Annotated in this window: 180 protein-coding genes and 4 pseudogenes; 71 read left to right on the top strand and 113 right to left on the bottom strand. The window is 62.5% G+C overall.

Going from position 1 to position 194,024, the window contains the following annotated elements; genetic code table 11:
- Window positions 1-249: 249 nt before the first annotated feature.
- The 3 genes from NCS28_RS27180 to NCS28_RS27170 are packed head-to-tail and all read right to left on the bottom strand — an operon-like array spanning window position 250 to window position 3,883.
- On the bottom strand, window positions 250-1,275 hold the full coding sequence (locus NCS28_RS27180; RefSeq protein WP_250516872.1) for a histone deacetylase family protein: 1,026 nt from the start codon (window positions 1,273-1,275) through the stop codon (window positions 250-252).
- Window positions 1,276-1,285: 10 nt separating this feature from the next.
- Window positions 1,286-2,542, bottom strand: a complete 1,257-nt coding sequence (locus NCS28_RS27175) for a Zn-dependent hydrolase (protein ID WP_250516871.1) — start codon at window positions 2,540-2,542, stop codon at window positions 1,286-1,288.
- A 30-nt stretch (window positions 2,543-2,572) separates the two neighbouring features.
- Window positions 2,573-3,883 (bottom strand): MFS transporter, encoded by a 1,311-nt coding sequence (locus tag NCS28_RS27170; protein WP_250516870.1) that lies wholly within the window; start codon window positions 3,881-3,883, stop codon window positions 2,573-2,575.
- A gap of 128 nt (window positions 3,884-4,011) precedes the next feature.
- Between NCS28_RS27170 and NCS28_RS27165 the strand changes: the two genes are divergently transcribed.
- On the top strand, window positions 4,012-4,968 hold the full coding sequence (locus tag NCS28_RS27165; RefSeq protein WP_250516869.1) for a LysR family transcriptional regulator: 957 nt from the start codon (window positions 4,012-4,014) through the stop codon (window positions 4,966-4,968).
- Window positions 4,969-4,981: 13 nt separating this feature from the next.
- Here the strand turns inward: NCS28_RS27165 and NCS28_RS27160 are convergent, their stop codons facing one another.
- A complete protein-coding gene (locus NCS28_RS27160) occupies window positions 4,982-5,206 on the bottom strand; it encodes a DUF6900 domain-containing protein (RefSeq protein WP_250516868.1) in 225 nt (74 codons plus the stop codon).
- Window positions 5,207-5,527: 321 nt separating this feature from the next.
- Here NCS28_RS27160 and ptsP point away from each other — a divergent pair, with 321 nt between their 5' ends.
- Both ptsP and ptsG read left to right on the top strand, forming a co-directional pair.
- Complete coding sequence (gene ptsP, locus NCS28_RS27155) at window positions 5,528-8,050, top strand: phosphoenolpyruvate--protein phosphotransferase (RefSeq protein ID WP_250516867.1); 2,523 nt, start codon at window positions 5,528-5,530, stop codon at window positions 8,048-8,050.
- 40 nt (window positions 8,051-8,090) lie between these two features.
- A complete protein-coding gene (ptsG, locus tag NCS28_RS27150; protein WP_250516866.1) occupies window positions 8,091-9,869 on the top strand; it encodes a PTS glucose transporter subunit IIBC in 1,779 nt (592 codons plus the stop codon).
- Window positions 9,870-9,913: 44 nt separating this feature from the next.
- On the opposite strand, the gene NCS28_RS27145 is transcribed toward ptsG, so the two are convergent.
- Window positions 9,914-11,239, bottom strand: coding sequence for an MFS transporter (locus NCS28_RS27145; RefSeq protein ID WP_250516865.1), 1,326 nt, complete (start codon window positions 11,237-11,239; stop codon window positions 9,914-9,916).
- A 306-nt stretch (window positions 11,240-11,545) separates the two neighbouring features.
- Between NCS28_RS27145 and NCS28_RS27140 the strand changes: the two genes are divergently transcribed.
- The gene (locus tag NCS28_RS27140) at window positions 11,546-12,052 is read left to right on the top strand and encodes a MarR family winged helix-turn-helix transcriptional regulator (RefSeq protein WP_250516864.1); all 507 of its coding nucleotides are present in this window, start codon (window positions 11,546-11,548) and stop codon (window positions 12,050-12,052) included.
- Here the strand turns inward: NCS28_RS27140 and NCS28_RS27135 are convergent.
- The 13 genes and pseudogenes from NCS28_RS27135 to NCS28_RS27075 form a co-directional block, all read right to left on the bottom strand.
- Window positions 12,053-13,649 (bottom strand): annotated as a pseudogene (locus NCS28_RS27135) (MFS transporter).
- 16 nt (window positions 13,650-13,665) lie between these two features.
- Complete coding sequence (locus NCS28_RS27130; protein WP_250516863.1) at window positions 13,666-14,289, bottom strand: N-carbamoylsarcosine amidohydrolase; 624 nt, start codon at window positions 14,287-14,289, stop codon at window positions 13,666-13,668.
- A gap of 18 nt (window positions 14,290-14,307) precedes the next feature.
- Window positions 14,308-15,342 carry a 2,5-dihydroxypyridine 5,6-dioxygenase NicX family protein gene (locus NCS28_RS27125; RefSeq protein WP_250516862.1) on the bottom strand — a complete coding sequence of 345 codons (1,035 nt, stop codon included), beginning with the start codon at window positions 15,340-15,342 and terminating at the stop codon, window positions 14,308-14,310.
- The gene (locus NCS28_RS27120) at window positions 15,329-16,177 is read right to left on the bottom strand and encodes an alpha/beta fold hydrolase (RefSeq protein ID WP_250516861.1); all 849 of its coding nucleotides are present in this window, start codon (window positions 16,175-16,177) and stop codon (window positions 15,329-15,331) included. The genes NCS28_RS27125 and NCS28_RS27120 overlap by 14 nt, the downstream gene beginning before the upstream one ends.
- A gap of 11 nt (window positions 16,178-16,188) precedes the next feature.
- Window positions 16,189-16,941 (bottom strand): maleate cis-trans isomerase family protein, encoded by a 753-nt coding sequence (locus NCS28_RS27115; RefSeq protein WP_250516860.1) that lies wholly within the window; start codon window positions 16,939-16,941, stop codon window positions 16,189-16,191.
- Window positions 16,942-16,975: 34 nt separating this feature from the next.
- A complete protein-coding gene (locus tag NCS28_RS27110; protein ID WP_250516859.1) occupies window positions 16,976-17,941 on the bottom strand; it encodes an amidohydrolase family protein in 966 nt (321 codons plus the stop codon).
- Between the two features lie 72 nt (window positions 17,942-18,013).
- Window positions 18,014-19,201 carry a xanthine dehydrogenase family Fe-S subunit gene (locus NCS28_RS27105; RefSeq protein ID WP_250516858.1) on the bottom strand — a complete coding sequence of 396 codons (1,188 nt, stop codon included), beginning with the start codon at window positions 19,199-19,201 and terminating at the stop codon, window positions 18,014-18,016.
- A gap of 10 nt (window positions 19,202-19,211) precedes the next feature.
- Complete coding sequence (locus NCS28_RS27100; RefSeq protein ID WP_250516857.1) at window positions 19,212-20,048, bottom strand: FAD binding domain-containing protein; 837 nt, start codon at window positions 20,046-20,048, stop codon at window positions 19,212-19,214.
- Complete coding sequence (locus NCS28_RS27095; protein WP_250516856.1) at window positions 20,045-22,450, bottom strand: xanthine dehydrogenase family protein molybdopterin-binding subunit; 2,406 nt, start codon at window positions 22,448-22,450, stop codon at window positions 20,045-20,047. The genes NCS28_RS27100 and NCS28_RS27095 overlap by 4 nt, the downstream gene beginning before the upstream one ends.
- Before the next feature lie 21 nt (window positions 22,451-22,471).
- Window positions 22,472-22,981 carry an aromatic-ring-hydroxylating dioxygenase subunit beta gene (locus NCS28_RS27090; RefSeq protein ID WP_250516855.1) on the bottom strand — a complete coding sequence of 170 codons (510 nt, stop codon included), beginning with the start codon at window positions 22,979-22,981 and terminating at the stop codon, window positions 22,472-22,474.
- Complete coding sequence (locus NCS28_RS27085; protein WP_250516854.1) at window positions 22,982-24,274, bottom strand: aromatic ring-hydroxylating dioxygenase subunit alpha; 1,293 nt, start codon at window positions 24,272-24,274, stop codon at window positions 22,982-22,984. It abuts the gene before it with no gap.
- Window positions 24,261-25,505 (bottom strand): NAD(P)/FAD-dependent oxidoreductase, encoded by a 1,245-nt coding sequence (locus NCS28_RS27080; protein WP_250516853.1) that lies wholly within the window; start codon window positions 25,503-25,505, stop codon window positions 24,261-24,263. Before NCS28_RS27080 ends, NCS28_RS27085 begins: the two co-directional genes overlap by 14 nt.
- Before the next feature lie 14 nt (window positions 25,506-25,519).
- Window positions 25,520-25,825 (bottom strand): non-heme iron oxygenase ferredoxin subunit, encoded by a 306-nt coding sequence (locus NCS28_RS27075; RefSeq protein WP_250516852.1) that lies wholly within the window; start codon window positions 25,823-25,825, stop codon window positions 25,520-25,522.
- A 164-nt stretch (window positions 25,826-25,989) separates the two neighbouring features.
- Here NCS28_RS27075 and NCS28_RS27070 point away from each other — a divergent pair, with 164 nt between their 5' ends.
- Window positions 25,990-26,892 carry a DMT family transporter gene (locus tag NCS28_RS27070; protein WP_250516851.1) on the top strand — a complete coding sequence of 301 codons (903 nt, stop codon included), beginning with the start codon at window positions 25,990-25,992 and terminating at the stop codon, window positions 26,890-26,892.
- Window positions 26,893-26,910: 18 nt separating this feature from the next.
- Here the strand turns inward: NCS28_RS27070 and NCS28_RS27065 are convergent, their stop codons facing one another.
- A complete protein-coding gene (locus tag NCS28_RS27065) occupies window positions 26,911-27,162 on the bottom strand; it encodes a hypothetical protein (protein WP_250516850.1) in 252 nt (83 codons plus the stop codon).
- An 84-nt stretch (window positions 27,163-27,246) separates the two neighbouring features.
- Between NCS28_RS27065 and NCS28_RS27060 the strand changes: the two genes are divergently transcribed.
- Both NCS28_RS27060 and NCS28_RS27055 read left to right on the top strand, forming a co-directional pair.
- Window positions 27,247-27,927: a dihydrofolate reductase family protein gene (locus tag NCS28_RS27060; protein WP_250516849.1), complete on the top strand. Its 681-nt coding sequence runs from the start codon at window positions 27,247-27,249 to the stop codon at window positions 27,925-27,927.
- Window positions 27,928-28,071: 144 nt separating this feature from the next.
- Complete coding sequence (locus tag NCS28_RS27055; protein WP_250516848.1) at window positions 28,072-28,794, top strand: DeoR/GlpR family DNA-binding transcription regulator; 723 nt, start codon at window positions 28,072-28,074, stop codon at window positions 28,792-28,794.
- Between the two features lie 75 nt (window positions 28,795-28,869).
- On the opposite strand, the gene NCS28_RS27050 is transcribed toward NCS28_RS27055, so the two are convergent.
- The 8 genes from NCS28_RS27050 to deoC form a co-directional block, all read right to left on the bottom strand.
- The gene (locus NCS28_RS27050) at window positions 28,870-29,931 is read right to left on the bottom strand and encodes an ABC transporter permease (protein WP_502801240.1); all 1,062 of its coding nucleotides are present in this window, start codon (window positions 29,929-29,931) and stop codon (window positions 28,870-28,872) included.
- Window positions 29,928-31,457 (bottom strand): sugar ABC transporter ATP-binding protein, encoded by a 1,530-nt coding sequence (locus tag NCS28_RS27045; RefSeq protein ID WP_250516847.1) that lies wholly within the window; start codon window positions 31,455-31,457, stop codon window positions 29,928-29,930. The genes NCS28_RS27050 and NCS28_RS27045 overlap by 4 nt, the downstream gene beginning before the upstream one ends.
- A gap of 53 nt (window positions 31,458-31,510) precedes the next feature.
- A complete protein-coding gene (locus tag NCS28_RS27040) occupies window positions 31,511-32,515 on the bottom strand; it encodes a substrate-binding domain-containing protein (RefSeq protein WP_250516846.1) in 1,005 nt (334 codons plus the stop codon).
- Between the two features lie 54 nt (window positions 32,516-32,569).
- Complete coding sequence (locus NCS28_RS27035) at window positions 32,570-33,613, bottom strand: ABC transporter permease (protein ID WP_250516845.1); 1,044 nt, start codon at window positions 33,611-33,613, stop codon at window positions 32,570-32,572.
- Window positions 33,610-34,542: a ribokinase gene (gene rbsK, locus NCS28_RS27030; RefSeq protein ID WP_250516844.1), complete on the bottom strand. Its 933-nt coding sequence runs from the start codon at window positions 34,540-34,542 to the stop codon at window positions 33,610-33,612. Before rbsK ends, NCS28_RS27035 begins: the two co-directional genes overlap by 4 nt.
- A complete protein-coding gene (locus NCS28_RS27025; RefSeq protein WP_250516882.1) occupies window positions 34,539-35,021 on the bottom strand; it encodes an RbsD/FucU family protein in 483 nt (160 codons plus the stop codon). The genes rbsK and NCS28_RS27025 overlap by 4 nt, the downstream gene beginning before the upstream one ends.
- 61 nt (window positions 35,022-35,082) lie before the next feature.
- Window positions 35,083-37,473 carry an aldehyde dehydrogenase family protein gene (locus NCS28_RS27020; protein WP_250516843.1) on the bottom strand — a complete coding sequence of 797 codons (2,391 nt, stop codon included), beginning with the start codon at window positions 37,471-37,473 and terminating at the stop codon, window positions 35,083-35,085.
- A gap of 26 nt (window positions 37,474-37,499) precedes the next feature.
- Complete coding sequence (deoC, locus tag NCS28_RS27015; protein WP_250516842.1) at window positions 37,500-38,507, bottom strand: deoxyribose-phosphate aldolase; 1,008 nt, start codon at window positions 38,505-38,507, stop codon at window positions 37,500-37,502.
- 205 nt (window positions 38,508-38,712) lie between these two features.
- Here deoC and NCS28_RS27010 point away from each other — a divergent pair, with 205 nt between their 5' ends.
- From NCS28_RS27010 to NCS28_RS26980, 7 genes are read left to right on the top strand one after another with little or no spacing between them, the layout of a single operon-like run.
- Window positions 38,713-39,669 (top strand): cytochrome c oxidase subunit II, encoded by a 957-nt coding sequence (locus NCS28_RS27010; RefSeq protein WP_250516841.1) that lies wholly within the window; start codon window positions 38,713-38,715, stop codon window positions 39,667-39,669.
- A complete protein-coding gene (gene ctaD, locus NCS28_RS27005; protein WP_250516840.1) occupies window positions 39,666-41,600 on the top strand; it encodes a cytochrome c oxidase subunit I in 1,935 nt (644 codons plus the stop codon). The genes NCS28_RS27010 and ctaD overlap by 4 nt, the downstream gene beginning before the upstream one ends.
- 50 nt (window positions 41,601-41,650) lie before the next feature.
- Window positions 41,651-42,253, top strand: coding sequence for a cytochrome c oxidase subunit 3 (locus tag NCS28_RS27000; RefSeq protein ID WP_350029827.1), 603 nt, complete (start codon window positions 41,651-41,653; stop codon window positions 42,251-42,253).
- An 8-nt stretch (window positions 42,254-42,261) separates the two neighbouring features.
- On the top strand, window positions 42,262-42,597 hold the full coding sequence (locus NCS28_RS26995) for a hypothetical protein (RefSeq protein ID WP_250516838.1): 336 nt from the start codon (window positions 42,262-42,264) through the stop codon (window positions 42,595-42,597).
- Entirely contained in the window at window positions 42,576-43,508 is a 933-nt protein-coding gene (locus tag NCS28_RS26990; RefSeq protein ID WP_250516837.1) for a cytochrome c oxidase assembly protein, read from the top strand. Before NCS28_RS26995 ends, NCS28_RS26990 begins: the two co-directional genes overlap by 22 nt.
- A gap of 4 nt (window positions 43,509-43,512) precedes the next feature.
- Complete coding sequence (locus tag NCS28_RS26985; protein WP_250516836.1) at window positions 43,513-43,875, top strand: c-type cytochrome; 363 nt, start codon at window positions 43,513-43,515, stop codon at window positions 43,873-43,875.
- Complete coding sequence (locus NCS28_RS26980) at window positions 43,872-45,149, top strand: cytochrome c (protein WP_250516835.1); 1,278 nt, start codon at window positions 43,872-43,874, stop codon at window positions 45,147-45,149. Before NCS28_RS26985 ends, NCS28_RS26980 begins: the two co-directional genes overlap by 4 nt.
- Before the next feature lie 21 nt (window positions 45,150-45,170).
- On the opposite strand, the gene NCS28_RS26975 is transcribed toward NCS28_RS26980, so the two are convergent.
- The 4 genes from NCS28_RS26975 to NCS28_RS26960 all read right to left on the bottom strand — a co-directional run bounded on the left by NCS28_RS26975 (window position 45,171) and on the right by NCS28_RS26960 (window position 49,222).
- On the bottom strand, window positions 45,171-45,671 hold the full coding sequence (locus NCS28_RS26975; protein ID WP_250516881.1) for a CinA family protein: 501 nt from the start codon (window positions 45,669-45,671) through the stop codon (window positions 45,171-45,173).
- 61 nt (window positions 45,672-45,732) lie between these two features.
- Window positions 45,733-47,124: a hypothetical protein gene (locus tag NCS28_RS26970; protein WP_250516834.1), complete on the bottom strand. Its 1,392-nt coding sequence runs from the start codon at window positions 47,122-47,124 to the stop codon at window positions 45,733-45,735.
- Window positions 47,121-48,047, bottom strand: a complete 927-nt coding sequence (locus tag NCS28_RS26965) for an alpha/beta fold hydrolase (protein WP_250516833.1) — start codon at window positions 48,045-48,047, stop codon at window positions 47,121-47,123. Before NCS28_RS26965 ends, NCS28_RS26970 begins: the two co-directional genes overlap by 4 nt.
- A complete protein-coding gene (locus NCS28_RS26960) occupies window positions 48,014-49,222 on the bottom strand; it encodes a zinc-dependent alcohol dehydrogenase (RefSeq protein WP_250516832.1) in 1,209 nt (402 codons plus the stop codon). The genes NCS28_RS26965 and NCS28_RS26960 overlap by 34 nt, the downstream gene beginning before the upstream one ends.
- A gap of 296 nt (window positions 49,223-49,518) precedes the next feature.
- Here NCS28_RS26960 and NCS28_RS26955 point away from each other — a divergent pair, with 296 nt between their 5' ends.
- The 10 genes from NCS28_RS26955 (at window position 49,519) to NCS28_RS26910 (ending at window position 60,159) form a co-directional block, all read left to right on the top strand.
- Entirely contained in the window at window positions 49,519-50,202 is a 684-nt protein-coding gene (locus NCS28_RS26955) for a PIG-L family deacetylase (protein ID WP_250516831.1), read from the top strand.
- Window positions 50,192-51,142, top strand: coding sequence for a glycosyltransferase family 2 protein (locus NCS28_RS26950; protein ID WP_250516830.1), 951 nt, complete (start codon window positions 50,192-50,194; stop codon window positions 51,140-51,142). Before NCS28_RS26955 ends, NCS28_RS26950 begins: the two co-directional genes overlap by 11 nt.
- 183 nt (window positions 51,143-51,325) lie before the next feature.
- The gene (locus NCS28_RS26945) at window positions 51,326-52,597 is read left to right on the top strand and encodes a glycosyltransferase family 4 protein (protein ID WP_250516829.1); all 1,272 of its coding nucleotides are present in this window, start codon (window positions 51,326-51,328) and stop codon (window positions 52,595-52,597) included.
- Window positions 52,594-53,181: a D-glycero-alpha-D-manno-heptose-1,7-bisphosphate 7-phosphatase gene (locus NCS28_RS26940; RefSeq protein ID WP_250516828.1), complete on the top strand. Its 588-nt coding sequence runs from the start codon at window positions 52,594-52,596 to the stop codon at window positions 53,179-53,181. The genes NCS28_RS26945 and NCS28_RS26940 overlap by 4 nt, the downstream gene beginning before the upstream one ends.
- Complete coding sequence (locus tag NCS28_RS26935) at window positions 53,178-54,353, top strand: glycosyltransferase family 9 protein (RefSeq protein WP_250516827.1); 1,176 nt, start codon at window positions 53,178-53,180, stop codon at window positions 54,351-54,353. Before NCS28_RS26940 ends, NCS28_RS26935 begins: the two co-directional genes overlap by 4 nt.
- A 2-nt stretch (window positions 54,354-54,355) precedes the next feature.
- On the top strand, window positions 54,356-56,101 hold the full coding sequence (locus NCS28_RS26930; RefSeq protein ID WP_250516826.1) for a carbamoyltransferase family protein: 1,746 nt from the start codon (window positions 54,356-54,358) through the stop codon (window positions 56,099-56,101).
- Window positions 56,098-57,150, top strand: coding sequence for a glycosyltransferase family 2 protein (locus tag NCS28_RS26925; protein ID WP_250516825.1), 1,053 nt, complete (start codon window positions 56,098-56,100; stop codon window positions 57,148-57,150). Before NCS28_RS26930 ends, NCS28_RS26925 begins: the two co-directional genes overlap by 4 nt.
- Window positions 57,147-58,205, top strand: a complete 1,059-nt coding sequence (locus NCS28_RS26920) for a glycosyltransferase family 9 protein (protein ID WP_250516824.1) — start codon at window positions 57,147-57,149, stop codon at window positions 58,203-58,205. The genes NCS28_RS26925 and NCS28_RS26920 overlap by 4 nt, the downstream gene beginning before the upstream one ends.
- A complete protein-coding gene (locus NCS28_RS26915; RefSeq protein ID WP_250516823.1) occupies window positions 58,192-59,151 on the top strand; it encodes a glycosyltransferase family 4 protein in 960 nt (319 codons plus the stop codon). The genes NCS28_RS26920 and NCS28_RS26915 overlap by 14 nt, the downstream gene beginning before the upstream one ends.
- A gap of 27 nt (window positions 59,152-59,178) precedes the next feature.
- Window positions 59,179-60,159, top strand: a complete 981-nt coding sequence (locus NCS28_RS26910) for a UDP-glucuronic acid decarboxylase family protein (protein ID WP_250516822.1) — start codon at window positions 59,179-59,181, stop codon at window positions 60,157-60,159.
- On the opposite strand, the gene NCS28_RS26905 is transcribed toward NCS28_RS26910, so the two are convergent.
- The 6 genes from NCS28_RS26905 to NCS28_RS26880 form a co-directional block, all read right to left on the bottom strand.
- The gene (locus tag NCS28_RS26905; RefSeq protein ID WP_250516821.1) at window positions 60,156-62,813 is read right to left on the bottom strand and encodes an ATP-binding cassette domain-containing protein; all 2,658 of its coding nucleotides are present in this window, start codon (window positions 62,811-62,813) and stop codon (window positions 60,156-60,158) included. The genes NCS28_RS26910 and NCS28_RS26905 overlap by 4 nt on opposite strands.
- Window positions 62,810-63,100: a hypothetical protein gene (locus NCS28_RS26900; protein ID WP_250516820.1), complete on the bottom strand. Its 291-nt coding sequence runs from the start codon at window positions 63,098-63,100 to the stop codon at window positions 62,810-62,812. The genes NCS28_RS26905 and NCS28_RS26900 overlap by 4 nt, the downstream gene beginning before the upstream one ends.
- Window positions 63,101-63,187: 87 nt before the next feature.
- Window positions 63,188-64,957, bottom strand: a complete 1,770-nt coding sequence (locus tag NCS28_RS26895) for a RecQ family ATP-dependent DNA helicase (RefSeq protein ID WP_250516880.1) — start codon at window positions 64,955-64,957, stop codon at window positions 63,188-63,190.
- 115 nt (window positions 64,958-65,072) lie between these two features.
- Complete coding sequence (locus NCS28_RS26890; protein WP_250516819.1) at window positions 65,073-65,270, bottom strand: DUF2934 domain-containing protein; 198 nt, start codon at window positions 65,268-65,270, stop codon at window positions 65,073-65,075.
- A 118-nt stretch (window positions 65,271-65,388) separates the two neighbouring features.
- The gene (locus tag NCS28_RS26885; RefSeq protein ID WP_502801239.1) at window positions 65,389-65,928 is read right to left on the bottom strand and encodes a low affinity iron permease family protein; all 540 of its coding nucleotides are present in this window, start codon (window positions 65,926-65,928) and stop codon (window positions 65,389-65,391) included.
- 77 nt (window positions 65,929-66,005) lie between these two features.
- Entirely contained in the window at window positions 66,006-66,860 is an 855-nt protein-coding gene (locus NCS28_RS26880; protein ID WP_250516818.1) for a class I SAM-dependent methyltransferase, read from the bottom strand.
- 152 nt (window positions 66,861-67,012) lie between these two features.
- Between NCS28_RS26880 and NCS28_RS26875 the strand changes: the two genes are divergently transcribed.
- The gene (locus NCS28_RS26875; RefSeq protein ID WP_250516817.1) at window positions 67,013-67,549 is read left to right on the top strand and encodes a hemerythrin domain-containing protein; all 537 of its coding nucleotides are present in this window, start codon (window positions 67,013-67,015) and stop codon (window positions 67,547-67,549) included.
- An 18-nt stretch (window positions 67,550-67,567) separates the two neighbouring features.
- Here the strand turns inward: NCS28_RS26875 and NCS28_RS26870 are convergent, their stop codons facing one another.
- Together NCS28_RS26870 and NCS28_RS26865 are read right to left on the bottom strand one after the other, a co-directional pair.
- Entirely contained in the window at window positions 67,568-67,882 is a 315-nt protein-coding gene (locus NCS28_RS26870) for a hypothetical protein (protein ID WP_250516816.1), read from the bottom strand.
- Complete coding sequence (locus NCS28_RS26865; RefSeq protein ID WP_250516815.1) at window positions 67,879-68,253, bottom strand: phage holin family protein; 375 nt, start codon at window positions 68,251-68,253, stop codon at window positions 67,879-67,881. Before NCS28_RS26865 ends, NCS28_RS26870 begins: the two co-directional genes overlap by 4 nt.
- Window positions 68,254-68,633: 380 nt before the next feature.
- Between NCS28_RS26865 and NCS28_RS26860 the strand changes: the two genes are divergently transcribed.
- Window positions 68,634-69,503 (top strand): manganese catalase family protein, encoded by an 870-nt coding sequence (locus tag NCS28_RS26860; RefSeq protein WP_250516814.1) that lies wholly within the window; start codon window positions 68,634-68,636, stop codon window positions 69,501-69,503.
- 55 nt (window positions 69,504-69,558) lie between these two features.
- Here the strand turns inward: NCS28_RS26860 and NCS28_RS26855 are convergent, their stop codons facing one another.
- Window positions 69,559-69,984: a DUF3597 domain-containing protein gene (locus NCS28_RS26855; protein ID WP_250516813.1), complete on the bottom strand. Its 426-nt coding sequence runs from the start codon at window positions 69,982-69,984 to the stop codon at window positions 69,559-69,561.
- A 222-nt stretch (window positions 69,985-70,206) separates the two neighbouring features.
- On the opposite strand from NCS28_RS26855, the gene NCS28_RS26850 reads away from it, so the two are divergent.
- The gene (locus tag NCS28_RS26850; RefSeq protein ID WP_250516812.1) at window positions 70,207-70,752 is read left to right on the top strand and encodes a hemerythrin domain-containing protein; all 546 of its coding nucleotides are present in this window, start codon (window positions 70,207-70,209) and stop codon (window positions 70,750-70,752) included.
- 3 nt (window positions 70,753-70,755) lie between these two features.
- Here the strand turns inward: NCS28_RS26850 and NCS28_RS26845 are convergent, their stop codons facing one another.
- The 4 genes from NCS28_RS26845 to NCS28_RS26830 all read right to left on the bottom strand — a co-directional run bounded on the left by NCS28_RS26845 (window position 70,756) and on the right by NCS28_RS26830 (window position 77,109).
- Window positions 70,756-73,074 carry an FdhF/YdeP family oxidoreductase gene (locus NCS28_RS26845; protein ID WP_250516811.1) on the bottom strand — a complete coding sequence of 773 codons (2,319 nt, stop codon included), beginning with the start codon at window positions 73,072-73,074 and terminating at the stop codon, window positions 70,756-70,758.
- A gap of 93 nt (window positions 73,075-73,167) precedes the next feature.
- Entirely contained in the window at window positions 73,168-74,400 is a 1,233-nt protein-coding gene (locus tag NCS28_RS26840; protein ID WP_250516810.1) for a phosphatidylserine decarboxylase family protein, read from the bottom strand.
- Between the two features lie 83 nt (window positions 74,401-74,483).
- On the bottom strand, window positions 74,484-75,794 hold the full coding sequence (locus NCS28_RS26835) for an MFS transporter (RefSeq protein WP_250516809.1): 1,311 nt from the start codon (window positions 75,792-75,794) through the stop codon (window positions 74,484-74,486).
- A 40-nt stretch (window positions 75,795-75,834) separates the two neighbouring features.
- Window positions 75,835-77,109, bottom strand: a complete 1,275-nt coding sequence (locus tag NCS28_RS26830) for a glucarate dehydratase family protein (RefSeq protein ID WP_250516808.1) — start codon at window positions 77,107-77,109, stop codon at window positions 75,835-75,837.
- A 165-nt stretch (window positions 77,110-77,274) separates the two neighbouring features.
- Between NCS28_RS26830 and NCS28_RS26825 the strand changes: the two genes are divergently transcribed.
- Complete coding sequence (locus tag NCS28_RS26825) at window positions 77,275-77,976, top strand: GntR family transcriptional regulator (protein ID WP_250516807.1); 702 nt, start codon at window positions 77,275-77,277, stop codon at window positions 77,974-77,976.
- A 148-nt stretch (window positions 77,977-78,124) separates the two neighbouring features.
- Here the strand turns inward: NCS28_RS26825 and NCS28_RS26820 are convergent, their stop codons facing one another.
- From NCS28_RS26820 to NCS28_RS26770, 11 genes are all read right to left on the bottom strand, one after another.
- Window positions 78,125-79,381 carry an aromatic ring-hydroxylating oxygenase subunit alpha gene (locus NCS28_RS26820; RefSeq protein WP_250516806.1) on the bottom strand — a complete coding sequence of 419 codons (1,257 nt, stop codon included), beginning with the start codon at window positions 79,379-79,381 and terminating at the stop codon, window positions 78,125-78,127.
- A gap of 115 nt (window positions 79,382-79,496) precedes the next feature.
- Window positions 79,497-80,423 carry a LysR substrate-binding domain-containing protein gene (locus tag NCS28_RS26815; protein WP_250516805.1) on the bottom strand — a complete coding sequence of 309 codons (927 nt, stop codon included), beginning with the start codon at window positions 80,421-80,423 and terminating at the stop codon, window positions 79,497-79,499.
- Window positions 80,424-80,430: 7 nt separating this feature from the next.
- Window positions 80,431-81,432, bottom strand: coding sequence for a LysR family transcriptional regulator (locus NCS28_RS26810; RefSeq protein WP_250516804.1), 1,002 nt, complete (start codon window positions 81,430-81,432; stop codon window positions 80,431-80,433).
- Window positions 81,433-81,483: 51 nt separating this feature from the next.
- The gene (locus tag NCS28_RS26805; RefSeq protein ID WP_250516803.1) at window positions 81,484-82,254 is read right to left on the bottom strand and encodes a pyrroline-5-carboxylate reductase; all 771 of its coding nucleotides are present in this window, start codon (window positions 82,252-82,254) and stop codon (window positions 81,484-81,486) included.
- 17 nt (window positions 82,255-82,271) lie between these two features.
- On the bottom strand, window positions 82,272-83,765 hold the full coding sequence (locus tag NCS28_RS26800; protein WP_250516802.1) for an aldehyde dehydrogenase: 1,494 nt from the start codon (window positions 83,763-83,765) through the stop codon (window positions 82,272-82,274).
- Between the two features lie 17 nt (window positions 83,766-83,782).
- The gene (locus NCS28_RS26795; protein WP_250516801.1) at window positions 83,783-85,114 is read right to left on the bottom strand and encodes an NAD(P)/FAD-dependent oxidoreductase; all 1,332 of its coding nucleotides are present in this window, start codon (window positions 85,112-85,114) and stop codon (window positions 83,783-83,785) included.
- Window positions 85,115-85,119: 5 nt separating this feature from the next.
- Window positions 85,120-86,007 carry a dihydrodipicolinate synthase family protein gene (locus tag NCS28_RS26790; RefSeq protein ID WP_250516800.1) on the bottom strand — a complete coding sequence of 296 codons (888 nt, stop codon included), beginning with the start codon at window positions 86,005-86,007 and terminating at the stop codon, window positions 85,120-85,122.
- A gap of 55 nt (window positions 86,008-86,062) precedes the next feature.
- Complete coding sequence (locus NCS28_RS26785) at window positions 86,063-86,944, bottom strand: glycine betaine ABC transporter substrate-binding protein (RefSeq protein ID WP_250516799.1); 882 nt, start codon at window positions 86,942-86,944, stop codon at window positions 86,063-86,065.
- 57 nt (window positions 86,945-87,001) lie between these two features.
- A complete protein-coding gene (locus NCS28_RS26780; protein WP_250516798.1) occupies window positions 87,002-87,892 on the bottom strand; it encodes an ABC transporter permease in 891 nt (296 codons plus the stop codon).
- Window positions 87,889-89,175 carry a quaternary amine ABC transporter ATP-binding protein gene (locus NCS28_RS26775; protein ID WP_250516797.1) on the bottom strand — a complete coding sequence of 429 codons (1,287 nt, stop codon included), beginning with the start codon at window positions 89,173-89,175 and terminating at the stop codon, window positions 87,889-87,891. The genes NCS28_RS26780 and NCS28_RS26775 overlap by 4 nt, the downstream gene beginning before the upstream one ends.
- Before the next feature lie 382 nt (window positions 89,176-89,557).
- A complete protein-coding gene (locus NCS28_RS26770) occupies window positions 89,558-91,312 on the bottom strand; it encodes a cytochrome c biogenesis protein DipZ (protein WP_250516796.1) in 1,755 nt (584 codons plus the stop codon).
- 233 nt (window positions 91,313-91,545) lie between these two features.
- Here NCS28_RS26770 and NCS28_RS26765 point away from each other — a divergent pair, with 233 nt between their 5' ends.
- Window positions 91,546-92,121 carry a thioredoxin family protein gene (locus tag NCS28_RS26765; RefSeq protein WP_250516795.1) on the top strand — a complete coding sequence of 192 codons (576 nt, stop codon included), beginning with the start codon at window positions 91,546-91,548 and terminating at the stop codon, window positions 92,119-92,121.
- Between the two features lie 54 nt (window positions 92,122-92,175).
- Here the strand turns inward: NCS28_RS26765 and panS are convergent, their stop codons facing one another.
- Window positions 92,176-93,135, bottom strand: a complete 960-nt coding sequence (gene panS / locus NCS28_RS26760; protein WP_250516794.1) for a ketopantoate/pantoate/pantothenate transporter PanS — start codon at window positions 93,133-93,135, stop codon at window positions 92,176-92,178.
- Between the two features lie 313 nt (window positions 93,136-93,448).
- On the opposite strand from panS, the gene NCS28_RS26755 reads away from it, so the two are divergent.
- Both NCS28_RS26755 and NCS28_RS26750 read left to right on the top strand, forming a co-directional pair.
- Window positions 93,449-93,958, top strand: a complete 510-nt coding sequence (locus tag NCS28_RS26755; protein WP_250516793.1) for a DUF6622 family protein — start codon at window positions 93,449-93,451, stop codon at window positions 93,956-93,958.
- A 158-nt stretch (window positions 93,959-94,116) separates the two neighbouring features.
- Entirely contained in the window at window positions 94,117-94,911 is a 795-nt protein-coding gene (locus NCS28_RS26750; RefSeq protein WP_250516792.1) for a DUF899 domain-containing protein, read from the top strand.
- Between the two features lie 6 nt (window positions 94,912-94,917).
- On the opposite strand, the gene NCS28_RS26745 is transcribed toward NCS28_RS26750, so the two are convergent.
- The 7 genes from NCS28_RS26745 to NCS28_RS26715 all read right to left on the bottom strand — a co-directional run bounded on the left by NCS28_RS26745 (window position 94,918) and on the right by NCS28_RS26715 (window position 101,732).
- Entirely contained in the window at window positions 94,918-95,772 is an 855-nt protein-coding gene (locus NCS28_RS26745; protein WP_250516791.1) for an alpha/beta fold hydrolase, read from the bottom strand.
- Between the two features lie 13 nt (window positions 95,773-95,785).
- Window positions 95,786-97,507: a ubiquinone-dependent pyruvate dehydrogenase gene (poxB, locus tag NCS28_RS26740; protein WP_250516790.1), complete on the bottom strand. Its 1,722-nt coding sequence runs from the start codon at window positions 97,505-97,507 to the stop codon at window positions 95,786-95,788.
- 328 nt (window positions 97,508-97,835) lie between these two features.
- A complete protein-coding gene (locus NCS28_RS26735; RefSeq protein WP_250516789.1) occupies window positions 97,836-98,633 on the bottom strand; it encodes a transporter substrate-binding domain-containing protein in 798 nt (265 codons plus the stop codon).
- Window positions 98,634-98,689: 56 nt separating this feature from the next.
- The gene (locus tag NCS28_RS26730; protein WP_250516788.1) at window positions 98,690-99,418 is read right to left on the bottom strand and encodes an amino acid ABC transporter ATP-binding protein; all 729 of its coding nucleotides are present in this window, start codon (window positions 99,416-99,418) and stop codon (window positions 98,690-98,692) included.
- Window positions 99,402-100,055 (bottom strand): amino acid ABC transporter permease, encoded by a 654-nt coding sequence (locus NCS28_RS26725; RefSeq protein WP_250516787.1) that lies wholly within the window; start codon window positions 100,053-100,055, stop codon window positions 99,402-99,404. Before NCS28_RS26725 ends, NCS28_RS26730 begins: the two co-directional genes overlap by 17 nt.
- Window positions 100,052-100,798, bottom strand: coding sequence for an amino acid ABC transporter permease (locus NCS28_RS26720; RefSeq protein ID WP_250516786.1), 747 nt, complete (start codon window positions 100,796-100,798; stop codon window positions 100,052-100,054). Before NCS28_RS26720 ends, NCS28_RS26725 begins: the two co-directional genes overlap by 4 nt.
- A gap of 103 nt (window positions 100,799-100,901) precedes the next feature.
- Complete coding sequence (locus NCS28_RS26715; protein ID WP_250516785.1) at window positions 100,902-101,732, bottom strand: SDR family NAD(P)-dependent oxidoreductase; 831 nt, start codon at window positions 101,730-101,732, stop codon at window positions 100,902-100,904.
- Window positions 101,733-101,876: 144 nt separating this feature from the next.
- On the opposite strand from NCS28_RS26715, the gene NCS28_RS26710 reads away from it, so the two are divergent.
- Entirely contained in the window at window positions 101,877-102,626 is a 750-nt protein-coding gene (locus NCS28_RS26710) for a FadR/GntR family transcriptional regulator (RefSeq protein WP_250516784.1), read from the top strand.
- 57 nt (window positions 102,627-102,683) lie between these two features.
- Here the strand turns inward: NCS28_RS26710 and NCS28_RS26705 are convergent, their stop codons facing one another.
- The 3 genes from NCS28_RS26705 to NCS28_RS26695 form a co-directional block, all read right to left on the bottom strand.
- Window positions 102,684-104,033 carry an MFS transporter gene (locus NCS28_RS26705; protein ID WP_250516783.1) on the bottom strand — a complete coding sequence of 450 codons (1,350 nt, stop codon included), beginning with the start codon at window positions 104,031-104,033 and terminating at the stop codon, window positions 102,684-102,686.
- 206 nt (window positions 104,034-104,239) lie between these two features.
- Window positions 104,240-105,166, bottom strand: coding sequence for an SMP-30/gluconolactonase/LRE family protein (locus NCS28_RS26700; protein WP_250516782.1), 927 nt, complete (start codon window positions 105,164-105,166; stop codon window positions 104,240-104,242).
- Window positions 105,163-105,993 (bottom strand): NAD-dependent epimerase/dehydratase family protein, encoded by an 831-nt coding sequence (locus tag NCS28_RS26695; protein ID WP_250516781.1) that lies wholly within the window; start codon window positions 105,991-105,993, stop codon window positions 105,163-105,165. The genes NCS28_RS26700 and NCS28_RS26695 overlap by 4 nt, the downstream gene beginning before the upstream one ends.
- Window positions 105,994-106,191: 198 nt before the next feature.
- On the opposite strand from NCS28_RS26695, the gene NCS28_RS26690 reads away from it, so the two are divergent.
- Entirely contained in the window at window positions 106,192-107,190 is a 999-nt protein-coding gene (locus tag NCS28_RS26690) for a LacI family DNA-binding transcriptional regulator (protein WP_250516780.1), read from the top strand.
- Between the two features lie 67 nt (window positions 107,191-107,257).
- Here the strand turns inward: NCS28_RS26690 and NCS28_RS26685 are convergent, their stop codons facing one another.
- Entirely contained in the window at window positions 107,258-108,547 is a 1,290-nt protein-coding gene (locus NCS28_RS26685) for an MFS transporter (protein ID WP_250516779.1), read from the bottom strand.
- A gap of 418 nt (window positions 108,548-108,965) precedes the next feature.
- Here NCS28_RS26685 and NCS28_RS26680 point away from each other — a divergent pair, with 418 nt between their 5' ends.
- A complete protein-coding gene (locus NCS28_RS26680) occupies window positions 108,966-110,921 on the top strand; it encodes a methyl-accepting chemotaxis protein (RefSeq protein ID WP_250516778.1) in 1,956 nt (651 codons plus the stop codon).
- Between the two features lie 12 nt (window positions 110,922-110,933).
- Here NCS28_RS26680 and NCS28_RS26675 read toward each other — a convergent pair whose 3' ends face one another.
- The 3 genes from NCS28_RS26675 to NCS28_RS26665 are packed head-to-tail and all read right to left on the bottom strand — an operon-like array spanning window position 110,934 to window position 113,225.
- Window positions 110,934-111,743 (bottom strand): SDR family oxidoreductase, encoded by an 810-nt coding sequence (locus tag NCS28_RS26675; RefSeq protein WP_250516777.1) that lies wholly within the window; start codon window positions 111,741-111,743, stop codon window positions 110,934-110,936.
- Window positions 111,744-111,801: 58 nt separating this feature from the next.
- Window positions 111,802-112,110: a non-heme iron oxygenase ferredoxin subunit gene (locus NCS28_RS26670; protein ID WP_250516776.1), complete on the bottom strand. Its 309-nt coding sequence runs from the start codon at window positions 112,108-112,110 to the stop codon at window positions 111,802-111,804.
- A 29-nt stretch (window positions 112,111-112,139) separates the two neighbouring features.
- Entirely contained in the window at window positions 112,140-113,225 is a 1,086-nt protein-coding gene (locus NCS28_RS26665) for a fatty acid desaturase family protein (RefSeq protein ID WP_250516775.1), read from the bottom strand.
- Window positions 113,226-113,371: 146 nt separating this feature from the next.
- Here NCS28_RS26665 and NCS28_RS26660 point away from each other — a divergent pair, with 146 nt between their 5' ends.
- The 3 genes from NCS28_RS26660 to NCS28_RS26650 all read left to right on the top strand — a co-directional run bounded on the left by NCS28_RS26660 (window position 113,372) and on the right by NCS28_RS26650 (window position 116,455).
- A complete protein-coding gene (locus NCS28_RS26660) occupies window positions 113,372-114,424 on the top strand; it encodes a LacI family DNA-binding transcriptional regulator (protein WP_250516774.1) in 1,053 nt (350 codons plus the stop codon).
- Between the two features lie 80 nt (window positions 114,425-114,504).
- On the top strand, window positions 114,505-114,717 hold the full coding sequence (locus NCS28_RS26655; protein WP_250516773.1) for a hypothetical protein: 213 nt from the start codon (window positions 114,505-114,507) through the stop codon (window positions 114,715-114,717).
- A 676-nt stretch (window positions 114,718-115,393) separates the two neighbouring features.
- Window positions 115,394-116,455, top strand: a complete 1,062-nt coding sequence (locus NCS28_RS26650) for a glycosyltransferase family 2 protein (protein ID WP_250516772.1) — start codon at window positions 115,394-115,396, stop codon at window positions 116,453-116,455.
- Window positions 116,456-116,468: 13 nt separating this feature from the next.
- Here the strand turns inward: NCS28_RS26650 and NCS28_RS26645 are convergent, their stop codons facing one another.
- The gene (locus NCS28_RS26645; protein ID WP_250516771.1) at window positions 116,469-117,104 is read right to left on the bottom strand and encodes a TetR/AcrR family transcriptional regulator; all 636 of its coding nucleotides are present in this window, start codon (window positions 117,102-117,104) and stop codon (window positions 116,469-116,471) included.
- Window positions 117,105-117,217: 113 nt separating this feature from the next.
- On the opposite strand from NCS28_RS26645, the gene NCS28_RS26640 reads away from it, so the two are divergent.
- Window positions 117,218-118,057, top strand: a complete 840-nt coding sequence (locus NCS28_RS26640) for a Rossmann-fold NAD(P)-binding domain-containing protein (protein WP_250516770.1) — start codon at window positions 117,218-117,220, stop codon at window positions 118,055-118,057.
- Window positions 118,058-118,083: 26 nt separating this feature from the next.
- Window positions 118,084-118,341 carry a hypothetical protein gene (locus NCS28_RS26635; RefSeq protein ID WP_033536198.1) on the top strand — a complete coding sequence of 86 codons (258 nt, stop codon included), beginning with the start codon at window positions 118,084-118,086 and terminating at the stop codon, window positions 118,339-118,341.
- A 15-nt stretch (window positions 118,342-118,356) separates the two neighbouring features.
- Here the strand turns inward: NCS28_RS26635 and NCS28_RS26630 are convergent, their stop codons facing one another.
- Window positions 118,357-119,769 (bottom strand): HdeD family acid-resistance protein, encoded by a 1,413-nt coding sequence (locus NCS28_RS26630; RefSeq protein WP_250516769.1) that lies wholly within the window; start codon window positions 119,767-119,769, stop codon window positions 118,357-118,359.
- 157 nt (window positions 119,770-119,926) lie between these two features.
- On the opposite strand from NCS28_RS26630, the gene NCS28_RS26625 reads away from it, so the two are divergent.
- The 5 genes from NCS28_RS26625 (at window position 119,927) to NCS28_RS26605 (ending at window position 125,590) form a co-directional block, all read left to right on the top strand.
- A complete protein-coding gene (locus tag NCS28_RS26625; RefSeq protein WP_250516768.1) occupies window positions 119,927-120,511 on the top strand; it encodes a DUF1349 domain-containing protein in 585 nt (194 codons plus the stop codon).
- Window positions 120,512-120,608: 97 nt separating this feature from the next.
- Window positions 120,609-121,676 carry a LacI family DNA-binding transcriptional regulator gene (locus NCS28_RS26620; RefSeq protein ID WP_250516767.1) on the top strand — a complete coding sequence of 356 codons (1,068 nt, stop codon included), beginning with the start codon at window positions 120,609-120,611 and terminating at the stop codon, window positions 121,674-121,676.
- Window positions 121,677-121,782: 106 nt separating this feature from the next.
- On the top strand, window positions 121,783-122,757 hold the full coding sequence (locus tag NCS28_RS26615; RefSeq protein WP_250516766.1) for a substrate-binding domain-containing protein: 975 nt from the start codon (window positions 121,783-121,785) through the stop codon (window positions 122,755-122,757).
- Window positions 122,758-122,774: 17 nt separating this feature from the next.
- Window positions 122,775-124,292 (top strand): sugar ABC transporter ATP-binding protein, encoded by a 1,518-nt coding sequence (locus NCS28_RS26610; RefSeq protein ID WP_250516765.1) that lies wholly within the window; start codon window positions 122,775-122,777, stop codon window positions 124,290-124,292.
- A gap of 23 nt (window positions 124,293-124,315) precedes the next feature.
- Entirely contained in the window at window positions 124,316-125,590 is a 1,275-nt protein-coding gene (locus NCS28_RS26605) for an ABC transporter permease (protein WP_250516764.1), read from the top strand.
- Here the strand turns inward: NCS28_RS26605 and NCS28_RS26600 are convergent, their stop codons facing one another.
- Window positions 125,591-126,379 (bottom strand): aldolase, encoded by a 789-nt coding sequence (locus tag NCS28_RS26600; RefSeq protein WP_250516763.1) that lies wholly within the window; start codon window positions 126,377-126,379, stop codon window positions 125,591-125,593.
- Between the two features lie 246 nt (window positions 126,380-126,625).
- Between NCS28_RS26600 and NCS28_RS26595 the strand changes: the two genes are divergently transcribed.
- Together NCS28_RS26595 and NCS28_RS26590 are read left to right on the top strand one after the other, a co-directional pair.
- The gene (locus tag NCS28_RS26595; RefSeq protein WP_008347993.1) at window positions 126,626-126,829 is read left to right on the top strand and encodes a cold-shock protein; all 204 of its coding nucleotides are present in this window, start codon (window positions 126,626-126,628) and stop codon (window positions 126,827-126,829) included.
- Between the two features lie 254 nt (window positions 126,830-127,083).
- Window positions 127,084-127,515, top strand: coding sequence for a hypothetical protein (locus tag NCS28_RS26590; protein ID WP_250516762.1), 432 nt, complete (start codon window positions 127,084-127,086; stop codon window positions 127,513-127,515).
- A gap of 226 nt (window positions 127,516-127,741) precedes the next feature.
- On the opposite strand, the gene NCS28_RS26585 is transcribed toward NCS28_RS26590, so the two are convergent.
- A complete protein-coding gene (locus NCS28_RS26585) occupies window positions 127,742-128,509 on the bottom strand; it encodes a sulfite exporter TauE/SafE family protein (protein ID WP_250516761.1) in 768 nt (255 codons plus the stop codon).
- 80 nt (window positions 128,510-128,589) lie between these two features.
- Here NCS28_RS26585 and NCS28_RS26580 point away from each other — a divergent pair, with 80 nt between their 5' ends.
- Entirely contained in the window at window positions 128,590-129,480 is an 891-nt protein-coding gene (locus NCS28_RS26580; protein ID WP_250516760.1) for a LysR family transcriptional regulator, read from the top strand.
- Here the strand turns inward: NCS28_RS26580 and ppk2 are convergent.
- Together ppk2 and NCS28_RS26570 are read right to left on the bottom strand one after the other, a co-directional pair.
- Window positions 129,477-130,490 (bottom strand): polyphosphate kinase 2, encoded by a 1,014-nt coding sequence (ppk2, locus tag NCS28_RS26575; protein ID WP_250516759.1) that lies wholly within the window; start codon window positions 130,488-130,490, stop codon window positions 129,477-129,479. The genes NCS28_RS26580 and ppk2 overlap by 4 nt on opposite strands.
- A gap of 117 nt (window positions 130,491-130,607) precedes the next feature.
- Complete coding sequence (locus NCS28_RS26570) at window positions 130,608-130,829, bottom strand: HP1242/YdcH family protein (RefSeq protein WP_250516758.1); 222 nt, start codon at window positions 130,827-130,829, stop codon at window positions 130,608-130,610.
- A gap of 221 nt (window positions 130,830-131,050) precedes the next feature.
- On the opposite strand from NCS28_RS26570, the gene NCS28_RS26565 reads away from it, so the two are divergent.
- Both NCS28_RS26565 and NCS28_RS26560 read left to right on the top strand, forming a co-directional pair.
- Window positions 131,051-131,374, top strand: a complete 324-nt coding sequence (locus NCS28_RS26565; RefSeq protein WP_250516757.1) for a hypothetical protein — start codon at window positions 131,051-131,053, stop codon at window positions 131,372-131,374.
- A gap of 144 nt (window positions 131,375-131,518) precedes the next feature.
- A complete protein-coding gene (locus NCS28_RS26560; RefSeq protein ID WP_250516756.1) occupies window positions 131,519-132,166 on the top strand; it encodes a VC0807 family protein in 648 nt (215 codons plus the stop codon).
- On the opposite strand, the gene NCS28_RS26555 is transcribed toward NCS28_RS26560, so the two are convergent.
- Both NCS28_RS26555 and NCS28_RS26550 read right to left on the bottom strand, forming a co-directional pair.
- Window positions 132,163-132,984 (bottom strand): alpha/beta fold hydrolase, encoded by an 822-nt coding sequence (locus NCS28_RS26555; protein WP_250516755.1) that lies wholly within the window; start codon window positions 132,982-132,984, stop codon window positions 132,163-132,165. The two genes, NCS28_RS26560 and NCS28_RS26555, sit on opposite strands and share 4 nt — an antisense overlap.
- Window positions 132,985-133,011: 27 nt before the next feature.
- A complete protein-coding gene (locus NCS28_RS26550) occupies window positions 133,012-133,683 on the bottom strand; it encodes a hypothetical protein (RefSeq protein ID WP_250516754.1) in 672 nt (223 codons plus the stop codon).
- On the opposite strand from NCS28_RS26550, the gene NCS28_RS26545 reads away from it, so the two are divergent.
- A complete protein-coding gene (locus NCS28_RS26545) occupies window positions 133,640-137,563 on the top strand; it encodes a response regulator (protein WP_250516753.1) in 3,924 nt (1,307 codons plus the stop codon). The two genes, NCS28_RS26550 and NCS28_RS26545, sit on opposite strands and share 44 nt — an antisense overlap.
- Here NCS28_RS26545 and NCS28_RS26540 read toward each other — a convergent pair.
- Entirely contained in the window at window positions 137,560-138,474 is a 915-nt protein-coding gene (locus tag NCS28_RS26540) for a response regulator (protein ID WP_250516752.1), read from the bottom strand. The genes NCS28_RS26545 and NCS28_RS26540 overlap by 4 nt on opposite strands.
- A 389-nt stretch (window positions 138,475-138,863) precedes the next feature.
- Between NCS28_RS26540 and NCS28_RS26535 the strand changes: the two genes are divergently transcribed.
- The 3 genes from NCS28_RS26535 (at window position 138,864) to NCS28_RS26525 (ending at window position 141,040) form a co-directional block, all read left to right on the top strand.
- Window positions 138,864-140,237, top strand: coding sequence for a sigma-54 dependent transcriptional regulator (locus NCS28_RS26535; RefSeq protein WP_250516751.1), 1,374 nt, complete (start codon window positions 138,864-138,866; stop codon window positions 140,235-140,237).
- Between the two features lie 25 nt (window positions 140,238-140,262).
- Window positions 140,263-140,622 (top strand): MATE family efflux transporter, encoded by a 360-nt coding sequence (locus NCS28_RS26530; RefSeq protein ID WP_250516750.1) that lies wholly within the window; start codon window positions 140,263-140,265, stop codon window positions 140,620-140,622.
- A gap of 118 nt (window positions 140,623-140,740) precedes the next feature.
- Window positions 140,741-141,040: an MATE family efflux transporter gene (locus NCS28_RS26525; RefSeq protein WP_250516749.1), complete on the top strand. Its 300-nt coding sequence runs from the start codon at window positions 140,741-140,743 to the stop codon at window positions 141,038-141,040.
- Window positions 141,041-141,193: 153 nt separating this feature from the next.
- Here the strand turns inward: NCS28_RS26525 and NCS28_RS26520 are convergent, their stop codons facing one another.
- The 3 genes from NCS28_RS26520 to NCS28_RS26510 all read right to left on the bottom strand — a co-directional run bounded on the left by NCS28_RS26520 (window position 141,194) and on the right by NCS28_RS26510 (window position 144,611).
- Entirely contained in the window at window positions 141,194-142,387 is a 1,194-nt protein-coding gene (locus NCS28_RS26520; RefSeq protein ID WP_250516748.1) for an acyltransferase family protein, read from the bottom strand.
- A 156-nt stretch (window positions 142,388-142,543) separates the two neighbouring features.
- Window positions 142,544-143,719 (bottom strand): alpha/beta hydrolase, encoded by a 1,176-nt coding sequence (locus NCS28_RS26515; RefSeq protein WP_250516747.1) that lies wholly within the window; start codon window positions 143,717-143,719, stop codon window positions 142,544-142,546.
- A 10-nt stretch (window positions 143,720-143,729) separates the two neighbouring features.
- Window positions 143,730-144,611 (bottom strand): LysR family transcriptional regulator, encoded by an 882-nt coding sequence (locus NCS28_RS26510; RefSeq protein WP_250516746.1) that lies wholly within the window; start codon window positions 144,609-144,611, stop codon window positions 143,730-143,732.
- Window positions 144,612-144,737: 126 nt separating this feature from the next.
- Between NCS28_RS26510 and NCS28_RS26505 the strand changes: the two are divergent.
- The 3 genes and pseudogenes from NCS28_RS26505 to NCS28_RS26495 all read left to right on the top strand — a co-directional run bounded on the left by NCS28_RS26505 (window position 144,738) and on the right by NCS28_RS26495 (window position 147,858).
- Window positions 144,738-146,020: pseudogene (locus tag NCS28_RS26505) on the top strand (MFS transporter).
- Window positions 146,013-146,897 (top strand): amidohydrolase family protein, encoded by an 885-nt coding sequence (locus tag NCS28_RS26500; protein WP_502801238.1) that lies wholly within the window; start codon window positions 146,013-146,015, stop codon window positions 146,895-146,897. Before NCS28_RS26505 ends, NCS28_RS26500 begins: the two are co-directional and overlap by 8 nt.
- Window positions 146,898-146,976: 79 nt before the next feature.
- Window positions 146,977-147,858 carry an isocitrate lyase/PEP mutase family protein gene (locus NCS28_RS26495; protein ID WP_250516745.1) on the top strand — a complete coding sequence of 294 codons (882 nt, stop codon included), beginning with the start codon at window positions 146,977-146,979 and terminating at the stop codon, window positions 147,856-147,858.
- 12 nt (window positions 147,859-147,870) lie between these two features.
- Here the strand turns inward: NCS28_RS26495 and NCS28_RS26490 are convergent, their stop codons facing one another.
- On the bottom strand, window positions 147,871-148,170 hold the full coding sequence (locus tag NCS28_RS26490; protein ID WP_250516744.1) for a DUF4148 domain-containing protein: 300 nt from the start codon (window positions 148,168-148,170) through the stop codon (window positions 147,871-147,873).
- Window positions 148,171-148,421: 251 nt separating this feature from the next.
- Between NCS28_RS26490 and NCS28_RS26485 the strand changes: the two genes are divergently transcribed.
- Entirely contained in the window at window positions 148,422-148,715 is a 294-nt protein-coding gene (locus NCS28_RS26485; RefSeq protein WP_250516743.1) for a DUF1330 domain-containing protein, read from the top strand.
- 39 nt (window positions 148,716-148,754) lie between these two features.
- On the opposite strand, the gene NCS28_RS26480 is transcribed toward NCS28_RS26485, so the two are convergent.
- Window positions 148,755-149,498, bottom strand: a complete 744-nt coding sequence (locus NCS28_RS26480) for a haloacid dehalogenase type II (protein ID WP_250516742.1) — start codon at window positions 149,496-149,498, stop codon at window positions 148,755-148,757.
- Between the two features lie 158 nt (window positions 149,499-149,656).
- Between NCS28_RS26480 and NCS28_RS26475 the strand changes: the two genes are divergently transcribed.
- Together NCS28_RS26475 and NCS28_RS26470 are read left to right on the top strand one after the other, a co-directional pair.
- Complete coding sequence (locus NCS28_RS26475; protein ID WP_250516741.1) at window positions 149,657-150,367, top strand: SDR family NAD(P)-dependent oxidoreductase; 711 nt, start codon at window positions 149,657-149,659, stop codon at window positions 150,365-150,367.
- Window positions 150,368-150,435: 68 nt separating this feature from the next.
- Window positions 150,436-150,672, top strand: coding sequence for a tautomerase family protein (locus tag NCS28_RS26470; protein ID WP_250516740.1), 237 nt, complete (start codon window positions 150,436-150,438; stop codon window positions 150,670-150,672).
- A gap of 52 nt (window positions 150,673-150,724) precedes the next feature.
- On the opposite strand, the gene treA is transcribed toward NCS28_RS26470, so the two are convergent.
- The 7 genes from treA to NCS28_RS26435 all read right to left on the bottom strand — a co-directional run bounded on the left by treA (window position 150,725) and on the right by NCS28_RS26435 (window position 156,942).
- Complete coding sequence (gene treA / locus NCS28_RS26465; protein ID WP_250516739.1) at window positions 150,725-152,374, bottom strand: alpha,alpha-trehalase TreA; 1,650 nt, start codon at window positions 152,372-152,374, stop codon at window positions 150,725-150,727.
- A gap of 140 nt (window positions 152,375-152,514) precedes the next feature.
- The gene (locus tag NCS28_RS26460) at window positions 152,515-153,027 is read right to left on the bottom strand and encodes an Ohr family peroxiredoxin (RefSeq protein ID WP_250516738.1); all 513 of its coding nucleotides are present in this window, start codon (window positions 153,025-153,027) and stop codon (window positions 152,515-152,517) included.
- 17 nt (window positions 153,028-153,044) lie between these two features.
- The gene (locus NCS28_RS26455) at window positions 153,045-153,797 is read right to left on the bottom strand and encodes an SDR family oxidoreductase (RefSeq protein WP_250516737.1); all 753 of its coding nucleotides are present in this window, start codon (window positions 153,795-153,797) and stop codon (window positions 153,045-153,047) included.
- Window positions 153,798-153,897: 100 nt separating this feature from the next.
- A complete protein-coding gene (locus tag NCS28_RS26450) occupies window positions 153,898-154,905 on the bottom strand; it encodes a LysR family transcriptional regulator (protein WP_250516736.1) in 1,008 nt (335 codons plus the stop codon).
- 86 nt (window positions 154,906-154,991) lie between these two features.
- Window positions 154,992-155,399, bottom strand: a complete 408-nt coding sequence (locus NCS28_RS26445; protein WP_250516735.1) for a cupin domain-containing protein — start codon at window positions 155,397-155,399, stop codon at window positions 154,992-154,994.
- A 38-nt stretch (window positions 155,400-155,437) separates the two neighbouring features.
- Complete coding sequence (locus tag NCS28_RS26440; protein WP_250516734.1) at window positions 155,438-155,917, bottom strand: carboxymuconolactone decarboxylase family protein; 480 nt, start codon at window positions 155,915-155,917, stop codon at window positions 155,438-155,440.
- A 143-nt stretch (window positions 155,918-156,060) separates the two neighbouring features.
- Window positions 156,061-156,942 carry an RNA polymerase sigma-70 factor gene (locus tag NCS28_RS26435; RefSeq protein ID WP_250516733.1) on the bottom strand — a complete coding sequence of 294 codons (882 nt, stop codon included), beginning with the start codon at window positions 156,940-156,942 and terminating at the stop codon, window positions 156,061-156,063.
- Between the two features lie 186 nt (window positions 156,943-157,128).
- Here NCS28_RS26435 and NCS28_RS26430 point away from each other — a divergent pair, with 186 nt between their 5' ends.
- Entirely contained in the window at window positions 157,129-158,382 is a 1,254-nt protein-coding gene (locus tag NCS28_RS26430) for an MFS transporter (RefSeq protein ID WP_250516732.1), read from the top strand.
- On the opposite strand, the gene NCS28_RS26425 is transcribed toward NCS28_RS26430, so the two are convergent.
- Both NCS28_RS26425 and NCS28_RS26420 read right to left on the bottom strand, forming a co-directional pair.
- Window positions 158,333-159,385 carry a helix-turn-helix domain-containing protein gene (locus tag NCS28_RS26425; protein ID WP_250516731.1) on the bottom strand — a complete coding sequence of 351 codons (1,053 nt, stop codon included), beginning with the start codon at window positions 159,383-159,385 and terminating at the stop codon, window positions 158,333-158,335. The two genes, NCS28_RS26430 and NCS28_RS26425, sit on opposite strands and share 50 nt — an antisense overlap.
- A 33-nt stretch (window positions 159,386-159,418) precedes the next feature.
- Window positions 159,419-159,919, bottom strand: coding sequence for a hypothetical protein (locus NCS28_RS26420; protein WP_250516730.1), 501 nt, complete (start codon window positions 159,917-159,919; stop codon window positions 159,419-159,421).
- A gap of 311 nt (window positions 159,920-160,230) precedes the next feature.
- Here NCS28_RS26420 and NCS28_RS26415 point away from each other — a divergent pair, with 311 nt between their 5' ends.
- Window positions 160,231-161,604: a GntT/GntP/DsdX family permease gene (locus NCS28_RS26415; RefSeq protein WP_250516729.1), complete on the top strand. Its 1,374-nt coding sequence runs from the start codon at window positions 160,231-160,233 to the stop codon at window positions 161,602-161,604.
- A gap of 22 nt (window positions 161,605-161,626) precedes the next feature.
- Here NCS28_RS26415 and NCS28_RS26410 read toward each other — a convergent pair whose 3' ends face one another.
- Window positions 161,627-162,724 carry an aldose epimerase family protein gene (locus tag NCS28_RS26410; protein WP_250516728.1) on the bottom strand — a complete coding sequence of 366 codons (1,098 nt, stop codon included), beginning with the start codon at window positions 162,722-162,724 and terminating at the stop codon, window positions 161,627-161,629.
- A 177-nt stretch (window positions 162,725-162,901) separates the two neighbouring features.
- Here NCS28_RS26410 and NCS28_RS26405 point away from each other — a divergent pair, with 177 nt between their 5' ends.
- From NCS28_RS26405 to NCS28_RS26385, 5 genes and pseudogenes are all read left to right on the top strand, one after another.
- Window positions 162,902-163,087, top strand: a complete 186-nt coding sequence (locus NCS28_RS26405; protein ID WP_250516727.1) for a hypothetical protein — start codon at window positions 162,902-162,904, stop codon at window positions 163,085-163,087.
- A gap of 196 nt (window positions 163,088-163,283) precedes the next feature.
- Window positions 163,284-165,893, top strand: coding sequence for a PAS domain-containing hybrid sensor histidine kinase/response regulator (locus tag NCS28_RS26400; RefSeq protein WP_250516726.1), 2,610 nt, complete (start codon window positions 163,284-163,286; stop codon window positions 165,891-165,893).
- A 48-nt stretch (window positions 165,894-165,941) separates the two neighbouring features.
- Window positions 165,942-166,529, top strand: a complete 588-nt coding sequence (locus NCS28_RS26395; RefSeq protein ID WP_250516725.1) for a peroxidase-related enzyme — start codon at window positions 165,942-165,944, stop codon at window positions 166,527-166,529.
- A 6-nt stretch (window positions 166,530-166,535) separates the two neighbouring features.
- A pseudogene (locus NCS28_RS26390) lies at window positions 166,536-166,733 on the top strand (LysR family transcriptional regulator); the annotation flags it as partial.
- Window positions 166,734-166,764: 31 nt separating this feature from the next.
- A pseudogene (locus tag NCS28_RS26385) lies at window positions 166,765-166,941 on the top strand (transketolase family protein); the annotation flags it as partial.
- 42 nt (window positions 166,942-166,983) lie between these two features.
- Here NCS28_RS26385 and NCS28_RS26380 read toward each other — a convergent pair.
- From NCS28_RS26380 to NCS28_RS26330, 11 genes are all read right to left on the bottom strand, one after another.
- Entirely contained in the window at window positions 166,984-167,565 is a 582-nt protein-coding gene (locus NCS28_RS26380; protein WP_250516724.1) for a DUF2894 domain-containing protein, read from the bottom strand.
- Entirely contained in the window at window positions 167,558-168,205 is a 648-nt protein-coding gene (locus NCS28_RS26375; protein ID WP_250516723.1) for an OmpA family protein, read from the bottom strand. Before NCS28_RS26375 ends, NCS28_RS26380 begins: the two co-directional genes overlap by 8 nt.
- Window positions 168,202-170,448, bottom strand: a complete 2,247-nt coding sequence (locus NCS28_RS26370) for a DUF802 domain-containing protein (protein WP_250516722.1) — start codon at window positions 170,446-170,448, stop codon at window positions 168,202-168,204. Before NCS28_RS26370 ends, NCS28_RS26375 begins: the two co-directional genes overlap by 4 nt.
- A gap of 10 nt (window positions 170,449-170,458) precedes the next feature.
- Window positions 170,459-171,142, bottom strand: a complete 684-nt coding sequence (locus NCS28_RS26365; protein WP_250516721.1) for a DUF3348 domain-containing protein — start codon at window positions 171,140-171,142, stop codon at window positions 170,459-170,461.
- A gap of 108 nt (window positions 171,143-171,250) precedes the next feature.
- Window positions 171,251-172,336 carry a linear amide C-N hydrolase gene (locus NCS28_RS26360; RefSeq protein WP_250516720.1) on the bottom strand — a complete coding sequence of 362 codons (1,086 nt, stop codon included), beginning with the start codon at window positions 172,334-172,336 and terminating at the stop codon, window positions 171,251-171,253.
- Window positions 172,337-172,373: 37 nt separating this feature from the next.
- A complete protein-coding gene (locus NCS28_RS26355) occupies window positions 172,374-173,684 on the bottom strand; it encodes a hypothetical protein (protein ID WP_250516877.1) in 1,311 nt (436 codons plus the stop codon).
- A complete protein-coding gene (locus tag NCS28_RS26350) occupies window positions 173,684-175,264 on the bottom strand; it encodes a vWA domain-containing protein (RefSeq protein ID WP_250516719.1) in 1,581 nt (526 codons plus the stop codon). The genes NCS28_RS26355 and NCS28_RS26350 overlap by 1 nt, the downstream gene beginning before the upstream one ends.
- A gap of 1 nt (window position 175,265) precedes the next feature.
- A complete protein-coding gene (locus NCS28_RS26345) occupies window positions 175,266-176,273 on the bottom strand; it encodes a vWA domain-containing protein (protein ID WP_250516718.1) in 1,008 nt (335 codons plus the stop codon).
- Window positions 176,260-176,775, bottom strand: a complete 516-nt coding sequence (locus tag NCS28_RS26340) for a DUF4381 domain-containing protein (RefSeq protein WP_250516717.1) — start codon at window positions 176,773-176,775, stop codon at window positions 176,260-176,262. The genes NCS28_RS26345 and NCS28_RS26340 overlap by 14 nt, the downstream gene beginning before the upstream one ends.
- Window positions 176,772-177,734, bottom strand: a complete 963-nt coding sequence (locus tag NCS28_RS26335) for a DUF58 domain-containing protein (protein ID WP_250516716.1) — start codon at window positions 177,732-177,734, stop codon at window positions 176,772-176,774. The genes NCS28_RS26340 and NCS28_RS26335 overlap by 4 nt, the downstream gene beginning before the upstream one ends.
- A 19-nt stretch (window positions 177,735-177,753) precedes the next feature.
- Window positions 177,754-178,713, bottom strand: coding sequence for an AAA family ATPase (locus NCS28_RS26330; RefSeq protein WP_250516715.1), 960 nt, complete (start codon window positions 178,711-178,713; stop codon window positions 177,754-177,756).
- 382 nt (window positions 178,714-179,095) lie between these two features.
- On the opposite strand from NCS28_RS26330, the gene NCS28_RS26325 reads away from it, so the two are divergent.
- Genes NCS28_RS26325 through NCS28_RS26310 form a run of 4 tightly spaced genes read left to right on the top strand, consistent with a single transcriptional unit; the run spans window position 179,096 to window position 185,564 of the window.
- Window positions 179,096-180,178, top strand: coding sequence for a formylglycine-generating enzyme family protein (locus NCS28_RS26325; protein WP_250516876.1), 1,083 nt, complete (start codon window positions 179,096-179,098; stop codon window positions 180,176-180,178).
- Entirely contained in the window at window positions 180,144-181,229 is a 1,086-nt protein-coding gene (locus NCS28_RS26320) for an HAD family hydrolase (protein ID WP_250516714.1), read from the top strand. Before NCS28_RS26325 ends, NCS28_RS26320 begins: the two co-directional genes overlap by 35 nt.
- Before the next feature lie 45 nt (window positions 181,230-181,274).
- Entirely contained in the window at window positions 181,275-182,942 is a 1,668-nt protein-coding gene (locus tag NCS28_RS26315) for an arylsulfatase (protein WP_250516713.1), read from the top strand.
- 18 nt (window positions 182,943-182,960) lie between these two features.
- Window positions 182,961-185,564 carry a fused MFS/spermidine synthase gene (locus NCS28_RS26310; RefSeq protein ID WP_250516712.1) on the top strand — a complete coding sequence of 868 codons (2,604 nt, stop codon included), beginning with the start codon at window positions 182,961-182,963 and terminating at the stop codon, window positions 185,562-185,564.
- Between the two features lie 13 nt (window positions 185,565-185,577).
- Here the strand turns inward: NCS28_RS26310 and NCS28_RS26305 are convergent, their stop codons facing one another.
- Window positions 185,578-186,516, bottom strand: a complete 939-nt coding sequence (locus NCS28_RS26305; RefSeq protein WP_250516711.1) for a SphA family protein — start codon at window positions 186,514-186,516, stop codon at window positions 185,578-185,580.
- A 190-nt stretch (window positions 186,517-186,706) separates the two neighbouring features.
- On the opposite strand from NCS28_RS26305, the gene NCS28_RS26300 reads away from it, so the two are divergent.
- Window positions 186,707-187,222, top strand: coding sequence for a GNAT family N-acetyltransferase (locus NCS28_RS26300; RefSeq protein ID WP_250516710.1), 516 nt, complete (start codon window positions 186,707-186,709; stop codon window positions 187,220-187,222).
- A 12-nt stretch (window positions 187,223-187,234) separates the two neighbouring features.
- Here the strand turns inward: NCS28_RS26300 and NCS28_RS26295 are convergent, their stop codons facing one another.
- The 7 genes from NCS28_RS26295 to NCS28_RS26265 form a co-directional block, all read right to left on the bottom strand.
- Window positions 187,235-188,704, bottom strand: coding sequence for an alkaline phosphatase family protein (locus NCS28_RS26295; protein WP_250516709.1), 1,470 nt, complete (start codon window positions 188,702-188,704; stop codon window positions 187,235-187,237).
- A 121-nt stretch (window positions 188,705-188,825) separates the two neighbouring features.
- Window positions 188,826-189,197, bottom strand: a complete 372-nt coding sequence (locus NCS28_RS26290; RefSeq protein WP_250516708.1) for a GFA family protein — start codon at window positions 189,195-189,197, stop codon at window positions 188,826-188,828.
- Between the two features lie 28 nt (window positions 189,198-189,225).
- The gene (locus NCS28_RS26285; RefSeq protein ID WP_250516707.1) at window positions 189,226-189,618 is read right to left on the bottom strand and encodes a tautomerase family protein; all 393 of its coding nucleotides are present in this window, start codon (window positions 189,616-189,618) and stop codon (window positions 189,226-189,228) included.
- Window positions 189,619-189,724: 106 nt separating this feature from the next.
- On the bottom strand, window positions 189,725-190,891 hold the full coding sequence (locus NCS28_RS26280; RefSeq protein ID WP_250516706.1) for an ABC transporter permease: 1,167 nt from the start codon (window positions 190,889-190,891) through the stop codon (window positions 189,725-189,727).
- A 9-nt stretch (window positions 190,892-190,900) separates the two neighbouring features.
- Window positions 190,901-192,055 carry an ABC transporter permease gene (locus NCS28_RS26275; RefSeq protein WP_250516705.1) on the bottom strand — a complete coding sequence of 385 codons (1,155 nt, stop codon included), beginning with the start codon at window positions 192,053-192,055 and terminating at the stop codon, window positions 190,901-190,903.
- Window positions 192,056-192,061: 6 nt separating this feature from the next.
- The gene (locus NCS28_RS26270) at window positions 192,062-192,754 is read right to left on the bottom strand and encodes an ABC transporter ATP-binding protein (RefSeq protein ID WP_250516704.1); all 693 of its coding nucleotides are present in this window, start codon (window positions 192,752-192,754) and stop codon (window positions 192,062-192,064) included.
- A 1-nt stretch (window position 192,755) separates the two neighbouring features.
- The gene (locus NCS28_RS26265) at window positions 192,756-193,964 is read right to left on the bottom strand and encodes an efflux RND transporter periplasmic adaptor subunit (RefSeq protein ID WP_250516703.1); all 1,209 of its coding nucleotides are present in this window, start codon (window positions 193,962-193,964) and stop codon (window positions 192,756-192,758) included.
- Window positions 193,965-194,024: the final 60 nt, after the last annotated feature.

Here is a 194,024-nt window from a genome sequence, read left to right as displayed (position 1 = left end):
CTCAGCAAACGGGGAAGTCGACGCACCCGCGCCCTGCCCGTTCGACCCTGCATCTTCAACACCGTGTGAGAGCAAAATCCTTGGATAGATACGACATCTGTATTTAGCCCGCACCCCGACATTTCAATCTGGCCGTGACATACATACATTGTAGGTAGGACGTTTCAACTTGGCGGCAACATTACATATACCGATTGACCCAGACCCACAGTCGGCGGTCCCCCAGCAAGACCGCCACTTAACACACGCTCAACCACGCGCCCCAGCAAATCCACCAAAAAACGCCCGCGCATTCGTCTCAAGACTTTCCAGGTGATATCCGCCTTCCTGCACGATCACCGACGGCAAGCTCAACGCTCCGATCGCCGACCCTAGCCGCCCGAACCCCTCCGTCGTCACAGCAACCTGCGCTTGCGGATCGTCCTTATAGATATCGAAACCGAGCGCCAGAACGAGCGCATCGGGTTCGAAGCGTCTCAACACGCCCAACGCATCATCGAGCTTCTCGAAGAACACCGCTTCCGACGACCCATGCGGCATCGGCAGATTGACGTTGAAGCCATCGCCTGGACCCGTGCCGCGTTCTTCCTCGTAACCCGCGACAACTGGATAAAAGTTCGTCGGATCGCCGTGAATCGAGATGTACAGCACGTCATCGCGTCCGTAAAAAATCTCTTGCACGCCCTGACCGTGATGCATGTCGGTATCGAGAATCGCAACGCGTTCGAATCGGCCACGCAGCATCTGCGCCGCGATCGCCGCGTTGTTCAGATAGCAAAAGCCACCCGCGGCATCGGCGCGCGCATGATGTCCGGGAGGACGGCACAACGCATACGTCTCGCGCGCGCCATCATTGACAGCCGACGCAGCCGCCAACGCACTCTGCGCGGACCAGTACGCCGAGCGCCACGTGTTCGCGCCGACCGGACAGCTTCCATCGGCGAGATAGCGCGCAGCTTTCGCGAGAATGCCTCTCAACGGATTCGGATCTCGCACGTAGATGTTCGACATGATTTCATCGCCCCAGTCGTCGGGCATCTTCTTCCACTCGCGATGACCTTCCTCGAGAAAGCGCAGATAGTTCATGTCATGCACGGCGGCGATCGCGGCCATGCCATGATCGCTCGGTTCGATGACATCGAAATCCAGCGACTTGGCCGCCGCGACGAGCCGCGCCGCGCGCTCGGGCACTTCCTGCGGTGCGCGCATCTGTCCGCGTGACATATAGCTGCGCGGATGATGCAGCAGTTGTTCGGGGTGAAAGAATGTTTTCATCGAGACTCCTTCAATGCGCATCGACAGTGGCCGCGACGCCCGCACGCGCGAGCACCGCATTGAGCAGCACGTTCGCGCCGCGCGTGACGTCCTCGGGCAAAGCGTCTTCGGCCTCGTTGTGCGAAAGACCGTCGACGCACGGAATGAACACCATCGCCGTCGGGCAATGGCGCGCGAGATGTATCGCATCGTGGCCTGCGCCGCTGACGATGCGCTCGTTCGAATAACCAAGCGCATCGACCGCCCGCGCGACCAGCGCGACGCACGCCGCATCGAACGGCGTTGCGGGACTGCGCCAGTACATATCGACCGATACTTCCACGCCACGCGTCATCGCGACGTTCGCGAAGGCCGCGCGCAGATCGTGTTCCATCGCATCGACTTCGCTGTCGTCGTGATGACGTAGATCGACGGTGAGCGCGACCTTGCCCGCGATCGTATTGCGCGACGCATTCGCGATCCCGATCTGCCCGATCGTCACGAGTCCACGCGGCGCATAGCGCCCGGCGATATGCTCCAGCTCGATCGCCATTTGCGCCGCTGCGAAATACGCATCCTTGCGATACGGCATCGGTGTAGTACCCGCATGGGCGGCGACGCCCGTCACGGTGACATCGAGCCAACGGATCGCCTGCCCGCCCGTCACGACGCCGATGGTCGTACCGTTCGCTTCGAGCACCGGTCCCTGTTCGATATGCGCCTCGAAGTACGAATCGACAGCCTGGCCGCGCACCGCGCGCGTGCCGCGATAACCGCTTTGCGCGAGCGCATCCGCGAGCGTGATGCCTTGCGCGTCCTGCTTCGCGAGTGCATCGTCGAGAGACGTGACGCCGGTGAACACCGCCGATCCGAGCATCGCCGGCGTGAAGCGCGCGCCTTCTTCGTTCGTCCACGAAACGATCTCGATGGGCTTCTCCGTCGCGATGTTCGCATCGTTCAATGTGCGCACGAGTTCGAGTGCGGCGAGCACACCGTACACACCGTCGAAGCGTCCGCCTTCGGGCTGCGTGTCGAGATGGCTGCCGATCAGAACCGGCGCCGCTTCGATTTGTGTCCCTTCACGCCGCGCGAACAGATTGCCGATCTCGTCGACCGAGACTGTCATGCCCGCGTCGCGGCACCATTGCGAGAACAGGTCGCGCCCGCGCGCATCTTCTTCGGTCAGCGCGAGACGGCGCACGCCGCCCTTCTCCGTCGCGCCGATTCGCGCCATGTCCATGAGGCTTTGCCAAAGGCGCGCGCCATCGATTCGCAGCAGCTTTTCCATGTTGGATTCCATATCGTTCGACATACCGGTTCACATTGCGCCGACCGACTCGGCGTGCTCGGCATGCGATGCCCGCCGCGCGTCGAGCGCGACGATGCACAATAGCGAGACGCCGGCGAGGCACGTATAGAACACGGCAAGCGGCCACCATTGCCCCGTGTACCGATGCGCGAGCCACGTGCCGACGAGCGGCGTCAGCCCGCCCGCAATCGCGCCGCACACCTGATACGCGAGCGAGATGCCGGAGTAGCGCACGCGCGTCGGGAACATGCCGCTCACGAAACCGGCAATCACCGAATAGAAACTCGCCATGCAGATCACCGCGATGGCGATGCCGATCACCATCGGCACGGCCGAGCCGCTTTGCACTAGCACGAACATCGGATACGGCGAGATCATCGCGAGTAATGCGGTGAGTTTGAGGAAACGCGCGCCGCCGATGCGTTCGGCGAGCCATGCGGCGACCGGCTGGGAAAGAAGCTGGATGATCGCCACGGCAAACAGGCAATCGAGAATGAGCGAGCGCGTCACGCCGACATACTGCGTCGTGTACGCGATCATGAACGTGTTGGTGAAGTACACGCCCGCGATGCCGATCGTATTCGCACCGATGCACAGCAACACGAGCCCCCACGCGGAACTGAACACTTCGGCAATCGGCAGCTTGGCCGTGCGGTTCGATTCCTTCACGCGCGCGAATTCCGGCGACTCGTTCACACCCAGACGAATCACGATGCCGACGATCAGCAGCACCGCGCTCGCGAGAAACGGAACGCGCCAGCCCCACGACATGAAATCGGCTTTGTCCATCGACGTGACCGCGCGAAACGCGATCAGCGAAAGGATCAGCCCGGCGGGACTGCCGAGCTGCGCGAACGATGCGAAAAACGTGCGTCGTCCCTGTGGCGCGTGTTCGCCCGCCATCAACACTGCCCCGCCCCACTCGCCGCCGACCGCGATGCCCTGCACGACGCGCAGCAGCACGAGCAGCACCGGCGCGAGCATGCCGACCTTCGAATACTCCGGCAGCAGGCCGACGCCGACGGTCGCGACGCCCATCATCATCAGCGTCGTCATCAGCGCCTTCTTGCGGCCGATCCTGTCGCCCAGATGGCCGAAGATGATGCCGCCCAGCGGCCGCGCGAAGAAGCCCACGGCGAAGGTCGCGAACGATGCCATCGTGCTGACGAACCGGTCGCTCGAAGGGAAATAAAGCTCGCCGAACACGAGCGCCGCGGCGGTCGCATAAATATAGAAGTCGTACCACTCGATCATCGTGCCGATGAACGCGGCGGTGGCCGCGCGTCCCGGCTGACGGGTATTGGCGATGGCTTGGGTCATGCTGGCTCCGATGCACGTGACGTGCAGTGACAGTCAATACGCGTCTTTATCGTCAGCCATAAATTATTAGTCAAATTTCGCGTTATTATTCAGCGTATAAATCTGGCTAATAGTTGAGTCTAGACCTCATGCGCACCGATATCGCCCGCTTTCTGAACGACCGGCTCGACTGGAATCTGCTACGCACCTATCTCGTGATCATGCAGGAGCGCAGCCTGAGCCGCGCGGCGGCCCGCCTGTACGTGACGCAGCCTGCCGTGAGCCAGGCGCTGCGGCGGCTGGAGGAAACGCTGGATCGAAAGCTGATCGAGCGGCGCGGGCCGTACTTCGCGCCGACGCAGGCGGGCGAAGAGGTTTATCGAATCGCAAGCGATATCTACGGCAATATCTCCCGCCTCGAAACCGAGCTCGATGACCGCACCGAAGACATCAACGGCTCGATTCGCCTCTTGACGATCAGCCGCATCGAATCGCCGGTCTACGACGAATTCCTGGCGGATTTTCATCGGGCGTATCCGCGCATCGACTTGCAGATCGAAGTGATGCGTTCATCGGACATCATCTCGTCGCTGTTGCAGAAGACGGCGACGGCGGGACTCGGCCTGTGCCGCACGCCGCACGAAAAACTCGCGATGCACTGCTTCCTGCGGCAGCGCTACGCAATTTTCTGCGGCAGGCACCATCGTCTGTTCGGCAAGTCGACGCTGACGATGGACGATCTGCTCGCCGAGAATTTCGTGTCGTTCACGAGCGAACAGATCGGCGACAGTCTTTCGCCGCTCACCGTGTTTCGCGATCAGAAGGGGTTCACGGGGCGCATCGTGGCGTCGTCACCGAGTCTCGACGAAGTGCGCCGGCTGATCTTCGCGGGCTATGGCATCGGCTGCCTGCCGGAGCACATCGTGCGCGACGACATCGCGCAGCAACGTCTGTGGCGCTTGCCGCCGGAGGAAGGTCTCGTCGATGTCGATGTCCACCTGTTGTGGCATCGCGATCGCAAGATGAATGCGGCGGACCATGCGTTTCTCGACAGCATGGAGCGCTGCATGCGGCGCTATTCGCTCGCGGAACGGCTTGGAAAATAGCGCACGCGCTGGTTCAGGCGCACTGCCCTTTCGCACGCTCGGCGCGCGTCACCGTGTGTCCGACGAGCAGGCCGAAATCGTAGGCGCGTTCGAGCGCCCGCCCGATGTCCTCGACGCGGCACATGCGGATGTCGGCGCTCGGCTTGCCCATCGGATCGAATGATTGAACGCCGAGTTCGTCGCGGGCGATCGTCAACAGCGGCTCCCAATAAGCTTCAGTTTTGTTGCGGTAGATCATGATGCACGCTCCTTTCGCTTGCATTTGCTCGTAAACAAGCATAGTGGCGCATACGCGCGCAGCCTGCGACGGATCGCCGCGATTGGAGCGTCGTCTCTAGAAACCGTCGAACCGCTGCGAAACAATAGCGCGCTTTTTGCCGCCATTGCTATTGAACCGGGCAAGCGGCATTTCAGAATCCGAATCAATGCGGGCGTCTCCGCACAAACGGCGTGCTTTTGAAAACGCGCATTCATTCGGTCAGCGAATCATGAAGCCGTTGCCTATGATTTACCTCAGGCCGGTTTCAGCTCATATCGTCAAGGGAAGGGAGTCGTTCACATGAAAGCTCCTCAGGGGTTGTCACGAATCGAGTTGATGGCGCCGTTATCCGGCGTGATGGTGCAACTCGATACCGTGCCCGATCCGGTTTTCGCACAAAAGATGGTCGGCGACGGCGTGTCGATCGATCCGACATCCGACGAATTGCTCGCCCCGTTTCCCGGCACGGTCACGCAACTGCATCGCGCGGCGCACGCAGTGACCTTGACGGGCGAAGGCGGTCTTCAGGTACTGATCCACATCGGCCTCGATACGGTGATGCTGCGCGGCGAAGGCTTCACGCCGCTCGTCAAGGAAGGCGATGTCGTCACGACCGGCCAGCCGCTGATCCGTTTCGATCCGCTCGTCGTCGGCGCGCGAGCCGTGAGCCTGCTCACGCAGATGGTCGTCGCCAATGGCGAGCTCGTCACGCGCTACATGCCCGCGACGGGCCTCGTCACCGCGGGCAAGGACATCGCGCTGGCGATCGAGTTCGTCGGCGGCCCGGGCGACGATGCGGGCGGCGCCGCAGACGGCGCGATCCTGTCCGACGAAGTCGCGCTGCCGAATCCGCAAGGACTGCACGCGCGGCCCGCCGCGGTATTCGCCGCAGAAGCGAAGAAGTACAAATCCGACATCCGCGTTCTGCGCGGCGGCGACAGCGCGAACGCGAAGTCCGTCGTTGCGCTGATGGCGCTTGCGACGAAGTTCGGCGACACGCTGCGCGTCGAGGCCGCCGGCCCCGATGCGGCCGAAGCCGCCGCGGCGCTTGCGCGCCTGCTCGCGTCGGGTTCGGGCGAAAAGCCCGGCGATGCGCCGGCGCCGGCAGCCCAAGCGCTCGCGCCGGCAGCGGCCGCGCCCGCGGACGCGAACGAATTCACCGGCGTGTCTGCGTCGCCGGGGCTCGCGGTCGGCAAGATCGTGCAGTTCCGTCAGGAAGTCATCGACGTGGCCGAAGCCGGCGAATCGCCGCAACGCGAACGCGCGCGGCTCGACGCCGCGCGTCACGAGGCGCGTCAGCAGATCGAGGCGCTGAAGGCAAAGCTCACCGATCCGTCGAAGGCGCAGATTCTCGACGCGCACCTCGAACTGCTCGACGATCCCGATCTCAACGACGCGGCCATCGGCAGCATCAGCGAGGGAAAGAGCGCGGGCTTCGCCTGGCGCGCCGCGTTCGAGTCGCAGGCGAACAACCTGGAGAAGGTCGATAACGCGTTGCTGCGCGAGCGCGCAGGCGATATCCGCGATGTCGGCCGCCGCGTGCTGGCGCTGCTCGCGGGCGTGAAGCAGGCGCATATCGATGTGCCCGACGAATCGATCCTCATCGCCGAAGAGCTTTCTCCTTCCGATACCGCGTCGCTCGATCGCAGCAAGGTGCACGGTTTCTGCACGACGACGGGCGGCGCGACGAGCCACGTGGCGATCCTCGCGCGTTCGCTCGGCATTCCGGCGATCTGCGGCATCGACGAAGATGCGCTGCAATTGCCGAACGGCACGATCGTCGTGCTCGATGGCTCGCATGGCAGCCTGCGGCGCAATCCGAGCGCGGACGAACTTGCGAAGGCGCGTGAACGCATCGAGCGTCAGACGAAGAAGCGCGAGGAAGAGAAAGTCGCGGCAAGCAAGTGCGCCGTCACCGCCGACGGTCATCGCGTCGAAGTGGTCGCGAACATCCGCAATGCGCAGGAAGCGCGCGATGCGGTCGCGGCGGGCGCGGAAGGCGTCGGGCTCCTGCGCTCCGAGTTTCTGTTCGATAACCGCGACACCGCGCCATCGGAAGACGAACAGGCCGCCGAATATTGCGCGGTCGCCGAGGCGCTGGGCCGCGAGCGTCCGCTCGTCGTGCGCACGCTCGATGTGGGCGGCGACAAACCGCTCTCGTACCTGCCGTTGCCGAAGGAAGACAACCCGTTCCTCGGCCTGCGCGGCGTGCGCGTGAGTCTCGATCGTCCCGACATTTTCCGTACGCAATTGCGCGCGATTCTGCGGGCCGCATCGATCGGCAATCTGCACATCATGTTTCCGATGGTCGCCGCGATCGAGGAAGTGCGCTCGGCGAAGCGGATTCTTCAGGAAGAAGCCGGCGATCGCATCGGCAGCGTGAAGGTCGGCGTGATGATCGAAGTGCCGTCGGCCGCGCTGGTTGCCGAGCCGCTCGCGCGCGAAGTCGACTTCTTTTCGATCGGCACCAATGATCTGACGCAATACACGCTCGCAATGGATCGCGGGCATCCGAAGCTCGCGAAGCAGGCCGATGCGCTGCATCCGGCGGTGTTGCGTCTCATCGGCATGACGGTCGAAGGTGCGCACAAGCACGGCAAGTGGGTCGGCGTGTGCGGCGGCATTGCATCGGACGCGATGGCGGTGCCCGTGCTCGTCGGGCTCGGCGTCGATGAGCTGTCGGTCAGCGTGCCCGCCGTGGGCTCGATCAAGGCGCAACTCGCGCGCATCACGATGGACGAAGCGCGCGCGCTGGCGGCAAAAGTAATCACGCTCGGCACGGCCGAGGAAGTGCGCGCCCTGCTCGCGCCTTATGCGGAATAAGCGGAATAAGCGGAATAAGCGGAATAAGCGGAGACATCTCATGTTCAAGAACGCTTTCGGCGTGGTGCAGAAAGTCGGCAAGTCGTTGATGCTGCCGGTCGCGGTGCTGCCCGTCGCAGGTTTGCTGCTCGGCCTCGGCGCGACCGATTTCCACGGCTATGTGCCCGCTATCGTGCTCGAGCTGATGAAGAACGCGGGCGATGTGATCTTCGGCAACCTGCCGCTCATCTTCGCCATCGGCGTCGCGCTCGGCTTCACGGAGAACGACGGCGTATCGGGCATCGCGGCGACCATCGGCTATTTCGTGATGACGGCGACGCTCGGCGTGATCGCGAAGGTCGAAGGCGTCGAGACCAGCCTGATCATGGGCATTCCGTCGATCCAGACGGGCGTGTTCGGCGGTATTCTCGCGGGCGGTCTCGCCGCGTGGATGTTCAACCGCTATTACCGGATTTCATTGCCGGCGTATCTCGGCTTCTTCGCGGGCAAGCGCTTCGTGCCGATCGTGACGGCCATCGGTTCGATCGTGCTCGGCGCGGTGTTGTCGGTCGTGTGGCCGCCGATCGGCGGTGTGATCAAGGCGTTCTCGCAATGGGCGGCGGTGTCCGATCCGCGCACGGCGGCGACCGTGTACGGCTTCGTCGAACGTCTGCTGATCCCGTTCGGCTTGCATCACATCTGGAACGTGCCGTTTTTCTTCGAAGCGGGCAGCTTCCTCGATCCGACGACCGGCAAGGTCGTTCACGGCGACATCAACCGCTTCTTCGCCGGCGATCCGACCGCGGGCATTCTGTCGGGCGCGTTCCTGTTCAAGATGTTCGGCTTGCCTGCGGCAGCGATTGCAATCTGGCATTGCGCGAAGCCTGAAAAGAAAGTGGCGGTCGGCGGCATGATGGTGTCGGCGGCGCTGACGTCGTTTCTGACCGGCATCACCGAGCCGATCGAATTCGCGTTCCTGTTCGTCGCGCCCGTGCTGTATTTCATTCACGCGTGCCTCGCGGCGTCGGCGCAGTTCGTCGCCAATACGCTGAACATGCACATGGGCTTTACGTTCTCGCAAGGCGCGATCGACTTTCTGATGTTCAACCTGATCGGCAACAAGGCGACGCACGCGTGGTACGTGTTCATCCTCGGGCCGATCTACGCGGCGATCTATTACTGCGTGTTCCGTTTCGTGATCACGCGCTTCAACATGAAAACGCCGGGACGCGAGGACGACACGGTAGCGAGCGCCGCGGTGAGCACGGGCGTGGGCGGACGTTCGCGCGATCTCGTGCTCGCGTTCGGCGGCCGCTCCAACATCAAGAGCCTCGATGCGTGCATCACGCGGCTGCGCATTTCGGTGAACGATCCATCGCTCGTCGACGATGCACGACTGAAGGGGCTCGGCGCGGCGGGCGTCGTGCGCGTCGGCAATGGCGTGCAGGCGATCTTCGGGCCGCTGTCGGAAAACATGAAAACCGACATGCAGGAGTATCTGAAGAGCGCGGGTAGCGATGCCGATCTTCCAGTTGCCGGCGCGGCTGCGGCTAGTACAACGGAAACCGCGCCCGCGCCTGCTGCCGTCGCCGTGCAGGACGCGGCGCAGCAGAAGGCGCGTGCGGATAAAATCCGCGCGGCGCTGGGCGGCGCCGCCAACATCGTGAAGCTCGAACCGCTCGCGGCCACGCGTTTGCGCGTCGCGCTCGGCGATGCATCGCGCATGGACGGCGCCGCGTTGAAGGCAGCCGGCGTGCCCGCGACGCAAGCGCTTGCCAACGGCGAGCTCGATCTGATCGTCGGGCTCGAAGCGGAAAATCTCGCGGGCGCGATGCGGTGAGTCAAGCGCGTGCGTCGCCAGTTGCGATGCTCGCGTGACTGGCCTCAACGCGCGGCCGTCGACTCCGCATAAACGGGCGCGCGCCACATGAGGCCGATGATCACGCCGAGCACACAAAGCGCGCCGATGTACCACGCGGGGGCCATCGTGAAGCCCTGGCGTCCCACCATGAACGAGGCGATTGCGGGCGCGGTGCCGCCGAAGATCGCATAGGCCGTGTTGTACGAGAGCGCGAAGCCGGTGAAGCGCACTTCCGGCGGAAAGCTCTTCACGATGATGTACGGCCCGAGCGTGATCGTCCCGATCAGAAAGCCGCCGAGGATATAGAGCGCCCACACCGACTGGCTGCCCGCGTTCAGGCTCATGTAGAACGCGCCGGTTACGAGCAGCATCGCGACACTGCCGATCGCATACGCGCGGCCGCCGCCGATCTTGTCCGCCGCCCATCCGGCGAACGTGCTGCCGATGATCAGCCCGAAGATCGACCACGAGTTGTTGGTGAACACGTCCTTCGGCGCGAAGTGAAACTGCGATTGCAGGAACGTCGGCGTGTAGAGGAAGTACAGCACGAAGACGCCGGAGAAGACCCACGTCGCGAGCAGCGAGACGATCACGGCGCCGCGATGCTCCTTCAGCACGACCGCGAGCGGCAGACGCGCATCCGCTTCACGCTTCGCGCGCAGCGCTTCGAATACGGGCGTTTCCCGCAGATAGCGGCGCAGATAGACCGAGATCAGACCGAACACGCCACCCGCAATAAACGGCAGACGCCAGCCCCAACTCTTCAGATCCGCCGGCTCCATGTTGCCGATGAGGAACTTCGCCGACAGCGCGCCTAGCAGGATGCCCGTACAAAGTCCCGACATCAAGAGACCGCATGCGAGCCCGATCCGATCGCGCCTGACGTGCTCGGCGCAGAAGATCCACGCACCCGGAACTTCCCCGCCGACGGAAAGCCCCTGTAAAACGCGGCACAACAGAAAGAGCAGCGGCGCGACGATGCCGAGCGTCGCGTAACTCGGCAACAAACCGATGAGCAGCGTCGGCGCGGCCATGAGGAACAGGCTCAACGCGAACATCTTCTTGCGGCCGATGCGATCGCCGAAGTGCGCGAAGAAAATGCCGCCGATCGGGCGCACGAGATAGCCCGCCGCGAAGATGCAGAACACTTCGAGCTGTGCGAGCCATTCAGGCGTCTGCGGTGGAAAGAACACCGTGGCGAGCAGCTTGGTGAAGAACACCGCGACGATGAAATCGTAGTATTCGAGCGCACCGCCGAGCGACGCTAGCATCAGCGTCTTGATATCGTTGCGTGACATCGACCGCCCATGAATGGCGACGTCGTCCGTCTGTACAGGGGTAGAACTCATCTTTGGCTCCAGACTCCGAGTGAGGTGACGTTGAACGCATTCGCCATTTAATCAGCATGCTGATTATTCATGCGCTTCCTGGCAGAAAGCGCATGAGCAGATCCGCTCTGATACCTGCGCGACGCATCGTTGTATCGACTTCTTGAATTGACTTCCATCATTGACATCTTGCGCTGCTGCCGTCAGCATTTCATCAGTACGCTGACGGATAGATTTGTATCCGGAAAAAATTGGGAGCGCAACTGTGATTGCACCTACAATCTCTAGACTTCCGTGTGAACGAACTTCCTCAAAAAAGGGCTAAGGATGGGCACTGTTGCCGAGAAAAAAGCCGCCGCCTCGGACAGCGGCATCGAGACCGGACATTTGTGGCAGCGCCCGGGCTTTCTGATCCGGCGGCTCAATCAGATCCATATCGCGCTCTTCTTCGAGTGCTGCAAGGACTTCGCCATTACGCCCGTGCAATACGGCTTGCTGACGACGCTGAGCGAGCGGCCCGGGCTCGACCAGACATCGCTGTGCGCGGAAGTCGGCGTCGATCGCACGACGATGGCCGACGTGCTGCGCCGCCTCGAGGAACGCGGCCTCGTCAAGCGCGAGCCGAGCCCGCACGACGGGCGTCTCAAGATCGCGAACATCACCGCGAAAGGCCGTCGCGCGATGAAGGACATGTACGCCAGCATGCGCGAAGCACAGGTGAAATTTCTTGACCCGCTGAGTCCCGAAGATCGTGTTCATTTCGTGCGCATGATGATGAAACTCGTCGAAGGCAATAACCAGTACGGGCGCACATCGCTCAAGCATTTCGATTGACTACTGCGTGATGTCGCGGCGGTACGTCTCCGGCACGAACAGCGCGCCGACCGCGAACGACACGACAGCGATCACGATCGGATACCAGAGCCCGAAATAAACATCGCCGCGCGCGACCGCCATCGCGGACACCACGAAAGGCAGCATGCCGCCGAACCAGCCCGAGCCGAGATGGAACGGCAACGATAGCGACGTATAGCGGATGCGTGCCGGAAACAGTTCGACCATGAATGCGGCCATCGGACCGTAGACCATCGCGAGATAGAGCAAGAGAAGCCACATCAGGAAGACGACCATCGGCGCATCGATCTTCGATGCATCCGCGTGCGCCGACCAGCCCGAGGCGATCAGCGCTTTTTCCAGCTCGCGTCTGTCGCTGCCGTGCACCACGAGCGAGCCGATTTCCGTCGATGCCGCTTCGACCGCCGCCACCGGCACCTGGCTATATGAAACGCCAGAAGCGCTGAGAAAAGAACGTATGCGATCGCATTCCCGTCACCGGCGCGGAGAATAACGTGAAGCGGCAATCGCTCGCGTGCACCGTGACCGGCGCGTGCTTCTGAAACGCTTCAAGCTGAGGATTCGCATAATGCGTGAGCGCGTGAAAGATCGGCTGCGTGGTCGCGGCGAGCAGCAAACATGCGAGCATCATGATCCACTTTCGTCCGATGCGATCCGACAGCCAGCCGAACACGAGATAGAACGGAAACACGGCGATCAGCGCAATCGCAAGAAAGAGATTGACCGTGTTCGGCGCGACCTTCAGCGTGTTTTGCAAGAAATACATCGAATAGAAGTGCCCTGTGCCGAACACGACGCCCACGCCCGATGCCGTGCTGAACAGCATAATCAGCACGTACTTGAGGTTATCCCATCGGCCGAAGCTCTCCCCTATCGGCGATTTCGATAACCGGTTCGTCTGCTTCATCTCGCGAAACGTCGGCGATTCGGCGAGCTTCGTGCGCAGATAGACCGAGATCGCAAGCAATACAATCGATACGAGGAACGGCATGCGCCAGCCCCAGCTCTGGAACGCGGCGGCATCCATCGCGGCACGGCTGACGCTCACCGCCGCGATCGATGCGAGTAGACCGAGCGTGGCCGTGGTCTGCAGCGAACTCGTATAAAAGCCGCGCCGGTCCGCTGGCGAATGTTCCGCGAGATACGTCGCCGCGCCGCCCGTCTCGCCGCCGAGCGCAAAGCCCTGCAACAGCCGCAGTGCGACGAGCAGCAGCGGCGCAAGCATGCCGATCTTGTCGAACGATGGCAGCAAGCCCACGCCGACAGTCGCCGCGCCCATCAGCACGATGGTAGCCATGAACGTGTACTTGCGCCCGATGCGATCTCCGAGCCTTCCGAAGAAAAGCGCGCCGAGCGGACGCACCAGAAAGCCCGCGCCGAACGTGGCGAGACTCGCGAGAAAGGCCACCGACTCGTTGCCGCTCGGGAAGAACAAGGTGCTGAACGTGCCCGCCAGCGCCGCGTAGATATAGAAGTCATACCATTCGAGCAGCGAGCCGAACGACGACGCGACGATCAGCGTGAACTCGTGGCGCGTGACTACGCGGTGCGAGCGCTCCGAAAGAGACGTGGCCATGTCGATCCCATGCTGATCAAAGATCCTTGAGCAGGTCGAGCGCTTCATCGCGCGTCATCACGGCGGCGTACTTCTGTGCCATGTCGAAGAGATTCGCTTCGTGCGGCGCGATTGCGCGATCGCCGACGCAGTCCGACAGCACGAACGGACGAAAGCCGTATTGCATCGCATCGACGACGGACGATCGCACGCAGCCGCTCGTCACCGCGCCCGCGATGACGAGCGTGCGCACGCCGCGTTGCGTGAGCCATGCCGCGAGCGACGTGCCGAAGAATGCCGACGGCACTGTCTTGCGCACGACGAGTTCGCCTTCGCGCGGCGTCAGTTGCGGCACGATCGCGCTATCGTGCGACTGCTCCTTCAATGCGAGCAGCCCGGGCACTTTCATCGTGAAGATGTTGTGATCGGCGTCGTCGTCGGCGAATACGATACGGCTGTGCGCAACGGGCCAGCCTTTCTCGCGCGCGTGCGCAAGCAGTGCAACGGTGCGCTCGATTGCCTGTGGAATATTGCCGCCGCCGAAGACTTCGGGATTCGCGAAGCCGTTCACGAAGTCGACGATCAGCAGTCCAACCGGCGCTTTCGGCTCCAGCATCGAGCCGAAGCTCTGACGCTTGTAGGTTTCGATATCGTGGGACATGTACGTGATTTACGTTGTTCAGCGATCGAGGACTACGCCATTGCGTACGACGGGTTCGCCGTCGAGAAACACATCGCAATGACGCAGCGGAATGTCGATATGACAGGTCGTCGTGCGGCTGCCGCCTGCTTCGTTGTTCGGTCCGAGCGAAAACAGGAAGTTGCCTTCGAACGCGCGCGCATCCATGCCGATGGTCGCCTCGCGATCGTAGAGGCCGAGCGTCGACCAATGCGCGCGTGGCTGAAGACCCCAGCCGATATGCGAGATCGCATAGGCTTCCGGATCGTCGAAGGTCGCCATATATTCGCTGAGCAATTGTGCGTCGATGCCGCCCGCGATGCGCGTCGCATAGCCACCCTCGACCGTCAGTTCGATGCGATCTTGCACATAGCTTTTCTGCGGCAACAGGATATCGCCGCGATCGATCACGATGCGTCCGTGCGCTTTACCGTCGTTGGGGAAGGTCAGTGCGAAGCCGCTCGGCCAGTGATCCCAGCGGCCGGGTTCATCGACGAATCCGTATTCGGCGATCGGTTCGAACTCGTCGAGCGGACAGCGGAAATCCGTGCCTGCCGCGGACACGATATGCATCTCCTTCGCACGCGCGATACGCTTCTGCGCGGCGAGCACGCGTTCGCGATCGGCGGGCGTGGGCACGAGACGCGTGAGCACTTCGGGCGGCTCCACGGCGAGCAGGATCTTCGTGCCCGTCTTGAGGATATCCAGTTGCTCGGGTGAAAACAGCAGCGTCATCAGATCGAGCACCAGATCGCTTTCCTTCAGCGCGGCGATGGCCGCACGGTTGCCGGTCAAGGGTGTGGTGCCGAGATAGGCGAGCGAATCGCGGCTCAATGCCTTCTCACCATTCACCGGAGGCAGATCGAGACGATTGACGATCGCGCCCATCGATTGCGTCGCGATGAGCGCGGTCGATAGCGTTTGAGGATGCGTGGACGCGCTCGTGAGAATGGTCACCGTCTGCCCTGCTTCGAGGCGCGAAAGCTTGAGCACCTGAGTCCACGCATCGACCATCTGATAGTCACTGACGGGCATGCTTGCCTCCTTGAGCGAGCGGCGCAACGGGAGCGCCGAGGAAGTCGCCGAGCGCCGCGTGGAATCCGGCTTCGTTGTCCCACGGAATCATGTGGCCTGCGTTCTGCACGCGCGTGTGTACGAGATGCGGGACGAGCGTGCGAATCTCTTCGATGTCCGCGTCGCGTACGACATCGCCTCTCCCCGCGGTCATGAGCAACGCGGGAATGCGCAGATGCGCAAGATCGGCGTGAATGTCGTCGGTATGGAAGCCTTCGAAGCTCGTGCGTATCGCGCGTTCGTCGCATGTATGGAGCCATTGCGCGCGCAGTGCGAGCTGTTCATCGGTCCATGTCGGGCAGAAGGCACGCATCGCATCGGCGGTCATGCCTTTGCGCGACTCGCGGATCGAATCGATATACCACGGCAATTGCGATGGATACGGACGGCGTCCCGGGCCCGACACGGGCGGATCGATCATCGCGAGACGCGCCATGCCCGCAGGCTGCGTGCGCGCCGCACGTATGCCGATGCGCGCGCCCATCGAATGACCGAGGACGCTGTATTGCTCGAAGCCCAAGGTAGTTGCAAACGCAATCAAATCGTCTGCTTGCGCGTCCAGGCTGTAATCGAGCGAATCGGATGCCGACGATAAACCTCGCCCGCGCACGTCGAGCACGTAGGTATCGAACACGTTCCCGAGATGCTCCGCGACGAATCCCCACGTGACCGCCGGACTCGTGATTCCCGGCACGATGATCAACGGATCGAGCTTTGCGCGCGCATCGCCGTAACGCAGATAGTGCTGACGGATGCCGTTGGCCTGAACGTTGGCGCCGTATCGATATGTCGACATGTCGTCCTCGCTCAATATGCGCCGGATAGCAGCGCACCCGCGCCGGGCACGACGGCTTCCAGTCCGAGTTGCTTCAGCATTGCATAGGTCGTCGCGACGGCCGCGGTGACGACGGGCTTGCCGGTCAACGCCTCGACCTTCGCGATCGCCGGAAGCGACGGCATCTGCACGCACGCGGATAGCACGATGGCGTCGGCCTCCTGATAACGCATCGACATGACGATCTCGGGAAGCCGCGCCGGATCGTGACGGCCCACTTCGAGGTTGTCCGCAATCTCCAGCGCGCGATAGTCGATCACGTCGTAATCCTCGTTGCGGATATAGTCGACAACGAGCTCGGTCAACGGCTTCATATAAGGCGTCACGACCACGACACGCTTCGCGCCGATCACCTTCAGTGCATCGACAAGCGCGCCCGCGCTCGTGATGACGGGCGCATCGCCGCCGTTCTCGACCGTGCGCTCATGTAGACGCTTTTGCGACACGCGATGATATCCGTGCCCCATCGCCATGATCGCGACGAGACACGCATAGCCGAGCACATCGACGCGCGCATCGGATAGCTCGATGGCGCAACGATCGGACTCCGCGTCCATCGCGGCGAGTTCTTCCTTCACGACTTTCTTCATGCGCATGCGGCTCGAATGAAACGTGAAGCGCTCTGGCCGAATCGTTTGACGCGCGAGCAACATCGCGGGAATCTCGGTCTCCATCGTCGTGTTCGAGCTCGGCACGATCTGGCCGATGCGGTAGTGCTTCGTCATGTGCTGCTCCATGTGCTTGATGTCTTCGTAAACGTCAAAGGCGGAAGATGCGTTGCGCGTTGCCGTGACAGACGAGCGCGCGCGTGGCGTCATCGAGCGGAGCGCGTTCGATGAAGTCCGCTGCGATCTCCGTCGATTCATACGGATAGTCGACCGAGAACATCACCGCTTGCGCGCCCATTTCGCCGATCGCGCCGATGAGCGCGGGCGCGGAGCATACGCCCGATGTCGTGATCAAAACGTTTGTACCGATGTATTCCGATGGCGCGCGTTGCAGGCTCACGCCGTGCGAATACACCGCGAAGCGGCTGTCGAAACGCCAGCGCAGGAACGGCAGGCCTTCGCCCATGTGGCCGAGAATGATCTTCAGATTTGGAAAGCGATCGAACACGCCGCTAAAGAGCAGGCGCAATGCATGGCTGCCGGTTTCGACGCCCCAGCCCCAAGTCGCGCCCGTGAGTTCGGGATGACCGTCGAGCACGCGCGGATTCACGAATGCATCGGTGGGATGCAGGTATAGAGGCACGTCGAGTTCCTGCATCGTTGCCCAGAAGGGATCGTACGCGCGGTCGTCGTAATAGGTGCCGAGCGTGTGCCCGTTGACGAGCGCGCCTTTGAAGCCGAGTTCGCGAACGGCGCGCGTCAGTTCGTCGGATGCGGCTTGCGCGGTGTGCATCGGCAACGTGGCAAAGCCGCCGAAGCGCGCGGGATGACGCGCGATCTGCTGCGCGAGAAAGTCGTTGCTCTCCTTCGCGCGGCTGATCGCGAGCGCCGCATCGGGCTCGCCCTGCACGCCCGGTCCCGTCTGCGAAAGAATCGTATAGTCGATGCCCGCGCGATCCATTTCGACAATGCGCTGCTCGTCGAAATCGGTGAGACGCGCGGCGATATCGCGCAGGACTTCGGGCGCGATGTGCTGCGTGAAGCTTTTTGAATAACCCTGGAAACCCGGCGTGCTGAAGTGCTCTTCCAGCGCGATCTTGCGAATCCGCTTGCTCATTTGAACTCCGTTTGATCAGTAGGCTGACGATAAACTCGGACGACGAGCCTCCCTCGGCTCGACGCCATGCGATCAATCGCCCTTTCCGAAAAGCTGCCTGATGCGCCCCCAGATGACGCTCCACACGAGGCTGCCCGCATTGAACTTCGACGATGCCGATAGAGCGGCCTCCGGCCTCGCGCTTCCGCCGAGTTGCGCCGTGATGCGCGTGCCGAAATCGGCGATCATCCGCCGCACGAAATCCTTGACCAGGCCCGAGCGCGAAAACTGCGCGAGCGGCCCCTGCAACATGTATTCGAGCGTGACGGCCACGCGCGTCTTTTCGCCATCGTCTTCGCTGCTCAATGCATACGTCACGTCGCCATTGGCGCGCGATCGGCTGATGTTGTCCTGTCCCGCCCCGCGCATCACCGCGCGATGCGCGGCGTCGTCGCGTTCGAGGCGTGCCGCGCCCGCGAAGTTCGCCGACATCGGGCCGAACTTGATCGCGATCTTGCCCTTCACGCTCTCGCCGTCGTGCTCAACCAGTTCCGCGCCGGGAAGACACGACGTGACCGAAGGCAGATCGCCCATGAAGGCCCAGACCTTGTCGAGCGGGAAGGGCACGACGAAGCTGTCGTCGATCGCGGTCCATCCTTTGCGTTGCGCAGCAGGCTGGTCCGTGGATGCGGTGCTCGCAGCAACAGGCGCTTGCGGCGCGCCGGCCGGCGCGGCCGCGAAGGTCTGAAACGCCCGCGTCGAAGTTGTTGCATCGCCGACTATTGCGCGCGCCACGGACACTTCGCTAATCGGGTTCTCCTTCAGTTCCGCGAGCACGGCCCTGATCGCCGCGACGATGCCCATATAGCCCGTACATCGGCACAGATTGCCCGACAGTTCGAGCCGGATGCGCGCTTCATCGGCATCGGGAAAGCGGCGGACGATATCGCGCGCGGTGATCAACATGCCGGGCGTGCAGTAACCGCATTGCAGTCCGTGATGTATCGAGAAGGAACGGCGCAGACGTTTCATCAGTTCGTCGTCGTCGAAGCCTTCGATGGTGCGAACCTTCTGTTGATCGCATGCGACCGCGAAAGTGATGCACGAGCGCACCGGCTCGCCGTCGACTAGCACGGTACATGCGCCGCATACGCCATGCTCGCAGCCGAGATGCGTGCCGGTCAGATTCTGCGTGTCGCGAAGAAAGTCGCCGAGATGCACGCGCGATTCGACATCGCCACGCACGGAACGATCGTTGATAGTGAGTTCGATGACGGACATTGCAGTCTCTTCAAGCTGTAGTCGCGTTCGCTAAGCCGAACGCCTGTGCGAGACAGCGCTCCAGCGCCGCTGCATGAATCTGCCGGTCGATGCCGTCCGCGTTGGGCATCGCGCTTGCCACGGCTTGCGTGAGCGCATCCTCGGTGGCAGCGGCCGGGCCGCGTTGCGCGATCTGTCGCGCAAGCTCGTCGAGCGCGGCGGGCGGGCCATCGAGCGCGCCGAGCACTACGCGTGCGAGTCCGGTGCGCGCATCGAACGCGGCGGCCGCGCTCGCGTGCGCAAATTCGCCGGTCTTGCGGCATAGCTTGTAATAGCCCCAGCGAAGCGTCGTGCCCAGCTTCGGCAACAGCACGGCTGTGATGATCTCGCCCTCTTCGAGCACCGTCGTGAATGCGCCGAGCATGAATTCGCTCACGCGCACTTGACGTGTTCCATCCGCTTTGGAAAGCTCCAGACGCGCATCCAGTGCGGACAATGCCAGCGGCCAGTCCGCGGCGGGATCGGCATGCGCGAGACTGCCACCGATGGTGCCGCGATTGCGAATGGCGCGATACGCGATGCCGCTCGCCACATGCTGCAAGTAGGGATGACGCAAGAGCGCGTGCTTGCCGTCTTCGATTTCCGCATGCGTCACCGCGGCGCCGACGCGCACGACCTCGCCTGCTTCGGACACGCTGCGCAGATCCGCGATGCGCGATACGTCGACCACACGCCCCGGACGTGCAAGACGCAGGTTCAGCATCGGGCCCATCGACTGGCTGCCCGATATCGGCTTCGCGCCGTTCAATTCCCTGAGCGCATCGGGCAACGACGTTGCTCTCACATACTCGAACGCAGCGGCTTTCATCCCGCCACCTCCTGACTCAGTTCTTCCTTGCTGGCCGCGTTATTAGCCTTGGCCGCCGCGATCGCCGCAAGCAGCCGGCGCGGCGTCAACGGCGTCTCGGACACGATCACGCCGAGCGGCGTGAGCGCATCGTTGACCGCGTTGAAAAGCGCAGCCGGCGGCGCGATTGCCCCGCCCTCGCCCACACCCTTCGCGCCGAACTCCGTATAAGGCGACGGCGTTTCCATATGAATGATCTTTAGCGACGGCAACTCGGTCGGTCCCGGCAACATGTAATCCGCGAGCGTGGACGTAAGCGGCTGCGCGTTGTCGTCGTAGAGCGTTTCTTCATAGAACGCGGTGCCGATGCCCTGCGCCGTGCCGCCGATCGTCTGCCCTTCGACGACCATCGGATTGATCATGCGTCCGCAATCCTCGACGATCACGTAATCGAGGATTTCGACATCGCCCGTCTTCGGATCGACGGCGACTGCGGCTGCATGCGTCGCGTAGCTGAATGCACCCGTATCGACCTTCGGCTTGAAGCCCTGCGTCGCTTCGAGTCCCGCGAGGTTCACTCCAGCAGGCAAGCGCTCGGGACGCAGATACCACGCGGCCGCGACGTCCTGAATCGACACGCGTCCCGTTGCGCCGATGACTTCGCCGTTCTCGAAGCGCACCGCATTCAGTTCTTCGCCGAGCAGATGCGCGCCGATGAAAACCACACGCGGCACGAGCTCGCGACACGTCGTGGCGACCGCACCGCCCGCCATCACGATGCTGCGCGATGCATACGTGCCGGTCGAGTACGGCGTGAGCGCCGTATCGCCATGCACCACCTTGATCTTTTGCAGGGGCACGCCGAGGACTTCGTTCGCGATCTGTGCGAGCGTCGTCTCCATGCCTTGTCCATGTGAGTGAATGCCCGCGCGCACTTCGAGGCCACCGTCGGCGGTGATACGCACGGTCGCGAGATCGTAGCCCGGCACGACAGGCAAGCCCCACGATGCGAACACCGCGGTGCCATGCGCCGATTGCTCGGTGAAGGTCGCGAAGCCGATGCCGACGAGACGTCCATCCTTCTCGCTCGTTTTCTGTCGAGCGCGCCACTTGGGCACGTCGAGTTGCTTCACCGCGCGTCGCAAGCTCTCCTGGAAGTCGCCGCTGTCGTAATGCTTCTTCACGACGTTCGTATAAGGCATGTCCGCGCCGCGCACGAGATTGTCATGACGCACTTCCCACGCCTCGCGCCCGACTGCACGCGCAATTGCATCCATCGTCAGTTCGATCGCGAAACACACGCCCGTGCGCGCCACGCCGCGATACGGCAGAAAGCCCGGCTTGTTGGTCGCGGCGCATTGCGTGCGGCAGCGATAACCTGTGAAATCGTATGGCCCGGGAAGATTGCCCAGCGCTTGCCCTGTTTCGAGGCCGATCGTGAAAGGCCACGCGGAATACGCGCCGCCATCGATCAGCAGTTCGGCATCGAGCGCGAGCAGGCGGCCGTTGTTATCGGCGTAAGCGGTGAGTTCGTAGTGATGCTGACGCGAGTTCGCGCCCGCGATCAGATGCTCGCGCCGATCTTCGATGAAGCGAAACGGCGTCTTGTACGTAAGCGCGAGCCACGCGATGCACAGTTCTTCCTGCTGAAGCACGCACTTGTAGCCGAACGCGCCGCCGACATCGGGGGAGATGACGCGCACCTGACCATGCTCGATGCCGAGACATTGCGACAGCACCGTGCGAATCATGTGCGGCACTTGCGTCGACGTGATGACGACGAGCTGCGAATGCGTGTGATCCCAATACGCGAGCACGGCCTTGCCTTCCATCGGCACCATGCATTGACGTGCGAGATCGACTTTCTGCTTCACGACGACGGGCGCGTCCTTCGAACGCTCGTCGAAATCGACGTCGGCCTTGAGATCGAGAAAGAGATTGTCGGTCCAGTGATCGTGCACGCGCACGTCGGTGCGTTCGCGCGCGGTGAATGCGTTCGCGAAGGCGGGAAGCTCATCGAGATCGAGCTCGATTTCTTCGGCGATGTCTTCGGCATGGGCACGCGTCTTCGCGAAGCACATCGCTACCGGCTCGCCGACGAAGCGCACCTTGCCCGACGCGAGCGGCGGATGCGACGAGGGCTTGTAAGTGGGCAGGCTCGAATCCGCGACGATATCGGTCGCGCTCCGCATGTCGTCGCGCACGATGACTTGCCGCGCAAAACGCTCCGGCTTGCCGATGCGCACGATACGCGCATGCGCGACCGGGCTGCGCAGAAACGCGACCTCTTGCAGATCGGGAAACGTATAGTCGGCGACGAACTTGCCCTTGCCATGCAGATGCCGTTCGTCCTCGCGACGCCTGACGCGCGCGCCGACACCACCGCTCTCGGCCGGCGCTTCCGTGTGTTCCGTGTCACTCATGCGCTCTCTCCCAAACGATGTTCAGACAGGGTAGGCAAGATCGTTCGCGATCATCGCCGTGTCGTAGACCGCCTGTCTTTCTTTCAGCAGAAGAACGTTACCATTGCGCGCGAAGCGGTCAAAAAGCCTGCCCGCCTGATGCAAGGTCGTCGCGCCTTCGACCAGCGTTTGCAGCAGCATGTAGTTGCTCTGCGCGACGATTTCTTCATCGGTCGCATTCAGAATGCGCACGTTGGAAACGAAATGCAGCATCTGGCGCGGCGCGAACATCTGCGTGCGCGCGATGGCCACCGCGCGATCGCGCAGCATGTCGCGCCCTTCCGCATAGACGAGCCCGACCGGAAACCCGTTCGCAACGTTCTCATATTCGGTCACGCGATAGAGACAGTTCTCGGTGAAGAACTCCGGCCATCGCTCGATGTCGCCGCTATCCAGCGCCGCGCAATACTCCGCATGAAAGTCCTCGACGGCTGCGCGCGCGATGAGCGCCTTGTCGTGCGCGATGTTGTGCTTTTCGAATCCTGGCAACATCTAGAACTCCATCACTTCACGATAATGTTTGTACATGGCGCGAATGGCCGCCTCGGAGATCAGGTTGTCGGCCGTGCCGATCTTGTCGCCGTCCAGCTTGACGATGCTGCGATCGCTCACGGAGCGGCGCACGCCTTCCTGGACGAACTTCATCGCTTCGTTATCTTCGAGGCCGAGAAAGCCCGCCGGTCCCATCAGATTGCCCTGGCGCAGACGATGACGCACCATGTCTTCGGTGTCGTCTTCATAACCGAACATCGTCCAGAGCATGATCATGCTGTTCGGTCCGTTCGGCACGATGTGACGCACGCCCAGCGTGTTCATCTCGCGCTGCACGATGAGATTCGGCCAGATGGTCTGCATCGTCACGGACCATTCGGAATCGAATTCCTTCACGAATTCGAGGAAGCGTTCGTCGCGCAGCGTCATGCCGTCGTGGAACGAGCGCATTTCCTTCTTCTTGTCCTCGTCGATGGTCGCGTAGAGCGAATCGCTTTTCGCCGAAGCCATCGTGCCGTGGATGCCGTACTTGCTATCCGCGACCATCGCCGAACGGTTGCCCGCGACGAGCAGACCGAACACGACAAGGAACGAATGCAGCAAGGTCGCGTGATACGGGTCTTTCAGATTCTCGTGATACATCTTCCAGTTGCACGGCAGCTCGTTCTTGTAGAACCCGAGCACGCGCAGACGCTTGCCGTTGAACACCGCGTCGAAGTCCGCGAGGATCTCGGGCGTCAGATAGTCTTCGAGCGATTCCATGTCATGCGTGAACGACGCGAACACCACGCCGTTGCGCGTCGCAACCGCGAGCTTCTTCAGGCCGTGCGCATCGTTGCGGAAGTCCTTCGGCATGCCGCCCAGCTTGTTCACGCCGCGCCTGAACGGCACGCCCTGAAGATTACCCTTCAGGTCATACGACCATTGGTGATACGGGCAGACGAATTCCTTGTTGTTGCCGCGGCTATGACGGCAGAACTCCGCGCCGCGATGCGCGCAGCGATTCTCGAACACGTTGATCGAGCCGTCTTCCGCGCGCGATACGACGACCGGCGTCGGTCCGACATAAGATCGCTTGAAATCGCCGGCATTCGGTACTTCCGCTTCGAGCGCGACGAAGTTCCACGTGCGGCCATGAAAGATGCGCTCGACTTCGCGCGTATAAACGGCTTCGCTCGTGTACACCCAGTCCGGGATGCATTGCAGCCCTTCTTCGGGCCACACCAGCCCTTCTATCGGCGGATTCTTCGATTGAGGCGTATGAACGCCGATGATCGTTTCAGACGAGTACACCTTGATCTCCCGAGTGTGTTGAGCGAGTCAGCTTGTCGAGCTGGCGCAGCTTGATCGTGGGGTCGGCGAGCATGCCGGCATCGACTGTCACGGCTTCTTCGACGAGCCGCCTGATCGCGCGCAATTCGCCGCCTTGATTGATTGCGAGAACGTGGACGATCACGCCATTGCGCAGGCCCATCAGCACGGTCTTGCCGTCCGCGCCCGCGCGTTCTATCCATCGATCCACGGCGCCATCGGGCATACCGAGCATCTGTATGTTCCAGTCGTATTGATCGGTCCAGAACCACGGCGTCGGCGCATAGGCGGTTGTATCGCCGACGATGTTGCGCGCGGCGACGATCGCCTGTTCCTGCGCGTTCTGCCACGATTCGAGACGCGTCGCGCGATCGTTCGCGCCATAAGGAAAGTTGGCGCAATCGCCGGCCGCATAGACATCGGGAGCGGATGTGCGGCAATGTCGATCGACGATGATGCCGTTGTTCGTCGCGATGCCCGCGGCCCTGGCGATGCCGTCGTTCGGCTCCTGACCGATCGCGACCACGCACAGATCGAAGTTTTCGGTGAGGACTTGCACACCCGTCGCGTGCTCACGGACCCGCATTTGCTTCGCGTCGAATGCGAAGCGCACGCCCTGTGCTTCGTGCTTGATGCGCAGGCGTTCGGAAAAGAGCGGCGGCAATGCGCGGCTCAGCAACGTCGATGCGGATTCGAATACGCTCACCGCGAGGCCGCGCGTTCTGGCGCTCACGGCGAACTCGAGCCCGAGAAAACCGCCGCCGATCACCGCGGCCGATTGCGCCGTCGCGAGGCGTGCGCGCAGGCGCATTGCATCATCGAGCGTACGCAGATAGAACGTATGCGGACCTTCGGGTACATCAAGCAATCGACGCGCGCGGCCGCCCGTCGTCAGAAGACAATGGTCGTAGCGCAATTCGCCGCCTTCTTCGAGCGTCGCGACATGCGATTGCGTGTCGAGTCGCAGCACGCGATCGTTGAGCCATTCGATGCGCGCGTCGTCGTATAGCCCGGCAGCATGCACCCAGCCTTTGAAGCAGTCGCCATCGTCCTGTGCGATGAGCACGTCCTTCGACAGCGGCGGCCTTTCATACGGTGCATGACGTTCGTCGCCAACGAGCACGATGCGCCCTTCGAAGCCGTACGTGCGCAACGCTTGCGCCGCGCGCGCTCCGGCCTGTCCCGCGCCGATGATCAATACAGTCTGCGTCATGGTCATCACGCGCATCAAAGATCGACGTAGATGTCGCCGCCTTCCACCTGCACGCCGTACACGCGAACTGCCTGCGTGACCGGCGCGCACAGCGCGGCGCCCGTGCGGATATCGAAGCGTCCCTGATGCAGCGGACATTCGATGCAGCCATCTTCCATATAGCCGTCGCTCAAGAGCGCGAATTGATGCGTGCAAACGTTGTGCGTAGCATGCACTTCTCCTTCGAGCAGAAAGAGCGCGATGCGCTCTTCGCCGATCGTCACGCCGAGCGGTTCGTCTTCCACCAGATCGGCAAGCTTCGCCGCGAACTTGAGTGCCATCTGTCGCCCCTTCGAAATTGCTCAGTATGCTGATGAACCAGTTGAACGTATGCTAGCAGGACTTTTCGGCGAGTCAACCCGAACAAAAATAATGATTTTCCCGTAGAGAAACGGGCAACGCGCGGCTATGCGATGATGCGAGGCTCCGTCACGATATTCGCGTCATGCCTTCCACCGCCGTCACGCGCACGAGCCACCTGCCGCTTGCGAGCATTGGCTTCATCCTTGCTTCGATGCTGTGCTTCGCGGTCGTCGACACGCTCGCCAAAGCGATCGCGCTGCACTATCCGGCAAACGAGCTCACGTTCTTTCGCATGTTGTTCGGCCTCGTTCCGGCGATTGCCGCGTGCTGTGTCGGCGAACGATCGCTGATCGATCGCGTGAAGCGTCTCGACATCAAGGGTCAGACATGGCGCGCGCTCACGCTGCTCGGCGCGTCCGGCTTTTTCTTCGCGGGTTTGCCCTATATTCCGCTGGGTGAGGCCGTGGCGATCGCGTATTCGGAGACGTTGCTCGTCGTCGTGCTCGCGCCGTTCGTCCTGAAGGAACGGCTCACCGCGCGCTCGGCGGTGGCCGCACTCATCGGCTTTGCCGGCGTGCTGCTCGTCGTGCGTCCCGGTGGCGGCGAATCGAACTGGCTGGGACCGGTGTTGCTGCTGCTCAGCGCGTTGTGCGGCGCGCTTTCCATCCTCCAGATCAAGCGCATTCGCGCTACCGATGATTCACGCACCACGGTGCTGTTCTTCACGGCAGTCGGGACTGTGGTAAGCGCAAGCACGCTCGCTTTCAGCTGGAAGACGCCGACGCTCGACGCGCTTATGCTCATGGCGCTGCTCGGCGCATTGGCGACCGTCGCTCAGATCCTGATGACCGTCGCGTTCCGGCGTGCCGACGCGGGCACACTCGCGCCTTTCAACTACACGAGCATCGTGTGGGCGGCGTTGTTCGCCTACATCGCATGGGGCGAGACCATCGCGCCGCTTTCGCTCGCGGGCATCGCGTTGATCGTGGGCAGTGCGATCGCCGTGGCGTTGCAGCGCAAGATTCCCGAGGGGCCGATCGCTTGAGAGCCGTGGGTGAGCGGCTTATTCCTCGCCGGTGACCCACTTTTTCGTGGCGTGATAGCCGCGTTTGGACGTATCCGCGATGGCGTGGCCTGCCGATTTCGCGCCGTCGCCGATGGCGTGCGCTGCATCGCGCGCCGCGTGGCCCGTCTGACGACCCGCCGATTTGACATCTTCCTTGAACTGATGCGCGCCCGATTCGAGGCTCGCATGCGCGAGCGGGCTGAGCGCGATCAGCAAGGCCGCAACGATGAGCAAGGTGTTCTTTTTCATACCGGCGATTTTCGCACATCGCGCGGGCGGCACGGCGCTTGCGTTCGCCGCTGCATCGAAGCCCTTTCCCGCCCGGAGTAGACCATGCATATCGTCTGTCACATGATGTCGTCGATCGACGGCCGCAGCCTTACCGATAACTGGAATCTCGATTTCGCGTCGCCGATCTACGAAGACACGGCCGCGCGTTTCAAGGCCGATGCGTGGGCGTGCGGCCGTGTCACGATGCAGGAAATCTCGCACGGCAAGGACCGCGACTATCCGCGCGGACTCGCGAAAGGCCCGGTTCCGCGCACGGATCATTTTGCGAAACGCGATGCCAGCCAGTACGCAATTTCCATCGATCCGAAAGGGCGCGTCGCGTGGAAGAGCGATACGGCGCTCGATTCGCACATCGTCGAAGTGCTCGCCGAAAGCGTCGAGGACGACTACCTCGCGTATCTGCAATCGATCGGCGCGTCGTATGTGTTCGGCGGCAAGGACGACATCGAACTGAAGCGTGTCGTCGATACGCTCGCGCGCGAACTGAAGATCGGCAAGCTGATCGTCGAAGGCGGTGGTCACGTCTCGGGAGCATTCGTAAACGCTCAGCTCGCCGACGAAGTCAGCGTGCTCCTGATTCCGCTCGTCGATGGACGCGAAGCGCATACGTCGTCGTTCGAAGTCGCGATGGAGAAGTGGCAACAGCCCGCGTATCTCAAGCTCGAATCGATCGAAAAACTGGAACACGACGTCGTCTGGCTGCGCTATGCGCGCAAGACCTGACGCCTCGGGATTTACCCGCGCCACACGCCCTGAGCCGCTAAAAATGCGGCTTGCATTGTTATAATCCTTTCATTGAACGACCAGAATCTAACACTCCTCGCGCGACACGCCGCCACCAAGAGCGCGCCCCGTCGCGTCATCCCGATGGCCAAGAACGACCGCTTGCGCGCCCTTTCCGGTGCGCTCGAAAAACAGAACGTCATGCGTCTGCGCGATGCGGCCGCATTGCTCGGCGTATCGGAGATGACAGTGCGCCGCGATATCGCCGCGCATCCCGGCCAGTTCACGTATCTCGGCGGCTATATCGTCAGCGCGGCCGATGTGCCGAACGCGGGTTACACCATCGAGGAAGAAAAGGACCATTTCGCGCAGGCCAAGGCAATCGCATCGAATCATGCGGCGCGTTTGCTCGTCGACAACGAGACCATCTTCATCGATTGCGGCACGACCTTGACGACGCTCGCGCGGCAGATTCCCACGGAGATGCATCTGACGGTCGTCTGCTATTCGCTCAATGTCGCGGAGATTTTGCGGCGCAAGCCGAACGTGCGCATGATCCTGCTCGGCGGCGTGTATGTGCCGTCGTCGGAATCGTTCGCCAGCGACGAGAGCGTCGAAACGTTGCGGCGCATGGGCATCAACAAGGCGTTCATGTCGGCGGGCGGCGTCGATGAAGCGCGCGGCGTCACGTGCTGGAATTTTCATGAAGTCGCCATCAAGCAGGCCGCGATGGCGAGCGCGGTGGAACGGCATCTCGTCGTCGATGCGAGCAAGTTCGGCAAGGTGAAGGCGGTGCGGTTCTCGCAAATCTCGGAATTCGATTCGGTCATCACCGAGCAAGGACAGGCGTCTCACAAACCCGCCTGATTTGTTCCGATAAAAAACGGAAAGGCTCGTTCAGGGTTTGAACGAGCCTTTTTTGTTCCGTTTTTTTTAAGCGCGTTACTGCCTGCGCCCCAACGCGAACAACGTCCCTGCGACCAGGATGAACGCGCCGATGATCACCTTCTGCCAGGTGCTCGGCACGCCGACGAGAATCAGCACGCTATTGATGAGCGTCACCAGCACGACGCCCAGGAGCGTGCCCACGACCGTTCCCGTGCCGCCCGTGATGCGCGCGCCACCGAGAATCACGGCCGCGATCACGTCGAGTTCCGTGCCGACGAGATCGAACGGATTCGCGAGCCGGTTGGTCGACACATGCAGAATGCCCGCGACGCCCGCCAGCAAACCCGTATAGCCGAACACGAACAGATGGATCGCGCGCAGGTTGTAGCCGAGCCGTTCGGCGATGGCGAGCGAGCCGCCCATCGCGTAGACGCCGCGGCCCATCATCGTGCGATTGAGCAGCCACCACGTGACCACCGCCGCGATCACGAGCGCGAGCACGGAGACCGGCAACACGGCGCGCAAGCCATCCGGCGTGTGATAGAAGAAGAGCGGCAAGCGCCCGAACGTGTCCATGCTATGCGGAATGTTCATGAAGAACTGCGTGCCGACAAAAGTCAGCAACAAGCCGCGATACAGATACTGCGTGCCGATGGTGACGATCAGCGAAGGCGCCTTCAGCCGATGCACGAGCATCCCGTTGATCACGCCAAGCACCACGCCGCCGAGCGCGCCCGCAAGCAGGATCAGCACGAACGGACACTCGGGCCACCACGCGAACACGGCTTTGGTGATCGAGTACATCGTCAACGCGGCGATGGCCGTGAACGACACGTCGATGCCGCCCGACGCCAACACGACGAGCGTGCCGAGCGCGAAGAGCGAGACCGTCGTCGCGGAATGCAGCAGGTCGAACAGCGTGGCGAACTGGAAAAAGCGCGGGTTGATGCTGCCCACGACCAGACATGTCACCAGGATCAGCCCGAGCGTGAACCACTCGGGATTGCGCATCAGTTGCGCATACAGGTTGCCCTTGCGCACACGCGGCGCGATTTCGGCCGCTTTCTGCGGCATCGTCTCGCTTCCCGTGCGGCGGATGGATTCGCTCATGCTCATGCTGCCTCTGAAAGTAGCGCGTGATAAAGATCGGCTTCGTTCAACCGGTCCGCGCGATATTCGTTCGCGACGCGGCCCTTCTTCATCATCAGAATGCGGTCGCAGTTTTGCAGCAGCTCGGGCAAGTCGTCGCTGATGAGGATGATGCCGATGCCTTCCTTCGACAGCCGCTGCATGATGCGATAAATGATGTCCTTCGATCCCACGTCGACGCCGACCGTCGGGCCATGCAGGATCAGCACGCGCGGATCGATCGCGAGCCAGCGGCCGATCAGCACGCGCTGCTGATTGCCGCCCGAAAGCGATTGCACGGGCTTGTCGACATCGGGTGTCGCGATCTGCAAGTCCTTCACGGTGCGCTCCGCGAGCTCCTGCGCGCGCTTGCGATCGATCTGTCCGAAGCGGTCGCGCAGACTCGCGATCATCGCGGTCACGACGTTGTCGCGAATCGGCTTGTCGAGAAAGAGGCCTTCGTTCAGGCGATCTTCCGGGACATAGCCGATGCGCTGCGCTTTCGCGTCGGCGGGCGAATGCAGGCGCACGCGCATGCCGTCGAGCGTCACGGCGCCCATGTCGGCGGGCGCGACACCCGCAAGCGCACGCGCGAGTTCGTTGCGGCCCGAATCGAGCAGACCCGTCACGCCGAGAATTTCGCCCTTGTGCAGCTTGAACGACACATCGGCGAACTGGCCCTTGCGGCCGAGGCCTTGCACATCGAGCACGACTTGCGACGCGCCCTCTTCGCCCTGCGCGCGATAGCGTTCCGTCGACAGATGCTTACCCGTCATGAGCTCGCTGATCTGCGCCTTCGTGTAGTTTTCGATCGGTCCTTGCGCCATCTTCTGGCCGTCACGCAGCACGATCACTTCGCCGCCGATCGCATAGCACTCGTCGAGCTTGTGGCTCACGAACAGCACGGCGACGCCGTCCGCGCGCAAACGTGCGAGCACGGCGATGAGGTTGTCGACTTCCTTCTGCGTAAGCGATGTCGTCGGTTCGTCCATGATGACGAACTTCGCCTCGCTCGCAATGGCACGCGCAATCGCGACGAGCTGACGCGTCGCGAGCGGCAATTGCTCGATGAGCGTCTTCTGGAAATCCGCGTCGCCGGGCAAGCCGACCGCTTCGAGCGCGCGCGCGGCAGTTCGTGCAAGCGCACGGCGATCGAAGGTGCGCGCGAGCTTGCCCGCATGCTCGGCAAGCTCGGACGTGAGCGCGACATTCTCCGCGACGCTCATGTTCGGCAGCAGCGACAAGTCCTGATAGACCGTCTCGATGCCCGCCGAAAGCGATTCGAGCGGCGAGAGCTTGCTGTGACGCACGCCTTCGATGACGAGTTCACCTTCATCGGGCGGCTGTGCGCCGGAAATGATCTTGATGAGCGTGCTCTTGCCGCAGCCGTTCTCGCCCAGCAAGTGATAGATCTGGCCGCGCTCGAACGCGAGGCTCACGCCGCGCAGCGCATAGACGCCGGTGAAGCGCTTGTGAATATCGACGACTTCGAGAAGCGGTGTCGTTGTGGTCATGTCGGTCCAGGGCGCGCGGCGCGCTCTTTGACAAGCGCGCCGCGCGCGTCACATCAGAAGTTGTATTGCTTGTAGTTCGTCTTGTCGACATCGACCCAGCCGGTGCCGCGCACGATCACGCCCTTGCCGGGGCCCTTCGTCACGCTGACCTTGTTGTAGCCGGTAATGCCGAGGTCCGCGCCGTTCTGCACTTCCTTGCCGTCGACGAGCATCTGCGCGACCTTGTTCATCGCGAGACCGGCGAGCTTCGGATCCCAGAACGCGATGCCGTTGATCGCGCCGCTTTCCAGGAACTTGGCCGCTTCCGTCGGCAGGCCCGTGCCGTACACGCAGATCTTGCCGACTTTGCCCGCTTCCTCCACCGCGCGGCCGATGCCGATCACATCCAGCGACGACGAGCCCTGAAAGCCCGTCAGATCCGGATGCTTGCGCAGCACTTCCTTCGCGACCTGATAGGCACGTTCGCCGTCGTTATTGGTTTCGAGTTTCGGCTCGACGAGATCCATCTTCGGATACTTGGCCTTCGCATTGCCGATGCCGCCATCGGCCCATTGCACTTGCGAGCGCGAGCCGAGCGAGCCGACCAGCACCGCCCACTTGCCCTGCTGACCCATGCACTTCGACAGGCGCTCGTTCAGGCCCGCGCCGTATGCGGTGTTATCGAAGGCTTCGATATCGACCATCGTGTTCTTGGCATTGTCCGCTTCATGCGTGACGACCTTGATGCCGCGATCCATCGCTTTCTTGAGCGCGGGTTCGAGCGTCGGCGGATCGTAGGGCACGACGGCAATCGCCGTGACCTTCTTCGCGATCAGATCTTCGATGATCTTCAGTTGTTGCGCGGCATCGGCACGGCCCGGTCCCGTCTGATACGCGTTGATGTTCGGGTTCGCCTTGCCGAACTCCTTCACGCCTTCGTCCATGCGATTGAACCAGTTGATGCCGGTCACTTTCACGACCGTCACGATGGTTTCGTTCGTCGCGGCCTGCGCGGCCGCAATCGCGCCCGCGGCCAGCGCGATGGCCGTCAGTGCAGTACCGAATTTGCTGAGCTTCATTGCGTTGTCTCCTTTATGCTTCGTCTGGTTTCTTTGAACAGTTACATGCGAATATCAACGTCCCGTCGATGCGGGCGGCGGTGGAACATTGCTCTTGGGTGCGGCCCCGCCGATACCGAAGATCGCGCGCACGCGATCGCCGCCCGCGAAGGCGAGCGATGCGAGCAGCAGAAAGCCCCACGCGCAATCGCCGAAAAACTGCGATACGCCGAGCAGATTGAAGAGGCTCGACAGAAACTGCAGCACGGTCGCGGCGAGAAACACGCAGACGATGCGACCATAGCCGCCCGCCGGATTCACGCCGCCCATCACCGCGATCAGGATTGCGATCAGCAGATACGAATTGCCGTAGTCCCACTTCGCGCTCGACGTATGCGTCGCGCTGATGAGACCCGCGAGCGACGCGAGCACGCCGCACATGCCGTAGGTGAGGATCAGCATGCGCGCGCGCGGAATGCCCGCATAGAACGCGGCCTTCGGATTCGTGCCCATCAAATAGAGACGCAGGCCGAACGGCGTGCGCTTCAGCACCCAGCCGAGCAGCAGCACGGCGGCGATGAAGATCCACAGTGAAATAGGCACTTGCAGGAAGGTGCCATTGCCGATGTTCGACAGCGGATCGACATATTCCACGCGCACCGATGCGCCGTTGCTCAACACGACCGCGATGCCCGTGAACAGCAATTGCGTGCCGAGCGTGCAGAGAATCGGCGTGAGCTTCAGCTTCGCGATCACGACGCCGTTCAGCAAGCCGCCGATCGCGCCCATCGCCACGACGATGCCAATGAACACAGCCGTATAGAGCGCGGGCGCATCGTCGGCGGAGACCATGTGCGGCAGGAGCATCGCCGCGACCATGCCGGAGAGGTTCGCAAGCCCGACGCCCGACAGATCGATACCGCCATTACCCGACACCATCGACAACATGATGCCGAGCGCGAGCAGGCCGAGCTCGGGCAACTGTCCGCCCATCGACTGAAGATTGTCGATATCGAGGAACTGTCCGTGCGACAGCCACGTCGCGACGATCACGACGAGCACGTTCACGCCGATGAGGAAATTGAACTGGCGATCGGCGAGCCACTTCGACGCTTTCATTGCGTGACGCTCCCTTGTTCGAGCAGAGCGTTGATCTCGTCGAGACGCGGCATCGATGGCGCGGTGCCCGGGCGCGTCACGGAGAGGCTCGCGAGCGCGCAGCCGAAACGCACTGCATCGACCGGGCTTTCGCCGCGTGCGAGCGCGGCCGCGAAGCCGCCGGTGAAGCCATCGCCCGCACCGGCCGTTTCGACGACGCGGCCGCAATCGAACGAAGGCACGAGCGTCGATTCGTTCGACGTATGCAAGAGCGCGCCCGCTTCACCGAGCGTGACGATCACCGCGCGCACGCCCTTCTTCAACAGCACGTCGGCGGCGCGGCGGGCATCATCGACATTGGCGACAGGCACGCCCGTCAGCGCCGTCGCTTCGGTTTCGTTCGGCGTGATGTAGTCGCACAGCGGATAGATGTCGTCGGTCAGCGGCAATGCGGGCGCCGGATTGAAGACGGTCGTCACGCCGTGCTTGCGCGCGAGTTCGAGACCGCGGCGCGCGGCCGGAATCGGCTGTTCGAGTTGCGTGACGAACACGCCGGCGCGCGCGATATCGTCCTCGATGGCATCGACGTCTTCAGGAGCGAGCGCGCCCGCCGCGCCCGAGGCGACGATGATTGCGTTGCCGCCCGTGTTCTCGTCGACATAGATATGCGCGGCGCCTGTCGCGGCATCGTTCATCACGGTTGCGCGCGATGTGATGCCTTCGGCAGCCCACGTCGCCTGCGCGATTTCACCGAACGCGTCCGCGCCGATGCGCGTGCAGAAGATCACGTCCGCGCCCGCGCGTGCGGCCGCCACGGCCTGATTCGAGCCCTTGCCGCCCGGTCCCATCTTGAACGCGGAGCCCGCGACCGTTTCGCCGAGCAGCGGCATGCGCTCTGCGCGGAACGCGAGGTCTGTCACATAGATGCCGAGAATGACGACGCTTTTCATCGCGTACCTCCTTCCGGCGTGTCCGGTGCATCGGGTGCAAGCTGCACGCCTTTCTTGAAGATGAAGCAGCCGTAGCCGCGCGCTTCGCCCGTTGCGATCACGCAATAGGCCTGCTTCGCGCGCTCGTAGAACGCGAAACGTTCGATCGGCGCGAAGGGCGTTTCGCGGCCTTCCGCGTCATCGACTTCGCGTTGCGCCTCGCGCTGCACGGCGGGCAAAGTAGTCGCATCGCCGACTATTTCCATGCGGCCCGCCGGATCGTCGACGAAGGTATCGAGCGGCAGCACCGAGAGCACCGCGCGCACCGCACGTGGCGCGTTCGCGCCGTCGATGCGCAGCAGCTTGCCCAGCACCGTTTGCCGCGCGACGGAATCGGCGGGGAAATGAGCGTCGCAGATCACCACTTCGTCGCCGTGACCCATCGCGGCGAGCGCGTAAAGGATGTCGGCATTCAAGAGCGGATCGATGTTCTTCAGCACAGCGTCTCCTCCATGCATGGGCGTGTCTCGTGTCGAGATCTGCGCCCGTTCAATGCTTGATTCAGTCTCCGTACGGCACCCAGATGTTCTTGACCTGCACGGCCTGGCGAAGGAACGGCAGCCCTTCGCTCGTGGCATCGTGCCAGTCGAACATGCGGCCCTGATCGACGAACGTGCGCTTCAGGTTGCCGGTCGATTCACGCTCGGCCATCGCCGAAAGCGACGCGCCGTGGAAGCACCAGAGCGCATCGACATCGTCGTGCTGTGCGAGCGTTTGCGCAAGAGAACGCGCATCGCCGGTGACGATGTTCAGCGCGCCGCCCGGCACATCCGAGGTCTCGACGACCTGATAGAAGTCCGTTGCCATCAACGGGCACGTCTCGCTCGGCACCACGACCACGCGATTGCCCAGCGCAAGCGCGGGCGCGACGAGCGACACGAAGCCGAGCAGCGGCGCTTCGTCCGGACACACGATGCCGATCACGCCGAGCGGTTCGTGCATCGCGAGCGCGACGCCGTGCAGCGGCGGCGCATGCACCGCGCCGTCGTACTTGTCGGCCCATGCGGCATAGGTGAAGAAGCGCGCGATGGACGCCTCCACTTCGCGCTTCGCATCGCGTTCGCTCGAACCCGCGCGTGTGACGAGTTGCTTCGCGAATTCATCGGCGCGTGCGCTCAAATTTTCCGCGAGGTAATACAGCACTTGCGCGCGATTATGCGCGCTCGCCGTCGACCACTTGCTCATGCCACGCGCCGCTGCCACCGCATTGCGAATGTCCTTGCGGCTGCCCTCGCCCACTTCGCCGACGATCTCGCCAGCAGGCGAATGCACGAGCCGTGAATAGCCGCTGTCGGGCCGCGCCTGCTTGCCGCCGATGAAGAGCTTCGCCGTGCGATCGAGCGCGCTTACGTTGCCGGCATCGACGAGCGAATCCGGTTGCGCCTGCAACGCCTTCGTTTCACCGCGCACCGGCAGCTTCGCCCACGCGCGCGGCTTCAGATATTCGTAGATGCCCTCACGTCCGCCTTCGCGACCGAAGCCCGACTCGCGATAGCCGCCGAAGCCGACGGCCGCATCGAAGAGATTGGTCGCGTTGATCCAAACGACGCCGCATTGCAGACGCGGCGCGACATCGAGCGCGCGGCTGATGTTCTCGCTCCACACGCTCGCGGCGAGACCGTAGCGCGTGTTGTTCGCGAGCGCGACGGCTTCCTCCGGCGTGCGAAAGCTCATCGTCACGAGCACCGGCCCGAAGATTTCTTCCTGCGCGAGCGTCGATGCGGGCGAGACGTTGGTGACGAGCGTCGGCGGAAAGAATGCGCCGCCTTCGGGGAACGTGGCACGCGATGACTGATAGATCTCGCAGCCTTCGCTTTCGCCCTTGTCGACGAGCGCGCGAATGCGTTCGAGCTGCACGTCGTCGACGACCGCGCTCATGTCGATGCCCTTGTCGAGCGACGTTCCGACACGCAGCGTGTCCATGCGGCGCTTCAACTTATCGACGAAACGCGCTTCGATGCCTTCCTGCACGAGAAGACGCGAGCCCGCGCAGCACACTTGCCCCTGATTGAACCAGATCGCATCGACGACGCCTTCGACGGCGCTGTCGAGATCGGCATCGTCGAATACGATGAAGGGCGACTTGCCGCCCAGTTCGAGCGTGAGCGATTTGCCCGAGCCCGCTGTCGTTGCGCGAATCTGGCGGCCCACTTCTGTCGAACCCGTGAACGCGATCTTCGCGACGCGTTCGTGCTCGACGAGCGACGCGCCCGTGCGTCCGTCGCCGGTGACGACGTTGAGCACGCCCTTGGGCAAGCCCGCACGCTGTGCCAGTTCCGCGAACAACAGCGCGGTCAGCGACGTGAATTCGGCGGGCTTCAGCACGACCGTGTTGCCGAGCGCGAGCGCCGGCGCGATCTTCCATGCGAGCATCAGCAGCGGAAAATTCCACGGCACGATCTGACCGATCACGCCGAGCGGCGCCCAGTCTGCGAACTCCTTGTCCTGCAACTGCGCCCATCCCGCGTGATGCAGAAAGTGCCTTGCCACAAGAGGAATATCGATATCGCGCGACTCGCGGATCGGCTTGCCGTTGTCGAGCGACTCGACCACGGCGAAGAGACGGCTATGCCGCTGCACCATGCGCGAAAGCGCATACAGATGCCGCGCGCGCCCCGCTCCGCCGATTGCCTGCCAGCCTTCGAGGGCGGCATGCGCGGCGTCCACTGCGGCATCGACATCGGCCTGGGTGCCTTGCGCGATCGATGCGAGCACGCGGCCCGTGGCCGGTTCGCGCGAATCGAAACGGTCGGCGTCGTCGCTGTCGCGCCACGCGCCGTTGATGAAGTGACCGAAGCGCCCGTCGTGCTGATCGAGCCATGCGCGCGCGGCGCGATCGTCTTCCGGTGCGGGTCCGTATTCCATCGAAGAGAAGTATTCGGCAACGCTCATGAGGCTATGGATTTAGAGTCGGTGAATCAGGCGACGGGATGACGATTGAACGCCGAGTAGCGTCCGCTCACATGATGTTCGAGCTGGCGTTCGATATCGGCAAGCAGGCTCGACGCGCCGATGCGGAACATGTCCGCTTCGAGCCATTCGCGCCCGAGCTCCTCCTTCATGAGGATCTGATATTCGAGCACGGATTTCGCGGTCGATACGCCGCCCGCGGGCTTGAACCCGATCGCGACGCCGGTGCGTTCGAGGTATTCGCGAATCATGCGCACCATCACGAGCGACACGTCGAGCGTCGCATTGACGCCTTCCTTGCCCGTCGATGTCTTGATGAAATCGGCGCCGGCCATCATGCAGATCATCGACGCCTTCGCGACGTTCGACAGCGTGCGGATATCGCCGGTCGCGAGAATCGCCTTCACGTGCGCATCGCCGCATGCCGCACGGAAATCGCGCATTTCGTCGTAGAGCGCCTGCCAGTTGCCCGTGAGCACATGCTCGCGCGTGACGACGATATCGATCTCCGATGCGCCGTCTTTCACCGATGCCTCGATTTCGCGGAGCTTGAGATCGTGCGGATTGAGTCCGGCGGGAAATCCCGTCGAGACGGCCGCGACCGGAATGCCGCTGCCTTCGAGCGCGTTCACTGCCGTTTTGACGTAACGGTGATAGACGCATACCGCGCCTGTCGTGATCGAACCCGGCGCCATGCCGAGCGCCTCGAGCAGGTCGTCGCGCACCGGACGGCGCGCCTTCGCGCACAGGCGTTCGACGCGGCCGTGCGTGTCGTCGCCATTGAGCGTCGTAAGGTCGATGCAGGTGATCGCCTTGAGCAGCCACGCGGCTTGCGCATCTTTTTTGACTGCGCGGCGCGTGCCGAGCGTCGATGCGCGGCGCGCCACCGCCGATTGATTGACGCGCAGCCCGTCGAGCCACGACAAATCGAACGGCACGCCGGGATTACGGGCGCTGGTGTGAACCGGAGCCTTTCCGGGCCACGCGACGATGGACTTCGATGCAGTTTCCAGCATGAGATCGGTGTGCCGGCGTCTTGTGCGACGCACAACAACTTTTGATAGATTGATCTCAGTTTATAACATCCTTGTTAGGATCGTAACATAGGGAAAGTTCGGAGGCGGGACGTGTCCTTGGGCTGCTGGCACACGGCACGGCTATTGCTCCTCCCTCTCTACGTCCGACTTCTGTCCAACGCCCCTTCCGAAAAAGCAAGCGACCATGCAGAGCGCACTGAGTCCTGCAGGCATTCAAGCGAGCCGCATCCTCGATCTTTGGCATCTGACGCTTGCTGTGTGCTGCGTGGTCTTCGCAGCCATCCTGCTCGCATGCCTGATCGCAATGATCCGCGCGCCGCGCGCCAACCGCGCGACCCCGGCGGACCTTTCCTTCGTAAACCGCCCGCAGCCGCGCGTGCGCTTCTGGGTAGCGTGCGCGACGGCCTTGTCCACGATGTTGCTGTTCGGACTCGTGCTCGCCGATGTCCTCACCGATCGCGCGCTGTCGCGTCTGCCCGTCGACGACGCATTGCACATCGAAATGACGGGATATCAATGGTGGTGGCAAGCGCGCTATATGCCCGATGGCGACGCGCCCGGCTTCACGCTCGCGAATGAACTGCATGTGCCGGTCGGACGGCCTGTCGTCGTATCGCTGAAGGCGGCCGATGTCATCCACACCTTCTGGGTGCCGAATCTGCATGGCAAGAAGGACATGATTCCGGGCCGCGACGCGACCATCGAGTTTCGCGCGGACAAGGCGGACGTGTATCGCGGGCAATGCGCCGAATTCTGCGGCTACGAACATGCACTCATGGCGTTCCAGGTCATCGCCGATCCGCCCGTGCAGTACGAGACGTGGGCCGCTCGGCAGCGCCAGGCGTCCGTCGCGCCATCGGACGACATCGCCATGCGCGGCCGCGACGTCTTCATGAGCCAGGATTGCGCGCGCTGTCACACCGTGCGCGGCACCGATGCGCAGGGCGCGATCGGTCCCGATCTCACGCATGTCGCGAGCCGGCAGTTCATCGCGGCGGGGACGCTCGCCAACAATCGCGGCAATCTCGCGGGCTGGATCGTCGATCCGCGCACGCTCAAGCCCGGCACGGTCATGCCGCCGACACGCCTGCCGCCCGCCGATCTTCAGGCGCTGCTCACGTGGATGGAGACGCTCAAATGAGCGACGAGCGCAACGCGAGCTATCCCGTCGACGGTCCGCATGCAGAGCCCGCCGTGCGCGAGGCACTTGCCGCGACCTGGAGCGATCCGCCCGGCTTCGTCGGGATGCTGAGCGCGATCAATCACAAGACGATTGCGCGCCGCTTCATCGTGACGACGTTCGTCTTTTTTCTGCTCGCGGGCCTTCTCGCGCTCGCGATGCGCACGCAGCTCGCGCGGCCGGATCAACGGCTCATCGGCCCGAACCTGTACAACGAACTCTTCACGATGCACGGCACGACGATGATGTTCCTCTTCGCCGTGCCGGTGATGCAGGCGGTCGCCGGATATCTCGTGCCGCTGATGATCGGCGCCCGCAGCGTCGCGTTCGCGCGCATGAACGCGTATGCGTACTGGGTGTTTCTCTTCGGCGGGCTGCTGCTGTTCGCATCGCTTGCCGTGAACACCGCGCCGAACGCAGGCTGGTTCAGCTACGTGCCGCTCGCCGGCCCGGACTATTCGCCGAACAAGGGCGCCGACATCTGGGCGCAGATGATCACTTTCACAGAGCTTTCGGGCCTGCTCGAAGCCGTCGTGCTCATCACGACGATCTTCAAGCTGCGCGCGCCCGGCATGTCGCTCAACCGCATGCCGCTTTTCGTATGGGCCACGCTCGTCACGCAGTTCATGGTGATCTTCGCGATGCCTTCCATCATGCTGTGCAGCACCGCGCTGATTCTCGATCGCCTCGTCGGCACGCATTTCTATAACCCGGCCAAAGGCGGCGATGTATTGCTGTGGCAACACCTCTTCTGGTTCTTCGGTCATCCCGAGGTGTATCTGATCTTCATTCCGCCGCTCGGCTTCATCTCGTCGATCATTCCGACCTTCGCGCGCCGTCCTGTGTTCGGCTATCCGGCGATGGTGCTGTCGCTCATCGCCACCGCGTTTCTGTCGTTCGGGCTGTGGGTGCATCACATGTTCGCGACCAACATTCCCGAGCTGGGAAAAAGCTTCTTCACGGCTGCAAGCCTGATGATCGCGATTCCGTCGTCCATCCAGATCTTCTGCTGGATCGGCACGCTATGGACCGGCAAGCTCAATCTGCGCACGCCGCTGCTTTTCGTGCTCGCGTTCTTTTTCATTCTCGTGATGGGCGGCATGACGGGAATCATGGTCGCATCGGTGCCGCTCGACCTGCAGGTTCACGATACTTACTTCGTCGTCGCGCATCTGCATTACGTACTGCTCGGCGGCGCGGTGTTTCCGCTCTTCGGCGCATTCTTCTACTGGTTTCCCAAGTTCGCGGGACGCATGCTCGACGAGCGGCTCGGCAAGTGGCAGTTCTGGCTGTTCTTCGCCGGCTTCAACGTCGCCTTCTTTCCGATGCATCTGCTCGGCCTCGAAGGGATGCCTCGCCGCGTGTGGACGTATCCGCACGGGATGGGCTGGGACGGCATGAATCTCACCGCGACGATCGGCGCTTATGTGATCGCGCTGAGCGTGCTGCTTTTCATCGTCAATGTGGTGAAGAGTCTGCGCAGCGACGAACGCGCCGCTGCCGATCCGTGGGGCGCGGGGACGCTCGAATGGAGCGTGCCGTCGCCGCCGCCGCCGCACAACTTCGATGCGATTCCCGTCGTGCATGGGCGCGATCCGTTGTGGGAGCCGTCCGCGCAGCCGGCCTTCGTCGCGGGCCTCGCCGCCGATGCCCGCGAAGTGCTCGTGACGAGCGTGCTCGATGCGCAACCGGACCACCGCCCGTTGTTCCCGACGCCGTCCATCTGGCCGTTCGCGAGCGCCGTCGCGACGACGATTCTTTTCATCGGCTCGATCTATACGCCGTGGGCGATCATATGGGCGTCGCTGCCGGTCGCGGTGGCGATGATCGGCTGGTTCTGGCCGGATCGCGGCGAGAACCGGCTCGCCGTCGCCCGGGAGCGCAGACCGTGAACGCCGACACGCGCGCGCCGCGCAACCGCCCCGACGATGCCGCCACCGGCATCGACACGCACGATCTCGTGCTCGACGTGCGCGCGCTGCCGAGCTTCGCCTTCGGTCATCGCAGCGTGATGTGGTGGAGCACGATGGGCCTGATGCTGATCGAAGGCACGGTGTTCGCCATCGCGGTGATGATGGTCTTTTATCTGCGCACGCGCGCGCCCGCCTGGCCGATGGCCGCCGATCCGCCGCGTCTTCTCTGGGGCACGCTCAACACGGTCGTGCTGCTCGTCAGCCTGTGGCCGAACCAGCTTGCGAAGAACGCGGCGGAGCGCGGTGATCGCGCGAAAGCCGCGCTATGGCTCTCCGTTTGTCTGGTGGTATCCGTCGCGTTCCTCGTCATTCGCGGATTCGAATTCGCGTCGCTGAACGTGAGCTGGTACGCGAACGCGTACGGCTCTATCGTCTGGCTGCTGCTCGGCCTGCATACGACGCACCTCATCACCGATACCGTCGATACCGCCGTGCTCGCCGTGCTGCTCATCACCGGTCCGTTCGAAGGCAAGCGGCTCGTCGACGTCAGCGAGAACGCGATCTACTGGTACTTCGTCGTGTTGAGCTGGCTGCCGATCTACGGCGTCATCTATTGGGTGTCGCGCTACTGAATGCGAACATGAAAACCTGGCTTGCGCTGCTGGGCGCTCCGTCGATCGTGCTGGGATGTCTGTGCGTGAATTACGCGCTGGTGACGCCCGCGTGCCATCTCGGAGGACACGCGCTGCTCGACGGCGTGAGCGGCACGAGTCTCGTCGTCTGCACGGCGGCGACGCTGCTTGCGTGGCGGCGCTGGCGCGAGACGCGGCGCTCGCCCGCACAGATGGCTGCCGATGCAACCGCGCGGCCCGCACGCGCCGTATTTATCGCGGCGGTGGCGGCCGGGGTCGGCGCGCTATCGGTGCTATCCGTCATCGCCATATCGATACCGCAATGGCTACTGTCCGCCTGCTGAAATGCGCGCCGCTCTGCGCGCTCGTCGCGTGTGCCCACGCTCACGCCCACGTCCAGGCGGCCACGACGGACGCGTCGCCGCTCGCGTGGACGTTCGAGCCGTGGGTCGTCATCACGCTCACGCTGAGTCTCACGCTCTATGTCGCGGGCTGGGTGCGGCTTCGTTCGCGCGGCGCGCAAGGCCGCTCAGGACGCGCGGCGCGCTTCGCGGCGTTCGGCATGGGCTGGCTGATGCTCGTCGTCGCGTTGGTGTCGCCGTTGCACGCGTTGAGCGAATGGCTCTTTTCCGCGCACATGGTGCAGCACGAGCTTTTCATGCTGGTGGCGGCGCCGCTGCTCGTGATCGGCCGGCCGCTCGCCGTATGGTTGTGGGCGTTTCCGGCTGCTGCGCGCATGCGTATCGGCGCGGCGACGCGATCGCGCTGGATCAGGCGGCCGTGGCGCTGGCTCACGCTGCCCGCCGTCGCATGGATACTGCACGCGGCCGCGCTCTGGTGCTGGCATGCGCCGCGTTTCTTCGAGGCGGCGCTCGCGCATCCGGGCATCCACACGCTGCAACATGCGAGCTTTCTCGCGAGCGCGCTGCTCTTCTGGTGGACGGTATTCGGCCGCGCGTCGGACGCGCACGGCGCATCCAGTGCGCACGCGATGCTCTCGCTCTTCACGACGATGGTCCACACCGGCGCACTCGGCGCGCTGCTGACGTTGGCGCCCGGCGTCTGGTATCCGTCATGCATCGAAACGACGCGCGCGCTCGGTTTCGATCCATTGCAGGACCAGCAACTCGGTGGTCTCGTGATGTGGGTGCCGGGCGGCCTTGCGTATCTGATCGGCGGATTGCTGGTCGGCGCGCGCTGGCTGATGCGGCGTGCGCCGCCGCGCGTCGGCGTCGGCATGCCTCGCGAAGGCTGATGTCATGCACGCCATGCGAATCGCGCTCATGACCGCCGTCGCGCTGACTGCTTGCACCGGCGAACCGCCTTCATTCGACTCGGTCACCGGCGGCAATCCGCGACGCGGCCTCGAAGCGATTCAGCGCTACGGCTGCGGCGCGTGTCATCGCATCGATGGCGTGCCGGGCGCATACGGCACGGTCGGACCGACGCTCCAGCGAATCGGCGAGGGCGCGTATATAGCGGGAAAGCTGCCGAATTCGCCGGAGAATCTGCAGCAATGGATGCGTTTTCCGCAACGCATAGTGCCCGGCAATGCAATGCCCGATCTCGATGTGACCGAACCCGACGCGCGCGATATCGCTGCTTACCTCTATCATCAATGAACCCTCTCTCGCGTCTCGTTCTGTGTCTGCTGCTATGGCCCTTCGCGGTCATGGCCGACGATGCATCGCCGTCCGCGCAACTGGTCGCGCGCGGCGAATATCTCGCGAAAGCGGCGGACTGCGCGGGATGCCATACCGCGCCGAAGGACGGCGCACCGTACGCGGGCGGCCTCGACATGACGTCGCCGTTCGGGACCATCGTCAGCAGCAACATCACGCCTGATCGCGAGACCGGCATCGGCGCATATAGCTACGAAGACTTCGCGAAGGCATTGCGTGAAGGCGTCGGGCGCGGCGCAAAGGGCTTGTATCCCGCGATGCCCTACCCCGCGTTCGTGAAGATCACGGACGATGACATGCACGCGCTCTACGCCTACATGATGCACGGCGTACCGCCCGTGAGATATCGGCCGCCGGAAACGAAGGTGCCGTTTCCGTTCAATCAACGATGGGCGTTGCGCATCTGGCGGGCCGTGTTTTCGCCGAAGGAACGCTTCGAGCCGCACGCCGGTCGCGATGCGAACTGGAATCGCGGCGCGTATCTCGTGCAGTCGCTCGGGCATTGCGGATCGTGTCACACGCCGCGCGGCATCGCGTATCAGGAACGTGGCTACGACGAGTCGTCGAAGGCATTTCTCGCAGGCGGCGTCAACGACAACTGGTTCGCGCCGAACTTGCGCGCGGATCGCGGTTCGGGGCTCGGCCGCATCGCGCACGAAGATATCGCCGCGTTTCTCAAGACGGGGCACGGCGCGGGCATGGTCGCTTACGGAAGCATGGTCGAAACGATCGAAGACAGCACGCAATATTTGAGCGATGACGATCTGCGCTCGATCGCGGTCTATCTCAAGACGCTGCCCGCGACCGGCGCCGCGGATGGTGTCTTCGATCCGTCGCTCACGCAGCCGGGACGCCTAAAGACACGCGCGCCCGACATTGCGCCCGAACAGGGGCAGGCTGTGTATGCGGGGTTTTGCGCGCAGTGTCATCGTAGCGATGGCAAAGGCGTGCCCAACGCGTTTCCGGCGCTCGCCGGCAATCCTTCGGTCATCAGCGAGGACACGACCTCGTTGATTCGCCTCGTGATCGAGGGCGGCAACAGTCCCGCGACGATCCATGGTCCGCCCCGTCAGCCGATGCCGCCATTCGCCGGACGCCTGACAGATGCGCAGATCGCGCAGGTGCTCACTTACGTGCGCGGTTCATGGGGCAACGATGCGCGCCCGGTCACGACCAACGATGTCGCATCGTTTCGCAGCACCATTCATAAATAGCGTGAGCGTTCGCTGCGCGTATTACCTTTCCGAGAGTCCGTTGAAGTAATGTTCGATGCGCGATAACGCATAAAGCGCCGCGGCGCGCCGCACGTCGTTGCGCTCACCCTCGAAACGTTTGGTCTCGCTGAAGGTTTTAATACCGCCGTCGCGCAGCTTGAACGACCATGCGAAGCATTGCGTGCCGGGCGGCGGACCGCCGGCAGGCGGCGAGTCGGCAACGCCCGTGTTCGATACGGCAACATCGGCGCAACACGCCTCTTGAGCAAGCGCGCCTTCCGACATCTCCCGCGCGACTGCTTCGCTCGTCAGTCCGTGCTGCTTCATCGTTTCTTCGCGCACGCCGAGAAATCCTGCTTTGCCCGTAGGCGAATATGTCACGAAGCCTACGTCGAGGCAATTACCGCTTCCCGGCACCGAAGAAATAAGCGACGCGATATAGCCAGCCGTGCACGATTCAGCCGTCGCGAGCATCAGACCACGAGAGCTGAGAAACGACACGGCTTGTCGTGGAATGTCCAATCTCGTTCCTCCTTGCTCTTTACTCTTTGCCGCAGATGCAGCAATTGCCAGGCCCGTTTTTTCACGCGCCGTAATCGTGCGCGCTAATTCCGTAACTTGCGCCGTGTCTTCGCATCGCATCTTCGAAGAAATGAAGCGGCATCGGCGGCGGCACAGGATGTTGCGGCCCGAGCTGCGCAAGCGCTCGATCGAAGCGCACGAAGGTCGCGAAGTCACGCGGATATCGCCGCTCATCGACACCGAGAAAACGCCCTTCGCGTTTCGCTTTATTAATTAACGCGCGCCACTCATTAATATCAGTCAATCCGACGCCTTCGGTTCCGTGCGAGAAGAGCATAATGTCGATTTCATCGAATGACGCACGGTCGAGAAAACGGCGCAGCGTATCGGCCGAAGGATCGGTGCAGAACACCAGCCAGAACGGAATGGCCCGCAGGCGCAAAGTCGTGTATGGGTCCATCAAGAGAAATGAATCGACGACAAGCCGTTTCGCCTCGATGCCCATGCTGCGATACCAGTCGCGGTACAGATCCGCCGTTGCGAAGCTGAACGCTTCCGGCTCCTCGAAGCGCCATTCGACGACGCGCCAGTTCTTCTCCTTCGCAAGCGCGACGATGGATTCCGTGAGCGCCACGTCATAGCCCCATTCGGCCTCCGGCGCACGCATCGACGGCGCGGGCGGGCTCCATTGCCCGCGCTTCGCGCCATAACGCGCGAGATAGCGCGCCACGCGCGGCCCGCCGTCGAAATACTCGCTCTCGGTTGCGCCGCCCAACGCGCCGAACTGATAGAACGATCGATCGCTCGTGCGCGTGACGGGCCAGTCGCGCGTGCATCGGACGATATGGATCGTCGCGTTCGGCGCGAGACTGCGCAGCAGAAACTCGCGATACGCCAGCGGTAATGCACGCAGCTTAAGCCGGAAGTAACTCATTGCCGCGAGCATGAGCCGGTCCTGATTCGGGTCCTGCATGTGATGCACGGCGATGCGCGGATCGGCGTGAAGCAGCGCATCGACGGCGCGAAGGCTATCGTCGAAGCCGCTTTGCGCATCGTCGGGATCGCTGAACGGCGCACGCACGGGGCACAGAAACGTCTGCGGCAGCCACGGCGCGTTAAGCGCCGCCGCGACATGCATCAGCGCGCCGTTCGACGAGCCGATGAACGCCGCATCGTAGACCCTTTGCGGATAGAGTCCGGCGATCCATTCGCCGATGCCTTCCACATCGAGACGCCGCGCCTGCCGCGCCGTAATGCCCTCCGACATGCCGCCCACCGTGTACACCCATTCGCGGGCGCGCTTCGGCAAGAGGTTGATCGGCGGCATCAGGCTATCGAGCAACGGCGACTGGCTCGGACTGCTGAAACGCTCGCCGTGCAGACACGCGGCGAGCGCCTGCGCCATGCCTGCCGCGGAATCGAAGCGGGCGATGCCGCGCGGCGGCCTCGTCATGTCGACGCGCCGCCTTGAAGAAGGAACGGCCGGATCGCGAGCGCGAAGCTATGCGGATAGACGTGGTTGAGCGTGTGCGTGCCGCCATCGATCGTCAGCAATGCGCCGTTCGGCACACGCGCCGCCACTTCGCTCGCCCATGCGAGCGGCGCGACGGGATCCCGCGAACCGGCGACGACGAGCGTCGGCGCAGCGATGCGCGCGAGCTTGCGTTCGATGCGATCGCGGATCAGCGCGCGCATCGTCGCCACTGCGCGCACGAGCCCGGCCTTCGCGTAGTCGATACGTCCGATGGGCGCAGAAGAACGCGTGCGCTCGAGCCGTCCGTTGCGCCAGTCGCGAACGATCTGCTTGACGAGCGAGCGCGCCTTGCGATCGACGGTCGGGCCTTGCAACACGAGCCGATCGACCGACTCGGGATAACGCGCCGCGAAATCCGCGAGAATCTGGCAGCCGAACGAATTGCCGATGAACATTGCCCGCTCGATGCCGCGCGCGCCGAGCCACAAGCGCAATGCATCCGCGAGTTCCGGCACGGACAGCGTGCGTCCGCGTAGCACGCTTTCGCCGAAGCCGGGAAGATCGGGCGCGTACACGTCGAAGTCGCCGCGCAACGCGAGCGCGAGCGGCTCCATGTAGCGGCTCGATATCACGAGACCATGCACGAGCACGACGGGCAGGCGCTTCGCATGTCCCCCATCGCACGCGGCATGACGCGCGAACATGCGATACGGCCCGGCCTGCGTATAGCGCACCGTAATGCCCGCGCGTGCGCTCTCATCGGTCAATGCGGGCGTGCGCTTGAGACGTATCCATTCGATCGCCGCCCATGCCGCGAGCGCGCACGCACCGGCGCCCGCGACAATGCGCCATGAAGGCCGCGCAACTTTCACGCGGCGGGATTCAGTGCGACCTTGATCCATCCCGGCTGCCTTCGATCGAATGCCTTGTATGCGTCGATGACATGCATCATCGGCTCGCGCGTGGACAGCACGCGCAGCGGATCGAACGACCCGTTGCGCACGCGCTCGACGAGCCCGGGCGTGACCGCGCGATGATTGCAGTTGCCCATCTTGATCGTGAGGTTCTTGTTCATCGCCACGCCGAGCGGAAAGAAGCGATCGTTCGGTGGGTACACGCCGATCACGCCCAGCGTGCCCGCCTTCGCCAGTGCGGCCACGCCCCAGTCGAGCGCTTGCGTCGGCGCATCGCCCGGAATCCAGCTGCCGTTCTGCTCGTTGCGCTTCGGCGTCACCGTGCGGCTCTCCTCTTCGCCCTGCTTCGCATCGTCTTGCGATGCAGCCGGGCCGCCCTGCGCATGCACGGCATCGACGCCCACGGCATCGATCACGCGATCCACGCCGATTCCGCCCGTCAGCGCGAGAATCGCCGCGACGGGATCTTCGTCGTCGAAGTTGACCGTCTCCGCGCCCTGCTCGCTCGCCATGTCGAGACGATCTTTGAGGCGATCCACGACGATCACACGCCCCGCGCCCAACATGAACGCGCTCGCGACCGCGAACTGGCCCACCGGGCCCGCGCCGAACACGGCCACCGTATCGCCTGCGCGCACTTCGGCGAGCTGCGCGCCGAAGAAACCTGTCGGGAAAATATCGGACAAGAGGATCGCGCGTTCATCGTCGATATTCTCGGGCAATTTGATGAGGCTCGCATTCGCGAGCGGCGTGCGCGCGTATTCGGCCTGCAAGCCGTTGATAGGTCCCGTCGACTTCGGCCCGCCGAAGAATGCCGTGCCCGCCGCCGCGCCGTTCGGATTCGCCGAGTCGCATTGCGCCGTGTAGCCCTGACGGCAATATGAACAGCAGCCGCACGAAATCGTCGATGGAATCAACACGCGATCGCCCGCCTTCAGATTGCGCACGCCCTTACCGACCTGCTCGATCACGCCGACGCCTTCGTGGCCCAGAATCGTGCCCGGCACCATGCCCGGCAGCGTGCCGCGCACCATGTGCAGATCCGTGCCGCAGATGGCGCTTGCCGTGAGGCGCACGATCGCGTCCTGCTCGTGCTGAATGGTCGGGTCGGGTACGTTGTCGAGCGAGATATCGCCTATTCCATGAAATACGACTGCTTTCATCGCACGCTCCTTTATGAATAGAGTCGATGGGATTGCAGCAATGGTTGCGCCCACGGTGTGCCGCGTTTCGCCGGATCCCATATTCGTGTTGGTTTATTAGCACTGCCCCTGTGCGGTGCGGCAGTCACTTTCGTTGGCTGGCCCAAAGAAAGCAACCGAAGGTCTGACTCACCGCTGCTAGCAATCGGTACGCGTATTGCTAATGCCACGCCGCTCCCGTTGGCGTGCATCCATGAAAAACCGCGAGGCACACGCATTGCGCGAAGCTGCGCGGCCAACTACGGATGCGACCCCTCATGCTGATGATCTCCCCTCATCTCGACGACGCCGTCTTCAGTTGCGGCGCGGCGCTCGCCGCATCGCCAGGCGCGGTGGTCTGCACGGTCTTCGCGGGCGCGCCTCGCGAGCCGCTTATCACCGACTGGGACACGCAATGCGGCTTCGTGAACGCACATCAGGCGATGCATGAACGCCGCGACGAAGATGCCGCCGCGCTCGATGCGCTCGGCGCACGTCCCGTTTATCTCGACTTCCTCGACTCCCAGTATGCGGGCGATGCCAGCGCGAGGCCCGGCGAGATCGCATCAACGCTGCTCGACGTGATCCGCAAGAACGCGTTCCGAACACTTCTTATTCCGCTCGGTCTCTTTCATTCCGATCATCACCTCGTGCATGAAGCCTGCCGCAAAGCATGGCTCGCCGAACCCGCGCTCGCGTGCATTGCTTATGAAGATGCGCTCTATCGGCGCATGAGCGGGCTCGTGCAGGCACGGCTTGCCGACCTGGCGCGACACGGCATCACGGCGACGCCCGTCTCCGAGCGCATCGACATCACCGCGCTTGCACGCAATCTCGAAGCGAAGCAACGCGCCGTGAGCCGTTATACGAGCCAACTCAAGGCATTCGGCGCGAACGGGCATGACGACGTCTTCGCGCCCGAGCGCTTCTGGACGCTTCAACCGACGCGCCATGACCGCTGATCGAGCCATGCTTTCCGACACGTCTCCCGCGCGGCTCTCGCTCGTCTTGCTGACGTACAACCGTGCCGATCAGGTTCTCGACACGCTTGCCAGACTCACCGCACTGCCCGATCGCTTCGATATCGTCGCTGTGGACAACGCCTCGACCGACGGAACGGCCTCCCGCATCGCGGCCAGCTTCCCTGATGTGAAGCTCGTCGTCGCGCCCGCCAATCTCGGCGCGGCGGGACGCAATCTCGGCGTCGAGCGCGTCGGCACCGAATACGTCGCCTTCTGCGACGACGACGCATGGTGGAGCCCCGGCTCGCTCACGCGCGCAGTCGAGATACTCGATGCCGCTCCGCGCGTCGCCGTATTGAATGCACGCGTCGTCGTCGGCGAACACGGCGCAACCGATGACACATGCGAGCGCATGCGCGAAAGCCCGCTTCGCAGCGCTGGACTGCCGGCGCCCGCGCTCATCGGTTATATGGCGGGCGCGTGCGTCTTTCGAACGGACGTCTTCCGGCAAGTGGGCGGTTATGAGCCGAGGCTATTCATCGGAGGAGAAGAAACGCTCGTTTCGCTCGATGTGTTGTCGGCGGGTCATGAGATGGTCTATATCGACGAACTGGTCATTCACCATCATCCGTCGCCGCTGCGCGACAGCGCGCAGCGGCGCAGGCTTCTCGCGCGCAACGCCGCATGGGTGGCGTGGATGCGTCTGCCGCTGCCGGAAGCACTGCGCGCCACGTCGGACGCACTCCGGACCATGCTCACCGAGCGCTCACCCTTGCGCGATGTGCCTTTGCTCATCGCCAGCATTGCATGGGCGCTGAGTAAGCGGCGTGTAATCGACGAGCGCGTGAGACACATGCGGCAGATCGTCTTCGACGACGACGCGCGCCGCGTGACCGAGCCAGGCGAGACAGGCTCTTTCGGTTCTACACGCATCGAGTAAAAGCGCGTATGTCACGCTGTTTGAGCCAAACGATATTTGGTTCGTCTCCCAATGAACCGCAAATCGTTTCGTAGTTCTTGCGAGAAACACAACGAGTGGCACGTCGAATGCTGAAAGCCAATGACTGATCCACGCGAATGCACCACGCACGCGCCAATGGGGATCGGATGACAGGGGGCTCCAGTGAAAATCGCGCTGATCAGTGAACATGCTTCGCCGCTCGCTGTGGCAGGCGGTGTGGACAGTGGCGGGCAAAACATTTATGTCGCGAACGTCGCGCGTCAACTGGTGCGCATCGGTCACGAAGTCGATGTCTTCACGCGCTGCGATCGTTCCTTATTGCCGCTCGTCTCGCGTTTCGACAACATCCGCGTGATAAACGTACCTGCCGGGCCGCCCGTGCAGTTGCCGAAGGAGCAGCTTCTACCGTACATGGATGCGTTCGCCGATTTCATGATCGACTTCATGAAGAAGGAAGCGCAGCCCTATACGATCGTGCATGCGAATTTCTTCATGTCGGGCATGGTTGGCTTGCGCATCAAAGATGCGTTAGGCATCCCCCTCGTCACCACGTTTCATGCGCTCGGCCGTGTTAGACGCCTGCATCAGGGAGAATCGGACGGCTTTCCCGATGCGCGCTTCGATATCGAAGACGAACTCGTAAGGCGTTCCGATTCGGTGATCGCCGAATGCCCGCAGGATGAAAGCGACCTGTTCCATCTCTACGACGCCGATCCCGCGCGCATCGATCTCGTGCCGTGCGGTTTCGATCGCGTCGAGTTTCATCCGATCGAGAAAGCGGTGGCGAGAGAACGTCTCGGCTGGCCGCAGGACCGCTTCATCGTGTTGCAGCTCGGGCGCATGGTGCCGCGCAAGGGTGTCGATAATGTGGTGCGCGCGCTCAGCGTATGCCGCGCGGAACATGGGGAAACCGCCGAACTTTACGTGGTCGGCGGCAATTCCGACGAGGCCAACGAGATCGCGACGCCGGAGATCGTGCGCTTGCGCGGCATCGCGCGGGAAGTGGGCGTCGAGGATCATGTGCACTTCGCCGGCCGTCATGGACGCGCCGAGCTCAAGCACTTCTATAACGCAGCCGATGTGTTCGTGACGACCCCGTGGTACGAGCCGTTCGGCATCACGCCGCTGGAAGCGATGGCGTGCGGCAGGCCGGTCATCGGCGCGAACGTGGGCGGCATCCGCTATTCGGTCGCCAACGGTGAGACCGGTCTGCTCGTCCCGCCGAAAGATCCGTCCGCGCTCGGGCATGCCATTGCCATGATCAAACGCGATCCGATGCTTGCGCGCCGCATGGGCGAAGCGGGCCTCGCGCGCGCCAACGCGATGTTCACGTGGTCGAGCGTTGCGCAAGCGCTGGCGGATGTTTATGCGCGCGTGAGCGGCGAGGAAGCGCAGGCGGCGGCGCGCGTCGCGATGGGCGGGGCCTCGCGATGACGCAGTTGTGGTCGACACCGCGTGCCGCCATCTTCATCGACAAGGACGGCACCCTGCTCGAAGACGTGCCGTGGAACGTCGATCCGCGCATGATGCGTCTCGCGCCCGGTGCGTTCGACGCGCTGCGCGTGTTCGCATCGCGCGGCGTGCCGCTTTTCGTCGTCAGCAATCAGAGCGGCGTGGCGCTCGGCAAGTTCGAACATGATGCGCTCGGTCGCGTCGAGACGCGTCTGCATGAACTCGCTGCGGAAGCGGGTGCTTTATTCGAGGACATCTATTGGTGTCCGCACCATCCGCAAGGCATCGTGCCCGAATACGCGCAGCCCTGCGACTGCCGCAAGCCCGCGCCCGGCATGCTGCTGCGCGCGGCGCGCGAGCATCGCATCGATCTGTCGCGAAGCTGGTTCATCGGCGACATACTCGACGATGTCGAAGCGGGCAAACGCGCCGGCTGCCGCAGCGTGCTCATCGATAACGGCAACGAGACCGAATGGCTGCGCGGCGCGAATCGCGAGCCGGATATCGTCGTGAAAGACATGCACGAAGCTGCGATAGCCATCGTCAGCGCGGAGTGTCCGGCATGAAGCGCGATCCGGTGAGTCCGTCGGCCTTGCCTCCGATCGTCGAGGCGCATGCGCGCAAAAGCGCCGCGAATCAGGCGCGCGAATGGGGCGCGAACGTGAAGCGCATTCTTTGCATTCGTCTCGACAATCTCGGCGATGTGTTGATGACCACGCCCGCGCTGAACGCATTACGCGCGGCGCAACCGGGACGGCATCTGACCTTGCTCGCATCGCGCGCGGGCAAGGCGGCCGCGCCCTTCATCGATGCAATCGACGACGTGATCGAATACGACGCGCCCTGGGTCAAGCAGGATGCGCCCATCGATGCGCTCGCGGACCTCGCGATGCGCGCGCGCCTCAACGCGGCGCATTTCGATGCGGCCGTAATCTTCAGCGTTTACAGCCAGAACCCGCTACCCGCCGCGATGCTGTGTCATCTCGCCGGCATTCCGCTACGGCTCGCGCATTGTCGTGAGAACCCTTATGGCCTTCTGACCGATTGGGTGCAGGAGACCGAGCCGCAGCAAGGCACGCGGCATGAAGTGGAGCGGCAGCTTGCACTCGTTGCGCAAGTGGGCGCGCGTACCGCGGATACCCGTATGCGCTTCAACGTGCGGCCTGAAGATGCGGCCTCGCTCGATGAGAAGCTGCGCGCGCGTGATGTCGATATGAACGCGCCTTTCATCGTCGTGCATCCGGGCGCGAGCGCCGATTCGCGCCGATATCCGGTCGAGCGTTTCGCGGACGTGATGAAGCGATTGCATACGCAACTTCACTGGCCGATGCTCGTCACCGGTTCACGCGGCGAAGGTGCGTTATGCCGCGATGCGTGCGCCGCGAATTCCGGCGCGATAGATCTTTCCGGCGCGCTCGAACTCGGCGAACTCGCCGCTTTGATTCAGCGCGCGCGCGTGCTCGTGTCGAATAACAGCGGGCCGGTGCATCTCGCATCGGCGCTCGGCACGCCCGTCGTCGATCTCTATGCCCTCACGAATCCGCAGCATATGCCGTGGCAAACGCCGCATCGCGTGCTTTATCACGACGTGCCTTGCCGATGGTGTTATCGCAGCGTGTGTCCAGAGGGACACCACCAATGCCTCGTCGGCGTCGGCGTGGATCAGGTCGTGTCGGCAGTGCTGGAACTGATCGAAGAACATCCATCGCACATCAACTCTTCAATACAGGGCCGCTAAGCATGTACACACTGGGAATCAATGCGGTTTATCACGACAGCGCGGCTGCGATCGTGAAGGACGGCGTCGTCATCGCGGCGGCCGAGGACGAACGCTTCACGCACGTCAAACACGCCAAGCGCCCGGTGCCGTTCTCGACATGGCAGCTTCCGTTCGACGCCATCGACTATTGCCTGAAGGAAGCGGGCATCGAACTGGCGGATATCGATCACGTCGCGTATTCGTACGATCCGCGGCTATTTTCGGGCATGCCGAAGGACGTGAAGGCGAGTATCGCGTTGCCGATGATGCCGTCCGCGCAGCCCGGCGGCAATCCTTCCGAATCGCCGTGGGATCCGTTGTTTCTGAGCTATATCGTCAACGCGAAAGCGCAACTGCTCGACGGCGCGCCGCATCATCTGAAGCGGCGCTTCGCAAGCGGAGGACGCGCGCCGCGCTTTGCCTGGCATCACGTCGATCATCATCTCTGCCATGAAGCGAGCGCTTTTCTCGCGGCACCTTTTGACGACACCGCCGTCCTCACGATGGACGGACGGGGCGAAGGCGTCACGACGAGTCTCGGGCAATTCGTGAACGGCGAGTACCAGCGGCTCAAGCAAGTGGAACTGCCGCATTCGCTCGGCTTGCTATACGAAGCCGTGACGGGCTATCTCGGCTTCCTGCATTCGTCGGACGAGTATAAGGTCATGGCGCTGGCATCGTTCGGCAAGCCCGCGTATGTCGACCAGTTTCGCGAGATTGTGAAATATCGGCACGACGGCAGCTATACCGTGGATGCGCCGCGCCTCGTCGAACGTTTCGGTCCGCCGCGCGAACGTGGCGGCCCGCTCACGCAGCATCATTTCGATATCGCGCATTCGCTGCAAGAAGTGCTCGAAGAGACCGCGCTCGAACTTGCGAAGTGGCTGCACGAACGCACCGGCTTGCCGAATCTCGCGATGGCGGGCGGCGTCGCGCTCAACTGCGTGATGAACGCGCGCCTGCGCGATCGCGGACCGTTCGACGAAGTGTGGGTGCAGCCCGCAGCCGGCGATGCAGGCACCGCGCTTGGCGCCGCGTTGTGGACGGACTATCGCGAGCGCGCAAAAGCGGGCGATCGCAGCCGCAAGTGGCGCATGGACCACGCCTATCTCGGCCCCGAATTCGGCGATGAAGAGATCGAAGCGTTCCTGAAATGGACACGCGCGCCTTATCGTAAGCTCACGAATATCGCTGAAGAAACCGCCGACATTCTCGCGCAGAACCGCGTGATCGGCTGGTATCAGGGACGCACTGAATTCGGGCCGCGTGCGCTTGGAGCACGCTCGATTCTCGCGTCGCCCATCGATGCGTCGATGCAGGCACGGCTCAACGAAATCAAGGACCGCGAGGACTTTCGTCCGGTTGCGCCCGTCGTGATGGAGGAGCATGCATCCGAGTGGTTCGTCGACGCGCGCGTCGCACCGTTCATGCTGTTCGTGTTCGACGTGCGTGAAGAGATGAAAACGCGCATACCGGCCGTCACGCATATCGACGGCACTGCGCGCGTGCAGACCGTCAATCGCGCACAGCATGCGCTCTATTACGATCTGATCGCCGCGTTCAAGGCACGCACAGGTGTGCCGATTCTCGTCAATACATCGTTCAATACGCGCGGCGAGCCGATGGTCAACACGCCGCGCGACGCGCTCGAATCGTTCTGGACATCGCCGCTCGATGCGCTCGTGATCGGTTCCTTCCTCATCGAAAAGCCGGGGACGCGCGCATGAGCACGTATGCCGGTCTTTTCGAAAACGCGGAGACGGGTGCGACGGCTGCGGCCGTTGCGTCACGTGGCGAATTCATTCCCGACGTGTCCGTGATCGTGCCGACCTATCGCCGTCCCGCGATGCTCGAACGCTGCGTGTCCGCCATTGCCGCGCAGACATACGATCCGACGCGCTACGAGATCATCGTATGCGACGACGGACCCGACGAAGCAACGAAGGCATGCGTGCAGCGTCTTGCCGCAGCGCATGCGTCGAGCGGACCGAAGATCCGCTATGTGCCGGTGCCGGCGACGCAAGGCCCTGCGGGCGCGCGCAACGCGGGCTGGCGTGCATCGCTTGCAAGACGCATCGCATTCACCGACGACGACACCATTCCCGATCCGCAATGGCTCGCGAACGGCCTGCGCGCGCTCGATGCTGGCGCGGATGCAGTCTCCGGGCGTATCGTCGTGCCGCTGCCGAAGCGTCCCACCGATTACGAACTCGACGCGGCCGGACTCGCGAATGCGGAATTCGCGACCGCCAACGCGTTCGCGACACGCGCCGCGCTCGAACGCACGGGCGGATTCGATGCGCGTTATACGTCGGCATGGCGCGAAGACTCGGATCTGCAATTCGCGTTGATGCAGGCGGGCCTCGTGATCGCACGCGCCGACGATGCCGCGATCCTTCATCCGGTGCGGCCCGCACGCTGGGGCGTGAGCATTTCGCAGCAGAAGAAGAGCCAGTTCGATGCGTTGCTCTGCAAGAAGCATCGCACGCTGTTTCGCGAACGCATCCGGCGCCATCCGCCGCTTCTCTACTATGCGATGCTCGCGGCGCTCGTGGTGCTGTTCGTGTCGATAACGGCGGGCGCAACGCATATCGCAATCGCCGCAGCCGTTGCATGGATTGCGATGACGATCTGGTTCTGCATGCAACGACTCAAGACGACCGCGCGCACGCCTACGCATATCGCGGAGATGTTGTGCACGTCGGCGATCATTCCGTATCTGTCGATCTATTGGCGCATTCGCGGCGCGTTCAAGTTCAAGGTGTTTTTTCTATGAGCATCGAGCCGGTCGAACGCATCGTCATCTTTCGCGCGCTGCAACTCGGCGACATGCTATGCGCCGTGCCAGCGTTGCGCGCGTTGCGGCAGGCGTATCCGAAAGCGCATATCGCACTGGCGGGCTTGCCGTGGGCCGTGCGTTTCGTCGAGCGCTATGCGCATCTGCTCGATGAATTGATCGTGTTTCCCGGCGCGATCGGCTTTCCCGAACAGCAAGAGACCAATGCGCATCTGCCTGCGTTTCTGCGCGCGCTACGTGGGCGTGGCTTCGATATCGCAATTCAATTGCACGGCAGCGGCGGCGTCGCGAACGACATCGTCGAAGGCATGGGTGCGCGTTTGAACGCGGGCTTTCTGAAGCCCGACGAATCCATGCGCGAAGGCGTTTTCATGCCGTGGCCCGATGACCTGCCCGAACCCGCGAGATATACCGCCTTGATGGAGCGTCTCGGCATCGAGGTCCGCACGCTCGATCTCGAGATTCCCCTCGCCGATGAGGACGAACGCGAATGCGATGCGCTCGTCGATTCGCTCGCGATAGACCTGGACAAGCTCATCCTCGTTCATCCGGGCGCGCAATTGCCTTCTCGTCGATGGCCCGTCGAACGCTTCGGCGAAGTGGCGCGTTCGCTATCGGATGCGGGCTGGCAAGTCGCCGTCACCGGCAGCGCGGCGGAAGCGCCATTGACCGCACGCGTGACACGCGGTGCAGGCGAGCATGCCATCGACCTAGCCGGACGCACGTCGCTTGGCGCGCTGACCGCGCTCGTCGCGAAGGCGAGGCTCATCGTGTGCAACGACACGGGGCTTTCGCATGTGGCCGCCGCAATGCGCGCGCCGAGTGTCGTGATCGCATCGGGCAGCGATACGCGACGCTGGGCGCCGCTCGATCACGCGCGTCATCGCGTGCTTGCAGATTGGCCCGCGTGCCGGCCTTGCGCATTCCGCGAATGTCCTTATCAACACGAATGCGCGCTGAACGTCAGTGTACAAAGCGTGCTCGATGTCGCATTCGCACATCTCGAGGAGGCGCTTCTTCATGTCAACGACTAGTTCCCGGCGCTTGCGCGTGCTCACGTGGCATATCCACGGCAATTACCTTTACTACTTGAGCCAGGCGCCGCATGACTTCTATCTCGTGACGCGCCCCGGCTATCCGCCTGGTTATGCAGGCACGGCCGGCGCGTTGCCGTTCGGTACCAACGTGCATGAAGTGCCGGCGAGCGAAGTGCCGTCGCAGTCATTCGATGTCGTCCTTTTTCAGCACAAACGGCAATGGGACGACGACCGTCTCAGCCTTCTTACCGATGCGCAACGGCGCTTGCCGCGCATCTATATCGAACATGATCCGCCGCAGGAGAACCCGTTCGAGCAGAAGCACTGGGTGCAGGAGCGCGATACGCTGCTCGTGCATGTTACGCGCTTCAACCGGCTGATGTGGGATAGCGGCGACACGCCGACGCGCGTCATCGAACATGGTGTCGTGGTGCCTAAGGACGTGCGTTACACCGGCGAGCTGGAGCGCGGCATTGCGGTGATCAATCACCTGCGTCAGCGCGGAAGGCGCCTCGGCAACGATGTCTATGCGCAAGCCGCCGCGTCCGTGCCGCTCGATCTCGTCGGCATGGATGCGCAGTCGGCGGGGGGCATCGGCGAGGTCGGCAATCTGGAGCTCGCGGCGTTCAGCGCGCGCTATCGCTTCTTCTTCAATCCCATTCGTTGGACGAGTCTCGGGCTTGCGATCGTGGAGGCGATGACGATCGGCATGCCGATCATCGGACTCGCGACGACCGAACTCGCCACGGTGATCCGCAACGGTGAGAACGGCTTCGTCCATACGGATACGCATGCGCTCATCGACGTAATGCAGCGACTGCTGCGCGATCCCGTCGAGGCGCGGCGTCTTGGCGAAGGTGCCCGGCGAACAGCCCTCGAACGCTTTCACATCGCCCGCTTCGCCCACGATTGGAATGAAGCGTTGCGCTACGTATGCAGCTAGCACGCATCATTACTGGAACATCTCGACATGAAAGAAGCATATAGAAAGCGCATTCTGGTGACGGGCGGCGCGGGCTTTCTCGGCTCGCATCTGTGCGAGCGGCTGGTCGCGCAAGGCCATGACGTGTTATGCGTCGATAACTTCTACACCGGCACGAAGGACAATATCGCGCATCTGTTCGACAGCCCGAATTTCGAGCTTATGCGGCACGACGTGACATTTCCGCTTTATGTGGAAGTGGACGAAATCTACAACCTCGCGTGCCCCGCCTCGCCGATCCATTATCAGCACGACCCGGTGCAGACGACGAAGACGAGCGTGCATGGCGCAATCAACATGCTCGGTCTCGCCAAGCGCGTCCACGCAAAGATCTTTCAGGCCTCGACGAGCGAAGTCTATGGCGACGCGCACGTGCATCCGCAACAGGAAGCGTACTGGGGCAATGTGAATCCCATCGGGCCGCGTTCGTGTTATGACGAAGGCAAGCGCTGCGCCGAAACGCTCTTCATGGATTATCGGCGGCAGCATGGACTCTCGATCAAGATCGCGCGCATCTTCAATACGTACGGGCCGCGCATGCATCCGTCGGATGGGCGCGTGATTTCGAACTTCATGATGCAGGCGCTATCGGGCCAGCCGATCACGGTGTATGGCGAAGGCATGCAGACGCGCTCGTTCTGTTATGTCGACGACATGGTCGAGGCGTTCATCCGCCTCATGAATACGCCCGACGAGTTCACGGGTCCGATGAACCTCGGCAATCCGCACGAGCTGACGATGCTCGATGTCGCGCGGCGCATCATCGAGTCGACGGGATCGTCGTCGGAGATCGTGTTCAAGCCATTGCCGATGGATGATCCGTGGCATCGTCAGCCGGACATTGCGCTGGCGCGCGACAAGCTCGGCTGGTCCCCGACGACGGCGCTCGATGAAGGCCTGCGGCGCACGGCGCAGCACTTTCGGCAGGTCATCGAAGCGTCGGAAACGCGCGAGGCGCAGCGCGTTTAGGTAGTCCGCGCCGTTACCGCGCCTATGGCGGCGATCAGCTTAGGAGCGGGTACAGGCTTCGTCAGATGCGCCTGGAAGCCCGCCGCCTGCGCGCGAGAGCGCGCTTCCGCCTGCGTATGCCCGGTGAGCGCGATCGCGGGCATGCGTTCGCCAAGCGACACACCACGGCTCGCCTCTTCCTCACGAACGAGCCGCAAGACTTCATAACCGTCCTGTTCGCCGCCGAGCACGATATCGCAGAGCAACACGCCGGGCCATTGCGCGCTCGGCAACGCGCGCAGTCTTGCGAGTGCATCATCGCCCGATGCGCACAACACGACATGCGCGCCGACCGATTCGAGCAGACCTTCAAGCGCATCGCGTGCTTCTTCCTGATCGTCGAGTACCATCACCGTGACGCCTTCCAGCGCATCGTCGTGCGAGGCTTCGGGGGCTGCAGTTTCGTCGAGCACCGGGCGCAAGGGCATCGTCGCGACATAGGCGACGTGCTTGTCGATGTAGCGCACGGCAAGGCTGCCGCCGGTCTCGGTCAATGCGTTCTCGAGGCGCCGCACCTGTTGTTGCGAGAGATCCGCGGGGTCGGGGCGTTGCCCCATCACCGTGAGACTCGCGTGATTGCCTTCGCGGAACACACGCAACTCGATACGCTCGCCGCGCAGCGCGGCGCTCATCTGCGCGCGGCACAGTTCGGCGACGATCTGCTGCAACACGCTCGCGTCGCCCGACACACGCAAGCCCGGTTCGGCGATGACGGTATAAAGGTTCACGCCGCGCGCCACGATCTCTTCATGCAGCGCATCGATGACGCCGGCGACGAGCGCATCGAGTCCGACAGCCTGCGCGGAGACCTTGCGCTGCGCATGCTCGAGCTCACCCTGCTGCCATTGCAGCGACCACATGCGTGCGTACACGCCCTCGCGCGCGAGCAGTTCGTCGTGCTGTCCCTGCTCGACGATACGCCCATGCTCCATCACGAGCGTCCAGTCCGCATCGACCACGGTCGAGAGCCGATGCGCGATGACGATCGACGTGCGTCCTTTCGCAAGACGATCGAGCTCGGTCTGGATCGCGCGTTCCGAACGCGTATCGAGCGCGGAGGTCGCTTCGTCGAACACGATGATGCGTGGATCCTTCAGTATCGCGCGCGCGATCGCGATGCGCTGACGTTCGCCGCCCGAGAGCCGCACGCCGCGCTCGCCGACGCGCGTATCGTAGTGATCCGGAAGGCGCTCGATAAAGCCATCGAGTTGCGCGGCGCGCGCGGCCTGCACGATATCCGCACGCGTGGCATCGGGACGGCCATAGGCGATGTTGTAGGCGATCGTATCGTTGAAGAGCACCGTGTCCTGCGGCACGATGCCGATGGTCGCCCGCAGGCTGTTCTGCGTGACGTGCGCGAGGTCCTGGCCGTCGATCCGTATCGCGCCCGCGGTCGGCTCGTAGAGCCTGAACAGCAGCTTCACGAGCGTCGACTTGCCCGAGCCGCTGCCCCCGACGACCGCGAGTTTCTTGCCGGGATGCGCGCGAAAATCGACATCGCGCAGAATCTGCCGCGCCGGATCGTAGCCGAACTCGACATGATCGAATTCGATTTCGCCCGCCGTCACGACGAGCGGCTGCGCGCCGGTCTCGTCCACATCTTCGCGCACGCGGCCGCGCGAGAGAAGAATCATGAACATGCGCTCGACATTCACGATCGCGTCGTTGGTCTCGCGAAACACGAAGCCGAGCGTATTGAGCGGATTGCATACCTGCACGATATATGCGTTCACCAGCACGAGATCGCCGACGCTCATCGTGCCCGCGACGACCTGTTGCGCCGCGCGCAGCATCACTGCCGCAATGCCGACAGCGATGATCGTGCTCTGCCCCACGTGCAGCAGCGTGAGCGCGCGTTGATTGGCGACACGCGCATGCACCCATTCGTCCAGAACGCTCGTGAGCCGGTTCGTTTCGATGCGCTCGCTCGCGAAGAACTTCACGGTTTCATAGTTGAGCAGGCTGTCGACGAGACGGCTGTCGGACTGCGCCTCGAGCCTGTTGACCGCGCGTTGAAAGCGCATGCGATAGCGCGTGAAGATGAGCGTCCACGCCGAATACAGTACGAACGTCGCGGCGATGATCGCCATGAATTCGATCGCGTAACTGGTCATCATCACGGCGACGACCGTGCCGATTTCTATCATCACCGGCACGATGGTGAAGAATGCGGTGCCGAGTAAAAAGCCGACACCGTCCGCACCCTTTTGCACATCTCGCACGACAGCGCCGGTTTCGCGCTGCGCATGAAAGCGCGCGCCCAAGGCATGAAGATGCGCGAACGTTCGCTCGGCAAACGACGCCACCGTGCGCTGCGTGACAATGCTGAAGACCACGTCGCGTGCTTCGTTCAGCACGTCGCCGAGATAGCGCAACAGGACGTAGGCGAGAACCAGGAAGACGGGAAAGACGACGGTCGTTGCGGGATGACTGAACTCATCGATGACGCGCTTGAGCATCAGCGGCACGGATACGACTGCGAGCCGCGCGCCGATCATCAGCACGACGGCGGCGGCGGTCTGATAACGCCACGCCAACACCGCGCGCCACAGGTCGGCAACGATGCGGCGGCGCACACGCGTGCGCTCGGCATCGGACGACACGCTGGGCGTCACTCCTTCCAGTCCTTGCGCTTGTTGGCGTTAGGGGCAGACGATGCACCCTGAGCGCCGTTCTTTTTCTGTACGCGCTGTTCCTCGATGCGGCTCAACGTGGCGGGGTCCGTTCCGGATTGTCCGGCAGCGCCCGCACCGCCCGCGACGCCGGCGGATTTGCCCGTATCGCCTTGCGATGACGTGTTGCCCGGCGGCGCGCCGTTTTGCTGCGCCCATGCGCTTGTCCCACATGTCATGCAGGCGCACGCGAATGCGACGATCGTTCGATGTCGAAGATTGCGATTCATCTGGCCCTTCCGTTTGCGCGAGTGCTTCGTTAGTCTAGTCGTTAACAGCAATGCACGCGCCAGAATGTGTTATCCCGTCGGCGGGCTTCACGTTGACGCGGCGGGGCTTCGTTTCAGATATCGCGCGATGAACGTGCGCGTCTCATCGTGAGCGAAACGCACGGCCACGCTTTCGCCGCTGACCATTTCAACAATACCTTCGCCGTAGCGACGCACGAGGACGCGCTCGCCCCGCTCGAATGCGGGCATCGTCCGCTTAGGCTTCGTCGCTTCTTTCTTTCGCGCCTGCTCGACAAGCTCGCGCGAACTCTCGATCACTTCCGGCGGATGCAGGCAGTTGTCGCATACGCCACATGTCTTTCCGCCGAGTTCATCGTCGGGCGGGGCGTAATGCACATCCGACGTTGAGTCCGTGTTGTGCGCGAAGTAATCGAGCAGAATGCGCCAGCGACACTGTGCGCTTTGCGCAAAACTGATCATGCATTCCAGCACGGCGCGGTCTCGCTCCGCACGCGCAACATATGCGTGCGATGCATCGCCGAGTTTCGCGTCGGCCTTGCTGCCGTCCTCATCGATCAGTTTCATGCCGCCGTGACGCGTGCGTCGCGTCATGCCGATGTCGTGAAGCAAGGTCGCCGCGACGCGCAGCTTGTTCGCGCCCACGTCGGGCAATGCTTCACGCAGGCGCTCGAGCGGTTTCTCAAGCGTCTTACTGCTCGTTTCGTTCGCCAGTTCACGCACCGTCCGCGCAACGCGTTCGATTGTCTGCGCACTCGGATAGCGGCCGCTCAAGAAGAACTGCTGCACCTGCTTGTCCTTCAGTTCGAACAGCAACGTGCAGCGCGCCGGCTCGCCGTCACGTCCCCCACGGCCTGCTTCCTGATAGTACGCATCGAGACTGCCCGGCATCTGCGCATGGATCACGAAGCGGATATCGGGCTTGTCGATGCCCATGCCGAACGCATTGGTCGCGACCATCACACGCGCACGGTCTTCCATGAATGCGTCCTGCGACGCGGACCGCGCGCTCGCCGCGAGCTTGCCGTGATAGCGCTCGGCTGCCACGCCCGCTTCGACCAGGGCCGCATGAAGCGCCTCGCATTCCGCGACGGTCGCACAATAGATGATGCCGCTGCCCTTCTCGTTGCACGCGAGCTCCACGACGCGTTTGCGCTTGTCCTCCGGGTTCGTCATTTGTTCGACGGCGAAACGCAGATTGTCGCGATAGACGCCCGTATGAATCACATTCGCCTGCCGCATTTGAAGCTCGCGCATGATATCGACCATGACCGCGGGCGTCGCCGTCGCGGTGAGTGCGAGTATCGGCGGGCGGCCCACCAGCTTGATCGCCTGAGTGAGCTCGACATACGCGGGACGAAAGTCGTGCCCCCACTGCGAGATGCAGTGAGCCTCGTCGATGACTACGAGCGCGATCTCGGGTACGTCCAGCGCCTTGAGTTCCGCCAGGAACTCCGCATCGACCAGACGCTCCGGCGTGACGAACAGCATGCGCAACGCATGTCTGGAGAGCGCGTCCATTGCATCGTGCAGTTCGCTCGCGGAAAGCGCGCTGTTGAGCACGGCGTTTGCAATGCCGGCCTCGGTCAACTTCGTCGCCTGGTCCCGCATGAGCGATATCAGCGGCGATACGATGAGCGTCATGCCTTCGAATTGCAGCGCGGGCAACTGATAACACAGCGACTTACCTGCGCCCGTTGGCATGACTGCCAGAGTATCGTGCCCCTCCATTACGCTGCGGATAACGTCTTCTTGTCCTGCTCGCAGATTCGGAAAGCCGAAGACTCGGCGCAACGCGTTTTCCAGTTCTCGGTCGAGCGCCTTGCGCGCGGGCTTCATAGTCGGATGCATATGAGTCGATCGTTTGGCGTTGTAGTGGGCTCGAGCATCAGACGAGCAGACCCGTTCCGCGCACCATGTAAGCGGCGGAAGTCTGTTTCTCATGACGAATGTTTTACTTGCTAGTGCTTTCCTGTCGCTCAGGTTCGTCCGCGGCGGCATTGCCTGGAGCTTCGCCTTGCGCGTCCTCTGCGCTGATCGACGCTATCGCCTGCTCCCAGAACTCCTCCGCGCGCCCCTCAGGGGAGCCTTCTCGCTCCCATATCTCATAGGCACGGCGACGAATGCGGTCTTGCTCTTTCTGATCATCCATGACCTTCTCCCTGTAATGCGGCAACGTTGCCGCCGGATCGGAGCTTGCACGCTGATGACGCAACCATCGTGCCGCGTCACCACGTGCGCCCGTCTTTCCGGAAGAAGATCCCGCGGATTCAAGCCGAGCGCTGGGCCGCTGACTTGTCTTGTGCTTTTGCAAGCCGCCTCGCAATTTCAGCCGCCGCGCCGACGTCGTCCGTCAGGTTGACAGACTCGCTTTCCGATGCGAGCTTCAGATAGGCAGCGGCGAGCTTGCGCAACTCGTCCTCGGTCGCGTCTTCGATGCCGATCAACTGATTGCTCGCCAGACGATGCGACGCCAGCAACTCATTGAGCTTCAAATGAAGCGCGATGCTGTCCTTGTTCGCGCTCTGCTGAATGAGGAACACCATCAGGAACGTGACGATCGTCGTGCCCGTGTTGATGACCAACTGCCAGCCCTCGGAAAAGTGGAATATCGGCCCGGACACCAGCCATATCACGACCGAGATCACTGCAAGGCCAAAGGCCACGGGCGAGCCCGCCCACCGTGTGACGGCGCTCGCGAACGCGTCGAACGCCCGTGCGATCGGATGCGCCTTGGCGTAGCCCGGACTCGAGGTCGTGGGCACGGTGTCCATCGGGTCTGCATCGGGCAATGCGTTTCGTTGATTCATATTCGCGGTCGTAAAAGTAGGTCGAGCCGCGAATTTATCAATCGCACCTTTCGAAGGACATACGAGGACACCGATCCCTATGGCTTGACGAACTTGAGCGTCATGCGATCCGATTCCCCGATCGCGGCAAAGCGTGCCCGGTCGACATCACCGCCCTCGTACGTGGGCGGTAGCGACCACACGCCGTGCGGATAGTCCTTCGTATCCTTCGCATTCGCGTTGATCTCGCTGCGCGCAACCAGCACGAAACCGGCCGCTTGTGCGTGCTCGACGACGAATGCTTCCGTCACATAGCCGGAGTCGATCATCTGCTGCACGGACGTTCCCGGGCGCGCGCGATGCTCCTCGACGCCGAGTTCACCGCCATGCTTCAGTGCGCCATGGAACGCGCGCAGGTTCGCATCGACTTGCCCGTCCTTGATCCAGTTATGGATGTTTCGAAACGTGAACACGCGGTCGAAACGCTCATTCGCATCGAAGCCCATGAATTGCCCCGCGTGCAGCGCGCCGACGACGACCTTTCCATACACCGCCGGAGCGTCCGCGAGTTTGCGCCGGTATGCGGCATCGGTCGCATCATCTTCGGCGGCGAGGTCGGCGGAGGTGCTGAGATACTGCGCTTCATAAAGCTGACCCGATCCGTGCAGATACGGCGCAAGAATGTCCGTGTACCATCCGCCGCCCGGGGCGATTTCCAGCACGGCCTGCGAAGGCCCGATGTCGAAGAACTGCAGCGTTTCCTTTGGATGGCGATAAACGTCGCGCGCACGCGCCTTGTCGCTGCGTTGCGAACCGTTTATGGCGCTATCGAGAGATGCTGAGCCGCCAGATTGCGAGTCAAGCGGCGAGGACGCGCAACCCGTCATCGCAAGCATGAAAAAGGCGGCGGCGATCGTGACTGTCCGTGCCCAGCCAAAGCGAATGGGGTTCATAAAGCGGGATCGAAGTTTGAGATGTGAGACACGATACGCGCTTCTTCCAAGCTCTGCACCGCCGGGGCGCTTTGTTATGCAGAAACAAAAGTCTTGCGGGCGCGTACTTTGCTCTACATCGTGGCACCCCACTATCCAAAGCGGAGAACACGATGCCTACGACCCCCACACAAGCTACGACCGCCACTTCCCGCCCCGCGAAAGCTAAAGACGCCATCGAATTGTTGATGGACGATCATCGCGCCGTCGAAAAGCTGTTCGATGCATTCGAAAAAGCGAAGGACGACGATCTCGATGCGAAGTCCACACTCGTGCGACGCGCGTGCGAAGAACTCACCGTCCACGCCATGATCGAGGAAGAGTTGCTTTATCCCGCCGCGCAGGAGGCGCTGGATAAAGACGACCGGCCCGATGTCGAAGAAGCGTATGTCGAACACTATCTCGTCAAAGTCCTGATCGACAAGTTTATGACGCTGAAGGCGGGCGAACCCGGTTTCGATGCGACCTTCAAGGTGATGAGCGAGATGGTGCAACATCACATCGAAGAGGAAGAATCGGATCTCTTCCCCAAGCTGCGAAAGTCGGGCGCCGATCTGACCGCGCTCGGCAAGAAGCTGATGCAGCGCAAGGAGGAACTCGAGGCGAAGATCCCGAAGCATGCAGGCGATAACACCATGCGCCTCCATTGATCTCTACCGCGCTGTGATTCACCCCCGCAGCGCGTCGAACACATTGGCGAAAGCCCGGTGTGTCGACGCGCTCAATCCCGCGCCGACCGCTGTCTGAACTGTCCGCCGCAATCCAAGAATAGCGATGCCGACAAGCGCGAGCGCAATCAACTCGGCATTCGGCGTGCGCAGAAACCACGGCGCGGGTCGCGTCGACGCTGGCAGCGAGCGCGATGGTACACGCCTGGCGCGCGTGATACGCAAGGGTTCATCGACGACGTACGCGGCAATCAATTCCGCGCGCGATTCCGCCATGCGTGCGAGCACGGCTCCCTGAGCTTCGGCATGCTTCATTGCGCAGCCTCCTTGATGGCGTCCATATCGCGTTGGAGTTCCTGGCGTAGCATCTGAAATGGCTGCGCCGGCTTGCGCGACGTCATCACGATGACCGCGATCACCGCGACGGCGAACCATGCGCCCGCCACGCACCATGCCGTGAGCACGAGATGAGGGGTACCGGCCGCGGTCACGATCACCGCTATCGACACGAAAGACAGCGTGAACAGTGCGCCGATCGTCAATGCGACGAGCGCGACCACTTCGTGCAGCACGCGCTTCTTGGTCTCGGCGAGTTCGATAGGGATCAGTTCGCCATAGTCGACGAGGCGTCTCGTGCAGAAATGGCCGATTCTGCGCCAATTGGCGATCTTTCTCTGGATTGTCATCGTTGCTTCTCCAGCGAGGTTTCAGTCGAGACGGAGTGCCCTGACTCATACGACAGCACTGCGCATGCCAGCGATACGTCCGTCACGCGCGTGCCGTGACGAAACCCAAAGGCATGCCCATTGCTAAAACGCGTTGCGCCACCCCCGCCGATTCGTCGAGGAGTTTTTTTGGCCCCTAAGTACTGATGCTAACGAAGCGGTCGCTTAGACCGCTCCTTCGCCAGCGCGAGTCCTCTCGTGCTGAGACTCGCGGCATTTCGACTGCAAGTGACGTAAGCCCGCTCCTCTCGGTCGCCGCGAGACCATTGACATGTGCAACCTGAAAGCGCGGTAGTCCGAGGCACGGACTTCGCTCGCCCTCACAAAAGGAATTCGTCATCATGTTTGCTCATAACAAGCGCCTGCAATACACCGTACGCGTCGCCGGTCCGAATCCTGGCCTCGCCAATCTGATGCTGGAACAATTCGGCGGGCCGCAAGGCGAACTCGCCGCAGCGTGCCGTTATTTCACACAGGCAGTCTCGGAGGATGATCCGGGCCGCAAAGACCTGCTTTTCGATATCGCCACCGAGGAGTTGAGCCATCTGGAAGTGATCGGCTCCATCGTCGCGATGCTGAACAAGGGCGCGAAGGGTCAACTCGCCGAAGCGGTGGAATCGGAAGCGGAGTTGTACCGTTCACTCACGGGCGGCGGCAACGATTCACATACCACCGCGCTGCTTTATGGCGGCGGCCCCGCGCTCACGAACTCGGCAGGCGTGCCGTGGACAGCGGCATATATCGACACGATCGGAGAACCGACGGCCGATCTTCGGTCGAACATCGCGGCCGAGGCGCGCGCGAAGATCGTCTATGAGCGTCTCATCAACGTCACCGACGATCCCGGCGTCAAGGAAGCGCTCGGCTTTCTCATGACGAGAGAGATTGCTCATCAGAAGTCGTTCGAGAAGGCATTGCACGCAATTCAGCCGAACTTCCCCCAAGGCAAGTTGCCGGGCGATCCGGCATTCACGAGCGTCTACTTCAACATGTCGAAGGAAGCCGATGCGCGCGGTCCGTGGAACGAAGGCGGCGACTGGAAGTTCATCGAAGACCCGCAGCCTGCCGTGGATGGCGGCGACGGCACCGCAACGGTGAACGTATCGCAGCAGGACGTGCAGACGCTTCAGGCGATGGCCTCGCGCACCGCATCCGATCCTTCGAGCGATCCGATGACGGGCGCGGACCTCGGCTCAGGCAAGGCAAGCTGAGCCCACGCGGCGATGCGAACCGTCATACGGTTCGCATCGCCCGAATTCCAGGCCGTTACTTGAGATCGTCGGGCACCTTGCCGCCGTTCTCCGCGAGCTTTTGCATGACCTGCTTGTGAAGCCATATGTTCATCGCGGCCGAATCTTCAGTATTGCCGCTGTAGTGCAATTCCGACGCAAGCTCCTTGCGCGCGGACAGGCTGCTATCGAGGCCGAGCAGCTTCATCAAGTCGACGATCGACGTGCGCCAGTTGAGTTGTTCGCCGTGACTCTCCTGCATTTTTGTCAATACCGCTTCGACATCGACTTCCTGCATCGGCGCGGCGGATTGCGCGGGCGCGGAAGAAGGCGCCGATGCAGCAGGCGTCGCTGAAGCGGGCGCACCGGCGGGCGCGCCCGGCTGCGCGCCGCTCGGGCTTGCTGCGGCGGGCGCACTGTCGTGATGAAAAATCTTGTTCAGGATATTGGAAAAGATACTCATGACGTCTCCTTTGGAAAGTGAGCCCACAGTACATGCAAGTGTCGTGCCGCTGCATTTGAGGCCATGCGCATCCGATGCGGAATAACGCTTGCTGCATGAGTTTCGTGCCTGAAAAAAAAGCACGGAAGCGCGAAACCTCACAATCACAGCGGCCGTGCCGAGCGGCGAGGAGTCACCGTGGATATCTCATCCTGTTCCCCTTCCATCACAACGATGATCCGCATGGATCACACGCACGTAATGGCGGTTTTTCATCGCTATCACGGTGAAACGTCGTGGTGGAGAAAGCGCGCCATCGTCGAGCTCGCGTGCACGGCGCTCGAAATTCATGCACAACTGGAAGAAGAAATTTTCTATCCGGCGCTCAGCGAAGTCATGGCCGGCGACGAACGCTTCATGAAGAGCAAGCCCGAGCACGATGAGATGAGGGAAGAAATAGCAAAGCTGCGCGCGATGGGTCCGGAAGACGCCGCCTACGACGCGCGTTTCATGCAACTCATGCGTGAAGTGATGCATCACGTCGCGGATGAAGAAACCGTGCTCTTGCCGACCGCCGAGCGCGCGCTCGCATCGCAGTTGTCCGAGCTCGGCATGCGCATGACCAAGCGCCGTATGCAACTCGTCGCGCAGCATCGTCCGTCCGAGATAGCGGCGAACACCGCGAGCACGTTTCCGCTCGCGTCACTCGCCTTCGTGTCGCTTGGCATGCTCGCCATCGCGCGTTGTCTGCGGCCCGCGGACGCGCGCCGCTTCGGACGTCACGCGTGATTCTCACGCTTCGCGCGGCGTGCCGTTGACCTCGACGACCAGCACCGGGATCGACTTCGCCGCCGGTACCTTGCTCTCCTTTGCGCAATGCCATAACGGCAGCAGCGGATTGCACTCCGGGTAGTACCCTGCGATGCATCCCAGCGGTATGTCGTAGGGCTGTATGCGCAAGCCCGCGACGCGCCGCTCGAAGCCATCGCCGGCGATCGTGCGTAGCGTAATGCGGTCGTTCTTGTTCAGACCGTGACGCTTCATGTCGGCCTCGCACATGAAGATCACCATGCGGTCGCCGCTGATGCCGCGAAAGCGATCGCCGAGGCTATAGATCGTCGTGTTGAACTGGCTGTCGCTGCGCAGCGTCATGAGGCGTAATGCTTGCGGCTCGCGCTCGGGCATATCGGGATCTTCGCCGAGCGTCTCGGGCACGAAGAACTCCGCCTTGCCGCTCTTCGTCTGCCACTTGCGTTCACGCGCGGGTAGATCGCGCGGGAAGCCGCCCGGCGTCCACATTCTTTCGTTGAAGTCATGGAAGGTCTCGGGATACGTTTTCGCGATCTCTTCCCGCACCACAGCATAGTCGTTGCGCCAGCTATCCCAATCCACCGTCGAGCGCTCACCAAGCGTGTGCTTCGCCAGTTCCGCGACAATATAGGGCTCCGAGCGCGCGTCGTGCGAGGCAGGCTCCGCCATACCATGCGAGCCGTGAATGCAGCCGGTGCTGTCTTCCATCGACACCGCCTGCGCGCCGCTCGCCTGCGTATCGATTTCGATGCGGCTCAGGCACGGCAGAATATACGACTTCTCGCCATGCACGAGATGACTGCGATTGAGTTTCGTCGCAACATTGACCGTGAGTTTCAGATCGCGCCAGGCCGGCTCGATACGCATACGGTCCGGCACCGAACGCACGAGATTGCCGCCGAGATTGATGACCGCGCTGACCTTGCCGTCGACCATCGCCTCGAAGGTCTCGACGATATTCATGCCCTTCTCGCGAGGCGGCTCGAAGCCGAACTGGCTCGCGAGCTTGTCCAACGGCGCGAGTTCGGGCTTCTCGGTGATGCCGACCGTGCGTTGACCCTGCACGTTCGAATGCCCGCGCACCGGCGACGGCCCCGCGCCCGGCTTGCCGATATTGCCGCGCAGAAAAAGCAGATTGCACAGCATGCGCACGTTCTGCACGCCCTGCCTGTGCTGCGTGATGCCCATGCCGTAGTGCGCCATCACCGCGTTTGCACGCATGTATTCCGCGGCCGCGGCTTCGAGGTCCGCGCGCGGCAGTCCCGCCTCGCGTTCGATCTCGCTCCACGACGCGGCGCGCACGTAGTCCGCGAAGGCTTCGAATCCCACGGTGTGCGTGTCGATGAAGTCGACATCGAGCACGCGAGGTTCGCCGCGTTCCTTCGCGCGGTCGTCGGCATCGATCACGGTCTTGCAGATGCCGAGCAACGCCGCCGTATCGCCGCCCGTTTTCACCTGATGATATTGCGTGCTGATGAGCGTATGCGCGGGCGTCATCATTTCGACCAGCGATTGCGGATTGGAGAACTTCAACAAGCCCGGCTCGCGCAACGGATTGAACGTGATGATCGGCACGCCGCGCTTTCTGGCGTCCTGTAGCTGATGCAGCATGCGTGGACTATTGGTGCCGACGTTCTGGCCGAAGAAGAACATGAGATCCGTCTTCTCGAAGTCATCGAGTTGCACGGTGCCGACGCCCACGCCAATGGCTTCCTTCAACCCGACGCTCGTGCTTTCATGACACATGTTCGAGCTGTCGGGCAAGTTGTTGGTGCCGTACATGCGTGCGAAAAGCTGATACATGTACGACGTTTCCAGCGATGCCCGTCCCGATGCGTAAAACGCGACGCGCTTCGGATCGAACCCGCGCAACTCGCGTCCGATGTCCTCGAACGCTTCTTCCCAGGTGACGCTCACGTATTTATCGGTGGTCGCGTCATAGCGCAACGGTGCGGTGAGACGCCCTGCTTCTTCGAGATCGTGGTCGTGCCAGGCACAGAGTTCCGTCACCGTGTGAAGCTCGAAGAACTGCGGCGTCATGCGCTTTGCGGTGAGATCCCACGCGGTCGCCTTCGCGCCGCTTTCGCAGAACTCGAAGGTATGCGGATCGGCGGGCTTCGCCCATGAGCAACTCACGCAGGCGAAGCCTTCCGGCTTGTTCTGCTTGAGCAGCACCGTGGCGAGCTTGAGGGGCACCTTCTCATGAACGAGCGCACCGGTCACCGCCCTGAGCGAACCCCATCCGCCCGACGAATACGGATACGCGGCGTTCTTGCGAACGGCATTGTCTGATTCGGCCATGTCTTTGCCTCGTGCGTTGTTTTAGCGCTTCTTATCGAGGCACAAGCAAACGCCATTCCCTTTCCGGAAGCATTCGACGGGCCGCGTGCGGCTTCAACGCGCCGTGCACAGATGCGTATTGACCTGGATCGGTGGCGCCTTGTCGTCGAACGGCGGCTGGCGCACGAAACTTTCGATCACGCCGGGCCTGAAAATCAGGCAATAAGTCGAGCCGCCATACTGAAAGAAGCCGAGCTCTTCACCCTTGCGCACGCGCTGTCCGGGCAGCGCATCGATCATGCAGGACGACACTTCCGCCATGCCGACGAACACGCATGCAACTTCGCCTATGGCCGGATCGTCGCAATCGATGACGATCACCGCGCGCGCGGCAACCGCCGTGATATAGCCTTGCGAATCGTTGAGGCTGCTCGGGTCTTCACCTTCGGCATCGGCGTCGGAGTAATAGGTGCCGTCGACGAGATAGGCCTTCACGATCGTGCCGCTCACCGGCGCATGCCAGCGATGATAGAAAAACGCGCTGAGAAATGCCTGATACACGGTGCCACCGACGAAGCGTTGCGCAAGATCCGCTTCCTTCGCCGTGAACATGTCGAGCAGCGAATACGGCTGCGACTTGATCCAGAACGAGTCCTCGAGTTGCACGTTGTCCTGCACGTTATAGGGCGATGCCTCGCATGCGCTAACGATGATCTTGTCGTTATCGCGCTGCGCGACGGGCCTCGCACCGGACTTGAATTCGCGCGTGAAGAAATGATTCCACGACGCGAAGCCCCAGTAAGGCTTGTCCGGATCGCAGAGGAACTGCGCGAGACCTATCTTGCGATCCGCCTCCTCGCTGAACCAGCCATCCGGCGAATCGGTAGTCAGATGCGTGCGCGAATACGGTCCGCTGAGAAAGCCCGACCACACATTCAGCACGCGTTTCAGATGCGCATTGAATGCCGGATCGCGAAAGAGCGCATAACCCGATGGCATGACCATCGGCCAGTCGAGCAATGCATTGATCGGGCAATGAATCAGGCTCGATTCGCTGAACGGCGGCGCGTAGGTCAGCATTGCATCGAGCATTGCGATGAACTCGTCGATGCTCGAATAACCCAGCGTAAAACCGGCTTCGCGCGCTTGCCGGATGGCCCGCGTGAAATCCATGCGCACTACGGGATCGTCGTGGATGAACGCTGCCATTTCATCGACGACGCTGTTTCTTTTCGCCCTGCCCGCGCGCTCGCGGGCGTACTCCGCGAAAGTTTCGCGAAAGCGGGCGATCACATGTTCTTCACGCGGAAGCCATTCGCCGAGTCTGCGGCGTTGTTCTGTTGCCATGTCGTCTCCAATCGATACCTTGATCGAAGACGCGCAGCACGTTATATGCCTCGCCTGCGCGGCGGGATTACGCGCGATTACTTCTATACACGCGGTTGCAACGCCGGCGTATCGCGGCCCGCGCGCGGCGTCATGCGCGCGAAGAACACGATACCCGCAGCCACCACCGACATCACCGCGAGACCCGTCAATCCGCCCTGTATCGAACCGGTCTTCTGTTCGAGAAAGCCGAACGTCGCCGGCGCGACGAAGCCGCCGAGATTGCCGATCGAGTTGATCAGCGCGAGCACTGGCGCTGCGATACGCGCATCGAGATAACCCTGTGGAATCGGCCAGAAGCATGACGATGCAGCCTTGAACCCGATCGCCGCAAAGCAGATCGCGATGAACGAGAACACCGGACTGCCGAGCCCCGCCGCATACATGCCGGCCGCCGCGATCAGCAACACGCACGCGACCCACGCCTGCTGATACTTGAAGCGCGCCGCGAGCGCCGCGAACAGATACATCGCGACGATGGAGATGAGCCACGGAATCGAATTGAAGAGGCCGACCTGAAAATCGTTGAGATGCCCCATCTTGCGGATGATGCTCGGCAGCCAGAACGTCGCGCCGTAGATCGTCAGCGAGACCGAGAAATAGATCACGCAGAAGATCAGGATTTGCGGATCGCGCAAGAGACTCCACGACGACGGCTTCGTCGTATGCGCGGCATCGCGGCGGCGCTGCTCGTCCTCGATCTCGGTGACGACCGCATCCCGCTCGGCGGGCGTGAGCCACTTCGCATCTCGCGGCTTCGAATCGAGCCAGAACCATACGAAGCCGGCGAGCACCACCGACGCCATGCCCTCGATGATGAACATCCATTGCCAGCCATGCATCCCCGCGCCTTCGATCAGCATCAGCCCGCCCGAGATCGGACCGGAGAACACCGAAGCCAGCGCCGAGCCGCTCAGGAAGACGGCCATTGCCTTGCCGCGTTCATCGCGCGGCAGCCATTGCGTGAAATAGAACACGACGCCCGGGAAGAATCCCGCTTCGGCCGCGCCGAGCAAAAGCCGCATCGCATAGAACGAAGTCTCGCCCTTCACGAAGGCCATGCCCACGGCCGCAAGCCCCCACGTGATCATGATGCGCGTGAGCCACGCCTTTGCGCCGAAGCGTTGCATCAACATGTTCGACGGCACTTCGAACACCGCATAGCTCACGAAGAACAAGCCCGCGCCGAGCCCGTAGGCCGCCGCGCCTATGCCGAGATCCGCGCTCAAGTGCTGACGCACGAAACCGATATTCACGCGATCGATGTAGTTGACGATGAACATCACGACGAATAGCGGCAGCACGTGCCATTTGATCTTGCGAACGGCGCTCGATAGCGCGCTGGAACTGCTCATGAGCTTGTCTCCTGGAATGCGCGTGTACTTGTTCTGTGACTCAGAAGCGCGGGTTCTTGCCGGTGAAGTCCGGCTGATACTTGCGCATCTGCGAAAGGTCGTCCCGATTGCGCACGCCGCACGTTAGGTATTGCTCATGCAATGCGGCAAGTTGTTCGCGATCCAGCTCGACGCCGAGTCCCGGCGTCGTCGGCACGTGCACCGCGCCGTTATCGAATTTCACGCGGCCGCCCTTGATCACTTCTTCTTCCTGCCACGGATAATGCGTGTCGCACGCATAGGTCAGGTTCGGCACGCTCGCCGCGACATGCGTCATCGCCATCAGGCTGATGCCGAGGTGCGAGTTCGAATGCATCGACATGCCGAAACCCCACAGCCGCGCCATGCGCGCGAGCGTCTGCGTTGCGCGCAGGCCGCCCCAGTAGTGATGATCGGAGAGCAGCACCTTGATCGAGCCCATGTTGCAGCCGCGACGGAAGTCGTCCATCGTCGTGATGACCATGTTGGTCGCGAGCGGCAGCTTCGTGTGCTTCTGCAGTTCGGCCATGCCTTCGAGGCCGGGACACGGATCTTCGTAGTATTCGAGGATTTCGTCGAGCTCGGGCGCGGCCGCGATGCTCGTCTCGAGCGTCCAGTTCGCGTTCGGATCGAGGCGCAGCGGCACGCCGGGGAACGCCTTCGCGAGCGCCTTCATGCAGGCGATTTCATGCGCGGGTTCGAACACGCCGCCCTTCAGCTTGATGCTCTGAAAACCGTACAGGTCGATCATGCGCTGTGCCTGCGCGACGATCTGCTCGGGGCTGATGCCCTCGCCCCACGCATCGGGCGCATACGTCTTGTCGATGTGCTCCGCGTACTTGAAAAACAGATACGCGCTGTAGGGCACGGCATCGCGAACCTTGCCGCCCAGAAGATCGACGACCGGCGCGCCGACGATCTGTCCTTGCAGATCGAGCATCGCCACTTCGAAGGTGCTGATGACCTTCGGCGCATTCTTCGCGGCATGCGAGCCGGGCGCGAGTTCGAATTCGACGGCGCCGGGCGTCGCCTTGATCGTCGCGCGCACGCGCTCTTCCATCTTGTTCAGATCGAACGGCGAAAGGCCGATCACGAGTTCCTTGGCTTGATCGAGCACGCGCAGCATCGGTTCGTCGCCGTACGTTTCGGAAATGCCGATACGCCCGTCGCTCGTCTCCAGCTCGACGATCGCGCGCAACGCCCACGGCTCGTGGATGCCCGCCGCGTTGAGCAACGGGCCGTCTCGGAAAGCGATAGGCGTGATTCGAACCTGGGTGATGGTGATATCGCGGGTCATGTCGTGCGTCCTGAAGTTGCGGAAGTTACGGCATGGTAAAGCACTAATGTATTAGTGTGTCAGTCGGGTATACGCTCATCTTCGTTTTCAACGTTGCGCCCGCCGAACGCTGCTGCCCGCGGCTATAGTACTAATGTTTCAGTCGCCCAACGCTTTGCGTCTCACATGAAAAATGCCGCTTCCGCCTCGGTCCATCGCCTCGACCGCTCCCGCCACGCCGCGCCGCAGGTTTTCGAACGGCTGCGCGAAATGATCCTGTCGCTCGAACTGGAACCGGGCACGGTGCTGTCGCGCACCGAGCTCGCCACGCGCTACGGCCTGAGCCAGACGCCCGTGCGCGACGCGCTGATGAGGCTCGGTGAGGAAGGACTCGTCGACATCTTTCCGCAGCACGCGACGGTCGTGAGTCAGATCAGCGTGGCGTCGGCGATGCAGGCGCACTTTCTGCGCCGCTCGATCGAACTCGAGGTCGTGCGCACGCTCGCTCGGGAGCACAAGGCGTCGCTGGTCGCGCGGCTGCGCGCGACGATCGCGGAGCAGACGGAGTGGCTGGACCCGAAGGACATCGAGCAGTTTTCATCGCTCGATCAGACGTTCCATCGGCAGATGTATGAGGCCGCGGGCGTGCCGCAGTTGTGGGACCTCGTGCGCAGACTGAGTGGTCATATCGACCGGCTGCGCCGTTTGCATTTGCCGGTCGAGGGCAAGACGATAGCCGTGGTACGCGATCACACCGAGATCGTCGATGCCATCGAAAAAGGCGATGCCGATGCCGCCGACGCTGCGTTGCGCAAGCATCTGTCGGGCACGCTCAGTCAGGTGGACGAGATTCGTATGCGTCATCCGACGTTTGTGACTGATCACTGAGCGTGGTTTTTTTCGCCGGATCCCGTTTTTGCTTGGGTTTATCAGCATTGCCCAGGAAAGGGCAAAACTAATAGACCGATACGAACACGAGATCCGTCGAAAGCGGGGAACATACCAAGCGCTTTGGCAGAAAAAACCTCAAAAACCCTTAGACGCCGTGCGCGCGCAGCCGAGCCGAGTACCAGCGCGAAAACTGCTCCACATAGCTCTCCGTGAACGGCGAGAACACAGCCGGTTGATAAGCAGGATCCTGCGTGCCTTCATGCGTGATCTCGACGAGATGCTTGTCCTGCGCGTTGGTCGCCACCCATACTTCTGTCAGATCCTGAATCTGATAATCGACGCCTTCCACAGCATCCGCATGCACGAGCCACTTCGAGCGCACGAGCGTCTTATCCGGCGCAAGCGGGATGATGTACGACACGACCGCATGATCGCTCATCACGTGCGTCCATGAATTGTGCGTCCACAAATGCGTGTCGCCGAGATCGCGCCGCTGCAGTTTGCCGAGCAGCTTTTCGCTCGCCACCTTCGTGCTGATGGTCTGCGATTCGCCGTGCCCCGCGATGACGAGTTGCTGCGTTCTGAACTGCGTGACGGCATCTTCGTCGAGCCATTCGACGGTCGCGCTCGTGAAGCCGTCGCGCTCCCAACTCGCCTGACACGCGGCGTTGCGTTCTTTGTAGGCCTCGATTTCGCGCAGCGCTTCGTCGGTGAGATTCTCGGGGCAAAAACCGAAATCCTCCGGCAGAAATGAAGCGGTCAGTTCCGGATGCGTCGCCGCGCAGTGATAGCACTCGCGATTATTTTCGATTACGAGCTTCCAGTTGCCGTGCTCGATGATCTCCGATTCGAACGCGATCTTCGTATTGCGCATATCGTAAGGCGCGAAGCGCGGCGTCATCGTGTCTTCGAACCTTACGATGTCCGCCGGCGGTTCGTCGGCGAGGCACACGAAGATATGCGTGCCGACGATGCGCGTATGCACCGGCAACAGGCTGCGGTACTTCGCATCGAAATCGCGGCCCATGTGCGCGGCGTGGCGCAGGCTGCCGTCGAGATCGTACGTCCATTGGTGATACGGGCACACGAGCATGCCGACCGTCGATTTGCCCGCTTCCTTCAGACGCGCGCCGCGATGGCGGCAAACGTTGCGATACGTGCGGATGTTGTCGTCGTCGTCGCGAACGATGATGATCGAAGCCCGGCCGATATCGACCGTCGAGACATCGCCCGGTTCGGGCACGTCCGCCGTCACGCCGACGAGAATCCAGTGCTTATGGAAAAAGACCTCGACGTCCTTCTCGAACACGTCCTGCCGCCCGAACAGCTCGCCGGGCAATCCACGGCCGGGCTCGCGGCTGCGGATCAGTTCGCCGTGAGTCTTGAATTGCACTTCGGACATCGTCGCTCTCCATCGTTCAGGATCGGGACTTCGGGTGGTCCCGCGATAACCTGAGTATTGGATCGCTGAAAAATAGCGTCAATGCGCTTTATTTTCGATGTCGGATAACTATGAGTTATGCGTGCGCATCGCCCCGCAGCCACTCGATCAGCGCATCGATGGCGGGCGTCATGGCCCGGCCGTGCGGCACGACCGCGAAGTACGAATCGCCCGGCTTGAACGACGCCACGTTCAGCCTCACCAGTTCGCCGCTATCGATAAAATCCTGAACGAGACGGCCCCAGCCGAGCGCGACGCCCTGGCCGTAGCGCGCGGCCTGGATCGCATCCGTGTAGAGGCTGCAACGCAGCGCGAAATTCAGGCGCATCGGCCGGAAGCCGACCGCGTGAAACCACTCTTCCCAGCCCATCCATCCTTCGGATGTCGAATCCGATTCGACGAACACAGCGCCCGCGAGCGCCTCCAGCGACATCGGCGCGGGCTGCTTTTCGAGCCATGAAGGGGAGCAGACCGGAAACACTTCCTCGTCGAAGAGCAGCGTCGCCGTGCCGTCCGGCCAGACGCCGTTGCCGAAGCGCACCGCGACATCGATCTCCTTGTGCCGCAGATCCGCCGTGAACATTTGCGTGGACAACCGCAGTTGCAGATCGGGCTGCACGGCCTTGAGCGACGCGAGGCGCGGCAAAAGACGGAAATGCGAGAACGCCGAAGTAGCGGCCAGCACGAGCTCCTGCTGCACGGGTCCGCGCGCAATGCGGTCGAACACGCTCGCGATCTTCTGCATCGATTCCGCGACGACGCGGTACAGCGCCTCGCCTTCGCCGGTCAGCTCGATCGCGCGGTGCAGCCGGCGAAAGAGCCGCGTGCCGAGCGTCTCTTCGAGGAACCGCACCTGACGGCTCACGGCGGCTTGCGTGACGCCCAGTTCGTGCGCCGCGAGCGTGAAGCTGCCGAGTCGCGCAACGGCTTCGAATTCGACGAGTGCGGTCACCGATGGAATCAGCCGCCGATACCCCTTCGTTTTTTCGGTTGCCGGTTTCATGCGGCGCTCAGAGCACGGCCTTCGATTCGGCTGCGGGCCATCCCTGCATCATCGCGCCGATCTCCTCGTCGAGCCATTGGCGAAACTGCATGTATTCCGGGCGCGCTTTCGCATTGCGATGCGTGATCAGATAGTGATGACGATCGTGGAACACGAGCGCGTCGTCGACGGGTCGAACCAGCTTTTTTTGCTCGACCTGACGATGCACGAGATGATGCCAGCCGAGCAACGTCCCTTCGCCCGCTTCGGCCTGCGCGACGAGCAGCCGATAGTCGTTGCTTTCGAAATTGTCATGCTGATCGAGACGGTCGGAACCGTCGCCTTGCTGATACCAGTTCTTCCACACGCGCCAGTCGACGTGCTCGCACACTTGCGCGCGCCCGAGCAGCGAAAGACTAAGCGTGGGATGCGCGAGCAGATCGAGCGGCTTCAACGTGCGTCCATGAAAATAGCGCTCAAAAAACGGAACGCTGCATACCGGATAAACGATGTCGTGAAAGAGCGGTTCCACTTCGTACTCCGCCTCCCGCGGCGGATTCTTCGTGATGATGACATCGGGCTGCATGAGCTCGTCGAGTTCCATGAAGTGCTCGGTCACCATCACATGCAGGCGGATGTTCGGAAAGCGCTGGCGAAACGCGGGCAGCCTGAACGAAAGCCAGAGCGCCGAAAACGTATGAGAGATGCAGAGCGTCAACGCGTGGCGATCGACGCGCCGCACCGCCTGCGCCGCCTCGGCGATGTTCATGATCGAGAGATACGACGCGTTGTAGAGAATGCGGCCCGCGTCGGTCAGCGCGATGTGTCGGCCGGTGCGTTCGAAGAGCGCGACTTCGAGCGTGTCTTCGAGTTCCTTGATCTGCCGGCTCACGGCGGCCTGCGTGACGCACAGCACTTCCGCGGCTTGCGTGAAGCTCTCGTAACGCGCCGCGGTGACGAAACACCGAAGCGCGCGCAATGACGGCATCTGGGCGAGAAGCCGGTCCGCGAACTGCTGTTTCTTCTGCATGTGACTCACCTTCAAGGGCGCGAGGTTCGCTTGTTCTTCGCTTGTTCTACGTTATCCACGCCCCTGCACGCGGCGCATGATGTTGTCGAGCGCCTCTGCATAGTGCGTGTACGTGCCCCGCTCCGACAGTTCGCGGTTGAGCTGCTCGTTGAGGCCGCCGGGCGTGCTCGCGTGCCCGATCATCGCTGAGAAAGGCTCCGTGCCCGAGGTCGTTTCATGAGCTAGCCCCACATGATAGCCCGACAAAAACGAACGGGCCGACGCATACGGCACGCCTTGCGCCACGAGCCACGACGCCTGTTCCTCGAGCAGCGCGAAGAAGGCGGCCATCGTCGCGGTCGCGGCGGACAACGCGTTGAACTGATGCTCGTCGTCGACTTCGACCGCTTCGCCGAGCGGCGCGAACAGCGCCCGTGCGATGTCGTCGCGCGGACAGATCGCCGTGCTGCCCTTGCCCGCCGCCACAGCGGGCAGCGGCACCGCGCGCACGATCCTGGCCGAACGGTGCACGAGCGCCCCGATCTGATCGATCGATTTCCCCGCGATGAAGCTGATGACGCGATGCCGCTCGTTGAAGGTCAGCTCGCTCAAAACGTCCTGTGCGATCTGCGGCACGACCGCAAGGCAGACGACGTCCGACGTATCGAGCACGCGCTGATTGCCTTCGCAGACCTCGATGCGCGCGTCGAGCGCGGCCAGCCGCGCCGCGGTCTTCGCGTTGCGCGGCGACAGCGCAATGCGCTCGAAAGAAACGCCGAAACGAATCATGCCGGTCACGACTGCCTCCGTGATCGTGCCGGTGCCTATGAAGCCAATGCGCATGTTGCCTCGTCCGATGATCAGTCGAGCTTCAGCCAGGTCGTCTTCAGCTCGCAATATTGGTCGTGCGCGTAGACCGACTTGTCGCGTCCGCCGAAACCGGACTGCTTGAAGCCCCCGAAGGGTGTCGAGAGATCGCCCTCGCCGAAGCAGTTCACGGTCACGGTGCCCGCGCGAATGCGCGCCGCGACTTTATGCGCCTGGTTCACGTTGTCGGTCCACAGCGATGCCGCGAGTCCGTAGCACGTATCGTTCGCGATGCGCACGGCCTCGTCGACATCAGCATATTCGATAAAGCAGACGACCGGGCCGAAGACCTCGTCGCGCGCGATGCTCATCTCCGGCGTGACATTGTCGAAGATGGTCGGCTCGACGAACCAGCCGCCCGTTTCCGTCAGCGTCGCATGACCGCCGCTCGCGACGCGCGCGCCCTCCGCCTTCGCCTTCTCGATATGGCCGAGCACCTTGCGGTAATGCGCTTCTTCGATGAGCGAGCCGAGCTTGACATCGGGATCGAGCGGATCGCCGGTTTTCCATCCTTCGAGCACGGCCTGCACCTTTTGCAGCAGTTCGTCCTTCTGGCTCGTGTGAACGAGAATGCGCGAGCCCGCGCTGCAGTTCTCGCCCATGTTCCAGAACGCGGCGGCGACGGCCTGCTCCGCGACGGCATCGAGATTGGCGACATCGGGCAACACGACTTGCGGATTCTTTCCGCCGCATTCGAGCACGACGCGCTTCAGGTTCGTATCGGCGGAATAACGCAGGAAGCGCTTGCCGGTTTCGGTCGAACCCGTGAACGCGATGAGATCGACATCCGCATGCGTGCCGAGCGCCTGACCCGCGCTTTCGCCGAAGCCCGTCACGACGCTTAACACGCCGGGCGGCACGCCTGCTTCGAGTGCGAGATCGGCGATGCGCAGCGTCGAAAGCGATGTTTGCTCCGCCGGCTTCACGATGACGCTGTTGCCCACCGACAGCGCCGGCCCGATCTTCCACGCGAGCATCAGCGCGGGAAAATTCCACGGCAGCACCGCGCCGACGACGCCGATCGGCTCGCGCGTGATCATGCTCACGACGCTCGGCCCCGACGGCGAGAGCGCGTCGTAACGCTTGTCCGTTACCTCTGCATGCCAGCGGATGCACGCCGCCGATTCGGGGATGTCGAGCCCCATGCATTCGCTGATCGGCTTGCCCGCTTCGAGCGCTTCGAGCAGGGCGAGCTCTTCGGCGTTGTCGTCGATGAGTTGCGCGAGGCGCTGCAGGACCGCCTTTCTCTGCGAGGGCGCGGCCTTCGACCACACGCCCGACTCGAACGCCTTGCGCGCCGCGACGACCGCGCGGTCGATGTCCTTCGCGTCGCACTTCGCGATCTCCGTGAGCACCTTGCCGGTGGAAGGATTCAGCGTATCGAACGTTTCATTCGATACGGCATTGCAGCGTGCTCCCGCGATGAATGCGCGGCCGTCGAGCGACAGATGTTCTGCCTGACGTTTCCATTCCTCATGCGTCGTCATGTCATGTCCTCTCAGATTCAAAGTTCGGCCCCCGCCGAGAATTCCTTCATCCAGATTGCCGCCGATACCGCGACATCCGCGATCGGCCGCATCGGCAGAGAACGCGGATGCGGCTGTTTCAGCAGTTGATCGATCAGTTCGTTCGATTGCCCGAGCGCGTGTTCGGCGATGAGCTTGCCCGCCGCCGATCCGCGGCTCAGGCCGAGTCCGTTGCAGCCCACTGCTTCGAAGACGCCATCTTCGCGTTGGCCGAAGAGCGCGCCGTTGTTCGCCGAGAGGCACAGCGCGCCGCCCCATGTGTGTTGCAACTCGACCTCGTCGAGCATCGGAAAGCGCCGGTCGAACGAGCGTTGATGCAGATGTTTCGCTTTCGCGAGATCGCCGTCCGATACCGAAAGGTTCGGCCGGAACGCGAAATGGTTACGTACGCAAATACGGTTCGTCGCGAGGCGGCGCACGGTGGTGCCCATCGGATCGGCCGGAATGAGCGCCCAGGAATTCATGCCGCCGAGCCTTGCGATCTCGTTGTCGGTCATGACGCGCGACATCGACGCGAACGTGTAGACCGGCAGCAGGCCGTTCGGATGACCGCCGAACGTCGCCGCATATGCATTGGTGCACAGTACGACGCGCTTCGCCTCGATCGCGCCGTTCGCGAAGTTGAGACGCTTCGTCGGCCCGCGCGTTTCCATGCCCTTCACGGCGCTCAGCTCGAAGACCATCACGTTCGACGGCTGCGTCGCGGCGAGGCCGCGCATGAGCGCCGCCGGCTGCACCGTGCTGCATCCCGGCGTGAAGAGTGCGCTTTGATAGAAGCGTGTGCCGGTCACGCTGGCGATCGCGGATTCGTCGAGCCACTCGCAGGGTTCGTCGATGCGCGCGAGTCCATCCGCGAAATGAGTCAGCGCCGCATGGCCTTTCTTGTTCACCGACGCGTGATACTTTCCGTCATCGCGCCAATCGCAATCGATACCGTTTGCCTTCACCGTGTCGCGCACATAGCCGATGCCATGTCGTTGCAAGCGCACGTCCGCCTTGTCGGCCTCGACACTGCGCGAATAACTTTCGCTGCTGATGTCATGCGGCAAATCGACGAAAAAGCCGGAATTGCGCCCCGCTGTGGAGCGCCCGATGCGGTCTGCTTCGACGAGCGCGATCGATGCATCCGGCGCGAGTTCGGCAAGCCGCCGCGCCGCGCACAATCCGGTAATGCCGCCACCGACCACCACGAAGTCGAAGCGCGCTTCGCCCGTCACGCTTCTGGCGGGCGCGGCGGGCGGCATGCTCTCCCACCAGCCGTTCACGCCATCGGGCGCGGGAAACCGCATGAAGTCCAGTTTCGAGGCCATTCACGTTACTGAGCGTTGCGCAGCAAAGGTTGAACGATCTTCGCGAAGGCACTGCGCTCTTCGTCGTTGAGTGTGCCGAGCGGCGCGCGCGCGTTGCCGACGCGCGTGCCCGCGAGCTCGCATCCGTAACGCACATACTGGATGAACTTGCCGCTGCGCTCCAGCAGTTCGAGCACCGGAAGCAATTGCGTCATCAGCTTGCGGCCAGCGTTGAAATCGCCGCGTTTCACGCATGCTTCGAGCAAATCGGTATGCGCCTCGGGCAGAAAGTTCGATGCACCGGCGACCCAGCTTCGCACGCCCCACGCAAAGAATTCGAGCGCCTGATCGTCCATGCCGCAACTGAGAACGAAGCGTTCCGGCAGATGCGTCGCGAGATGATGCAGATGCGCGATATCACCGGTGCTTTCCTTCATCGCCGCGAAGTTGGGACGCGCGAGCAGCTTGTCGAGCACTTCATCGCCGATAGCCGTGCCGGTGCGTGCGGGGAAGTTGTAGAGCATGATCGGCATGTCGAGCGCATCATCGATCTTCAACAGGTGATCGAGCAACTCTTCCTGCGTCGGCTGCACGTAATACGGCGCGGCGATGAGCAACGCGTCGTAGCCCGCGCGCTTCGCTTCGTGTCCGATACGCAGGACTTCCTTCGTCGTGGTCGCGTTGATGCCGGCGGTGAGATACGTCTTTCCGCCGACCGCGGACGCCACCGTATCGAACGTCTTCACGCGCTCGTCGAAGCTGAGCGCGTAGTACTCGCCGGTAGTGCCCCCGACGCCCATTCCCGCTACGCGGCCCACGAGACTGGCGGCGTGCTTGCCAAGCATGTCGTGATCGATTTCGCCGTCGGCCTTGAACGGGGTGACGAGCGGAGTATGTACGCCTTCGAAGCTCATGTTTGTCTCTCTGATGAATGGAGGATGTGTGCTCATGCGCGATACGCGCCCGGCTTCACTGCGCGAGCCACGCCTTCACTTTGTCCGGATGCGCGTCGACGAACTTCTTCGCGGCCGTCGCGTAATCGTTGGTCGAATTGCCTTCGAATTCGATTGCCTCGACATCCGCGAGAGTCAGCTTGTAGTGCTTGAAGAGTACATCCGCGCGCGGAAACTTGGTCGCGAACTGTTTCGATGCGAAGGCGTGAATTTGCTCTTCGCCGCCGAGCGTGCCCTTCGGGTCCTTCAGATAGCGCATCTGCCACTTCTGGAACAGCCAATGCGGGCTCCATACGGTCGCGACGATCCATTGCTTCGATCCATACGCGCGCTGCACGGAGGCGAGCATGCCCGCCTCGCTCGAGGATTGCAGCTTGTAGCCCGACAGGTCATAAGCCTTGATCGTTCTCTCCGACGCCTGCATGAGACCGCCGCCCGGCTCGATGCCCTGGATCACGCCGTTGAGCTGCTTCTGCACCTCGGGCTTCTTCAGGTCTTCGATCGACGAAAGCTGCGACTCCGGCACATACGCGGGCACCGCCCAGCCGTTCTTGCCGCCCGTGTAGATGATGCCGACGTCGTCGAGCGTGTCCTTGTAGCGCGCCACATACTGACCGTGCGTCACCGGCAGCCATCCGCCGACCATGATATCGAGATCGCCGCGCGACACGCCCTGATACTGGATGCCGATATCCGCCTGAACGAACTGCACGGGCTGCTGGAGCTTCGTTTCGAGCACGTACTTCGCGACGTTCGCGACCGCGAGCACGTCGGCCCAATTCGTGACGGCGATCTTGATCGGCTCGGCCGAGATCGCCGGAGTAGCACCGGCCCCGAGCGCCACGATGGCCGGCGTCACGATCTTGACGATCATGGATCTTATGAAGCTGCTATTCATTTCGTACTCCGTATCTAATAATGATTCAGTATTAATGTTTGGTCGACGCTGTGACGCTCAGGTCTGAGCTGTGTTTCCGGCCGCGGCGGGCTCAACCGGCGTGGAGATGACTTTCTTCTTCGACTTCTTCGACTTCACGCCGAAACTTTCCGTCAATCGGTCGAGAATGATCGCGAGCAGAACTACGCCGAGTCCGCCTTCGAAGCCGATGCCGATATCGAGCCGCTGAATGCCGCTCAGCACATATTCGCCGAGCCCGCCCGCGCCGATCATCGAAGCGACCACCACCATCGACAGGGCCATCATGATCGTCTGGTTCACGCCCGCCATGATCGAAGGCAGTGCATTCGGCAACTGAATTTTCCAGAGCAGTTGCGCATCCGTGCTGCCGAACGAGCGGCCTGCTTCGAGCAATTCCTCACGCACCTGGCGGATGCCGAGGGTGGTCAGGCGCACGACCGGCGGCATCGCGAAGACGATCGTCGCGATCACTGCGGGCACGCGTCCGAGGCCGAACAGAATGACCGCGGGAATCAGATAGACGAACGCGGGCATCGTCTGCATGAAGTCGAGCAGGGAACGCAGCACGACTTCCACACGCCTGTTGCGTGCACCCCAGATGCCGAGCGGCACCCCGATCACGAGACTGAAGAACGTCGCCGCGACGACGAGCGCGAGCGTCGAAACCGTCTGCGCCCAAAGGCCCATGTAGTCGATCACATAGAGCGCCGCACCGACGAACACCGCGAACACGACACCTCTTCTCCACAGCGCGAGCGCCATGAGAATCACGAGCATCGCGATAAACGGCACTGCGCCGAGGCCATCTTCGAGCAGCTTGACGACCGCGCCGAGCGCGGCCGAAAATGCGTCGAAACCGCCGCGAAAGTGCGAGAAAAGAAAGTTGACTGCATCTTCGGCAAACTTTCCAAAGATCGAGGAATTCATGCTGCCCTCCGCTCCATGACCTGCTTGAGAATCGTGCGGCACGACACCACGCCCGCGAGTCTGCCCTGTTCGTCGGTGACCGGCACGTCGTGCTGCTGGCCGAGCGCAATATTCGCGAGTTGATGAAGATCGGCGGTCAGCGGGACCGCCGCGACATCGCGAAGCAACGCATCTCTGATCGGCCGGTTGCCGCTCTTGTGCAGCGATGCGGGCGTCACGCAGCCTTGATAACGCCCCGCCTCGTCGCAGACGTATCCGCACTCGGCGCCGCTGTCGATCAGGCTGTTCAGATAGCGCTCCGACGGCGCGCTCGTGTTGCACGCGATGAGACCGCGCTCGACTTTCGTCATCAGGCTCGATGCTTCGAGGAAGCGCGAGACATCGACGTTGCGGAAGAAGTCGCGTACGTAGTCATCTGCGGGCGACTGGATGAGTTCGGCCGGCGTGCCCACTTGAATCAGGCGGCCGTCTTTCATGATGCCGATGCGCCCGCCGATCTTCACCGCTTCTTCGATATCGTGCGAGATGAAAACGATCGTGCGCCGTTCTTCCTTCTGCAAGCGCAGCAACTCGTTCTGCATCTCGAAGCGGATGAGCGGATCGAGCGCGGAGAATGCCTCGTCCATCAACAGCACGGAAGGATTCACCGCGAGCGCACGAGCCAGGCCGACGCGCTGTTGCATGCCGCCCGACAGTTCGCTCGGCAACAGCTTCTCGTACGAAGCGAGACCGACGCGTGTCAACGCGGCGCGTGCGACTTCATAACGATCCGCTTTCTTCTTGCCCGCGACTTCGAGACCATAAGCGATGTTGTCGATGACGGAGCGATTCGGCAGCAGCGCGAAAGACTGGAACACCATCGCCATTTTTTCGCGGCGCACGGCGCGCAGTTCGGGCGTGCTCATCGGCGCGATGTCGCGGCCTTCGAGGATCACTTGTCCCGACGTCGGCTCGATCAAGCGGTTGAGCAGACGCACGAGCGTCGATTTGCCAGAACCGGACAGGCCCATGATGACGAAGATCTCGCCTGCGTTGACGGCGAGGCTGACATCGTCGACGGCGACCATGTTGCCCGTCTGCGCGAAGATTTCGTTGCGGCCGAGGCCTTGTTCCAATAGCGCCTGAGCGCGTTCCGGCTTCGCGCCAAAGATCTTCGAAAGATTCTTGACCGTGAGTATCTCGGTCTGTGATGCCGTAACCGATCGGGCCGTCGATACGTTTCCCGACTGCGCGGGAAGCGGATTCGTGACGTCGTTCGGTGCGAGCGTCAGGTTGGGAATCATCGGTCATTCCACCTAGCAGAAAAAAAATGGATATGTCGCTGCCGGAACATCCCGGCGTTCTTTGCGTTGAATGAAGCGTACATGGCCAATTTCGATCACCCACCGACATTTTCTGAGCACTTTCCGATACTTCTGGTAATGCATCGAAGCATTGCAGAAGCCGCTCGAGAATGGTGCAGCGCTGCGCGAGCACCGCAGAGCCAGAGCCGACGTGGCTTTGCGGGTAAAGGGCGTACGCGTGAACGATGCGCGCCACGCAAGCTTTCGAAAGCGACGCTAGGGAATGCACCTAGCTTGAGCCGTCTGCATGACTTTTTCTGATGTTAAAAGCGAAAACGCCGCGCATCCGGCGCGGCGTCGAACGAGAAATTTAGCAAGCGAATCACCCGAAGGTGAAGCTATACGCCTGCGCGCCCGGATCGAGAAACTCGATTTCGAAAGTACGGTCGACGACCGCGCCCGACTGACGCACGAGCTGATAAAGACGCGCGCCCGTCACGACGCCGTTGCCGTCGGCGGCGATGTCCGCGCCATGCGATGCGCCGGGCGCTGCGCCATCGATCGTCACGCGAAAGCGCACCGGCTTGCCGTCCGGCGTCGGTCCGAGCACGAGATGCAGATCGCGTGCATGAAAGCGATACGCAATGCGCGCTTGCGGCGCGGCCGGCGTCGCCGCCTCCGCTCCCACGTTCCACTTTCCTTCGAGCGCCCAGTCGTTGAGCGAGAGCCGCGCGGGCAGCGTGTAGCTTTCGACGGAATCGGGCATCACGCGTTGCGGCGACGCGAAGCCTTGCGCCTGCCTGTAGCCCACATAGGTCTCGTCCGAAGCGATGTTCGCCGGATCGGCCGCCGCCTGAGCGCCGTTGCCTTGCACAGTTTGTTGATCGCGTGCGGTCATCGTGGCGCCGTTATCGGCGAGCAACTGGCGAATCGCGTTCTCTGCCTCCCGGTATCCGCCTTCGCCGAAATGGTGAAAGCGCACGCGCCCTTGTGCGTCGACGATATAAAACGCGGGCCAGTATTGATTGCCGAACGCGCGCCAGATGCCGTAATCGTTATCGACGGCAACGGGGTACTTGATGTTCAGGTTCGCGAGCGCACGCTTCACGTTGCCCGTGTCCCGCTCGAAGCCGAACTCGGGCGTATGAACGCCGATCACGACGAGGCCGTCATTGCCATAACGTTGCGCCCATGTCTTGAGATACGGCAAGGTGCGCAGACAGTTGATGCACGAGTACGTCCAGAAATTGACCACGACGACCTTGCCGCGCAATGCATCGGCAGAAAGCGGCGCGGAATTGAGCCAGGCCGTTGCGCCGTCGAGCGATGGCAGTTTGCCCTGAACAGGAAGCGCAGCCGGCATCGATACGCGCATGATGCGCGCGCTCTGCTGTGCATTATGCGAGGTCTGCTTCGCCTTCAGCACGCCGACCAGCTTGCTCTCGATGCCGTTCGTCGGCGCGCCGGGGATATGCGCGAGCACGCGGGTGTCGAGGCCCGTCGCTATCGCGGCCACGGTCAATACGACGAGTGCGCCCATCGCGCGGCGCAGATGTTCGCCGATGCCGAGCGAACGCTTGACGCTATCCATCGCGCGCTTGCCGAGGCTCGACGCGACCGCGAGCGAACTCGCCGCACCCACGCCATAGGCGGCAAGCGCCGCAGCCGTGTGCCAGTTCGCGCCATGCAAGGCCGCGCCCGTGAGTATCACGCCGAGGATCGGGCCTGCGCATGGCGCCCACAAGAGCCCGGTCGCCACGCCCAGCAGCATCGACGAAACGATGCGGCCCGCCGTGCCCTGTGTCCGGGAACGCGCGGCGATGCGATCCGCGAGCGTTGACAACGGACGCGTGAGCCGATCGGCAATCGATGGAAACAGCAGCGCAGCGCCGAACAACGCAAGCGTCGCGAGCGCGATCCAGCGGCCGTACTGATTCAGTTGCGCGGCGCCCGCGAGACCCGCGACGCCGATGCCCGTCACGAGCGCGAACGTGCCCGCGAGCCCGATGAGAAGCGGCAGGCGATCGGTGACGAAGGGCTTGTCCGAGCGCGCGAATACGAACGGCACGACCGGCAGGATGCAGGGGCTCAGCACGGTGAACACGCCGCCGAGCAATGCGATGACGATGAGTGACATGAGATCGGTTTCCCGTGGAAATCGGTTGGACGGACCGGCATCGGACGCCGGGGAATACGGCACATCAGGCCATGTGACGTATTCCAGCGCCCTCATGTATCGCGAGGATTTCAGAAACGCATCGTCGTGTATCGGCCGTGCCGCCGGATACATGGCGATACAAACGGGACAAGCGCCCGATACATCCACGCGCTTCAATACGCTCCAACGTCCAACCGAAAGGAGAACCCGCCATGCTCGCTCGACTCAAGATCGCCGCCGTCTCCACTGCGATGGTCGCCGCACTCGGCGCCGTCGCGGCGCTCACCGCTTTTTCATCGACCGATTCCGCGGCCGGTATGAATACGACGCAGCAGACCGGCACGCAAGCGCCCGACTTTACCGGCATCGATAACTGGATCAATAGCGCGCCGCTCGATCTCGCGCAGTTGCGCGGCAAGGTCGTGCTCGTCGATTTCTGGACCTTCGATTGCATCAACTGCGCGCATACGCTGCCGCACGTGAAGGACTGGTATGCGCGCTATCGGGATAAAGGGCTCGTCGTGGTCGGCGTGCATACGCCCGAGTATTCATTCGAGCGCGATACCGGCAACCTCAGGAAAGCTATCGCCAAGTATGGGATCGAATATCCTGTCGCGCAGGACAATCGATACGCAACGTGGAATGCGTATAACAACCAGTATTGGCCCGCGCTTTATCTGATCGATCAGAACGGCAAGATCGTGTACACGCACTTCGGCGAAGGGCGCTATGCGCAAACCGAAGAAACGATTCGCGGGCTGCTTGGATTGAACGACAAGAAGGGTTAAAAAAACGCGCCGGCGTGGGCGCGTTTCTAGGTTCACTCGATTGCGTGCGAACGCTCAATTCTGTCGCGCGACGACGCCTTCTGCATCAGTGTCGCGCGTGGAGCCTTTCGCCGGGCGTCCTGCCCAATAGCCCGCGAGCATGGATCCCGACAAGTTATGCCACACGGAGAACAATGCGCCGGGCAAAGCCGCGATCGGCGTGAAATACAGCTTGCCGAGCGTTGCCGCGAGGCCCGAGTTCTGCATGCCGACTTCGATCGCGAGCGTGCGGCAGACGGCTTCATCGAAGCCGAGCAGACGGCCGCCCCAGTAGCCGCCCAGAAGACCGATGCCGTTGTGCAGCACCACGCCCACCGCGACGACCACGCCCACCGACGCGATGCTCTTCTGCGTGCCGCCGACGACCGCCGCGATGATCAGCAGGATCGATACCATCGACACGAGCGGCAACGCCCATTTGATCTTGCGCACGAGCTTGCCGAAGAGATGATTCACGACGAGCCCGATGACGATCGGCAGCGCGACGATCTGCACGATGCTCATCAACATGCCGTGTACGTCGACAGCGATCGATGCATCGACATAAAGCCGCGTGAGGAGCGGCGTGGCGAACACGCCGACGAGCGTCGACAACGCGCTGATCGTGACGGACAGCGCCACATCGCCACGCGCGAGATAGATCATCACGTTCGACGCCGTGCCGCTCGCCACGCTGCCGACGAGCACCATGCCCGCCGTCAGATCGGGCGGCATGCGCAGCGCTTTCGCGATGGCCCATGCCGCAAGCGGCATGACGAGGTAATGCAGCACGATCCCCGCGATGACCGGCGCGGGGCGCGTGAACACGCGCCTGAAATCGTCGATGGAAAGCGTGACGCCCATCGACAGCATGATGATCGTCAGAAGCGTCGTGACGTGCGGCGCGATGCCCGTCACGGACGAAGGCGCGCTGTAGGCGGCGATGGAAACGAGTACAGCCCAGACCGGGAAAAGGCGGGTGATGCGGGCAAGCATGAAAGCAATCCTCGAATGTCGTTGCGTGTCGTGTGTGGTTCAGCGAAAGCGGCGGTACGCGGGATGACCGGACGGGCGCAGACGGATGGATGTTTGCCTTCGTGGGGCGGACGCGGCCCGCGACGCCGGAAACGCGCGGGTTACGCATCGTTGGCCGAAGCAGCGGACAGGCATCGCATTTTACCCGGCGCGAAGCCGGCATTCGGGAAGCGCTTAATTCACGCGATATCAGCGAGCTGCTCACCCAACTCATTCGCAGCTAATTCTTCGGCGGCAAGATGCGCATCAAACAACCGGTCTGAAGGAGATGAACATGACACCGATCGCCATCATTCAAGGCACACCGACATGGGTCTGGGTGCTGCTCGCGTTTCTCTTGTATCGCGGCATCAAGGCAATGCAGGCCAGCACCACGCCGCTTTCGAAACTCGCAATCATCCCGCTGATTTTCGCGGGCATGGGTATCTCGCATCTGGTTTCATCGCCTGTCGTGGGCTGGGCTGCGGTCGCTGCGTGGATCGTCGCGCTCGGCGTAGGCTTCACGGGTGGCGTGTTCAACGCGAGCCGCAGTCGCTTCATTGCCGATCCGATGGCTCGTACCGTCATGCTGCCGGGGTCGATCGTGCCCTTGCTGCTGATCGCCGCTACGTTTATCGCGAAGTTCTGGATCGGCATCGAAATGGCGACCGTGACGAACCTGTCGGCGCTCGCGATGTATGCGGTCATCGATGCAGCGGTGTCGGGCGTCGTTGCGGGCATGTTCGCCGGACGCTTCTTCACCTACTGGAAAACGATGCACGCACTGCGTGCCTCGTGGGCCTGAACGATGTTCGCTCGCCGATCGTGGAACGCACGCGGTCGGCATCATGAAGAACGTACAAACAACCTCCATGAAAATGCCGTCACACTTGTTACTCCCGGTCATTCGCTTTCGAGTTCACACTGATTGCACGGAGAACAACTCAGGAGGTTGCAAAAGCCATGACTACATCAGACGAAAAAGGAACGGCGAGCGCGCGTACTGAAATGCGCACGCCGCCCGTCGTGTCGCAAGAGGCGTGGGAAGCGGCGCGTCAACACTTGCTCGTGAAGGAAAAGGCCAGCACGCGCGCACGCGACGCGCTCGCCGCCGAGCGCCGCCGCATGCCGTGGATGGCCGTGAAAACGGACTATATGTTCGAAGGTCCGGACGGCAAGACAAGTTTTATCGATCTCTTCGACGGACGGCGTCAGTTGATCGTCTATCGTGCGTTCTATGAACCCGGCGTGTTCGGCTGGCCCGAGCATGCATGCCGGGGATGCTCGCTCGTCGCCGATCAGGTCGCTCATGTTGCGCATCTGAATGCACGCGACACCACGCTCGTATTCGTATCGCGTGCACCGCAAGAACACATCGCGCGGCTGAAGGAACGCATGGGCTGGGACATTCCGTGGTTCACATTGACGGATAGCTTCGATGCCGACTTCGGCGTCGACGAATGGCACGGCACGAACGTGTTCTTCCGCAATGGAGATCAGGTATTCCGCACGTACTTCCTCAACAATCGCGGCGACGAGCAGATGGGCAATACGTGGAACTATCTCGACATCACGCCGCTCGGGCGTCAGGAGCTGTGGGAAGACTCGCCTGAAGGTTATCCGCAGACACAGACCTACAAGTGGTGGAACTGGCACGACAGCTATATCGACGCTGCGCCGCCCGATAGAAAATGGGTCGAAGTATCCGACGCGGGCGAAGCGGCATTTCGCGCAGAGAGCGCTAAAAACAAGGGGTGAAAGCAATCACGGTTCGATCGCGCTCGTGAACGTCAGCCATTCGCCGACGATCGCCTCGGGCGCGTCTTCCTGCATCAGATGTCCTGATCCGGGTACGCGCGTGAAGCGTGCATGCGGAATCAGCGACGCGAGTTCGACGCCGCGCTCGACCGGTATCCATTCGTCTTCCTCGCCCCAGAGAATCGACACAGGGCACGTCAATTCGCCGTAGCGCGATTGCACTTCATCCGTAAAACGCTGATCCATCTGCGCAATCTGCCGATAGAACGCGGCCTGTCCCTTTTCGCCCGTCCAAGGCCGCGTATAAATGAGCAACGTCTCTTCCGGCAACTTTCGATGCACCGCGCCTTGCAGATAAGCATCGAGCATCGCGCAATGCATGTACGGCGGCACACCTGCGAACGCGGCTTCATGCTGACGCACATGACGCACGAAGGGCGACCCCCAAGGCGCCACGGCAACGGGATCGACGAGCACCAACGAACGATACGCGCAGCCGTTCAACAGCGCCGCCCTGAGCGATGTCGCGCCGCCGAAGTCATGCGCGAGCACCTCGGGCGATGCGCCATTCCAGCCGGCGCTCCAGTGCGCGATAAGCGCTGCCAGCAAGCGGTTTTGCACGCCGAGCGAAACATCCTGTCCGTCGCGCATGTCCGACACGCCATAACCCAGCAGATCGAAGTAATGCACGCGCCGCGAGCGGGCCGCAATCGGCGCGATACGCCGCCATACTTGCGACGAAAACGGCGTTCCATGCACCAGCACGAGCGGCGCCCCCTCGCCGATCACGCCGTAGCGCACGGCCTGTCCTTCGAAGTCGAAAACATGATCGAGCGGCAAGCTGCCTTTCGTTTCGCTCATTGCGCTGTCTCGCTCAACGCAGGTTCGTGCGCGCGAGTTCGACGATTTCATCGCCGCGCCCGCTCAGGATCGCTCGCAACATGTAGAGACTGAAGCCTTTAGCCTGCGACAACTCGATGGTCGGCGGCATCGCGAGCTCATGCTTCGATGTGACGACATCGACCACCGCCGGTCCCTTGTGCGCGAACGCTTCCCGCAAGGCGTTTTCGAGTTGCTCCGACTCTTCCACGCGCACCGACCAGATGCCCGCACCCTTCGCGATCTGCGAGAAATCGGTCTTGCTTAGATCAACGTTGGTGTCGAGATAACCGCCCGCCTTCAGTTCCATCGACACGAAGCCGAGCAGACTGTTGTTGAACACGACGACCTTGATCGGCAATTCGAGTTGCACGGCGGAGAGAAGATCGCCGAGCAACATCGAGAGGCCGCCATCGCCCGACAGCGATACCACCTGACGTTGCGGTTGCGCGGCCTGCACGCCGAGCGCCTGTGGCATCGCGTTGGCCATCGAGCCGTGATTGAACGAGCCGTGCAACTGGCGCTTGCCGTTCATCGTCAGATAGCGCGCGGCCCAGAGCGTCGGCGTGCCGACGTCCACGGTAAAGATCGCGTCTTCGGCGGCAATCTCATCGACGAGCTTCGTGAGATATTGCGGATGGATCGGACGTCCTGGCGCGGACGGCGTCGCGAGATCGTCGAGGTCCTTGCGAGCGGTCGCATAGTGCCTGAGCGCATTCTCCAGGAAACGCCGTTCGCCCTTGCGCTGAAGCTTGGGCAGAAGCGCCGTAAGCGTTTCCTTGATCGTGCCAACGAGCCCCATTTCGAGCGGCGCGCGACGTCCCAATTGCGAGCCACGCCAGTCGATCTGCACGATCTTCGCATGCGGCGGATAGAACGGACGATACGGAAAATCGCAGCCGAGCAGAAGCAACGTATCACACGACATCATCGCGTGATAGCCCGAGCTGAAGCCGATGAGCCCCGTCATGCCGACATCGAACGGATTGTCGTACTCGATGAACTGCTTGCCGCGCAGCGCATGCACGATGGGCGCGCCGAGCGTATCGGCAAGCTTGACGACTTCGTCGTGCGAGCCGGCGACGCCGCTGCCGCACATGATCGTCACCGCTTCGCAGCCGTTCAGCAGGTCGGCGAGTTTGCCGAGATCGGCATCGGACGGCACGATCGCGCCCGGCGAACTCGCGGTCCAGCGCGGCTCGACGCTCGGACCTTCGCTCAATGCGACATCGCCCGGCAACACGATGACCGCGACGCCGCGCTGATCGAGCGCCGTGCGCATCGCACGTTCTAGCACGCGTGGAAACTGCGAGGCATTCGACACCAGTTCGACAAAGTGGCTGCATTCCTTGAACAACTCCTGCGGATGCGTCTCCTGGAAGTAGCCCAGTCCGATCTCGGTCGACGGGATATGCGCGGCGATGGCGAGCACGGGTTGATGATTGCGATGGCAGTCGTACAGCCCATTGATGAGATGCAGATTGCCCGGCCCGCAACTCCCGGCGCACACGGCGAGCTTGCCCGTGGCGGCTGCATCCGTGCCCGCTGCGAAGGCGGCCGCTTCTTCGTGACGCGTATGCATCCAGCGTATCGAGCCCACGCGATCGAGACTGAATGCAAGTCCGTTCAAGCTGTCGCCCGTGACACCCCAGATGCGTTCGACGCCCGCTGCCGCAAGCGTCTTCGCCAGATAATCCGCTACCGTGTTCTTGGCCATGATGTTCCTGTGATGAAGAGAGGGAGTCCAATGAATGGCGGATGCGCGGGCAGAGCGGCGCCCTACACCCGTTATGGCTCAATGCATGCAGGATTCAAAACGCAAAGCGAGTGTACGCCGGAGCGCGGCGGCTTGTCTTGAACGGTGGCGAAACCGCATGGCAGCGGCGATTCAGCGTGGCTTGCACAGGGCTTTCGAGTGCCGCACATAGCGGTCTTTCGAATGCACTATCGCCGCGGAATCTTGTATGCGAAATGCAAACGACAAACGGGGCCGAGTCGATCGGCCCCGCTGTGCTTTCTCTACTTTGATCGTCGGATTGCCTAACTCAGGCGCCCTTGCGCACCGCATCCGGTAAATCCCGGCCGTGGTACTTCTTGTAAATCGTATTCAAGTTCCCGTTCTTCATGTTCGTACCGACCCAGTTGTTCACCCATTCCTTCAAACGCGGCTGATCCTTGTTCATCGCGATGCCCAGATCGAAGGTCTTCTGCTCGAACTTCATCTCGATGTTGCGTTGCGGCGCGCGATCCTGCATTTCCTTCAGGTTCGAAGGCGTGCTGGAGAAAAGCTCGACCTGACCTGTGACCATCGATGTGATGAGCGTCGCGTCGTCCTCATAGCGTTGGATCTGCGCGCCCTTCGCCTGTTGCGTCGTGAGCGTGTCGTTCACCGTGGCGCGCGTGAGCCCGATGGTCTTGCCGTCGAGGTCCGCATAATCCTTCACCTTGATCGTCTTCACGCCGCCGACGATGATCGAGATCACCGCATACGGGTTCGAGAAATCGACCACTTTCGCGCGCTCCGGCGTGACCGATAGCGAAGATATGACGAGGTCCGCGCGCTTCGCTTGCAGGGTCGGAATGCGCGCGGCATTGGTGATTTGCACGAGCTCGAGCTTCACGCCGAGATCCTTCGCGAGAGCGGTGGCCGTATCCACGTCCGATCCCGCGGGCTTCAGGTTCTGATCCGCATAGCTGAAGAGCGGCGTGCCGATCGCGATCGCGACGCGCACGACGCCCGCCTTCTTGATGTCGTCGAGTTGATCGGCCATCGCGCTGTGCACCGCGCCTGCCATCATCAAAGTTGCGAGGGCCGCGCGTGCAATGATTGTCTTCGCTTTCAAGTCGAGTCTCCGTCGTTATTGATGCTGCATGTTGCTGGATAGGAATGCCGCGGATATCAAAGTCCGTTATCGAGAAATGCGCGCAGTTCGGGCGTGCGCGGCGCATCGAGCATGCTGCCGTCGCCCACTTCCCACACCTTGCCCTGATGCATGTAGATGATGCGATCCGCGACTCGCTTGGCGAACGCCATCTCGTGCGTGACAAGCAGCATCGTCATGCCGTCGGCCGCGAGGTCTTCCATCACGCGCAGCACTTCGCCCGTCAGTTGCGGATCGAGCGCCGACGTCACTTCGTCGAACAGCATCACCTTCGGCGACATCGCGAGCGAGCGCGCTATCGCCACGCGCTGCTGCTGTCCGCCTGACAATTGTTCGGGATACGCATCGGCCTTCTGTGCGAGACCGACCTGCTCCAGCACGTTCATCGCGATACGTCGCGCTTCGTCGCTCGACATCTTCTTCACATGACGCAGCGCAAGCATGATGTTCTCTTCCACCGTCAGATGCGCAAAGAGGTTATAGCTTTGAAACACGATGCCCACTTCGCGGCGCAACAAATGCAGATCGACTTTCGGATCGTCGACGCGAATGCCGCACACTTCGATCTGCCCCTGGTCGATCGTCTCGAGCCTGTCAATGCAGCGCAGCGCCGTGCTCTTGCCCGAGCCGCTCGCGCCGATCACGGCGATCATCTCGCCCTTGTTGACTTCGAACGACACGCCCTTGAGAACATGATTGGAGCCGAAGCTCTTGTGAATATCGTCGACCTTAACGATTGCTGACATTGAGCTTGTTCTCCATCGATTGGCTCCAGCGCGAAAGCGGATAGCACAGGACGAAATAGAAAGCGCCGACCAGTCCGAAGATGAGGAACGGCTGAAAGATCGAGTTGTTGATGATCTGCCCCGCGCGCGTCAGTTCGACGAAGCCGATCACCGAAGCGAGCGACGTCATCTTGATGAGCTGCACGAGAAAGCCTACGGTCGGCGGCAACGCGAGACGCATCGCCTGCGGAATGATCACGAGGCGCAATGTCTGCCAGCGCGTGAGCGACAGGCACTCCGATGCTTCCCACTGCGGCTTCGGCATGGCTTCGATGCAGCCGCGCCAGATATCGCCGAGATAGGCGCTCGAATAGACCATCAGCGCAAGGCCGGCCGCGACGAGCGCGGGCACCTGATAGCCATAGACCGACAAACCGAAGTACACGATGAAGAGCAGGATCAGCAGCGGAATGCCCTGAATGGCTTCGATATAGACGAGCGCGGCACGCGACAGCCACGCGCGCGGCGAGATGCGCGCGAGCATCACGCAAAAGCCGCCGATGCCGCCGAGCACGAACGCGAGCAGGGAAAGCGCGATCGTCCAGCCGATCGATTGCACCAGGTATTCAAGATGCGATGAAGTGAATCCGCCGCTCATGCCGCACCTCCCGGAATGACGGTATCGATACGCTGCGAATCGGGCGGCGTCTTGCCCGCGCGCTTTGCGGCAAGGCGAATCGCGCGGCGGCGCTTGAAGAGATGCTCGCCCACCGCCCACGCGATCAGCTTGATGATCAGCGACAACGCGAGATACAACGCCGCCACCACGATGTATGTTTCGAGCGAGCGGAACGTATCGGACTGCACGGTGTTGGCGACCGCAGTGAGCTCCTCGGCCGAAATCTGCGACGCGATCGCAGAGGCCTGCATCATCAACAGAAACTGGCTCGTCAGCGCGGGATAGACCTTTTCGATCGACGGCTGCAGCATCACGTGCCAGCCGATGCGCCACTTCGAAAGCCCGAGACACTCGGCCGCTTCGATCTGTCCGCGCGGCACTGATTCCAGACCGGCGCGAATGATCTCGGCCGCGTAGGCGCCGATGTTGATCGTCATGGCGAGCGCGGCGGCCGCGAAGGTCGGCATGCGCAAGCCGATGCTCGCAAGCCCGAAATACAGAAGAAAGATCTGCACGAGAAACGGCGTATTGCGCACGGCCTCGATATAGACGATGCAGACGCGCGTGAGCACCGGCACCTTCGCGCGCTTGGCGAACGCGACGAGCATGCCGAGGAGCAGGCCGAAGAACACGGCCACGCACGTCATCTTGAGCGTGAGCCACGCGCCCAGGAGGAACGTCGGCCAGTACGGCAACAGCGGTGAAAAGTCGAGAGAAAACATGGCGGCAAATGTTCCTGTGATGTCCGGTCGTCTTGCTCAGTGCGGCCGGCGCTGGATGTATGACGACATACTACGAATGTCGTCATACTGCATGTTGCATGCATTAAACCGGGTCGAAGGGGCCTGTCGTCGTGAACGCGCCGCCTTGCAGCACGGCCACGGGATCGGTGGGCGCGGGCGGCGGCGTTGCTTCGATCTTTTCGCGGAACTGCTCGGACGAGTCGCGCGGCACGAAGCCCAGATTCGCGGCGCAGCGGTTGTCCCACCACGTGTGGGCGTTCGCGGACATGCCGAACACGATCGTATGGCCCACGTCCTTCGTGAAGAGGCTGCGGCGCAGTAGTTCGTGGAAATCGTCATAGCTCATCCAGCTCGCCATCATGCGGCGGTCCTTCGGCTCCGGAAACACCGAGCCTAAGCGGATGCTCACGGTCTCGATGCCATAGCGATCGAAATACATCTGCGCCATGTCTTCGCCGAACGACTTCGACAAGCCGTAGTAACCATCGGGACGTTTGCGCGCGGCGGCGTCGATTCGTTCGTCCTGCCGATAAAAACCCGTGACGTGATTCGAGCTCGCGAACACGATGCGCCCGACACCCTGACGGCGAGCCGCTTCATACAGATTGAACACGCCCTTGATGTTGGCTTCGAGAATCTCCTCGAAGGGGCGCTCCACCGACACGCCGCCGAGATGGATGATCGCATCGCAATCGGCCGCGAGCGCATCGACCGCCTGGCGGTCGGCCAGATCGCAGGGAACGAGTTCTTCGTGAGGCGCCGTATCGGCCGGAAGCAAGCCCGGCAAATCGGAGAGGCGCACATGCTGCGCGAATTCGGCGACGCGATGACGGATCGCCCGTCCGATACCGCCCGCGGCGCCCGTCAGCAGCAGACGATCGAATCGCGCGGCGTCGTTGATTTGTTGTTCCATCGAATCGTGTCTCCTGAAGGCTGTCGTCGCTAGGGATTACCCTGCTCGCGTCTTCTTGTACGTTGTCATATCACTACATGACGCATATCATCATTTGCCGAACGATTTGTCAATGTGTGTAAAACCCATTCCAATGAGAACGCCGTGACGCTATCGCCCGATCTGCATGATGCATTCATTGCGCCGCCTGGCGCGCGACGCAGCCTCACTGCGCAACTCGTCGATGCGTTGCGCACGCAAATCGATGCGAAGGAGTTGAAGGCCGGCGCCCGCCTCGCGACCGAAGCGGAGATGGTGCAGCGTTTCGGTGTGAGCCGCACTGTCGTGCGTGAGGCGCTATCGCGATTGCAGGCGGCTGGGCTCGTCGAGACGCGGCATGGCATCGGGACTTTTGTATGCGATTCGGGGGCGTCGCCGCTATTGCAACTCGATCCCGCCGATGTCGCTGGCTCGATCGACGCACTGGCCATCCTCGAATTGCGCATCAGTCTCGAGACGGAGAGCGCGGGACTCGCGGCCATGCGTTGCGATGCCGCGCGCCTCGCGACGATGCGTTCGGCGCTCGCGGATTTCTCGCGGAACGTCGGCGCTGCATCGGATACGGTATCGCCCGATTTGCGTTTTCACATGGAGATCGCGCATGCGACGGGCAATCGTTATTTCGTCGAGATCATGGAACATCTCGGCACGCGGATGATCCCGCGCACGCGTATCACGGCCAGGCCCATTCCGCGCGAACACTACGCCGAGTATCTGATGCGCGTGAATCGCGAGCATGAACAGATCGCGGATGCCATCGAGCGCGGCGATGCCGATTCCGCGCGCACGGCGATGCGCCTGCATTTGATCAATAGCCGCGAGAGATTGCGGCGGGCGCAGGCGTCTTCAGCGTGAGTGAATGCGCTGGCCAAGGACCGCGTGTCGAGCGATCCTTGGCCCGGATACGAGGCTTTATCGAGCCGCCATGTTCGGCTCGCCATCGTCGATGTCATGCGCGCCGGATATCGTCTCCAGCGCCGCATCGTGATGCAGCAGCAAGACCGCTGCCACGCCGACCATGCCCGCCCCTGCAAGGCACAACAAGCCCGCGCCGAAGCCGCCCGTGCTGTCCTTGATCCAGCCCATCGCATAGGGACCGAAGAAGCCCGCGAGGTTGCCGAGCGAGTTGATCGCGGCGATACCGCCAGCCGCCGCCGCACCCGACAGGAACGAAGCCGGCAGCGTCCAGATCACCGGCAGGCAGCCGAAGATGCCGAAGCCCGCGATCGACAGCGCGATCATCTTCATCACCGGGTTATCCAGACCCGCCGATGCCGCGATGCCGCCCGCCGCCACCATCAGCGCAATCGCGACGTGCCAGCGGCGTTCGAGCTTGCGATCCGAATGGCGGCCCCACAGCACCATGCTGACCACGCCCACGGCATACGGCAAGGACGTGACGAAACCTGTCTGCAAGTTGGTGAGACCGAACGCCTTGACGATCTGCGGCAGGAAGAAGCTCAGGCCGTAGTTGGTTGCGTTCGCGCCGAAGTAGATCAACGCGATAGCGAGCACGCGCGGATTGAAGATGGCTTCCTTCACACTGAACGCATGCACCGATTCGCGATGCGCCCGCTCCTGCGCCTGACGTTCGACGAGCCAGTCGCGCTCTTCCTTCGCGAGCCAGTGCGCATCGGCGGGCTTGTCGGTCAGATAGAAGAACACGACGAACGCGAGCAACAGCGCGGGAAACGCTTCGATCAGATACAGCCATTGCCATCCTTGCATGCCGCCGATGCCGTCCATCTGCAGCAGCGCGCCGGAGATCGGTCCGCCGATCACCGTGGACAGCGGAATCGCGGCCATGAAGTACCCGACGACACGCCCGCGATATTTCGCCGGAAACCACAGAGTCAGCAGAAAGATGATGCCGGGAAAGAAGCCCGCTTCCGCGATGCCGAGCAGAATGCGCAAGCCATAGAACACATAAGCGTTCGAGAGGCCCGTCGCTTGCGCGATGTGCGGAATGTAGGCCATCGCCGCCGCGAGAATGCCCCACGTGAACATGATCCGCGCGATCCATCGGCGTGCGCCGAATCGCTCGAGCAGCAGGTTGGACGGAACCTCGAAAAAGAAATACGCGATAAAGAAAATGCCGGCGCCGAAGCCGAACATGCTGGCGGAAAAGCCGAGCGCCTTGTTCATCTGCAGCGCCGCGAAGCCGACGTTGACACGGTCCAGATACGCGATGAAGTAACACAAGATCAGGAACGGCACGAGGCGAACCATCACGCGCTTCATGGTGCGAGCTTCAAGGTCCATCAAGGTCTCCTCCGGATTAGAGAATCGGCACATCGCTGAGTACTCGAGATACCTGCGGAGACTACTCTTTACGGACGAACTAAAGCATTAGTGTTTGTTCTTGGTATCGGTTCCGAAGGGAGACGTATTTGTCGATCCGATGCGCGCCAATGCGGTGCATCGGATCGCTGGAGAACGAGGCGTGGAATTCGCCCCGTTCAGCAGCATCATGCGACCGGTAACATTCCGGCGTAATCCGGTTCCGGTAATCCTTGCGCACCGGGGTTCAATGCGAACACGTAACCGTCGTTGTCAGTGGCATTTGTTGCCGGACGAATCGTCGTGACGTAGAGCGTCTTCAGATCGCCGCCGCCGAATGCGCACATCGACGGCTTGCTCGCGGGCAACCCGATTTCGCGATCCAGCTTGCCCTGCGGCGTGAAGCGCAGCAAGCGCCCGGCATCGTTCGCGCAGGTCCAGTAGCAGCCGTCCGCATCGACCGCCGCGCCGTCCGGGCGGCCCGCGTAATTGTGTAGATCGGCAAACACGCGTTGCGCACTCGGCGTGCCCGTGTCGGTGTCGAAGTCGAACGCCCACACGACGCGTCGTTGCGGATGCGAGTCGGACAGATACATCGTTCTGCCATCCGGCGACCACGCGAGACCGTTCTGCGTGATCAGACCATCGACGACGGGCGCCGAGAGCGTGCCCTGCTCATCGAAGCGATACAGCGCGCCGACAGCGCTCGCGAGCGACATGTCCTGCACCATCGTCCCGGCCCAGAAGCGCCCTTGCCTGTCGCAACGGCCATCGTTGAAACGCATGCCCGCCGCGGGAAACGCCGGCGCGGCGAGCTTCACGGCATGCCCTTCGTTCACATCGCTTGCATCGCTGGCATCGGGAAGCGTCACGCCGAACATGCCGCTCTCCATGCCCGCGACGACACGCCCCGCCGCATCGAACGCAAAGCACGCTACCTGTTCGGCAAACGCCCATTCCGTGCGGCGCGCGCTTTCGACTTCGAGGCGAACGATACGGCGCGCCGGAATATCGACCCAATACAGCGCGCCCTCTTGCGCGCGCCATACCGGGCATTCGCCGACCGTCGCGCGGCCGCCCGCGTCGAGCCGTTCGGCGCGCACGGCTGTGCTCATCGCTTGCGCTCCATCGGCTCGCCCAGGACGAACGCGCCGCCCTGGAAGCGCTGCGCGGGGTCGTCGCGTTCGGCGGTCGGCGCGATCACCGGAAAAAGCCCGTCGAACTGCGCGGAGCTGTCCTTTGGATTGAAGCCGAGGAAGCCGGCCTTCGAGTTGTCCCACCACTTCACCGGATTGTCCGACGCGCCATACACCACGGCATGTCCGACGCGGTTCGTGAACAGCGAGCAGCGCACGAGCTCGATGAAATCGCGGTAGCTCAGATACGTGACGAGCATGCGCGGATTCTTCGGCTCCTCGAACGACGAACCGATGCGCAGGTTCACCGTTTCGATGCCGAAGCGGTCGAAGTAATAGCGCGACAGCGATTCGCCGAAGCACTTCGTCACGCCATAGAGACTGTCCGGACGATGCGGCGCGTCCGCGTCGAGCACTTCGGTGACCGGATGAAAGCCGATTGCATGGTTCGAGCTCGCGAACACGATGCGTTTCACACCGTGACGGCGCGCCGCTTCGTAGATGTTGTACGTGCCGCGAATATTCGCCTCGATCAGATCGTCGAAGGGCGCGTCGATGGAAATGCCGCCGAGATGCACGATCGCATCGACGCCCGCGACGAGCTGCATCACCTTCTCGCGATCCGCGAGATCGACGGCGCTGATTTCTTCATGGCTCGCCGCGTCGTCGAGCGGCGCGATGTCGGAGAGCCGGACGACGTCGGCCCATTGCGCGAGCGCGCCGCGCAACTGACGGCCAAGATTGCCGGCGGCGCCGGTCAAAAGCAGGCGCTTGAACGGTTTGCCCGCTGCGGTTGGCTGATTCATCGAGACTCCTGTCAAATACATGGTAATGCGTTGAAAGCAAAAACAAAGAAAACGTTTTCTGGACTATAGCGGCGGGCTGAACCCGGCGTCAATCGGCATCATGCATGAAGAATGCTGCATGCAAAATGCTTAATGCACCTCATCGTTTCCCGATTTTCTGCGACAATCCGTAAACATTGCGAAAACGTTACCTTCCGAATGAAGAAAATTTCCCCGACCATTCGCGACGTCGCCGCCGCAGCGGGCGTCTCCGTTGCAACCGTGTCCAAGTACATCAACGGCGCGCAGCGTTTTTCCGCGCCGGTGGAAGCCAAGCTCAAGGAAGCCATCGAAACGCTCGGCTACCGCTCGAACCCGCTCGCGCGCTCGATGATCACCGGCAAGACGCGCACCATCGGCCTCACGATCCTCGACATCAGCAATCCGCACTTCACCAACGTCGTGAAGGGCGCGAACCGCATCGCGCTGCGGCACGACTACACGCTGCTGCTCGTCGATATCGACGAGAACCAGGCGCGCGAGCGTCCGCTCATCGAAGCCCTTGCGCAACGCGTCGACGGACTGCTCGTCAGCTCGCGTCTCGCCGACGAAAGCGCGCAGTGGATGCTCGACCTCGACAAGCCCGTCGTGCTCCTGCGCAACGCCGAGCTGCCGATTCCGAGCGTCGGCATCAACAGCCGCCTCGCCACCTACATGCTCGCGCGCCATCTGCTCGATCTCGGCCATCGCCGTATCGCGTATCTCGGTTTCGAGCATGCGCGCATCAACGATGAGCGGATCCGCGGCGCGCGAGATTGTCTCGCCGAAGCGGGCCTCGAACTCGACATCTACGAGGCCCATGCGCCGACTTCGCTCGCGGGCGAACAAGCCTGCTCGCGCGTGTTGCTCGGACCGAAGCGGCCGCAGGCGGTGATCTGCTACAACGACCTGATCGCACTCGGCTTCATGAAGGAAGCCGCGTCGCTCGGCATTCGCGTGCCGCAGGACGTGTCGGTGACCGGCATCGACAACGTGCCTTACGGCGCATACGCGGCACCGGGCCTCACTACCGTCGACATTCAAAGCGAGAAGATGGGCGAACTGGCGATGCAGAAGCTCATCGACGCCCTCGCCGGTCATCCCGATCCCGGCAACTCCATGTTCGAGCCGCGGCTCATCGTGCGTGAATCGACCGCCGGGGTTCCCGTGCTTGCGTGAATCGCGCCGCGCCGCCTGCGGGCTGCGTATGCTGGCGGCGCGGCGCATGGTGCGTACTTTGTGTGTATTACGCTTCGAGCTTCGCCGGCGTCATCTTCGGCGTGAGCACGTGCATGATCGCGAAGGCGATGAGATACGCCGACGCGCCGATCGCGAACAGCACCCAGTAGTGGCCCGTGCGTTGCAGAACCTGGCCGATCACTTCGGAGAACAGAACGCCGCCGATCGAACCGGCCATGCCGCCGATACCGACCACCGCGCCCACCGCACGACGCGGGAACAGGTCCGATGCCGTCGTGAAGAGGTTCGCCGACCAGCCCTGATGCGCCGCCGCCGCGAGACCGACGATCGCCACCGCGACCCACAGATTATCCGCCTGCGACACAAACGCGATCGGCAACACGGCGCATGCGCAGATCAGCATCGCGGTCTTGCGTGCCGCATTCACGGTCCAGCCCGCACGCAACAGCGCCGACGAAATCCACCCGCCGCCGATGCTGCCGACCGTGGTGATCGCATAGATCACGACGAGCGGCAAACCGATGTGCTGCATGTCCATGCCGCGCGATTCGTTGAGCCACTTCGGCAGCCAGAACAGATAGAACCACCACACCGGGTCCGTCAGGAACTTGCCGACGATGAACGCCCACGTCTCGCGCTTCTTGATGAGCACCTTGAAGCCCGGCGCGCCTGCTTTCGCATTGGCGGCATCGGCGGCACGGGTTTCGTCGCCTTCGTTCGCGAGATCGTCCTCTTGCGCGCTGCCGTCCGGCTGGCGATACATGAAGAACCACACGACGAGCCACACGAGACCGATCGCGCCGATGATCACGAATGCCGCTCGCCAGCCGAAGGCCACCGCGATGGCCGGAATGAGCGCGGGTGCGAACACCGCGCCGATGTTCGCGCCGGAGTTGAAGATGCCGGTTGCGAGCGCGCGTTCGCTGCGCGGGAACCATTCAGCGGTCGTCTTGATGGCCGCCGGGAAGTTGCCGCCTTCGCCGATGCCCAGCAGCGCGCGGACCATCGCGAAGCCCATCACGGAGCCGACGGCCGCATGCAGCATCGCCGCGATGCTCCATAAGAACATTGCGAGCGCGTAGGAGATGCGCGTGCCGAGCCAATCGACAATGCGTCCGAAGCACAGCAGACCGACCGCGTAGAACGCCGAGAACGCGATCACGATGCGACCGTACTGCACCTGCGTCCAGCCGATGTCGTGCTGCAGCATCGGAGCGAGCAGACCGAGGATCTGCCGGTCCATGTAGTTGATGACCGTGGCGAAGAAGAGCAGCGTGCACACGGTCCAGCGATAGCGGCTGGCGGTACGCACGACGCCGGCAACGACAGTGTTCATGAAAGTCTCCGGACGCGGCGGCGCTCGTCGTGCCGCGTTCTTTGTTGCGTGACCGGCGACGAGCGCCGTGGCGATGGCTTGCGTGGTGCTGAAGCCGCAAACCGGCCTGGTTCGGGAAAACGTTTTTTCGAAGGATAGTGGGTTTGCCGACGACTGACTATCCTGGTGTTTGCCCTAATCGGACTCGATAGCCCGATATTTCGGGACTGAGAGAGACTTTCCGGCGATGAATCTTCCCCCGCCGCCGAGTTAATCGTTTTCTATAAAGGTTTGCCTTTTGCATGCCCTTTGGCGTTTTGCATGCCGCCTAATGCATGCAAACACCAGCGCCGCTCACCCTCGGCGGAAAGGCAAATTAAAGACTCGGCAAGGATGTGCCGATAAGGGGCATTACAACTCTTATCGTTCAGACATCCCCATGCTTCACAAAACTCTGGCCCGCATGAACGTCGGGACCAAATTCGCCGTGCTCGCCTGCGCGCTCACGGCAGTCGTCGTTGCCTTCTTCACCATCGCCGTCACCCGGAGCGCGGGCGAACAGATCGACGAGCACGCGCTCGTGCGCGTCGAAAGCGAGAATCGCTCGATCGCGACGATGATCGGCCTGTACGACAAGGCCGTCAGCGCGGAAGTCACGCGCTTCATGACGATCTTCGCGCACCGCCTGCCCGCCAGGTTCACGCTCGATGAAGCGCACACCGTGGACATCGGCGGTATCGCGACACCGTCCTTCCTCGCAGGCGACAAGCCGCTCAACAACGACTTCGCGATTCCCGATGCGTTCCTCGAAGAAAGCGGCGCGATCGCGACGATCTTCGCCCGCACCGGCGATGATTTCGTCCGCGTGACGACGTCGCTCAAGAAGCAGGACGGCACGCGCGCGATCGGCACGCTGCTCGACCGCAAGGGCCCCGCGTATGTGCCCATGCTCGCGGGCAAGCCGTATATCGGCATCGCGACACTCTTCGGCAAGCAGTACATCACCGAGTACAAGCCCGTCACCGATGCATCGGGTCGCGTGATCGGCGCGCTCTTCGTGGGCGTGGACGTGACCTCCGAATTCGCCGCGTTGCAGGACACGATCGCGAAACTCGTGATCGGCGCGAGCGGCTATCACTTCGTCGTGGATGCATCGAACGGCGCGAATCGCGGCAAACTGCTCGTGCATCCAGGCGCGAAAGGCGAACCGGCCGATGAGCGCGTCGCACCCTTCGGACAGATGCTCGATTCACACGAAGGCAAGCTCACGTTCGACGGCGCCGACATCGCGAACGCGGATGCGCGCGTTCATGGCGGCACGAAGGAAATCGTCTTCATGACGGTGCCGCAGTGGCAATGGATGATCGGCGGCATCGCGTATCGCGATGAACTGCTCGCGGATGTGCACGCAAGCCGCGATCGCTTTCTGATGCTCGGGCTCGTCGTCGTTGCGCTGCTCGTCGGCGTGCTGCTCTATGCAGTGACGAAGCTCGTGGGCCGTCCCATCGACGATGTGACGCGCGCCTCGGAGCGCATTGCCGCGGGCGATCTCACCGTGCGCATCGACAGCGCCCGCGAGGACGATATCGGCCGTCTGATGCGTGCGATCGATGGCATCGCGCGCGGGCTCGCGGGCATCGTCGAGCAAGTGCGCAGCGCATCGGCCGATATGAATGACGGCACGGCGCGCATCGCCTCCGGCAGCAGCGATATCGCGACGCGCATTGCCACGCAGGCGGCGAGCGTCGAAGAAACCGCCGCGAGCATGGAGGAAATCACGAGCACCGTGCAGCAGAACGCGGCGAACACGGCGCAGGCGGGCACGCTCGTCGCCTCGGCTTCGGATGCGGCGCGCGCGGGCGGCGATGCGGTGGGACGCGTCGTCGCAACGATGGGCGAGATCGATGCATCGGCACGGCGCATCGCCGATATCACCGCGACCATCGAAAGCATCGCGTTCCAGACCAACATCCTTGCGTTGAACGCCGCCGTCGAAGCGGCGCGCGCGGGCGAGCATGGCAAGGGCTTCGCGGTCGTCGCATCGGAAGTGCGTGCGCTCGCGCAACGCAGCGCGGGCGCCGTGAAAGAGATCGAAGTGCTGATCACCGAATCGGCGGAGAAGGTCTCGCAGGGTTACAAGATCGCCGAGGAAGCCAGCAGCACGATGGGCGGCATCGTCGAGCGCGTGTCGCGCGTGAATGCGATCGTCGATGAAATCGGCGTTGCGTCGCGGGAACAAGCCTCGGGCATCGAGCAGGTGAACAGCGCGGTCATGCTGATCGGCGAAGCGACGCAGCAGAACGCGGCGCTCGTGGGCGAAGCGGAGCACTCCGCAGCCGAACTGCGCGATCAGGCCGAGCGTCTCGAACGCGCTGTCAGCATGTTTCGCGTTTGAGTCATCGACGATTCAAAGCGGCTCCCGAGAATGCGGCGCGTCGTCATACGCGCCCCATATCGATTGATCGAAGTTGATCATCGATCCCGTCATAAGCCCCGACTCCGCGCTCGCGAGATAAGCGACCGCACGCGCCGCTTCGTTCGTGTCGATCGATCGTCCGAAGGGCTGCGCGGCCGCGGCGTGATCGAGCCAGTCGTCGCCCGCGCCATGATGCGTGCGCTGAATGAGGTCTTCGCCTTCGCTCGCCATCCAGCCGAGGTTCAAGCCGTTCACGCGAATGCGATTGCGCAATAGCGCATAAGCGGTGTTCTGCGTGAGCGTGGCGAGCGCGCCCTTCGACACGCAATATGCGGCGATGAAAGGCTGCCCCGCCATCGCCGACATCGAACAGATATTGACTATCGCGCCCTCGGTCCGTTCGCGCTTCATGATGCGGATGGTGTCCTGCATCAGAAAGAAAGGCGCGCGCACGTTCGTCGCGAACACGCGGTCGAAGAGCTCGGGATCGGTATCGAGGATCGTGCCGCGATCCGTCGTTGCTGCGGCGTTGACCGGCACGTCGATGCGTCCGAACTGCTCATCGGCGGCGGCGATAACCGCGCGGCAATCGTCCACGCGCGCGAGATCCGCCGCAACGAAGCGCACTTGCGCCCCGCTCGCTTGTGCAAGCTCGCGTGCTTTCTTTTCTCCCTTGTCCTTCGAGCGCGCGCAAATCACGATGCCATGTGCGCCGCGCTCCACGAAGAGCGCCGCCACGGCCGCGCCGAGACCTTGCGCGCCGCCGGTGATAACCGCCACCTTGCCTTCGAACCGATTCATCGTCGTTCTCCGTGTGGGCTTCGCTTGCTTGCACTCGCGTGCTTACTGCATCACGGCGTCAGATCTCGATGAAGATACGCCCGCCCTCGACTTTCGCGGGGTACGTCTGCAACTTTTCGCAAACGGGCGCACACAGCGGCCGGCCATCGCGGATATCGAATCGTCCATTGTGCTTCGGGCATTCGATGACATGATCCATTACGAAGCCGTCGCTCAGATGGACGTGCTCATGCGTGCAAAGGCCATCGCTCGCATACACGGCATCGTTCACGCGGTAGATCGCGAAGGTGCGGCCATCGTGATCGAAGCGCATCACGTCTTCGTCTTCGATATCGTCCATCGCGGCTGCGTCGATCCATTGCGTCATGACAAATCGTCTCCTGTCTTTTGTGTCGCTCATGCCTGCGTTGCGGTCGAGGCGGGCACGGGCCGCTCGACGTGATACGACGGGTCGCGCCTCTGCCGCGCGAGCGCCGGAATGATTTCCGCATAGGCCGCAATCGTGCTCGGATATGGCGGCGGCATATCGTGCTTCACCGCCTCGTGCAATCGCGGCAGCGCGTGATAAGGCACCATCGGAAACATGTGATGTTCGACGTGATAGTTCATGTTCAGATAGAGAAACCGGAACACGGGATTCATCATCACGGTGCGGCAGTTCTTGCGATGATCGAGCACGTTCTCGGGCATGCCCGCATGCTGCGTGAGACCGAAGAAGAGATAGAGCCATGCGCCGTAGAGGCTCGGCAAGCCGATATAAAGCAGCGGCAAGATCGAACGAAATACGATGCACGCGACGATCACTACGGCATAGATCGCGAGCGTGATCCGCGCCTCCAGAATCACCTTCGGCCACTCGGACTGCGGCACGTAGGTCTTTTCCTCTTCACCGATATTGCCGAACGCAGACGAGAAGATCTTCGGCACTTCAGCCGCAGCATGCTTCAACGCGAACACATTTAGCGCGAGGCTCAGCCAGTCGGTTGGCAACGGCACCGCTATCTCGCGATCTCTCCCGACGACGAGCGTATCGGTGTGATGACGCGCGTGGCTCCAGCGCCATATCGTCGGGCGACGAAACACCTGAAACGACGCGACTTGATAGAGCGCCTTGTTCATCCACGACGTCTTGAATGCGGTGCCGTGACCGCTTTCATGCCAGCGTGAATCCGCGGGACCGCAGTACAGCGCGCCGTAGAGAAGAAACGCCGGAATGGCCCAGAGCGAATGAGCTTGCCATGCGAACCATGCAAGCACGCCGCTCGCGACGATCGCCGCATACCAGAGCAGCGTGTCGCGAATGGCGCGCGCGTCGCCGCGCTGCATCAGGCTCTTCATGACGGGTCGAGGAACCGCGCACTTGTACCACTCCGCGTTGACGAGACCCGCCGCCTTCGCGCGCTCGCCCGCACCGCCGATCAACTGGTAATCGCGATAGTCATCTCGCGCATCTGCGCGCTGCGATTGCCCGGATTCCATCATGTCACCTCATCCGATGATTGAAATTACATCATTCGTTATTGTTGGACCGATGATAGGAGCGGTTGCATTGCTCACGCAACATTCAAGCGCATTTGCTATCTTTACGCATCATCGCGCGACTTGAAAACCAATCATTTCCATCAAAGATGAGCAAGCGTCCCACTCTTCAATCAGTTGCCGAAGCTGCGGGTGTGAGCCCCGCAACGGTCGATCGCGTGTTCAACGGTCGCATCAGCGTGCGCGAGGGTACGGCCTTGCGCGTGATCGAAGCGGCGGAGCGCATCGGCTACCACGGCGCAGGATTGATGCGCGAGCGCCTGCGCGCGCAACGCGGCGAACGTCATGAGCGATATACGCTGGGTTTCTGTCTGCAAAAGCGTGCCGATCCGTTCTATCAGACGTTCGCGCGCATTCTGGCGGATGCGGCCGCGCGACACGAACCCGAGCGTTGCACCGCCGTCATCGAATACATGGATGAGCTGGACCCGGCTTCCATCGCGCAGACGTTGCTCTCGCTGGGCGAGCAAGCGCAGGCGCTCGGCGTGGTCGCGGTGGATCATCCGCATGTGACGGCCGCCATCGAAACGCTACACGGACAGGGAAAGCCGACGGTCACGTTGTTATCGGATCTGAGTGCGCCGTTGCGAGCGGGTTATATCGGCGTCGATCCGCGCAAGAGCGGACGCACGGCAGCGTGGGCCGTGAGCCGTCTCGCGCATCGCGATAAGGGAACGGTCGGCGTGTTCGTCGGCACGCCGCGCTATCTCGGTCAGGAAAGCTGCGAGATCAGCTTTCGCTCGTATCTGCGTGAGCACGCGCCTGGCTTGCGTGTGCTCGACACGCAGATCAATCTCGAGGACAAACAACTTGCCTATGAAGCAACGCTCGCAATGCTCGGGCGTCATGCCGATCTCGCGGGCCTCTATATTCCCGGCGGCGGCGTGGGTGGCGTGATTCGCGCGCTGCGTGAGGAAGCCGCGGGACGGCGCATCGTGACGGTGTGCAGCGATCTGATGCCGGACCGGTATGAGGCGCTCGTGGAAGGCGTCATCGATCTCGTGATCGACACACCGCTTCAGCGCATCGCGGAGACTGCCATTCAGGCCATGCTTCGCAGTTTGCAGGCGCTGCCGGGCGAAGCCGCGCAAGCGAGCCAGTATCCGCTGCCGGCGCAGCTTTATACGCCGGAGAATGTATGAGCATGCACGATGCGCTCACCATCGGCTAATTCTTCGAGCCTAGTCTCCTTATCGAGTCCACTCACTCAAGGAGAACGATCATGAAGAAACTCGCAGCCGCCCTGCTCGCGGTATCGGTGACGGTGCCGATGCTGACCTATGCACAATCGCCCGCGCCGGCGAAGCATGCCGAGACAAATGCCTCAAACGATCAGCAAGGTTACGGACCTGGCACCCATGGAAGCGTGCAAAGCGGCTGGACGACGCAACCCTCGGCTCAAGCGCTCGGGCAATCGCTCTATACACATCACTGAAGCTTGTGAACTTTTTTCTCATCGACCATGTGCTCGCATGGAAAGAAGAAAAATGTACTTATGCCGCCACAGTTGCGCGCGGCATGAAACGACTTCTTACTCTTTCATGCTCTCGACAAGCGTCGCATGTGGCCAAGCGCACGGAGGAGCCGGCAACGAGTCCGGACGATAACGTTTGCGAGTCGTCGCTGTCTCTGGAAACGTGCGAGCGTTGACGATCATGCATCAAATTACAGGCTTCACGTCCTTCGTTTTCAATTAGTATGGCTTGGAGGAAGTCTGCCTCGCGGTTCTGCCGCGTTACTCGGTGTCATTGTTCCGTTGTTTCGAATGGGTAACATGCAGGCCGTCGGGGAACCGACACCGGCATGGCCGCTCTATTAAGCTTGTTCCATCGACATGCACATCAGGCAGGGGCATCCGGGGCCCGCCATATGATGTGACATGCTCCAACAATAAAGCGTCGCAAGGTGGACTTCCCCGTCTCGTACGGTGATCGAACCTGCCGCATCCATCAGACCAAAACATGTCTCAGCGTGCCGCGATTCACGCGGATCTGCGCCATCGCGCGCGGCATATGGAGACATCGACAACGGCTCTTCGCATCGTGCGTGCGAAGAGACAGAGCCTAATCATCCGACGGAGAGCGTCATCTATGCCGTTTGAGAGTGACTCATTGCGAGACACCAGTCCGCTGCTCAGCATCGTCGTGGCGGCGTATAACATCGAGGGATACATCGAGGAAGCGCTCGAATCCCTTCTGTCCCAACCTCATATCGATGCGATGAAGATCATCGTGGTCGATGACGGTTCTCGCGACGAGACCTATGCGGCAGCGCGCGCGATCGTGGAGCGCGATCGCGGCGTGCACATCGAGCTGCTGCACCAGGAAAACCAGGGCTTAAGCGCCGCGCGCAATATCGGCCTCGCGGCGGTGCGCACGCCGTATGTCGGCTTCCTGGACGGCGACGATATCTATCTGAAGGGTTTCACCGACGCGGTCATTCCCGTCCTCACCGAACGCAAATGGGATGTGGTCGAGTACAACGTCAAGATCATCGACGATAACGGCCGAGAGCTCGACGAAATCGAAATCGCCGACGATGCGACGAGCGGCGGCCATCCGATGGATCGCGCAGCGTTGCAGCAGTTCGCGGATCGATTCCACACCTTCGCGTGGGCGCGTATTTATCGCACCGACCTCTTCGGCGAAGCGCCGTTTCCCGTGGGACGAAATTACGAGGACATGGCGCTCGTGCCCGCGACCTATCTTCGTGCAAGCAGCATCTACCGTATTGCCAGGCCGCTGATCGGCTATCGCCGGCGCTTCGGCAGCATCACGCAAACCGCCAAGCTGAGCGACATGCGCGATCTTCGCATCTCAGGTCAGGAAGCGCTCGCGCGTTGCGACGGTAGCGAGACGGACGATTACTGGCTCACCGTGTTCGACAAGCTCTTTCGCCGCGCATGCCATGTTTGCGCGCGCGTCGATCGCGCATCGTTCAAACAGGCATCGAAGACGCTCACGGCGATGGCGGTCGATCATCGCAAGATGCGTGAAAAACTCACGGAGCACGGCGGGCGCAAGGTTGTCGAACTCGCGCCTTTCGATCTGAACGTGCGCGCGGACCGCTCGATTCATTTCCTCAAAGGCCTCGTGAAGAAAGTATTGCGGCGCAGCCTCGATCATCATCAGCGCGAGCGGCGCCCGAGCACGTCGAATCAATTGAGCGGATGAGCACGCGTAGCCTTCAAACCTCTTCTATCGCGCGCAAGCTCATTCGTTTGTAGACATCGACGAGCATTGCACCCTCGCCGCGCTTGTGCGCGACGGCGAGGCGCATCGTTTCTTCGCCTAGCTGCCATATCAGGAAGGCAAGCGCGCTGACGCGCTTGCTGTCCGCGCGCGGCGTCACGCGCCGGATCGCCGCTGCGAGCAGCGCGCCGCATGCACGGCTTTCCGCAATCTCGATGTTCATCAACTCCTTGTCCGACCGTAGCGCCGACGAAATGTCGCGCATCACGGGCTTGTCCAGCACGATCTCGTAGTACTGGTCGACCAGCGAGACGAACGCGTCGAGCAGTTGCGCCTTGTCCTGCACGGCGTTGAGCGCTTCGCGCACACATCGGCGGCTCTCGTCCGCGTAAAGCTCGGCGAGTGTGCGCACGATCGCGCGCTTGTCGGGGAAATACTGATAAAGCGAACCGATCGATATCTCCGCAAGCTCGGCGATCTCGCTCATCTTCACGTGCTCGCTGCCCTTCTCCGCAATCAATTGCTGGGCAGCTTCCAGAATGCGATCAAGGCGTTCGCGGCTGCGCTGCTGCGCGGGCTGTCTGCGCGCGACGCTTCTCTTCGCTGCGATGCGTGGCGGCTTCTCTTGCATGCTTGCTCCTTTGCCACATGAATGCAGGCTCAAAAATCCTTGACAGCTAAATGTGAGTATCTATCATGTTTTAAACGTGAGCAAGTCTCACGTTTAAAACTCGGGAGACATTCATGGCTCATTCGGACTTCGACGCCGCACCCATCCTCGTTCTGAGCGCGAATGGCAAGACGGGAAGGCGCGTAGCAGAGCGGCTACGCGCAGAAAGACTCGCGGTTCGCGCTTGCTCACGCTCCACGCGGCCGCGCTTCGACTGGAACGATCGCGCGACATGGCGGCCGGTGCTCGAAGGCGTCAAGAGCGCGTATGTCACGTATCAGCCGGATCTCGCGATACCGGGCGCGCTCGATACGGTCAGCGCATTCTTCGACACGGCGCGCGCAGGAGGCACCGAGCGAATCGTGCTGCTCTCGGGACGCGGCGAAGAAGAAGCGCAAGCCGCCGAAGCCGCGCTACAACGCTCGGGCGCGACTTGGACGATCCTTCGCTGTAGCTGGTTCATGCAGAACTTCAGCGAAAGCTTCCTGCTCGATCCGCTTCGCGCGGGCACGCTCGCGTTGCCCGTCGGCGAGATCAAGGAGCCTTTCGTCGATGCCGAAGATATCGCCGACGCAGCCGTTGCCGCGCTCACGCAATCGGGCCACGAAAACAAGCTTTACGAATTTACCGGCCCTCGCGCGATCACCTTCGCCGAAGCGCTCGAATGCATCGCGAAGGCATCGCGCCGCGACCTGCATCTCATGCCCGTACCCGCCGATGCGTTTCGCGCCGATCTGCTCGAAGCGGGCGTATCGAATGAAGAAACCGATCTGGTCTTGTATCTCTTCACCACCGTGCTCGATGGCCGCAATGAGCAACCCGCCGATGGCGTGCGCGCCGCCCTGCATCGTGAAGCCCGTTCGTTCGAGGACTATGCAGCGCGAACCGCGGCAAGCGGCGTCTGGCGCGCATAAGTGCACGAAAGCGGTAGACTTTAGGAATGGAAAAATGTCCCTACTGTGAGCGAATCCGTGACGAATGGGATTGTCACGGGCAGGAGTGCCGCACCGCCATCGCCCGCGCGCTGCGCCGACAGCGCATGGGTTTGCCGATGGTTCCCAAGGTCATCCGCAATGAAATTCCGCCGGGCGCGTCGACGGGCGAAGTCATCGCGCAGCTGTCACGTCAGCGCTTGCGTGCGCGCCGGGCGAACGAGGAACGCCGCGCGCGCAAGGAAGCCGAAGACCTCGATCTTTAGCGGCGACACGTCTTATCAAACGCGCGCCGGCGGATCGATGTTCGATCCGCCGCTTTGCGCAAGCGTCCCTTCCTCGCGCCATGCACGCCGCGATGCGCGCATCTTCGTAAGTGCGATGCGCGCGACCTTGAGCCAGCCATAAGGACGCGGATCGGCGACCATGCTGAGCGCGCGGGCATAGTCGAGCGTGAGGCCCGGCGTCCAGGCCATGGTCACCGCGCGCTTGCGCACTTGCGCCGCAACCCAGAGTTCCGGCGTGACGATCATCCTGAAGAGCGCGCCCCAGCCCGCGCGCGCACCGTACAAGCGCCCCGCCGCACCTTCCAGCGCGGCGTCGAGCGCGCGCGACACACTGCTCGAACAATTGCGATGCGTGAGGTTGTACGTCGTGTCCTCACGATAGTTGCGCCAGAAAGTGTCGAGCCGCGCGGGATCGTAATTGCGGATACGCACGCGCACCGTCGATGGACACCATGCCTTCGATTCGATCGCATAACTCGGCTGGAAGACGCCCGGCACGTCGTTCTCGCGCGTGGCGCGCAAGAGACGCGCGAAGTCATCGGGCGAGCGGTCGATTTCCACCGCGGGATAGAGACTCACATATATGCCTTCGGGCGATTCGAGCGCGGCGTGTCCTGTCGAGATCACGCCATTGCGATCCACCGCGGCGATATAACGATCGACGATCGGATGCCACTGCGTCTGCGCCTTCGACGATCCCACCGGCGTCCACACGTGCACCGTGAGCGCGGGTTCGTCGTCCGCGGGCGGGCCGTCCCATTCGCGGGCTTGCAAAGCAGGCCGCGCGCCGTCGTGCCCCTTGCCCGCAACGCTTGCCGCTTCCGCGCTCGCATCGCCCCACACGGCGGGGTTGCTCGTCAACTTGCGCACACGCGCCGCGATCATGATCAGGTTCCATCCCGCGAAGATGAAGAACGCGCCGATGCAATACGGCACCGTGCCTTTGTAGTGCGTCGGGAACGGTTGAATCATGAAGACGCCGAGCATGATCTCGAAGATCGCGAAGCCGAGTGCGACACGATAGCGCCGATAACGCACTACGAGCGCCGAGGTCGCCTGCAACAGACCATCGAACACGAACGCAAGGCCGATGAGTATCGACAGAATGAAGTGGCCGTGATGATTGCCTTCGAAGATAAGCGCCGCCGTGAGCGCAAACGCGATGCCCTTCGCATAGCGCAATCTGCGCTGACCGCCTACGCCGGCCCACGCGACCGCCAGCGTAAGCACCGCTTCGATCAGCAACAGCCAGCCGACGAAGCCGATCGGAAAGCCTAGCGCGCCGTCGAGCGCATCGACGAACACGCCGATGCCGACGACGAGCAGCAGCGAGCCGATCATTAACAGGCTGCGCCAGCGATTGCGCAGATAGTCCACGCCGAGCAGGATCATCATCAGCTTGACCATCGTTCTCTCTTTTCAAAAAATGACGGTAAGTGCTCGTACATGTTAGTGCACTTGATGTGCAAACCCTATCGCACGATCGTTCGAATGCGTTGCACTGCATCACGAACGCGTCATGACATACTTGCTTGCGCTGCATCCCTCAAGCGACGGAGACGCCATGTTCGAGCAATGCCGATGGATCAACGAGCCCGCGCAATGGCGCCTCGAAAACGACACGCTCTTCGTCACCACCGACACGAGCACCGACTTCTGGCGCAAGACCCACTACGGTTTCATACGCGACAACGGCCACGTGTTTGCGGCGAGCGCGGACGGCGACTTCACGGCCGAAGTGACGGTCGATGGCGATTTCTCCGCGCTATACGACCAGGCCGGCCTCATGGTGCGCGAGAGCGCCGAGCGCTGGATCAAGGCCGGGGCCGAATACAACGACGGCGCGCTCACGTTCAGCACCGTTCTCACGAACGATGTCTCCGACTGGTCGCTCAGCTCGCGCGCCGACACGAACCGCTTCCGGTTGCGCATGACGATCGCGCAAGGCGTGCTGAAAGTGCAATGCAGCGCCGATGAACGCAACTGGACCCTCATGCGCCTCGCGTCGTTTCCATCGAGCGGCGCGAACGCCCAGTGGCTCGTCGGACCGATGTGTTGCACGCCGGAGCGCGGCGGTCTCGAAGTGCGCTTCTCAGACTTCAGGATCGGGCCACCCGTCGTGAAGGACTTGCACGACGTCTCGATGTAGCGCCGCACAAACCGGCTCGGTAAAAACACTCACTTGCTCCGTTCGCTCGCGCTTTCTAATATTTTGAAACGTTTCAGAATATCGACGGCATCGCGCCTTGGACTCACGAAAAAAACCGGCCAGCACGTTGAAGGATGTCGCCAACGCGGCGGGCGTCTCGCTTGGCACTGCGTCGAAGGTCATGGCGGGTGCGCAAGGCGTGAGCGCCGCGCGACGGCAGCAGGTCTGGGACGCGGCGCGCCAGCTTGGGTATCGGCGCAACAGCCTCGCGGCGGAGTTGCGCAGCAGCCGTTCGACGTCCATCGGTTTCGTCGTGCCCGATCTGACCAACTCGTTCTTCATCGAGCTGCTGTGCGTGGTCGAGGATCACGCGCTCGCAAGCGGTTATCGCCTGCTGCTCGCGCATGCGCAGGAAGACCCCGCGCGCGAAGCCGAGCGCATCCGCTTCGTGCTGTCGCGACAAGTGGCGGGCATGATCATCATTCCGTGTCACGGCTACGATCACGCGATCGAAGAGCTGCGCGAATGCGACGTGCCGCTCGTCATGGCGGATCGCGTCGACAACAGCTTTCCCGCCGATACCGTCACCACCGATAGCCGGCGCGCCGCAAGCGACGGCACCGATCATCTGATCGCGCTCGGGCACAAGCGCATCACGTTCATCGTCAATGCACTCGATCTCGTGAACAGCCGCGAGCGCGCGGACGGCTATCTCGACGCGATGAAACGCGCGGGCCTCGCGCGTCATGCGCGCGTCATCGTATGCGGAATGACCGATACGGAAAGCCATGCGGCCACGCTGGGACTGCTGTCGGAACGCGATCGCCCGACCGCGCTTTTCACGGGCGCGAACGTGGCGACACTCGGCGCATTGCGCGCGATACGCGACGCCGAATTGCGCCTGCCCGACGACATCTCGCTGCTTTCCTTCGACGATGCGCCGTGGATGTCCGTGCTGCATCCGCGCATCAGTTCGATTCATCAGCCTGTCGAAGCAGTGGGACGCGCGATCTGGCAATTGCTGCACAAGCAGTTGCAAGGCGAATCATCGGAGCCGGTGCATCTGCGCATGAAAGCCGATTTGCGTGTACGCGAAAGCACCGCGCCACCCTATAAGACGACTAGCAAGGAAACGCGCAGACGCGCCGCCCTCGCGGATCGCTGAAGGCGCGCTTTAACGTTTTATTTTTATCGAAGACCAGAACCAGCGAGAGCATCAACAACCCCTCACAAACAGACCCGAAGCTGGCAACCAAAACAGGAGAGACGCAATGGACAGCAAACGACGCATCATCACCGCGAGTCTCATCGCCGCACCGCTCGCCGGCGCGGTCGGCACGTTCTCGGCGCTCATCGCGCAACCGGCGTTCGCGCAGCAGAAGAAATATCGCTTCGGGTTCTCGCAGGTCACGACGGTCGAGCCGTGGCGCGTGCAGTTCAACAAGGACATGAAGGCCGAGGCCGCGAAGCATCCCGAGCTCGAGTTGATCATCGCCGATGCAGGAGACCGCACCGACAAGCAAAACGCCGACATGGAGAACTTCATCACGCAGAAGATGGACGCGATCTTCATCTCGCCCAAGGAGTCGGCGGGACTTACGGGTGTCGTAGAAAAGGCCTTTAAAGCAGGCATTCCCGTGTTCGTGCTGGATCGTGAGGTCAATGGCGATCAGTTCACGCAGTTCATCGGCGGCGACAACGTGCAGATCGGCGAGGAAGCGGGCAACTTCATCGTCAAGCTGACGGGCGGGTCGGGCAAGGCGCAAGGCAATCTGGTCGAGATATGGGGCGGGTTCGGCGCGCAGCCTGCGCACGATCGTCACGACGGCGCGGACAAGGCCATCGGCAAGGAGAAAGGCATCAAGCGCATCGGCGAGCGTGTGGATTGCGACTGGAAGCAGGACAAGGCTTACGACTACATGAAGACCGTGCTGCGCGTGCAGCCGAAGATCGACGTGGTCTATGCGCACAACGATCCGATGGCCTACGGCGCGTATCTCGCCGCGAAGGATGCGGGCCGCGAGAAGAGCATCAAGTTCGTGGGCATCGACGGCTTGCCGCAAGAAGGCGCGACGTGGGTCGAGCAAGGCCTGCTCGCGGGCACGTTCATGTATCCGACGCCGGGCGCGGAAGGCATCCGCCAGTCGCTCAAGGTGTTGCACGGCGACAAGGTGCCGAAGAAGGTCACGCTGCCGACGCAAGGCATCTTCGCCGACAACGCGAAGCAGTACATCGCGAGCCACTAGCGAAACGGAGACACGCGATGGCAACCGTCACCGCGCCGCTCGTCGAAGCCGCGGGTCTGTCGATCTCGTTCAACGGCAGCGCCGCGCTGTCGGACGTCGATTTCGATGTCGCCGCGGGCGAGGTGCATGCGCTCGTCGGCGAGAACGGCGCGGGCAAGTCGAGCCTGATGAAGATTCTGGGCGGCCTCTATGCGCCCGATTCGGGCAGCATCCGCGTGCGCGGCGAACCAACGCGCATGACGAACGTGAACGACGCGACGCGCGCGGGCATCGCGATCATTCATCAGGAGCTCAATCTCGTCGACACGCTCTCCGCCGTCGATAACATCTTTCTCGGCAAGGAACTGCGCACGCGCATGGGCTTTCCCGATCGACGCGCGATGCGCGCCGCCGCCGCGAAAGTGCTTGCGCAACTGGGCTTTCGCTTGCCGCCCGAGACGCTCGTCGGCACGCTGCGTGTCGGCGAGAAGCAGCTCGTCGAGATCGCCAAGGCATTGCTCGCCGAAGCGCGCGTGCTCATCATGGACGAGCCTACATCCGCGCTGTCCGACACCGAAACGCACGCGCTGCTCGCCCTCACGAAGGAATTGCGCGCGCAGGGCATCGGCATCGTGCTCATCAGTCATCGTCTGGGCGAAGTCTTCGCGGTCGCCGATCGCGTCACCGTGCTGCGCGATGGAAGACGCATCGCGACCTTGCAGATGCGGCAGGTGGAATCGTCGGAGGCGCTCGTCTCGATGATGATCGGCAAGGACTTCGCGCCGCCCGAACGCACCGAAGCCGAAGCACCGCGAGCGCGCCCGCTCGCGGTGGACGTGCGCAAGCTCACGTTATCGGGACCGGCGCGCGCGCTCGTGTCCGATGTCTCGTTCTCGGTGCAGCACGGCGAAGTGTTCGGTATCTCGGGACTGCTCGGCGCGGGCAAGACGGAAATACTGGAGGCGATCTTCGGTATTTCACCGTACCGGCGCGAAGGCGAGATACGTGTGGCGCATCAAGCGCGCACGATCGATTCGCCGGATCGCGCGGCCGCCGCCGGTCTCGCGTTCGTCACCGAAGACCGCAAGAAAGACGGGCTCGTGCTCGATCAATCGCTAGAAGCGAATCTGCTCTTGCCGTCGCTCTCGCGTGCACCGGGGTTTCCGTTCTATCGGCGCTCGCGCTTGCATGCGTGGGCCGAGTCGCAGGCGCGCGCATCGAACGTCAAGCATCGCAGTCTCGGGCAGGATGCGAGCACGTTGTCGGGCGGCAATCAGCAGAAGCTCATCATCGGCAAATGGCTGATGACGAAGCCGCGCATTCTTCTGCTCGATGAACCCACGCGCGGCGTTGATGTCGCCGCGAAGGCGGAGATCTATCGGCAGATACTTGCAGCCGCGCGCGATGGCGTGACGGTGATCGTCGCGAGTTCGGAGATCGACGAGCTGATGCTGCTTGCCGATCGCATTCTCGTGATGTGCGAGGGACACGCGCGCGGCGTGCTGACGCGCGAACGATTCTCGGGGGATGTGCTCATCAAGATGGCCTCGCCCTGAAAAAAGAACCGGAGACTCACACCATGCTGCAAGCGCAGGACCATCTCGCCGAGGCCGCGGCCAACGCCCGCCAGCGGCATTTGAGCACCTTCCTCACGAATTTGAAGTATTACCTGGGGCTCATCGTGCTGCTCGTCGTGGGCGCGCTGAGTTCGCCGCACGCGGCCGACGGCGGCAACATCTTTCTGTCGAGCGCGAATATCTCCGACGTGTTCCGTCAAGTGGCGAACGTCGGCGTGATTTCCATCGGCATGACGCTCGTGATCATCACGGCCGGCATCGATCTCTCGGTCGGCGCGATCATGGGTCTTGGCAGCGTGCTCACCGCGATGCTGCTCACCACCGACGGCTGGAATCGCGCGACGTACGCATCGATCGCGCTCGATGCGATCGCCGTGTTCGCGATCGTGTTCGCCGCGCTCGGCGTCGTGCGCGGCATCATGCGCGCACGCGATACGCAGACCTGGCGCGTAGCCGACCGTTCATCGCTTGCGATACAGGCGGTCGTTGCGTTGTTCGTCGCGGCCTCGGCATGCGCGTATATCGCGCTGCACGGCGCGCATCGCATGCCCTTGCTCGCCGTGATGTGGATCGTGCCGCTCGCGGGATTCACGCTCGGCGCGCTCAACGGCTGGATCATCACGCGCGGCCGCATGCAGCCCTTCATTGTGACGCTCGCCGCAATGGTCGGCGTACTCGGCGCAGCACGTCTCATCGCGGGCCAGGATACGGCCGTCTATTCGATCTATAGCGGCACCAATGCGACGTCCGATATCGAAGCGTTGCGCGCGCTGCTTTTCAACGTGGTGCCCGTGCCCGCCCTCTTCTTTCTCGCGATCGCCGTGGTCGTCGGCTTCGTGTTGAATCGCACCGTGTTCGGCAAGTACCTCTATGCGATCGGCGGCAACGAGAAATGCGCGGTCGTGTCGGGGCTCGACGTCGCGCGTCACAAGATGGCGGCGTATGCAATCTCGGGACTGTTGTCGGCGCTCGTCGGCGTGCTTTATGCGGCGCAGTATCGCCAGGGCAAGGCGGATGCCGGCATGGGCTGGGAGCTCGATGCGATCGCCGCCGTGGTGATCGGCGGCACGAGTCTTTCGGGCGGCGTCGGGCGCGTGTCGGGCACGGTCGCCGGCGTGCTGATCTTCGGCTTTCTGAGCAATATCCTGCTGCTCAACGATATCGACAGCAATACGCAGCTCGTGCTTAAGGGTTTGATCATCGTCATTGCCGTGTTCCTGCAGCAGACGAACATGGGCAAGCGCGGATGGTTCAGGCGCTTCGGAGCGCGAAAGTAGTCACGACTCGAAATCGATGCCTCGCGCGCGCAACTGCCGCATGCCGCTCGCGAGATGCGCCCGCGCGCTCTCGGCATCGCCCGCGCGCATCTGTTCATACGTGCGCTGCGCGATGTCGTGCGGCACCGGCTTGAGCGGACGATTCGCGCTCATCGCGCGCAATTGCACTTCGGCCGCGCGTTCCAGATAGTAAAGATCGTCCCACGCCTCGGCGATAGTTGCGCCTGCAACCATCACGCCATGATTCTTGAGGAAGAGGATATCCGCGTCGCCCATCGCACCGGCGATGCGATCGCCTTCGGCATCGTCGAGCGCGAGACCGTTGTAGTGCTCGTCGACAGCCGTGCGGCCATAGAACTTCAGCGACGTTTGCCCCAGCCACAGCAGCGGCGGACCGTCGAGCAGGCATAGCGCGGTCGCATTCGGCATATGAGTATGAAAAGCGGCCTTCACGCGCGGCATCAGCTTGTGCACGCGCGCGTGAATAAAGAATGCCGTCGCTTCGGGCTCGCCTTCGCCGTCGATGACATGCCCGTCGAAATCGCAGATCAAGAGACACGACGCCGTGATCTCGCCGAACCCATAACCATAGGGGTTCACGAAGAACAGATCGTCGTGGCCCGGCACCATCGCCGAAAAGTGATTGCAGACACCTTCTTCGAAGCCGTGCAGCGCCGCGAGCCGAAAGCACGCGGCAAGCTGACGGCGCGCCTCGGCAATCTCGGGCACATCGAGGCGGGCGGAAACGGACGCGACGCGTTGCGCGGCATGGGAGAGCGTGTGAGCCATATGAGTCTGCCTCTTGTCGTCTGCCTGAACTGAATGCCGAGGATAATAGAGCGGGCGAGCGAATAATGTCCGAACAAAAATATTCCCACGGTTACGGCACGAGCGGCGCGAAGTATGACGCGCTTATGTCGTGTCTCTTAGCAGAAACGCTTATTTGAACTCCGCATTCTGGCATGGTAAAACTCTGTGTCGCTCGCAATTCGGGCGCATCATCAACGTTTAATTCGTCTCATAGGGTTTGGAAAAATGGCAACAGGTACCGTGAAGTGGTTCAACGATGCGAAGGGTTTTGGTTTCATTACGCCGGACGACGGCGGTGAAGACCTGTTTGCACATTTCTCCGAAATCCAGTCCAAGGGTTTCAAGTCGCTCCAGGAGAACCAGAAGGTGAGCTTCGAAGTCAAGCAAGGCCCGAAGGGCAAGCAAGCTTCGACGATTCAGCCGCTGTAAGTTTCAGCGCTGTCCGCCTCAGGCACAAAACGGCCCATCCGGGCCGTTTTGCATTGGTGCGCGTCGAAACGGCTGAGCATGATCGATCGGGGCGAGCGCTATATATTAATAAAATCAGTAGAATTGCTGCTTTATCAGCTCTACACATTCGCGGCACCGCGAAATTATTTCCACTGATTCGTGTGAACACGACAAGCAATCGGAAAAAATGCCGTACCCTCGTTCGGCATAAAACAAAGGCATTGCTCGTCTCCATGTGGTTTCTGACTTGCGATGCGCACGCGCAATCGTTCGCGGCCAATCAAAAAGCGGCGCGCTTCGTCACGGAGGTCGTGTTGAACGACTTCCATACTGCGCAGGCGGGCGGCGGTTATGTCTTTTCCTACGATAGCCATGAAACCGAAGCGTCCCTCGCCGCGAGGCTCGATCACTGGTTCTCCGGAACCGACCCGCAAGTAATCGTCATGGAGCCCGCCGAAAAGCAGGCGCTCTTCGGCTTTTACTGGGCCGCGACGATGATGCCCGCGAATTCGCCATGCTTTCGCGACATCGCCGATCCCGGCTGCGGCGCGGATCTGTCGAAGTGGATGGCGCGCGAGCTCGACGACGACCCGCGCTTCATCCGGGCCTACGAAGCCGCGAGAAAGCCGCTCGGCCTGCCGCCGCTCGAACGCAACGCGCATTGAGCGGCAGGCGTTCGCGGCGTGCCTCTCGTCGCACCCTGCATCGGCAACACGCGGCCTGAACATGTCCGATCGGCGCGGCTTTCGGCATATCGAGCACGTTTTCGTCGCACATCCCGCGCAGCAACGCGATCTTCGCCGCGACGCTCACGAGCAGCGAAAGTGCACCGATGGTTTCGAGCAAGGCGGGAATCATGAAGGTCTCCCAGAACGTCGACGTGCTCGCGCATCATCGATGCGACAGCATCGGCCCGTAATTCTTAATGAAGAATGCAATCGTGATGCCGGCGCTGACGACCAGCGTGCCCGCGCGAATCCACTGCGGCGGCGCGCGCCGGCCGAGTTGCGCGCCGCTGTAACCGCCCGCGATCGCCGCGAGCAGCATCGCGATCGTCTCCGGCCAGCGCACGGCCTGCGCCGCCGCGAAGGTCAGCACCGCGACCGAATTGGCCGCGCTCACGAGCAGCGTGCGCGGCGCGTTCAGGCTTTTCAGGTCACGCGAATCGAGCAGTCCCCAGACCGCCATCATCATGATGCCGACTGCGCCGCCGAAGTAGCCGCCGTACACGCCGAGCAGGAACTGGATCGACAGCACCGCCGCCGCGCCGATATGCCAGCGCCGCCGCAACGCCTCGCCGAGCCTGCGGCCGAACGCGAGCGTGAAGCTCGCGCACAGCAGGAGCCACGGCAGCACGAAAGAAAAAGTCTTCGACGATGTCGACAGCAAAAGCGCGGCGCCGACGAACCCGCCGATGAGCGTCGTCATCAGCATGTTGCGGATGGGCACCGAGCCGACGGGTCCGAGCCCGTCGCGATAGGCCCACGCGCTCACTACGCCGCCGGGAAACAGCGCGACGGTGCTCGAAGCGTTCGCCTGAACCGGTGGCAGGCCGGCGGCGATCATCGCGGGCAGGCTCACGAACGAACCGCCGCCTGCGAGCGCGTTCATCGCGCCCGCCAGAAAGCCCGCGCCTACGACGAGAATGAAGGGTTCCATGCGACAGATGCTAACGACGCCGCGCGCCGCTTACAATCTGGCATTTCCAATGCGAGGCTTCGGCTAAACCGAAGGATGGCATGCGCTTCGATCTGACCGACATGCGGCTTTTTCTTACCGTGATCGAGCATGGCAGCATCACGGCGGGCGCGCAGGCGATGCATCTCGCGCTGGCATCGGCGAGCGAGCGCATTGCGGGGATGGAAGCCGCGCTCGGCGCGCCGCTCCTCGAACGCAACCGGCGCGGCGTGCAGGCGACCGCCGCCGGCGATGCCTTCGTGCGCCACGCACGCGCGATTCTCGGTCAGGTCGAGCAGATGCGCGGCGAACTGCGCTCCTTCGCAACCGGCCTCAAAGGCCGAATCCGGATGATGTCGAACACGGCGGCGCTGGCCGCCTTCCTGCCGCCGAGGCTCTCGCATTTTCTCGCCGCGCATCCCGATCTTTCGATCGATCTCGACGAGCGCCCGAGCGTCGACATCGTGCTCGCGGTCGCGGAAAGCCGCGCCGATCTGGGCGTCGTGTCGGACACGGCGGACCTCGGGCAGCTAGAGACGCATCTGCTCGCGCAGGATCAATTGGTGGTCGTGGCGAACCGCACGCATCGCATCGCGGGGGAACGCGCGGTGGCGTTTGCGGAGATCGTCGGCGAGGCATTCGTGGGTCTGTCGGATGCGGCGCTCGAATTGCATCTGGCCGAACGCGCGTCGCGGCTTGGTAGGCAGATCAGTTATCGCATTCGCATGCGCAGCATCGACAATGTCGGGATGCTGGCGGAGGCGGGCATCGGGCTGGTGATTTTGTCGGAGGCGTCGGCGCGCATGCTGGAGCGGCCCGAACTTGCGATCGTGCCGCTCTCCGAGCCGTGGGCGACGCGCCGTCTGCATCTATGCGCCCGCGATTTCGACGCGCTCACGCCACACGCGCGTCTGCTCGCACAGACCTTGATGGACGGCGCGAACGCGAGCTAGAAAGGCCGCCCGACGATGAACGGATCGACCGCGCCGATCGCCTTCAGATCGCGATTCGCGTACGGCAGCCTGTGCAGTACGTAGCGCATTGCGTTGAGTCGCGCGCGTTTCTTGCAATCGGAGCGCACGACGGTCCAGGGCGTGTCGGCGCTATCGGTGTGCGCGAACATCGCTTCCTTGGCTTCGGTATACGCGTCCCATTTGTCGAGCGACGCCAGATCGACCGGACTCAGCTTCCACTGCTTGAGCGGATGAACCTCGCGCTCCTTGAAGCGGCGGCGCTGCTCTGCGCGGCTCACCGAAAACCATAGCTTGATGACGTGCGTGCCGCCCTGCGACAGATGCCGCTCGAACGCGGGCACCTGCTGCATGAATTCGTCGTATTCGCGCGGCGTGCAGAAGCCCATCACGCGCTCGACGCCCGCGCGGTTGTACCACGAGCGATCGAACAGGACGATCTCGCCCGCCGTCGGCAAGTGCCCGACATAGCGCTGGAAATACCATTGACCCCGCTCGCGTTCGGACGGCTTTTCTAGCGCGACCACGCGTGCACCGCGTGGATTGAGATGCTCCATGAAGCGTTTGATGGTGCCCCCCTTGCCTGCCGCATCGCGCCCTTCGAAGAGAATCACGAGACGCTGGCCGGTGTCCCGCACCCACGCCTGCAACTTGAGCAGCTCGACCTGAAGACGGTACTTCTGCTTCTCGTACGCGCGCCGCGACATCAGATTTCGATACGGATAGCCGCCCTCGCGCCACGACGGCGACAGCTCGTCGTCGGGATCGGCCGATCCGCTCGGTGTCCGCAACACGGCTTCACCATCGAAAAGATGGGCGCGCAGCATGGACACTTCATCCGGCGACATACCGCCGATCAGCGTCCTCACGGTATCGACCATCGATTCGGTTTCTTCGCGGCCCTGGAGGATATCGCCGACACTGCTCGTCAGCAGCTCATGCGCCGCTTCGACCGCGCCGCCCGTTTCTTCCTCTTCAATGCAGTTCGGCATCGTTCGTGTCGCGATGTCGCCATCATTCGATTTGGCAGCCTTTTCTGGCGATATCAACTTCATTCCCTTCCTCTTCGTTGTTGCTGCAGTGTCCCTGTCTCTCGCGTCGTCGATGCTTCAGGCGGCTTCGCGCGCCTTTCTCAAGACGGCATACAGCTTGTCCTTCAGTAGCAGCTTCTCTTTTTTCAGCGCTTCGATGGTGAACGTGTCGGCTGGCGTCACGCCCGTCTCCATGTTGTTGATCCGATGATCGAGCTCGTTGTGGCGCTCGAAAAGCCGCGCGAAATGCGCGTCCTCGGCTTTCAGGGTCGAGATGAGATCGCGATATTCGGGAAACATGCGGTGATCCTCCGGTGCGTTCGTAGTAAATACTTCGAAGTACATAGTACCGACCGGGCAAGGCTATTTGTTAGACATTTATCAAGCGCCGCTGCGCCCTAACGCCGCACATCGCGCAGAGCGCACCTAGGCAAAACCCTCCTGTGTGCGGGCATCGTCCTTGCACACAATAAGAATGCTGCTGCGCATTCGCGCGGTGAGCATGAGCCAAGGAGGCCGTCATGAAGAAGAGCCGCAATCGAGCGCAACGTCGCGCTCTGCATATTGCGTTAATCGCCGGCGTGACCGGCATGTGCTTCGCCACGGCAGCCAGCGCGGACAGCCAGGCCGCGAAGAAGATGGGGCAGATGGGCGTCATCAACCAGACGCTGCAGCCGAAGCCGCTCAGCCGGCCGAGTGCGAACACGGCCCCGAACACGCCCAACGCCGCCACGACCAACCCGAATTACAACGCGAACTCGACCTATAACCCCAACACGGCAAACAATGCGAACGCCGTGAATCCCGGGGCCGCCGCCGCTGCGGGCGGGGCTCAAAAGCGGTAACTTCAGCGCGATGCCGCGTGCTCAGCCGGGCAGCGGCTTCGCCTTCTCCGACGCTTCAGCACGCGCGCACGCGTACATTCGCGCACGTTTGATCTTTTATACTTGGCTCACGGTCCAGCGTTCAAAACGCACACTCCTGAGTCCATGAAAAAGATCAAGCCCGGTCTCGTGCTCGAACTCGCCGCCAATCTGCTGCTTCCTTGGCTTGCGTATCGGCTCGCGCTGCCGTATTGGGGCGATGTCGGCGCGCTCTATGCATCGGCTGCGCCGCCGCTCGCGTGGAGCGTCGCCGAATTCGCGCGCTCGCGCCGTGTCGATGCGCTCTCTGCGCTCGTGCTGTTCGGCATAGCGTTGTCGATCGTGATGCTCGCGATGGGCGGCAGCCCGCGCATCCTGCTCGTGCGCGAATCGCTCGCGGCGGGCGCGACGGGCATCGTTTTCCTGATCTCACTCTTCTTCGAGCGTCCGCTCATCTTCTATCTCGCGCGCGCGACCGTCACGCGCGAGCAGGAAAATGGCGCCGAGCGCTTCGAGGCCTATTGGAGCGAAAGCGCATCGCTGCGCGCGTCGTTGCGGCTCATGACGCTCGTGTGGGGCGTCGGGTTATCGGTCGAAACGGTGCTGCGTTTCTGGTTCGCGTGGACGTGGCCCGTCGAGCGCTATCTCGTCGTATCGCCGGTCGTGAGCTACGCGATCTACGGCGGCTTGCTCGCGTGGACGTTCTGGTTTCGGGCGCGGCTCATCGAACGTCAAGGCGATAGCGCGCCTTCGCGCGACGGACTGCTGGGCTAACCGAGAGCCTGCGCATTGCACGTGGCGATATGCTGTGCGATCGCCTCGTTCACCGCCGGCGCATGCGTGAGCGGCCCCATGTGCCCCGCATCGGGCACGACGATCAGCTTCGCCGACGGCATCAGATCGGGCAGCGTCTCCGCGATCAGCCGCGTCGGCGCGGGCGCGTGCTCGCCGCGCATCACGAGCGTCGGAATGCGCAGCTTCGCATACGCGCTTGCCGGCGTGGGCTCGTGAATCAGCGCGCGAAAATCGAGCGGCGCTTTCGGCACCCAGCGCGTGAGCATCGCCTGCACGGACGGACGCAGTGCACACCACGCGCCATGCCCGCCCCAATAGTCGACGAACGAGCGCGCCGCACCGCGCAGATCGCCCGCGACGACGCCCTCCGCCGTGCGCGCCGCAATCGCGAGAATCTCCGCGAATTCCGCCGCGCCGCGTGCGCCCATGCCCTTCAACAGATGAAACGCCGACGGCTCGTACAGCGCGATGCTCGCCACGCCATGCGGCCGCTCGAGCGCCGCACGCAACGCGACGCCGCCGCCATATGAATGTCCGACGAGATGCACCTTGCCGCGCTGACGATCGATGATCTCGACGGTGCGCGCGGCTTCATCCGCGAGCGTGAAGGCGCGCTCGCCGCTCCACGGACCGACGCTGTCGCAGCCGTAATGCTCCGGCGCGATCAGCGAATAGCGCGTGTTGTCCGTGTTGAGCGCGTCGAGCGTGTCGCCGAGCAGACGCCATTGATTCGCGCCCGCGCCCGAGCAATGCAGCGCGATGACCGGCGCGCCCGTGTGTTCGTCGTTGAAAGCCATCGTCGTTCGTTCTCGCTTCGTGATTGATCAACTGTCGATGTCGCTGTCGCACGCGCGCATACGGCGTTCGAGTTCACCGATATCTGCGCACGATTCGAGATAGGCATCGCGGCGGCTATGCTCCGCACGGTCCAGGAGTATCCCTGTCCAGCAGATCAGATGCGGCAGCATATAGTCCTTTCCCACATTGATTAGGTATCCCAACATGATTCGCTCCGCTTGCACCAATATTCCTTTGATGAGATGCCGCTGAGCGATCGAATGAATCGGATAACTCGAAATGTCGCTGGGCGGCGGGTGCGGATGTAATGCAGCCACCATGCCAGCCAAGCGAATCCCTTGTGGCACAAGGATCGGCGCGAACCGAGCCGCGCGCAGTCCGGCACGAGTGTCGGGCGCGAGCCAACGCTTTCGATTCCGAAAGACGGCAAACTTCGAACACGTCTCCAATGCCGAAGCCCTGCCTGAGATACGGAGAAAACCGCGAAAATATTCCCGTTGGGCGGGCTCAAGTTTTTGCGCGGCCGCGCCGTAGATAAGCCTGATAGCCGCCGGTTTGTCGAACGGTCGACTTCGGATGGCACGATAAGATACGGCAGCGTTCGATCTTCGCGCCCGATCCGGCGCCCGGCAATCGCTCAATCGGAGACACGGCGTGCTCAGTCGCCATTCGCTCACTTTCAGGATGACGGTGTTCATCGTCATCGTCTGCATGCTGTTGATCGGCACCGATATCGGGCGCAGCGTCGCTGCACGCCGCGTGCAGATCGACGAGATGACGACGGCAACATCCAATCTCGCGCGCGCGATGGCGCAGCACGCGAACGACACGTTCAAGGAAGCCGATACGACGCTGATCGGCATGGTGGAACGCGTCGAGGAAGACGGCACGTCGCCGCATGCGCTCGCGCGTCTGCATCGCTCGCTCGTCGCGCGCGTCGGACAACTGCCGCAACTGAACGGCCTCTTCATCTACGACAAAACCGGCGCGTGGATCGTCAACTCGCAGCCGAAGCTCGATTCGCGTTTGAACAACTCGGACCGCGAGTACTTTGCATACCATCGCACGCATGCCGATCGTGGCTCGCATATCGGTCCGCCGGTCAGAAGCCGCTCGACGGGCAAATGGATCGTGCCGATATCGCGCCGCATCGATGCGCCCGACGGCAGCTTCGCGGGCGTCGCGCTCGCGACCATCGACATCGACTTCTTCTCGCGTTTCTACGACAGCCTCGACCTCGGCCAGTCGGGCGCGGCGGCGCTCGTTCTGAACTCGGGCGTGATGCTCGTGCGCCGTCCGTTCGAGGACCGCTTCGTCGGCAAGAACGTGATCGACACGGCGCTCTATCGCTCACATGTGGAACAGGGCCGCTCCGGCGTGTTCACGACGCGCTCTTCGCAGGATCACGTCACGCGCCTGAACAGCCTGCGCGAATTGCAGGACTATCCGCTCTTCGTCGCGGCGGCGCTCTCGGAGGATGAAATCCTCGCGCCGTGGTGGCGCGACACGCTTTGGCACGCGTCGGTTACGACCGTGCTCGCGCTCGTGCTGGCGATGTTCGGCGCGCGGCTCGTGCGCCAGGTGACCGCGCGCACGCGCATCGAGCAGGAACTCGCCCGCAGTCTCGCGACGACGCAGACCGTGCTCGACACCGCGATCAGCCCGATCATCACCGTGGACGAGCGCGGCGCGGTCCGCTCGTTCAACTCGGCCGGCGAAAAAGTGTTTGGTTACAAGCCGGAAGAGGTCATCGGGCAGAACATCCGGATGCTGGTGCCGCCGCCGCATCTGGATGCGTATAACGAATACATAATGCAATTCAAGGGCGAGAACGGTGTGGCGACCGCCGATTGCGAGCTTGCCGGCCAGCGCAAGGACGGCACGTCGTTTCCCGCGCACGTTTCCACGGGCGCGATGCGGCTCGATGGCGCTTTGCATTTTGTATCCGTCATTACGGATATTTCCCGACAGAGAAAGGAGCGGACCGAGCTGGCTCTGGCGCGCGACCAGTTGCTGCTCGCCGCGGACATCGCCGAGCTGGGCATCTGGTCGTGGGATATCGCAACGGGCAAGCTGCACTGGAATGCGCGCATGTTCGAACTTTATCAGTACCCGCCGGAGATGCTCGACAACGGCCTGCACATCGAGCACTGGCGCCTGCGCATTCATCCCGACGATCACGACGCGATCATGGCGGACCTGCGCGCGGCCGTGGCGGGCGAAACGGAGACCCTGCCGCCCTTTCGCATCGTCCTGCCGGACGGTACGACGCGGCGCATCCAGAGCGGCTTTCGCACACAACGCAATGCGAACGGCACGCCTGTCGTGATGACCGGCGTGAATTACGACGTCACCGATCAATACGAGCTGGAGTTCCATCTGCGCAATGCGAAGGAACACGCGGATGCAGCGAGCGCGGCCAAGTCGTCGTTCCTCGCGAACATGAGCCACGAGATCCGCACGCCGATGAACGCGGTGCTCGGCATGCTGCATCTCGTGCAGCTGACGGCGCTCAACGCGCGCCAGCAGGAGTATGTGAGCAAGGCCGAAACCGCGGCGAAATCGCTGCTGAACTTGCTCAACGACATCCTCGACTATTCGAAGATCGAAGCGGGCAAGCTGGAAATCGACAACCATCCGTTCGAGCCGGAGAAGCTGATGCAGGAGCTCGGCATCGTGCTCGCGGGCAATCAGGGCACGAAAGATGTGGAAGTGCTGTTCGACCTCGATCCGTCCTTACCGACGATGCTCGTCGGCGATAGCTTCCGGCTTCAGCAAGTGCTCATCAACCTCGCGGGCAATGCGCTCAAATTCACGTCGACGGGGCAGATCGTCGTGAGCGTGCATCGATGCGATGACTCGCACGAGATCGCGGGCGATGCGGTACGTGTGCGCATCGAGGTAAGCGATAGCGGCATCGGCATCAGCGAGGAGCAGCTGGAGCGCATCTTCGAAGGCTTCACGCAGGCGGAAGCATCGACGTCGCGGCGTTATGGAGGCTCGGGCCTCGGACTCGTCATCAGCAAGCGGCTACTCGCGATGATGGGCAGCCAGCTCGAAGTCGAAAGCCGCGTCGGCGAAGGCAGCCGATTCTGGTTCGACATCACGCTCGGCGTGGACACGTCCGGTGGGCCCGTGCATGACGATGTCGCGATTCCGGAACACGGCGCGCGCATTCTCATCGCCGACGACAACGCGATCGCAGGCGAGATCATGTCGCGCACGGTACGTTCGCTCGGCTGGCAAGCGGATATCGTAACGAGCGGGTCCGAGGCGGTCGAGCGCATCGGCGATGCCGCGCGCGGCGATGCGCCCTATGACATCGCGCTGCTCGACTGGCGCATGCCGGGACTCGACGGCCTCAACACCGCGAAGCAGATCAGCGCGATGAGGGGCCGCGCGACGCCGCCTCTCGTACTGCTTATCACGGCTTTTGGTCGAGAGGTCTTGAAAGAGTCGCAGGACGGCGGCGCCGCGCCCTTCGCCGGCTTCCTCACGAAGCCCGTGACACCGAAGCAGCTCGCCGCCGCGATCCGCGCCGCGCTGTGTCGAAATATCGAAGCGATTTCGCCCAGGACTCAACCGTCCGTGAAGAAAACGCGCCGCCTCGAAGGACTCGCGTTACTCGTGGTCGAGGACAACGCGCTCAACCGTCAGGTCGCCGAAGGCCTGCTGATCGCGGAAGGCGCAGCCGTGACGCTCGCGAACGGCGGACGCGAAGGCGTCGATCGAATCGTGACAACAAATGGCCGGTTCGACGCCGTGCTGATGGATGTGCAGATGCCCGATCTCGATGGTCTCGAAGCGACGCGCCTGATTCGCGCCGATGGCCGCTTCGCCGCGCTGCCGATCATCGCGATGACAGCCAACGCATCGGGCGCGGATCGCGACGCATGTTTGCAGGCTGGCATGAACGATCACGTCGGCAAGCCGATCGACGTCGAGCGGCTCGTCGCGGTGCTGCGCGCACATGCGCATATCCAGCACGCCAGTGCCGAGCCGGTCATCGAGCCACGCGATTCGATCATCGCGCGCTTTGGTGGAAATATCGATTTGATCCGCAATGCAGTGGATCGCTTCGGCGCACAAGCCGATAAGCAACTCGAGCGGCTAGCCTCTGCGCTCGCGGCACATGATGCGCAACGTGCCGCATCGATGCTGCATACGATCAAGGGCGGCGCGGGCACGATCGGCGCGGCGGCGCTCGCGAAGCTCGCAAGCACGCTCGAAACCGATGCGCATATGCTCGATGAAACGCGCGCGAAGTTGCCGCGCATGCGTGCGTTGCTTGCTTCGAGCGTCGGACAACTCGTCGATGAATTCGGCCGGCCGCAATCGTCCGTGAAGCCGGAGACGAGCAACGCGCCACTCGACGATCAAGACTGGCGCGCTCGCCTCACCGCGATCATCGAATTGCTCGACGCATCGAATCTACAAGCTATCGCGCTATCCGAGAAGTTATCGCCGCATGCGCCGGGCGCGTACCGTGAAGAGTTCGAGCAATTTCTCGCGCGCGTGCGTGCACTCGATTTCGCGCGCGCATCGGAAATCGCGCGCGACATGCTCGAACAGGTTTAGCCTGCGCGCGTATCGCGGGCGAATACCGGAAACGTATGAACGCTCGCGCCACCCGCCGATTCCACCAGCGCGCGCAATTCTTCCCGCGCTTCACGCGCCGAAGTAAGCGCGCCTTGCACACGCACCTGCAGCACGGCCGATCTGACTGATCTCGCGACGACGTCCGCTGCGCCGGCATCGAGCGTGCATTGTTCGGTTTCGACATCGCGCGCATCGGCAAGCACGACGATGGGCACGTGAGCCAATTCGGTGAGCAATGTCCGCACGGCTTCGCAAGGGTTATCGCAGCAACCTGCATCCAGCACGATCGCGTCCGGCTCCTTGCTTCGTACAAGACGAAGCGCGGCGTCGCAATCTTTCACCAGATCGACCGCGCCGATAGCTTCGAGCGCGTGGCGGTGCGCCTCGATCATGTCGTCCGCAAGAACGCCGAGCACGCGTACGCCCGTGGGTTTTGTGACTGCGGTCTTCGCTGCCTGCGCCTCCATTACGCGATGCCTCAATCGAAGCTGTGCGCGTACGCGCGCTCGCAGGCGCGGTGCAACGAGCGGCTTGATCACGTAATCGGCGGCGCCCATGCGAAATGCGTCGACTTCGAGCGCGGGCGCGTCGTGACTCGTGATGAAGATCACCGGCACGCGGGCGAGCTTCGCGTCGCGCTTGAGGATCTCACAGACATCGAAGCCCGTCATGTTGGGCAGGTTGGCATCGAGAAGAATGAGATCCGGCGTGGACTCACGCGCGAGGGCCAGCGCCGCTTCGCCGGTAACGGCAAAGCGCTGATCCGGAAATTCCGCAAGCATGTCGCCGATGATGCGGATCATCGCCGGATCGTCGTCGACCAGAAGCAAACGCGGCTGATACGTTGATGTGCGGTTCTCTGCTTTTTCCATATTCGAACGGGTATTCATCAGACGAGAAGCGCTTTTACGAACTTTACGCTCGCAATGCGTACGCTGCAAACAAAACTGCATGAAGGAACTAATTATCTGATATTTCAGCGCCGACCACTTTCGACTTCGCAGATACATGCAGAGCCAATCATATTCATAAGCGAATAAGTAATTCGTTCCGCTCGCTCTGCCAGGCAAAGGCAGACGGTGTATAGCCGAATTCGATAAAGCACGTACGTTCCATAAATTTCAGCACGGACGTAATGCAAAAAATGCTCTGACGTTATCAATCGATTCTACCGATCAATGTAAACATTCAAATTTGGATTATCGTTTGCGAGGCGTTTTACATTGCGGCAAGCGGGCGCATACTTGTCCCTACACTTAAAAAAGCCGGGAAAAAAGCCATGGACGGGGAAGCTAGAACGCTGTACTTCGTGGGCCGCGCCGTATCGGACGATTTGTCCGTGCGCTTGCATGATCGCGGCTGGGCCATCGAACGCATCGATCCGGCGAAGCCGCCCAAATCCACGAAGCACGGCAAGCGTGCCGCTGCCGGAATCGTCGACCTGACGACGCGTGGCTTTGCCGCCGAACCGGCCACGCTCACGGCGATGCTCGCAAGTTATCAGATCGGCTGGGTCGCAACCGTCGACGCCGAGCATGTCGATAACCCCGAAATTTGCCGGCTGATTCGCGATTTCTGTTTCGACTATGTGACGGTGCCCTCTTCCGCGGATCGTATCGTCGATGCAGTCGGGCATGCGTACGGCATGGTGTCGCTGCACGACGCCGCCAGCAACGATCCGCGCAAGGACGATTGCAAGGAAGGCAGCATGGTCGGCTCTTGCGATGCTATGCAGGCGCTGTATCGCTCGATTCGCAAAGTCGCGATGACCGATGCACCCGTTTTCATCTCCGGCGAATCGGGCACGGGCAAGGAACTCACGGCAGTTGCAATACACGAGCGTTCGGTGCGGCGCGATCAGCCGTTCGTCGCGATCAATTGCGGCGCCATACCGGCCCATCTGCTGCAGTCGGAACTCTTCGGCTATGAGCGCGGCGCATTCACCGGCGCGAATCAACGCAAGATCGGAAGAGTGGAAGCAGCCGACGGCGGCACGCTCTTTCTCGATGAGATCGGCGATTTACCGCTCGAAAGCCAGGCGAGCCTGTTGCGCTTCTTGCAGGAACGCAAGATCGAGCGTCTCGGCGGACAAGGATCGACCGATGTCGATGTGCGCATCATCTCGGCGACCCACGTCGATATGCAAACGGCGATGCTCGAAGGACGCTTCCGCGCGGACTTGTACCATCGCCTGTGCGTATTGCAGATCGACGAGCCGCCGCTGCGCGTGCGCGGCAAGGATATCGAACTGCTCGCGAATCACATGCTCGATCGCTTCAGAAAGGATGCGAGCCGGCGGTTGCGCGGCTTTTCACCGTGCGCAATAGCGGCGCTTCATAACTACGGCTGGCCTGGCAATGTCCGCGAGTTGATCAATCGCGTGCGCCGCGCAATAGTCATGTCGGAAGGAAGGCAGATCCTCGCAAGCGATCTCGAACTGGGAGAATATGCTGAAGCCGCGCCGATGACGCTCGCGCAAGCACGCGAGGCGGCCGAGCGGCAAGCGATCGAAGTGGCGCTTTTGCGTCACCGCGGACGTCTCGGCGAAGCAGCGGATGAATTGGGGATCTCTCGCGTCACGCTGTATCGCATGTTGACTGCGTATGGATTGCGCGCGAAAGCGGATCGACCGCTGGAGGCATCGGGCGCGTAGCGCATAACAATGTTAGGCGCGAATCGTGCAATGGACAGACGCTCGCGATAAACTCGCGCGCCTTGCAAAAGACTTCCTGCATGCCTATGCGCCGTTCGTGCTGTTCCCCACTGCATGTTATGCACTCGAACTCTTCTTGCGCATCGAAGGCGCGGCCAGGTTCGGGCTTATCTGTCTGATTGCGGGCGGCATCGCCGATATCGCGTTGACATGGTGCGTGGTGGCTCACGTGCAATGGGGCATGCGCGGCGCGGCGCTCGCTTCGGGCATCAGTCAGGCGCTCGCGTGCATCCCGATGCTGGCCTGGCACTTCATCAAGGCACGACACGTTCGTCCAGTAGCCCACGCATTCGCGGCTCGATCACGCATGGCGCATGGCCTATAACAGCGGATTGGAGTCTCTTGGTGAGATCGCGCCGAGCGTTACGATCTTCGCGTTCAATCACGCAGTGCTGCGCTAGCTCGGCGACACGGGACTCGTTTCATTCGCCGTCGTCGAATACATGACGATGATCGCGTCGGTCACGATGGTCGCGCTCGTGCGGGGCATGCAGCCGATCGTGAACTTTCAACGCGGCGCGAGCGAAGCGCACGCCGTCTCGCGCGCATTTTCGATCGGCATCGTCGTCACGGCCGGTTTCGCGCTCGCCGCCGCCTTCGCGATTCTTACGCTCGCACAACCGCTGGGCGCGCTTTTCGTGCCTGACAGTCCGGCCGCGCAAGCGCTTCTGCCCGATGCATTGCCGTGCTGCGCACTCGCGTTCGTGCCCGCTGCGATCAATGTCGCGATCAGCGGCTGTTGAACCGAATGGTTCGGACCGAGAGGCATATGGATGACCGTCGCCATCATCGAACTGGCGACGCTGGCCGCAAGTATCGTGCTGTATCGCACGCGTGGACGCGGAGTAAAGTCATTGCATTCGATGCGAAGCCCGCACGCCGTTCGCGGCTAAGCGTCACGCGTCACGCGTCAGATGAAAACGTCGATCGACCGACGCGAGCAGATGCCTCGACAAGCGCGTCGCACGCCCTTGAATCAGCCTGTCCGATACGCGCGAGAGTGCATAAGAGACCACGAGCACCGCGATCAATGTCGCACCGAATAGCGCGAGCGAAGTCTCGCCATTCTTCTCTCCGAATGTGCGATCGAAGAAATGAAACGTCATATAGACGCAGATGAAGTGCCAGAGATAAATGCCGTAACTTTCGCGGCCGAGCGCGGCGGCGCAGCGTCGGATAAACCTGGCGCGCGGAGCTGCTTGCACATCGCGGCGCTTGCGGGCGTGACGCGAACACACGAACAAAAGGAACGCCACGGCGCTGCATGCGGCGAACACGGGCGCGAGTGCATGCGCCTTGTCGAGCCATACGCCAAGCGCAGCGGTCGCGAGTGCAAAAACTAACGCGAGCGAAAAATAGAGGAACGATACCCGCCTCGTGACATTGGACGCGCCGAGCAAGTGCGAGCGGAATGCATACCACGCCCACATGCCGATGATGAAGCACGGCCCTTGCACGGGCGGCCAGAAATAGCTGAACGTGTTATTGGCGACATTGCAATCGAGGCTACCGTTGCAATCGCTCATCGACATCACCGCACACGAAAGGCCCAGAAGCAGGACGGAAGCGAGCAGCAGCCGCGCGCGGTTCATCGCGAGGAAGAACAGCAGCGGCGCGATCATATAGAACAGCATTTCGACACCGATCGACCATCCTCCCGGCACGACGTTATTGATCGCCGTCGGCGACAGCGCATGCAGGAAAAGCATGTTGAGCAATACGTCCATAGGGCCATGCGTGCCGAGAATCCATGCGCGCTCGATGCCCGAGCGCGCCGCGCCATAGCTGATGAGGCCATATACCGCGATCGCCGCGTAGTACATCGGTGCGATGCGAAAGAAGCGTTTGATATAGAAGCGCAATGTGACATGGCGCGCATCCGCGCAGCGCGCGTGATCCATTTCGAGCGTCATGAAGATCGTGATCGCGCTGATCACGAAGAAAAGCTGCACGCCGTATTGGCCCATGCGCGCAATGAGCGTCACGGCGCCAGGCAGATTGGGGAATTGAAACGACAGGTGTACTGCGACTACCCCGACGATCGCGAGCGCCCGACCTGCGTCGAGCGCGGCAACACGTCCTTTATCCATCGATACTCTCCTCGCGATGATCGCCGACCTTCAAAGGCCGCGAGGCTCGTGGACAATAGCGCCTTTGTCGAAGTTCCTGCTACTCGCCGATACATCGGCAACTCTTACAACAAGAAACTTCATACACGTCTGGATACAACTTTCCGTTTCCGCTCGTTATATGGCGGGCGCATCCTGCCTCAGAAAACGGAGAATGCGGCTAACGACCGTGCTGGGCTGCTCCTGTTGCACCCAATGCCCCGCGCCTTCGATAAGATGTGTTGCGCGAAAATTGGTGCACGCGAGAACCCGCATTGCTTCGAAATCTCCCGGGCGCTGATAATAGCCCCAATCGCTCGCGCCCGCGATGAAGCACGACGGCACGTTGATCGTGCATCCCGACCACGTCCGTAACTCAGCTGCATAACGCGGGTCGGTGCCGCAGCGGTACCAGTTCAATCCGCCCTGAAATCCGGTCCGCGCATATTCGCTTGCATAGATGTTCAAATCCCGATCGGATAGCCAAGCGCATGCCGTGATCTGGCCGGCGTTCCGCATATGTTCCGCGACCGTCTGCGGCATCGTCGCATCGGCATGCATCACGTAATACGTCGGCAGCATCGCGAGTTGATCCGGCGTGATGGATTCAAGCGGATGAGGATGATTGCCCGGCCAGTCCGCGCTCTTGACGTAGTAATACGCGCGCAAAAACGCCGCGATCCCTTGCGGCGCATGGCACATATCGTCGTTAGCCTGCGCGCTCGAGTAATACCATTGATAATGCTTGCGCGGCGGATCGAGCGATGCGAGTCCCGCCACTGCCTCCGCCATCACCGATGCAGCCGTTTCGACGCGCGCGAGTCTCGCCTCGTCTCTCGCGGTGTTGAACGCAAATGCCGGCGGCCCCGCGAAGGGCGCGCTCATCATCACGACGGAGGCGAACACATCGGGGCGAATCAATGCACACCACGCGGCCACGGGCGAGCCGAAGTCATGACCGACTACCGATGCAACCCTGCGATAACCCAGCGCCGAGACGAGACCCAGCACATCGCGCACGAGATTCGGGAAGTTGAACTCGCCCAGATCGGCATCGAATAGAGAAGCGCCGATCGTGCGGCCATAACCTCGTTGATCGGGTGCGATAACATGAAAGCCAGCATCCGCGAGCGGCTTCATGATCTTGCGCCAGCTATACGCAATTTCCGGAAAGCCGTGCAAGAGCACGATACAGGGGCGCTCAGGCGCATCGAATCCGGCTTCGAGCACATGCATCGAAAGACCATTGCCGTTGTCGATCATGCGTGTGCGAATGCCTTCCGGCAGCGGCAGATCGTTCGAAATTTCATTCATGCATGTCTCCTCATGCTTCGAGCAAGGCCGCGAAGCGATCCGCCAGTGTGGGGCGCGAGCGCATCGGCCATATTGCGCTGAGTTCGAACGGCGGCAGGTTATCGCCGTCGCGCACATCGCAAAAGCGCACGCCGGCAAATTGCAGTGCCGTCACCGATTGCGGCAGTAGCGACGCGCCGCATCCCGCCGCGACGCAAGCAAGCACAGTCAGCGAGCGATTCGCGTCCTGCACGACATTCGCCTCGCAACCCGCCTTGCGAAACGCACTCAGAATGCCCGCGCGGACAACTGGTAATTGATCGCTGGGAAACCACACCAGGCCCGCGTCGGAAAGATCCTTGAGGCCGACTCTTCCATCGTCGCCGATCGCAAAAGATTGCGGCAGCACCGCGAGCAAGCGTTCTCTTACGATGAGCTTTTCGCGCATGCGTCCCCCCACCGCGACGGGCGTATGCAGCAAACCGATATCGATCGTGCCTTTCTCCAGCGCGCTCGCCTGCTCCGCATTGCTCATTTCCCTGAGCGTGAGCTCGACATTCGACACTTCCCCACGCAACGCGGCAATCGCGCGAGGTAAAAGATTGAAAAGCGCCGCCGATGCAAAGCCGATCGTCAAACGCCCGCCACGCTGCGCGCCGATTTCCCGTGCGCGATGCGATGCGGCATCGATGCGCGCCACGCTCAATCGTATGTCTTCGACGATCGCCTCGCCTGCCGGTGTCAATTGCGCCCCGCGACGCGTGCGCTCGAAAAGCTTCACGCCCAGATCGCGCTCCATGCGGGAAAGCGCCTGGCTCAATGCGGGTTGCGCGATGTCGAGCACTTCGGCGGCGCGCGTGACGCTGCCGGCATCGACTACGGCGAGAAAGTATTTGAGGTTACGCGTCTCCATAGATCGAGCATATCAAAATGCTATGAAAAACGAACGTATCCATAGTATGCGAGGTCGGCATTCGTTTCTAGAATGCAGTGGCATATTGAACAAGAGCCGGCCCGGCGCTCGCACAGGAGACATAAGATGAATTGGTACCGTGAAATTTCCACGGCGGAAAGACGCACGCTATGGGGATGCTTCGGAGGCTGGGCGCTCGACGGCGTCGACACGCAAGTATTCAGTCTCGTCATTCCGACACTCATCGCGACGTGGGGCATCGGTAAAGGACAGGCTGGCCTGATCGGCGGCGCGACGCTCGTTGCGGGCGCATTGGGCGGTCTGCTCGCGGGCGTGCTGTCCGATCGCATCGGGCGCGTCAAAGCTTTGCAGGTGACTGTTCTCTGGTTTTCGCTCTTACGTTTCTCAGCGCCTTCGCGCAGAACTTCGAGCAATTGCTCGTACTCAAGTCGCTTCAAGGACTCGGCTTCGGCGGTGAATGGACGGCGGGCGCAGTATTGCTCAGCGAAACGATTCGCGCGAAACATCGCGGCAAAGCTATGGGCATCGTGCAAAGCGCGTGGGGCTTCGGCTGGGCCGGCGCGGTATTGCTCTATACCGTCGTATTTTCGTGGGTTTCACCGGATTGGGCCTGGCGTGTGTTATTTGCGGTCGGCCTGCTTCCGGCGCTACTCGTCATCTATATGCGCCGCAATATCGAGGAACCGCCGCGCGAAACGAAAGCCGTCGAACAAGGTCATGCCCAGCGTCAGGGCACGTTCGCGATTCTCGCCGGCATCTTTCATCCTTCGGTATTGCGCACCACAATCGTCGGCGGATTGATTGGACTCGGCGCGCATGGCGGTTATCACGCCATTACAACATGGCTTCCGACTTACCTGAAAACGGAGCGCCACTTGTCGGTGCTCGGCACGGGCGGCTATCTGGCGGTCGTGATAACCGCGTTCGTCATCGGATGCTTTGTCAGTGCGTGGCTTCAAGACAAGATCGGCCGCCGTAAAAACGTGATTCTTTTCGCGGTCTGCTGCGCGGTCACGGTCAATGTCTACGTGTTCTTGCCGATCGGCGATGTTGCGATGCTCATGTTGAGCTTTCCGCTCGGCTTGTTTTCCGCGGGCATTCCGGCGACGCTCGGTGCGCTCTTCAACGAGTTATATCCGCAAGGCGTGCGCGGCACGGGTGTCGGCTTTTGCTATAACTTCGGGCGCGTGGTGTCCGCTGTATTTCCGGTGCTCGTCGGGCATATGGGCAATTCGATGCCGATCGGACAGGCGCTCGGCATCGATGCGGGCATCGCGTATGGACTCGTCGTCGTGGCCGCGCTGCTGTTGCCCGAAACGAAGGGCCGCCGTATTGCGACCGTGCCCGCTCAAACCGCATCGAGCGAGCGATCGCCCACGCATGTCTGATCTATCCATGACGCATTCACTTCACTCCACGCTCGCCGACGAGCAATGGCTAGCATCGACGCCTGCGGCAATCGAAGCTATCGACAGTCACGCGCATGTCTTCGTGCGGGGTCTTCCGCTCGCGCCGCATCGCCGTCACGCACCCGACTACGATGCGACGCTCGATGCCTACGCAGAACATTTGCGAGCGAACGGCATATCGCATTCAGTGCTCGTGCAGCCCAGTTTTCTGGGTACGGACAATTCATTTTTCCTCGATGTGCTGCAGCGTTATCCGCAGCGCTTTCGCGGCGTGGCCGTCATCGATTCATCGATCAGCGATGATGGATTGCAGCATCTCGCGGCGCATGGTGTCGTCGGCATGCGGCTGAATCTTATCGGCCTTGCATTGCCCGATCTGCGCGCATTGCACTGGCGCGAATTATTTAGGCGCATCAATGCGCTTGGCTGGCATGTCGAAATTCATCGCGATGCAGTGGATTTGCCGATGCTCGTCACGCCGCTGCTCGAACAAGGCTGCACAATCGTGGTCGATCATTTCGGCCGTCCCGATCCCGCATTCGGCATCGACGATCCAGGCTTTCGCTATCTTCTGACGACGGCGAAGAGCGGGCACGTGTGGGTCAAGTTATCGGCGGCTTATCGCAGTGTCTTTGGCGAAAGCGGCGTCGGACTCGGGCACACGCTTACGTCCGCCTTGCTCGACTCTTTCGGCGCGGCGCGGCTCGTATGGGGCAGCGACTGGCCGCATACCCAGCATCAAATGGTGATCGACTACGACGCGTCACGCGACGCGCTCGACCGCTGGATTCCGGACGCATCGCTGCGTACCGTCGTGTTGCGCGATTCAGCGCGCGCCCTGTTCCGCTTTGCGTGAAATCCGCGCAAGCGCCGACGTGCATCGCGGGTTAGCATTGCAAACGCCAGACACGAAACCACTTTCCGGACCCGAAGCCATGACCACTTCTTCTTCACGCCGCCGTGCCGCCTTTCGCGAACGGATCAACGCGCGCAGCGCCCTGCTCTTGCCCGGCGCGTTCAATGCGATGAGTGCGCGCGTCGCGGCCGATCTGGGCTTCGAAGCGATTTACATCACCGGCGCCGGCGTGACGAACATGTCGCTCGGCATGCCGGATCTCGGCTTCATCGGTCTCGCGGAAGTCGCGGAGCATACGTCGCGCATTCGCGATGCAGTGGACTTGCCTCTTATCGTCGATGCGGATACGGGCTTCGGCAATGCGCTCAACGTGCGTCATACGGTGCGCACGCTGGAACGCGCGGGCGCCGATGCGATTCAGCTGGAAGATCAGGTTATGCCGAAGAAATGCGGCCATTTCGCGGGCAAAGCCGTGATCTCGACGAATGAAATGACAGGCAAGATACGCGCGGCGGTGGATGCGCGCGAAGACGATAACTTTCAGATCATCGCGCGCACCGATGCATGCGCGGTGGAAGGCTTCGATGCGGCCATCGAACGCGCGCATGCATTCGTCGAAGCGGGCGCCGATATTCTCTTTGTCGAAGCTATCGAAACGCCGGAGCAAATCGCATCCCTGCCCAAGCTGCTCGAAGCACCGCAACTCATCAACATCGTGATCGGCGGCAAGACGCCCGTGACGGATCAGGCCGATCTGGCGCGCATGGGTTTCAGTCTCGTGCTGTATGCGAACGCCGCATTGCAAAGCGCCGTGCGCGGCATGCAGACCGCGCTCGGCGCATTGAAATCGCAAGGGCGGCTCGATGAAGATCCGTCCGTCGTCGCGCCGTTCGCCGAACGTCAACGGCTCGTGAACAAGCCGCTCTTCGATGAACTCGACCGCAAATACGCCGCGGATTGAAGCCTTTACGCCTTAGCGCGAGTACATCGCATTCCAGTCGGATTGCGATACGCGCGCACCGCCCGCTTGCGACGTGCCGTTAGCCGCGCCGCCATAAGCCGTCGCGCCATCACGTGCTGCGAGCTTCGCTTCGGCTGCCTGAATCGCTTCGGGATAGTGCGCTTGATCCCCGTCCCCCACGTGATAACCGACGCTCTGCAATGCGGCGAGTTCGGCGCGAACCTGTGCTCGCGTGATCTGGCTTTGCGCGAACGATGCGACAGGAACGACAAGAGCTGTTGCGACGATAGCTGCGCGGATGATCGACTTCATGATGAAACTCCAGTGTTATGAGGTGCCTGGCTTCGAACATGGTGTCGTTCGAAAGCAGTGACAGCAGTCTATGACGCTGGTCATCACGGGTTAACCCCTAGCGCAAGAAAGCACCTTTCTTTGAAACGCGCAGAATCGACGGCGCCGGCAAACGCGCTCGAGAATTTGCTATGCTGGCCGCCGGACTGAACGCACATGCGCGTTGCGTTCGCCTCATGGCGCAAAGCGCCCGTCAAACACTGGAGATACAGATGGCAAAAGGATATTGGGTCAGCGTGTACAAGAAGATCATGAAGCCCGAGCAAGCGGCCGACTACGCGAAGATTGCAACACAAGCCATTGCGGAAGGCGGTGGCCGTCCGCTCGTTCGCGGCGTCGCGGCGATGGTGCAAGGCGAAGGCGTGATCGAGCGCACGGTGGTTATCGAATTCGATTCGCTCGATGCAGCCGTCGCCGCCTATAACAGCGCGACTTATCAGCACGCGCTGGAAGTGCTGGGCGATTCCGTGGTGCGCGATTTCCGCATCGTCGAAGGCGCCGCTTAACTCATTTGCAGTGGTTTCATCGGCCGATGTTCGTGGCGTTCAAGCGCCGACGGCATCGGCCAGTTCGTTCATGTCGTTCGCGACGACATCCCAATCGCTCTCGGCTTTCAGATCGACCGTCTGGCGCGGCCCGCGCTCGTACGGACGCGCGATGAACGCAGTGCGCAAGCCGCACTTTCTCGCCGCGGCGAGATCGTCGTTATGCGCGGCGACGAGACAGACTTCTTCCGGTTTCAACATCAACACATCCGCTGTGCGCAGATAGGCTTGCGGATCGGGCTTGTAAATCTGCGCGATCTCCGCGCCGAGAATCGCATCCCAAGGCAAGCCGGCGCGCTTCGCCATATCCACCATCAGCCTGATATTGCCGTTCGAAAGCGGCGCGATGACATGGCACGCCTTGAGCCGTTGCAGGCCCGGTATCGAATCGGGCCACGGATCGAGCCGATGCCACGCGAGATTGAGTTCGTCGAGCACATCGGACGGTACCGCTTTCGGATCGATGCCGAATTCCGGCAGCAGATCCACGAGATTCTCGCGATGCAGCACATCGAGCCGCACGAACGATCGCTCGCCGCTGATGATCTTGCGCATCGCGGGCACGTAGCGGCTGCGCCACGCATCGGCGAAAGCTTCAGGCTGCGCGCCTGCTGCGCCGTAACGTTGCAGGAAAGGCGCGGCCTCGCGCGCCACGCCGGCGCGCCAGTCCACGACAGTGCCGAATACATCGAATACGAAGGCTTTCACGTCTTGCAAGGACACGTCGTTGCTCCATTGATTCATTCATCTGATCGATTCGCCCGCGACGCATTTGTTCCTCGCGCGCAAGACTGATTGTCCATCGCGTGTGTACGCAACGAATCTCGAACGGCCTACATTACGACCCATCGGCCATCGGTCCGATCCGCAACAGGCCCACATCACATCTATCGAGGTTCATCATGAGCAACGCAAACAAAGTCGCTATCGTTACCGGTGCATCGCAAGGCATCGGCGCTGAGATCGTCAATGCATTTCGCGCGCAAGGTTATCGCGTCGTCGCGACCGCACGTTCCATTCAGCAGCCGGACGATCCGAAGGTCGTGGCTGTCGCGGGCGATATCGGCGATCGCGCCACCGCGCAACGCGTCGTCGAGGCGGCGATCTCCACGTTCGGCCGCATCGATACGCTCGTCAACAATGCCGGTATCTTCATCGCCAAGCCTTTCACTCAATGTACGCAGGAAGATTATGCGGCGGTTCTGAACGTGAACCTGAACGGATTCTTTCATGTCGCGCAACTCGCCGTCGAGCAGATGGAGAAGAACAAGAGCGGGCATATCGTCAGCATCACGACGTCGCTCGTCGATCATGCGGTGAGCGGCGTGCCTTCGGTACTGGCTTCGCTGACAAAGGGTGGCCTGAATGCCGCGACGAAGTCCCTGGCCATCGAATATGCGAAGTCCGGCATTCGCGCGAATGCGGTGTCGCCCGGCATCATCAAGTCGCCGATGCACGCGCCCGAAACGCACGAAGCGCTAGGCGCCCTGCATCCGATGGGACATATCGGCGAAATGAGCGACATCGTGAACGCGGTGCTGTATCTTGATTCGGCGCCGTTCGTGACGGGCGAAATCCTGCACGTCGACGGCGGTCAAAGCGCCGGACATTGATCGATTCTTCACCGGTTGCGAATGTGCCTTAGCGGGCGCATCGATGTTTCCGACTCAAGGAGATCGCCATGCCGATGGTCACCATTCAGGTCACACGCGAAGGCAATAAGCCCGGCACGAATGCCGTCACCGCCGATGAGAAAGCGCAACTCATCCAGGGCGTTAGCCAGTTGTTGCTCGACGTGTTGAACAAGCCGCTCGACGCCACATTCGTCGTGATCGAAGAAGTGGAGATGGAGAACTGGGGTGTAGGCGGTTTGCCGGTGCAGGAATACAGGCGGCGCAAGCAGGAAAAAGAAGGTTGATGCACCGGCATCGCCGCATGAAGAATCGCGGCGATGCCGGTGTATCGCAGTCTTATTGCCCTGGCGCGTAGAGATCGAGTAGCTTCAGCGTGACGCCATTGGTCCATCCGAAGCCATCCTGCAAAGGATATTCACCGCCTCCTCCGCCGCCCGTTCCCTCGCCCTCCACGATGTACTTCTCGACAAGCTTCTGCTGCGTCTTGTAGACGTTATTCACGTCGGCGAGAAAGCGCGTGCCGATCTGCTGCGCGAGATCGCTGCGTCCGTATCGCTTCAAACCTTGTATTGCGATCCAGTGCAATGGCGCCCAGCCATTCGGCGCATCCCATTGCTGCTTGGTGTTGTACGTGGTCGTAGTGAGCCCGCCCGGCTTCAGCAACATCGCTTCGACCGTCTCCGCCGTCTTGTGTGCGCGCTCCGGCCACGCCGCGTTCGCAAAGAGCGGATAAAGCATCGCCGCCGATAGGTTATTGCGCGGCTGCGCGAGCTTCCAGTCGTAATCGCCGTAATATCCGTTCTTGTTCCAGAGATACTTGTTGATGCCGATTGCACGCTTGGCCGCGCGCCCGACGAATTCGCCCACGCAACCGAAATCGCGCGCCTCGCCGCACCCGACCGCGATCGTCGTTTCGAGGTGGAACATCAGGCTATTCAGATCGACGGGAATAATCGATGTCGTGCGGATCGTCGCGAGCGTCGTGTTGTCGCCGAACCAGCGCGAGCTGAAGTCCCAGCCGCTTTCGGCCGCCGCGCGCAGATCGCGATAGACCTCGTTCGCCGGACGATTCATGACCTGTTTTGCGGTGGCTACGTCTTCCGAATAAGATTCATCACGTGGCGTGTCGCGTTCGTCCCAATAGCGATTGAGCACGGTCTTGTCCGGCAGCATGACGACGTTGCGCACCGCACCGCCCGGTTGCAACGTATTCGCGCCCTGCATCCAGTAGTTATATTCCTTTCGCAATTGCGGCAAATACTTCTGATAAACACGTCCGCCTTCCTTGTGGGCGGCAAGTTCGACCATATAAGAGAAGAAAGGCGGCTGCGAGCGACTCACATAGTACGTGCGATTGCCATTGGGAATATGTCCGATCGTGTCGATCAGATACGCGAAGTTATCGAGCATGTCGTCGACGAGATCTTCGCGGCCGGCTTCCTGAAGACCCAGCATCGTGAAATACGTGTCCCAGTAGTAGCCTTCGCGAAAGCGCCCGCCCGGCACGACGTATTGCTTGGGCATTGGAATCAGCGAGCTATTCGGCGGCACGTTGGCGGTCGTCGTCAATCGTGTCAGTTCGGGCCAGAGCCAGTCGATATGTTCGCGCAGCGTCTGATTCGGCGGCGGCGTAATGACCTGATCCGTCGGCGGCGTGAAGTACTGTCCGACGAAGGTCTTGAGCGAAAAGCCCGGCACCGACATCTGCTGATGATAGGCTTGAACGATCTGCGCGGGATCGATCTTGGGCACCGCGTCGACGAAAGTCTTTTGATCGGGATAAACGCCCTGTGTCTGCACGGCGACGAAAAGATCGCCGTATAGCTCGCTTGGCGGAGGCGGCAGCGTATAACCGATTTGCGCGTCCGCATAGGCGAGATTCGCAGCCGCGCTCATGACGAGCCAGCCGCATAACATTGCGCGTGCCTTGAACTGGAAACGCCGCGACGCCTCGTGCGCCGCGCGATACGATGACAGTGCGATCATGCTCCCTCCTCAAAAGGATGAGTGAACCGGACTGGTCTCGCTCGGGCCGTTCTTGTTTTGATTGATTTACAGCACGGCGAAGCATCGCACGCTTGCACGGCGGTGGCAACCCTTGAAAATCGAGCTGATCGGCTATTGCATCAGACGGTGCGAGTGCCTTTGCTTGCAAGCGCAACTATATTGACGATGCCCTTGCGCGTCATCTTCGTATAAGGGCAAAAGCGCTCGGTATTGCGCACGAGTTCTTCCGCCGTCGTGCGTTCGACGCCAGGCATTTGAACGCGCACGTGCGCGGTGAGCACGAAGAGGCCGTCCATCGGATCGCGGCCGAATTCGACTGTAACGGACACGCTTGTATGCTCAACCGCGATGCCCGCGCGCGCCGCCAACAAGACCAGTGCGCCATGAAAGCACGCGGCATAGCCTGCGGCGAACAACTGCTCGGGATTCGTGCCGCCGCCGGGACCGCCGAGCGCTTGCGGCATGCGCAGGTCGAGTTCGAGATTGCCATCGTCGGAGCGGGCCACACCCGACGCGCGGCCATGACCTGCATCGCCGCCCGTGACAGTGACTGTCGTCGAATACAACGGCTGCACGTCGTGCCCTTGATACTTGTCGAGTAGGCTCACAGACGGCGGATGGAGTGGCGCCATGACAACCTTCTGAACGCTCAATGCGCCGTGCTTTGCTCGAACCATGTATCGAAGTTCACCGCGCCGAGTTGCGCTTGCGGACCCGGCAACAGCGTGTCCGCTGCGAGTTGCGCGCCGAAGTAAAGCGCGTTCTCGTCGGCGACGACCGTCCTTGCATCGCCCGTCGCTTTGAAATAGCGCTGCATGAGATCGGAAAGACGCGACTTCTCCGGGCCTGCAATTTCGACCACGCCGTTCACCGGCGCGTCGACAGCACGATTGGCGACGGCGCTCGCGACATCGCCGGAGGCAATCGGCTGTATGTACGCATCCGACAGATGCACTGCGTCTTCATTGGCGCTCGCTTTCGCAATGCCGCCGAGAAATTCGAAGAACTGCGTCGACTGCACGATCGTGTACGGCACGCCCGATTCGCGAATCAGCTTCTCTTGCGCGATCTTGCCGCGAAAATAACCGCTTTGCGCAAGGCGATCCGTGCCCACGACCGAAAGCGCCACATGATGCGCAACGCCCGCCGCCTTTTCCGCAGCGAAGAGATTGCGTCCCGACGTCTCGAAGAATTCGAGCACGGCCTTGTCTTCGAACGAAGGTGAATTGGCGACGTCGACGACCACGCGCGCATCCTGCAACGCTTCTTTCAGGCCTTTGCCCGTCATCGTATCGACGCCCGATGCCGGCGAAGCGGCGATAACTTCATGTCCGCGCGCAAGCAAGTTATTCACGACCTTGCTGCCGATGAGCCCGCTTCCACCTATCACTACGATCTTCATGATGCTCTCCTTTTAAACGATGCGCGGTTGATGAATTTTCCGTGTACGAGCACGCATCCGCTAGCGCCGTCATCGGACGCGCGGTGTTGCCTTCGATGCATCAATCGGCGATCACGAGCGATGATTCACTGTTGTTGAACATGTCGGTCGTAAGGCAATGCAGATCGAGCGCGCGCGTATGCTCGGTCATGTAATCGACAAACACCCGCACCCGCGCCGGCAAATGCTTGCGGCTGAGATAGCAGAGATAGTGTCCGCCGTCGTCTGGCGCATGTTGTGCGAGACATATGACGAGCCGCCCGGCCTTGAGCGAATCGCACACGAGATACGCGGGCAGTTGCGCGATGCCCTGCCCGCCGAGCACCGCATGCAGCATCAAGTCGATGTCGTTGAACGTTTGCATCGCCGCGAGCGAGCGCTTGAGCGCCAAGCCATCGACCTTGAACTCCCAATCGGCGATACGCCCCGCCGACGTACGGAAGTTGATGTATCGATGCTCTTCCAGTTCATCGACATGACGAGGCAAGCCGTGCTCGCGCGCGTATTCCGGCGATGCGCATACGACCATCTGCATCGGTATCAACTGCTTCGCGACGACTTCGCTGTCTTCCATATGACCATCGCGGAATGCGACATCGACACGCTCTGCCGTAAAATCGCACGGACGATCGCTCAACACGAGTTCAAGCGCAATGTGCGGATAGCGTGCATTGAAGCCGGATAGAAGCGGCGCGACGATCCTGCGGCCGAAACCCGGTGCAGATGCTATGCGCAAGTGTCCACGCGGTGGCCCGTTGCGCAGTTCGCGCATGTCCTCGAGCGCCTGCACGATGCGCTCGACGCCCGGCTGACAGTTCTTGTAGAAGAGTTCGCCCTCGCGCGTGAGCGACGTACTTCGCGTGGTGCGAAGAAAGAGACGCGCATCGAGCTGTGCTTCCAGCTTCTGCACGTTGCGGCTGACCGCGGACCGGCCAATGCCAAGGCGATCGCTTGCTTTCGCGAAGCTGCCTTCATTGGCGACGGCCAGAAAAGAAACGACGCCCGCATAACTCGTCACGAAGCTATACGCGAGCGAATCGTCGGAATGACACACAAGTTCTGATGGCATGGCGGCACGAAACGTAGTGGTTCTGTCTCACTAGACGTTCACGCGCTGCGCTTTGTGACACGCCATGCCGCTTTTCTTTTATTCTTTTATTTAACCGGCGTAAGAACCGGTTTGCCCTTGTCTTTGAGAAGCAGCACGATGAACTTCGCGGGCTTCGTGTTGCTGGCGTTGCGGCCCACCGTGTGGATATCGTCAGGGCCTTCGTAAAAGGTATCGCCCGGTTTGAGCGTCACGGCCTTGCCGCCGCGAAGCTGCATGACGATCGTGCCTTCGAGCACATACACGAACGCATGCGCATCATGGCGATGCACCGGATCCACCGCGCCCGGGGGATAGTCGACGCTGATCATTAGCGCTTCCTTGTCCGGGTATTCGGGCAGCGGTTTCGTCATGAGCTCCTTGACGATAGCTTCGGGCGCGGCCAGCGCCGTGTCCGTGACGAGCGCCGCGCATCCGAAGACGAGCGCGAGTCCCACGCGTTGAATGCTGTGCATGATCCGTTCTCCCATGATCGAATGACGGCACGAACACACTACGACAGGTTCGCCTTGTCGAGACCGAAGGCCTTGTCGGACGAACCCGGCACCGTCTGGAACGCGACATTCGCACGATTCCAGCCGTTGATCGCCATGATGGCGTAGGTCAGGTCGGACAGTTCCTTTTCCGAGAACTGCTCACGCACGCGCGCATAGAGTTCGTCGGACACGCCGTGCTCGGGAATGCGCGTGAGCACTTCGGTCCACGCGAGCGCGGCGCGTTCGCGCGGCGAGAACAAGGTCGACTCGCGCCAGATCGCTACATGATGCGTGCGCAGTTCGCGCTCGCCGTGAATCTTCGCTTCCTTCACATGCATATCGACGCAAAAGGCACAACCATTCATCTGCGATGCGCGAAGCGTCACGAGGTCGCGCGTCGTCCGCTCGATCGAACACTCCTGCAGCGCCTGACTAAACTCATAGAACTTCTTGAACAGTTCCGGTGATTGTTGAACGTAGTTGATTCGCTGCGTCATGATGGCTCCATGCCTGGTTGAAGATATCGCCGGCAATCCGCGGCCGGCATGGATGTCATCGTAAATTTGCGCGCGTTCTCGCGGTAGGCACGCGAACGTGCGCACGCTATTGCCTCGCGCGCATCAATCACAGCGGCACTACATCACGCGTTGCCGTAACGCGCCGCGATACGTTCGAGCTTGTCCGGATTGCGCTGTACTTGAATACGCACGATGCGCTCGTCTTCGATGTCGTATGTCTGCGCCGATTCGAGTTTGCCGTCGATGAAGCGCAACAGCGCCCATTCGCCATTGAGCATGACGAGTTCGAGACGCACGCCTTGTCCATAGCGCAGGAAGGCCGCATAGAACAGCTGCGCGATGCGCTTGCCGCCGAGTAGTGGCTTCGGGAAACTCTGCACGCGGCCGCCGCCATCGCCGAGGAGCGTCGCGTCTTCGGCGAGCATCGCGTGCATGGACGCGAAGTCGCCGTGTTCGATCGCATGCGCGAACGCATGCAGCAAACGCCTGTGAATTTCGCGCGGCACAGAACGGCGCGGACGCTCCTCGCGCAGTTGTGCCTTGGCGCGGCTCACGAGCTGGCGGCACGCGGCCTCCGTCTTGCCGATGATGCTCGCGACCTCCGGATAATCGGCATCGAATACTTCGCGCAGCAGGAACGCCGCGCGCGCTTCGGGCGTCAGGCGTTCGAGCAGCATCAGAAACGCCACCGACACATCGTCCGCGCGTTCGGTGACTTCTTCGGGCGTCGCGGGCAGCTCGGTGATGTGCGGTTCGGGCAACCAGATGCCCGCATAATGCTCGCGCTGCAATTTCGCGGCGCGCAGCCGGTCGATCGAATGGCGCGTCGTCACGGCGACGAGCCACGCTTCGGCATTCTCGATAGCTTCGCGCGCCGCCGCATGCCAGCGTAGCCACACGTCCTGCACGATATCTTCCGCCTCGGCGACCGAGCCGAGCATGCGATAGGCGATGCCCTGCAAGCGAGGGCGCAGCCGGTCGAATTCGCGCGTGGCGTCATCCATGAAGGCGATTCCTCGTTCGTAAGCGGAATGCGAAGCCACACATTTGAAAGGTGATCGTATATTACTCGCCTTGTATTCATGACGAACACGACGAAGCATTAAAAGTTATAAGTCATTCGGCCGTTAATATTGGAAGCCGGATTCAAACGCATCAATTCCCGTTCGTACATGAGCCAAAGAGAACCTTTGACCCGCATCATCGTTGCTACAGTCATCAGCAATGGCTTCGTCGCCTACGACTTCACCGTGTACGGCTTCTCCGCGGCCATCATCGGAAGGCTCTTCTTTCCCGCGCACGACGCCGCTTCGTCGTTATTGCTCTCGCTCGCGACATTCGGTGCGGGCTTCGTCATGCGTCCGCTCGGTGCGATGCTGATCGGCCGATACGCGGACCGGCACGGCCGCGAGGCCGGCATGCGGCTATCGATCGCGTCGATGGCGGCGGGCACCTGGCTGATCGCGTGTCTGCCGACGCATGCGTCGATCGGCGCGAGCGCGACCGTGCTGATCGTGTTTGCGCGGCTTTTGCAAGGACTCGCGGCGGGCGGCGAGATCGGCCCAGCATCGGCGCTGCTGATGGAGTCCGTGCCCTATGAACGGCGCTGCTTCATGGTCAGTTGGCGCGGTGCAAGCCAGGGCGCGGCTGCATGCGCGGCGGCGCTCGTCGGCGCGTGCACCTCCGCGTGGCTGTCGCACGAGCAACTCGTGCAATGGGGATGGCGCGTGCCCTTCGTCATCGGCGGATTGATCGCGCCGCTCGGCTGGTTTCTTCGCCGCATGCCGGGCGAAGCATCGGCAACGAAGGCGCGTCCCGCACGCACGCCGCTCGCGATCGTGCTTCGCGAACATGCACGCCCGCTCGCATGCGGCATCCTGATGATGGCCGCGCCTTCATCGAGCATCTACATTGCCGTGTTGTACATGCCGAGCTATCTCACGCATACGTTGCAACGGCCGCCGGCGATCAGCTTCCTGATCGCATCGCTCTCCGGTCTCGTGATTCTAATCGTCACGCCGCTCGTCGCGCTCGCCGCCGATCGCCTGATGAGCCGCAAGACGCTGCAATACGCATCGCTCGTCGGCGCGCTTGCTACGGCATACCCCGCGTTTCATGCGCTCACGCAAGGCGCATCGGATACGGCGGCGCTCGTGATCATCCTGCTGTATGTCGCGATCGCGCTGAACAACGCGGGCGCAGGCTCCGTGATCATGCTCGAAGCCTTTCCGAGGCATCGGCGCGCGGCAAGTCTCTCGATTATCTACACCTTCGGCGTCGTCATCTTCGGCGGCTTCTCTCCGCTCGCGGTCGCATGGCTCGTCGGCGCAACGGGCAACGTGATGACGCCCGCGTGGTATCTGCTCGCGGCGAACTGCGTGACGCTCTTCGCACTCAGCCGCTTCCCCGAACGCCCCTTGAGTGCGCGGCGTGCATGCGCATGACGGGATCGTTGGCCGCCGCACGCAGCAAATCGAGCGCGCGCAGACGCATTTCCTGCGGACTCACGTCGAACGCGCGACGAAACGCACGCGTGAAATCCGATGCGCTCTTGAAGCCGAGACCGAATGCGATATCGGCGATATGAAGGTTCGGGAAGCGCGCGAGTTCATCGGCCGCTTCGCGCAGCCGGCGATGCCGAATGTGGGCGGCGAGTCCGCCTTCCTGCTCGAACCATCGATAGATCGTCGCGCGCTTCAGACCCAGCGTATCGACGATCTTCATCGGCGTGAGATCCGCCTCATGCAGATGCGTCTCGACATAACGCTTCACCTGGCTTTTCACCGCCGTTTGCAGCGCGGCGCGCGAATCGTGCAATGCATGCGGTTTGTCGGCGAATGCCGCGAGCAAGAGTTGCGCGCCGGCTTCGAGCGCGTCGATGGCATCGGGCCGTTTGAGCGTAGGCAGTTCGCGCGCGGTGGCATCGAAATGCTGGAAAACGAAACGCGCGAGTGGCGCGTCGTCGGGCACGACACGGCCATGCAGCGCATCGCTGTCGGCGATATGCGCGGTTACGACCGAACGCGGCACGAACATCGTCAGCACGCGGCACGCCGGACGTTCGACGCGGAATCGCTGGTTCAGATCGAACGCGACGATGCCGCGCACCGAGCCCGGCGCACTGCGCTTCACGCTCAGGCCGCTGACAAGGCCGGACTCGCCTTGCGCATACACGTGGAACGCAAAATCGCGGCGCGTGTCGGTCGAGACGCGTGCAATCGATCGCTCGAGCACCAGCGCTTCGGTGCGCGCCTCCGTGAACACGAGCCCGCCCGCCGCATGTAGATCGATGCTGCCCGCAAAGCCGCGCGCAATCCGATCATTGTCGGGAAGCACATCGACCACATGCCCGACGCGATCGCGCCATGCGAGCAATTGGCGCTCGCGCGGCAATGCCTGCGTCGAGAAATGGGTGAACAGCGTGGGCGGATCGGAATCGGCGGGCATGGGATCGATGTCGGTCCAGATTGTCCTTTTGGGTCAGCGGTGCGCACGATGCGCACCAGCAAATGAGACGCATGGTAAAGCGTATTCAAAATGCAGGTATATCGTGTTGAACGAGGAGCAGCGTGTGCGGCGTCGCGGGCGGTTCAGGTCGGCGATTCTTGGCCGTCCTCCCGCCGTCACATCGCTGTCTCCCATACACAAAGATAACGGCTGATCAAGACCAAAATACAGCCACGCAGCAAAAAATCGACGTTTCGGGGCGTCAAAATGGAAAAATCGAATATCTCGCGAGTCAGGCGCGAAGCGCGGGCCGCGCGAGCGGCGCTCAAGCCCGCGCACGTCGCGGACGCGCAGCTCGATCATCTGGAGCGCATGATCCGTTCGCTCGTTCTGGCGGGCAATCAGAAGGCGTTCGCCTGTCTCGATCACGCCTACTGGAAAAGGCGGCTCGCCGCGCTCGGCGACGAAAGCGATCTCGTGTCCACCCAGCGCGCTCGCGTACTGCGCCTTTTCGATCTTCTCGCGCAGGATCATGCCGCCGGCCCTGACAAGGCCGCTGCATAGGTTTCCGCCAGACGTGCGTGCGGAATGCAAAAGGCAAAAGGGCATTCCGAATGCAAAACGCAACATGCCAGCCATAGGCAGCAAGTTGATTGCAAGGCCAGCCTGAGAGAGCACGATCGACGCGGCGTCGTTTTTGACCGTCGCCTCGAAAAATGCTATTACGACGGGGCTTCGCGTCCCGCGCATGCATCGCGAAGAACACGCGAGGTCGTGCGCGGAACGCGAAAGCTCCTCGTAATCGCATCGGCATTCAAAGCGATGCGCGTCAGCTCAAGGTCACCGTGAATCCCACAACCCTCGCTCCCTGGTTTGCCCACGACACTCAACTTCTGATCGCCTGCGCGCTCGGCCTCGCGATCATCATCGTTTCCATCAGCGTGCTCAAGCTCGCGCCGTTCCTGTCCATTCTCGTGGGCACGTTCGCGGCGGGGTTCACCGCGCATCAACCGCTCGAAGCGATCGCGCAAGCGTTCAGCAAGGGCGCGGGCGCGCTGCTCGGCGACGTCGGCATCATCATCGCGCTCGGCGCCATGCTCGGCGCGCTGATGGCCGAGTCCGGCGCGGCCGACCGGCTCGTCACCACGTTGCTCGATCATTCGACGCCACGCCGCCTGCCGTGGATGATGGCGTTCGTCGCGATCATCGTCGGCTTGCCGCTCTTCTTCGAAGTCGGGCTCGTGATGATGGTGCCGATCATTTTCGTCATGGCGCGCCGCGCAAAGCAGCCGATCCTGCGTATCGCGATACCGGCGCTTGCCGGCATGACGACGCTGCATGCGTTGTTGCCGCCGCATCCGGGTCCGCTGATCGCGGTGAGCGCGCTGCATGCCGATCTCGGCCTGACGCTCGGGCTCGGCCTCGTCGTCGCGCTGCCCGCAGTGATTCTCGCCGGGCCGCTCTATGGCATCTGGCTGTCGAAACGACTGCATATCGAAGAGCCCGAGGAAATGGGCAAGCTCTTCACGGCGCATGAGGACGGTGCATCGACGCCCGGCTTCGCGATCTCGCTCGCGACGATCCTGCTGCCCGTCGTGATGATGCTCGGGCGCACCGTCGCCAAGCTCGCGCTCACGAAAGACACGCTGCTCTACGATACGCTCGATTTCGTCGGCGAGCCGCTCGTCGCGCTGGCGCTGACGGTGCTCTTTGCGATAGCAATGCTCGGCTGGTCGCGCGGCATGGCGCGCGAGCGCGTGGGCGGCATCCTGCGCAAGAGCCTGCCGCCGATCGCGGCGCTCCTGCTCACGATCGGCGCGGGCGGCGGCCTGAAGCAGATGCTCGTCAACGCGGGCATCAGCGCGACCATCGGCAAGATTGCGGTGGGCACGCATCTGCCGCTCATCCTGCTCGCATGGCTGATCGCGGTCGCGCTGCGTCAGGCGACGGGTTCGGCGACCGTCGCCACCACGACGACAGCGGGCATCGTCGCGCCCGTCGTGAGCGGACTCACGGCGACGCACAACTCGTTGATGGCCCTCGCGATCGGCGCCGGCTCGGTGTTCTTCTGTCACGTCAACGACGCGGGCTTCTGGATGGTGCGCGAATACTTCGGGCTCACGCTGAAGCGCACGGTCGCGGTGTGGTCCGTGTTGCAGACGATCGTCTCGGTAGTGGGACTCGTGCTGACGCTCGTGTTGTGGAACGTGCTGGCGTAAAGGCGTTCAGCAGGCTCCGACATTAGCGCACGCCCAGCTTCCACACCGTGACTTCGTGATATTCGTCGCCGGGCTTGAGCTCGGTCGACGGGAACGCCGGACGATTCGGCGAATTCGGAAAGTGCTGCGCTTCAAGCGCGAAGCCATCCGTCTGCCGATATGCCGTGCCCGACTTGCCAACGACGCTGCCGTCAAGTCCATTGCCCGTGTAGAACTGCATGCCCGGCTGCGTCGTGTAGACATCGAGCACGCGACCGCTCGACGGATCGTAGGCGCGCGCAGCGAAGCCCGGCTCTCCATTACGCTGGCCGTTCTTGTTGAGCCTCCAGTTGTGATCGTAGCCGCGCGCAAAACGCATCTGCTGATTCGACGAACGTAGCCGTGCGCCTATCGGCGTCAGCGCGCGCAAATCGAGCGGCGTATTCTCGACGCTCGCGATCTCGCCGGTCGGAATCGAATCGGCGCGCGTCGGCGTGTAGCTCGCTGCCGCGATCATGATCAGTTGTCCTTCGATACTGCCGCTGCCCTCGCCCGCAAGATTGAAGTAACTGTGATTCGTCAGGTTCAGGACGGTCGGCTTGTCCGTCTTCGCGCGATAGTCGATGCGCACTTCGTTGTCGTCCGTGAGCGTGTAAGTCACATCGACGGTGAGCGTGCCGGGAAAACCGTTCTCCCCATCCGGACTCACATAACGAAGCTGCACGCCCGCGCCCTGCGCACCTTGAAACGTCTTGACCACCGTCCAGACTTTCTCGTCGAAGCTGTGAGGACCGCCGTGCAATGTATTCGGCGGCTCGTTGACGGGCAGCTTGTAGCTATGTCCGTCGAGCTCGAAACGGCCATCGGCTATGCGGTTCGCATAGCGCCCGATCAGCGAGCCGAAGTGGATCTTGCCGTTGTACTTCTCGTAATCGCCGAGCGAGCCGAAGCCGAGCACGATATCCGCGCGACGACCGCGCCGGTCGGGCACATCGAGCCGAGTTACGATGCCACCGTAAGTGATGCAGTTCATCGACACGCCGCGTGCATTGGAGAGCGTGTACTGAGCGACCGCTTGCCCTTGTTGCGTCGCGCCATACGGCGTGGATGCGATCGACGCCGCGAAGCCATACGCCTGCATGCACGTCGCGCATGCGAAAGCGGCAAAGCGTATGAGCGTTCGTTTGACGTCCGGGATTAGCAACATAAAAGCAAGTCTATGGAATCACGCACGGAGCACGGACAGCATCGCCTATGCCTGACGCGCGCCGGGCACGCACCATGCGATCCGCAATGCACACTCGATAAGGAGCCTCTCATGAACGAACCGAACGATCGTCCGACGCCGCCGAAGCAAACGCCCGAGGATCCGAACGTGGCGGACCGCCGTCTTTCCGACGAACAAAAGGATGCGATGACAAACGAACCCGATCCGCCGAAGCGCAACGACGAAGGCAAGGAAAGCGGACTGCAGGACCCGAAGGACGTCGGCGAAGCGGGTTGATCGAAGCGCGATCGATTCCTTAGAGGAATCGATCTTCAGCAAGTACAAATTACATACGCCCCTCTCGCACGATGACAATGGCAGCGCTGTAACGCGGCTTCGTCGATGCCTTTTGTTGTATGGTATCCCTAAGCTATCGCTGCGTTCGAAGCCGCGCCCGGCGACGCGTCTCGCCGCAATAAGGAAGCAAGACGCCATGCACGATCCTGCTCACTTTCTGCCGTCCTTCGTGTGGCGCGCGACGCGAGACGGGGTGATCCAGTACGCCAATCCGTGGGCGTGCCGCTATCTTGGCATCCCCTTTCCGGAACTGGTCGGGCGGCATTGGAATGCTTTTGTCCATCCGGACGATATTCCTCCCGTGCTCGACGCACTGCGGCAAATGCGCGATGGCACGCTGCTGCGCAATGTCGATGTGCGGCTTCTCCGCAACGACGGCGCGTTCCGCTGGCACACATTGCATCTTCAGGCGCGGCGCGACGAGGAGGGAGAGATCGGCGATACGGTCGGCGTCGCCATCGATATCCATGAATGCCGTCACGCGTGGGCGATGTACGAGGCGAGCGAGCGTCGCTTGCAAGCCGCGTTCGCGGGCGCGCGCATGGGCGCGTGGGAATGGGACATGAAGACGCGCGTCGTGCGCATGACCGCGCAACTCGCCGCGCTCTACTCCTTTCCACCCGGCACCGACGCGGTGCTTCTTTCGGAAGTGTGGGACCGCGTCGCGCCCGAACATCGCGAGCCGTTTCAGCGCAAGCTCACAGAAGCCTTGCGCGATGGCGGGCCGTTCGAATTCGACTTCATGCTCGAAGGGGATCAGGGACAACGCCGCTGGCTGCGCATGCGCGGGCATCCCGAGTTCGATCGTCACGGCGTGCTCGCGCGCGTGTATGGCGTGAGCTTCGACATCAGCGCGCAACGCGCCGACGAAGAGCGCCTGAGTCTTTCTGAACGGCGTTATCGCGCACTCGTCGAAACGACGGGCGCGCTCGTCTGGTCCGCTGACGCGAACGGCGAGATCCGTCCATCAGGCGGCGAATGGGAGCAGTTCACGGGCACGACGCCGGAAGTGCTGTCCGGCTGGGGCTGGCTCGAGTACATCCATCCCGACGATCGCGAGCGCACGCAGCACGCATGGCTCGAAGCATTGCGCGACGGCGCCGCGCGCACGCTCACCTTTCGCATGTATCGGCGCGACGGGGTCTATCGCATGGTGGAGGCGCATGCCGCGCCGCTCTACGACGACAAGGGCAAATTGCAGGAATGGTTCGGCACCACGACCGATGTCACGCCGCGCTTTGAAGCACAAGCTGCAATCGAAGCGCGCAGCTTGCGTCTGACGGTGGCGATGCAGGCCGCGAAGATTCATATCGCATCGATCGAACTCGCAACGTGGACGCTCTTTCTCGAAACCGGCGGCGAGCGCCAGATCACCGAGACGCTCAGCTATGAAGCGGCGCTCGCGCGCGTGCATCCCGACGACAGCGCGACGCTCGACCGCTATGTTCGCAGCATCGCGGCAGGCGAGAACCCCGAAGGTCACTTCGAGTTTCGCGTGCGCAACCTGCACGGCGAACAATGGATGCAAGGCAGCGCCTTGCTTCAGCGCAGCAAGGACGGCGAGCCGCTGCGCATCATCGGCAGCGTGATCGACATCACCGAACGCAAGCACATGGAGCTGATGCTGCGTGAAGCGGGACGCCGCAAGGACGAGTTCCTCGCAATGCTCGCGCATGAACTGCGCAATCCGCTTGCGCCCTTGCGCACGGCTATCGCGCTGCTGCAGAAGGATGAAGACGGCGAGGCGCATCTGCGCGAGCTGATCAGCCTGATGCGCAGACAGGTCGAGCACATGACGCGTATCGTCGATGACTTGCTCGAAGTCTCGCGCATCACGCAGGGACGCATCGCGCTGCAACTCGAACCGATTCTCGTCGGCACGGCCGTGTATCACGCGGTCGAGGCCATCGCGGGCATGGTCGAGTCGCGCTCGCAAAACATTCAGGTCGATGTCTCCGATGCCACCACCTGGGTCTGCGGCGACCCCACACGGCTTTCGCAGATCCTCGTCAACGTGCTCAACAATGCGAGCAAGTACACGCCGGAGCAAGGCCTCATCACGGTAAGCGTGCAGGCCGCCGACGAATGGGTATCGATCGTCATCGCCGATACGGGCACCGGCATTTCAGCCGATCTCCTGCCGAAAGTATTCGAGCTCTTCTCGCAAGGCGAACGCACGCTCGACCGATCGAACGGCGGGCTCGGCATCGGGCTGTCGCTCGTGAAGAAGCTCGTCGAAATGCATAAAGGCACGATCACCGTGCAAAGCCCCGGGCCTGGCCTGGGCACGACCGTCACCGTGCGGCTGCCGCGTCTGCATCATCACGAAAGGCATTCGGCGCTTGCGCTCTCTGAGACGAGCATGCGCGAGGCGCGCACGGCGCTGCGCATTCTCGTCGTCGACGATAATCGCGATGCCGCCGATTCGCTCGCGATGCTATGCGAATCGGAGGGACATGTCGCGCGTGTCGCGTATTCGCCGGCGGAAGCGCTGGAAGCCGCGCCGCAGTTTCAGCCCGATGTGGCGATGCTCGATATCGGCCTGCCCGATATCGACGGCTATGAGCTCGCGCGACGCCTGCGCCGCAAAGGCGATACGTCGCCCATGCTGATCGCGATCACAGGGTATGGGCAGGCGGAAGACAGATTGCGCGCGCAGTCGGCGGGCTTCGATTATCACTTCGTGAAGCCGGTGAATGTCGAGAGTCTGCTGAAGCTCTTGTCGTCGCTGATGGTCGCGCGTTGAAAAAACGCGCACTACAATGGGCGTTCGATCAACGCCTTCGAGGACGTCATGACGTCAAAGCCCATCAGCCGCTATCCCGTTCCCGACCCGCAAGACTGGCCCGATGACATTCGCGCACGCATTCTCGAAGTGCAGGAGAAGGCGGGCTTCGTGCCGAACGTGTTCCTCACGCTCGCGTATCGGCCCGACGAGTTCCGCGCGTTCTTTGCCTATCACGATGCGCTGATGCTGAAGGACGGCGGTCTCACCAAAGGCGAGCGCGAGATGATCGTCGTCGCGACGAGCGCGGTGAACGATTGCCTCTATTGCGTCGTCGCGCATGGTGCGATTCTGCGGATCTATGAAAAGAACCCGCTCGTCGCGGATCAGGTGGCGGTGAATCATCGCAAGGCAGATGTCACGCCGCGTCAGAAGGCCATGCTCGATTTCGCGCTGAAGGTGTGCCGCGCGGCGGGCACGGTGGACGACAGCGATTTCGCCGCATTGCATGCGCATGGTTTCAGCGATGAAGATGCATGGGACATCGCGGCCATCACGGCGTTCTTCGGCTTGTCGAATCGCATGGCGAACGTGATCTCGATGCGCCCCAACGACGAGTTCTTCCTGATGGGGCGTGTGCCGAAGGAGCCGAAATAAGCACCCATGCGCCTGCCTCCGCTTAAATCGATCATCGCGTTCGAAAGCGTTGCGCGAACGAAGAGCGTGAATCGCGCTGCCGACGAACGCGGCCTCACGCCCTCCGCCGTCAGCCATTAGTTGGCGAATCTGGAAGGCATCGTCGGGCGTCCGTTATTCACGCGTCTGGGCCGCGGCCTCGTGCTCGCTCCGACCGTCTCGCAAAATCAAACTGCGTTGATCGTCGGGTCAAAGGGGCGGACTGGGCGAAGCGGTAGCGACTGCCCTGCTTACCGCTGGCGTCACGCCGACGTATCGTCAGATCGCGCTGCCCGATGCGTTCCTCGATGCGGGCGCGTTGCCCACGCTGCACGATCGCTATGGCATCTCGACCAATGTGATGACGAGCACCATCAAAGGCTGGCTCGGGTAATGAGTGTGGGCCGCGCGCTTCGATGAATCGCGCGGCACGCATTTACTTCTTCTTTCGCCCGCCCTTCTTCGCGCCCGCCGCTTCTTTCGCGACGATCACGCCGGGACCGTTCATCTCTTCCATCCACGAAAGCGCGTCGGCATAAGCGAGAAATTGCTGGAAATAGCCCGGCGATACTTCGCGCATCAGCGACAACGAACGATGCACGAGACTGCTCGAATTGAGCGGTCCCGCATTCCTCGGCACTTGCGCGAGCGAATCGCGCAACTGCTTTTCCGCGCTGACTTTCGACCACACCGAGCGGAAGTATTCGAGCAATTCGGCGTGCGATGTTGCGTGCATCGAAGACGACTTTGCGATGTCTTCGACGAGCATGGCAAGCGGTCCGCGCTCATCTTCGTCGTGAGTCGCAGCGCCACGCGATGCGGCACGCTCGATATCGCCACGATAAGCATCGAGCAACTGTGCGACACGCGCATCGAGCATACGGCGCGCCTCGCCGTCATAGGCAGCCGCGCGTTTGTCGAGCGCATCGATGAGATGAAAGCGCACGGGATTCGCGCGATCGTCGCCATTCGCGCGCCATGCGTCGAGCGTCGCGCGGGCCGACGCCGCGTTATTCATGCGCCTTCACCGCGCCGTCCGCGGACCGCGGCACAGCGGATATCTCGACGCGACGATTCTTCGCGCGCCCGACTTCATCTGCGTTGGAACTCACGGGCTGCTCCGACCCGAACGCCGCCGCGAATACCGACGACGACGGCACGCCCGCATCGATCAACGCGCGCGTGACGGTCAACGCGCGTTTTGCGGAAAGCTCCCAGTTATCCGCGAAGCGCCGGTTGCCTTCGTGCACCTGTTGATCGTCGGCGAAGCCGCTCACCATGAGGATCTCCTCATGCGCGTGCAAGTACGACGCAAGCGGCCCGGCCAGACTCTTCAGCACATCGCGGCCTTGCGGTTGCAACTGATCCGAATTGAGCGCAAAGAGCACGCTGCCGCTGATGCCGATGCGCCCGTTCACGAGCGTCACACGCCCCGACGCGAGCGGCCCCGCGAGCGCCTGTTCGAGCGTCTTGCGGCGCTGCGTTTCTTCCTGACGGTGCTTCACCTCTTCGTCGAGCTTGTTCTCGAGCTGCAACTGCACGCCGATCACGCCGACAAGTATCAGCACGAACGCGCCCAGCAGCACCGACATCAGATCGGCAAACGCGGCCCAGATCGGCGCGGCGTGTTCCGCGCCGCCGTCGATTTCCTCGTTCATGCCGCGCGCGCTCCGGCCACGCGTTGTCCCGCGATATGCTGCAAGTCCTCGACGATCTGCTTCTGCGACATCATGCTCAGATCGATGACTTCCTTCGCCTGCGCGACGTAATACGCAAGCTGTTCGTCGCTGCGTGCCAGCGATTTATCGAGCGCGCCTTCGATGCGTTCGAGATGCGCGACGAGCTTGTCGTTCGATTCGCCGAAGGACTGCACGGCCGCACCGAACGCGTCCGAGAGGCTCGCCATCTCGACGGCGCTCGTCGTCACTTGCGCGGCCATCGCGCCGAGCTTGCCGGCCTCGCTTTCGACCGTGCCGGTGAACTGTGCGCCGACGCGTTCGAGCAGCGTCGCCGATGTATCGACCAGTGCGTCGATCGCGGCGCGTTGCTCGTTCGATGCGTGATTCACGGCATCGAGCAGCGTCTCGACCGTGGCGAGCAGACGGCTGCGCTCGTCGAGCATCGCGGTGTCGCGGACCATCGAATCGGACAGCTTCTGACGCATTTCGGCGACGACTTCAGCAGCGGCCTTCGGCGCTTCCGATGCCGCCTGAACAAGCCGCTCGATCTCCGCGATGGTCGCGCTTGCATGCGCCTGCGATTGCGCGGACATGTCGTGCGCGGTTTGCGAAAGCGCGTCGCAAATGTCCTTCTGACGATTCGCCGCCACCGCGCTCGTTTCCTGCCATTGGTCGCGCAACGATGCAGCCATCGTATCGAGCGCGCCGCTCCATGCCGCGAGTCGCGCTTCGCCGTGTTGCGCGAGTTCGGTGCGTAACTCCGCATGCGATCGATCGACCGATTGCACGAGCGATGCCGCATGCCGCTCGAAGCTCGCAGCCGCCGTCGTCAATGCGTTCTGGTTCTGCGCGGCCGCTTGCTCGTTGGCGCGCGCGTGCTGCGCGAGCGCATCCCGCCATGTTTGCGACATGTTGCCCGTCGCCGTTTCGAGGCGCGCGGAAACACCATCGATCAAACCGGAAGAACGCGCTTCGAAGGTCTGCGCGAATTGCGCGAGCGATGCATCCATGTGTGCGACGAGCGCATCGGTCGATTGCGCGTGCTTCGCGACCGACGCCTCCAGCCCGCCCGACACGCGATCCATGTGCGCCGACACGCCTTCGACGAGATTGGCCGCGCGCTGATCGAACGCAAGCGCGAAGCGATCGAGCGATCCGCTCATCTCATCGACGAGCGCCGCGCTGGATTGCGCGTGCTTCGAAAGCGATGCGTTCCAGATCTCCGCGACCTTCTCCGACGATGCCTCGAAGCCGCTCGACAAGCCTTCGAGCTGACGCGCGACCGCCTGTTCGACGCTACCATGCAGCGCGGTGACTTCGCGCGCAATGCCGTCCATCGTCGCTTGCATGACGGGCTGCAATGCGGCGCTCGCGGCACGCGCGCTGTCCGCGACGCTCTGTTTCAGCGACAGTTCCACCGATGTCGCCAGCCTTCGGTACGACGTCTCCGCCTTCGCATGAAACGCCTCCTGACTGGCGAGCTGGCGTTCGCTCGCCGCGAGGCTTTGCTGCTCGATGGCGATGGTCATCGACTGAAGACGATCGACGAGCTTCGGCATCAGTTCGGTCTGAAGCTGCAGCAGCTTGAACGTCTCTTCGCGCCGATGCGCTTGCGTGAAGACGCGCAGCGTCGTCGCGATCTTCGCGTCGAGTCGTTGCGCGACATCGAGGCGTTCGCGACGGCACAACGCAGACAGAAGGCCGAGCATCGCGGACGTCGCCACGCCCGCGATCGACGTGCCGAATGCGAAGCCGAGGCCCGTCACGGGTGCGGAGAGCGACGCGCGGATCGCCGTCAGATCCGATGCGCTTTGCAACGCCGTGCCGGTGCCGCGCAGCGTCGCGACCATGCCAAGCAACGTACCGAGCATGCCGAGCAACACGAGCAAACCGACGAGATATGGCGCGAGCACAGGGCCCGGCAACGCCGCGCGCTCGCCTTCGACACGTAGACGCACCGCATTGCGCAAGCTCGGATGCAGACTGTCGAGCCACACGGCGAGGCTGCGCGGCGCGCTCGCGAGTTGCGTGACGGCCTGTTCGAGCGAGACGGTGATCTGTTGATAGCGCCGCAATTCCGCCGCGCCCGCGAGATAGCATCCGGCGATCACGACCGTCACGGCGAACGCGATCGCATTCGACGCGATATACGCCATGCCGATGCCGAGAACCGCGGCGAGGCCAATTGAGAAGACAACGATGTTCAGAAGATTTCGGGGCATAGCGAGCCAGTTAGCGGCGGCGAAGAGCCGCGAGCAAGCCTTCGATCGGTTGAAAACGAACATCCAGTTCGGCGATGAGCACGCTTTGCAGATCCTTGCGGAACACGTCGAGCCATGCGTGAGCCGACGATCCCTCGACAGCGACGTGAGCGTTCTTCAAGCGCTCGAAATGCTTGCCGAGCAGCGCGGGCACATTGGCGAGCAGACTGCGTTCGCGCGCGCTCAAAGCCTGTTCCATGACGGCATCGACGACAGCGAGGCGCGCCATGTCCGCTGATCTCGCTGCGAGCATCGATCGCAAGCGCGTGCGCAGCGCGCCGATGTCGGATTCCATTGCCTGTTGCAGCGATACATAACGCTGACGATAGTCCGCATAGTCGACCGGGCTATCCGGCGGCTGCTGCACCGGCGCCCGATGCCTTCGGCGCGTGGCCGCTTCCTCGCGTGTGAACGCGCCGGCGAGCGAGGTCCGCACGCGCGCGCACTCTTCTTCCACGTCGCGAGGCGCGGATCGCGCGCCGGAGAGAGCGGGCGGATCGGTCGCGAGCGCGGTGGACAGCGCGATCGCATCGGTCCAGCCGAGCCATTGACTCAGGCGGTCCGCGAGCGATTGAGCGGGTTCTTGAACATCGAGATCGGCAAAATGTGCCAGCAGCCGAACGAGCGCCGGGCCGCTGAATGCCGTGCGCTTCATGCCTTGCACAGTATCACCGGGGGCAAAAGGACACTATTTTACCTGCGCGGGCGAAATCGATGCCGCGTTTCTTGTCGCAACGGCGCAATGCGTGCCGAACGTCCCGCCTCAAGGCGCCTTCGCCGGCATGAACGCGAACGGCTGCGTGGCGACGAAACTTCCCGCTGTCTCGCCCGAGAAGACCTGCCCCGCATCGATCGTAAGTTTCATCACCGGCGCGCCAGGATTCAGGTTGAGCTTCTTGAGCGACACCCAGAAGGTATCGGGCCGCGTCGCGGAATCGAAGTAATAGATCATGTTCTGCTGGTCCGACACGGTACGCCATATCGTCGACGAAAGATTGGGCTGCTCCGGCGTGCCGATGCCGAGCGGCACGCTCACCGAACGCATCACGCTCATCACGCTCGCGACCGCCTGGAACGCATACGAACCCTGCGGCACGCCTGCCATGTAGCTCGGATCGGCCTGCTTCGGAATCGCGTCGAGCAGGAAGGATGCGCGCACGAAGCGGTCCGCCGCGCGGTTCGTGCCGGGCAGAAAGCCCAGACCGCCGACGCTCTTCCAATACGTGTCGATGGCAAGCTGTTCATCGTAGATCGGCGAGTTGGTCATTACCTTGTACTTCTTGCCCTGATGGATGATCAGTTTGCCGTTGATGTATTCGAAGATGGCCGAATCGCCGCGCGCGTCCGACAACGAGAGATGGATCGTCAGCGGCTTGCCGTTGGGCAGCGGCGGCGCGATGATCTGGAACGGCTCGCGCGAAAGCACATACACCGCCTGCCCGACAGTCGCGAAGTTATCGAGCGCATATTGCGCCCACAGGCTGATCGACATCGGATCGCGCTTCGCGTCGGGCTTGCCGTAATCGGTTTCCGCGAGATAGAGCGCATTGGCGACGAGTCCGCGCTCGTTCATGCCGTCGACGGTGCCGATCTCATAGCCCGATACCACCACGCTGCCGTACTTCGATTTCCATTTGATCGATCGCGGCCCGGCGTTGCCATCGCGCTCGATGCCCGCGGGCATCACCCAGAGGTTCGAGCGCATGTCCTCGGACCAGTCCATCGACCGGCCCGTGATGACGAGGCCTTTGTCGCCGACATACAAAGCGCGCGTGCAGGCGAGGGCGAGCGATGTGGAGAACAATGCAAGCGCGGCAAGGCACGCAATCTTTCGAGTCAGACGGGTCATGGCCGTATTCCCTCGGTCGTTTGTCGAAGGATATGTTTCATCCTTCATTGAGCGGCGGCAGCGCCGAACTTCTCGCACGACGCAAGCCCTTCCATCGTGTCCATCGGTGCAGCTTCACATGCACCCGGCCTTGCGCGGCGTGCGCGCCTTGGTAATGCGTTTGAACCGCTTTGGCTAAGTCCTTGAGTTCGGTTTGCGGGAGTGCATCGAGCGTTGCAGGATGTCTGAAGCGCGGATTGACATCCATCCATCGATACAGCGCTGGAATCACGCTTCGCATCGAACCGGAATCCAACGCTCGCTTCAACGCGCGCCACGCGGCGAACTCGCCTTGCGCGCGCTTCTTGCGCTCGGCCGCGAGCCGGCGCATCGAACGCTCGAACCCTGCACGCAAGCGCGGATAGAACCCCACGCCTGCCACGATGCATGCAAGCACAATGCATGCATAAACGATGTCCCGCGCATTCAGGAAGATCACGGTATGGCGCGCCGCGCCAGCGAGCGCATCGGCAGGAATCGCCCATAGCGGCTTCTCGTGCGCCGCGCGCGCCGTGAAGTTCACCGCGGGCAGATGAATCGTTTCGCGCCGCTGCGTCGACGTGTTCCACCATTCGATATCGATCGGCGGCAATGCGTAACTTCCGCGCCTGTTCACCACATACGTGACCGTGTCGGTCCGTTCACCCGCGACGAGGCCCGTTCGATCGTCGGAGATATTGCGGGTCACCGGCGGCTTCGGGTAGCGCCGCAAGCCTTCGATATCGCCGAACGGCACCGGCGCGATCAACATCGATTCGGTTGCATCGGCGTGTTGCGTGACGACGCGCGTCACCGTGCCGCCCACTTCGATCTTGCCGTCCTGGGGCTCGATGCGCTGCGCGGCCGTGAGAGCGGGCGCGGGAAAGAACGTCGTCATGCCTTCCGCGCCGGGCGGCAGCATGGCCGCGAATTTCAGCGGCGTGGTCTGCTGCGTAACGGGCGTATCCATGCCGCCCGGATGCAGCGTGATGACGAGCGCGGGCACATCGAACGCACCCGACGTGCGCGGCACGATGCGATAGACGCGGCTCACACCGAACCATCGAACGCCGTCGATCATTTCGTTGAAATTGAGCGCGTTTTCGTCGGGCAGCGTGACGAACGCATCGCGAACCTCGAACATCGGCCAGTCGGGCGCGGCGGTGAACCACGTCGTCGTGAGTGCATCGACGACGAGCTTGACCGCGCTGCCCGCGGCCACCGTCCCCGATGGTTCGAGATGCGCACGCAGCATGGTGCGCGGCGCATCGTCGGCCCAGGCGCATGAGCATGCGAGCCACAGAAAGATGATCGACAGAACGCGGTGCATCACGGCGCGCCTCCTGCTTCCTGCGCAAAGCGCTGATGCAGAAACGCCGCCGGCGACGTATTCAGATTGCGCATCCATGCTTCTTCCGATGGACGCTGTCCCTGAACGAGCACTTGCTTGCCGTCCTTGCTCTTCTTCTTTTGAATGTCGATCTGATCGGGCTTCAGCGTAGTCGATTCGTCGCTATCGCCCTTCTCGTCCTTGATGAGCTTCCGCATGAGATCGCGATTGGCGCTCGCCGCGGCGAAGTCGGCGCGAATGGCGAGCGCGTTGTCGTAGGCTTTCACGGCGCCCTCGTAATCATTCAGATGCGCGAGTGTATTGCCGATGTAGAAATACGCCTGCGCCGTATTCATGCGCGAAAAGGTTTCGAGCGCATCCGCATAATCGCCCGCGAGATATTGCGCGCGGCCTTTCCACATCGGATCGTCGAAGCGTTGCGCGGCGCGCTTGTAGTCGCCGTGTTCGAAGCTCCATCGACCTTGCTGATCGTGCGTCGCGAACAGGTCGAGCCATTCGAATGATGCCGCATGTGCGTTCTTCGGCACGCCGGTGGTTGCAAGCGCGATCAATACGACGGGCAGCCACTTAACCGTCCAGCCGCGCCGGAAGCCATACAACGCGAGAAGGAGAATCGGCAACACGAGCCAATAGCCCGTCTCCTTCCAGCGAGGCACGATCTTCGACTCTTGCGCCGCTTCGAGATAAACCTGCGCACGACGCTGAACCCATTCGATGTCGTCGTCATCGGGACGGATGCTCGCGAGCGGGATCGACGCGGCCTGCGTGATCTTTCGAATCGCCGCCGCGTCGAATGTGCCGATGACCGGATGGCCTGCATCGTCCAATGCGATCTCGCCGTTCGACTTGCGCACCGGGCCGCCGTTCTCCGTGCCTACCGCAAGCCATAGCAACTGATGCTTCGACGCCTTCGCGATACGCAAGAACGCATCGCTGCGGCTTTCGTCGAAACCATCGCTCATGAAGACGATCGTCCCCGCGGCCTCGTCCTTTTGCAGCATGTGCTCGGCAATCGCGAGACCGGCCGCCGCGTTCCTGCCATCGCGCGGCATGAGTTCGGGCGCGAGCGCGGGCACATACAGTTCGAGCATGGCCGGGTCTTCCGTGGGCGGCACGACGAGATGCGCGCTCGATGCGAACACGACGAGCCCCGTGCGTGCGCCCTTTCTCGCGGCCGCGAGATCGAGCACTTTCTGCTTCGCGCGTTCGATGCGCGTCGGCGCGATATCGGATGCATCCATCGAACGCGCGAGCTCCAGCACGACGACGAGCGGCGCCTTGTCCTGATCGAACGGTGGACGTTCCTGCTCCCAGGTCGGACCGGCGACGGAGATTGCGCCGAGCGCGATCAGCGCGGACAACGCATGCACCGGCTGGATACGACGCCGCTTCGTGTCGCCGACGATCAGATGCTCCAGCAAATGCGGCGCGATGATGCTGCGCCAGCGCGCGCGCATATCGTTGCGCCGCAGCCAGACGAATGGAAGCAGCACGGCGGGTATCAATAGCAAGAGCCACAGCGGCCGCAGAAAATGAAACGCGGTGAGGTCGATGGACATGTCAGGCCTGCACCTCTTCCATCGGCGTCGCACGTCGCGGCGCGCGCACCAATGCGATGAGATACGCGAGCACGTGATACAGCGTGAGAATCGACACGGCAAGCGCGAGCGGCACCCAATAGAACTCGCGCTGCGGACGATAGATCTCGCGCTTGATCTTCTCGGGCGTCATCTTGTCGATGTCCGCATAGACGGCGGCGAGATCCTGCTCGCGGCCGAGCGCGCGAAAGGCGCTGCCGCCCGTCGTCTTCGCGATGCGCGCGAGCGCGTCGAGATCGACCTTGTCCTCGCCTTGCGTATCCGGATCGCCGATACCGATCGTATGCACGACGATGCCGTGCCGCTTCGCAATACGCGCCGCCTGTTCGGGCGGGATCGCGCTTGCAGTGTCGTTGCCGTCGGTGAGCAGCACGAGCACTTTTTCCTGCGCGGGCGTGCTCTCCATCAGCTTCACCGAAAGACCGATCGCATCGCCGATCGCCGTGCGTGGTCCCGCCATGCCGATGCGCATTGCGTCGAGCAACATCAGCACGCTATCGTGATCGAGCGTGAGCGGCGCTTGCGGATAAGCGGCATCGCCGAACACGACGAGACCGATGCGATCGCCCTTGCGTTTCGCGATGAAATCCGCGACCACGCGTTTCACCGCGCTCAGGCGATCCATGCGCTCGTTCGTCGAGGTGTCGATGAAGTCGCGCTCGCTCATCGATTGCGAGAGGTCGATCGCGAGCAGCAGATCGCGCGCGGGCATGTCGCGCGTAACGGGCGCTTCGACGAATACGGGCCGCGCCGCCGCGATCAACAGCACGACCCAAAGCACGCGTTGCAGCCAGTTGCTGCGCAGGCGCACGCCGCCGGGCGCGGGCTTTTCTCCGGCAGCGTCGGCCATCTCCTGGAAGAACGGCACGCGCACCGCCGATGCCGTCGTGCGATATGCGGGCACGAGCCACCACACGAGCGCGGGCAGCGGCAAGAGCACGAACATCCACGGAAGCTCAAACTTCCACATGATGCTGGCCGATCCAGTCGCGCGCGGCCTGCACGAGCCGTTGCGCCTGTTGCCGCGTAATGGCCGCGAGACGTTCGCGCGGCGCATAGCTCGCCATATAGAGTAACGCGCCGCTTTCATCGTCGAACGCGCCGTGCGTCTTCTTCAGATAGGCAAGCCACGATGCGCCGCTCAACGCGGCCACTTGTTCACGCGGCGCGGCCGCGAGCGCCGTGCGCTTCATAAGCGGCGCGATTTCGCCAAGCGCCGATGCGCGTGTGGCTTCATCGCCCAGCTTCGCTTCGATTCGCGCGAGTTCGGCAAGCGCCTCGCGCCGATACCGCGACCGCTCGTGACGCCGCCATGCGAGCCATGCGGCCGCGAGCACGATTACGACGAGCAGCAACGCGACGAACACCCAGCCGATGGTCTGCGGCGCGTAAGAGACCGGCTCGGGCAAAGGCAACTCACGCAGCGACTGCAACGCCGCGGGCGTGTCGCGCGGAACGGGCGCGTCGCTCATAGGCCGCTTCCCGATGCATGACGCGGACGCTCGCCGAACAATCTTCGCACCTGATCCACGACCGGTTCCGCCGTCGATAGTGCCATCAACGGCACGCCGCTCGCGCGCAACAAGTCCGCTATCTCGGCGGCGCGTCCCTTGAAAAGGCTCGCGAGCGGCGCACGCACGCGCTCGTGTTCGATGCGCAATTCCACCTGCAAGCGCCCTTCGGTCACCACGAGCGCGCGATGCTCGGGCATGCGCTGCCACATCGGATCGAACACAAGCGCGGCGATCACGTCGTTATGCGCGGCAAGCTGGCGCAAGAGTTGCCGCGTGCGTTCATCGACGCCCGCGAAGTCGCTCATGATGCACACGAGAAAATCGTGTCCCGCGGTCTGCAGCACGCCTTCGAGCGCGGCGTTCAGTTGCGCGTAGTTCGTGCGCGCGGGACTGTCGGCGGCGAGCGCGCGATTCATGCGGCCGATCGCGCCGAACAGCATCTCGATGCGCGTTCTGCTGCGCAAAGGCCGTACGCGCACGATCTCGTCGTCGCCGAAGACGACGCCGCCCACGCGATCGCCCGCGTTGAAACCCATCCACACGGCGAGCGCGGCCGCCTCGGCCGCGACGACGGACTTGAACGCGCGGCTCGATCCGAAGAACATGTTCATGCGCTGATCGACCATCACGAGCAAGGGACGGTCGCGTTCCTCGGTGTACACGCGCACATGCGGCTTGCCGGTGCGCAGACTCACGCGCCAGTCGAGATGACGGATATCGTCGCCGGGCAGATAACCGCGCAATTCCTCGAAGTTGAGTCCGCGTCCGCGCATGCGCGACGCATGCCTGCCCGACAGAATGCTCGACACCGGCGCGGGCGCGAGAAAGCTCAGGCCACGCGCACGGAATTCGAGCCTCGCGAGATGCGCGGCATCGACATACACGCTTCCGATCGAATCCTCTGCGCTTGCCATCATCGATACATTCCCTCGGGAATCACGCGGGCACGGCCACTTTCTCCACCAGCCGGTCGATGACCCTGTCCGCGCTGACATTGTCGGCATTCGCGTCATACGACAGCAGCAGCCGATGACGCAACACCGGATGAATCACCGCGCGCACGTCGTCGGGCGTGACGAACTCGCGCTCGTCGAGCCATGCATGCACGCGGCTCGCGCGATCCAGCCCGATCGCGCCGCGCGGACTCGCGCCCACATCGATCCATTTGCCGAGGTCGGCGTCGATGGTCTCGCCATGCCGCGTCGCATTCACCAGCGACACGATGTATTCGTCGATGGCGCTCGCCACGCTCACGCGCCGCGCCGCCTCGCGCGCCGCGAATATGTCTTCCTGCGAAAGCGCTTCGAAGCTCGTCTGCTCGCCTTCGTGCTCACGCCGCAACAAACGCAACATCTCGCACTCGCTTTGCGGCGACGGATACGTGATCAGCACCTTCAACAGAAAGCGGTCCATCTGCGCTTCGGGCAACGGATACGTGCCCTCCTGTTCGATGGGGTTTTGCGTCGCCATGACGAGAAAGAGATCGGGCATTGCGTGCGTCTTGCCCGCTACGGATATCTGTCGCTCTTCCATGGCTTCGAGCAATGCGGACTGAACCTTCGCGGGCGCGCGATTGATTTCGTCCGCAAGGATCAGATTGCCGAAGATCGGGCCGGGCTGAAACGCGAGCGTGCGTTCCGTACCCGATTGCAATAGCGTCTCACCGCCGGTGATGTCGGATGGAAGCAAGTCGGGCGTGAACTGGATGCGCTTCATCGTTGCAGCGAGGCGCGCGGCGATGGCCTTCACGGTGCGCGTTTTCGCGAGGCCGGGCAGGCTTTCGAGCAACACGTGGCCATCGGCAAGCAACGCGATCAGGATTTGTCGAACGACGGCTTCCTGCCCCACGACGGCTTGCCCGATGCTCGCTTCGAAACGCCGGATGGTATCGCGCATGACTGGCTGTTCCCGATGGTTCGCCCATCTTACGTTGTAACCGCTCACGCTATAAGCCCGCGTGAGCGACAAGGTACTTGAGCGAAGGCCTTTCGTCAAAGCATCGCAGTGCGGTGCGTTTCGATGTTGCTCGCGTCTTTGAGCGCGCAGCTTTACGACACTGCTAAAAAAAGATTGAATTCGCGTAGGCGTTCGTATATTGGTGGGCCCAATTGGGGTCGATGAGGGTCGATGCGACAACCGGGGCACGAGCGGAGTCACGCATATGGCGGATGGATCGACGAAGCGAGAGCAGGACACGGCGGTGCGCGCCCCACGGCTGCGGCGCGTCGCGCTCTGGGCCGTGTTGCTTCTTCTATGTCCCGCGCTCGTCGGCTATGCGATGAACCGGGCGATGACAGATCACGCGACGCCGCACATCCGCATCGTGTCCGGCGACGGCGTGCACGGTCCGAAAGGCATGGCGTGGGTGCCCGGCGGCGCATTCCTCATGGGCAGCGACAGCAAGCTCGCGCAAGCGAACGAACGTCCCGCGCACAAGGTGCGTTTGCGTGGCTTCTGGATGGACGAGCATCACGTGACGAACGCGGAGTTTCGGCGTTTCGTCGAAGCGACGGGCTACGTCACCACAGCCGAGAAAAAGCCCGACTGGGACACGCTCAGGGTGCAACTGCCGCCCGGCACGCCCCGCCCGCCCGACAGCAAACTCGTTGCCGGTGCGATGGTGTTCGTCGGCGCGAAAGAGCAGGTGCCGTTGCAGGACTACTCGCGCTGGTGGCGCTTCGTGCCCGGCGCGGACTGGCGGCATCCGACGGGCCCGACGAGCAACATCGACGGCAAGGACGATCATCCCGTCGTGCAGGTCTCGTATGAAGATGCCGAAGCCTACGCGAAGTGGGCGGGCAAGCGCCTGCCGACCGAAGCCGAATGGGAGTTCGCCGCGCGCGGCGGCCTCGAGCAGGCCACGTATGCGTGGGGCGATCGGTTCACGCCCGACGGCAAGCAGATGGCGAACGTGTGGCAGGGACAGCAGCCGCAAGCCTTTCCCGTCGTCAATGCAAAGGCGGGCGGCGCGGCGGGCACGAGTCCAGTCGGCAGCTTTCCGGCGAACGGCTATGGCCTCTCCGACATGACCGGCAACGCATGGCAATGGACCGCCGACTGGTATCGCGCGGATCAGTTCCGGCGTGAAGCCTCGAACGGCGGCGTCGTCGATGAACCCAAGGGTCCGTCCGATTCATGGGATCCCGCGGATCCCGGCGTGCCCGTGCAAGCGCCCAAACGCGTGACGCGCGGCGGCTCGTTTCTTTGCAACGAAGCCTATTGCCTGAGCTATCGCCCGAGCGCGCGGCGCGGCACTGATCCGTTCAACAGCATGTCGCATCTTGGATTCCGGCTCGTAATGGACAAGGACGCGTGGGATCGGACGCATGGACAGACATCGATCGATACGGCAGCGCGTTGAGCGTCTTCTCGCGCTCGCGGCGACGCTGCTCGCGGCGTTCGTCATCGCCGGATGCGCGAGCCCGGGCGACAGCGCGAGCGTTGCAGGCGCACAGAGCGTACCGAGCGCACGGACGACGCCCGCCGCGCCCGCGATCCTGCCGTCGTGGCGCGAAGGCACCGCGCGCGCGGCCATCATCCGCTTCGTGGACGACGTGACGCGCGAAGGCACGCCTTCCTATGTGCCGCCCGCCGAACGCATCGCGGTGTTCGACAACGACGGCACCTTGTGGAGCGAGCAACCGCTCTACTTCCAGTTCGTGTTCATGATCGATCAGGTGAAGGCCGCCGCGCCGAAGCATCCCGAGTGGCGCAACAACCCCGCGTTTCGCGCGCTCGCGGCGCACGATCCGGCCGCGCTCGCGGGACAGCAGAAGGAAGTGATGAAGCTGATCGCGATCGCGAACAGCGGCATGACCGTCGATGAATACGACAGTGCGATTCGCGCCTGGCTCACGACCGCGAAGCATCCGAAGCTTGAGCGGCCCTACACCGAGCTCGTTTATCAGCCGCAACTCGAACTGCTCGCGTATCTGCGGGCGAACGGATTCAAGACATACATCGTGTCGGGTGGAACGATCGAATTCATGCGTGTGTTCGCCGAGCGCGTCTACGGCATTCCGCCCGAGCAAGTGATCGGTTCGAGCCAGGTCGTGAAGTACGACATGCGCGACGGCAAGCCCACGCTCGTGCGCGAACCGAAGATCGATTTCGTCGATGACGGTCCGGGCAAGCCCGTCGGCATCTATCGCAACATCGGGCGCAGGCCGCTGCTCGCGTTCGGCAATTCGGACGGCGACTTGCAGATGCTTCAGTACACGGCGGCGCAAGCGCGGCCGCATCTCGCGCTCGTCGTGCACCACGACGACGCGGCGCGCGAGTTCGCCTACGACCGGCAATCGAAGATCGGCAAGCTCGATCGAGCGTGGGACGAAGCACGCGCGAAAGGCTGGATCGTCGTGAGCATGAAGGACGACTGGAACGTGATCTATCCGTCGAACGCGGGACAGTAGCGGTTTCTCTGAAGCAAGCGGTTGCATTGCAACAGGAGAGCAACGATGAGAAAAGCAAGTCTTCGACGCATGCGCTATATCACCGGGGCGCTTGCCGCCATTGCGGCGATGTGCGTGCTGATCGTCCCGCCGATGGTCTCGACCGCGCAGACGCAGAACAACGCGAAGCCCGCGCAGAACAACCCAACGCCTGCGCAAAGCAACGCGAAGCCCGCCGACAATCAAAGCTCGAAGAAGCCGAACATCCTCGTGATCTTCGGCGACGATATCGGGCAGACCAACATCAGCGCCTATAGCAAGGGCGTGGTGGGTTACGAGACGCCGAACATCGACCGCATCGCCAATGAAGGCATGCTGTTCACCGACTACTACGCGGAGAACAGTTGCACGGCGGGCCGCTCGACGTTCATCACGGGCGAGGTCACGCTGCGCACGGGGCTGTCGAAGGTCGGCATACCGGGTGCGAAAGTGGGCTTGCAGGCGCAGAACGTGACTATCGCCGAAGCGCTCAAGCCGCTCGGTTATGCGACCGGCCAGTTCGGCAAGAATCACCTCGGCGACCGCGACGAATATCTGCCGACCAAGCACGGCTTCGACGAGTTCTTCGGCAATCTGTATCACCTGAACGCGGAAGAAGAGCCGGAGCGCCCCTACTATCCGAAGAACGATACGGCGTGGGTAAAGGCCAACGCGCCGCGCGGCGTGATCCATTCCTTCGCGGACGGCAAGATCCAGGACACCGGTCCGCTCACGACCAAGCGCATGGAAACGATCGACGATGAAACCACGCAGGCCGCGATCGACTTCATGCAGAAGCAGGCCAAAGCGAACAAGCCGTTCTTCGTGTGGATGAACACGACGCGCATGCATATGTTCACGCACGTGCGGCCCTCGATGCAGGGACAAAGCGGCATGCAGGGCAACGAGTATGCGGACGGCATGATCGAGCATGACGGCGACGTCGGCAAGCTGCTCAAGACACTCGACGATCTCAAGGTGACGGACAACACCATCGTCATCTATACGACGGACAACGGGCCGAATCAGTTCTCGTGGCCCGACGCCGCGACCACGCCGTTCAGAAGCGAGAAGGACACCAACTGGGAAGGCGCGTTCCGCGTGCCCGCGATGATCCGCTGGCCGGGGCACATCAAACCCAACTCCGTATCGCGCCAGATGATGTCCGGCCTCGACTGGTTCCCGACCTTGCTCGCGGCCGCGGGCGATACGAACATCTCCGATCGTCTGCTCAAGGGCGCGTCGATAGGCGGCAAGAACTTCAAGGTTCATCTCGACGGCTATAACTTCATGCCCTATCTCACGGGACAAGCGAAGGAAGGACCGCGCCACGAGTTCTACTACTTCAACGACGACGGCATGCTCGTCGCAATGCGCTTCAACGACTGGAAGCTCGTGTTCTGCGAGCAGCGTCTTCCCGGGGGCTTCCAGGTGTGGGCGAATCCATTTACGTGCCTGCGCGTGCCCAAGGCCTTCAATCTGCGGATGGACCCGTACGAACGCGCGGACATCGTGTCGGATCAGTACTACGACTGGATGACGAAGAACGCCTATATTGCGTCGTATGGCGTATCGAAAGTCGCGCCGTTTCTCGCGACGTTCAAGCAGTATCCGCCAAGTCAGCGGCCGTCGAGCTTCAGCATCGATCAGATGACGGACGCACTCATGAAAAGTATCGAGAGCACAGGGAAATAGCGGAGCCGCATTCTCACGATGAGCCATCTCAGCGCCGACCATCCGAAATCGATCCGACGCGAAGCAGCCCGCAAAGCGCGCCGCGTGCATTCGCATGACGCGCCCGTCGCGCAACGAACTGCGTTGCCTGCTTCGCTTTCGTTCGCGTCCGGGATGGCCGCGCTCATCTATCAGGTGCTTTGGGTGAAGCAGCTCACGCTCGTCGTGGGCGTCGAGGTGCAGGCGGTCACCGTCGCGATCAGTGCGTTCTTCGCGGGCCTCGCGATCGGCGGATGGGTCTTCGGCAAGCTCGCCGATCGCGTCGCGCAGGCATTCCTGCTCTACGCCGCGCTGGAGATCGCCGCGCTCGTGCTCGGCATCGGGGCGACTCAAGCGCTCGCGCACAGCGCGGCGCCGTTCGTCACGTTGCAGGCGAGCGCCGGGCCGCTCGCGTGGGCGCTGCCCTTCGTGCTCGTCGGGCTGCCCGCCATCGCGATGGGCGGCACGGTGCCCGTGCTCACGCGCGCGCTCGCGCCTTCGCGCAAAGGCGTGGGCGGCACGGGCGGAAGGCTGTACGCCGCGAACACGGCGGGCGCGATCACCGGCGCGCTCTTGCCCGCCTTCGTGCTGATCCCGTTGCTCGGCGTGCAAGGCAGCGCGCTGGCCGCAGCCGCATTGAACGCGATCGCGGCGCTCGGCGCGGTCGCGCTTTCTCGTCACGCGCGCCCGAGTCTCGCTGCCGCCATCCCCGCCGATGCATCGCGATCTTCAGGCACGGCCGAAGCGGGCAGCGCGCGCATCGCGGTCGCGTTGTATGCGGTCGCGGGCGGCATCGCGCTCGGCTATGAAGTCGTGTGGTCGCAGGCCATCGCGCAATTCATCAGCACGCGCAGCTTCGCGTTTTCCATCGTGCTGGCGACGTATCTCTTCGGCCTCGCGCTCGGCAGCGCGATCGCCGCGCGCTATGCGGACCGCGTGCGCGATCCGTGGAGCGCGTTCGGCGCGCTCATCGGCATGGCGGGGCTCGTCGCGCTCGGCGGAGTCGCGGGCGCGGGAGACTGGCTCACCGATGCGCAACGCCACGCGTCCGAACTCGCGCTCGCCGCGACCGGCAATCTGCTCACGTCGATGAGCGCGAGCTTCGCCGTCGCCGCCTGCGCGATCGTGCTCGCGCCGACGCTTCTGCTCGGCGCCGCTTTCCCCTTCGCGCTGCGCATGGCTGCGAACGCTCACGCGGACGATGCGAGATCCGGCATCGGCGCGGATGTCGGGCGCGTGCTCGCGCTGAACACGGCGGGCGGCATCGCGGGCACGCTGTTCGCTGGCTTCGAGCTCGTGCCGTCGCTCGGGCTGATCCGCTCACTCGGCGTGCTCGCCGTGGCGGCGGGTCTCATCGGCTTGTCAGCGACGTTGAACGCAAGCGCCTCGCGACGGACGAGCGTCATCGCGTGTGCGTCGATTGCGGCGCTCTCTGCGATCGTCGCGATCTTCACGCCCGCCGACAGACTCGGCGCGCTGCTCGCGAATGCGCACGGGGGCGGTCTCGCGTACTACGAGGAAAGCGCGGGCGGTACGGTCGCCGTGCTCGAACAAGGCGATGGCGCGCAGCGCTTTCGACGCCTCTATATCCAGGGCGTGTCGAATTCGGGCGATGCGATGAGCTCGCGCCGCTACATGCGCCTGCAAGCGCTCGTCCCGTTGATGATCCATTCCGGTACGCCGCGCTCGGCGCTCGTGATCGGTCTCGGCACCGGCATCACAGGCGGCGCGTTGCTCACGTGGCCGACGCTGGAAACGCGCGTCGTCGCGGAGCTGTTGCCCTCGGTCGTGCGCGCGTCGTCGCGTTTCGACGGCAATTACGGCATGAGCGCCGATCCGCGCATCGACATACGGATAGCCGATGGACGTCGCGAACTGCTCGCGCATGATGCACGCAATGCGCATTACGATCTCGTCACGCTGGAGCCGCCGCCGCCATCGGCTGCGGGCATCGTCAATCTGTACTCGACGGACTTCTATCGGCTGGCGGCGGCGCGTTTGAACGAGGGCGGCATCGTCGCGCAATGGCTGCCGCTCGCGACGCAGAACGAAGACCAGACGCGCTCGCTCATTCAGAGCTTTTTGCAGGTGTTTCCCCATGCGGCGTTATGGACGACCGAGTTCCACGAGATGATGCTCGTCGGTTCGATGCAGCCGATGCCGCTCGACGTGCCGCGCCTGCGCGAGCGTTTCGCGCAACCCGAGGTCGCGCGCGCGTTGCGCGAAGTCGGTATCGCTTCGCCGGAAGCGTTGGCGGCGACGTGGGTCGCGGATCGTTCGGCGCTCGCCTATTACGCGGAAGATGCACGCCCCGTCACCGACGACGATCCGCGCATCGAATATGCGCCGTGGGTGCGTCGCGGCGATTTCGCGACGACGCTTGCGCACCTGCTCGCATTGCAAAGCGAGCCGCCACTGACGAACGCGGACGCGGTATTCACCGGCGCGCTGGCTGCCGAGCGTGGCATTTTGCATGCGTTCTACCGCGCGGGATTGGATGCATATCGCGGCGACCGCGATGCGTGGACGCGCGACATCGGCGCGGTGATGCGGGCGGATCGCGCGAACCCGTACTATCGATGGGTGATGGGCGGCGCCGATTGAAGGCGAAGCAGACTCAGAAGACGAGCGTGGCCGTCGCCATGATGGTCTTCGTGCTCTTCAGCCGATTCGTGCTCGCGACCGAAGGCACCCAGCGCAGGCTCGCGGACAGCGGCGCCTTGCCGCCGATCTTCGTGTCGTAAGTGACGATCGGACCCACGGTGAAATCGTGGCCGACGAAGCCGTCGAGACGATCGGCGAGCGGGCCGCTGTCGCCGCCGAGTTGCTGCACCGTGCCCATCACCACGCCCATGCCGAATCCGTTCGCGAACTTCTTCAGGCCCATCACGTCGAGCGTGAAGAGAGGCGCGTTCTGATAGTTCGTCGCGGTGTTGCGCGTGTAAAACTGAAGGCCCATCACCGCATCGAATTCGAGGCCGTACTTCGGCACGATCTTCGTATAGGCGATCTGCGGCACGAAAGTCCAGTTGTTGAGGCTCGGATTCGCAAGCGCGTCCGCTTCGTATTTCCCGGTCGGCGCCCAGATGTTGAAGGACAGCGCGATGTGATCGGTTTCGGAGAAGTTGTAGCCCGCCACGATCGGCGTGAAGAGCATGTCGTAGAGATTCGACGCGTGGTCGCTCGTCGTCGTGTTGAACTGTCCGAGGGCGAAGGTGCCCGTGACTTTCTCCCACACGTACGGCAGCACGATGCCCGAGGCGAACGCCCAGCCGCCCGCGCTGCCCCACACTTTCAGCAGACTCGCGAGCGTCAGCGACAGTTCGCCTTTCAGCCCGAGCGAGCTTTGTCCCGCGACCGGCACCGGACGGCTGGCGCTGATCGAGCCGTCGAGGTAAACCGTCTGCAAGCTCGCGATCCACACCGGTTCGGCCGGCACGATGCCCACGCCCGAGAGCACGCTCGTTCCGGCGACAGGCCGCCCCAGCGCGCCTTCCGTCGCCGACGCACTGTCCGCGCCGAGCATCGACGCCACCGCGAGCATCGCCGCGCGCATACGCCTGTAAGAACGATTCCGTCGTGGGTTGATCCGCGTTCTCATGCTTCATCGCCGCGAGACTGCCAGCATCGATCGACCCAGCAATATTGGAATCCGGCGGCTTTGTAAAGGCGCGGAGATCGTCATCGAAAGCGTCCCTCGGCGTCGCGGCTATGATGGATGCTTCCACTTGTCGATTGCATACGTTATGCAGAATTCCAACCTATTGCCGATCAGACGCCTCATCCCCGCCGACGCCGAAGCATTCCGCGATATCCGACTCGAAGGGCTACGGCGCCACCCGGCGTCGTTCGGGGCTTCGTATGAGGACGAGCGCAATCAAGCGCCTGAATGGTTTGCGGCGCGCCTCGCCGATCACGCGATATTCGGCGGCCATTCGGGCGACGGTGCGCTTGCCGGCGTAGCCGGACTTTTGGTGCCGTCAGGCGCGAAGATGAAGCACAAAGGCATTCTCTGGGGCATGTACGTGCGCGAAAGCGCGCGCGGCACCCGGCTCGCCGCGGCGCTCGTCGAGCGTGTGCTCGCGCATGCGCGCGGTGTCGTCGATGAAATCAAGCTCGAGGTCGCGCCGGACAATGTCGCGGCGATCGGGCTTTATCGCGCGGCGGGGTTCGTCGAATATGCGCGCGAACCGCGTGCGCTGAAGATCGACGGCGTCTATCACGATTCCGTCCAGATGACGCTCAGGTTCGAGCGTCCCTGATAGCGCGCCGCTTCACCGGGAAGGAAAGCCCAGCGCCGTCGCCTTGGCGCGCAAGTCGGCGAAGCGGCCGCCCGGCGTCGGCGTCTGCGATGCGCCCTCCGCTGCTTTCGCGGTCTGCGATTTATCGACGGTGCCCAAACCCGATCCGGTCGACGGCGTGTTCGAACATGCGAGGCCGAACGGCCCTTGCGCCACCGTGAGCGCGGGCGCGTCGGTGCGCGGCGCGTCGCTCAGATCGAGCGCATAGGCCATGTTGAACGTCGTCGGATCGCTTCCCCGCACGCCCAGCGGATCGAGCCCGAAGCGCCATGCGAGCAGTTGATGAATCGAGCTCGGATCGAACGGATAACGCGCCACGTTGTTGGCGCGCACGCGTGGTCCGAGCAGCATGCAGGGCACGCGAAAGCCGAGGCGGCCATCGTTGCCGAGTTTCTGTTCCGCCGACGACAGCGATCTGACCGGCGGCGCGACATGTTCGAAGAAGCCGCCCCACTCGTCATAGACGACGATCATGAGCGTCGTGCTCCAGTTCGGGCTCGTGCGCAGCGCTTCGTAGATTTGTGCAAGCAGCGCCTGGCCATTGCGCACGTCGGCATGCGGATGATCGTCGTTGGACGTGCCGTTCGCCTCGCCGCCGAAGCTCGGATCGACCATGCAGAACGAGGGCAGATTACCCCCGGCCGCATCCGACAGGAAGTCGGAGAAGAGCTTCGAGCGGCCGACATAGCGCGTGCCATAGAGCGCCGTGAACGGCACGTCGTGGAAGTAGTATTTCGACGATACGTTCTTCGCGTCGAGACGATCCCATATCGTCGATAGCGAAGACGTGTCGAGCGTATCGCTCACACGGTCGGTTTCTCCGCTGTGCAGATAGACGCGGTTCGGAAACGTATCGGAGAGAATGCCGCTCATGTAGTAATCGCAGACGGTGTACTGCGTCACCGCCTGGCGATAGAAGTCGAGATCGCTGCCCGTGAAGTAACCGATCGGCAGCAGATCGCCGCGCGTCTTGTTCGTATCGGGCGTGAGCAGGAAGCCGTTCATCGCGCCGTTCGCGAGATGCGTGCGGCCCGCGTCGTATTCGTGATCCGGGTCCGCGAACTGGCAGCTCTGAAAACCAAAGGCCGCGTTGGCCGATAGTGAAAACGTCGGATGCGTCTCGCCGAACGCATCGGTGAATTGCCTGCCCGCCTGCACGCCTTCGACGCCCGGCACCCAGCCGAGCATGTGATCGAAGGAGCGGTTCTCCATCGTGACGAGCACGATGTGATCGATGCCCGATGTCGCCGGCGCGGGCAACGCGGGCCGCGGCAGGTTCGCGCGATCGGGCGGAATGTTGCCGATGGGACTCGTCGGCGTCACGGTGCCGGAGTTATCGTCGCTGCCACTGCCGCCGCACGCGGACAGCATGGCCGTGCTGGCGAGCGCGGCAAGCAGGCGGCGGCGTACCGCGTCGGGTTCGTTCGAGGGCTTCTGAGCCATGCGGCGCACCATGTGAGTGTCGTTATTGGAGGCCGTTCGTCTGCAAACGCTGGCGCATCGGGGCATCGAACGCGAACGGCTTGTGGGTGCCGCGATGTAGCACGCGGCGTTCCCACCGCCGCTATGTTTTTGCAACGACGGAGTGACTCGCACCGTCCGCAACGGGCGCATCGATGGAATAGGCATCGACGCCATCGATGCAGCCAAGGTTCACGCACCAGTTGTCGGGATTCGAGCGCGTCTGATGGAACGTGTAAATTCCACAGTGCTTGCAAAAGAAATGTTTCGCGACTTGCGAGTTGAACCGGTACTGCGCGAGTTCGCTTTCGCCTGAAAGGACGCGCAGTTTGTCCTTGAGGAACGGCGGCGACATCACCGCGCCGCGACGCCGGCAAAAGCTGCAATTGCAGCGTGCGGCCGGCTCGGGCGGCGTTTCGACTTCGAAGGTCACCGCGCCGCAATGGCACGCGCCTTTCAGGATCGTCGGGTTCATCGTGGCTCTGTCTCCTTGGCGGTTTTTGTTAGGGCGCGTCCTCCACGTACTGTGCGAGTCCGCGTCCGAACGACCAGTCCTCGCGGCGATTCGGCGCGAGCACGATTAACACGTCCTCGGGACGCAAGCCGGGCGATCTCGCGAGCTTCGCGGCCAGCGTCTTATAGAACGCCTTCTTGGTCGCCGTGTCGCGCCAGTCGCTCGCGGTGATGTGAATGAACACGAGGTCATCGCTACGTTCGACGCCGAGATATCCGCGATCGTAGATGAAGTCGTCGCGGTCGTGTTCCTGAATCAACTGGAAGCGGTCGTCGGCGGGCACCTTGAACGCTTCGACGAGCGCTTCGTGAACGCCGTTCGAGATCGCGCGGATATGATCTCGCGGCTTGCCTTTCACGAGTGAGATTCTGACGAGCGGCATGAGCGTTCTCCTTCTGGATCGAAAGCGATGAATGCTTGCCACTCTACGCCGCGCTATCGATGCTGAAAATTCAATAGTTCTGCATCGATCGTTCGGGGAAACCGAATCATCGCGCCCGCAATGCATCGACGATGTTCATCCTCGACGCGCGCAACGCCGGCAGAAAGCCGCCGACCAGTCCCATCACGAGCGAGAATCCGAGCGTCCTCGCAATGACCGAAGGCGTCAGAATGAATCGAAACGACAGGTCCGCGAAGGTCTGGAAATTGGTGGTCGAGAACGAAGCGAACTGCATGAGCGCGGCGCAACAAAGCCCTGCGACTCCGCCGACCAATCCGAGCAACAACGCTTCGAGCAGGAACGCCCCGAGCACGTCGAAACGCTTGAAGCCGAGCGCGCGCAGTGTGCCGATCTCCGCGACGCGATTGGCCACGGACGCGTACATCGTGATCATCGCGCCGATCATCGCGGCGATCGAAAAGATGATCGACAACGTGAAGCCGAGGATATTGATGAACGTCGACAGCGCCTTCGACTGATCGCCGTAGAAGACCTGTTCGCGCTTCGCTTCATCGGCGAGACGCGGGTCCACGTCGATATCGGCTTTGAAGCGCTCGAACGCGTCGCTGCGCGCGAGTCGCACGACCATCGACGAAAAGCTCGTGCGCCGGAACGATTGCATCAACTGATCGACGTCGCCCCAGATTTCCGAATCGAAGCCGCTGCCGCCCGCATCGAAATGACCGACGACCGTCCAGTCGCGTTGCGCGAAACGCAGGTGATCGCCGATGCGCGTAGCGCCGAATCCCTTCGCGATGCTGCTCCCGACGATGATCTCCGACGATCCGCGCCGGAACATGCGCCCTGCCGTGAGCTTCACTTGTGGACGCAGTTGCACGCCCATCGGCGAGACGCCGCGAATCACCACGTTCGCGGGCGTGTTCGTGCCGAGCTTGGTGAGCGAGATCAGCACCACGGTTTCCTTCGATGCGAGCGGCGCGCCGTCGCCGTTCATCGCGACCGAGGGATGCATCTCCATCACGTTAGCCTGATTGCGGTCGATCGCGCTCTGGATCTCCGTTTCCGCGCCCTTGCGGATCACGACGACGTTGTCCGCTTCGCCGGTCGAGACGAGCGTCTTCTTGAGCCCCGCGTCGAGCATCAGCACGGTCGCGAAGACGAACACGACGAGCGCGAGACCGCCTGCGGTCAGCATCGTCGTGAGACGGCGCGCCCAGAGATTGCGTGCAACGTAGGAAACGGGAATGGCCATCGCGCGTCCTCAGCCGATCGCCCGCAGGCCTTCGACGATGCGCACGCGGCTCGCCTGCACCGCCGGCACGATCGCCGCCGCCATCGCCACCACGAACGCGCACGCGGCCTGCAAGAGCATGGTCTCGCGGGACACCATGAAGACCGGGAACACGCCGCCTGTCGCGTGCTTGAAGACTTCGGCCATCGGCGGCGTAGCCAGAATGCCGATGCCGCCGCCGATCGCGCAGATCGCCATCGACTCGCCGAACACGAGCATCGACAGAAAGCCCGGGCCGAAGCCCAGCGCCTTCAGCGTCGCGTATTCGGTGGTGCGCTCGCGCGCGCTCATTGCCATCGCGTTCGCCATCACGGCCATGATGATAAGGATGACTACGTATGACACGACGCGTATCGCCGCGATGATCTGATTGGACATCGCGACGAAGCCGAGCTGAAACGCCTGCTCCGTCTCGGTAAGCGTTTCGGCGAGCGAGTTCCTGAAGACGTTGTCGATATTGCGCGAGACGGCAGCGGCTTCGTCCGGGTCCTTGATGCCGACCACATACACGCCGACCTGATCGACGTTGCGCTTGGTCGTCTTGCGGATCGTCTCGTTCAGATAGTCGTAGTGAAAGACGAGTTGCCGCGTGATGGTCGACTCATCGCGCCCTTCCATGATGCCCCGCACGACGAAGTCCCACGTGCCGGGATAGATCGTGCCCTTCAACGGAATGACGTCGCCGACCTTGAAGCCGTATTGATCCGCGAGCTGCCGGCCGATGAGCGCGCCCTTGCGATCGCGCCGATAATCGGCGCGTTGCTGATCCGGGACGATGAACTCGGGATAGAGATCGAGATAATTATCCGACACGGCGAACTGCGCGAAGAAATTCTTCGGATCGCGATAGACGCCGCCGAACCAGTTCGAACGCGCGACGAGCGTCACGCCATCGACGCCGCGTATGCGGTTCTCGTACGCGAGCGGCAAGGGAAACACGAGCGAGATCGCATTGCGCGTGACGAGCCGCGCGTTCGACGCCGCCGCCGCGCCCGCATACCACGCATCCACGACCGTATGCAGCAGGCCGTAAGCGAGCACGGCGATCGTGAGGCCACGCACCGTGAGCGTGGTGCGCAGCTTGTGCCGCATCGCGTTGCGCAGAATCAGCTTGAGGACGAACATGATGGCTTAGCGCGTGGTTCCATCGATCAGCTCGCCCTTCTCCAGATGCACGAGCGCCTTCGCCGCGCCCGCCGCGTGGGCATCGTGGGTCACCATGATGATGGTCTTGCCGAGCTTGTCGTTCAGGCGTTGCAGCATCGTGAGGACGTCCGCGGCGGAGTTGCGGTCGAGATCACCGGTCGGTTCGTCGGCGACGATCAGCTTCGGGTCCGTGATAAGCGCCCGCGCGATCGCGACGCGCTGCTGCTGTCCGCCCGACAGCTCCGACGGATAGTGGCTCATGCGGTCCGCCATGTTGACCATGTCGAGCACCATCGCGACGCGCTCGCGCCGTTCGTGACGCGAGAGGCGCGTCAGCATCAACGGCAATTCGACGTTCTCGAATGCGGACAACACCGGCATCAGGTTATAGAACTGGAAGATGAAGCCGACGTTCGCCGCGCGCCAGTCCGCGAGCGCGGCTTCGGGCAGGCGCGTGATATCGAGTCCGCCGACGAGCAACTCGCCGCTATCGGGCCGGTCGATGCCCGCGATCAGATTGAGCAAGGTGCTCTTGCCCGAACCCGATGGCCCCATCAGCGCGACGAAATTCCCTTCCGCGATGGATAGCGTGATGTCGGTCAGCACCGGCACCGTCTGCACGCCGCGCCGATAGGACTTCACGACGTGGCTGATCTGAACGAGAGGCGTCGTGCTCACGCTATTTTTTCGCCACGGTGACTTTCGCGCCGTCCTTGATCTTGTCGCCGGGCGCGAGGACGAGCACGTCGCCGGGCTTCACGCCCTGCACGGCGAGCAGATCGCCGATGCGCTCGCCCGTCGTCACGGGCACTTCGCGCGCGGTGTCGTGCTCGACGACGTAGACCACCTTCTTGCCGTCGCGCGTGACGACGGCGCTCGGCTGCACCGCGATGACCGCCTTCTTCTCCTCGGGCGGCACGGGCTTCGACAGGAACGCGACCTTCGCCGACATGTCGGGCAGCACGCGCGCGTCGCGCTCGACGAAGCGCACTTTCACGAGCACGGTGGCTTTGGAGCGATCGACCGTCGGCACGATGCGCGACACGCGGCCCGCGAAGCGCACGTCGGGCAGCGCGTCGAGTTGAATCTCGCACGGTTGATCGACGGCGATGCGCGAGATGTTCGACTCGGCGACATCGGCTTCGACTTCGAGCGTTTTCATGTCGGCGATGGTGACGACCGCGCCCTTGCTATCCGACGCCGACGAGAACGGCGTGATGTTGTCGCCGACGTTGGCGTGCTTCTCCAGCACGACGCCGTCGAAGGGCGCGCGGATCACCGTCTGATCGACGGCCACTTGCGCGGCCTGCGCGTTGGCCTGGGCCGAAACGATCGCGGCTTCGTCGCTGTTGATGGACGCCTTTGCCTTGTCGTAACGGGCAAGCGCGGCGTCGAACTGCGTCGCCGGAATCGCGCCTTGCGGGGCGAGGATCTTGTAGCGGGCGAGGTCGACTTCCGCGTTCTTCAGCTCGGCGCGCTGGAGTTCCAGATTGGCCCGCGCGACTTTGACCTGCGCCTGCGCCTGCGCGAGCGACGCGGCCACGTCATCGCTCTCGAGCCGCGCGATGATCTGGCCTTCCTTCACCGGCGTGCCTTCCAGAACGCCGAGCCATTCGACGCGCCCTTGCCCCTTCGACGCCACCGCCGCCTTGCGCTGCGGCACGACATAGCCGGTGGCGTTCAGAAGCGTATAGCTCTGCGACGGGTACACCGACGTGACGGTGGCGGTCTCCACGGCCTGCGGGCCCGCGAGACGAAACGCCACCGCGACGAGCGCAAGCAGAATCGCGAGGATGATCGCGTAGCGAAGCCAGTTGCGCCGGCGTCGCGGCATCGCGGCGGACGGTCCCCGGTCGATTTTGAGTCTTTCTAGGTCGTGTTCAGCCAATTTATTGACTTGCGCCGCGGGATGGCCCCGCGAATCGGGATGCGTGAAGGGATGGTCAGT

This window comes from Caballeronia sp. INDeC2 (assembly GCF_023631325.1).
Lineage (GTDB): Bacteria > Pseudomonadota > Gammaproteobacteria > Burkholderiales > Burkholderiaceae > Caballeronia.
The sequence above is the reverse complement of the archived record's forward strand: the minus strand, read 5'-3'. Positions and strand labels throughout refer to the sequence as shown.

Coding starts and splice junctions, on each gene's coding strand:
- NCS28_RS27180 (WP_250516872.1), bottom strand. CDS start 1,275: ATGAAAACATTCTTTCACCCCGAACAACTGCTGCATCATCCGCGCAGC.
- NCS28_RS27175 (WP_250516871.1), bottom strand. CDS start 2,542: ATGGAAAAGCTGCTGCGAATCGATGGCGCGCGCCTTTGGCAAAGCCTC.
- NCS28_RS27170 (WP_250516870.1), bottom strand. CDS start 3,883: ATGACCCAAGCCATCGCCAATACCCGTCAGCCGGGACGCGCGGCCACC.
- NCS28_RS27165 (WP_250516869.1), top strand. CDS start 4,012: ATGCGCACCGATATCGCCCGCTTTCTGAACGACCGGCTCGACTGGAAT.
- NCS28_RS27160 (WP_250516868.1), bottom strand. CDS start 5,206: ATGATCTACCGCAACAAAACTGAAGCTTATTGGGAGCCGCTGTTGACG.
- ptsP (WP_250516867.1), top strand. CDS start 5,528: ATGAAAGCTCCTCAGGGGTTGTCACGAATCGAGTTGATGGCGCCGTTA.
- ptsG (WP_250516866.1), top strand. CDS start 8,091: ATGTTCAAGAACGCTTTCGGCGTGGTGCAGAAAGTCGGCAAGTCGTTG.
- NCS28_RS27145 (WP_250516865.1), bottom strand. CDS start 11,239: ATGAGTTCTACCCCTGTACAGACGGACGACGTCGCCATTCATGGGCGG.
- NCS28_RS27140 (WP_250516864.1), top strand. CDS start 11,546: ATGGGCACTGTTGCCGAGAAAAAAGCCGCCGCCTCGGACAGCGGCATC.
- NCS28_RS27130 (WP_250516863.1), bottom strand. CDS start 14,289: ATGTCCCACGATATCGAAACCTACAAGCGTCAGAGCTTCGGCTCGATG.
- NCS28_RS27125 (WP_250516862.1), bottom strand. CDS start 15,342: ATGCCCGTCAGTGACTATCAGATGGTCGATGCGTGGACTCAGGTGCTC.
- NCS28_RS27120 (WP_250516861.1), bottom strand. CDS start 16,177: ATGTCGACATATCGATACGGCGCCAACGTTCAGGCCAACGGCATCCGT.
- NCS28_RS27115 (WP_250516860.1), bottom strand. CDS start 16,941: ATGACGAAGCACTACCGCATCGGCCAGATCGTGCCGAGCTCGAACACG.
- NCS28_RS27110 (WP_250516859.1), bottom strand. CDS start 17,941: ATGAGCAAGCGGATTCGCAAGATCGCGCTGGAAGAGCACTTCAGCACG.
- NCS28_RS27105 (WP_250516858.1), bottom strand. CDS start 19,201: ATGTCCGTCATCGAACTCACTATCAACGATCGTTCCGTGCGTGGCGAT.
- NCS28_RS27100 (WP_250516857.1), bottom strand. CDS start 20,048: ATGAAAGCCGCTGCGTTCGAGTATGTGAGAGCAACGTCGTTGCCCGAT.
- NCS28_RS27095 (WP_250516856.1), bottom strand. CDS start 22,450: ATGAGTGACACGGAACACACGGAAGCGCCGGCCGAGAGCGGTGGTGTC.
- NCS28_RS27090 (WP_250516855.1), bottom strand. CDS start 22,981: ATGTTGCCAGGATTCGAAAAGCACAACATCGCGCACGACAAGGCGCTC.
- NCS28_RS27080 (WP_250516853.1), bottom strand. CDS start 25,505: ATGACGCAGACTGTATTGATCATCGGCGCGGGACAGGCCGGAGCGCGC.
- NCS28_RS27075 (WP_250516852.1), bottom strand. CDS start 25,825: ATGGCACTCAAGTTCGCGGCGAAGCTTGCCGATCTGGTGGAAGACGAA.
- NCS28_RS27070 (WP_250516851.1), top strand. CDS start 25,990: ATGCCTTCCACCGCCGTCACGCGCACGAGCCACCTGCCGCTTGCGAGC.
- NCS28_RS27065 (WP_250516850.1), bottom strand. CDS start 27,162: ATGAAAAAGAACACCTTGCTCATCGTTGCGGCCTTGCTGATCGCGCTC.
- NCS28_RS27060 (WP_250516849.1), top strand. CDS start 27,247: ATGCATATCGTCTGTCACATGATGTCGTCGATCGACGGCCGCAGCCTT.
- NCS28_RS27055 (WP_250516848.1), top strand. CDS start 28,072: ATGGCCAAGAACGACCGCTTGCGCGCCCTTTCCGGTGCGCTCGAAAAA.
- NCS28_RS27050 (WP_502801240.1), bottom strand. CDS start 29,931: ATGAGCATGAGCGAATCCATCCGCCGCACGGGAAGCGAGACGATGCCG.
- NCS28_RS27045 (WP_250516847.1), bottom strand. CDS start 31,457: ATGACCACAACGACACCGCTTCTCGAAGTCGTCGATATTCACAAGCGC.
- NCS28_RS27040 (WP_250516846.1), bottom strand. CDS start 32,515: ATGAAGCTCAGCAAATTCGGTACTGCACTGACGGCCATCGCGCTGGCC.
- NCS28_RS27035 (WP_250516845.1), bottom strand. CDS start 33,613: ATGAAAGCGTCGAAGTGGCTCGCCGATCGCCAGTTCAATTTCCTCATC.
- rbsK (WP_250516844.1), bottom strand. CDS start 34,542: ATGAAAAGCGTCGTCATTCTCGGCATCTATGTGACAGACCTCGCGTTC.
- NCS28_RS27020 (WP_250516843.1), bottom strand. CDS start 37,473: ATGAGCGTTGCCGAATACTTCTCTTCGATGGAATACGGACCCGCACCG.
- deoC (WP_250516842.1), bottom strand. CDS start 38,507: ATGCTGGAAACTGCATCGAAGTCCATCGTCGCGTGGCCCGGAAAGGCT.
- NCS28_RS27010 (WP_250516841.1), top strand. CDS start 38,713: ATGCAGAGCGCACTGAGTCCTGCAGGCATTCAAGCGAGCCGCATCCTC.
- ctaD (WP_250516840.1), top strand. CDS start 39,666: ATGAGCGACGAGCGCAACGCGAGCTATCCCGTCGACGGTCCGCATGCA.
- NCS28_RS26995 (WP_250516838.1), top strand. CDS start 42,262: ATGAAAACCTGGCTTGCGCTGCTGGGCGCTCCGTCGATCGTGCTGGGA.
- NCS28_RS26990 (WP_250516837.1), top strand. CDS start 42,576: ATGGCTACTGTCCGCCTGCTGAAATGCGCGCCGCTCTGCGCGCTCGTC.
- NCS28_RS26985 (WP_250516836.1), top strand. CDS start 43,513: ATGCACGCCATGCGAATCGCGCTCATGACCGCCGTCGCGCTGACTGCT.
- NCS28_RS26980 (WP_250516835.1), top strand. CDS start 43,872: ATGAACCCTCTCTCGCGTCTCGTTCTGTGTCTGCTGCTATGGCCCTTC.
- NCS28_RS26970 (WP_250516834.1), bottom strand. CDS start 47,124: ATGACGAGGCCGCCGCGCGGCATCGCCCGCTTCGATTCCGCGGCAGGC.
- NCS28_RS26965 (WP_250516833.1), bottom strand. CDS start 48,047: ATGGATCAAGGTCGCACTGAATCCCGCCGCGTGAAAGTTGCGCGGCCT.
- NCS28_RS26960 (WP_250516832.1), bottom strand. CDS start 49,222: ATGAAAGCAGTCGTATTTCATGGAATAGGCGATATCTCGCTCGACAAC.
- NCS28_RS26955 (WP_250516831.1), top strand. CDS start 49,519: ATGCTGATGATCTCCCCTCATCTCGACGACGCCGTCTTCAGTTGCGGC.
- NCS28_RS26950 (WP_250516830.1), top strand. CDS start 50,192: ATGACCGCTGATCGAGCCATGCTTTCCGACACGTCTCCCGCGCGGCTC.
- NCS28_RS26940 (WP_250516828.1), top strand. CDS start 52,594: ATGACGCAGTTGTGGTCGACACCGCGTGCCGCCATCTTCATCGACAAG.
- NCS28_RS26935 (WP_250516827.1), top strand. CDS start 53,178: ATGAAGCGCGATCCGGTGAGTCCGTCGGCCTTGCCTCCGATCGTCGAG.
- NCS28_RS26930 (WP_250516826.1), top strand. CDS start 54,356: ATGTACACACTGGGAATCAATGCGGTTTATCACGACAGCGCGGCTGCG.
- NCS28_RS26925 (WP_250516825.1), top strand. CDS start 56,098: ATGAGCACGTATGCCGGTCTTTTCGAAAACGCGGAGACGGGTGCGACG.
- NCS28_RS26920 (WP_250516824.1), top strand. CDS start 57,147: ATGAGCATCGAGCCGGTCGAACGCATCGTCATCTTTCGCGCGCTGCAA.
- NCS28_RS26915 (WP_250516823.1), top strand. CDS start 58,192: ATGTCAACGACTAGTTCCCGGCGCTTGCGCGTGCTCACGTGGCATATC.
- NCS28_RS26910 (WP_250516822.1), top strand. CDS start 59,179: ATGAAAGAAGCATATAGAAAGCGCATTCTGGTGACGGGCGGCGCGGGC.
- NCS28_RS26900 (WP_250516820.1), bottom strand. CDS start 63,100: ATGAATCGCAATCTTCGACATCGAACGATCGTCGCATTCGCGTGCGCC.
- NCS28_RS26895 (WP_250516880.1), bottom strand. CDS start 64,957: ATGAAGCCCGCGCGCAAGGCGCTCGACCGAGAACTGGAAAACGCGTTG.
- NCS28_RS26890 (WP_250516819.1), bottom strand. CDS start 65,270: ATGGATGATCAGAAAGAGCAAGACCGCATTCGTCGCCGTGCCTATGAG.
- NCS28_RS26885 (WP_502801239.1), bottom strand. CDS start 65,928: ATGAATCAACGAAACGCATTGCCCGATGCAGACCCGATGGACACCGTG.
- NCS28_RS26880 (WP_250516818.1), bottom strand. CDS start 66,860: ATGAACCCCATTCGCTTTGGCTGGGCACGGACAGTCACGATCGCCGCC.
- NCS28_RS26875 (WP_250516817.1), top strand. CDS start 67,013: ATGCCTACGACCCCCACACAAGCTACGACCGCCACTTCCCGCCCCGCG.
- NCS28_RS26870 (WP_250516816.1), bottom strand. CDS start 67,882: ATGAAGCATGCCGAAGCTCAGGGAGCCGTGCTCGCACGCATGGCGGAA.
- NCS28_RS26865 (WP_250516815.1), bottom strand. CDS start 68,253: ATGACAATCCAGAGAAAGATCGCCAATTGGCGCAGAATCGGCCATTTC.
- NCS28_RS26860 (WP_250516814.1), top strand. CDS start 68,634: ATGTTTGCTCATAACAAGCGCCTGCAATACACCGTACGCGTCGCCGGT.
- NCS28_RS26855 (WP_250516813.1), bottom strand. CDS start 69,984: ATGAGTATCTTTTCCAATATCCTGAACAAGATTTTTCATCACGACAGT.
- NCS28_RS26850 (WP_250516812.1), top strand. CDS start 70,207: ATGGATCACACGCACGTAATGGCGGTTTTTCATCGCTATCACGGTGAA.
- NCS28_RS26845 (WP_250516811.1), bottom strand. CDS start 73,074: ATGGCCGAATCAGACAATGCCGTTCGCAAGAACGCCGCGTATCCGTAT.
- NCS28_RS26840 (WP_250516810.1), bottom strand. CDS start 74,400: ATGGCAACAGAACAACGCCGCAGACTCGGCGAATGGCTTCCGCGTGAA.
- NCS28_RS26835 (WP_250516809.1), bottom strand. CDS start 75,794: ATGAGCAGTTCCAGCGCGCTATCGAGCGCCGTTCGCAAGATCAAATGG.
- NCS28_RS26830 (WP_250516808.1), bottom strand. CDS start 77,109: ATGACCCGCGATATCACCATCACCCAGGTTCGAATCACGCCTATCGCT.
- NCS28_RS26825 (WP_250516807.1), top strand. CDS start 77,275: ATGAAAAATGCCGCTTCCGCCTCGGTCCATCGCCTCGACCGCTCCCGC.
- NCS28_RS26820 (WP_250516806.1), bottom strand. CDS start 79,381: ATGTCCGAAGTGCAATTCAAGACTCACGGCGAACTGATCCGCAGCCGC.
- NCS28_RS26815 (WP_250516805.1), bottom strand. CDS start 80,423: ATGAAACCGGCAACCGAAAAAACGAAGGGGTATCGGCGGCTGATTCCA.
- NCS28_RS26810 (WP_250516804.1), bottom strand. CDS start 81,432: ATGCAGAAGAAACAGCAGTTCGCGGACCGGCTTCTCGCCCAGATGCCG.
- NCS28_RS26805 (WP_250516803.1), bottom strand. CDS start 82,254: ATGCGCATTGGCTTCATAGGCACCGGCACGATCACGGAGGCAGTCGTG.
- NCS28_RS26800 (WP_250516802.1), bottom strand. CDS start 83,765: ATGACGACGCATGAGGAATGGAAACGTCAGGCAGAACATCTGTCGCTC.
- NCS28_RS26795 (WP_250516801.1), bottom strand. CDS start 85,114: ATGGCCTCGAAACTGGACTTCATGCGGTTTCCCGCGCCCGATGGCGTG.
- NCS28_RS26790 (WP_250516800.1), bottom strand. CDS start 86,007: ATGAGCTTCGAAGGCGTACATACTCCGCTCGTCACCCCGTTCAAGGCC.
- NCS28_RS26785 (WP_250516799.1), bottom strand. CDS start 86,944: ATGAATAGCAGCTTCATAAGATCCATGATCGTCAAGATCGTGACGCCG.
- NCS28_RS26780 (WP_250516798.1), bottom strand. CDS start 87,892: ATGAATTCCTCGATCTTTGGAAAGTTTGCCGAAGATGCAGTCAACTTT.
- NCS28_RS26775 (WP_250516797.1), bottom strand. CDS start 89,175: ATGATTCCCAACCTGACGCTCGCACCGAACGACGTCACGAATCCGCTT.
- NCS28_RS26770 (WP_250516796.1), bottom strand. CDS start 91,312: ATGTCACTCATCGTCATCGCATTGCTCGGCGGCGTGTTCACCGTGCTG.
- NCS28_RS26765 (WP_250516795.1), top strand. CDS start 91,546: ATGCTCGCTCGACTCAAGATCGCCGCCGTCTCCACTGCGATGGTCGCC.
- panS (WP_250516794.1), bottom strand. CDS start 93,135: ATGCTTGCCCGCATCACCCGCCTTTTCCCGGTCTGGGCTGTACTCGTT.
- NCS28_RS26755 (WP_250516793.1), top strand. CDS start 93,449: ATGACACCGATCGCCATCATTCAAGGCACACCGACATGGGTCTGGGTG.
- NCS28_RS26750 (WP_250516792.1), top strand. CDS start 94,117: ATGACTACATCAGACGAAAAAGGAACGGCGAGCGCGCGTACTGAAATG.
- NCS28_RS26745 (WP_250516791.1), bottom strand. CDS start 95,772: ATGAGCGAAACGAAAGGCAGCTTGCCGCTCGATCATGTTTTCGACTTC.
- poxB (WP_250516790.1), bottom strand. CDS start 97,507: ATGGCCAAGAACACGGTAGCGGATTATCTGGCGAAGACGCTTGCGGCA.
- NCS28_RS26730 (WP_250516788.1), bottom strand. CDS start 99,418: ATGTCAGCAATCGTTAAGGTCGACGATATTCACAAGAGCTTCGGCTCC.
- NCS28_RS26725 (WP_250516787.1), bottom strand. CDS start 100,055: ATGAGCGGCGGATTCACTTCATCGCATCTTGAATACCTGGTGCAATCG.
- NCS28_RS26720 (WP_250516786.1), bottom strand. CDS start 100,798: ATGTTTTCTCTCGACTTTTCACCGCTGTTGCCGTACTGGCCGACGTTC.
- NCS28_RS26715 (WP_250516785.1), bottom strand. CDS start 101,732: ATGGAACAACAAATCAACGACGCCGCGCGATTCGATCGTCTGCTGCTG.
- NCS28_RS26705 (WP_250516783.1), bottom strand. CDS start 104,033: ATGGACCTTGAAGCTCGCACCATGAAGCGCGTGATGGTTCGCCTCGTG.
- NCS28_RS26700 (WP_250516782.1), bottom strand. CDS start 105,166: ATGAGCACAGCCGTGCGCGCCGAACGGCTCGACGCGGGCGGCCGCGCG.
- NCS28_RS26695 (WP_250516781.1), bottom strand. CDS start 105,993: ATGAATCAGCCAACCGCAGCGGGCAAACCGTTCAAGCGCCTGCTTTTG.
- NCS28_RS26690 (WP_250516780.1), top strand. CDS start 106,192: ATGAAGAAAATTTCCCCGACCATTCGCGACGTCGCCGCCGCAGCGGGC.
- NCS28_RS26685 (WP_250516779.1), bottom strand. CDS start 108,547: ATGAACACTGTCGTTGCCGGCGTCGTGCGTACCGCCAGCCGCTATCGC.
- NCS28_RS26680 (WP_250516778.1), top strand. CDS start 108,966: ATGCTTCACAAAACTCTGGCCCGCATGAACGTCGGGACCAAATTCGCC.
- NCS28_RS26675 (WP_250516777.1), bottom strand. CDS start 111,743: ATGAATCGGTTCGAAGGCAAGGTGGCGGTTATCACCGGCGGCGCGCAA.
- NCS28_RS26670 (WP_250516776.1), bottom strand. CDS start 112,110: ATGACGCAATGGATCGACGCAGCCGCGATGGACGATATCGAAGACGAA.
- NCS28_RS26665 (WP_250516775.1), bottom strand. CDS start 113,225: ATGATGGAATCCGGGCAATCGCAGCGCGCAGATGCGCGAGATGACTAT.
- NCS28_RS26660 (WP_250516774.1), top strand. CDS start 113,372: ATGAGCAAGCGTCCCACTCTTCAATCAGTTGCCGAAGCTGCGGGTGTG.
- NCS28_RS26655 (WP_250516773.1), top strand. CDS start 114,505: ATGAAGAAACTCGCAGCCGCCCTGCTCGCGGTATCGGTGACGGTGCCG.
- NCS28_RS26645 (WP_250516771.1), bottom strand. CDS start 117,104: ATGCAAGAGAAGCCGCCACGCATCGCAGCGAAGAGAAGCGTCGCGCGC.
- NCS28_RS26640 (WP_250516770.1), top strand. CDS start 117,218: ATGGCTCATTCGGACTTCGACGCCGCACCCATCCTCGTTCTGAGCGCG.
- NCS28_RS26635 (WP_033536198.1), top strand. CDS start 118,084: ATGGAAAAATGTCCCTACTGTGAGCGAATCCGTGACGAATGGGATTGT.
- NCS28_RS26630 (WP_250516769.1), bottom strand. CDS start 119,769: ATGGTCAAGCTGATGATGATCCTGCTCGGCGTGGACTATCTGCGCAAT.
- NCS28_RS26625 (WP_250516768.1), top strand. CDS start 119,927: ATGTTCGAGCAATGCCGATGGATCAACGAGCCCGCGCAATGGCGCCTC.
- NCS28_RS26615 (WP_250516766.1), top strand. CDS start 121,783: ATGGACAGCAAACGACGCATCATCACCGCGAGTCTCATCGCCGCACCG.
- NCS28_RS26610 (WP_250516765.1), top strand. CDS start 122,775: ATGGCAACCGTCACCGCGCCGCTCGTCGAAGCCGCGGGTCTGTCGATC.
- NCS28_RS26605 (WP_250516764.1), top strand. CDS start 124,316: ATGCTGCAAGCGCAGGACCATCTCGCCGAGGCCGCGGCCAACGCCCGC.
- NCS28_RS26600 (WP_250516763.1), bottom strand. CDS start 126,379: ATGGCTCACACGCTCTCCCATGCCGCGCAACGCGTCGCGTCCGTTTCC.
- NCS28_RS26595 (WP_008347993.1), top strand. CDS start 126,626: ATGGCAACAGGTACCGTGAAGTGGTTCAACGATGCGAAGGGTTTTGGT.
- NCS28_RS26590 (WP_250516762.1), top strand. CDS start 127,084: ATGTGGTTTCTGACTTGCGATGCGCACGCGCAATCGTTCGCGGCCAAT.
- NCS28_RS26585 (WP_250516761.1), bottom strand. CDS start 128,509: ATGGAACCCTTCATTCTCGTCGTAGGCGCGGGCTTTCTGGCGGGCGCG.
- NCS28_RS26580 (WP_250516760.1), top strand. CDS start 128,590: ATGCGCTTCGATCTGACCGACATGCGGCTTTTTCTTACCGTGATCGAG.
- ppk2 (WP_250516759.1), bottom strand. CDS start 130,490: ATGCCGAACTGCATTGAAGAGGAAGAAACGGGCGGCGCGGTCGAAGCG.
- NCS28_RS26570 (WP_250516758.1), bottom strand. CDS start 130,829: ATGTTTCCCGAATATCGCGATCTCATCTCGACCCTGAAAGCCGAGGAC.
- NCS28_RS26565 (WP_250516757.1), top strand. CDS start 131,051: ATGAAGAAGAGCCGCAATCGAGCGCAACGTCGCGCTCTGCATATTGCG.
- NCS28_RS26560 (WP_250516756.1), top strand. CDS start 131,519: ATGAAAAAGATCAAGCCCGGTCTCGTGCTCGAACTCGCCGCCAATCTG.
- NCS28_RS26555 (WP_250516755.1), bottom strand. CDS start 132,984: ATGGCTTTCAACGACGAACACACGGGCGCGCCGGTCATCGCGCTGCAT.
- NCS28_RS26550 (WP_250516754.1), bottom strand. CDS start 133,683: ATGAACACCGTCATCCTGAAAGTGAGCGAATGGCGACTGAGCACGCCG.
- NCS28_RS26540 (WP_250516752.1), bottom strand. CDS start 138,474: ATGAATACCCGTTCGAATATGGAAAAAGCAGAGAACCGCACATCAACG.
- NCS28_RS26535 (WP_250516751.1), top strand. CDS start 138,864: ATGGACGGGGAAGCTAGAACGCTGTACTTCGTGGGCCGCGCCGTATCG.
- NCS28_RS26525 (WP_250516749.1), top strand. CDS start 140,741: ATGACGATGATCGCGTCGGTCACGATGGTCGCGCTCGTGCGGGGCATG.
- NCS28_RS26520 (WP_250516748.1), bottom strand. CDS start 142,387: ATGGATAAAGGACGTGTTGCCGCGCTCGACGCAGGTCGGGCGCTCGCG.
- NCS28_RS26515 (WP_250516747.1), bottom strand. CDS start 143,719: ATGAATGAAATTTCGAACGATCTGCCGCTGCCGGAAGGCATTCGCACA.
- NCS28_RS26510 (WP_250516746.1), bottom strand. CDS start 144,611: ATGGAGACGCGTAACCTCAAATACTTTCTCGCCGTAGTCGATGCCGGC.
- NCS28_RS26500 (WP_502801238.1), top strand. CDS start 146,013: ATGTCTGATCTATCCATGACGCATTCACTTCACTCCACGCTCGCCGAC.
- NCS28_RS26495 (WP_250516745.1), top strand. CDS start 146,977: ATGACCACTTCTTCTTCACGCCGCCGTGCCGCCTTTCGCGAACGGATC.
- NCS28_RS26490 (WP_250516744.1), bottom strand. CDS start 148,170: ATGAAGTCGATCATCCGCGCAGCTATCGTCGCAACAGCTCTTGTCGTT.
- NCS28_RS26485 (WP_250516743.1), top strand. CDS start 148,422: ATGGCAAAAGGATATTGGGTCAGCGTGTACAAGAAGATCATGAAGCCC.
- NCS28_RS26480 (WP_250516742.1), bottom strand. CDS start 149,498: ATGAATCAATGGAGCAACGACGTGTCCTTGCAAGACGTGAAAGCCTTC.
- NCS28_RS26475 (WP_250516741.1), top strand. CDS start 149,657: ATGAGCAACGCAAACAAAGTCGCTATCGTTACCGGTGCATCGCAAGGC.
- NCS28_RS26470 (WP_250516740.1), top strand. CDS start 150,436: ATGCCGATGGTCACCATTCAGGTCACACGCGAAGGCAATAAGCCCGGC.
- treA (WP_250516739.1), bottom strand. CDS start 152,374: ATGATCGCACTGTCATCGTATCGCGCGGCGCACGAGGCGTCGCGGCGT.
- NCS28_RS26460 (WP_250516738.1), bottom strand. CDS start 153,027: ATGGCGCCACTCCATCCGCCGTCTGTGAGCCTACTCGACAAGTATCAA.
- NCS28_RS26455 (WP_250516737.1), bottom strand. CDS start 153,797: ATGAAGATCGTAGTGATAGGTGGAAGCGGGCTCATCGGCAGCAAGGTC.
- NCS28_RS26450 (WP_250516736.1), bottom strand. CDS start 154,905: ATGCCATCAGAACTTGTGTGTCATTCCGACGATTCGCTCGCGTATAGC.
- NCS28_RS26445 (WP_250516735.1), bottom strand. CDS start 155,399: ATGCACAGCATTCAACGCGTGGGACTCGCGCTCGTCTTCGGATGCGCG.
- NCS28_RS26440 (WP_250516734.1), bottom strand. CDS start 155,917: ATGACGCAGCGAATCAACTACGTTCAACAATCACCGGAACTGTTCAAG.
- NCS28_RS26435 (WP_250516733.1), bottom strand. CDS start 156,942: ATGGATGACGCCACGCGCGAATTCGACCGGCTGCGCCCTCGCTTGCAG.
- NCS28_RS26425 (WP_250516731.1), bottom strand. CDS start 159,385: ATGCCCGCCGATTCCGATCCGCCCACGCTGTTCACCCATTTCTCGACG.
- NCS28_RS26420 (WP_250516730.1), bottom strand. CDS start 159,919: ATGATCCTGCGCGAGAAGATCGAAAAGGCGCAGTACGCGAGCGCGCTG.
- NCS28_RS26410 (WP_250516728.1), bottom strand. CDS start 162,724: ATGCAGGCGTATGGCTTCGCGGCGTCGATCGCATCCACGCCGTATGGC.
- NCS28_RS26405 (WP_250516727.1), top strand. CDS start 162,902: ATGAACGAACCGAACGATCGTCCGACGCCGCCGAAGCAAACGCCCGAG.
- NCS28_RS26400 (WP_250516726.1), top strand. CDS start 163,284: ATGCACGATCCTGCTCACTTTCTGCCGTCCTTCGTGTGGCGCGCGACG.
- NCS28_RS26395 (WP_250516725.1), top strand. CDS start 165,942: ATGACGTCAAAGCCCATCAGCCGCTATCCCGTTCCCGACCCGCAAGAC.
- NCS28_RS26380 (WP_250516724.1), bottom strand. CDS start 167,565: ATGAATAACGCGGCGTCGGCCCGCGCGACGCTCGACGCATGGCGCGCG.
- NCS28_RS26375 (WP_250516723.1), bottom strand. CDS start 168,205: ATGAACGAGGAAATCGACGGCGGCGCGGAACACGCCGCGCCGATCTGG.
- NCS28_RS26370 (WP_250516722.1), bottom strand. CDS start 170,448: ATGCCCCGAAATCTTCTGAACATCGTTGTCTTCTCAATTGGCCTCGCC.
- NCS28_RS26365 (WP_250516721.1), bottom strand. CDS start 171,142: ATGAAGCGCACGGCATTCAGCGGCCCGGCGCTCGTTCGGCTGCTGGCA.
- NCS28_RS26360 (WP_250516720.1), bottom strand. CDS start 172,336: ATGACCCGTCTGACTCGAAAGATTGCGTGCCTTGCCGCGCTTGCATTG.
- NCS28_RS26355 (WP_250516877.1), bottom strand. CDS start 173,684: ATGCACCGCGTTCTGTCGATCATCTTTCTGTGGCTCGCATGCTCATGC.
- NCS28_RS26350 (WP_250516719.1), bottom strand. CDS start 175,264: ATGTCCATCGACCTCACCGCGTTTCATTTTCTGCGGCCGCTGTGGCTC.
- NCS28_RS26345 (WP_250516718.1), bottom strand. CDS start 176,273: ATGTGGAAGTTTGAGCTTCCGTGGATGTTCGTGCTCTTGCCGCTGCCC.
- NCS28_RS26340 (WP_250516717.1), bottom strand. CDS start 176,775: ATGAGCGACGCGCCCGTTCCGCGCGACACGCCCGCGGCGTTGCAGTCG.
- NCS28_RS26335 (WP_250516716.1), bottom strand. CDS start 177,734: ATGATGGCAAGCGCAGAGGATTCGATCGGAAGCGTGTATGTCGATGCC.
- NCS28_RS26330 (WP_250516715.1), bottom strand. CDS start 178,713: ATGCGCGATACCATCCGGCGTTTCGAAGCGAGCATCGGGCAAGCCGTC.
- NCS28_RS26325 (WP_250516876.1), top strand. CDS start 179,096: ATGAACCGGGCGATGACAGATCACGCGACGCCGCACATCCGCATCGTG.
- NCS28_RS26320 (WP_250516714.1), top strand. CDS start 180,144: ATGGACAGACATCGATCGATACGGCAGCGCGTTGAGCGTCTTCTCGCG.
- NCS28_RS26315 (WP_250516713.1), top strand. CDS start 181,275: ATGAGAAAAGCAAGTCTTCGACGCATGCGCTATATCACCGGGGCGCTT.
- NCS28_RS26310 (WP_250516712.1), top strand. CDS start 182,961: ATGAGCCATCTCAGCGCCGACCATCCGAAATCGATCCGACGCGAAGCA.
- NCS28_RS26305 (WP_250516711.1), bottom strand. CDS start 186,516: ATGCGCGCGGCGATGCTCGCGGTGGCGTCGATGCTCGGCGCGGACAGT.
- NCS28_RS26300 (WP_250516710.1), top strand. CDS start 186,707: ATGCAGAATTCCAACCTATTGCCGATCAGACGCCTCATCCCCGCCGAC.
- NCS28_RS26295 (WP_250516709.1), bottom strand. CDS start 188,704: ATGGCTCAGAAGCCCTCGAACGAACCCGACGCGGTACGCCGCCGCCTG.
- NCS28_RS26290 (WP_250516708.1), bottom strand. CDS start 189,197: ATGAACCCGACGATCCTGAAAGGCGCGTGCCATTGCGGCGCGGTGACC.
- NCS28_RS26285 (WP_250516707.1), bottom strand. CDS start 189,618: ATGCCGCTCGTCAGAATCTCACTCGTGAAAGGCAAGCCGCGAGATCAT.
- NCS28_RS26280 (WP_250516706.1), bottom strand. CDS start 190,891: ATGGCCATTCCCGTTTCCTACGTTGCACGCAATCTCTGGGCGCGCCGT.
- NCS28_RS26275 (WP_250516705.1), bottom strand. CDS start 192,055: ATGTTCGTCCTCAAGCTGATTCTGCGCAACGCGATGCGGCACAAGCTG.